At 46.1% G+C, this 230,686-nt stretch carries 197 protein-coding genes, 6 tRNA genes and 2 pseudogenes; 91 read left to right on the top strand and 114 right to left on the bottom strand.

The window, feature by feature from the left end:
* The 10 genes from ACK8P8_RS05325 to ACK8P8_RS05370 all read left to right on the top strand — a co-directional run.
* Positions 1-660, top strand: a 660-nt coding sequence (locus ACK8P8_RS05325) for a TraG family conjugative transposon ATPase (protein WP_410025595.1), incomplete at its 5' end; no start/stop codon positions are given.
* 11 nt (positions 661-671) lie between these two features.
* Positions 672-1,025 carry a DUF3876 domain-containing protein gene (locus ACK8P8_RS05330; RefSeq protein WP_041505361.1) on the top strand — a complete coding sequence of 118 codons (354 nt, stop codon included), beginning with the start codon at positions 672-674 and terminating at the stop codon, positions 1,023-1,025.
* A 4-nt stretch (positions 1,026-1,029) separates the two neighbouring features.
* Positions 1,030-1,659 (top strand): DUF4141 domain-containing protein, encoded by a 630-nt coding sequence (locus ACK8P8_RS05335; protein WP_007665449.1) that lies wholly within the window; start codon positions 1,030-1,032, stop codon positions 1,657-1,659.
* Between the two features lie 21 nt (positions 1,660-1,680).
* Complete coding sequence (gene traJ, locus ACK8P8_RS05340; protein WP_085930043.1) at positions 1,681-2,676, top strand: conjugative transposon protein TraJ; 996 nt, start codon at positions 1,681-1,683, stop codon at positions 2,674-2,676.
* Between the two features lie 32 nt (positions 2,677-2,708).
* The gene (traK, locus tag ACK8P8_RS05345; protein ID WP_007665451.1) at positions 2,709-3,332 is read left to right on the top strand and encodes a conjugative transposon protein TraK; all 624 of its coding nucleotides are present in this window, start codon (positions 2,709-2,711) and stop codon (positions 3,330-3,332) included.
* Between the two features lie 4 nt (positions 3,333-3,336).
* The gene (locus ACK8P8_RS05350; RefSeq protein WP_007665452.1) at positions 3,337-3,627 is read left to right on the top strand and encodes a TraL conjugative transposon family protein; all 291 of its coding nucleotides are present in this window, start codon (positions 3,337-3,339) and stop codon (positions 3,625-3,627) included.
* On the top strand, positions 3,605-4,951 hold the full coding sequence (gene traM / locus ACK8P8_RS05355) for a conjugative transposon protein TraM (protein ID WP_007665453.1): 1,347 nt from the start codon (positions 3,605-3,607) through the stop codon (positions 4,949-4,951). The genes ACK8P8_RS05350 and traM overlap by 23 nt, the downstream gene beginning before the upstream one ends.
* A gap of 29 nt (positions 4,952-4,980) precedes the next feature.
* The gene (gene traN, locus ACK8P8_RS05360) at positions 4,981-5,916 is read left to right on the top strand and encodes a conjugative transposon protein TraN (RefSeq protein ID WP_007665454.1); all 936 of its coding nucleotides are present in this window, start codon (positions 4,981-4,983) and stop codon (positions 5,914-5,916) included.
* A gap of 2 nt (positions 5,917-5,918) precedes the next feature.
* Positions 5,919-6,500 (top strand): conjugal transfer protein TraO, encoded by a 582-nt coding sequence (locus tag ACK8P8_RS05365; protein ID WP_215710561.1) that lies wholly within the window; start codon positions 5,919-5,921, stop codon positions 6,498-6,500.
* A gap of 13 nt (positions 6,501-6,513) precedes the next feature.
* Positions 6,514-6,954 carry a DUF3872 domain-containing protein gene (locus ACK8P8_RS05370; protein ID WP_215710562.1) on the top strand — a complete coding sequence of 147 codons (441 nt, stop codon included), beginning with the start codon at positions 6,514-6,516 and terminating at the stop codon, positions 6,952-6,954.
* 269 nt (positions 6,955-7,223) lie between these two features.
* Here ACK8P8_RS05370 and ACK8P8_RS05375 read toward each other — a convergent pair whose 3' ends face one another.
* The 13 genes from ACK8P8_RS05375 to mtaB all read right to left on the bottom strand — a co-directional run bounded on the left by ACK8P8_RS05375 (position 7,224) and on the right by mtaB (position 17,692).
* On the bottom strand, positions 7,224-7,706 hold the full coding sequence (locus ACK8P8_RS05375; protein WP_410025596.1) for a DUF7258 domain-containing protein: 483 nt from the start codon (positions 7,704-7,706) through the stop codon (positions 7,224-7,226).
* Between the two features lie 11 nt (positions 7,707-7,717).
* Positions 7,718-7,939, bottom strand: coding sequence for a DUF3873 domain-containing protein (locus tag ACK8P8_RS05380; protein ID WP_007665459.1), 222 nt, complete (start codon positions 7,937-7,939; stop codon positions 7,718-7,720).
* Between the two features lie 19 nt (positions 7,940-7,958).
* A complete protein-coding gene (locus ACK8P8_RS05385) occupies positions 7,959-8,162 on the bottom strand; it encodes a hypothetical protein (RefSeq protein WP_081450327.1) in 204 nt (67 codons plus the stop codon).
* A gap of 47 nt (positions 8,163-8,209) precedes the next feature.
* Positions 8,210-8,743 (bottom strand): antirestriction protein ArdA, encoded by a 534-nt coding sequence (locus ACK8P8_RS05390; protein WP_007665461.1) that lies wholly within the window; start codon positions 8,741-8,743, stop codon positions 8,210-8,212.
* Between the two features lie 653 nt (positions 8,744-9,396).
* Positions 9,397-9,918, bottom strand: coding sequence for an ORF6N domain-containing protein (locus tag ACK8P8_RS05395; RefSeq protein ID WP_007665464.1), 522 nt, complete (start codon positions 9,916-9,918; stop codon positions 9,397-9,399).
* Between the two features lie 11 nt (positions 9,919-9,929).
* The gene (locus ACK8P8_RS05400) at positions 9,930-10,514 is read right to left on the bottom strand and encodes a site-specific integrase (RefSeq protein WP_007665465.1); all 585 of its coding nucleotides are present in this window, start codon (positions 10,512-10,514) and stop codon (positions 9,930-9,932) included.
* Positions 10,515-10,591: 77 nt separating this feature from the next.
* Positions 10,592-11,818 (bottom strand): site-specific integrase, encoded by a 1,227-nt coding sequence (locus ACK8P8_RS05405; protein ID WP_007665466.1) that lies wholly within the window; start codon positions 11,816-11,818, stop codon positions 10,592-10,594.
* A 275-nt stretch (positions 11,819-12,093) separates the two neighbouring features.
* Positions 12,094-12,178, bottom strand: a tRNA-Ser gene (locus ACK8P8_RS05410).
* 42 nt (positions 12,179-12,220) lie between these two features.
* Positions 12,221-13,558 (bottom strand): Na+/H+ antiporter NhaA, encoded by a 1,338-nt coding sequence (gene nhaA / locus ACK8P8_RS05415; RefSeq protein WP_410025597.1) that lies wholly within the window; start codon positions 13,556-13,558, stop codon positions 12,221-12,223.
* Positions 13,559-13,625: 67 nt separating this feature from the next.
* Positions 13,626-14,276 (bottom strand): hypothetical protein, encoded by a 651-nt coding sequence (locus ACK8P8_RS05420; protein WP_410025598.1) that lies wholly within the window; start codon positions 14,274-14,276, stop codon positions 13,626-13,628.
* Positions 14,277-14,524: 248 nt separating this feature from the next.
* Complete coding sequence (locus ACK8P8_RS05425) at positions 14,525-15,385, bottom strand: EFR1 family ferrodoxin (protein ID WP_410025600.1); 861 nt, start codon at positions 15,383-15,385, stop codon at positions 14,525-14,527.
* A complete protein-coding gene (locus tag ACK8P8_RS05430) occupies positions 15,358-16,377 on the bottom strand; it encodes an NAD-dependent epimerase/dehydratase family protein (protein ID WP_410025601.1) in 1,020 nt (339 codons plus the stop codon). Before ACK8P8_RS05430 ends, ACK8P8_RS05425 begins: the two co-directional genes overlap by 28 nt.
* Before the next feature lie 13 nt (positions 16,378-16,390).
* Entirely contained in the window at positions 16,391-17,692 is a 1,302-nt protein-coding gene (mtaB, locus tag ACK8P8_RS05435; RefSeq protein ID WP_410025602.1) for a tRNA (N(6)-L-threonylcarbamoyladenosine(37)-C(2))-methylthiotransferase MtaB, read from the bottom strand.
* Between the two features lie 232 nt (positions 17,693-17,924).
* On the opposite strand from mtaB, the gene lpxB reads away from it, so the two are divergent.
* On the top strand, positions 17,925-19,061 hold the full coding sequence (gene lpxB, locus ACK8P8_RS05440; RefSeq protein ID WP_186975017.1) for a lipid-A-disaccharide synthase: 1,137 nt from the start codon (positions 17,925-17,927) through the stop codon (positions 19,059-19,061).
* 93 nt (positions 19,062-19,154) lie between these two features.
* On the opposite strand, the gene ACK8P8_RS05445 is transcribed toward lpxB, so the two are convergent.
* Positions 19,155-19,769, bottom strand: a complete 615-nt coding sequence (locus tag ACK8P8_RS05445) for a WbqC family protein (RefSeq protein WP_369860914.1) — start codon at positions 19,767-19,769, stop codon at positions 19,155-19,157.
* A gap of 375 nt (positions 19,770-20,144) precedes the next feature.
* Here ACK8P8_RS05445 and ACK8P8_RS05450 point away from each other — a divergent pair, with 375 nt between their 5' ends.
* The 5 genes from ACK8P8_RS05450 (at position 20,145) to glgP (ending at position 31,159) form a co-directional block, all read left to right on the top strand.
* Entirely contained in the window at positions 20,145-22,127 is a 1,983-nt protein-coding gene (locus ACK8P8_RS05450; RefSeq protein ID WP_410025603.1) for an alpha amylase C-terminal domain-containing protein, read from the top strand.
* An 85-nt stretch (positions 22,128-22,212) separates the two neighbouring features.
* Positions 22,213-24,156: an amylo-alpha-1,6-glucosidase gene (locus ACK8P8_RS05455; RefSeq protein WP_410025604.1), complete on the top strand. Its 1,944-nt coding sequence runs from the start codon at positions 22,213-22,215 to the stop codon at positions 24,154-24,156.
* Positions 24,157-24,191: 35 nt separating this feature from the next.
* Entirely contained in the window at positions 24,192-25,475 is a 1,284-nt protein-coding gene (locus ACK8P8_RS05460) for a glycosyltransferase family 4 protein (RefSeq protein ID WP_099291986.1), read from the top strand.
* Between the two features lie 93 nt (positions 25,476-25,568).
* Positions 25,569-26,918, top strand: coding sequence for a glycoside hydrolase family 57 protein (locus ACK8P8_RS05465; RefSeq protein ID WP_099291987.1), 1,350 nt, complete (start codon positions 25,569-25,571; stop codon positions 26,916-26,918).
* A 5-nt stretch (positions 26,919-26,923) separates the two neighbouring features.
* Positions 26,924-31,159, top strand: a complete 4,236-nt coding sequence (gene glgP, locus ACK8P8_RS05470) for an alpha-glucan family phosphorylase (RefSeq protein ID WP_410025605.1) — start codon at positions 26,924-26,926, stop codon at positions 31,157-31,159.
* 178 nt (positions 31,160-31,337) lie between these two features.
* On the opposite strand, the gene ACK8P8_RS05475 is transcribed toward glgP, so the two are convergent.
* From ACK8P8_RS05475 to ACK8P8_RS05510, 8 genes are all read right to left on the bottom strand, one after another.
* Positions 31,338-32,786 carry a HAMP domain-containing sensor histidine kinase gene (locus ACK8P8_RS05475; protein ID WP_410025606.1) on the bottom strand — a complete coding sequence of 483 codons (1,449 nt, stop codon included), beginning with the start codon at positions 32,784-32,786 and terminating at the stop codon, positions 31,338-31,340.
* Between the two features lie 14 nt (positions 32,787-32,800).
* Positions 32,801-33,925: a sensor protein KdpD gene (locus tag ACK8P8_RS05480; RefSeq protein WP_410025607.1), complete on the bottom strand. Its 1,125-nt coding sequence runs from the start codon at positions 33,923-33,925 to the stop codon at positions 32,801-32,803.
* A 10-nt stretch (positions 33,926-33,935) separates the two neighbouring features.
* Positions 33,936-34,508, bottom strand: coding sequence for a K(+)-transporting ATPase subunit C (locus ACK8P8_RS05485; RefSeq protein ID WP_410025608.1), 573 nt, complete (start codon positions 34,506-34,508; stop codon positions 33,936-33,938).
* 9 nt (positions 34,509-34,517) lie between these two features.
* The gene (gene kdpB, locus ACK8P8_RS05490; protein WP_410025609.1) at positions 34,518-36,551 is read right to left on the bottom strand and encodes a potassium-transporting ATPase subunit KdpB; all 2,034 of its coding nucleotides are present in this window, start codon (positions 36,549-36,551) and stop codon (positions 34,518-34,520) included.
* Between the two features lie 22 nt (positions 36,552-36,573).
* On the bottom strand, positions 36,574-38,280 hold the full coding sequence (gene kdpA, locus ACK8P8_RS05495) for a potassium-transporting ATPase subunit KdpA (RefSeq protein WP_410025610.1): 1,707 nt from the start codon (positions 38,278-38,280) through the stop codon (positions 36,574-36,576).
* A 5-nt stretch (positions 38,281-38,285) separates the two neighbouring features.
* Entirely contained in the window at positions 38,286-38,408 is a 123-nt protein-coding gene (locus ACK8P8_RS05500) for a potassium-transporting ATPase subunit F (RefSeq protein WP_222621151.1), read from the bottom strand.
* Positions 38,409-38,770: 362 nt separating this feature from the next.
* Entirely contained in the window at positions 38,771-40,105 is a 1,335-nt protein-coding gene (locus ACK8P8_RS05505) for a sigma-54-dependent transcriptional regulator (protein ID WP_227215167.1), read from the bottom strand.
* A 12-nt stretch (positions 40,106-40,117) separates the two neighbouring features.
* On the bottom strand, positions 40,118-40,456 hold the full coding sequence (locus ACK8P8_RS05510) for a translation initiation factor (protein WP_186975030.1): 339 nt from the start codon (positions 40,454-40,456) through the stop codon (positions 40,118-40,120).
* 172 nt (positions 40,457-40,628) lie between these two features.
* On the opposite strand from ACK8P8_RS05510, the gene ACK8P8_RS05515 reads away from it, so the two are divergent.
* A complete protein-coding gene (locus tag ACK8P8_RS05515; RefSeq protein WP_227215169.1) occupies positions 40,629-42,929 on the top strand; it encodes a bifunctional dihydroorotate dehydrogenase B NAD binding subunit/NADPH-dependent glutamate synthase in 2,301 nt (766 codons plus the stop codon).
* 172 nt (positions 42,930-43,101) lie between these two features.
* Here ACK8P8_RS05515 and ACK8P8_RS05520 read toward each other — a convergent pair whose 3' ends face one another.
* The 3 genes from ACK8P8_RS05520 to ACK8P8_RS05530 are packed head-to-tail and all read right to left on the bottom strand — an operon-like array spanning position 43,102 to position 46,952.
* The gene (locus ACK8P8_RS05520; protein ID WP_227215171.1) at positions 43,102-44,013 is read right to left on the bottom strand and encodes a hypothetical protein; all 912 of its coding nucleotides are present in this window, start codon (positions 44,011-44,013) and stop codon (positions 43,102-43,104) included.
* 32 nt (positions 44,014-44,045) lie between these two features.
* Complete coding sequence (locus tag ACK8P8_RS05525; protein WP_227215173.1) at positions 44,046-46,199, bottom strand: fimbrillin family protein; 2,154 nt, start codon at positions 46,197-46,199, stop codon at positions 44,046-44,048.
* 42 nt (positions 46,200-46,241) lie between these two features.
* Entirely contained in the window at positions 46,242-46,952 is a 711-nt protein-coding gene (locus tag ACK8P8_RS05530; RefSeq protein ID WP_317198004.1) for a FimB/Mfa2 family fimbrial subunit, read from the bottom strand.
* On the opposite strand from ACK8P8_RS05530, the gene ACK8P8_RS05535 reads away from it, so the two are divergent.
* Complete coding sequence (locus tag ACK8P8_RS05535; RefSeq protein ID WP_317198005.1) at positions 46,860-47,234, top strand: hypothetical protein; 375 nt, start codon at positions 46,860-46,862, stop codon at positions 47,232-47,234. The genes ACK8P8_RS05530 and ACK8P8_RS05535 overlap by 93 nt on opposite strands.
* A 690-nt stretch (positions 47,235-47,924) precedes the next feature.
* Here the strand turns inward: ACK8P8_RS05535 and ACK8P8_RS05540 are convergent.
* The 15 genes from ACK8P8_RS05540 to ACK8P8_RS05610 form a co-directional block, all read right to left on the bottom strand.
* Positions 47,925-49,298 carry an efflux transporter outer membrane subunit gene (locus ACK8P8_RS05540; RefSeq protein WP_227215177.1) on the bottom strand — a complete coding sequence of 458 codons (1,374 nt, stop codon included), beginning with the start codon at positions 49,296-49,298 and terminating at the stop codon, positions 47,925-47,927.
* A gap of 158 nt (positions 49,299-49,456) precedes the next feature.
* Positions 49,457-52,558 (bottom strand): efflux RND transporter permease subunit, encoded by a 3,102-nt coding sequence (locus ACK8P8_RS05545; RefSeq protein WP_227215179.1) that lies wholly within the window; start codon positions 52,556-52,558, stop codon positions 49,457-49,459.
* Positions 52,555-53,712, bottom strand: coding sequence for an efflux RND transporter periplasmic adaptor subunit (locus ACK8P8_RS05550; protein WP_369860928.1), 1,158 nt, complete (start codon positions 53,710-53,712; stop codon positions 52,555-52,557). The genes ACK8P8_RS05545 and ACK8P8_RS05550 overlap by 4 nt, the downstream gene beginning before the upstream one ends.
* 283 nt (positions 53,713-53,995) lie before the next feature.
* Positions 53,996-55,420, bottom strand: coding sequence for an NADH-quinone oxidoreductase subunit N (locus ACK8P8_RS05555; protein ID WP_227215183.1), 1,425 nt, complete (start codon positions 55,418-55,420; stop codon positions 53,996-53,998).
* Positions 55,421-55,550: 130 nt separating this feature from the next.
* Positions 55,551-57,041 carry a complex I subunit 4 family protein gene (locus ACK8P8_RS05560; RefSeq protein ID WP_227215185.1) on the bottom strand — a complete coding sequence of 497 codons (1,491 nt, stop codon included), beginning with the start codon at positions 57,039-57,041 and terminating at the stop codon, positions 55,551-55,553.
* A 210-nt stretch (positions 57,042-57,251) separates the two neighbouring features.
* Positions 57,252-59,150: an NADH-quinone oxidoreductase subunit L gene (nuoL, locus tag ACK8P8_RS05565; RefSeq protein WP_227215187.1), complete on the bottom strand. Its 1,899-nt coding sequence runs from the start codon at positions 59,148-59,150 to the stop codon at positions 57,252-57,254.
* A gap of 70 nt (positions 59,151-59,220) precedes the next feature.
* Entirely contained in the window at positions 59,221-59,520 is a 300-nt protein-coding gene (nuoK, locus tag ACK8P8_RS05570) for an NADH-quinone oxidoreductase subunit NuoK (protein WP_099292004.1), read from the bottom strand.
* 75 nt (positions 59,521-59,595) lie between these two features.
* Positions 59,596-60,108, bottom strand: coding sequence for an NADH-quinone oxidoreductase subunit J family protein (locus ACK8P8_RS05575; protein ID WP_099292005.1), 513 nt, complete (start codon positions 60,106-60,108; stop codon positions 59,596-59,598).
* Between the two features lie 15 nt (positions 60,109-60,123).
* A complete protein-coding gene (locus ACK8P8_RS05580) occupies positions 60,124-60,648 on the bottom strand; it encodes a 4Fe-4S binding protein (protein WP_227215189.1) in 525 nt (174 codons plus the stop codon).
* Positions 60,649-60,658: 10 nt separating this feature from the next.
* Positions 60,659-61,735, bottom strand: a complete 1,077-nt coding sequence (gene nuoH / locus ACK8P8_RS05585; RefSeq protein WP_099292006.1) for an NADH-quinone oxidoreductase subunit NuoH — start codon at positions 61,733-61,735, stop codon at positions 60,659-60,661.
* A 112-nt stretch (positions 61,736-61,847) separates the two neighbouring features.
* Positions 61,848-63,470, bottom strand: a complete 1,623-nt coding sequence (locus tag ACK8P8_RS05590) for an NADH-quinone oxidoreductase subunit D-related protein (protein ID WP_227215191.1) — start codon at positions 63,468-63,470, stop codon at positions 61,848-61,850.
* Between the two features lie 25 nt (positions 63,471-63,495).
* Positions 63,496-64,059: an NADH-quinone oxidoreductase subunit B gene (locus ACK8P8_RS05595; protein WP_227215193.1), complete on the bottom strand. Its 564-nt coding sequence runs from the start codon at positions 64,057-64,059 to the stop codon at positions 63,496-63,498.
* Positions 64,050-64,400: an NADH-quinone oxidoreductase subunit A gene (locus ACK8P8_RS05600; RefSeq protein WP_099292008.1), complete on the bottom strand. Its 351-nt coding sequence runs from the start codon at positions 64,398-64,400 to the stop codon at positions 64,050-64,052. The genes ACK8P8_RS05595 and ACK8P8_RS05600 overlap by 10 nt, the downstream gene beginning before the upstream one ends.
* Positions 64,401-64,532: 132 nt before the next feature.
* Positions 64,533-64,907, bottom strand: coding sequence for a hypothetical protein (locus tag ACK8P8_RS05605; protein WP_227215195.1), 375 nt, complete (start codon positions 64,905-64,907; stop codon positions 64,533-64,535).
* Between the two features lie 82 nt (positions 64,908-64,989).
* Positions 64,990-65,406, bottom strand: coding sequence for a DUF1573 domain-containing protein (locus tag ACK8P8_RS05610; RefSeq protein WP_227215197.1), 417 nt, complete (start codon positions 65,404-65,406; stop codon positions 64,990-64,992).
* Positions 65,407-65,741: 335 nt separating this feature from the next.
* On the opposite strand from ACK8P8_RS05610, the gene ACK8P8_RS05615 reads away from it, so the two are divergent.
* A complete protein-coding gene (locus ACK8P8_RS05615; RefSeq protein WP_186975044.1) occupies positions 65,742-67,628 on the top strand; it encodes an amidophosphoribosyltransferase in 1,887 nt (628 codons plus the stop codon).
* A gap of 157 nt (positions 67,629-67,785) precedes the next feature.
* On the opposite strand, the gene ACK8P8_RS05620 is transcribed toward ACK8P8_RS05615, so the two are convergent.
* From ACK8P8_RS05620 to ACK8P8_RS05630, 3 genes are read right to left on the bottom strand one after another with little or no spacing between them, the layout of a single operon-like run.
* On the bottom strand, positions 67,786-68,985 hold the full coding sequence (locus ACK8P8_RS05620; protein WP_369860929.1) for a zinc-dependent metalloproteinase lipoprotein: 1,200 nt from the start codon (positions 68,983-68,985) through the stop codon (positions 67,786-67,788).
* 1 nt (position 68,986) lies between these two features.
* On the bottom strand, positions 68,987-69,436 hold the full coding sequence (gene smpB, locus ACK8P8_RS05625) for an SsrA-binding protein SmpB (protein ID WP_186975046.1): 450 nt from the start codon (positions 69,434-69,436) through the stop codon (positions 68,987-68,989).
* Between the two features lie 4 nt (positions 69,437-69,440).
* On the bottom strand, positions 69,441-70,028 hold the full coding sequence (locus ACK8P8_RS05630) for a YIP1 family protein (RefSeq protein ID WP_099292014.1): 588 nt from the start codon (positions 70,026-70,028) through the stop codon (positions 69,441-69,443).
* A gap of 208 nt (positions 70,029-70,236) precedes the next feature.
* Here ACK8P8_RS05630 and ACK8P8_RS05635 point away from each other — a divergent pair, with 208 nt between their 5' ends.
* The 4 genes from ACK8P8_RS05635 to ACK8P8_RS05650 all read left to right on the top strand — a co-directional run bounded on the left by ACK8P8_RS05635 (position 70,237) and on the right by ACK8P8_RS05650 (position 74,769).
* Positions 70,237-71,736, top strand: coding sequence for an L-lactate permease (locus ACK8P8_RS05635; RefSeq protein ID WP_227215201.1), 1,500 nt, complete (start codon positions 70,237-70,239; stop codon positions 71,734-71,736).
* Positions 71,737-71,800: 64 nt separating this feature from the next.
* Complete coding sequence (locus ACK8P8_RS05640; RefSeq protein WP_186975049.1) at positions 71,801-72,538, top strand: (Fe-S)-binding protein; 738 nt, start codon at positions 71,801-71,803, stop codon at positions 72,536-72,538.
* 169 nt (positions 72,539-72,707) lie between these two features.
* Positions 72,708-74,075: a lactate utilization protein B gene (locus ACK8P8_RS05645; RefSeq protein ID WP_099292016.1), complete on the top strand. Its 1,368-nt coding sequence runs from the start codon at positions 72,708-72,710 to the stop codon at positions 74,073-74,075.
* A 115-nt stretch (positions 74,076-74,190) separates the two neighbouring features.
* Complete coding sequence (locus ACK8P8_RS05650; RefSeq protein ID WP_369860930.1) at positions 74,191-74,769, top strand: LutC/YkgG family protein; 579 nt, start codon at positions 74,191-74,193, stop codon at positions 74,767-74,769.
* Positions 74,770-74,773: 4 nt separating this feature from the next.
* Here the strand turns inward: ACK8P8_RS05650 and ACK8P8_RS05655 are convergent, their stop codons facing one another.
* The 13 genes from ACK8P8_RS05655 to ACK8P8_RS05715 all read right to left on the bottom strand — a co-directional run bounded on the left by ACK8P8_RS05655 (position 74,774) and on the right by ACK8P8_RS05715 (position 91,194).
* On the bottom strand, positions 74,774-75,019 hold the full coding sequence (locus ACK8P8_RS05655; protein ID WP_099292018.1) for a hypothetical protein: 246 nt from the start codon (positions 75,017-75,019) through the stop codon (positions 74,774-74,776).
* 112 nt (positions 75,020-75,131) lie between these two features.
* Positions 75,132-76,409 (bottom strand): sugar MFS transporter, encoded by a 1,278-nt coding sequence (locus ACK8P8_RS05660; protein WP_369860931.1) that lies wholly within the window; start codon positions 76,407-76,409, stop codon positions 75,132-75,134.
* Between the two features lie 173 nt (positions 76,410-76,582).
* Positions 76,583-77,746, bottom strand: coding sequence for a thioredoxin-like domain-containing protein (locus tag ACK8P8_RS05665; RefSeq protein WP_369860933.1), 1,164 nt, complete (start codon positions 77,744-77,746; stop codon positions 76,583-76,585).
* Between the two features lie 7 nt (positions 77,747-77,753).
* Entirely contained in the window at positions 77,754-79,013 is a 1,260-nt protein-coding gene (locus tag ACK8P8_RS05670) for a thioredoxin family protein (protein WP_369860934.1), read from the bottom strand.
* Between the two features lie 27 nt (positions 79,014-79,040).
* Positions 79,041-80,255 carry a thioredoxin-like domain-containing protein gene (locus ACK8P8_RS05675; protein ID WP_369860935.1) on the bottom strand — a complete coding sequence of 405 codons (1,215 nt, stop codon included), beginning with the start codon at positions 80,253-80,255 and terminating at the stop codon, positions 79,041-79,043.
* An 81-nt stretch (positions 80,256-80,336) separates the two neighbouring features.
* Complete coding sequence (locus tag ACK8P8_RS05680) at positions 80,337-81,089, bottom strand: fibrobacter succinogenes major paralogous domain-containing protein (RefSeq protein ID WP_369860936.1); 753 nt, start codon at positions 81,087-81,089, stop codon at positions 80,337-80,339.
* Between the two features lie 15 nt (positions 81,090-81,104).
* The gene (locus tag ACK8P8_RS05685) at positions 81,105-82,121 is read right to left on the bottom strand and encodes a hypothetical protein (protein WP_369860937.1); all 1,017 of its coding nucleotides are present in this window, start codon (positions 82,119-82,121) and stop codon (positions 81,105-81,107) included.
* Between the two features lie 11 nt (positions 82,122-82,132).
* Positions 82,133-83,689 carry a RagB/SusD family nutrient uptake outer membrane protein gene (locus tag ACK8P8_RS05690; RefSeq protein WP_369860938.1) on the bottom strand — a complete coding sequence of 519 codons (1,557 nt, stop codon included), beginning with the start codon at positions 83,687-83,689 and terminating at the stop codon, positions 82,133-82,135.
* An 11-nt stretch (positions 83,690-83,700) separates the two neighbouring features.
* Positions 83,701-87,243 carry a SusC/RagA family TonB-linked outer membrane protein gene (locus ACK8P8_RS05695; protein WP_410025611.1) on the bottom strand — a complete coding sequence of 1,181 codons (3,543 nt, stop codon included), beginning with the start codon at positions 87,241-87,243 and terminating at the stop codon, positions 83,701-83,703.
* 166 nt (positions 87,244-87,409) lie between these two features.
* The gene (locus tag ACK8P8_RS05700; RefSeq protein ID WP_369860940.1) at positions 87,410-88,564 is read right to left on the bottom strand and encodes a FecR family protein; all 1,155 of its coding nucleotides are present in this window, start codon (positions 88,562-88,564) and stop codon (positions 87,410-87,412) included.
* A 57-nt stretch (positions 88,565-88,621) separates the two neighbouring features.
* Entirely contained in the window at positions 88,622-89,167 is a 546-nt protein-coding gene (locus ACK8P8_RS05705) for an RNA polymerase sigma factor (RefSeq protein WP_369860941.1), read from the bottom strand.
* Positions 89,168-89,220: 53 nt separating this feature from the next.
* Positions 89,221-89,865, bottom strand: a complete 645-nt coding sequence (locus ACK8P8_RS05710; protein ID WP_369860942.1) for an RloB family protein — start codon at positions 89,863-89,865, stop codon at positions 89,221-89,223.
* Positions 89,866-89,871: 6 nt separating this feature from the next.
* A complete protein-coding gene (locus ACK8P8_RS05715; protein WP_369860943.1) occupies positions 89,872-91,194 on the bottom strand; it encodes an AAA family ATPase in 1,323 nt (440 codons plus the stop codon).
* A gap of 559 nt (positions 91,195-91,753) precedes the next feature.
* On the opposite strand from ACK8P8_RS05715, the pseudogene ACK8P8_RS05720 reads away from it, so the two are divergent.
* From ACK8P8_RS05720 to ACK8P8_RS05785, 14 genes and pseudogenes are all read left to right on the top strand, one after another.
* A pseudogene (locus tag ACK8P8_RS05720) lies at positions 91,754-92,355 on the top strand (virulence RhuM family protein).
* Between the two features lie 16 nt (positions 92,356-92,371).
* Positions 92,372-93,073, top strand: coding sequence for a (d)CMP kinase (cmk, locus tag ACK8P8_RS05725; RefSeq protein ID WP_099292031.1), 702 nt, complete (start codon positions 92,372-92,374; stop codon positions 93,071-93,073).
* Positions 93,057-93,899 carry a 4-hydroxy-3-methylbut-2-enyl diphosphate reductase gene (locus tag ACK8P8_RS05730; RefSeq protein WP_369860944.1) on the top strand — a complete coding sequence of 281 codons (843 nt, stop codon included), beginning with the start codon at positions 93,057-93,059 and terminating at the stop codon, positions 93,897-93,899. Before cmk ends, ACK8P8_RS05730 begins: the two co-directional genes overlap by 17 nt.
* A gap of 136 nt (positions 93,900-94,035) precedes the next feature.
* A complete protein-coding gene (gene pfkA / locus ACK8P8_RS05735) occupies positions 94,036-95,016 on the top strand; it encodes a 6-phosphofructokinase (protein WP_099294467.1) in 981 nt (326 codons plus the stop codon).
* Between the two features lie 213 nt (positions 95,017-95,229).
* Positions 95,230-97,686: a replication restart helicase PriA gene (gene priA / locus ACK8P8_RS05740; RefSeq protein WP_369860945.1), complete on the top strand. Its 2,457-nt coding sequence runs from the start codon at positions 95,230-95,232 to the stop codon at positions 97,684-97,686.
* A gap of 369 nt (positions 97,687-98,055) precedes the next feature.
* Positions 98,056-99,048, top strand: a complete 993-nt coding sequence (locus ACK8P8_RS05745) for an AAA family ATPase (RefSeq protein ID WP_099292034.1) — start codon at positions 98,056-98,058, stop codon at positions 99,046-99,048.
* Between the two features lie 167 nt (positions 99,049-99,215).
* Positions 99,216-100,094, top strand: coding sequence for a DUF58 domain-containing protein (locus ACK8P8_RS05750; RefSeq protein ID WP_099292035.1), 879 nt, complete (start codon positions 99,216-99,218; stop codon positions 100,092-100,094).
* A 26-nt stretch (positions 100,095-100,120) separates the two neighbouring features.
* A complete protein-coding gene (locus ACK8P8_RS05755) occupies positions 100,121-101,158 on the top strand; it encodes a BatD family protein (RefSeq protein WP_227215227.1) in 1,038 nt (345 codons plus the stop codon).
* Positions 101,159-101,232: 74 nt separating this feature from the next.
* Positions 101,233-102,225, top strand: a complete 993-nt coding sequence (locus ACK8P8_RS05760; protein WP_303178352.1) for a vWA domain-containing protein — start codon at positions 101,233-101,235, stop codon at positions 102,223-102,225.
* A gap of 149 nt (positions 102,226-102,374) precedes the next feature.
* On the top strand, positions 102,375-103,427 hold the full coding sequence (locus tag ACK8P8_RS05765) for a VWA domain-containing protein (RefSeq protein ID WP_099292037.1): 1,053 nt from the start codon (positions 102,375-102,377) through the stop codon (positions 103,425-103,427).
* Between the two features lie 12 nt (positions 103,428-103,439).
* Complete coding sequence (locus ACK8P8_RS05770) at positions 103,440-104,246, top strand: tetratricopeptide repeat protein (protein ID WP_369860946.1); 807 nt, start codon at positions 103,440-103,442, stop codon at positions 104,244-104,246.
* A 50-nt stretch (positions 104,247-104,296) separates the two neighbouring features.
* The gene (locus ACK8P8_RS05775) at positions 104,297-106,126 is read left to right on the top strand and encodes a BatD family protein (RefSeq protein WP_227215231.1); all 1,830 of its coding nucleotides are present in this window, start codon (positions 104,297-104,299) and stop codon (positions 106,124-106,126) included.
* A 31-nt stretch (positions 106,127-106,157) separates the two neighbouring features.
* Positions 106,158-106,916, top strand: coding sequence for a tetratricopeptide repeat protein (locus ACK8P8_RS05780; protein WP_099292039.1), 759 nt, complete (start codon positions 106,158-106,160; stop codon positions 106,914-106,916).
* A 108-nt stretch (positions 106,917-107,024) separates the two neighbouring features.
* Positions 107,025-107,828 (top strand): peroxiredoxin family protein, encoded by an 804-nt coding sequence (locus ACK8P8_RS05785; RefSeq protein ID WP_369860947.1) that lies wholly within the window; start codon positions 107,025-107,027, stop codon positions 107,826-107,828.
* Between the two features lie 42 nt (positions 107,829-107,870).
* On the opposite strand, the gene ACK8P8_RS05790 is transcribed toward ACK8P8_RS05785, so the two are convergent.
* The 11 genes from ACK8P8_RS05790 to ACK8P8_RS05840 form a co-directional block, all read right to left on the bottom strand.
* Positions 107,871-108,620: a LytR/AlgR family response regulator transcription factor gene (locus ACK8P8_RS05790; RefSeq protein ID WP_369860948.1), complete on the bottom strand. Its 750-nt coding sequence runs from the start codon at positions 108,618-108,620 to the stop codon at positions 107,871-107,873.
* 7 nt (positions 108,621-108,627) lie between these two features.
* Positions 108,628-109,650, bottom strand: a complete 1,023-nt coding sequence (locus tag ACK8P8_RS05795; protein WP_369860949.1) for a sensor histidine kinase — start codon at positions 109,648-109,650, stop codon at positions 108,628-108,630.
* Positions 109,651-109,781: 131 nt separating this feature from the next.
* Positions 109,782-110,612, bottom strand: a complete 831-nt coding sequence (gene nudC / locus ACK8P8_RS05800; RefSeq protein WP_369860950.1) for an NAD(+) diphosphatase — start codon at positions 110,610-110,612, stop codon at positions 109,782-109,784.
* 116 nt (positions 110,613-110,728) lie between these two features.
* Positions 110,729-111,277 carry a hypothetical protein gene (locus tag ACK8P8_RS05805; protein ID WP_369860951.1) on the bottom strand — a complete coding sequence of 183 codons (549 nt, stop codon included), beginning with the start codon at positions 111,275-111,277 and terminating at the stop codon, positions 110,729-110,731.
* Between the two features lie 11 nt (positions 111,278-111,288).
* Positions 111,289-112,500 (bottom strand): DUF4857 domain-containing protein, encoded by a 1,212-nt coding sequence (locus ACK8P8_RS05810; RefSeq protein WP_369860952.1) that lies wholly within the window; start codon positions 112,498-112,500, stop codon positions 111,289-111,291.
* A gap of 20 nt (positions 112,501-112,520) precedes the next feature.
* Positions 112,521-113,189, bottom strand: coding sequence for a hypothetical protein (locus tag ACK8P8_RS05815; protein ID WP_303178338.1), 669 nt, complete (start codon positions 113,187-113,189; stop codon positions 112,521-112,523).
* A 22-nt stretch (positions 113,190-113,211) separates the two neighbouring features.
* On the bottom strand, positions 113,212-114,096 hold the full coding sequence (locus tag ACK8P8_RS05820; RefSeq protein ID WP_303178337.1) for an ABC transporter ATP-binding protein: 885 nt from the start codon (positions 114,094-114,096) through the stop codon (positions 113,212-113,214).
* A gap of 14 nt (positions 114,097-114,110) precedes the next feature.
* Positions 114,111-115,640, bottom strand: a complete 1,530-nt coding sequence (locus ACK8P8_RS05825; RefSeq protein ID WP_369860953.1) for a DUF6850 family outer membrane beta-barrel protein — start codon at positions 115,638-115,640, stop codon at positions 114,111-114,113.
* A 21-nt stretch (positions 115,641-115,661) separates the two neighbouring features.
* Positions 115,662-116,867, bottom strand: a complete 1,206-nt coding sequence (locus ACK8P8_RS05830) for a DUF4876 domain-containing protein (RefSeq protein ID WP_369860954.1) — start codon at positions 116,865-116,867, stop codon at positions 115,662-115,664.
* Positions 116,868-116,887: 20 nt separating this feature from the next.
* On the bottom strand, positions 116,888-119,668 hold the full coding sequence (locus ACK8P8_RS05835; RefSeq protein ID WP_369860955.1) for a TonB-dependent receptor: 2,781 nt from the start codon (positions 119,666-119,668) through the stop codon (positions 116,888-116,890).
* A 320-nt stretch (positions 119,669-119,988) separates the two neighbouring features.
* Entirely contained in the window at positions 119,989-120,780 is a 792-nt protein-coding gene (locus ACK8P8_RS05840) for a M48 family metallopeptidase (RefSeq protein ID WP_099292049.1), read from the bottom strand.
* A 170-nt stretch (positions 120,781-120,950) separates the two neighbouring features.
* Here ACK8P8_RS05840 and ACK8P8_RS05845 point away from each other — a divergent pair.
* Positions 120,951-121,023 (top strand) — tRNA-Arg (locus ACK8P8_RS05845).
* 100 nt (positions 121,024-121,123) lie between these two features.
* Here ACK8P8_RS05845 and ACK8P8_RS05850 read toward each other — a convergent pair.
* From ACK8P8_RS05850 to ACK8P8_RS05865, 4 genes are all read right to left on the bottom strand, one after another.
* On the bottom strand, positions 121,124-121,774 hold the full coding sequence (locus ACK8P8_RS05850) for a hypothetical protein (RefSeq protein WP_369860956.1): 651 nt from the start codon (positions 121,772-121,774) through the stop codon (positions 121,124-121,126).
* A 27-nt stretch (positions 121,775-121,801) separates the two neighbouring features.
* A complete protein-coding gene (locus ACK8P8_RS05855) occupies positions 121,802-122,053 on the bottom strand; it encodes a hypothetical protein (RefSeq protein WP_369860957.1) in 252 nt (83 codons plus the stop codon).
* The gene (locus ACK8P8_RS05860) at positions 122,050-122,436 is read right to left on the bottom strand and encodes a hypothetical protein (protein WP_369860958.1); all 387 of its coding nucleotides are present in this window, start codon (positions 122,434-122,436) and stop codon (positions 122,050-122,052) included. The genes ACK8P8_RS05855 and ACK8P8_RS05860 overlap by 4 nt, the downstream gene beginning before the upstream one ends.
* Positions 122,437-123,131: 695 nt before the next feature.
* On the bottom strand, positions 123,132-124,022 hold the full coding sequence (locus ACK8P8_RS05865) for a DMT family transporter (RefSeq protein WP_369860959.1): 891 nt from the start codon (positions 124,020-124,022) through the stop codon (positions 123,132-123,134).
* Positions 124,023-124,109: 87 nt separating this feature from the next.
* Between ACK8P8_RS05865 and ACK8P8_RS05870 the strand changes: the two genes are divergently transcribed.
* Both ACK8P8_RS05870 and ACK8P8_RS05875 read left to right on the top strand, forming a co-directional pair.
* A complete protein-coding gene (locus tag ACK8P8_RS05870; RefSeq protein WP_369860960.1) occupies positions 124,110-125,090 on the top strand; it encodes an alpha/beta hydrolase in 981 nt (326 codons plus the stop codon).
* 678 nt (positions 125,091-125,768) lie between these two features.
* Entirely contained in the window at positions 125,769-126,740 is a 972-nt protein-coding gene (locus ACK8P8_RS05875) for a hypothetical protein (RefSeq protein WP_099292052.1), read from the top strand.
* 57 nt (positions 126,741-126,797) lie between these two features.
* On the opposite strand, the gene ACK8P8_RS05880 is transcribed toward ACK8P8_RS05875, so the two are convergent.
* The 3 genes from ACK8P8_RS05880 to ACK8P8_RS05890 form a co-directional block, all read right to left on the bottom strand.
* On the bottom strand, positions 126,798-129,320 hold the full coding sequence (locus ACK8P8_RS05880; protein ID WP_369860961.1) for an AsmA-like C-terminal region-containing protein: 2,523 nt from the start codon (positions 129,318-129,320) through the stop codon (positions 126,798-126,800).
* A 66-nt stretch (positions 129,321-129,386) separates the two neighbouring features.
* Positions 129,387-129,950, bottom strand: coding sequence for a ComEA family DNA-binding protein (locus ACK8P8_RS05885; protein WP_255469423.1), 564 nt, complete (start codon positions 129,948-129,950; stop codon positions 129,387-129,389).
* 90 nt (positions 129,951-130,040) lie between these two features.
* Complete coding sequence (locus tag ACK8P8_RS05890; RefSeq protein WP_369860962.1) at positions 130,041-131,453, bottom strand: S41 family peptidase; 1,413 nt, start codon at positions 131,451-131,453, stop codon at positions 130,041-130,043.
* A gap of 217 nt (positions 131,454-131,670) precedes the next feature.
* Here ACK8P8_RS05890 and ACK8P8_RS05895 point away from each other — a divergent pair.
* From ACK8P8_RS05895 to ACK8P8_RS05905, 3 genes are all read left to right on the top strand, one after another.
* Positions 131,671-131,743, top strand: a tRNA-Lys gene (locus tag ACK8P8_RS05895).
* 198 nt (positions 131,744-131,941) lie between these two features.
* Positions 131,942-132,835: a phage integrase SAM-like domain-containing protein gene (locus tag ACK8P8_RS05900; protein ID WP_369860963.1), complete on the top strand. Its 894-nt coding sequence runs from the start codon at positions 131,942-131,944 to the stop codon at positions 132,833-132,835.
* A complete protein-coding gene (locus ACK8P8_RS05905) occupies positions 132,832-133,125 on the top strand; it encodes a tyrosine-type recombinase/integrase (protein ID WP_369860964.1) in 294 nt (97 codons plus the stop codon). Before ACK8P8_RS05900 ends, ACK8P8_RS05905 begins: the two co-directional genes overlap by 4 nt.
* A gap of 380 nt (positions 133,126-133,505) precedes the next feature.
* On the opposite strand, the gene ACK8P8_RS05910 is transcribed toward ACK8P8_RS05905, so the two are convergent.
* The 4 genes from ACK8P8_RS05910 to ACK8P8_RS05925 all read right to left on the bottom strand — a co-directional run bounded on the left by ACK8P8_RS05910 (position 133,506) and on the right by ACK8P8_RS05925 (position 136,331).
* Positions 133,506-134,270: a hypothetical protein gene (locus ACK8P8_RS05910; RefSeq protein WP_369860965.1), complete on the bottom strand. Its 765-nt coding sequence runs from the start codon at positions 134,268-134,270 to the stop codon at positions 133,506-133,508.
* A 9-nt stretch (positions 134,271-134,279) separates the two neighbouring features.
* Entirely contained in the window at positions 134,280-135,230 is a 951-nt protein-coding gene (locus ACK8P8_RS05915) for a protein-glutamine glutaminase family protein (RefSeq protein ID WP_369860966.1), read from the bottom strand.
* A 169-nt stretch (positions 135,231-135,399) separates the two neighbouring features.
* The gene (locus tag ACK8P8_RS05920) at positions 135,400-135,906 is read right to left on the bottom strand and encodes a hypothetical protein (RefSeq protein WP_369860967.1); all 507 of its coding nucleotides are present in this window, start codon (positions 135,904-135,906) and stop codon (positions 135,400-135,402) included.
* A 131-nt stretch (positions 135,907-136,037) separates the two neighbouring features.
* Complete coding sequence (locus ACK8P8_RS05925; RefSeq protein ID WP_410025615.1) at positions 136,038-136,331, bottom strand: D-Ala-D-Ala carboxypeptidase family metallohydrolase; 294 nt, start codon at positions 136,329-136,331, stop codon at positions 136,038-136,040.
* Positions 136,332-136,871: 540 nt separating this feature from the next.
* On the opposite strand from ACK8P8_RS05925, the gene ACK8P8_RS05930 reads away from it, so the two are divergent.
* From ACK8P8_RS05930 to pbpC, 11 genes are all read left to right on the top strand, one after another.
* On the top strand, positions 136,872-137,687 hold the full coding sequence (locus ACK8P8_RS05930) for a hypothetical protein (RefSeq protein WP_369860742.1): 816 nt from the start codon (positions 136,872-136,874) through the stop codon (positions 137,685-137,687).
* An 867-nt stretch (positions 137,688-138,554) separates the two neighbouring features.
* Positions 138,555-138,797 (top strand): helix-turn-helix domain-containing protein, encoded by a 243-nt coding sequence (locus ACK8P8_RS05935; protein ID WP_099292055.1) that lies wholly within the window; start codon positions 138,555-138,557, stop codon positions 138,795-138,797.
* 303 nt (positions 138,798-139,100) lie between these two features.
* Positions 139,101-139,724 (top strand): TetR/AcrR family transcriptional regulator, encoded by a 624-nt coding sequence (locus tag ACK8P8_RS05940; protein WP_369860741.1) that lies wholly within the window; start codon positions 139,101-139,103, stop codon positions 139,722-139,724.
* The gene (locus tag ACK8P8_RS05945; protein WP_369860740.1) at positions 139,714-140,679 is read left to right on the top strand and encodes an Acg family FMN-binding oxidoreductase; all 966 of its coding nucleotides are present in this window, start codon (positions 139,714-139,716) and stop codon (positions 140,677-140,679) included. Before ACK8P8_RS05940 ends, ACK8P8_RS05945 begins: the two co-directional genes overlap by 11 nt.
* A gap of 137 nt (positions 140,680-140,816) precedes the next feature.
* Positions 140,817-141,911 (top strand): SIR2 family protein, encoded by a 1,095-nt coding sequence (locus ACK8P8_RS05950; protein WP_099292057.1) that lies wholly within the window; start codon positions 140,817-140,819, stop codon positions 141,909-141,911.
* Positions 141,912-142,005: 94 nt separating this feature from the next.
* A complete protein-coding gene (locus ACK8P8_RS05955) occupies positions 142,006-143,286 on the top strand; it encodes a cysteate synthase (RefSeq protein ID WP_369860739.1) in 1,281 nt (426 codons plus the stop codon).
* A gap of 76 nt (positions 143,287-143,362) precedes the next feature.
* Positions 143,363-144,691, top strand: a complete 1,329-nt coding sequence (locus ACK8P8_RS05960) for a YihY/virulence factor BrkB family protein (RefSeq protein ID WP_099292058.1) — start codon at positions 143,363-143,365, stop codon at positions 144,689-144,691.
* 133 nt (positions 144,692-144,824) lie between these two features.
* Positions 144,825-145,202 (top strand): START-like domain-containing protein, encoded by a 378-nt coding sequence (locus ACK8P8_RS05965; RefSeq protein ID WP_369860738.1) that lies wholly within the window; start codon positions 144,825-144,827, stop codon positions 145,200-145,202.
* 244 nt (positions 145,203-145,446) lie between these two features.
* Complete coding sequence (locus tag ACK8P8_RS05970) at positions 145,447-146,910, top strand: LptF/LptG family permease (protein ID WP_186975081.1); 1,464 nt, start codon at positions 145,447-145,449, stop codon at positions 146,908-146,910.
* Positions 146,903-147,859, top strand: a complete 957-nt coding sequence (gene fmt, locus ACK8P8_RS05975; protein WP_369860737.1) for a methionyl-tRNA formyltransferase — start codon at positions 146,903-146,905, stop codon at positions 147,857-147,859. Before ACK8P8_RS05970 ends, fmt begins: the two co-directional genes overlap by 8 nt.
* Before the next feature lie 11 nt (positions 147,860-147,870).
* Entirely contained in the window at positions 147,871-150,240 is a 2,370-nt protein-coding gene (gene pbpC, locus ACK8P8_RS05980; RefSeq protein WP_369860736.1) for a penicillin-binding protein 1C, read from the top strand.
* Between the two features lie 161 nt (positions 150,241-150,401).
* Here pbpC and ACK8P8_RS05985 read toward each other — a convergent pair whose 3' ends face one another.
* Complete coding sequence (locus ACK8P8_RS05985) at positions 150,402-151,157, bottom strand: SDR family NAD(P)-dependent oxidoreductase (protein WP_186975082.1); 756 nt, start codon at positions 151,155-151,157, stop codon at positions 150,402-150,404.
* 182 nt (positions 151,158-151,339) lie between these two features.
* On the opposite strand from ACK8P8_RS05985, the gene ACK8P8_RS05990 reads away from it, so the two are divergent.
* The 6 genes from ACK8P8_RS05990 to ACK8P8_RS06015 all read left to right on the top strand — a co-directional run bounded on the left by ACK8P8_RS05990 (position 151,340) and on the right by ACK8P8_RS06015 (position 158,975).
* A complete protein-coding gene (locus tag ACK8P8_RS05990) occupies positions 151,340-152,884 on the top strand; it encodes an NAD(P)/FAD-dependent oxidoreductase (RefSeq protein ID WP_186975083.1) in 1,545 nt (514 codons plus the stop codon).
* Positions 152,885-153,031: 147 nt separating this feature from the next.
* On the top strand, positions 153,032-153,301 hold the full coding sequence (locus ACK8P8_RS05995; RefSeq protein ID WP_099292064.1) for an HU family DNA-binding protein: 270 nt from the start codon (positions 153,032-153,034) through the stop codon (positions 153,299-153,301).
* Positions 153,302-153,462: 161 nt separating this feature from the next.
* On the top strand, positions 153,463-154,137 hold the full coding sequence (locus ACK8P8_RS06000) for a TrmH family RNA methyltransferase (protein ID WP_099292065.1): 675 nt from the start codon (positions 153,463-153,465) through the stop codon (positions 154,135-154,137).
* Positions 154,138-154,140: 3 nt separating this feature from the next.
* A complete protein-coding gene (locus tag ACK8P8_RS06005; protein WP_141560944.1) occupies positions 154,141-154,989 on the top strand; it encodes a hypothetical protein in 849 nt (282 codons plus the stop codon).
* Positions 154,990-154,991: 2 nt separating this feature from the next.
* Positions 154,992-156,893 (top strand): dipeptidyl-peptidase 3 family protein, encoded by a 1,902-nt coding sequence (locus ACK8P8_RS06010; protein ID WP_369860735.1) that lies wholly within the window; start codon positions 154,992-154,994, stop codon positions 156,891-156,893.
* Between the two features lie 15 nt (positions 156,894-156,908).
* Positions 156,909-158,975 (top strand): cation:proton antiporter domain-containing protein, encoded by a 2,067-nt coding sequence (locus ACK8P8_RS06015; RefSeq protein WP_369860734.1) that lies wholly within the window; start codon positions 156,909-156,911, stop codon positions 158,973-158,975.
* 79 nt (positions 158,976-159,054) lie between these two features.
* Here ACK8P8_RS06015 and ACK8P8_RS06020 read toward each other — a convergent pair whose 3' ends face one another.
* The 6 genes from ACK8P8_RS06020 to ACK8P8_RS06045 all read right to left on the bottom strand — a co-directional run bounded on the left by ACK8P8_RS06020 (position 159,055) and on the right by ACK8P8_RS06045 (position 168,257).
* On the bottom strand, positions 159,055-160,656 hold the full coding sequence (locus ACK8P8_RS06020) for a PKD-like family lipoprotein (protein WP_227215252.1): 1,602 nt from the start codon (positions 160,654-160,656) through the stop codon (positions 159,055-159,057).
* Positions 160,657-160,681: 25 nt separating this feature from the next.
* Positions 160,682-161,380, bottom strand: coding sequence for a DUF4843 domain-containing protein (locus ACK8P8_RS06025; RefSeq protein WP_369860733.1), 699 nt, complete (start codon positions 161,378-161,380; stop codon positions 160,682-160,684).
* Between the two features lie 19 nt (positions 161,381-161,399).
* Entirely contained in the window at positions 161,400-162,869 is a 1,470-nt protein-coding gene (locus ACK8P8_RS06030; protein ID WP_186975089.1) for a RagB/SusD family nutrient uptake outer membrane protein, read from the bottom strand.
* Between the two features lie 11 nt (positions 162,870-162,880).
* Positions 162,881-166,237 (bottom strand): SusC/RagA family TonB-linked outer membrane protein, encoded by a 3,357-nt coding sequence (locus ACK8P8_RS06035; protein ID WP_369860732.1) that lies wholly within the window; start codon positions 166,235-166,237, stop codon positions 162,881-162,883.
* 366 nt (positions 166,238-166,603) lie between these two features.
* Positions 166,604-167,656 carry a FecR family protein gene (locus ACK8P8_RS06040; RefSeq protein ID WP_099292072.1) on the bottom strand — a complete coding sequence of 351 codons (1,053 nt, stop codon included), beginning with the start codon at positions 167,654-167,656 and terminating at the stop codon, positions 166,604-166,606.
* Between the two features lie 73 nt (positions 167,657-167,729).
* Positions 167,730-168,257, bottom strand: a complete 528-nt coding sequence (locus ACK8P8_RS06045; protein ID WP_099292073.1) for a sigma-70 family RNA polymerase sigma factor — start codon at positions 168,255-168,257, stop codon at positions 167,730-167,732.
* Between the two features lie 298 nt (positions 168,258-168,555).
* On the opposite strand from ACK8P8_RS06045, the gene ACK8P8_RS06050 reads away from it, so the two are divergent.
* Both ACK8P8_RS06050 and ACK8P8_RS06055 read left to right on the top strand, forming a co-directional pair.
* Positions 168,556-169,260, top strand: a complete 705-nt coding sequence (locus ACK8P8_RS06050; protein WP_227215257.1) for a hemerythrin domain-containing protein — start codon at positions 168,556-168,558, stop codon at positions 169,258-169,260.
* Complete coding sequence (locus ACK8P8_RS06055) at positions 169,247-169,855, top strand: response regulator transcription factor (protein ID WP_099292075.1); 609 nt, start codon at positions 169,247-169,249, stop codon at positions 169,853-169,855. Before ACK8P8_RS06050 ends, ACK8P8_RS06055 begins: the two co-directional genes overlap by 14 nt.
* Before the next feature lie 149 nt (positions 169,856-170,004).
* Here ACK8P8_RS06055 and ACK8P8_RS06060 read toward each other — a convergent pair whose 3' ends face one another.
* On the bottom strand, positions 170,005-171,207 hold the full coding sequence (locus ACK8P8_RS06060; protein ID WP_099294483.1) for an MFS transporter: 1,203 nt from the start codon (positions 171,205-171,207) through the stop codon (positions 170,005-170,007).
* A 151-nt stretch (positions 171,208-171,358) separates the two neighbouring features.
* Here ACK8P8_RS06060 and ACK8P8_RS06065 point away from each other — a divergent pair, with 151 nt between their 5' ends.
* Positions 171,359-172,195 carry a PepSY-like domain-containing protein gene (locus tag ACK8P8_RS06065; protein WP_369860730.1) on the top strand — a complete coding sequence of 279 codons (837 nt, stop codon included), beginning with the start codon at positions 171,359-171,361 and terminating at the stop codon, positions 172,193-172,195.
* Positions 172,196-172,276: 81 nt separating this feature from the next.
* Here ACK8P8_RS06065 and ACK8P8_RS06070 read toward each other — a convergent pair whose 3' ends face one another.
* Together ACK8P8_RS06070 and ACK8P8_RS06075 are read right to left on the bottom strand one after the other, a co-directional pair.
* Positions 172,277-173,455, bottom strand: a complete 1,179-nt coding sequence (locus tag ACK8P8_RS06070; protein WP_369860729.1) for a class I SAM-dependent rRNA methyltransferase — start codon at positions 173,453-173,455, stop codon at positions 172,277-172,279.
* 148 nt (positions 173,456-173,603) lie between these two features.
* On the bottom strand, positions 173,604-173,852 hold the full coding sequence (locus ACK8P8_RS06075; protein WP_099292078.1) for a DNA-binding protein: 249 nt from the start codon (positions 173,850-173,852) through the stop codon (positions 173,604-173,606).
* 236 nt (positions 173,853-174,088) lie between these two features.
* Between ACK8P8_RS06075 and ACK8P8_RS06080 the strand changes: the two genes are divergently transcribed.
* Both ACK8P8_RS06080 and tnaA read left to right on the top strand, forming a co-directional pair.
* Complete coding sequence (locus tag ACK8P8_RS06080) at positions 174,089-175,393, top strand: DEAD/DEAH box helicase (RefSeq protein ID WP_369860728.1); 1,305 nt, start codon at positions 174,089-174,091, stop codon at positions 175,391-175,393.
* A gap of 257 nt (positions 175,394-175,650) precedes the next feature.
* Positions 175,651-177,027: a tryptophanase TnaA gene (gene tnaA / locus ACK8P8_RS06085; RefSeq protein ID WP_099292080.1), complete on the top strand. Its 1,377-nt coding sequence runs from the start codon at positions 175,651-175,653 to the stop codon at positions 177,025-177,027.
* Positions 177,028-177,053: 26 nt separating this feature from the next.
* Here the strand turns inward: tnaA and tpx are convergent, their stop codons facing one another.
* The gene (tpx, locus tag ACK8P8_RS06090) at positions 177,054-177,554 is read right to left on the bottom strand and encodes a thiol peroxidase (protein ID WP_369860727.1); all 501 of its coding nucleotides are present in this window, start codon (positions 177,552-177,554) and stop codon (positions 177,054-177,056) included.
* 250 nt (positions 177,555-177,804) lie between these two features.
* Positions 177,805-177,881: transfer RNA gene (locus ACK8P8_RS06095), tRNA-Arg, on the bottom strand.
* A 218-nt stretch (positions 177,882-178,099) separates the two neighbouring features.
* Between ACK8P8_RS06095 and ACK8P8_RS06100 the strand changes: the two genes are divergently transcribed.
* On the top strand, positions 178,100-178,288 hold the full coding sequence (locus ACK8P8_RS06100) for a hypothetical protein (RefSeq protein WP_099292082.1): 189 nt from the start codon (positions 178,100-178,102) through the stop codon (positions 178,286-178,288).
* Between the two features lie 93 nt (positions 178,289-178,381).
* Here the strand turns inward: ACK8P8_RS06100 and ACK8P8_RS06105 are convergent, their stop codons facing one another.
* From ACK8P8_RS06105 to ACK8P8_RS06135, 7 genes are all read right to left on the bottom strand, one after another.
* Positions 178,382-179,326 carry a DUF362 domain-containing protein gene (locus ACK8P8_RS06105; RefSeq protein WP_369860748.1) on the bottom strand — a complete coding sequence of 315 codons (945 nt, stop codon included), beginning with the start codon at positions 179,324-179,326 and terminating at the stop codon, positions 178,382-178,384.
* A gap of 41 nt (positions 179,327-179,367) precedes the next feature.
* A complete protein-coding gene (gene tatC / locus ACK8P8_RS06110; RefSeq protein WP_369860726.1) occupies positions 179,368-180,159 on the bottom strand; it encodes a twin-arginine translocase subunit TatC in 792 nt (263 codons plus the stop codon).
* Complete coding sequence (locus ACK8P8_RS06115; protein WP_099292085.1) at positions 180,156-180,347, bottom strand: Sec-independent protein translocase subunit TatA/TatB; 192 nt, start codon at positions 180,345-180,347, stop codon at positions 180,156-180,158. The genes tatC and ACK8P8_RS06115 overlap by 4 nt, the downstream gene beginning before the upstream one ends.
* A gap of 12 nt (positions 180,348-180,359) precedes the next feature.
* Positions 180,360-180,872: an ECF transporter S component gene (locus tag ACK8P8_RS06120; protein ID WP_369860725.1), complete on the bottom strand. Its 513-nt coding sequence runs from the start codon at positions 180,870-180,872 to the stop codon at positions 180,360-180,362.
* An 11-nt stretch (positions 180,873-180,883) separates the two neighbouring features.
* On the bottom strand, positions 180,884-183,202 hold the full coding sequence (locus tag ACK8P8_RS06125) for a TonB-dependent receptor domain-containing protein (RefSeq protein WP_369860746.1): 2,319 nt from the start codon (positions 183,200-183,202) through the stop codon (positions 180,884-180,886).
* A gap of 188 nt (positions 183,203-183,390) precedes the next feature.
* Positions 183,391-184,788, bottom strand: coding sequence for an aldo/keto reductase (locus ACK8P8_RS06130; protein ID WP_369860724.1), 1,398 nt, complete (start codon positions 184,786-184,788; stop codon positions 183,391-183,393).
* A gap of 20 nt (positions 184,789-184,808) precedes the next feature.
* Positions 184,809-186,290 carry a 4Fe-4S binding protein gene (locus tag ACK8P8_RS06135; protein WP_369860723.1) on the bottom strand — a complete coding sequence of 494 codons (1,482 nt, stop codon included), beginning with the start codon at positions 186,288-186,290 and terminating at the stop codon, positions 184,809-184,811.
* A 572-nt stretch (positions 186,291-186,862) separates the two neighbouring features.
* On the opposite strand from ACK8P8_RS06135, the pseudogene ACK8P8_RS06140 reads away from it, so the two are divergent.
* Both ACK8P8_RS06140 and ACK8P8_RS06145 read left to right on the top strand, forming a co-directional pair.
* Positions 186,863-187,948, top strand: a pseudogene (locus tag ACK8P8_RS06140) (DNA polymerase III subunit gamma/tau); the annotation flags it as partial.
* Between the two features lie 104 nt (positions 187,949-188,052).
* Positions 188,053-188,601, top strand: a complete 549-nt coding sequence (locus tag ACK8P8_RS06145; protein WP_099292091.1) for a DUF8439 domain-containing protein — start codon at positions 188,053-188,055, stop codon at positions 188,599-188,601.
* A gap of 72 nt (positions 188,602-188,673) precedes the next feature.
* On the opposite strand, the gene ACK8P8_RS06150 is transcribed toward ACK8P8_RS06145, so the two are convergent.
* The gene (locus ACK8P8_RS06150; protein ID WP_227215280.1) at positions 188,674-190,938 is read right to left on the bottom strand and encodes a monovalent cation:proton antiporter family protein; all 2,265 of its coding nucleotides are present in this window, start codon (positions 190,936-190,938) and stop codon (positions 188,674-188,676) included.
* A gap of 258 nt (positions 190,939-191,196) precedes the next feature.
* Here ACK8P8_RS06150 and ACK8P8_RS06155 point away from each other — a divergent pair, with 258 nt between their 5' ends.
* The 7 genes from ACK8P8_RS06155 to ACK8P8_RS06185 all read left to right on the top strand — a co-directional run bounded on the left by ACK8P8_RS06155 (position 191,197) and on the right by ACK8P8_RS06185 (position 198,264).
* Positions 191,197-191,931 carry an anti-sigma factor antagonist gene (locus ACK8P8_RS06155; protein WP_369860722.1) on the top strand — a complete coding sequence of 245 codons (735 nt, stop codon included), beginning with the start codon at positions 191,197-191,199 and terminating at the stop codon, positions 191,929-191,931.
* Between the two features lie 10 nt (positions 191,932-191,941).
* Complete coding sequence (locus tag ACK8P8_RS06160) at positions 191,942-192,871, top strand: ABC transporter substrate-binding protein (protein WP_369860721.1); 930 nt, start codon at positions 191,942-191,944, stop codon at positions 192,869-192,871.
* 12 nt (positions 192,872-192,883) lie between these two features.
* Positions 192,884-194,821: a SpoIIE family protein phosphatase gene (locus ACK8P8_RS06165; RefSeq protein ID WP_369860720.1), complete on the top strand. Its 1,938-nt coding sequence runs from the start codon at positions 192,884-192,886 to the stop codon at positions 194,819-194,821.
* On the top strand, positions 194,805-195,215 hold the full coding sequence (locus ACK8P8_RS06170) for an ATP-binding protein (RefSeq protein WP_369860719.1): 411 nt from the start codon (positions 194,805-194,807) through the stop codon (positions 195,213-195,215). The genes ACK8P8_RS06165 and ACK8P8_RS06170 overlap by 17 nt, the downstream gene beginning before the upstream one ends.
* 268 nt (positions 195,216-195,483) lie before the next feature.
* A complete protein-coding gene (locus tag ACK8P8_RS06175; RefSeq protein WP_369860718.1) occupies positions 195,484-196,482 on the top strand; it encodes a 4Fe-4S binding protein in 999 nt (332 codons plus the stop codon).
* Between the two features lie 88 nt (positions 196,483-196,570).
* The gene (locus ACK8P8_RS06180) at positions 196,571-197,221 is read left to right on the top strand and encodes a DUF47 domain-containing protein (RefSeq protein ID WP_099292094.1); all 651 of its coding nucleotides are present in this window, start codon (positions 196,571-196,573) and stop codon (positions 197,219-197,221) included.
* Positions 197,222-197,226: 5 nt separating this feature from the next.
* A complete protein-coding gene (locus ACK8P8_RS06185; protein ID WP_099292095.1) occupies positions 197,227-198,264 on the top strand; it encodes an inorganic phosphate transporter in 1,038 nt (345 codons plus the stop codon).
* Between the two features lie 78 nt (positions 198,265-198,342).
* On the opposite strand, the gene ACK8P8_RS06190 is transcribed toward ACK8P8_RS06185, so the two are convergent.
* Complete coding sequence (locus tag ACK8P8_RS06190; RefSeq protein WP_099292096.1) at positions 198,343-198,876, bottom strand: DJ-1/PfpI family protein; 534 nt, start codon at positions 198,874-198,876, stop codon at positions 198,343-198,345.
* Positions 198,877-199,043: 167 nt separating this feature from the next.
* Between ACK8P8_RS06190 and ACK8P8_RS06195 the strand changes: the two genes are divergently transcribed.
* From ACK8P8_RS06195 to ACK8P8_RS06210, 4 genes are all read left to right on the top strand, one after another.
* Positions 199,044-199,391 carry a winged helix-turn-helix transcriptional regulator gene (locus ACK8P8_RS06195; RefSeq protein ID WP_227215270.1) on the top strand — a complete coding sequence of 116 codons (348 nt, stop codon included), beginning with the start codon at positions 199,044-199,046 and terminating at the stop codon, positions 199,389-199,391.
* Positions 199,392-199,539: 148 nt separating this feature from the next.
* Positions 199,540-201,411: a heavy metal translocating P-type ATPase gene (locus ACK8P8_RS06200; protein WP_369860717.1), complete on the top strand. Its 1,872-nt coding sequence runs from the start codon at positions 199,540-199,542 to the stop codon at positions 201,409-201,411.
* A 5-nt stretch (positions 201,412-201,416) separates the two neighbouring features.
* Entirely contained in the window at positions 201,417-201,839 is a 423-nt protein-coding gene (locus ACK8P8_RS06205; RefSeq protein ID WP_186975130.1) for a Fur family transcriptional regulator, read from the top strand.
* Between the two features lie 9 nt (positions 201,840-201,848).
* Positions 201,849-202,472 (top strand): phosphoglycerate mutase family protein, encoded by a 624-nt coding sequence (locus ACK8P8_RS06210; RefSeq protein WP_186975131.1) that lies wholly within the window; start codon positions 201,849-201,851, stop codon positions 202,470-202,472.
* On the opposite strand, the gene ACK8P8_RS06215 is transcribed toward ACK8P8_RS06210, so the two are convergent.
* The 3 genes from ACK8P8_RS06215 to ACK8P8_RS06225 form a co-directional block, all read right to left on the bottom strand.
* Complete coding sequence (locus ACK8P8_RS06215; protein ID WP_099292101.1) at positions 202,444-203,043, bottom strand: Crp/Fnr family transcriptional regulator; 600 nt, start codon at positions 203,041-203,043, stop codon at positions 202,444-202,446. The two genes, ACK8P8_RS06210 and ACK8P8_RS06215, sit on opposite strands and share 29 nt — an antisense overlap.
* On the bottom strand, positions 203,040-204,389 hold the full coding sequence (locus ACK8P8_RS06220; RefSeq protein WP_186975133.1) for an MATE family efflux transporter: 1,350 nt from the start codon (positions 204,387-204,389) through the stop codon (positions 203,040-203,042). Before ACK8P8_RS06220 ends, ACK8P8_RS06215 begins: the two co-directional genes overlap by 4 nt.
* Before the next feature lie 245 nt (positions 204,390-204,634).
* Positions 204,635-205,696, bottom strand: coding sequence for an NAD(P)H-dependent flavin oxidoreductase (locus tag ACK8P8_RS06225; RefSeq protein WP_369860716.1), 1,062 nt, complete (start codon positions 205,694-205,696; stop codon positions 204,635-204,637).
* Between the two features lie 356 nt (positions 205,697-206,052).
* Between ACK8P8_RS06225 and ACK8P8_RS06230 the strand changes: the two genes are divergently transcribed.
* Positions 206,053-206,802: an N-acetyltransferase gene (locus tag ACK8P8_RS06230; RefSeq protein ID WP_369860715.1), complete on the top strand. Its 750-nt coding sequence runs from the start codon at positions 206,053-206,055 to the stop codon at positions 206,800-206,802.
* 118 nt (positions 206,803-206,920) lie between these two features.
* Here ACK8P8_RS06230 and ACK8P8_RS06235 read toward each other — a convergent pair whose 3' ends face one another.
* The 6 genes from ACK8P8_RS06235 to ACK8P8_RS06260 all read right to left on the bottom strand — a co-directional run bounded on the left by ACK8P8_RS06235 (position 206,921) and on the right by ACK8P8_RS06260 (position 209,231).
* The gene (locus tag ACK8P8_RS06235) at positions 206,921-207,274 is read right to left on the bottom strand and encodes a hypothetical protein (RefSeq protein ID WP_369860714.1); all 354 of its coding nucleotides are present in this window, start codon (positions 207,272-207,274) and stop codon (positions 206,921-206,923) included.
* A gap of 86 nt (positions 207,275-207,360) precedes the next feature.
* Positions 207,361-207,690, bottom strand: a complete 330-nt coding sequence (locus tag ACK8P8_RS06240; protein WP_369860713.1) for a hypothetical protein — start codon at positions 207,688-207,690, stop codon at positions 207,361-207,363.
* Positions 207,691-207,704: 14 nt separating this feature from the next.
* Positions 207,705-207,920: a hypothetical protein gene (locus tag ACK8P8_RS06245; protein ID WP_369860712.1), complete on the bottom strand. Its 216-nt coding sequence runs from the start codon at positions 207,918-207,920 to the stop codon at positions 207,705-207,707.
* 4 nt (positions 207,921-207,924) lie between these two features.
* Positions 207,925-208,602: a hypothetical protein gene (locus ACK8P8_RS06250; RefSeq protein WP_369860711.1), complete on the bottom strand. Its 678-nt coding sequence runs from the start codon at positions 208,600-208,602 to the stop codon at positions 207,925-207,927.
* 453 nt (positions 208,603-209,055) lie between these two features.
* A tRNA-Asp gene (locus tag ACK8P8_RS06255) sits at positions 209,056-209,129 on the bottom strand.
* 28 nt (positions 209,130-209,157) lie between these two features.
* Positions 209,158-209,231 (bottom strand) — tRNA-Asp (locus ACK8P8_RS06260).
* A 298-nt stretch (positions 209,232-209,529) separates the two neighbouring features.
* Between ACK8P8_RS06260 and gcvH the strand changes: the two genes are divergently transcribed.
* From gcvH to ACK8P8_RS06285, 5 genes are all read left to right on the top strand, one after another.
* Positions 209,530-209,904, top strand: coding sequence for a glycine cleavage system protein GcvH (gcvH, locus tag ACK8P8_RS06265; protein ID WP_186975137.1), 375 nt, complete (start codon positions 209,530-209,532; stop codon positions 209,902-209,904).
* 163 nt (positions 209,905-210,067) lie between these two features.
* On the top strand, positions 210,068-211,450 hold the full coding sequence (gene glmM / locus ACK8P8_RS06270; protein ID WP_369860710.1) for a phosphoglucosamine mutase: 1,383 nt from the start codon (positions 210,068-210,070) through the stop codon (positions 211,448-211,450).
* Between the two features lie 239 nt (positions 211,451-211,689).
* Positions 211,690-212,292, top strand: coding sequence for a GNAT family N-acetyltransferase (locus tag ACK8P8_RS06275; protein WP_369860709.1), 603 nt, complete (start codon positions 211,690-211,692; stop codon positions 212,290-212,292).
* A 327-nt stretch (positions 212,293-212,619) separates the two neighbouring features.
* Positions 212,620-213,195 (top strand): RNA polymerase sigma-70 factor, encoded by a 576-nt coding sequence (locus ACK8P8_RS06280; RefSeq protein ID WP_369860708.1) that lies wholly within the window; start codon positions 212,620-212,622, stop codon positions 213,193-213,195.
* A 98-nt stretch (positions 213,196-213,293) separates the two neighbouring features.
* On the top strand, positions 213,294-214,850 hold the full coding sequence (locus tag ACK8P8_RS06285) for a PD-(D/E)XK nuclease domain-containing ATP-binding protein (protein WP_369860707.1): 1,557 nt from the start codon (positions 213,294-213,296) through the stop codon (positions 214,848-214,850).
* Positions 214,851-214,909: 59 nt separating this feature from the next.
* Here the strand turns inward: ACK8P8_RS06285 and ACK8P8_RS06290 are convergent, their stop codons facing one another.
* The 6 genes from ACK8P8_RS06290 to ACK8P8_RS06315 all read right to left on the bottom strand — a co-directional run bounded on the left by ACK8P8_RS06290 (position 214,910) and on the right by ACK8P8_RS06315 (position 221,529).
* Complete coding sequence (locus ACK8P8_RS06290) at positions 214,910-215,551, bottom strand: hypothetical protein (RefSeq protein WP_369860706.1); 642 nt, start codon at positions 215,549-215,551, stop codon at positions 214,910-214,912.
* Positions 215,552-215,738: 187 nt separating this feature from the next.
* The gene (locus tag ACK8P8_RS06295; RefSeq protein ID WP_369860705.1) at positions 215,739-216,998 is read right to left on the bottom strand and encodes a DUF6602 domain-containing protein; all 1,260 of its coding nucleotides are present in this window, start codon (positions 216,996-216,998) and stop codon (positions 215,739-215,741) included.
* Entirely contained in the window at positions 216,995-218,650 is a 1,656-nt protein-coding gene (locus ACK8P8_RS06300; RefSeq protein WP_369860745.1) for a ThiF family adenylyltransferase, read from the bottom strand. The genes ACK8P8_RS06295 and ACK8P8_RS06300 overlap by 4 nt, the downstream gene beginning before the upstream one ends.
* Positions 218,651-218,661: 11 nt before the next feature.
* Entirely contained in the window at positions 218,662-219,603 is a 942-nt protein-coding gene (locus ACK8P8_RS06305) for a hypothetical protein (protein ID WP_369860704.1), read from the bottom strand.
* A gap of 20 nt (positions 219,604-219,623) precedes the next feature.
* On the bottom strand, positions 219,624-220,226 hold the full coding sequence (locus ACK8P8_RS06310; RefSeq protein WP_369860703.1) for an RloB family protein: 603 nt from the start codon (positions 220,224-220,226) through the stop codon (positions 219,624-219,626).
* A 4-nt stretch (positions 220,227-220,230) separates the two neighbouring features.
* Complete coding sequence (locus ACK8P8_RS06315) at positions 220,231-221,529, bottom strand: AAA family ATPase (RefSeq protein ID WP_369860702.1); 1,299 nt, start codon at positions 221,527-221,529, stop codon at positions 220,231-220,233.
* A gap of 476 nt (positions 221,530-222,005) precedes the next feature.
* Here ACK8P8_RS06315 and ACK8P8_RS06320 point away from each other — a divergent pair, with 476 nt between their 5' ends.
* From ACK8P8_RS06320 to ACK8P8_RS06345, 6 genes are all read left to right on the top strand, one after another.
* A complete protein-coding gene (locus tag ACK8P8_RS06320) occupies positions 222,006-223,211 on the top strand; it encodes a FecR family protein (RefSeq protein WP_369860701.1) in 1,206 nt (401 codons plus the stop codon).
* 106 nt (positions 223,212-223,317) lie between these two features.
* Positions 223,318-226,878, top strand: coding sequence for a TonB-dependent receptor (locus ACK8P8_RS06325; RefSeq protein ID WP_369860700.1), 3,561 nt, complete (start codon positions 223,318-223,320; stop codon positions 226,876-226,878).
* A 3-nt stretch (positions 226,879-226,881) separates the two neighbouring features.
* Positions 226,882-228,453, top strand: a complete 1,572-nt coding sequence (locus ACK8P8_RS06330) for a RagB/SusD family nutrient uptake outer membrane protein (protein WP_369860699.1) — start codon at positions 226,882-226,884, stop codon at positions 228,451-228,453.
* A gap of 13 nt (positions 228,454-228,466) precedes the next feature.
* The gene (locus tag ACK8P8_RS06335) at positions 228,467-229,099 is read left to right on the top strand and encodes a hypothetical protein (protein ID WP_369860698.1); all 633 of its coding nucleotides are present in this window, start codon (positions 228,467-228,469) and stop codon (positions 229,097-229,099) included.
* Between the two features lie 11 nt (positions 229,100-229,110).
* On the top strand, positions 229,111-229,668 hold the full coding sequence (locus tag ACK8P8_RS06340) for a hypothetical protein (RefSeq protein ID WP_369860697.1): 558 nt from the start codon (positions 229,111-229,113) through the stop codon (positions 229,666-229,668).
* 88 nt (positions 229,669-229,756) lie between these two features.
* Positions 229,757-230,461, top strand: a complete 705-nt coding sequence (locus tag ACK8P8_RS06345) for a hypothetical protein (protein WP_369860696.1) — start codon at positions 229,757-229,759, stop codon at positions 230,459-230,461.
* Positions 230,462-230,686: the final 225 nt, after the last annotated feature.

Raw genomic sequence — 230,686 nt, forward strand, 5'->3', positions numbered from 1 at the left:
GGGGGCGAGCATTTGAAAACCTACCATAGTAATATGGAAAGGCGTTGGGTGCTTAGCCTACACCACAAAATCTTATTCCCGATTACAACCATTATCATAATGGAAGCCTTCATAAACAAAATGCGCAGGTTAAAAGGCATCCGAAAGTTGATATTAATCGAGGAAGCGTGGAAAGCGATTGCAAGTGCAAATATGGCGGACTACATAAAATATTTATACAAAACCGTCCGCAAATATTTCGGGGAAGCGATTGTAGTCACCCAAGAAGTCGAAGATATAATTTCTTCGCCCGTTGTCAAAGAAAGTATCATTAACAACAGCGATTGTAAAATCTTGTTAGACCAGCGCAAATACCTGAATAAATTCGACAGCATCCAAAACCTGCTGGGACTGACGGATAAGGAACGTGCGCAAATACTTTCCATCAACATGGCAAACCATCCCGGACGAAAGTACAAGGAAGTTTTCTTTTCGCTGGGCGGCACGCAGTCGGCAGTGTACGCAACAGAAGTTAGTTTGGAAGAATACTACACGTACACAACGGAAGAAAGCGAAAAAATGGAACTGTTCACCCTCGCCGATAAGCTGGGCGGAAATCTCGAACTGGCGATAAAACGCCTTGCTGAAAGTAAAAGAAACCCCGATAAAACAACCACCTAAAAGATAACAAGATGAAACGGTTCAAAAGATTGTTTCCGGTATTGCTGTGCGCCTGCCTGCTGTCGATGGCAGCCTGCAAGGACAACACGCAAAAAGAACTGGAACGGATGCGGGGCGAATGGGTAAGCAAAAGCGGAAATACCGTTTTTGCCCTTTGGAACGATAACGGGCAATATAAGGTCACCCGCACGGTAAAAGTCCGGGGCAGGGAACTGACAAACACCTACGCCGTCCGGCAAACGGACGGATGCCTGTACATCGACACGGGCTTTGCGGTAGTGTTGACCTATGACGGCAAAACCGACCGGATTACCCTTTCTCCCGGTGGAGAATACCAAAGAAGTGACAAATCATTAAAACAGTAAATGTATGAAAACAAAATTATTTATCCTGATGGCGGTATGCCTGTCCTGCTTCGGCAGGGCTTCCGCCCAATGGGTCGTTACAGACCCGTCTAATTTGGCGCAAGGTATCATCAATACCGCCAAACAGATAGTACAAACGTCCACTACGGCAAACAATGTAATGAGCAATTTCAAGGAAACGCAGAAGATTTTCCAGCAGGGAAAAGAATACTACGATGCCCTGAAAAAAGTACACGATATTGTCAAGGGCGGAAAGAAAGTACAGAAAAGCATCCTGATGGTAGCGGAAATATCGGAAATCTATGTTACCAACTTTCAGAAAATGATGTCCGACAAAAATTATACGCCGCAGGAACTTACCGCTATATCTTTCGGATATGCCAAATTACTGGAAGAAAGTGCAGACGTATTGCAGGATTTAAAAAACGTGGTAAACATCAGCGGTATGTCAATGACCGATGCCGAACGGCTCGCCCTGATTGACCGGGCATATACCAGCCTGCTGAATTACCGCAATCTTGTGAACTACTATACCCGCAAAAATATTTCCGTTTCCTACCTGCGGGCAAAAAAGAAGAACGATACAGACCGGGTAATGGCTCTTTACGGCTCGGCGAATGAACGCTATTGGTAACATAAAGATAAAGAAATGCCTATGTTATTAGCAGCTATCGAATTTGACAACCTGCACCAGATTTTAAGGGCGTTGTATGATGAAATGATGCCCTTGTGCAGCAACATGACCGGGGTTGCGAAAGGTATTGCCGGATTGGGGGCTTTGTTTTACGTGGCGGCAAAAGTGTGGCAGTCGCTCGCACGTGCCGAACCTATAGACGTGTACCCGCTTCTGCGTCCCTTTGCGCTGGGGCTGTGTATCATGTTTTTCCCGACTTTCGTGCTGGGGACTATCAACACCGTGCTTTCCCCGGTTGTCCGGGGCTGTAACGACCTGCTCCAAACGCAGACATTCGATATGAACGAATATCGACAGCAGAAAGACAAACTGGAATATGAAGCCCTGATGCGAAACCCGGAAACGGCTTACCTTGCTTCGGATGAAGAATTTGACCGACAACTGGAAGAACTGGGGTGGTCGCCCTCCGACATGATTACCATGACGGGAATGTATATGGATAGGGCGGCATACGATATAAAAAAATCAGTCCGGGACTGGTTCAGGGAACTGCTGGAACTGATGTTTCAGGCGGCGGCTTTGATTATCGACACGCTACGCACGTTCTTTTTAATCGTGTTGTCTATACTGGGTCCGCTGGCGTTTGCGATTTCCGTTTATGACGGTTTCCAAAGCACGCTGACCCAGTGGATAACACGTTATATCTCGATTTACTTGTGGCTACCCGTGGCAGATTTGTTCAGCAGTGTGCTGGCACGCATACAAACACTGATGCTGCAAAGGGACATTGAGGAACTTTCAGACCCGAATTTCATACCGGACGGAAGCAATTCGGTATATATCATCTTTATGATTATCGGTATCGTGGGCTACTTTACCATTCCTACCGTGGCGGGTTGGATTGTGTCGGCTGGCGGGACAAGCGGTTACAACCGGAATGTAACCAAAGCGGGCGTACTCGCTGGTGCGGCGGCTGGTGCAGCTACCGGGAAGATTGCCGGAAAACTGCTGAAATAAAAAATAACTATCATCATTAAAACAATAAAAGGATGGAATTTAAAAGTTTAACGAACATCGAAACGAGTTTCCGGCAAATTAGGCTTTTTGCGCTGGTATTTATATGCCTGTGCGCCCTGATAACGGGCTTTGCCGTGTGGAACTCTTACAGCTTCGCCGAAGCACAACGGCAGAAAATATACGTCTTGGATAACGGTAAAAGCCTGATGCTGGCACTTTCGCAGGATATGGCGCAAAACAGACCCGTGGAAGCCAAATCACACGTGAAACGTTTTCATGAACTGTTCTTCACGTTGTCCCCCGATAAGGATGCCATCGAAAGCAACGTCAAACGCTCGCTTTTCCTTGCCGATAAGAGTGCCTTTAATTATTATAAAGACTTGGCGGAAAAAGGATATTACAACCGGGTGATTAGCGGGAATATCAATCAAACGGTGGAAATTGACAGTATAAAATGCGATTTCAACCAGTACCCTTACCGGGTCAATACCTATGCCCGACAAATGATTATCAGGGAAAGCAGTCTGACAGTGCGAAGTCTTATTACTTCGTGCCGGTTGCTGAACGCTACCCGCAGCGACAATAACCCGCACGGCTTTATCATGGAAGCGTTCACCATTATGGAAAACAAGGATTTGCAAACACTTAAACGGTAAAAGTATGAAAGTGAAAAAGAATTGCATCGAAAAGGTGCAGGATTGGGCGGACGACAAATTGCGCCAAATGTGCGGGCGTATCACGCCGGGAAAAAGGCTGACAGTTATACTCCTTATGTTTGTGTTCTTCGGCGGTATGTCCATCTATATAACCGTGTCCTCTATTTACAATATCGGAAAACGGGACGGGCAGCGGTTACAAATCGAACATATCAGGCAGTTGCCCTTACAGCAGACAAACGACAGTATCAACCCTTTAAATTATCCGAACGATGGAAGAAGTACAGAAGAATGAAATGGGAACAACCGTACCGGAAACAGACGGCAGACCTTTAAAAGAAGAAAAGCCAAAACGGGAACTGACCCCGCAGCAGGCGCAACAACGAAAGAAAATGATTGTTTTTCCCCTGATGTTCCTTGCCTTTGCAGGCTGTATGTACCTGATTTTTGTGCCGTCCTCGAATGACGGGACGAAACGGGAAGAAGTGGGCGGCTTCAATGCCGATATTCCCCTGCCGACAGAGGACGGAATAATAGCCGATAAACAGAAAGCCTACGAAGCCGCGCAACTGGAACGGAAACAACGGGAGAAAATGAAAACCTTGCAGGATTTCGGTTTCACGCTGGGCGACCAGCAGGAAGCGGCAGAATTGGAACTGATACCGGAAAGCGAAGAAGAACCGCAAAATCCCGGCGGTTCTGCCTACCGGGGTGGCAGTTCATCCGTCAGGGCTTCCGCCGATGCCTACCGGAATATCAACCAGCAGTTAAGTACATTCTACGAAACGCCCAAAGAAGATAAGGAAAAAGAAGAACTTAAAAGGCAGGTAGAGGAACTGACGGCAAAACTGGAAGATAAAGAAAAGGCTTCCATCGGAGTGGACGACCAAATGGCAATATTGGAAAAATCGTATGAACTGGCAGCAAAATATAACCTGAACGGGGAACAAAACGGGCAGGTGGCGCAGGTTGCACCAGCCGGGACAATCACCCAAAAACCGCAGGCTTACCCGGTACAGGCAGTACGGGAAAACACCGTTTCCGGATTGCAGCAGCCGATGAACGATGTAGAATTTATACAGGCATACAGCCAAAACCGGAACTACGGTTTCAATACGGCAGTTGGTACGGGTTACGCAATGGGAAAGAACACGATAGCTGCCTGCATACACCAAGACCAAACCCTGACAGACGGACAGACGGTTAAACTACGACTGCTCGAACCCTTGCAAGCCGGAAACATACTGGTAGCCAAAAACACGGTCGTATCGGGGACGGTAAAAGTACAGGGCGAAAGGCTGGACGTGCTGGTGTCCTCGATAGAGTATGCCGGAAACATTATTCCGGTAGAACTTGCCGTGTTTGACACGGACGGGCAAAAAGGTTTGTCCGTTCCGTCCTCAATGGAACAGGAAGCCTTTAACGAAGCTATGGCAAACATAGGCAGCGGGCTGGGAACAAGTATTTCTTTTGCCCGTAGTGCCGGGCAGCAAGTGGCAATGGACGTGACAAGGGGCTTGTTACAAGGTACGTCCGGTTATCTTGCGAAAAAATTCAGGACTGTAAAAGTAAAGCTGAAAGCAGGCTATAAAGTCATGCTGTATGCCAAACAACAATAATTATTTAACCACTAAAATTCCAATTAGAAATGAAAAAGATTTTTGTAATGTTCGCCCTTTTGCTGGGCGTAGTAACTGTAAAAGCACAAACTACCGACACGGTGCAATATGTAGCAGGCAACAACTTGTATCAGGGGATAACCCGGAAATTACCCTACCGACAAATGGTAACACCCTACGGCGTGGAAATTACGTTCGCCAAAACGGTACATATTATTTTCCCGTCTGCCGTACGTTACGTGGATTTGGGAAGCAACCATATCATAGCCGGAAAAGCGGACGGGGCGGAAAATGTTATCCGGGTGAAAGCCACGACAGAGGACTTTCCGGGTGAAACTAATTTCAGCGTGATTTGTGAAGATGGCAGTTTTTATTCCTTTAATGCGAAATATGCCCGTGAACCGGAACTGCTGAACATTGAAATGAAAGACTTCTTAGAAAATGAAGACACGTCCGATTTCTCGCATACCCGAATGAACATTTATTTCCGGGAACTGGGGAACGAAAGCCCGTTGTTGGTAAAGCTGATAATGCAGAGTATCTACAAGAATAACGACCGCAAAATACGGCATTTAGGTAGCAAACGTTTCGGCATCCAGTTTTTAATCAAGGGAATTTATACCTACAACGGAATGTTATATGTACATACCCAAACGAAGAACAGTTCAAACGTGCCGTTTGATACGGATTTTATCAAGTTTAAAATAGTGGACAAAAAAGTTCCTAAAAGAACGGCTATTCAGGAAACGGTATTGGATGCGGTACGCAGCTATAACGAAGTAATAGAAGTTGCCGGGAAAAGCGTTGTCCGCACGGTGTACGCCCTGCCGAAATTCACTATACCGGACGACAAATTGCTACTGGTGGAACTCTACGAGAAAAACGGCGGACGACATCAGGTTATCCGGGTGGAGAACGCCGACATCGTGAACGCCGAAGTGATTAACGAACTTAAAATCAAATAAGGATGAAACGGTCTTTAATCATTATGACCCTTTTTGCGTTGTGCCTGACTTTTAACCAGGCACACGCACAAAGGTATCTGCCGGGAATGAAAGCCTTGCAGGTTACGGCAGGAATGGCGGACGGCGTACACTGGAACGATAACACGGATTTTGCTTACCACATCGGGGTTGCATACAGCGTTTACACCAAAAATGCAAATCGCTGGGTTCTCGGCGGGGAATACCTCGAAAAACGATACAATTATAAGGACATAAAAATACCTGTACAGCAGTTTACCGCAGAGGGCGGCTATTACCTGAACTTCCTTTCAGACAGGCGGAAAACCTTTTTCCTTTCGCTGGGATTGTCGGCACTCGCCGGGTACGAAACGAGCAACCGGGACAAAAAGATATTGCCGGATGGTTCTACATTGCTGGATAAGGATTGTTTTGTGTACGGCGGGGCTTTAACGCTGGAACTGGAAGCCTACCTGACTGACCGGGTGGTACTTCTCCTGAATGCAAGGGAACGGATGTTGTTCGGCTCGGACATCGGCAAGTTTCACACGCAGGTAGGCGTAGGAGTAAAATTTATCATCAACTAACCGCTATATAACAATGGATATGAAGAATGTAACATATAAAATCATTATGGGCTGCTACATCATGGTCGCCCTTGTACTTGTCACTGCCTGTAATGACAACTTGGATATTCAGCAGGCGTACCCGTTCAGCATCGAAACGCTACCCGTACCCAAAAAACTGAAAGTCGGGGAAACGGCGGAAATTCGCTGCCAGTTGGTTAGGGATGGGCGTTACCTGCCGACAACCTACCAAATACGGTATTTTCAGCCGGACGGAAAAGGGGCTTTGAAAATGGATAACGGCACGGTATTTTTACCGAATGATTTCTACCCGCTGGAGAAAGAAACATTCCGGCTTTATTATACCTCCGCATCGACCGACCAGCAGACTATTGACGTGTATGTGCAGGACAGTTTCGGGCAGTTGGTACAACTGACATTCAGTTTCAATAATGACAATGACAAGGAAGAATGAAAACAGCGGCATATATCTATTTCGCCTTTCTGATGGTGTCTTAGCTCTGCTCGATTTACAGTTTGCGTAATGCACCCACTGATGTGGAACTATGGGGCAGGGAACTGGAATAAACCACCAAAGGGTGTACTATAACAAAAATCCGTCGGTTGTTCTCGGCGGATTTTTGCATTTAAGGACAGGGAACATAAACGGTTTCTTTGCTATCTTTCTTTTCCGCCAACGGCTCACCGAAAGAAAGTAGCGGCGGCAAACCGCCGCCGTTCTTCTCAACTGATTTTAAGGCTTTTTATCAGCACATTTCTCTGTAACCATTCTTTCACACAATCTATGTTATATTCGCTCGTTATAACCGCCGTTTCTTCGTCTATGGGGGTGAAACGGGTACTTTCATAACTATTTACCCAACCTTGCAGGGAAGAAACACCCCACGCCGTTACATCATTACTGAAAAGGGTATCTATCCGGCTAATCGGTTCACCGAATATTATTACCATTGTCTGATAATCTGCTTTATCAGGTAATAATTTCAAGTGGTGCAACGTCCCGAAATCGTCTGTTTTGCGTCCCCACGCCCATACATCGTGGTATAAATCATCTCCCCACTGGTGCGGCGTGTCGAAACGTACTTTCACGCCTGTTGTATATTTGTCCTCTTGGGTGTCCTCAATAACGCCCGTTACCATCAAACCCGTAAAAATACACTCGCAACGCCTACCGATAAGTGCTTTGTTTACTTCTGTCGTTTTCATGTCCCTAAATTTTATTTATTATCACTTTGCATTTTCTTCTCTATCCACTTATCCCGCTGGCGGCGGCACTCGTCAAGCGTTTTAGCCAACGTACTGAAAAGTTCGCCGTCCGTGTGGCGGTAGTCATATTGATAATAAATTTGTCCCCTGAATGCGCCCAAGCAACATTTCACGTATTTTTCTTCTCCCGGTGTTTGGGTGATACTCACCCCGTTTTTGTTAAGTGATTGCATGATGTTCTATTTTTAATCGTTATAAAATCAGTAAGGAAAGCAACAAAAGGAAAAGGAACGCCACGCAAAGCCCGTAAAATAAGGATAAACAAACCCGAAGCAGGAAACAAGCCGCATAAAAGCCGAAAAATAAAACGGTAGCCGTCCCGATGCCTGTAATATGGTACACTACCCAAAGCAATGCAAGCCGTAGAACCAACTTATAAAACCTTTTCCTTTCCATTATTTTGAGTATTGCGGGCAGGGTATTATCCCCGCCCTGATTAGTATTTAAGCCGCACGGAATACAAAACCCTCGTCCATCCAGTAATCACACATGAATAAATCACGGGCGAATTTTTCATAATCGAAATAAGTCTTTGCAAACTCCGGCAGTTCATAACATTCTTCTACATATTCATAAGCGAAATCTTCTTCGTCCTCGTATTCGCCCAAAAATGCGTTTTGAAAATCCCGTACAAGGTCGTCCGCATCTTCGTTACTAAAATCACGGCTTTTATAGTTGCACCACACGAAAAAGGCTTCCTGCTCGGTGTCGCCTAAATCTTCCACCGCATCACGCAAAGCGAAAAAGTTTTCCGAAAGCCAGCTTTCGCCGATTAAGTTCTCCGGCACGTTCTCCCAGTCCTGAAACATAAATTCGGCATCTTCTTCGTCCTTGTGCAATTCCCGGCAGGCATCGTAAAATTCTTCCTTGTCCGAATAGTCCGAAAGGTCGAGCCACTTGCCAAAAAGTGAACCTGCATTGTACTTGCCGTATGTGCCTACATAAACTCTTGCTGCTGATAATGTCGTTGCTTCCATGATTGTAATTTTTTTAAGTTTATGCGGATTTGAGAGGTGAGGGAGTTGAGTTTCATAACCTTTTTCCTGTTTCTCGTAAATCCGACTTTTTTTTTATGCGTCTTCCGGTCGGGTCGGTCGTTTTCGTTTCACATAGGCATAAAAGGGTAGTGTTTAGACTTTGCAAGTTTTTGGCAAAAAAGACCTCGCAACCAGCGGGCGCAGGGAAGATTTTTTGCCAAACCTGAAAGGCTCGAACTTGCAAAGTCGTGAAGAACACGTAACTACCTTTGCCTATTGAAATGATAAAAACGACTGTCCCGGCTGGGGGACTGCTAAAGAGGAAGATTTACATTAAGAGGAACAGGTAAAAGGTCTAATCTATATTTTGTAGAGAAAGTTCCTGATGGGAACTTATTTTCTAAAATGGGAAAATGCGGGCGGCAAAGACAAGTGTATCGTCAGTTTATCTTACGATAGGCTTGTGCGGGTTTCCAATGGCTCTTTTCACGAAAATTAGTCGGCCATGCCACGCACGGCTGGCGTTTCGGGGAATGTACCAGTAGAAAAGGATATAAGAAATGCGGGTCGTCGGTGGACTTCCCGCAAGTTGAAAGAATATACTTTATTGGAATATATCGTATTAGGTGAAATTTCGTTACTGAAATCGTTACCTATTCGTTACCTGAACGGTCATAGGTAATGAAACCTACCGGACGGCGTTCTTTCTGCTGTTGGGACTGACTTAACAACTGGGTAAGGGCTTGGTAGATTTCATTAAATTGTGCATCCGTACTTACTTCCAGTTCTTCAATACGTTTCAGCAGTTCTTCGTAACCGATTACCATTTGGCGCATAAGGACAAACGCCCGCATGATGGATATATTCACGTCTATGGCGGTCTGACTACGCAACACGCTACTAAGCATAGCAACTCCCTGTTCTGTAAAGCAATCGGGAAGTACATAGCTGTGTTTCAGGCTCTCCGGCAACTGGTCACAATTTGTGACCAGTTCGTCCCATTCCTCTTTCGTCATAGTGAAACGAAAATCAGGTGGGAAGCGTTTTTCATTACGTTTCACCGCTTGTTTCAATACTTTGGTTTGCACTCCGTAAAGTTCTGCCAAATGAAAGTCAAGCATTACACGGTAACCCCTGATTTCAAAAATTTTGTTCTGAATGATTTGCAAGTCCATAATTCTATTATTTATAAATTAAACATGGTTTCCATATCTTTGAATTGCCCGGAAATAGCGGACATATCACTGGCTATCTTGTTTTTCGTAAAGCAAGTGACTGAAAGCGTACTTTTCAAAAGACTATGCCCCAATATTTTGGCTGCGGTTTCAAGGGGAATACCGTTTTCCGAAGCTATCGTGGTGGCAAATGTCCGGCGGGCTGAAAAAGTGGTGATAGTTTTGTTTATGCCACATTCAAAAGCTATTTCCCGTAACCGAATATTCATTACAGGCAAAGGAAAAAGCGGAAACAACCCGCCGTCCTCTTGTTGTCCTTTGTATTTCTTAATTATTTTATAAGGAATATCCAACAGGGGAATAGTACGGGAAAAACGGGTCATAGGAACATATATTCGCAAATAGTGGCTACCACTGGGTAACGTCATAAGTTGCTCTGCACGTAGCTTTTTTAAATCTTCATAAACCAGCCCGGTGAAGCAGGAGAATACAAAAACATCACGGACTTTTTCAAGATGTTCGGAAGAAAGTTTAGCCTTTAAAAAGGCGGTTAGTTCTTCACGGGTCAGATACTCTTTATGATACTGTCTTTTCATGTGCTTATTTGTTTTAAAAGTGAGTAATAATAAGGTAGAGAACCTGCCGTTTTAACGGCAAGTTCCTTGTTTAAAGGTTACAGGGCTTCTTTATAAATCTTCTCGATACCGACAAATTTCTTATCAAGTCCCTGCATATCGTTACCTATCTTATTATTGGTAATGCGGGCGTAAATTTGCGTGGTTTCTATATTGGTGTGTCCCAACATTTTGCTAACCGTTTCGATGGGAACACCCTTTGCAAGCGTGGTTGTGGTCGCAAATGTATGGCGGGCAAGGTGAAATGTCAAGTTCTTTTTAATCCCGCAAACGTCCGCTATTTCTTTCAAGTAGGCGTTAAGTTTTTGATTACTGATTACCGGAAGTATCTTACCGTTCGGCAGCTTGCCCTTATACTTCTTCAATATCATTTTGGGAATATCCAGCAAGGGAACATTTACGTCCGTATTGGTCTTTTGGCGTTTGGTGATTATCCATAACTTACCGTCAAAGGATTTGCGAACATTCTCTTGGGTAAGGTTGGCGACATCAATATAAGCCAAACCTGTGAAACAGGAAAAGACAAACAAGTCCCTGACGTTTTCCAACCGTTCGGAAACCATCTTCTTTTTAAGGATGATTTTTATTTCGTCCTCTGTCAAATACCCTCTATCCACTTTCTCCAAACGGATTTTATAATTGGCGAACGGGTCGCCAATCAAGATGCCGTTATTACGGGCTATCAGGATAATGCGTTTGAAGAACTGCATAAACTTGGCAGTCGTATTATAACTGCATTTGCAGGTAGTACGCAAATACAACTCGAAGTCTGTTATAAACATCGGAGTGATTTCATTAATGGCAATATCCGATATATTGTATTTGCTTTGGATAAACTCGGCAAGGTGGCGGCGGGTCACTTCGTATTTACGATAGGTGGCAATCGTCTTGGATATGCCGACCAACTGTTTCACATCGTCATTGTGCTTTTTGAAAAGGTCTAAAATGGTTTCGTGTTTTTCACTGTGTCCCAAAAATTCATTCTTCACCTTTTCGGCTGTCACATAGTTATCACGCCGTTGCTGTTCGTGGTAGATATTATTCAAGGATGCTTTTATATCCTCCAATAAGGCATTTATTCTGCCTGCATCCTTACCTTTGGCTTTACCTGCTGCCATATTCCAGTTTTCGGGCAGGATGCTTTGTTTCGTACTAAACTGGCACAACTTACCGTCAATGGTAATTCTTGCCATAATCATAACCTCGCCGTTCTTCTTTTCAGAACCTTTCTTTAAATAGAAAAGGACTTTAAATGTACTCTTCATAACCTCACATTTTTTAAGTTACAAAACTAATGATAACACTTTAAATGTGAGATATTTAGACAGTGGACAAATTCGGACTTCCTGCGGTCATTTTCGGACAAATCGTTACCGTTTTTGTCCGGTAGGGAATAGGTAACGATTTAGTAACGAAACTATGTCTTTTCAAGTCCTTTTGTTGTCTTGGAAACAAGACTTATAGGCAATAAAAAAACCTACAAATCGCTGATTTGTAGGTTTTTGTCCTCTTACTGTCCTCTTTTGTCCAGTAGGTTCTGCGGAGAGGGAGGGATTCGAACCCCCGGTACCTCGCGGTACAACGGTTTTCAAGACCGCCGCAATCGACCACTCTGCCACCTCTCCAAATGCGGATGCAAATATAAAGACTTTATCGGGCTTTCAAAATTATTTTCGTGTTTTTTTATTCAGCGCGTATTTCAAGTAAAAGTAACCGCATACTCCCGCGAATAAAGAGGCACCGATGATCCCGATCTTGGCTTGATTGAGCAACATGGCTCCTTCCTCGCCCATGCCGGAATACGAGAGGTTGGCGATAAACAGTGAAACCGTGAAGCCGATACCCCCGAGCAGGGAGATGCCGAAGAGCGTGCGTGTGTTCATTTTATCGGGCATCGTGAGCCACCCCGCCTTGATGCTGAGGTAGGTGAACGAGAAGATGCCGACCAGTTTGCCGACGACGAGCGATATGAAGATCGTTATCGACACGCCTTGCAGCGAGGCGAGCGTGAAGCCCTCGAACGAGATGCTGGCATTGGCGAAAGCGAAAAGCGGCATCACGATGTAGTTGACGAGGAAGCGCAGGTCGTCGTCCATGGCTTGTAGCGGGCTGACCACTTTGTCGGACGCCGACTCGATGCTTTTCAGTATGGATAATTCCGAGTTGCTGAGAATGATTTCGTTCGAGTCTTCGGGGAGGCGTTTGAGGCTTTCCCGGATGTTGTTGACGTATTTATATATATGCAGTTTCGGGCGGGCGGGCACGGTGAACGCCACGATAACCCCCGCGATGGTGGGGTGTATCCCTGCGTTAATGAACAGGCACCAGACGACGATACCGAAAAAGATAAAAAACAACTTGTTGTGTATGCCTTGCCGTCCCCCGATGTAAAGTAGTGCCACCACCGCGGTGGCGGCGATAATGTAGTTTATCACGAGATGGGAGCTGTAGAACAGGGCAATGATGATGATGCCCCCGATATCGTCCACCACGGCGAAAGCGGTCAGGAATATCTTGAGGCTGAGGGGGACTTTCTTACCCAACAGGGAAAGCACCCCGAGCGAGAACGCGATGTCGGTCGCCATAGGTATGGCGGCTCCCCGCATGGCAAGACCGGGTTGCCCGATGAGGCAGAACAGGAGGACGGGCATAATCATACCCCCGCAGGCCGCTACCACCGGGAGCAGGGCTTTGCGCGGTGTGGAAAGTTCGCCGACGAGCAGTTCCCGTTTGATTTCCAGTCCCACGGAGAAAAAGAAAATAGCCATGAGAGCATCGTTGATGAAGTCGAGTAACGTCATCGGGTTGCCGTCATGGCGGTCAAAGAGGTTGAAATTCCCGATAGTGAGGGAAATGTTTTTCGACAAGAGAGAGGTGTAGTGCTCTTGCAGGGGGGAGTTGGCGATAAGCATTGCCGCCACTGCCACGAATAGAAGAATAATACCCCCGTTAATCTTGGTTTGTATCAGTCTTCTAATGGAAAACTTGAAAGTTTCTTTGACCATTTTACATGCGGTTTATGAAATTTAACTCGTCGCGAATTTAATAAATAAAATTTAGAATTTAGAATTATCACGCTTTCACGTACCTGCTGTCCGAGAATGTCGTCCAGTCCGGCGAGCGGAAAAAGAGGTAGAGGTGGAGCGTCTCCGTCGGCGGGTAGCCGAGGTCGGGCAGTTGGATTTGGGCGAAACGTTCGCCGCGGGTGACATCCGTCACGACGAGCAACGGCATGTCGGGGTGCGATTCGTAGAAATACCCCATCATCAGCAGGTCGTCCGGGTTTGACAAGCCGTATTCCCTGTCGGGATGTTCCCACATGGGAAAGAGCAACAGGTCTTCGCGGTTTACCCGTGTTTCCCGCGGGGGCACGAGTTTGCCCTTGCAGAAAAAGAAATCGGGGAAGTAGTCCACGCCTAGCAATTTCGCGTCAAGCACGGGGTAGTTAATCATCTTGAAGATATCGAGGCGGTTTTTTCGGAATAGCTTCGCGTAAGCGTCCCACGCTATGCACAGTATGCCGTTGGTTCTGAAAAAGTTAATCGCGCAATCTGTCGCGACTTCGAGGGCTTCCCTCGATTCGATTTGTTTTTCCGTCGGCGGTTTTTTCGTTTTTTCCCGGGTACTTGGCATGGCGCATAGTTTCCCGTTGCGGTAGTAGAACGTGATTCCGTTTACCCGATACTTGCGCGGTCGTTCGTTTGATTCGTCTTCTATTTTCATGGTAGCCGATTTTAAGGTGTAACATATCCTCCCACGTTCCTCGACGACTTAAAATTAGTAAAAAATATTTACTTTATCAAGTATTTATCTGAATTTGTAGATAAGTTGCAGATAAGTTACAGATAAGTTACAGATAAGTAAGCGTGGGGGAAGGGAGGGGATTTATGATTTATGATTTCTTGATTTGTGATTGAAGGATTGCCAATCTAAAATCCTTCAATCTAAAATCATAAATCATAAATCTAAAATCAAGAAGTCCCCGAACAGAAAAGGCCGACCGCGGCTCTTCCCGGGTATGTTTCTTCCAGTTCGTGCTGGTGATAGAGGTATCCGGCGTCATCGTAGTATTTGGCATCCCGGGGGCATTTCTTGATGCAGGCACCGCATTTGATACAGATACCCGTGATTTCTTTCACGTTGTCGGGGTTAATCGAGCCCATGGGGCAGACTTTGGCGCATAGTCCGCAGTCATTGCAGCGGTCGTTGGTAAGGGGTTTCACCTTGCGTATGTCTATCGGGTTGCCGTGACGGTCACGGGGCGTGTAATACCCGCGATAGGGGTAAGGGGTGCCGGGTACTTCCACGAGGGGCGGTTCCGCGGGGAGCGTGTTGCACGCGGCGGCAACGTCAAGTGCGAAGGCGGCGGCGGTGTCGAGGTCGCGCGTGTCGGGACGGTCTTTCGCGAGAACGCGGGAGAACGAGTGTTCCCCGACGAAAGCGGCGGCGGCGACGGGGTGGAGTCCGCTGCGGGCGAGGATGTCCCGAAGTTCGACGAGGGCATCGTCGTAATTCCGGTTTCCGAACACGGTGACGGGTACCGCCAAAGCCCCGTTGCCCGCAATGGTGGCGAGGTAGGGGAGTAGTACGTTGGGTACTCGTCCGGCATAGACGGGGGTACCGAAAACGACGAGTTCGTCGTCGTCGAAGACCAACGGGGCGGTTCTCGCCTCGGGCAAGGTGAAATCATACTCGCCGCGAGTGGCGTTCAACGCCCGCGCGATGTGCTTTGCCACGGTGGCGACCACTTCCCGCGTGGTTCCCGTCGGGCTGAAGTAGACCGCCCGCACTCGTTTTATCGTTCTCATTTCTTGTAGTATTCTTTGAACCATCGCGCGAAGCGGGCGATACCCGTTTCCAGCGAGGTGTAGGGCGTGTAATCGTAGTCTTCTCGCAACCGGGTGGTGTCCGCCCATGTCCGGTAGACGTCACCCGCCTGCATCCCCACGAATTCTTTGCGGGCAACGCGTCCCATGTGTTTTTCCAGCAGGTGGACGAAATCCATGAGTTGCACGGGGGAGCCGTGCCCTATGTTATATATGGTAGCGGGTACGCCGGGTACATCTTCCCGAATTACGCCGGGAGTGGTGACGATTTTCTCTATTCCCGTGACGATATCGTCGATATAGGTGAAGTCGCGCGACAGGTCGCCGTTGTTAAAGACGCGTATGGTTTCGTCGTTCCGTATGGCGTTGGCGAAGAGCATGGGTGCCATGTCCGGGCGACCGAACGGCCCGTATACCGTGAAGAAGCGTAGCCCGATGGTTTGCAGCTTGTAGAGATGGGCGTAGGTGAACGCCATCAGTTCGTTGCCCTTCTTCGTGGCGGCGTAGATGCTGATAGGGTGGTCTACGTTGTCCGTTTCCTTGAAAGGTACGGATGGGTTGTTCCCGTACACGGACGATGACGAGGCGTATATGAATTTCTTGCAGTTCGCTTTTTTGCTCGCTTCCAGTAGGTTGAGGAAGCCTACCACGTTACTCTGCACGTAACTCTCCGGGTTCGTCAGGCTGTAGCGCACGCCTGCCTGTGCCGCGAGGTTCACCACGGCGTCGAAGCGGCAGGTTTCCATCAGCCGGTTCACGGCTTCCGCGTCGCAGAGGTCTATCTGGCAAAAGGTGTAAGCGGGGTATCGCGCGGACACGATTTCTTTTTTCGGTTCGGGATGGTCTATCCCGCACTCGTGCAGGCGGTCGAGTTTGAGCGATACGTCGTAATAATGGTTGATAGAGTCGATACCGTACACGGTATGTCCCGATGCCAGTAGTTTCCGCGCCAGGTAGAAACCGATGAAACCCGCTGTTCCCGTTACTAGGATATTCATGTTGCTTGTCGTTTTAGTTTATTGTTCCGTTCATGTTGTCGTTCGCGTTTATCGTGCCTAACTTGACGGGCACGATGCGGTTAGCCAGTGTCCGGTCGTAAGGCAGTTCCACCCGGATGTAGTTATCCGTGAATCCGCATATAGACCCGTCCGTTTCGCTGTCCTCGAACAGCACGGGGCGCGTTTCGTTCTCGTGTGCCGTGTAGAACGAGCGCAGTTTCTGTTCGGATATGTCGAGCAGGACGTTTACCCGGCGGTGTTTTTCCGCTTGCGACACGATATACGGGATTTCGAGCGCTTTGGTTCCGGCGCGTTCCGAGTAAGGGAACACGTGCAGTTGCGACACGTCGAGTCCCGCGATAAATTCCCGCGCGTCCTCGAATGCCTCGGGCGTTTCTCCCCGCGCTCCCGCTATCACGTCCACGCCGATGAAGGCGTCGGGGCGAAGGGTCTTGATTTCCCGCACCTTGGCGGCGAATAGTTCCCGGTCGTAGCGGCGTTTCATGAGGTGCAACACCTCGTTGCTGCCCGATTGCAGCGGCACGTGGAAGTGCGGCATAAAACGGCGCGACGATGCCACGAAGCGGATGATTTCGTCCGTCAACAGGTTCGGCTCGATGGACGATACCCGGAAACGCTCGACTTCTTCCACCTCGTCCAAGGCTTGCAGGAGCTGGGAGAAGGTTTCGCCCGTGCCCCGCCCGAAGTCGCCCGTGTTCACGCCCGTGAGGATGATTTCCCGTATGCCTCGCGCGGCGGCATCCCGCGCGGCATCGAGTACGGCGCGGATGGTGGCGCTGCGGCTTCGCCCGCGAGCGAAAGGAATGGTGCAATAGGTGCAGAAATAGTCGCAACCGTCCTGTATCTTGAGGAAGCTGCGGGTGCGGTCGCCATAGGAGTAAGCGAGGTCGAAGTTGCCCACTTTAAAGATGTCGCACGAGTGCGGTTCTTGTTTTTCCTGTTCTTCGAGGTGGGTGAGGTAATGTGCCACGTTGAATTTGTCCCGCGCGCCGAGCACGAGGTTCACTCCCTCGATAGCCATGATTTCCCGTGCCCGCAACTGCGCGTAGCATCCTACCACGACTATGTAGGCGCCGGGGTTCCGGTGCACGATTTTCCGTATCAGTTGCCGTCCCTTTTTCTCCGCTATGTCGGTGACGCTGCACGTGTTGATGACGAAGATGTCCGCTCCCTCTTTTTCTCCCGCGGTCACCGCTCCCGCCTGTTCGAGGCTGTGCTTGATCGTGGAGGTTTCCGAGAAATTCAGTTTGCATCCTAAAGTGACGTACGCCACTCTCTTCCCTGCTATATTCATGCGTGATTGTTTTTTACATCTTAGGGGGGCAAAGATAGAAAAAAGTTTATAAGGTTCATAAGGTTTATAAGGTTCATAAAGTGACGGGTGTCCTTCGGACTGTGTTTATCGGCAGCCATGCTGCTGTGGATAAAGCGCCCGCGAGGGTCAATCAACTTTATAAACTTTATAAACCTTATAAACCTTATGAACTTTTTTTGTAACTTGCCGCGTCAATAATATATTGGAAGAGATGAGATATTACGTTATAGCCGGGGAGGCATCGGGTGATTTGCACGCCTCGAATTTGATCAAGGGATTAAGACACCATGACTCTGCCGCCGAGGTGCGCGGGTGGGGTGGGGATTTGATGCGTGCCGCCGGGTGTGACATCGTGCGTCATTACAAGGATACCGCTATCATGGGGTTTCTTACCGTATTGAAGAATCTCGACAAGATTAAGGCGAATATCGACGAGTGTCGCCGGGATATTCTTGCGTGGCGACCGGATGTCGTGATTCTCGTCGATTACGGTGGCTTTAACTTGCGCGTGGCGAAGTTTATCAAGGAGGCGGGTATCCCTGTCTATTATTATATATCGCCGAAGATATGGGCGTGGAACACGGGACGGGTGAAGAAGATCAAACGCTTGGTCGATCGGATGTTCGTGATTTTCCCTTTCGAGGTGGATTTCTACGCCCGGTACGGTTACCCGGTTTATTACGCGGGCAACCCGCTGGTGGATGCTATCCACGACCGGGATCACAAGAATGAATCATTCGAGGAGTTTACCCGCGTGAACGGGTTGTCGGGCAAACCGATTATCGCTCTCGTGGCGGGTAGCCGCGCGCAGGAGTTGAAGCACGTGCTGCCGAAGATGTTGCTGATGATGCCTCATTTCCCCGACCACGAGTTCGTGATCGCGGGGGCGCCCTCGATGATGGATGCCGATTACGCTCCTTATATTCAAGGGAAGAACGTGCGGATTGTTTACGGGCAGACTTATCGCCTCGTGAAGCAAGCCCGTGCCGCGCTGGTCACGTCCGGCACGGCGACGCTGGAAACCGCTATCCTCGGAACCCCGCAAGTGGTTTGTTATAGCGGGGAAGGTGGTGCTCTCAGTTATTTCCTGTTCAAGACTTTCGTGAAAGTGAAATATATCTCTCTCGTGAATCTGATCGCGGGGAGGGAGGTGGTGCCCGAGTTGCTTATGCAAAAGCTGAACGAACGCAATATCCTGCGGGAGCTTTCCGCTATCCTGCCCGACGGGGAAAACCGCGAGCGGATGTTGTCCGGTTATCGTGAAGTGAACGGACGGTTGGGAGAACCCGGTGCGTCGGAGCGGTTCGCGGAGATGATGATAAAGGAACTTACTAATTTTAGATTTTAGATTTTAGATTTTAGATTTTAGATTGAGTGATTGAAAAGATTCCCGAAGCAACTTGCTGAAGGCAAATGCAACCTTTAATTCGCTGAAAGCGAATTAAAGATAACCTCCCGTTTCCGGCCCCATGTTAAAAAGCAGGTCTATGATACTGAGATTGGGGGTAAATGGGAAACGCTCGGCAAAGGTCTGGTGGTATGGTTTGGGCGTGAAAGGGCGTTCTGCGCGGCGGCGGGACGGTTTTGGGTGGATGACGTCACGGAGGTCGTCGTGGTTCACGGTGATGGGGTAATAATCTTCCGTGAACGTGAGGGGGCGGTTAAGACCGATGTTTTCCATGAGCTCGCGTAATATTTTCGTGTTGAGGTCGAGGAGGTATTTTTCTTTTCGCTCGAAGAAGGGAAGAAGGTTGTCAATATAATAGTCGTAATAAGGCGAATTTTTGTAGGCGGATTCGATGCCCTTGAAGTGGAGTTTCTGCCAGTTGGTGGAATAGTCAACGAGTACGTCTTTCGTGAGAATCTTGAGGGAAGCCCCTTTCACGACAGGAACGGAGAGGGTCATGACGCCGTTGGCGGTCATGATGTCGCAACGGTTACGATAACTTTGTTTCCCGTAACTCTCGTGTTGTTCGACGAGTATTTCCGAACAGTTCTTGATCTCCGAGAAGTATTGAATCGGGGGAAAATAGGCGGTGTTGACGAGTATATTCATATATTTTTGTTCATTTACGATTTATGATTTCTTGATTTATGATTGAAAAATCAAACGTGTCGGCTTTGTGGCTTTTTTAGCGTGGCAAAGATAAGAATTTTTCATTTGAACGGAAATCTGTAATATTTTCTCTTTTTTGACAAATATATACCTAAAAAGTATGGAATGTGGTTCAATTGTTGTATATTGTAAGGCGAAAAGAATATTGTCCCGGTTCGGTGGGGGACTTCACGGGTTGGCAAGAAAGGAGGATAATTTTTTACCCGTGAATAGAACAAAAGCCATGATTCCACGTAAATTAATGGTAACCGTTTTCTAACCGGATTGTAACATTAAAGCGGTTGATTTGAAAAGTAATTGATTAAAAAAAGATATATGATGCTAAAACTCGTGGAACAAGATAAATTATTACAGCCGTACGAGGGGATTATCGAGCGGAGGCACCGTCAGGTGCTGGATATGGAGCGGGAGTTCACGTACAGGACTACACGGTTGGCTGATTCGTGTAACTCTTATTTATATTACGGGTTACACCGGACGGCGAACGAATGGGTGTTCCGGGAATGGGCACCGAACGCCACGGCGATTTATTTCCTCGGGGAGTTTAATGATTGGCGGAAGCATCCCGATTACGCACTTACCAAAGCGGGCAGCGGGAATTGGGAAATTCGTCTTCCGGCGGATGTATTGGCTCACGAGATGCTGTATCGTCTACTGGTGGAATGGGACGGCGGGAGCGGCGAACGTCTGCCTTCACACGTCAGACGGGTGGTACAGGACGAATACACGAAAGTGTACAGCGCGCAGGTATGGGAGCCGCTGCATCCCTATTTGATGCACAACGAGCGACCGCCCCGTGCGGAGAATCCCCTGATTTACGAGGCGCATATTGGTATGGCGACGGAGCACCGGAGGGTGGCGACATTCACGGAATTTCGTTTGTTCGTGTTGCCCCGGATCGTGGACTTGGGGTACAACACGATACAATTGATGGCGATACAGGAACACCCGTATTACGGTTCGTTCGGTTATCAAGTGGCTAATTTCTTCGCCGTGAGTTCCCGTTTCGGGACTCCGGAAGAGTTGAGAGCCTTGATTGACGCGGCACACGGTATGGGGGTTCGGGTGATCATGGATATCGTGCATTCTCACGCGGTGAACAACGAGGAGGAGGGGTTAAGTCGTTTTGACGGCACGACAGACCAGTATTTCTATCCCGGTGCGAGGGGACACCACCCGTTGTGGGATTCGCGTTGTTTTGATTACGGGAAGCATGAAGTGTTGAATTTCCTGTTGTCGAACTGTAAATACTGGTTGGAGGAGTTTCATTTTGACGGTTTTCGTTTTGACGGGATCACGAGTATGCTCTACTGGGATCACGGTATCGAACGGAGTTTCACGGAATACTCGATGTATTACGACGGGAACGAGGACGAGAACGCGATTACTTATCTGGCTTTGGCAAACCGGGTGATTCATCAAGTATTGCCCGATGCGATTTCCATAGCCGAAGACGTGAGCGGTATGCCCGGCGTGGCTTCCCCGATAGAGGACGGGGGGATGGGTTTCGATTACCGGATGAACATGGGTACGCCGGATTACTGGATTAAATTGCTGAAAGAGAAACGGGACGAGGAGTGGCACGTGGGCGATCTGTTCTACGAGTTGACGAACAAGCGGGATGAGGAACACACGATCAGTTACGCCGAGAGTCACGATCAAGCGTTGGTGGGTGACAAGACGATCTTTTTCCGGCTGGTGGATAAGGCCGTTTACACTTCGATGAGTGTGTTTGACTCGAATGTCATTGTAGACCGGGGCATGGCGCTTCACAAGATGATCCGACTGGTGACGATAGGCACGGCGGCGGACGGTTATCTGAATTTCATGGGTAACGAGTGGGGGCATCCGGAATGGATAGATTTCCCGCGGGAGGGCAACGGTTGGAGCTACGAGCACGCCCGGAGGTTGTGGAGTCTGGTTGACGACGAGAACCTGCGTTTCCGTTTCCTCAACGTTTTCGATAAAGCCATGTTGCAGGCTGTAACGGATAACCGCGTGTTCGATTGGCGTCCGGAACCGCTGGTTCGGGATAACGAGCGGCAGATATTGATCTTTACGCGGGGGGACGTGATGTTCGTGTTTAACTTCAACCCGGAGAAGTCTTTCCCGGATTACAAGTTTGACGCACCTTCCGGTAAGTTTACCTATATTCTGGACACGGATGACAAGGCATTTGACGGGGCGGGACGAATAAACCACGGGACGGAACATTTCACCCGTTACGTGTCGCCCGGTCGGGGACAGTTAAGTTTATATATACCCGCGAGAACGGGGATGATCTTACGACGATCATAGAATAATTTATGATTTATGATTGACGATTTACGATTAATGAAATCTGCAATTATAAATCTAAAATCATTAAATCTAAAATTGAAACATGAGTTATTTGAATTTCAACAAAGAAGAATTGGTTAACTTGGAATATTCCTTAAAAAGAGAGGTGCTTTCGACCAATAGGGCCGGGGGATATTTTTCGACGACCATAGTCTGTTGTAACACGAGGAAGTATCACGGGTTACTGGTAGTGCCGATCAAGGAGTTCGGCGGGGAGAACCACGTGTTGTTGTCCTCGTTGGACGAAACGATAGTTCAGCACGGCAAGGAATTTAACTTGGGTATACACAAATACCCCGGGATATACGAGCCTCGCGGGCATAAATATATCGTAGATCTGGAATATGATCCGCTGTTTACATTGACGTATCGGGTAGGAGGCGTCGTATTAAAAAAAGAAATCTTGATGGTGCACAATGAGGCACAGTTATTGATACGTTATACATTGGAAGACGCTCATTCGGAAACGTTTTTGCGTTTGAAGCCGTTTCTTGCCTATCGCAACGCGCACGCGTTGAGCCGGGCGAATATGATGGCAAACACGAAGTACGAGACGGTTGAAAACGGTATCCGTTCGAAGCTCTACGTCGGGTTTCCGGCGTTGAATATGCAGTTGAGCAAGGCGAACGAGTTCGTGGCGGTACCCGACTGGTATTATAATATAGAATACTTGGAGGAGAAGGCACGCGGGTATGATTACAAGGAAGATTTGTTCGTGCCGGGATACTTGGAGGTGCCGATCAAGAAAGGAGAAAGTATCATTTTTTCCGCTTCGACGGAGGAAGTAAAAACCGGCGGTTTGAAACGTAAGTTCCAACAATTGGAGGAAAAACGGAAACACCGTGACGATTGCGAGAGTTGCCTGACCTATTCCGCTTCGCAGTTTATCGTGCATGACGGTAAAGACACGGAGGTGGTGGCGGGTTACCCGTGGTTCGGGCGATGGGGACGTGACACGTTTATAGCCTTGCCCGGTTTGACGTTGGCTGCTTGCGGCAACTTGAAGGAGTGTAAAGAAGTGCTCGACACGATGTCGCGGCAGTTACACAACGGCTTGTTCCCGAATATCGGTAAGGGGGATAAAGCTGCATATAACTCGATAGATGCCCCGATGTGGTACTTTTGGGCGGTGCAACAGTATGACGAGGCTCTGAACGAACCGGGAGTGATATGGAAGACCTACGGGAGCAAGATGAAAGCGATACTGACGGCGTTCCGGGACGGTATTAACCCCGGGTTGCACATGGACGGTAACGGTCTGATTTGGGCGTCGCAGCCCGGCAAAGCGTTGACGTGGATGGATGCCGTGGTAAAAGGTGTGCCTGTGACAGCCAGAGCCGGGTATGCCGTTGAGATCAACGCATTATGGTACAATGCCGTTTGCTACTCGTTAAAGTTGGCAGAAGAGGCAAAAGACAAGAAATTTGTTGAAGAATGGAAAGATATGCCGGAGTTGATACGGAAGTCGTTCGTAGAAACTTTCTGGAACGAGGAAAAGGGGTATCTGGCGGATTATGCGGACGAGCGGGGACAGAATCTGTGGGTAAGACCCAATCAGGTATTCGCTTGTTCTTTAGCTTATTCCCCGATTACCGATGACATGAAAGAAAGCGTGTTGAGGGTGATTACCAAAGAATTGTTGACCCCCAAGGGACTCCGTACCTTGTCACCCGAGAACCCGAATTATCACGGGCATTACGAGGGCGACCAGAATCACCGGGACGAAGCGTATCATCAAGGTACGGTATGGCCTTGGCTGATCGGGGCGTATATAGAAGCGAATTTGAAGTTGTATGGGAAACAGTTTTTACCCGAGGCGAAGGAGTTGTTGGATGGATTCGAGGATGATATGACGCTTTACGGGGTATGTTCGATTGCCGAAGTGTATGATGGTGATCCTCCACATCACCCGAACGGAAGCATATCTCAAGCTTGGAGTGTGGGAGAAGTCTTGAGAAGCATGGAATTAATTAGAAAATATGAATAAATCATTCATGTTGCCACACATATAAATTATATAATATGAAAGTATTGATGTTTGGGTGGGAGTTTCCACCACATATTGCAGGGGGCTTGGGAACGGCCAGTTACGGCTTGACGAAGGGATTGGCTAAACATGGAGTCAAAATCATGTTCGTTATGCCTAAGGCCGGGGGTGATGAAGACCAAAGTGTTGCAAAGATCATTAATGCGAGTGATGTAGAAATGATGAGCGAGTATTCTACATTGGACGAATACTGGCAGAACGTGAACTTTATGGAGATCGGTTCCAATCTGGTGCCTTATCTCGATCCGGAAACTTTCGAGAGAACGGTGACAGAAGCGGTGAAGACCGGGGAGCACGGGGAACATATCACTTTCCGTAACAAGTTTCAGTTCTCCGGTAAATACGGGGCGAATCTGATGGAGGAGGTTGCACGCTACGCCATGGTGGCTGGGACGATAGCGGCGCAACAGGATTTTGATATTATACACGCGCACGACTGGCTGACGTATGCTGCCGGGATAGTGGCAAAGAAGGTTTCGGGCAAACCGCTGGTGATTCACGTGCACGCCACGGAGTATGATCGGAGCGGGGAGCACGTGAACCAACAGGTGTATGATATCGAACGGCGGGGAATGGAGGTCGCCGACCGGGTGATTACCGTGAGTAATTTGACGCGTAATATCGTGATCAATCGTTACGGTATTGATCCCGACAAGGTGGTGACCGTTCATAACGCCGTGGATTTTCAAACACGCGAGGACATGGAAGTTGAACGGGGCGTGAAAGAGAAGGTGGTTACGTTTTTGGGACGGATCACTTTCCAGAAAGGTCCCGAGTATTTTATAGAAGCAGCGTACAAAGTCTTGAAACGTTATCCTAACGTGCGTTTCGTTATGGCGGGAAGCGGTGACCTGTTCAACCGGTCTATCCGTCGGGTGGCACAGTTGAAGATAGCGACAAAGTTCCATTTCACCGGATTCTTGCGGGGGGACGACGTGCAGAAGATGTTCTCGTACAGCGACGTGTACGTGATGCCTTCTGTTTCCGAACCTTTCGGTATCTCTCCGCTGGAGGCAATGAGGGCGGGTGTACCCACTATCATTTCCAAACAATCCGGGGTGGCAGAGGTTTTGAAGCATTCTATTAAAGTTGATTATTGGGATGTGGATGCGTTGGCGGACGCCATGTATGCTTTACTGTCTTACCCTGCACTGGGTAAAATGGCGGGTGAACAAGGATTGGAGGAAGTCAATCAGTTGAAATGGGAAAATGCCGCTTTAAAAGTAAAAGAGGTGTACGAAAACGTGTTAGGAATTTAAATTAAGTAATAAAAATAGACGGTTGAAAAGGAAGAAAAGGGAGAAGTCATTTTCAATTTTCAATTTTCAATTCTCAATTAAAAATGTATGGTTATGAGAAAGACATTGTGTTTCTATTTTCAGATACATCAACCGGTGAGACTGAGAAGGTATCGCTTTTTTGATATAGGCAAACGTCATGATTATTTTGACGAGTACGTGAATCGCTCGACAATCCGGCGGGTGGCGGAGAAATGCTATTTGCCGATGAACAGGTTAATCATGGATATAATTAAGCATTACGGGGAGAATTTCAAGGTGAGTTTTTCTATTTCCGGGTCGGCATTGGAACAGTTTGCCCTGCATACCCCGGAGGTGATCGAGAGTTTCCAAGAGTTGGCGAAGACCGGGTGCGTGGAGTTTCTGGCGGAAACTTATCCCCATTCGCTGGCATCCCTCTCGTCTACCGATGAATTCGAGTTACAGGTGAAGCGGCACGTGGAGAGAATGGAGGAGTTGTTCGGTCAGAAACCGGTGACGCTGCGCAATTCTTCGTTGATATATTCCGATCTGATCGGGGAGCGGGTGGCCGCGATGGGATTTGAAGCGATGCTGACGGACGGGGCGAAGCATGTGTTGGGATGGAAGAGTCCGAATTTCCTGTACACGAATGCGGCGAACCCGAAACTGAAGTTGTTGTTGAAGAATTCCCGGTTGAGCGATGATCTTTCCATGCGTTTTGGCGAGCGGGGTTGGAACGAGTGGCCGATCACGGCGGATAAATACGCCCGTTGGTTGAACGAGAGTGCGGCGGAGAGCGAGATAGTGAATCTCTTTATGAATTACGAAACGTTCGGCGAGAACCAATCCGCAGAAACGGGTATTTTCGAGTTTATGCGATCGTTGCCGGAATATATATTCTCCATGACGGATTTCGAGTTTTTGACGCCGAAAGAGGTGGTGAAGAAGCATCAACCCGTGGCACCCTTGCACGTGCCATACCCGATTTCATGGTCGGATGAAGAAAAAGATATTACAGGATGGTTAGGGAACGAACTGCAAACGGAGGCATTCGAGGAGTTGTTCAAGATACAACCTCGGGTGAGGGCGTTAAACGATCAGGCTCTGGATAAGGATTACTGGCGTTTGCAATCGAGCGACCATTTCTATTACATGAGGACAAAACTATTCTCGGATAATGATTTCCACCGTTACGTTTCTCCTTACGAAACTCCTTACGAGGCATTTATTAATTACATGAATGTGTTAAGTGATGTTATCTTGAGGGTGGAGGATATGGAAAAAAAGCGTATACTTGTAGATGAAAAGGACACCGATAAAGAGGAAAGCCCCGTGAAATCAAAGAAAACGACGAGGACGCCTCAAAAAAAGAGTGCGGAAAGTTCTGCGAAGACATCAAAAAAGGTGGACGACAAGGAGAAAAAAGTTAAGTCAAAACATTAAAAAGTATGAACAATTTGGAATTGAAAAATCCCGCCTATTTGTTCGAGGTAAGCTGGGAAGTGTGTAATAAGGTTGGAGGTATACACACGGTGATCTCAACGAAGGTGTTGAGTATGGCCGGGGAATTCAAGAACAACCATATATTGATCGGACCCGACGTGTGGCGGTATGATGTACCGAACCCCGAGTTCACGGAAGATCCCCACTTGTTTAAATCGTGGCGTTTGAAAGCCGCACAGGAGGGGTTGCGTATAAAAGTGGGACGTTGGAATATCGCGGGTAACCCGGCGGTAATACTCGTGGATTTCACCTCGTTTATTCCGCAGAAAGATCAGATACTGACCTCTTTCTGGGATAAGTTTCAGGTGGATTCGCTCACGGGACAGTGGGACTACATCGAACCCGTGTTGTTCGGGTTCACGGCGGGAAAAGTGATCGAGAGTTTCGTGCGTTACCATGTGTCTGCGCGTCAGCAGGTGATAGCGCAATTCCACGAGTGGATGACCGGAAGCGGGTTGCTTTACTTGCGGGACGTGATGCCGCAAATCGGGTGCGTGTTCACTACTCATGCCACGGTACTCGGGCGTAGTATCGCTGGGAACGGGTTGCCGTTATACGATCCGATGAAGGATTATGACCCTGCGGAAACGGCAAGGCGTTTTGGCGTGACTGCCAAACAGTCGTTGGAAAGCAAGTCGGCGGAATGGGCGGATGCCTTCACGACGGTGAGTGATATCACGGCGTTGGAGTGTGCGCATTTCTTGGGCAAGAACGTGGATACGGTTACCCCGAACGGGTTCGAGAATAGTTTTACGCCGGACGAGGCGAATTACCCGAGGAAACGTCAGGAAGGGCGTGATAGGTTGTTGAAAGTTGCTCAGGCACAGTTGGGCAGAGCTGTGGCGGAAGACGCGTTGATAGTGGGTATCAGCGGGCGTTACGAGTTCAAGAACAAAGGACTGGACGTGTTTGTCGAGGCGTTGGGACGTTTGAACCGGAACGCGGAAAACAAACGGGATATACTTGCTTTCATTCTTGTTCCGGCAGGCTTCAAGGGCGTGAACCGGGAATTGGTAAATAATCTGGAACGTCCGTATCAAGCGGTGGAAACCGTGTTACCCTATATGACACACGAATTGTCCGACCCGCAGAACGATCCCGTGTTGCGGAAACTGGGCGAGGAACAGTTGTTGAACCGGGTGGAGGACAAAGTGAAAGTATTTTTCTGTCCGAGTTACCTGAACGGGAATGACGGGGTATTCAATATGCCTTACTATGACCTGCTCGTGGGTATGGATCTGACGGTGTTTCCCTCGTACTATGAACCGTGGGGATACACGCCGCTGGAAAGTCTGGCGTTCAAGGTGCCGACTATCACGACGACTTTGGCGGGATTCGGGTTGTGGGTGGAATCCCATTACAAGAAAGCGCATCCCGGTATCGAGGTGATTCGTCGGGATGACCGGAATAACGAGGAAGTGGTACGGAAGATAGCCGACAAGATAAAGGAGGTTGCCGCCATGAACAAGCGGGATTTTCAAGCAATATGCAAGAACGCGAAAGAAGTGTCCAAGATTGCCTTGTGGGAGAATCTGGTGTCCTATTACAACGATGCCTACCGCATGGCTGTCGGCAAGGTGAACGAGCGTATCGCCGAACTTCCGGTCGTGGAGGAGGAGCAATGGTCGTTTATCGAGAAGAAGAGCGCTTCTGCCACGCCGAACTGGATTTCGATTATCATTCATCGTTCCATCCCGGAACGGTTGAGGGCGTTGGAGGAGTTGACGAATAATCTCTGGTGGTGCTGGAACGAGGAGGCTATTGATTTGTTCAAGAGCATCGACTCGTTGCAATGGATGCTGACCCGCCATAATCCCATCGCCTTGTTGGACAAGATTTCTTTGAATCGCTACAAGGAGTTGGAGAATGACGAGGAGTTCGTGGCACGTTTAGAGGCCGTGTACAATAAGTTCTCGAAGTACATGGAGGAAAAAAAGCAGATGAGTGAGCCTTCTATCGCTTACTTCAGCATGGAGTACGGGTTACATTCGTCATTGAAGATATATTCCGGTGGTTTGGGTGTCCTTGCCGGGGACTACATGAAAGAGGCAAGTGACAAGAAAACCAAGATAACGGGAGTAGGTTTGTTGTATCGTTACGGTTACTTTACCCAGAAATTCTCGGCTGCCGGTAATCAGGAAGCGGAGTATGAGGCGCAGGATTTCACGAAGATTCCGGTAGCCCCGGCGCGTGACGCTAATGGCAATTGGTTGACTATCAGCTTAACCTTCCCCGGACGGGATGTGTATGCCCGTATCTGGAAAGTGAACGTGGGACGGGTGGAACTCTATTTGTTGGATACCGATTACGAGGATAATCAAGAAGCAGACCGTAGTATCACGCACTTCCTGTATGGCGGGGATTGGGAAAACCGTTTGAAGCAGGAGATATTGTTGGGTATCGGTGGAATCCGTGCTTTGCGCAAGCTGGGTATCGAGGCGGATGTTTATCATTGTAACGAGGGACATGCCGCGTTTACCGGTCTGGAACGCCTGCGGGAATACGTGGCGGACGGTCAGCTTTCATTCGCGGAAGCGATGGAAGTGGTTCGCGCTTCTTCGTTGTTCACGACTCATACCCCGGTTCCTGCCGGACATGATTCGTTCTCGGAAGGTATGTTGAAGACTTATTTCTGGTTCGTGCCTGATCGGTTGAAAATCACGTGGGAACAGATGTTGGCTCTGGGACGGGTAAACGCGAACGAGAAGTTCTCCATGAGCTTCCTTGCGGCGAACCTGTCGCAGGAGGTGAACGGTGTCAGCTGGCTGCACGGCAAGGTGAGCCGGGATATATTCAAGGACTTGTGGCCGGGTTACATGCCGGAAGAGTTGCATATCAGTTACGTGACTAACGGGGTGCACTACCCGACGTGGGCGGCTCCCGAGTGGAAAAAGATACAGGGGGGCGTGTTTGGTGAGAAGTTCAAGACGCATCATTACGATAAGGCTTGTTTCGAGGGTATTTATCAAGTGCCCGATTCAATCATCAGCGAAACGCGCAACATCTTGCGTTCCAGGTTGATCCGTCATATCAAGCATCGTTTGGCGGACGAGCAGGTCACGGCATATTTTACCCCGAAACAGATCGTGGATATTCAGGACACGTTGCGGGATGATATACTGACGATCGGTTTTGCCCGTCGTTTCGCGACGTACAAGCGGGCACACCTGTTGTTCCGCAACCTCGATCGTTTGAACGAGATCGTGAATAACCCGGATCGTCCCGTGCAGTTTATTTTCGCAGGGAAAGCACATCCGGCGGATCAAGCGGGACAGGATTTGATTAAACGTATCGTGGAAGTGTCGAAATACCCGCAGTTCTTGGGTAAGATATTGTTCCTGCCGAATTACGATATGGACTTGGCACGTCTGATGGTGCAAGGGGTGGATGTTTGGATGAACACGCCCACGCGACCGCAGGAGGCTTCCGGTACGAGTGGCGAGAAAGCCGCCATGAACGGGGTGATGCATTTCAGCGTCCTCGACGGATGGTGGGTGGAAGGTTACCAGAAAGATGCCGGTTGGGCTTTGCCGATGGAACGGGCATACGAGAATCAGGAATTTCAGAATGAACTGGATTCCGAGATGATATACAATATTATCGAGTCGGAGATCGCCCCCGCTTTCTACGATAAGGCGGCCGACGGGATCTCCGCTTCGTGGGCAGGGTTTATCAAGAACACGATTGCCAAGGTGGCGGCAAACTTCACGTCTAACCGGATGTTGTCGGATTACGAGGATAAATTCTATCTTCCGATGTCCCGCCGTTATCACCGTTTGAGCGAGAATAACTATGCTTTGGCGAATCAGATTGCGGAGTGGAAGAAGAAGGTAAGCCGCGAATGGGATTCCGTGCAGGTAGACGGTTTGATATTACCGGATAAATCCAAACAGATTATTTCTCTCGGGAAATCCTATCAGGCCAAAGTTACTCTCGAGCTTGGGGAATTATCTCTTGACGACGTGGGTATTGAGTTGGTTGCCATGATGAAGAAAGACGAGCGGCTTGAGGTTTGCTTCACGCAGGAGTTCGTTCCCGTTTCTTTCGAGAATGGTAAGGGACTTTACTCGATCGAGGTAACCCCCGATGATCCCGGGCAGTTCATGCTGGGCTTGCGGATATTCCCGAAGAATATCTTGTTACCGCACAGGCAGGATTTTGCTTTGGTGAAGTGGGTTTAGTTAATTTTAGATTTTAGATTTTAGATTGAAGGACTTCGTAATTTTATATTGACGCTTGAAAAGTTTCCCGGGGCGTAAGGTGGTATTCCAGCTCCTCCTCTGTTTATAGAGGAGGTGGATGCGAAGCAGACGGAGGAGTTCAATCTAAAATCTAAAATCGCTAAATCTAAAATGGTATCTAGGCTTTCAATCGCATCGTAAACGTGCTTCCTTTTCCTAATTCGCTTTGTACCGTCAGTGTTCCGCTGTGTGCTTCCACGAAGTCGCGGGAGATGGAAAGTCCTAGACCGCTGCCCTGTGTTTTTGTTCCGGGGACGCGAAAATAGTGATCGAAGATGCTTTTGTGGTAGCGGGGATCGATGCCTTTTCCGAAGTCTTGGACGTACAATTCGATATATCCGTCTTGTGTTTGGCAGGCTCCGATGATAACTCTACTGTTCTCCGCCGAGTAGCGGATGGCATTGCTTAACAGGTTTGTCAATACCCATGCTATCTTCTCGCTGTCAACGAACAATTTGCCGATTTTATCTTCGGGGTATTCCACTTCAATCTGGATATTGAATTTCTCTGCCTGTACCCGGTTCGCTTTTATAGCGTAGTCTATCAATTCTATCGGTTTCGTGATTTTGGGTTTCAGTTGGAGTTTACCCGCCTCGACTTGAGTCATATTCAGCAATTCGCTCGTGATGTTCAACAGTCGTTCCGTGTTCTCTTTGATACTATTGGATAAATCCTCTTGTTCCGGGTTTAGTGCACCGATTCGCTTGTCTTCCAGCAATTGCAGGCTCATGAGAATAGCGGAGAGGGGTGTCTTCAACTCGTGGGAAATCGTGGAAATAAAAGTAGTTTTGGCGGAATCCAGTTCTTTAAATTCCGTGATATTCTTGAGCATGATCACGTACCCTTTCTTTTCGGGGGCTTTGCCGTTTTTACCCGGTTGGGTGATGGTCATGTATTTGGCTTGGAAATAACTTTCTTTATTGTCGGCATAGATTTTCAAGGGTTCCTGCTTCTCCCGCGGGTGTTCGCCGACCAGTTCCCGTATCAGTCTGCGCAGCAGATCATTTCGTAGGGCAATATCCTGTGCCGCTTGGTTCAATATTTCCTCTCGTTTCAGGTTCAGTACATTCAGGGCTTCGTCGTTGATAAAGAGGATTTTCATCTCGTTATTCAGTCCGATAATCGGATCGCTGAGGCTGTTGATGATGGTTTCCATGTATTTCTTTGCCGACATCATCTGTGCCAGCGTGCTGGCGTGATAATCGGCAAGGCGTTGTGCCATACGGTTGAAGTTCTCGGATACTACTGAAAATTCTTGATTATCCTTTATATTCAAGCGTTTCTCGTAGTTATGGTTTGCGATCTCGGTGATGGCGTCGGTTAATTCCTTGATCGGTTTGTTAATCGAGGAGGGGAGGCGTATCAACATGGTTATCCCTATACCGATACATGTAATCCCGACAATAGCGATCCATAACAAAGCTCGGTTCAGACCGGGGGCGGCAGCCGGACTGTCCGGCTCGGTTGCGGTCAGTATTTGTAAGTTTACTACCGACAGGGCGACCAGCAATATGATCATGGCAACCAGAACTCCTATTCCTATCGTTAATTTAGTCTTTATATTCATGATCCTCAGTTTTATTACGCGAGTATAATCAAATCAATGTTCATTTCTCTCGTTGCGTTTAGGAATTTTCTGTATCTGTTGATTTTTATCCATGAAGCAGGCATTCTGAAACTCGGTTGTCCCATGCAGATGGTGGTGATTTGCCTCGTGCGGCAAGTATCGACGATGGTTTTCCACACGTGCGGGGAAGCGATTTGCATCACTTCGCCCCCTAGTTCGGTAGCCAGCTTGAAGTGGTTCAGTAGATGACGTTGCGTGGCGAGCCCGATGCGGTCGGCGTTTTCCCGCGGTGTTTGCACGTAGAGGGCTATAAACGTGGTATTGTAATGCGCGGCGAGTCGGGCGGCTTTGCGGATAATGTGGCGGGGAGTCTTTTCATTGCTGCTGACGCAGGCGAGAAATTTCTCGTGCCGGATACCCATATCCCCGGCGACAACTTCCGTTTCTACCTTTTTCTCTACACGGAAGGCGACCTCTTTTAAGGCTAATTCCCGTAATTGCAGGATATTCTCTGTTTTAAAGAAGTTATTCAACGCCAGTTGAATCTTTTCCGGACGGTAAATCTTCCCGGCTTTCAATCGGTTGATCAGTTCTTCGGCGGTCAAGTCGATGTTCACGACCTCGTCCGCTTCCTGTAACACGCTATCCGGGATACGCTCCTTGACCTCGATTCCGGCAATGTTCTTCACCTCTTCGTTCAGGCTCTCGATATGTTGGATATTGACGGCGGAGATTACGCTGATTCCGGCATTCAGTAACTCTATGACGTCTTGCCACCGTTTCTCGTTCCGGCTGCCTTCCACGTTGGTGTGTGCCAATTCGTCGATGATCACCAGTTCGGGGTGTTGCAGCAGGATTCCTTCCAGATCCATTTCTTCCAGTTCTTTCGCCTTGTAGAATATTTTCTTTCTCGGGATGACGGGAAGCCCTTGCGCGAGGGCTTCCGTTCCGGTACGTCCATGTGTTTCGATATACCCGATCTGTACGTCGATGCCATTCTCCAGTAATTCGTGCGCTTCCTGCAACATACGGTAAGTTTTACCTACACCGGCAATCATGCCGATGTAGATTTTAAACTTGCCTCGTCGCGACCGTTTGATTAGGTCTAGGAAATATTGTACGTTTTCTTCTTTTCCCATGAACTTGTTTTTATTTAGCTGCTTTTTCCAATGCTACATTTAGTTTCAACACGTTTACTTTTTCTGTACCGAACAGACCGAGAAACGGTTTCTCCACGGCTTCCTCCACGATGGACAACACTTTTTCTTCGCTCATCTTCCGGGCTTCGGCTACACGTTTTGCCTGCACGTAAGCGCATTCCGGTGTGATGTTCGGGTCTAGTCCGGAACCGCTTGCGGTTACCATTTCGGCAGGAACTTCACTGCGTTTCAAGTAGGGATGATGCACGAGGAAGGTGTCTACCCGTGCTTTTACCTCGTCGAGATATTCTTGGTTGGTAGGTCCCTTGTTGCTACCGCTGGAACTTGATGCGTCATACCCGTCACCGGCACAGGAGGGGCGTCCCCAGAAATAGATGTCCTGCGTGAAGGTTTGTCCCACGTTGGCGGCTCCCACTATTTTGCCGTCCATCTCGATGATTTCTGCGTTGCCGCCGTTAGGTGCGGCTACTTGGGCGAATAACCACAGTACGAGGATATAAAACACGGAGAAGAAGATACAGAAGACGATCGTGATTCTAAATGACTTTATAAAATTTTTCATGACTTTCAATTAAAAGAATAAACCAACAATTAGATCAATCAGTTTAATTCCGACGAACGGAACGATGATACCCCCTGCACCGTAAATCAGCAGGTTGCGGCGGAGCAGGGCGGAAGCCCCGATCGGTTTGTATTGTACTCCTCTCAAAGCCAGCGGGATCAATATCGGGATAATGATCGCGTTGAAGATGATGGCAGAGAGAATAGCACTTTCCGGACTGTGCAATCCCATGATATTCAACGCGGCAAGTTCGGGGATTGACAGCGTGAACAGGGCGGGAACGATGGCGAAGTACTTTGCCACGTCGTTGGCGATAGAGGAAGTTGTCAATGTACCTCGTGTCATGAGCAACTGTTTACCGATCTCCACGATTTCAATCAACTTCGTGGGGTCGTTGTCAAGGTCTACCATGTTACCGGCTTCCTTGGCGGCTTGCGTACCGCTGTTCATGGCAACTCCCACGTTGGCTTGTGCTAAGGCGGGAGCATCGTTCGTTCCGTCACCCATCATGGCAACCAGCTTTCCGGCGGCTTGTTCCTTCTTGATGTATTCCATTTTGTCTTCCGGTTTAGCCTCGGCGATAAAGTCATCCACCCCGGCTTTCTCGGCGATGTATTTTGCCGTCAGCGGGTTATCACCCGTCACCATCACTGTTTTCACACCCATTTTACGCAGGCGTTCGAAACGCTCTTGAATACCCGGTTTGATAATATCTTGCAACTCGATTACCCCGGCAACCTTCTTGTTGATGCTTACCACTAGCGGGGTACCTCCGTTTGCCGAAATCATTTCGACCAGTTTCGTGATTTCCGGCGGGAATTTATTTCCGGCTTCTTCCGTTAATTTGCGGATCGTGTCAAACGCACCTTTTCGGATCTCGGTACCGTCCTTCAGGTTGATACCGGAACAACGGGTTTCGGCAGTGAATTTAATCATCCGTGCGCCTTCCGTGTGCAATCCCCGCACGCGCAAGCCGGATTCATGAGCCAGCTCGATAACGGACTTTCCTTCCGGCGTTTCGTCAGACACGGACGAGAGCATACAAGCCTCGATGAATGCTTTCTCTTCCATACCTTCCACCGCGTAGAACCGTGTCGCTTTCCGGTTACCGATAGTGATCGTTCCCGTTTTATCCAACAACAGGGTATCGATGTCCCCGGCTGTTTCTACTGCTTTTCCCGATTTGGTAATCACGTTGGCACGTAGTGCCCTGTCCATTCCGGCGATACCGATGGCGGAAAGTAGTCCCCCGATGGTGGTCGGGATAAGACACACGAACAAGGATAGGAAAGCCGCGATAGTGATTACCGTTCCCGTGTAGTCGGCGAACGGTTTCAACGTCACGCACACGATCACGAATACCAGCGTGAATGCTGCCAATAAGATAGTCAACGCGATTTCGTTCGGGGTTTTCTTGCGGGATGCGCCTTCCACGAGGGCGATCATCTTGTCAAGGAAGCTCTCTCCCGGTTGGGTGGTAACCAGTACCTTGATACGGTCGGACAGCACTTTCGTACCGCCTGTCACGGAACTTTTGTCCCCGCCGGCCTCCCGGATAACGGGAGCGGATTCCCCCGTGATAGCACTCTCGTCGATGGAAGCCAGTCCCTCGATGATCTCCCCGTCCGAGGGAATCACGTCACCTGCTTCGCATTCGAAAACATCGCCTTTCTTCAATTGTGAACTGCTCACGTGTTGGATTTTCCCGTCCACGATGCGTTTGGCGGGAGTTTCCTCTCTCGTTTTTCTCAAACTGTCTGCCTGCGCTTTGCCTCGTGCTTCGGCGATTGCCTCGGCGAAATTGGCGAATAGCAGCGTGATAAACAGGATGACGAACACGCAAGTGTTGTAAGCGAATGAACCCTGCTCATCGTTGAATATAGAGTATATCATCACGGCGAACATGATCACGGAGCAAACCTCCACCATGAACATGATCGGGTTCTTTATCATCACCCGCGGGTTCAATTTCACGAATGATTGTTTTAAACTTTCCATTACCTGTTCTTTGGGAAATAGGGAAGTGGTTTGATTGTTTTTCATATCTCAAAAATTCCAATAAATGTTACAAACTTAAATGTTCGGCAATCGTACTCAAAGCGTGCGCGGGGAAGAATGACAGGGCTGCCACGATAAAGATAACGGCAAATGTCATCATGCTGAAAGTCACCGTGTCCGTCTTCAGTGTACCGGCGCTTTCCGGCACGAATTTCTTACTTGCCAGCAATCCGGCGATGGCGACCTGCCCGACGATGGGCAAGAAACGACCGAGAATCAGCACGATACTGCAAGAATAGTTCCAGAACCACGTGTTGTCGCCCAATCCCTCGAAACCGGAACCGTTATTCGCTGCCGATGACGTGTACTCGTAGAGCATCTCGCTCAACCCGTGGAAACCGGGATTGTTCAACCAACCGCCTTCGTTTGCCACGAACTGTGGGGCATGCACGTACAGGTAAGCCGCTAACGCCGTTCCGACCAAGATAATGAACGGGTGCAGCAGGGCCACGATGGATGCTATTTTCATCTCCCGCGCTTCCACCTTCTTGCCGAGGAATTCGGGGGTACGTCCTACCATCAATCCACTGATGAACACGGCGATAATGATAAACGTGAAGTAATTCATCCAACCCACGCCGACACCACCGAACCACGTGTTGATTTGCATGTTCAACATCTCCATCATTCCGGAAAGCGGCATCGTGGAGTCGTGCATACCGTTCACCGAACCGTTGGAAGTCACTGTCGTGGTGATACTCCACAAGGCTGTACCGGCAGAACCGATGCGTACCTCTTTTCCTTCCATCGCTCCGTTTTCCTGTGCGATGCCCAGCTCGTCAATCCGCGGGTTACCGCCCATTTCCTGACTCACGTTAATGCACACGCCAACCAGATAAGCGAAAAGCATCACCCCGTAAATGCAATATCCCAGTTTCCGGCGGCGCAGGTAGAACCCGAACGCGAACGCCATCGCCATGGGTATAAGTAATATGGCTATACATTCCACCATGTTGGACAAGTAAGTCGGGTTTTCCAGCGGGTGGGCAGAGTTTACCCCGAAATAGCCTCCCCCGTTCGTTCCCAATTGCTTGATCGGCACGATAGCCGCGGTTGGTCCCTGTGATACCATTTGCGTGGCGCCTTCCATTGTCGTTACTTCCATTTTGCCGTCGAATCCCATGGGCGTACCCTCGATAATCAGGATAAAACCGACGATTAGCGATAGCGGCAACAGGATACGGGTACAACTCAACACCAAGTATTTCCAGAAGTTGCCGATCGTCCGCGTCGTCTTGGCGGCAAGTGCTTTCATGATTCCTGCCATTGCCGCCATACCGCAAGCGGCAGTGATAAACTGGAACAGCATGATAACGAACAATTGCGTGAAGTACGTCAACCCGCTCTCGCCGCTGTAATGTTGCAAGTTACAGTTCACCATGAAACTGATACACGTGTTGAATGCTTGGTGCGCGGTCTGTCCCTCGTTCCCGTCCGGGTTCAACGGCAGCACATCTTGCGTCACCAGAAGCACCATACCCCAGATAAACCAGAAAAGGTTCACGATCAACAACGCCTTCAAGAATTGTTTCCAGTTCATCTCCTCTTCCGGGTCGATACCGCTCCACTTGTAAATCAATCGCTCGATCGGTTTCATGAAATCCGACCACGTCCGCTCGCCTCTATAAACTTTGGCAATATATTTTCCCAACGGGTAGGCAATCAGTCCCATCAGGAGTATTTGCGCGATAACACCTAAAATTTCCGTATTCATACCGTTTAAAATTTCTCGGGTTTGACAAGAACATACATCAAATACCCGAATGCTATAATACTAATGATAAATAATGCCGTGTACATGATTAATCTCCCTTTTAAATTTTCTCGAACCAATCGATACATTTGTAGAAAAACCAGAAGCAGCCCGCGCCGCTTAGGATACATACCAGAAATCCGAATGAAAATAAATCCATAACTACTCTTTTTTAGTGAATACTGTTGTTTACTCCCCTTGTGTATGCCATCGGCGTACCAAAACGGGTGGAGTAGGGGCAATGTGTTGGTATAAAGAGTGTTATTGCGATGCGGCGGAGAACGCACGGGCGTGCGACCCTTCCATTTTGAAAAGGTTGCCTACCAGAATGGAAAGATGCTATGATTCAGAGATTGGCGATTAGGTGATTTATGATTTTCAATTCTGAATCTTTCCTTTACGGTTGGAATCACCAAATCACCGAATAGTGCACCCGCTTCGTGTGGCCGGTTTACAGTCCGTATTCCTCGATTTTTCGATACAGCGTGGTGAGCCCGATTTTCAACAGCCGGGAGGCTTCGGTTTTATTGCCCCGGGTGTGTTGGAGTACGCGGGCGATATGACGTTTTTCCACGGCGGCAAGTTCAAATTCGGAATGATTTTGTGTGGTGGTTTCGCTTCGCTTATGTTGCAATTCGAAAGGAAGGTCTTCCACCGTCAGTTGTCGGTCGCAGACGATCATGCCGCGTTCCACCACGTTGCGCAATTCCCGGATATTACCTTTCCACTCGGCAGCTTGCAGGGCTTTCAGGTATTCGGGTGTCATGCCCTCTATCGTTTTTCCCAGTTGTCGGGAGAAATGTTGCACGAAAGACCGTGCCAGAACTTCGATATCCTCTTTGCGTTCCCGTAGCGGCGGCAGGTGGATTTGAAACACGGAAAGGCGATAATACAGGTCTTCCCGGAAATGTCCCGCCTCGATCTCCCGCTTCAAATCCCGGTTGGTGGCGGAAATAATGCGCACGTTCACTTTCGTGGGCTTCGTGTCGCCGATCTTGATGTATTCCCCGGCTTCAAGCACCCGTAACAGCTTTGCTTGCAACTCGTAAGCCATTTCCCCGATCTCGTCGAGGAAGATCGTGCCGTTGTCGGCGGCTTCGAACAATCCCTTTTTATCCTTGAGGGCTCCCGTGAACGACCCCGCCTTATGCCCGAATAACTCGCTTTCCAGCAAATCTTTGCTGAACGCCGAGCAGTTCACCGCTATAAAAGTCCGTGCCTCGCGGCGGCTGTTCCGGTGTATGGCTTGTGCGAAGACCTCTTTTCCCGTGCCTGTTTCGCCGGTGAGCAACACGGTGACGTCAGTCGCCGATACTTTCCGGGCGAGTTCCACGGCTTCTTGCAGGCAGGGCGACGTGCCCAGTATCGTGTCAAAGGAATAAGCGCGGCTCTCTTTGCATTTCACGCTTTCGCCGAGATTCTTTTTTGCCTGCTCCATGGCACGGCTGATAAGCGGGATGATTTTGTTGTTATCGTCGCCTTTCGTGATGTAATCGAACGCCCCGTTCTTGATTGCCTGCACCCCGTCGGGGATATTCCCGTGCGCGGTGAGCAGGATCACTTCCATTTCCGGGTAAAGCGTCTTTATCGCGGAAACGAGTTCAACCCCGTTCCCGTCAGGCAGGAAGACGTCACACAGCACGACTCGCGGGCGGTGCAGTTTCAGTTGTTTCAGCGCGGATTGACAGTCAGCCGCTTGGAATACCTCGTAACCTTCCAGCCCGATGATGCGGGAAAGTAATTTGCGTATCTGCGGTTCGTCGTCGATGATTAAAATATTGTCCATATAGAAACGGGGCTATTTCGCCCTGTATTTGTTGTCACGCAGGATAGCGAGTATCTTTTCTTTCAGCTCCCCTTGGATAATGATTTCCCCGTCCTTCACCGATCCGCCCACGCCGCATTTATTCTTCAGCAATTTGGCAAGTTCCTTCAAGTCGTCCTCTGTCCCCACGAAGCCCTGCACGAGCGTCACCGTCTTTCCCTTGCGTTGCTTCGAGTCGAGCGTCACCCGCAGGTTCTGCTTCTCCGGGGCAAGCGTTTCCGTCTCGTTCTCCTCGTCATACTCGTACCGGAAGTCCGGGTTCGTGGAGTACACCACGTTCACGCGTCCTTTCTTGTCGTTCTTGTTGCTCATGGTAGTCTTTATTATTGTTCCTTTTGGCAAAAGTAATATATACAATTGAAAATTGAAAGTTGAAAATTGAAAATGAATTGGTTGTTTTTTTAACCGTGTTCGTTATCTTTGCGGCTTGAAGTCGAAAACGATAGCGGGGCAGAAATAAATTCAATGGACTAACAGATGGATTATGAACAAAATTGTAAGTAAAACTTATTTTTCAGAGAAGGTTGTAAAGCTGGAAGTGGAGGCTCCCTTGATTGCCAAATCCCGGAAGCCGGGTAATTTCGTGATCGTGCGTGTCGGGGAAAAAGGGGAACGTATGCCGTTGACGATTGCCGATGCGGACGTGGCGCGAGGAACGATCACGCTGGTGGTACAGGTGATGGGAGTTTCTTCCCGGAAATTATGCGCGTTGGAGGTTGGCGAATACGTGACGGATTTGGTGGGACCTCTCGGCAAACCGACTCATATCGAAAAAGTAGGTACCGTGTTGGCTTGTGGCGGTGGCGTCGGGGTAGCTCCCCTGTTGCCTATCGTGAAAGCGTTCAAGGAAGCGGGCAACCGGGTGATCTCCGTGATTGCCGGGCGCACGAAAGACTTGGTGATACTGGAGGACGAGATACGGGCTTCTTCCGACGAGGTGATTGTCATGACGGATGACGGCAGTTACGGGAAAAAGGGATTAATCACCGAGGGTATGGAGGAAGTGATCGCCCGCGAGAAAGTGGATTTCGCGGTGACCATCGGTCCGGCTATCATGATGAAATTCTGCGAGAAAGTAACCCGGAAACACGACATACCGACGGTAGCGAGTTTGAACGCCATTATGGTCGACGGTACCGGGATGTGCGGTGCCTGCCGCGTGACGGTAGGCGGGAAGACCCGTTTTACCTGCGTGGACGGTCCGGAGTTCGACGCGCACCAGATAGACTTTGACGAGATTCTTGCCCGTCTGGGTGGTTTCAAGGATGATGAAGCCGTTAAATTACAACATGAAGCGGAAGTAAAACACGAGAATATAGAGGTGAAGAGTGGCGTGAGCGACCGTAACGAGGCGTGGCGTCAGGAACTTCGCCAGAAAGTGGCGGGAAAAGAACGTACCGCGATCGAGCGGGTGGTGATGCCCGAGACACCTGCCGCCGAGCGTATCAAGAGCCAGCGCATCGAGGTAAACTTGGGGCTGACGGCGGATATGGCCGTGCGGGAGGCAACGCGTTGTATGGACTGCGTGACGCCGACGTGCATGGAAGGTTGTCCCGTGAGTATCGACATCCCCGGTTTCATCAAGAACATCGAGCGGGGTGAGTTCTTGCAGGCGGCTGCCGTGTTGAAGCGCACGAGTGCCCTCCCGGCAGTGTGCGGGCGGGTATGCCCGCAGGAGAAACAATGCGAGTCCAAGTGTTTCTATTTACAGAAATTGAAAAAGCCGTCGGTGGCTATCGGTTATCTGGAGCGTTTCGCCTCGGATTACGAGCGGGAATCCGGACATATATCCGTGCCCGAGGTTGCCCCGGCTAACGGTATAAAAGTAGCGGTGATCGGTTCCGGTCCTTCCGGGCTGTCTTGTGCCGGGGATCTGGCAAAGAGAGGGTATGACGTTACCGTGTTCGAGGCGTTGCACGAGATTGGCGGCGTGTTGAAATACGGTATCCCGGAATTTCGTTTGCCCAATAGCGTGGTGGACGTGGAGATCGAGAACCTGAAGAAAATGGGCGTGAAGTTCGTCACGAACTTTATCGTGGGAATGACCGACAGCGTGGCTGATTTGAAAGCGGAAGGGTTCAAGGCGTTCTACGTGGCTTCGGGAGCGGGACTTCCCCGTTTCATGAATATTCCCGGGGAGAACTACAACGGTATCCTTTCCTCCAACGAGTACCTGACGCGGGTAAACCTGATGGGTGCCGACAGCGAGGATTCCGATACCCCGGTATATCACGGTCGTAACGTGGTGGTCGTGGGTGGCGGTAACACGGCGATGGATTCCGTGCGCACGGCGAAACGGCTGGGAGCCGAACGCGCGATGATTGTCTACCGTCGGAGCGAGGAGGAAATGCCTGCCCGTCTGGAAGAAGTGAAACACGCCAAGGAAGAAGGATGCGAGTTTATCACGTTGACGAATCCCGTGGAGTATATCGCTGACGAACGGGGACGCGTGAAACAAGTACGGGTGCAGAAGATGGAATTGGGAGAACCCGATGCCAGCGGACGTCGCAGCCCGGTACCGGTGGAAGGTTCCGAGTACACGATTGATGCCGACGTGGTGGTGGTGGCAGTGGGTGTATCGCCCAACCCGATTATCCCGAATTCTGTTGCCGGACTGGAAGTTTCCCGCAAGGGCACAATCGTGGTCAACGACGAAACGATGCAATCCAACCTGTCCGACCTCTTCGCCGGGGGTGACATCGTGCGGGGTGGTGCTACCGTGATTCTCGCCATGGGTGACGGTCGTCGTGCCGCGCGACATATTGACGAGATGTTCAAAGCTTGAAGTCGCCTTTGTTTAGAGTCGCCTTCGGCGAATTGCAAGTTGCAAGTTGCAAGTTGCATTTGCCGAAGGCGGCAAGTTACAGGTCGCTTTTCTAGCGTTTCGGAATGTATTTCAGTTCCTCCTCTGTTTATAGAGGAAACTGGCGAGTAAGCGAGGGCCGATTTTTGTTCCTTTACCAGTCACCGGGCGTCACCGTGCCGTTCTTCAGCGGGATGAGGGTGTAGGTGAAGCCGTTGTATACCTCGTTGCCGGACTCGTCGGTGCGACCGGGGAGGAGGTTGTAGTTGCGGCGGTTAAGAAAGACTTTGGAGCTGTTGTCGATCGCCGCGAAGTGATATCCACTTTTGGCGGGGACGCTTAAGAAATATCCGTTTTCCCGTTCTTTAGCGGTCATGTTACTAAGATTCCACTCGTAATAGTATTTTGCATTACTAAGCATGAGCTCAGCCCCGTCAACCTCGTTTGCAACGTGCATACGGGCATACCTGTGTTCAAGGCTGATGACGGCAGGGACGCCGGGAGAGAAGCTATCGCTACCTGTCATCACGTCTGTGGTATAGCCCAGAGAGAGGATGCCATCAACGGGGATGCTTGTGCCCAGATAGTATGCTTCGAACCGGACTTTTGCATCGGTGGTGCCGTCGGCAAGGGCTTCGGCGGGCCAACGGGGGTGGCGTTTGAAGCCGGAGAAATTAATGGGTCCGCCAATGGCAGGCTTGATGCCGGAGGTATTGAGGTCTATAGAGTCCTGCACACTGAGGGGAGACCACCCGGCACCGTTGTAGCGGAGGGCGGAGATATAGGTTTTATTCGCTTGGGTGCCTCCGGCAGGTGTCCAATCGAAACCGACGTGGAGCCAGATGACATCGCCCGTTTCCCACTGCGCGGCGTCGGGGGTCTGGACGGCACGGGTGGCAGGGAGGGTGGCTCCGGCAGTGTATGCCGGGCGGGGACCGATGGTGATGCTCAGTTCCCGGGGGGCGGACGTGACGGGCGCCGGCACGGGGTCGTTGTCTGTGGTGCAGCTCCAGGTCAGCAGGACGAGGAGGAGTACGGCGGCGGTGGAAAGGAGTTTATGTTTCATATCGTTATTACGTTTTAATGTGAATGGATGGGTTATTTAAGAGTATTCCGGGTAAAGTACAAGACTGGCCATGTTCCGTCGCCTGCTAACCAGAAGTTGACTGGACTTACAGACGCAGACTTGGAGATGTCGATACCATAGGCGGGCGTGGCGTCGGGGTCGTAACCAGTGATGGTACCGGGCGCCGAATAGGATCTACTCATGAGTTGGAGTATATCGCCCTTTCCAGGGTTGATATTGCAGATAAGACGTGCTGTATTTCCGCAATTGGATGTGCCTTTACCACCGACGCCGGCGCCGTAGCAGCAATCTACATTACCGCCGCTCATGAATCCGACGATAGCGCCAATATTGCCGATGGTTATCCCTTTAGTGCTGGCTGTAGCGGTGCCGCGGGCATAGCAACTATTGAGTAGTCCTCCATAGTGTCCATAGTGACGGCCTACCAATCCTCCGGCATAGATATTGATGTCTTCTGTTTCAGATGTAACGGAGACATCACCTTCAGCTATACAACAGTAGATAGTGGAGCCAGAATCATTCGAATTATACCCGGCAATTCCTCCAGCATATATAGAGTTACTTTCAGATGTATTTACCTCCATAGTGACGCTGCCGATGGCGTGGCAGGCAAATAGTAGGCCATTGGAGTTTCTTCCTGTTATTCCTCCGGCGTATGCTGAACTTTGTCCTGATAGTCTTATGCGATCTACTATTATCTTGACGTCCGTCCGGCAACGGGTAATAGTACCATTGTTAGTTCCCGCTAATCCGCCGACATTTGGGTCAAATTTGCTCGTATTGATTTTCCCCTGAGCGGAGCATAGGGAAACAGTGGAAGCACTACCATTAAATCCAACGAGGGTTCCGACATTTATTGCATTGCCTGATATTATCTCCACCTTGCGCAGGTGAATGCCGGTCAGCAGAGCACCGCCGTCTGTTATCCCGAAAAGGCCGGCAGCTGATCCATTTTGCGCATTATTGATTTTCAGATTGGAGATAGTGTATCCGTTACCGTTATAAATGCCGGTAAATGGCCGAAGTTCAGACAGGTACTGCATACCGATAGGCTTCCAATCGTCAATGCCACCCAAGTCGATGTCCGCCGTTTGCAGGGCATTGAGGTTCTGCTGTCCGTTATTCACATCGTCAGCAAAACGCTTGAGGTCGTCGGCATTGCGGATAATTCGGAATATTTTACCGTTGAAGGTCACGGTGGGTAGTTCGCCTTCCGTCCAAGGCACGTCAATAGTGGGCATCCCCACTTCAACGCCGGTTTCGCGCACGGTGACGGGATAAGTGTACATCGTGTTGGCAGCGTAGGCATCGGTTGCGGGGATGGTGCCGGTGTATTCCTTGCCATTCACGGTGACCACTATCGTGCGAGGGGTGGAATTTGCATCCTGCGGGATAAGCAGGGCGGTGTAGCTGGCGTCCGTTCCATCTGCCGCCACCCCCGATTTCAGCGCACGAACAGACCCGGCGGGGCTAACCAATTTATTTATAGAACCATCACGCATATCGAAACTTCCTTCTTCGGGGAAGCCTGCCAGTCGTACATCCGTCAGCGTACCGCCGGACAGCCCCAATCCGAGGGTGATATCGAACTTGACTTTGCTCATCAGGTGGTGAAATACGAGGACGACGAGATTATTGCCGCGGGGAACGCCCTCGAATTTACTGTAGAGGGGGTCGAGCGCGAGCTGTTTTTCGACGGTGGTCTGGTCGGTGGTGTTCAGGGTGAGGATATAATTGTCGTCAGGGGCTTTGCTCGTGTGCCAAGCGATGATGTCCACCGCTGTGTTTTGCGGGTAATACATCGGCGTGCCGTCGGCAGGGGTCAGTGCTCCGTCCTCCGGGTTTACGTTGTGAAGCACGTTGGCACGGCCGGGGACGAGGTCGTCGGGCAGCGTGCCGCCGGGGGTGAGCATGGAGATGCTCACGACGTCGCCCGCGGTCCACACGGTGTTGCCATCGGGGCCGAGGGCTGTGCGGGTGGCAGGTGACGAGCCACCGGTATTCGTATGCGGCGGCAAAGCGGTGGGTTGCACCACGGCTGTAAATGCCGCGGGGATGCGGCTGTCGGCGTCGTTGCCACCCGGTTCTTCCTTGCTGCACGATGCCAGCATCATGGCCGGAAGCGCCGCGAGCAGCAGGAGTTTCTTGCAATTTGCTATTGTCATATCATTGCTTTTTTAATTATTACTTATCAGTTTCCAATGTTGTCAGTCTGCCACCACGGGACTGCCGTTGACGGGATTCCAGTCGGTAATCGTGGCGGAGAGTACCGCACCCGTGGGCGTTTCCACCACCGCGCCGTCCAGCGTGACGGGCATGTGCTTGTCGGTATTGAATGCGGCGAGTGCCGTGGAAAGGTCGCTGTCGAGGGTGACGGGGGTGGGGGTGTCGCCGGTAAAGCGGATTTTGGCGTTTAGCCTCTGTTGCCCGTCCGCTACACCCAGCAGCCGTACGGTAGCCGACCATTTCCCGGTATTCGCGCCGTCAGTTATCTTCGTGAACGCCAGTGCCACGTTCGAGGGGGCAGTACACGTTCCGGCGTCTATGTCCAGCGTTCCGGCAACGCCGGAAAGCGTGCCTTCGATGCTTTCGATTTTACCCGCCGTGCCTCCCGCGGGTTCGATAACGAGCGTGAGTTGGCGCGTTTGTTGGTGCGCGACCACCGTGACGGTATGTTCTTTGTCCTTCTCTATCGCGACATTCGTGACGCCGGCGTGCAGCCATCCCGGGGTGGCGTGTATGAATGTTCCGGTCTGTCCCGCGGGGGTGGCAGCCGCTGCCGCGGTCGCCACGGTGCCGTTCACGGTGATGGCGTCCGGCGTGTTGTGGACGACGAGGCGGTAGTTGCCCGGCTCGAAGAGGTGGTCTACCGTGACCGTCGTGCCGCTTACCGTCGCGGAATATTCGCCCACCTTCACCGTGTAGGTGGCGGGGATACCGGTACCTGCCGAGCAGTCGTGCCACTCGGTCACGAGCGTGATTCGTCCGCTGTCGGGGTGCGGGGTATCGTGAATCGGGTCTTTCACGTCGCATCCGCCGAGGAGCAGGGCGGCGCACCCGAGTCGTGTGATGATTGTTTTTGTTGTCATAGGTTGTTTTTAGTTCGTCGAAAAAGTTTCATGAAGCTGTTTTTATATATAAGTGTTTTGTTCGCCGGGATAGCACCGCGTGCGGTGGTTCGAGAATGTAAAACTAAGTAAAAATAGAATCCACGGGGAGACAATTCAACAAAATATCACTTGCCAAATCGTAATAAGGGTATTTTTTTTCACTTGCCAAATCGTAATTTGGTGCAAAAAGGTAAAAACGCTCAATTTTGGGCTATAATAGTCGTTTTTTGACAAAAACGCGATGTATTTGAAGCGTGGATGTGTTTGCTGCCTGCCCGATAGCCATGACAGTGCTTGTACCCGTGCTTGTGTGAACCCGGAAAAGCGTCGAGCTGTCTGATTAACTAAATATGTTGTCGTAATGACGTTGTTATAACCTGCCTATAGCAGGTTATGAGCAGGTTTTAAGCAGGTTATGGGCAGGTTATGAAGGTTCCTAGCCCTTTGGTGGCGCGGGTTTCGAGAGGGTAAAACGGGAAAAAAAGTGTAAGTTGCTATAAAACAGAGTAATGTGTATTGTGTTTATTTTGGGTAATGTTGGGTTAAAATTAGACAAGTATTGTAAAAACAACACAAAAGCATATTGATGTATTCATTGTTTTGTAATCTGATTGTTTTAATATTGCATCATGGTGTCGTTTGAAAAAAGAGGGCAAACGCAAGTTGCAGTGAAGATCCTTCAATCTAAAATAGACCGGAAAAGAAGCCGGGATACCGCCACCTTCAGCAATATCCCGGCTTTCCCGCTTCAGCGGCACGTTCATTTTCAATTTTCAATTTTCAATTTTCAATTGTCTCCCATCCTCCCCCGAGTGCCGAGTACAGACTGACCACGGAGAGGAGTTCGTCGCGGACGGCGTTGTTGAGGCTGATTTGGGCGTCGAAGTAACCGCGCTGGGCGTCGAGGACGTCGAGGTAGCTGATGACTCCGTTGATGTATTGCAGGGTGGCGAGTTCCATGTACGAGCGGGCGGCTTGTTCGAGCCGGGAGCGCGACTCGCGGATTTCGCGTATCTTGTAGAAGGTGGTGAGGGCGTTGTCGACTTCCTTGAATGCCGTGAGGACGGTTTGCTGGTAGTTGTACGTTTCAGCCTCCAGCGCGGCACGGGATGCCTTGAGTTTTGCCCGGTTGTTCCCGGCGTTCAGCAAGGGCGCGAGCAGTTTGCCGCCGACGTAAAAGTAAGGGGCGGAAAGAAAGTCGCTTAATTCACCTGCCTCGCGTCCGTAGCGGGCGGTGAGCGTCAGTTGCGGGAACATACTGGTGTAGGCGATACCGACCTTCGCGTTGGCTGCCTTCAGCTTGTATTCAGCCTGCCGCAAGTCGGGGCGGCGTTCCAGCAGGGTGGAGGGCAATCCCACGGGCAATTCGTGAGTCAGCGTTTGTTCGTCGATGTTCTTGCCGCGGGGAATGCGACCGGGGTAGTGTCCCGTGAGCAGGGAAATATCGTTTTCTTTCAGGCGTATTTTTCGCTCGAGGTCGGGTATGAGGGTGCGGGTCTTGGCAAGCTCCACTTCCGCCTGACGGTAAGCCGTTTCGGAAGTCAGTCCACCCTCGAAACGCAATTTGGCGAGGCGCACGCTTTCGACACGGGCGTCGTAGGTCTGCCGCACGATGCTCAGTTCCATGTCTAATGCCTGTAACTCGAAATAGGCTTGTGCCACTTGCGCCACGAGTGTCATTTGCATGGCTCGTTGTCCTTCCACGGTCTGGAGGTAGGCGGCAAGGCTGGCTTGTGAACCCCAGCGGAGTTTGCCCCAAAGGTCGAGTTCCCACGAGAGAACGGCTTCCGCGTTGAAAGTGTTGCCGGGGGAACGGTCGTATTCCCGTTCCGCCAGTCCGTCGGCACTGAGTTGCGGGAATAGTTTGGATTTTTCCACGCGGTGGGCGAAGCTGCTCTCTTTTACCCGTGCCGCCGCTGCCAGTAAATCCTTGTTATACGAGAGCGTGGTGCGTATCAGGCCTTGCAGCACGGTGTCCGTGTATATCTCCGGCCATTGGATGTCGGCGACCGTCCGCGTACCGGTGGCGGGCGTGTCGGCAATCTGTTCCGGCAGATCGAGTTCCGGTCGGGTGTATTCTTTGCCCAGCTTGCAGGAGGAAAAGAAGGTAGCTCCGACGAGGAAGAGGAGGGTTATGGTTGTATATTGTTTCATGGTGGTGTTTTTTAGTTTATAAGGTTTATAAAGTTTATAAGGTTCATAAGGTTCTATGGACCCCTGCGGGGCGCTTTGTCTACGGCAGCTTTCGCTGCCGTTAAACATTGTCCGAAGGACACCCGTCACTTTATGAACCTTATAAACTTTACGAACTCTCATCGTTTTTTCATTTTATGAACAACTTTTTCTATTTGCACGAAGAAGAACGGCACGAGGACGATACCCACGGTAATGGCGACGAGCATACCGAAGAAAATTCCGGTACCGATGGAGTGGCGGCTGGCTGAGCCGGGGCCGCTGGCGAGCACCATGGGGAGCATGCCCAGCACGAACGCGAGGGATGTCATCAATATGGGACGGAAGCGGGCACGCGCGGCAGTGAGTGCGGCGGTGACGGCACCGACTCCTTTGTCCACCTCTACTTTGGCAAATTCGACGATTAGGATGGCGTTTTTGGCGGCAAGACCGATCAGGGTTACCAACCCGATTTGGAAGTAGACGTCGTTTTCCAACCCGAACACCCACACGCCGAGGTACGCGCCCAAGGCGGCTATCGGCAGGGAGAGCAGCACGGCGACAGGCACCAGCCAACTCTCGTAGAGGGCGGCAAGGAAGAGGAACACGAAGATGAACACGAGTGCCATGACCATTCCGGTTTGTCCTTCTGCCTTTTTCTCTTGGAAGGACAGACCGCTCCACTCGAGCCCGATGTTGTCGGGGAGGTGCTGGCGGGCAATCCGTTCTATCGCCCGCATGGCGTCACCGGAGCTGTACCCGGGGGCTGCCTCGCCGTTCACGATGGCGTTCGTGAACATGTTGAAACGGCGGATGGAGCCGGGACCCGTGGTGTATTGCGGGGCACCGAGCGCGGTGAGGGGAACCATGTCGCCCGCGGAGGTCTTGACGAAGAACATGTTCAGGTTTTCCTTGTGCATCCGGTAGGGTGCCTCGGCTTGCAGGTACACTTTGTATACCCGGTTGAACATGTTGAAATCGTTGACGTATACCGAACCCGTGTACGCTTTCATGGTCGAGAATATATCCGCCAGCGGGATGCCGAGCAGTTGGGCTTTATCGCGGTCGACGTCGAAGTATAACTGCGGGATTTCCGCTTGCAGGGAGGAGGATACCCCGGCGAGAGCCTTGTCTTGTGCTGCGTATTTGAGCAAGGTGTCAACGGCGTCGACGAGGTTCTCGAAGGTGGCGCCGTTGCGGGCTTCCACTTGCAACTCGAAACCGCCGGACGCGCCCAAGCCGGGAATGATGGGCGGCGTGGAAAGGAATACCTGTGCTTCCGGGTACTTGAAGAATTCGGTGCGGATGTCGTCCATGACTTCTTTGAGGGACATATCGCCTTTCTTGCGTTCTTCCCACGGCTTGAGGATGACGGTCAGTTCGGCGCGCGATTGTGCCGTACCGACGCGGGGGCTGCTTCCCGTCACGTTCTGCACGTGGGCGACGGCGGGATGCTGCTTGATATATTCTATGGCCCGGTCGGTCACCTTACGCGTGCGTTCGAGCGTGGCGCCTTCCGGCAGTGCCAGTTCCACTTTGAAATACCCTTGGTCTTCCTCGGGTAGGAAACTGCCGGGAATTACCCGGTTAAGCACGAAGATAAAGACGATGGCGATGCCGAACCCGGCGACGATGCGGCGGGGGTGGGCGAGTGCCCGTTGCAGGAGGTGGATGTATTTGTGGTTACCGCGTGCCAACCAATCGTTGATTTTGCGGAACACGTAGCCTTTTTTGCCCGTGGAGGGGCGCAACAGCAGGGCGCACATGGCGGGGCTGAGCGTTAATGCCACGACCAGTGATATGAGCACGGACACGACGATAGTGATGGCAAACTGGCGGTAGAGCATCCCCGTGATGCCGGGCAGGAAGCTCACTGGCACGAACACGGCACCCAGCACGAGCGAGGTGGCGACGAGCGCTCCCGTCAGTTCTTTCATGGCTTTACCCGTTGCCTCGCGGGGGGACAGTCCTTCTTCTTCCATGATACGTTCCACGCCCTCGACGACGACGATGGCGTCATCGACGACGATACCGATAGCGAGTACCAGACCGAGCAGCGTCAGCATGTTGATGGAGAACCCGAACGCCAGCATGAACCCGAAGGTGCCGACCAGCGACACTGGAACCGCCACGAGCGGGATAAGGGATGCCCGCCAGCTTTGCAGCGACAGGAACACGACGAGAATCACGAGGAACAGTGCCTCGAACAAGGTTTTGTACACCTCGTGGATGGACTCGGCGATGTAGGTGGTGACGTCGAACGGTATGTTGTATTCCAAGCCCTCGGGGAAGTCGCGGCTGATTTCTTCCATGGCTTTTTTCACGTTGTCGGCAACTTCCATGGCGTTGGCGCCGGGGAGCATGAAGATGCCGAGAATGGCGGCGTTCTCGCCATTGAGTCCGCTCTCCGTGTTGTAGGAACTCGCTTCCAGCGATACCCGCGCGATGTCCCGCAGGCGGATGATGGAACCGTCGGGGTTTGCCCGCACGACGATGTCTTCGAATTCTTCGACGGAGGACAGACGCCCGGGGGCGGTAATCGGGATGGTGATGTCGACGCCCGTCATGGGTTGTTGTCCCAGCACGCCCGCTGCCGACTCGCGGTTCTGGTCTTTAAGCACGTTTTGCAGGTCTTTGATGGTCAGCCCGAAGTTCGCCATACGGTCGGGGAGTATCCATATCTGCATGGCGTAGTAACGGCTGCCGATGTTGGATACCCGTCCCACGCCGGGGATACGTTTCAGCACGTCGAGCACGTTCATCGTGGCGAAGTTACTGAGGTATATTTCGTCGAAGCGGGGGTCTTCGGAGGTGAGCGCGAGTGTCATTAACTGGCTGGCGGATTGTTTTTCCACCTTGATGCCGTTTTGCACGACTTCGGCGGGGAGGCGCGATTCTGCCAGTTTCACCCGGTTCTGCACGTCCACTGCCGCCAGTTCGGCGTCGGTGGAGATGTCGAAAGTGATGGTGATGGACAAGCCTCCCGAGTTGGAACTGCTCGATTCCATGTATAGCATACCCGGCGTACCGTTCAACTCCTGCTCGATGGGTGTCGCCACGGCTTGTGACACGGTGACGGCACTTGCCCCGGGGTAAGATGCCGAGATTTTAACCACGGGCGGAGTGATTTGCGGGTATTGGTCAACGGGCAGCTGAAACAAACCGATGACGCCGACGATGACAATCAGTATGGAAAGTACCGCCGAGAAGATGGGGCGGTCGATAAAGAAGCCCGGTTTCATGGTTGTACCTCCTCTTCTTCTTTAATAGCGGCGTTGACCGGGTTCACGAGTGCTCCCGGGGTCAGCTTGTGGTAGCCTTCTATCACGACCAGTTCGTCGGGTCCCAGTCCGCGTTCCACGACGGTGGTGTTGTTCACCTCGGGACCTATTTCGATAAAGCGCTTTTCTGCCGTGCTATCCCTGCGCACGACGTAGATGTAGGCGCCGCCTTTCTCTATAATGACCGCTTTGGTGGGTACGACGATGGCGTTTTCCCGCACGTCGAGCAGTAGTTTCACTTTCGTGAATTGCCCCGGCAACAGCCTGCGTTCGGGGTTGGGTAATTCGGCACGCACGCCGAAAGTTCCCGTCTTCGGGTTTACCTGCGGGTCGGCGAAATCGACGATACCCGTCAGCGGGTAGACCGAGTTGTCGGCAAGGGTGATGGTCACGCTGGGTTGCCATGACCGGTTGACGTCTTTCTCCCCGAGGGTGACGTTGCGTTTTTGCCCTTTCAGGTAGTCGAGAGCCGGAAGGCTGAAGTCCACGAGCACCTCGTCGCTCTCCACGACAGTTGCCAGTTGGGATTTTCCGCCGGGACCGACAAGTGAACCGATGTCGGCGTAACGCTCGCTGATATACCCGTCGATGGGGGAGCGGACGGTGGTGTAGTCCAGTTCCAATTCCGCCTGTTTGAGGTCGGCCTCGCTCATGGCGACGTTTGCCTTGGCACTCTCGAGGGCGGCGACGGCGTTGTCCAAATCCAACTGGCTGGCGGCTTTCTGCTCGTACAACGGGCGCAACCGTTCCTCGTCACGTTCCGACTTGGCAGCCTGCGCCCGGTCTTTTGCCAGTTGCGCCTTTGCCTTGTCCACCCGTGCCCGGTACAAGTCGCTGTTTATCTTGAACAGGGGTTGTCCCCGCTTCACGCGTTTCCCTTCCTCGAAAAGCATCGCTTCGAGGTAACCTTCCACGCGCGCCCGGATTTCCACCGCACTTTTGGCGCGGATTTGCCCCACGTATTCACCGTAAATTTCTACATTGTCTGTTCCCGCTTTCTCTACCGTCACTATTTGCCGCACGGGTTCCTGCTTGTCTTTACACGCCCCGAACGCGACTGTTATCGCGAGAACTGTTACTGCATGTCTTACCTTCATATTCCTTATGGTTTTCATTTTGGCTTATTCTATTGAAAATTGTGTGCTAGTTTGTACGTTAAAATGTAAAAATAGGTTATTTTGTTGATAGACAATAAGTATTTTTCTTTTTTCCCTTGTCATGCTCCGAAAACGTAAATCGGGATATCGTGGAATTTTGCCACGGGGTGGGGAATATTCTTACCACAAGTGGAGGTGTGTCAAAACACACCTCCAGTTTATAAAGTTTATAAGGTTGAGCCTTCCGCTCTTAAAGTTCATAAAGTCAATTAATCATAAATCGTAAATAATGAATCATAAATTAATAACTCCCGAAGCTGAATGTCCCGATGCTTTCGTACACGATGCTGAGGATGCCCACGCAAAGGATACCGGCGCTACAAGCGAGTAAGCTGACGCGGGTGTATCCGTCGGAGCGGAATGATTCGATCGGCATCTCGCTCTTGTTGATGAACATGGCTTTTATCACGCGGAGATAGTAATAAAGCGAGATTACCGTGTTTATCAACGCGACAAATACCAACACGTAATATCCCTGTTCGGCGGCGGCAGCGAAGATGAAGAACTTGCTGAAGAATCCGGCGAACGGGGGGATACCTGCCAGCGAGAAGAGGGCAAGCATCATCACGAAACTGAGGCGGGGATTCGTGGAATAAAGCCCGTTGTAGTCGTCAATGGTGAGTTTGCCGGAGCGATGTTCCACGATAGCGATCACGCCGAATGCGGCGAGGTTGGAAAGCATGTATACCAGCACGTAGTACACCAATCCCGTCATACCCATTGCCGTGCCGCTGATGATGCCCAGCATGATGTATCCGGCTTGCGATATGGAGGAGTAAGCGAAGAAACGTTTCAGGTTCTGCTGCCGTAGCGCGAAGAAGTTTGCCAACGTGATGGAAGCGATGATAATCCAGTAGAGGATGCTTTGCCATTCATTCGCGAGTGGGGCGAATACTTTGTACAGGATTGCCATAAACACGAAGGCTGACGAACCTTTGGATATCACGGAGAGATATGCGGTGACACTTGTCGGGGCTCCCTCGTAAACGTCGGGCGTCCACTGGTGGAAGGGTACAAGCGAGAGTTTGAAACCGAGTCCCACGAAGAAGAACACGAACGCCATGAGCTGGATGAGGCTGCCGTTGAGTCCGGCGGGGATGTCCTCGAAATAGAGGGTTCCCGTGGTTCCGTATATCAGGGATATACCGTAGAGCGACAGTCCGGAAGCGAACACGGCGGTAAGAATGTATTTCGCGCCTGCCTCGGCGGATTTTTGCTTGTACTTGTCGAACGCGGCGAGGCAAGCCATAGGGATGGATGCCGTTTCCAGTCCGATGAAGAACATCAGGAAGTTGCCGGCGGAGATCATGAAATACATACCCAGTAAGGTTGCGAGGGTAATCATGTAAAATTCACCCCGGCGGATGATGGTGCGTTCGCTGGCGAGCCAGTTATTCGCCTGCATGAAGACAATCAACGTTCCGATGTTGAGGATGGTCTTCATGATACTACCCATGGGCAGGTTGTGATACATCCCCCCGAAAGCACTGATCTCGACGTTGGGCGAGAGGTTCAGCAGGGTATGGATTCCCACGAGTATGCAAGCGATAGGCTGAAAGTATTTCAGGCTTTTCGGGGAACCGAATATATCATAAACGAGGAGTATAACGATCACCGCGATGAGTGATACTTCCTCTTTCATTAGTAAGAAATTAGCGTAAACCATGTTGAATTGAGTTTATAAAGTTCATAAGGTTCATAAGGTTTATAAAGTTCGTGAGGTTCATGAAGTATTATATTTTCGGTAACTTTATGAACTTTATAAACTTTATGAACCTTATAAACCATATTAAATTTTAATATAACATCGTGATTACCGATTGTAATGATCCGCTGATCATGTCGGACAACCACAGGGGAGCCAGACCGATACCCGCGATGGCGATGATGAGCACGATGGTGGAAAAGCGCTCGTACCAGACGGCATCGGTGAGGGCGAGGTGGTGGTCGTTGACCACTTTCCCGTAAAGCAGTTTGCCGACAACCCGCAGGATGTACACCGCCGTGATGACGATGGACGTGCAGGCGATGAGCGTGAATACCCGGTGGAACGTGTCCGTGTTCTGGAACGCGCCGACGAATACGGTCATTTCCGCCACGAATCCGCTTAATCCCGGTAACCCGAGGGAAGCCAGACCGGCGATCACGTAACAGACACCGAGGAACGGCATGATACGCATCAATCCGCCCATCTCCCGGATGTCACGCGTGTGGGTACGTCCGTAGATCATACCGATAAGCGCGAAGAAGAGGGCTGTCATCAAACCGTGAGAGAGCATTTGCAGGACGGCTCCCGTCATGGCAGTCCGGTTCAGCATCAGTATGGCGAACAACACCAGTCCGCAGTGGCTCACCGAGGAGTAGGCGTTGATATATTTCAAGTCGGTTTGCACGATGGCGGAATAAGCACCGTAGACCACGCTGATACCCGTGAGGATGATAAATATCCACGAGAGTTCTTTGGCGGCTTCCGGCATCAAGTAGATAGCAACCCGGAAACACCCGTATCCACCGAGTTTCATCAATACTCCGGCGTGGAGCATGGAAACGGCAGTGGGAGCGGAGGCGTGACCGTCGGGTGACCACGTGTGGAACGGGAACAAGGCTCCCAGTACGCCGAATCCCACGAATACAAGCGGGAAGAACCAGCGTTGCAACGCTACCGGCATGGCGTGGTTTTGTGCTATCTCGAGCAGGTTCATGGACGGCATGCCCGATGCGGCGGAGTGGAAGTATATTCCCAGTATTCCCACGAGCAACAGGGCGGAACCACCCATAAGCATGAGGGTTAATTTCATCGCGGCATATTCCTTTTTACCGCTGCCCCATACCCCGATCAACAGGTACATGGGAATCAACGCTACCTCGTAGAACATGAACATGGTAAAGAGGTCTATCGAGATAAAGAACCCGAATACCCCGACGGACAGGAGATAAAACCAGAGGAAGTATTCCTTTTGCAGAAATTCCATTTTCCACGAGGCGAATGTTCCGGTGAACACGATAATGGCAGAGAGTAGCAACATGGCTACCGATATGCCGTCCACCCCGACAGAATAATGAATATTTAACGGGGCATACCACACCGTGTCGGCGGTGAATAACATCTCGGCCGTGTTGCCGGCTCCTCGTTCTCCCAGATAAGCGAACACCAATCCCACGGCGAGAACCAACAACAGCGAGGCTCCCGTGGCAACCGCTACACGAATCTGTTGCAGGTTCTTCGAGAAGAAAAGCCCGCACATCGTGAGGATTGGTATTAGAACGAATAAGGATAAGAAGTTCATATTTATTAATTTTAGATTTCTTGATTTTAGATTATTTGAATGAGTCTATAAGGTCCATAAGGTCTGTAAGGTCCATAAGGTCCATAAGGTCTGTAAGGTCACAAGTGTCCTTCGGACAATATTTATCGGCAGCGTTGCTGCCGTAAGCAAAGCGCCCCGCAGGGGTCCATGGACTTTTGACCTTATGGACTTTACGGACTTTATAGACTATCATATTAATACCAGTATTAATATGAATACCGTACCGAGCAGGATCACGTAAGCGTATTGCTGTACCTGACCGGATTGTAAGCCGCGGATATTGTAAGATACCCATTGTGACATGGCGGCGAGGCCGTTGAGGGCGCCGTCGATGACATGGCGGTCGAACCAAGCGAGGGGACGGGAAATACAGTTGAAGATGACGCGCTTCGTGATGAAGAGGTACAATTCATCCATGTAGAACCGTCGGTATGCCGCGCGGTGCAGTCCGCCAAACGTCGTTGCCAGACGATCGGGTATCGGGTTGGGTTTCCGGTAGAAGAACGTTGCCAGCGCGATGGAGAGGCATGCCACGACGATACTGGTGATTGCTACCGTCCAGTCGAGGTGGATGATGTATTCCTGACCATTGCTGCTGACGAACTTACCGAAAGGTATAAATCCGGCAAAAAGGGTAACCGCGGCAAGGAACACGAGCGGCAGTGTCATGGACTTCGGCGCCTCGTGCGGGGTATGTTCGTGCGTGCTTTCTTTGCCCCAGAATATATTGTAATACAACCGGAACATGTAGAAAGCGGTGAGGGCGGCGATGAAGCTCATCACGACTCCCATGACCGGACTGAACATGAACGCGGCAGCGAGTATCTCGTCTTTACTGAAAAAGCCCGAGAACGGCGGAATACCCGATATGGCAAGGCATGCCACGAGGAACGTGATGTGTGTCACGGGCAGGTACTTGCGCAGACCGCCCATGTGGCTCATCTCGTTGCTGTGCACGGCATGGATGATAGCACCCGCGCCGAGGAACAGGAGCGCCTTGAACATGGCGTGCGTGAACAGGTGGAACATGGAAGCCATGTATCCCAACCCGGCGTGACCGTCCATGCCGGAAACCCCGAGGGCAACCATCATGAAACCGATTTGTGATATCGTGGAGAAAGCGAGTACCCGCTTGATGTCTGTCTGCACGCAGGCAACGACGGCGGCATAGAGCGAGGTGACAGCCCCGACCACGGCTATGAGCACGAGTACATCCGGTGCTTCAAAGAAATAGACCGGGAATAGACGCGCCACGAGGAATACCCCGGCAACCACCATGGTGGCGGCGTGTATCAACGCGGACACGGGCGTCGGACCTTCCATGGCGTCCGGCAGCCAGATATGTAACGGGAACATGGCGGATTTTCCGGCACCACCCATGAATATCAGTGCCATCGCCCAACTCATGACGGAGCAACCCATGAAGGTGGTTCCGGCAGCCCCGGCGAAGATGGAGGTATCGCCGGAGGTGAGTATCTCGAACGAGAATGTTTTCGTGTAGAAGGATAATAACAGTATCCCGATAAGAAAGCCGAGGTCGGCGAACCGGGTGACGATAAAGGCTTTTTTGGAAGCCGCCACCGCCTCGGGTTTCGTGTAGTAGAACCCGATCAGCAGGTAGGAAGATACTCCCACCAGTTCCCAGAAGATATACATCTGGAAAATATTCGTGGCAACGACCAATCCCAGCATGGAGAAACTGAAAAGAGAGAGGAACGCGTAGTAACGTTGGAAACCTCTTTCCCCGTGCATGTAGCCCAAGCTGTATATATGTACCATGAGCGACACGGTGGTGATGACAACAAGCATCATGACCGAGATCGGATCGAGCAGAATACCGAGGTCTATGTGCAGGTATTGCGTGAAACGCAGCCATTCGAAATTAAACGGAATGACGGGAGCATGTATCCCGTCTACCCGCGGCATCGTGAAGTATTGCCACGCCGTGGTATAAGCCAGCAGGGCTGCCACGGCTATCGATAACGTCCCGATGTATCCGGCAACCGCGGACTTTAATCTCGTCCCCAGAAGCCCTAACGCCAGAAACGTTAGTAACGGTAGTATTAATATGAGTGCTGTATATTCCATGTTTTAATTTTAGATTTCTTGATTTATGATTTTAGATTGTTATTCGTAAATCGTAATTCATAAATTAATATTAGTGTTTCATCTCACTCAAATTCTTTACCTGTATATTCCGGATGTTCCGGTATATATTGATAATGATAGCTATTGCCACTGCCGTTTCGCAAGCGGATACCCCGATGGCGAACAGCGTGAAGAAAAAGCCTTCCATCTGATCGGGAAAGAGATAGCGGTTGAACACGGCGAAGTTAATATCTACCGAGTTTAGTATCAGCTCGATGGAGATCAATACTGCCAGCAGGTTTCTCCGGGTGATAAAACCGTAGATTCCCGCGAAAAGCATGATCGTGCTGATCACCAAGTAATATTCCATGTGTAGTTCCATATTCTAATTTTAGATTTATCGATTTTAGATTTTAGATTCCCGCCGCACGAGCTAACGCATGTTTCATCGTTTTCGTGCTATCATGATTCCACCGATGATACATGTCAGCAAAAGGATACTGATGGCCTCGAAGGGGAGGAGGTATTGGTATTTCTCCGTACCCATGAGGGCGTTTCCTATGACCTTCATGTTGATCTCGCCTCCCGTGAAACGGGACGGACCGAACGAGTGGGTCAACGTGATGTAGACGCATATAACAGCACCTGCCAGAGCCGTGAGCAGCCCGGCAAACATCTTGCTGTTTTTCAGTTTAGTGACCTTCGTCTTATCGACTGTTGTCAGCAATATCGAGAAGACGTACAAAATGATGATACCCCCGGCGTAGATCGTTAGTTGGACCGCACCGAGAAAGGAGTATTCCAGCTGGAAATATATACCGGCAGTGGCGAAAAGCACAAAAAGCAGGTATGTCGCCGATCTCAGGATCCGGTTGGTCGTCACGGTCAAGATTGAAAAGACAACGATAATCGATGCCAAGATGAAAAAGACCGTTTCTTGTAATTCTGCTGTACTCATGTATTAATTTTAGATTTATGATTTATGATTTATGATTTCCTCCCGCTTGCTATCACTTTTTTCATTTTCAATTTTCAATTCTCCATTTTCAATTGAATTGTCGTGAAGCATTTTCACCAGCTTATCTCTCGTGAATACCGCGTGTTCGAACGTGGGTACGAAGTGAATGGCGCCTTGCGGGCACATTTTCACACAGAGTTGGCAGAACATACAGCTACCCAGATCGTAGCGATATTTTACCAATACTTTTTTCTTTTTCCCAGCCTCGTCCGTGACGGATTCGGAAGTAATCTTGATCGTGCCGTTCGGGCAATTCATCTCGCAAATACCGCAAGCGATGCACTTGTGGTTACCGTGTTCGTCATGTGGCATCACCAGTTCACCGCGGAAACGGTCGAACATCTTCAATGTCGCCCGGTTCTCCGGGTACTGTTCGGTCGTTTTCTTGGTGAAAAACTCCCGGAGCGTTGCTTTCATTCCCGTCAGTAACGAGAACAAACCCTTGAAGAACGTGCTAAAATATCTTGCTATACTATTCATGATCTTTTCTTTAAAAATGTAGTTTGAATACCACCACGATGACCATAAGGAACAGGTTGAGCAGGTTGAGCGGCAGCAGATAGCGCCACTCCAACCGGAGCAACTGGTCGATGCGCAATCGCGGGAATGTCCATTTGAACCACATGATAATGAATATAATTACACCTGTTTTACCGAAGAACCAAACGATGGACGGAATGTAGTCCATGATTCGGTTGAAACTTTCCCAACCGGGAACGTGCAACGGCATCCAACCACCCAGAAACAACGTGGTTGCCACGGAAGCTACCACGAACATATTCAAGTACTCGGCAAGGTAAAAGAAGCCGAAGTGCATACCCGAATATTCGGTATGATACCCTGCCGTCAATTCGGAATCAGCTTCCGGTAAGTCGAAGGGACCCCGGTTCGTTTCGGCTGTTCCGGCAATCAGGTAAACGATAAACGCGATACATGCCGGGATATGTCCCTTGAAGAGCAGCCAGCCGTCAGCCTGTCCTTCCACTATGGTGGAGAGTTGCATACTTCCGGTAAAGACAACCACCGTGAGGATCGACAACCCGATTGACAATTCGTAGCTGATCATCTGCGCGCCGCTTCGCATGGCTCCGATCAACGAGTATTTGTTGTTACTGGCCCATCCGGCAAGCAGGATTCCCACGATACCGATGGATGAAACGGCGATCAGGAAGAATATTCCCACGTTGAAGTCTATCACGTGCAGTCCCTTGGCAAACGGGATACACCCGAAAGCAAGTACCGACGCGACGATCACCACGAAAGGAGCGAGGTTGAAAAGGAAGCGGTCAATATGGTTGATTTCTATCAATTCCTTGGTCAGCATCTTGATCATATCGGCGACACTCTGTATCGTCCCGTAAGGTCCTACGCGGTTCGGTCCGATACGGCATTGAAAAAAGGCACAAACTTTACGTTCCACGTAAATCAGTACCAACGCGATAAGGGCATACCCCAGCAACAGGCACAACCCGATGAGTATACACTCTACCAGTGTCGCCGCCGCTTGAGGAAGGTAACTTCTCAGAAGTTCATCTACCCAGTGTGTTATTGTTGCAAAGTCAAACATGTACTAATTTTAGATTTAATGATTTTAGATTCCCACTGCACAGCCCACGTTCTTTCTAATCCTAAAATCTTTTTTCATTTTCAATTTTCAATTCTCAATTTTCAATTGTTTGCTATCTGTCCAAGTCCGGTACCACGTAGTCCAGAGTTCCGCCGATGGCGATCAAGTCGGCAATCTTGTTGCCTTTTGTCAATTGATCGACGATGGACACGAGGGGCAGACAGGGGGAGCGGAATTTCATCCGGTAGGGATATTTGTCACCCCGGCTCTCGATGTATACTCCGAACTCGCCCCGGCTTGCTTCGACGCTCTTGAAATAGCGACCTTCCGGCAGTTTGATCAGCGGTTTGGTCTTCACGGCGTAGTCGCCCTCCGGGATGTTATCCACAAGTTGCTCAAGGATATGCAGGGATTCCATGATTTCCTCGATGCGCACGATATAACGGGAGAACGAATCTCCCTCGTGGTGGATGATCTCCTTGAAATCTACCTTGTCGTATACCCCGTAAGGCGTGTGCTTGCGGACATCGCATGACCACCCGGCGGCACGTCCGGTCGGTCCGGTAGCCCCGTAAGCGATGGCGTTTTCCCGGGTAAGGATACCCACGCCTTTCAGACGTTGTTGGGCGATCACGTTGCCCGTGAATACTTCGTGGTATTCCTTGATCATCGGGGGAAGGTACTTGATAAATTCTTTCACGCGACGTATCAAGTTCGGGTGAATATCCGCCATCACTCCGCCGATCACGTTGTAATTCTGGATTAAGCGTCCCCCGGTGGTTTCCTCCATGATGTCGAGAACCTTTTCGCGGTCACGGAAACCGTAGAAGAAAGCGGTCAACGCACCCATGTCCATACAGAGGGTAGACCAGAACAACAGGTGGGAAGAAAGACGGTTCAACTCGTCCATGATCGTGCGGATATATTTCACTCGCTCGGGTATCTCCAGTCCCATGGCTTCCTCGATACACATGCATAGCGCGTGGCGGTTCTGGTGTGCCGCGAGGTAATCCAGCCGGTCGGTCAACGCCAGCGTTTGCGGGTAAGTCAGGCTCTCGCACAATTTCTCGATGCCCCGGTGGATATAACCGCAGTTCACGTCCACTTTTTTCACGATCTCGCCTTCCAGCGATACGCGGAAACGGAGAACCCCGTGTGTGGCGGGATGCTGCGGTCCGATGTTCACCACGTACTCGTCTTCCTCGAAAAGAATATTTTCCTTTTCGCTCACTTCGCCCCCGTGCGAGTCTGCCTCGAACGTGGGCATAGTGTCAAATGTTTCCTCGCTATACAACCGTACCGGGTTTATTTCCGGGTTGGCGTCGTAGTCTTTGCGCAAGGGATAGCCCACCCAGTCGTTACGTAGGAACAAACGCCGCATATCGGGATGGTTGATAAACCGGATACCGAGGAAGTCGTACACTTCCCGTTCGTTCAAGTTTGCCGTTTCCCAGATATCCGCCACCGTGGGTAATTCCGGGTTTTCCCGGTCGGTAGTGAATGTTTTCAAGAAAATCTTGTGCTCGTGTTTCGTGGATTGCAATAAGCTGGTCACGCCTAGCGAATCGCCCCAGTCTACCCCCGTCATGCAGATCATGAAATCGAAAGCCAGCCCCTCGTCGTTCTTTAAACGTAGGGCTACTTCCCGGTAACGTGCCGCTTCTACCGTCAGGGTAGGAATGGCACCTTCCTCGATGATTGCTTCCGGGTATATATTTTTAATCAAATCAATCATAAATCAAGAAATCATAAATCGTAAGTTACTCCATCTCTTTCTTTTCCTTCCTGTTCTTTCCGCCCAAGAATTTCTCTACTTTTACTTTCCGTTGCAGTTGTATCATCCCGTACAGCAGTGCCTCCGGTCGGGGAGGGCATCCGGGGATGTACACGTCCACCGGGAGTATGGTATCCACGCCTTGCACCACGTGATAGGAATTGCGGAACGGACCGCCCGACACGGCACAGCCGCCCACGGCAATCACGTATTTCGGTTCTGCCATCTGGTCATAGAGGCGTTTCAACACGGGAGCCATCTTATGCACGATTGTTCCGGCAACCATGATAAAGTCGGCTTGCCGGGGACTGGCGCGCGTCACTTCAAACCCGAAGCGGGAGAAATCGTAACGTGCCGCACCCACTGCCATAAATTCAATACCGCAGCAGCTTGTCGCGAATGTAAGCGGCCATAGGGAATTCGAGCGTCCCCAATTAATAACTTCGTCGAGGCATCCCACCACCACGTTGGTGCCGGACGCGTGCAATTGTTCAAGATACTCGTTATCGTTGAACTCTTCATATTTCATGGATTTGATTTTTACTTCCATTCCAAAGCTCCTTTCTTCCACGCGTAAGCCAATCCCAAGATCAGGACCAGCATGAAAAACAATACATTCAGCAACCCGTCGATACCCGCGTCCTGTACGGTGACTGCCCACGGGTAGAGGAACACGGTTTCCACGTCGAACATCAGGAACAGGATGGCAAACAGGTAGTATCCCGCCTTGAATTGCATCCACGACTTCCCTCGCGTAGGCACGCCGCACTCGTAGGCTTCTCCCTTCTGCTTGTTGTAAGAGCGGGGGGATATGAGCCGGGCAATACCCAAGGCGGCAACTACCAGCACGATAGCCGTGATTAATACGACCACAAATAATGTAAGATTCATAATATAAAAAAAATTACAGATTACAAGTTATGGGTTACAAGTCGAAAAGTTACAAGTAATACCGCGAGTTGCAAACTTGTAACTTGCAGCCCGCGGAGCCGGAGGCTCCACTTGTACCTTGGTTAGCGTCAGCTAAACAATAATCTTTCTTAGGGCAAAGACGTAATATTTGGTTTTACCTAAAGTCGAATAGGGATGAAAATACCAGTTCCGCTTGGAATGTCCGGAATCGGTGATATGATCTTTATTAAATCTCTGTATGAAAAACAACACGAGATAGGTTTTCGTGTCCGGCGTGAAATGTGTACTTCCAAGAATGATTTCACACTCTTCCGTGAGAAACGCGATGAATGAAACGGGCGATGAGGTATCGTATATCTCATGCCTGCATGAGCCTCCCGTGCGGATCTCCTGTAAAGGCAATTCCTGCCCCGAAGCCGGTGTAACACTCAGTCCGGCAAACGTTAATAACAGGATTAATATACTACTCTTCAACACATTCTGCATACTATTTCTTAACTAAAGGCACGCGAATATAAGCTAATTTTAAATCAAGGTTGAATATCGCGTGATAAAGAATGTTAATCTTTCATTCTTCGACGAAACCTTTCAAATGTAAAAGATGGTTGTCGGGAACGGTGTTGCATGTCAACTCCACGCTTTTGTTGAACTGTCCGAGCGAGTTCGGGGTGAACGACACGGTTAGCGAGTCCGTTTGCCCCGGCGCTACCGGGCGTTTGTTCCATTTTACTTCGGCACACCCGCACGATGAAACGGCGTTCTTTATAATCAACGGATGTTCCCCCGTGTTACGAAACCGTACCACGGCACGTTTTATTTCCGCGTAGGGAAATGTCCCGAAATCCACGCTGTCTTTCAAGAATACCACGGTAGTTTTGGGTACATTCTTCCCGGTAAGCGATTCGCTGTTTCTCTGCCGGAGATAAATTCCTCCGGCGATCAGGATACTTGTTACGAGTGTAATAACTATACCTTTCTTTTTCATGGAAGTTTATTTTGCCTTCGGCAAGTTGCAGGTTGCAAGTTGCATTTGCCTTCGGCAGGTTACAAGTTATTTTTCTAGCGTTCATGACTGTATTCCAGCTCCTCCTCTGTTTATAGAGGAAACCAGCGATTAAGCGAGGGCAGAAAGAGAGCAAGCTCTCAGTTTGCCGAGCGGGAGCTGGTTCGAGACCGGCTTCCGGGCTCACTTGGCTGCGAAGCAGACGGAGGAGTTTTCGTCCGGGGTAAAGATAATGAATGTTTATAAACTTTCACGTTCCCTCGTGTTGTAATTCCCTCGTTTTTTACTAATTTTGTATCCACAAACAATCAATATATATGAGTGATACAATCCATCATGAATGCGGCATCGCACTGATTCGCTTATTGAAGCCGTTGGATTATTACCAGAAGAAATACGGCTCTTATCTTTACGGTTTAAATCGGTTATACATTTTAATGGAGAAACAACGCAACCGCGGACAAGACGGTGCGGGAGTTGTTGGAGTGAAGCTCGACATGGAGCCGGGCTACAAGTACATGGACCGCGCCCGGTCGTGTGACGCTAACCCCATACAAGAGGTGTTTGACAAGATACACGCTAATTTTCCTCCCGACCTCACGAGTGAAAAAGACGCGGATTGGGCGAAACAGAACTTGCCTTTCGTGTCGGAAGTTTACCTCGGGCATTTGCGTTATGCCACTTTCGGGAAGAATAATATAGACTATGTCCACCCGCTGAAACGGGCGAGCAACTGGCGGAGCCACAATCTGGCTCTGGCGGCAAACTTCAACTTGACGAACGTCGACGAGTTGTTCGACAGCCTAATCCGGGCGGGACAACACCCGCGGAACTATTCCGACACGGTGACTTTGCTCGAGAAGGTGGGCTATTTCCTCGACGACGAGATACAGGACCTTTACCATTATTTCAAGGAAAAAGGGTTTTCCAAGCAGGAGATTACCCCGTTGATCGAGCAGGCAATCGACCTGCCCGGCGTGTTGGCACGGAGCAGTGCCGATTGGGACGGGGGATATGCCGTGGCGGGCGTACTCGGTCATGGCGATGCTTTCGTGGCTCGTGACCCGTGGGGGATTCGTCCGGCGTATTATTACAAGGACGACGAGGTGGTAGTGGTCGCCTCGGAAGGTTCGGTGATACAGACAGCCTTCCAAGGGATGAACATGAACATACAGGAGATCAAACCGGGATATGCTTTGATTATCAAGAAAGACGGTACTGTTACCGAAGAACTCGTGCGCGAGCCGAAAAAGCGGAGTAGCTGTTCTTTCGAACGTATTTATTTCTCCCGCGGGAATGACAGGAATATCTATCAAGAGCGTAAGAAATTGGGAGAGTTACTGACGCCGCAATTGATTCGTGCGGTGGATGGTGATCTTGATAACACGGTGTTTTCTTTTATCCCCAACACGGCGGAAACATCTTTCTACGGCATGGTGAAGGGGATACAGCAATACATGGTGGAGGAGAAGAAGCGCCAGATACGCGAGGGCAAAGCCTCGTGGTGCGAGGAGACGCTGGATGCCATCATTTGCCGGGAACCCCGTATTGAAAAGATCGTGATTAAGGATGCCAAGCTGCGTACCTTTATCACTTCCGATTCCGGGCGCGACGGTCTGGTAGGACACGTTTACGATGTTACCTACGGGGCGGTCAGTGAAAACGACAACCTCGTGGTGATTGACGATTCCATCGTGCGCGGAACCACGCTCCGGCGGAGTATCCTGCGTATCCTCGATCAACTGGGACCTCGGCGCATCGTGGTGGTTTCTTCCGCCCCGCAAATCCGTTATCCCGACTGCTACGGTATCGACATGACGCGCATGAACGAGTTTATAGCTTTCAATGCCGCTATCGAGCTTATCCGCGAGCGGGGAATGGAGAATCTGATCGACGAGGTGTACAAGGATTGTAAGGCGCAGCAAGGATTACCCAAGGAAGAGATCGTGAACCACGTGAAACGAATATACGCACCCTTTACCGACGAGGAAATTTCCGACAAGATCGCACAAATGGTACGTGACGAACGCTTGCACGCTGAGGTGAAAGTGGTATTCCAGACCGTTGAGAACCTGCACCTTGCTTGTCCTAACGACACGGGCGACTGGTATTTCACGGGCAATTACCCCACTCCCGGCGGAAACAAGGTGGTCAATACCGCCTTTATTAACTGGGTGGAGGGACGTGACGAGAGATCTTATTAATTTCTTGATTTAGGTCTAAATAAGAAGAGAAGGCGAGTAGGTAGGAATCTTAAATAAAATCTAAAGTAGATTGGGAAAGAGTCGGGATATTGGCGAAGGTTGGTATTCCGGCTCTCTCGCTTTGATGTTTCTTTCATTTTGAGTTCTAAACTCTATTTTACCTGCTGATTTTCGGTTCTTCAGTTATTGGTACGGCACGACTGCTACTGCGTACGGTGATTTTCGGACCCGGGATGAGAGGACTGTAATCAAGCACGTGTCTTATCCGGGCACGTTGGTCAGACGTGAAGCGGTCACGATACCCAACATAGTAATCCATGATGTTGGTGGACGTAAATCGAACGCCTTCTCTGCTGACACGTTGTTCCCATAACACTTTATACATTTTTTCGTATTCCGTGCGGTCGTAATCGGGAGTATCTTCACAGTAATCTGTCAATTGACCATTATCACCGCCGGAGAACACATGAAATAACCCTAGGTAGTGTCCTAATTCATGGGCTATCGTGAGAGGTCCGATTGGCTGCCAACTTTCCGGGCCGATATCCTTCTCGGATATAGTCATATTATTTATCATTATGGCTTGCACTGAATTAGTGGGTAAGCTAGTGTAATACGCGTCATGCCTGCTTAAACCGGGCAGAGGTTTGCCTTGCGGGGTGTACGGGAGCACGGATATACCTGTTACGTTCTTTTCCGTGAAAGTACAAATAATGATGTTGATGTAGTTATTGGGGTTCCAAATTAGTTCCGTTCCGTTGTGTTTATTATTCAAGTAATCTTCAATATTATAAGTAATTAATGATTGTTGTACACGATGTATGCCCGGTTCAGTCATGGGGTTACCCTCCGGGTCGGTAGTGGCAAGGGTAAACTCTAAGTTCAAGTTTTGGCTTTTCCCGTTGTCGTTCCGGTAGAATGCATTCACATAGTTCATATATTTTCGGATAGAATCACCGGGAATGTTCTGTTTGCTATCGGAAGCATTCGTGTATAAGACATGGAAGATGACAGGAAGTTCAAAGTAATGTTCCCCGTTTTGGGTGATATTAAGATTGATTTTATGATCTGAGTTTGCTAGGGTAATCGTGCCGGAGCGCTGATCGGTACTGGTGTTGACTTTAGCGGAAAGCACGAGTGTGTCACCTTCCGGACTGCTGATTTTACTTGGATCGCACCATGACGTTGAATTGGAAATAACCCAATCCGAACTGCTTCGTATACCAATGCGAATGGTCTGCTTTTCGCTGCTAAACTGGATATCGTTTCCGGTTGACAATTCTATTCCCTCGAATTTGTCTTTCGAGCAAGCGGCGAGGACGACGAGAAAGAGTGTCCAGTATATTAGTTTTTTCATATTATCTTTTCATGTAACGATCCATTTCCCGTTTGGCGTCTTTTTGTTTGAGGGTTTCCCGTTTGTCGTATTCTTTCTTTCCGCGGGCGAGGGCGATGCGTAGTTTGGCGATGCCTTTCTCGTTGAGGAAGAGGCGGAAGGGGACGATGGTGAGTCCCGATTCTTTGGTCTTGCGTTCGAGTTTCACGAGTTCCTTGTGCTGCAACAGAAGTTTGCGGTCACGGCGCTCGATGTGGTTGTAGTAGGTGCCCAGTTTGTATTCGGCGACGTACATGCCCTTAACCCACAATTCCCCGTTGTGGAAGTAGCAATAGGCGTCGACGAGGCTGGCTTTGCCGGCACGGATAGATTTGATTTCCGTTCCCGTCAGCACGATGCCGGCGGTGTATTCCTCCAGAAATTCGTAGTCGAAGGAGGCTCTTTTGTTTTTTATATTGATGTCGTTCTGCATACTTTTATATATTAAGCGTGATGGTGGGAACACGGAATATGATTACCAGTAACCGTTGTATGATCATCGGCGAAACGATGAGCAACAGTCCCACGATAACAAGGGTACTTTTGCGAAGTTGTACGTTGAGTCCGCCCATTTGGTTTATGCCGACGTATAACGTGCGGAGGCAAAGCAGGCTAAGCAAGCCTGTCAACTGTCCGAGAAAACCTTCGGGCATTCCTTGCGAGAGGCAATGAAAAACGATGAAGATACCCGAACAGTAGACTGAAAGACGAATGGCTACCTCGTTGGCTTCCGTGATTTTGTCCGTGAGATACTCGCGGCTTACCCGATATGTGGCGTAAGCACCTCCAACGGAGGCGACCAAAGTAATGGCAGCTATGGCGAAAGCGTAGAAAGGCGGGGTGTGCAGCAGTTGCAGGAGGAACGTGCAGACGGAACCCGCTACCGCCAAGGGGATAAGGTAACCCCGGAAAACATCCGTGCCATTCATGTTTTCCCGTTTCACCGCCCGCCACTCCGTTTCCGGGTGGAACAGCATTTCCCGTGTTCTGGCGTATATACCTCTGATATCCGATCTTTTTATCATATCGCGAAAGTACGAATTAATTTTAGATTTTAGATTCTATCGATTCGGTGATTTAGTGATTTCGGATTCGGTGATTGGGAATTAATAAATCGTGATAATATTGTAACATATTTTTCTTTAATTTCGTTAGTGTTAAACGTGAGTAAGTTTAGCGGAAAGCGATTGCGGCGGGAGATAATGACGAATTTTAATCTTTAAAATGATGTATATGGAAACGTTGTACGCGGCATTACCGATTATTATTTTGATTATTCTGATGGGAGTGATGAAAGTTTCCGGTGATAAAAGTAGTGTGATAACGCTGTTTATCACGGCATTTTTGGCATTGTTCGCTTTTAATTTATCGGTGCCGGACACGATTAATTCTTTTCTTTACGGGATGCTGAAAGCGTTGATTCCTATTTTGTTTATTATACTGATGGCGATATACAGTTATAACGTGCTGTTGCAAACGAAGAAGATAGAGGTGTTGAAGCAACAGTTTTCTGCTATATCGGTGGACAAAAGCGTGCAGGTGTTGCTGATCACGTGGGGATTCGGGGGATTGCTGGAAGGTATGGCGGGTTTCGGGACGGCGGTGGCTATCCCGGCGGCGATATTGATCAGCCTCGGGTTCAAGCCGATGTTCTCGGCGGTGGTCAGTTTGATAGCCAACAGTGTTCCGACGGCATTCGGGGCGGTGGGAGTTCCGGTAATCGTGCTGGCACAGGAAACGGGGTTGCCCGTGATCCCGTTGAGTACGGCGGTGGTATTGCAGTTGTCGGTGTTGATGTTGCTGGTGCCTTTCGTGATCACGTTTTTAGCCGATCCCCGGTTGAAGGCGTTGCCGAAAAACCTGTTATTGAGTTTGTCGGTGGGAGTGGTGTCGTTGGTGGCACAGTATCTTGCCGCTCACTATATCGGGGCGGAAACACCCGCTATTATCGGTAGTATTGCCGCCATTATCGTGATTATTCTGCTTGGGAAATTGATTGACAGGGGGAAGGAGAAACCCGCGGGGATGATTTATTCCGGCGGAGAGATTGCACGGGCATGGATGGTGTACGTGTTGATCATGGCACTTGTACTGGTTACGAGCCCGCTGTTTCCCGTTATCCGGGAGGCATTGCAGTCTGTATTGGTTTCCACGGTGCATATTACGATACGCGGAGAGGTGAAAGTGTACACGATACAGTGGTTGATACAAGGTGGCGTGTTGCTTTTTATCGGTTCCTTTGTCGGCGGGTTGATTCAAGGCGGAAAGGCGGGAGCTTTGCTCGTGCTGTTGTGGCGGTCGGTTGTGCAGTTACGCAAGACGATCGTGACGGTAATCTGTCTGGTGGGATTCTCTTCCATCATGGAAACGTCGGGGATGATCAACCAGTTGGCGGTGGCTCTTGCTGCCGCGACGGGTGCGCTCTACCCGTTGTTTGCACCCATGATCGGGGCATTGGGAACCTTCTTGACGGGTAGTGATACATCGGCAAACATCCTGTTCGGTAAATTGCAGGCCGGGGTTGCCGCGCACACGGGAGTCGATCCCACGTGGTTGTCGGCGGCGAACACGGCGGGAGCCACGGGAGGAAAGATTATTTCCCCGCAAAGTATCGCTATCGCCACGTCCGCCTGCGACCAGCAGGGACAGGAGGGAAGCATATTGAAAGCGGCCATTCCTTACGCGCTGGCTTATGTTATTATTGCCGGGGTGGTAGTGTATCTTTTTGCATGATGGGAAAGCCGGCAAGTTGTAACTTGCCGAAGGCAAATGAAACTTGTAACTAATATTATATATTATGAAGATTGGATTATTTATTCCCTGTTACATCAACGCGATCTATCCCGGCGTGGGGGTAGCGTCGTATAAATTATTGAAGTCGCTGGGGTTAGATGTTGATTACCCGTTGGATCAGACGTGCTGCGGGCAACCCATGGCGAATGGCGGATTCCAGAAGGATTCCGCGAAGTTGGCGGGGCGAATGGAACAGTTGTTCGAGAAATATGACTACGTGGTGGGTCCCTCGGCAAGTTGCGTGGTTTTCGTGAAAGAGCATTACCCGACACTGTTGCACAAGGAGGAACACGCTTGTATCAGCAGTAGGATATACGAGATATGCGAGTTCCTGCACGACGTGGTGAAAGTGGATAAGCTGGATACCCGTTTCCCGCACAAGGTGAGTATTCATAACAGTTGCCACGGGGAGAGGTTGCTGCATCTTTCGTCACCGAGCGAGTTGGTGATACCTCGCTACTCGAAGCTGAGGGATTTGTTGTCACTGGTAAAGGACGTGGAGGTGTTCGAGCCGAAACGTGTGGATGAATGTTGCGGTTTCGGGGGAATGTTTGCCGTGGAAGAAGCGGCTACTTCCGTTTGCATGGGACAGGACAAGGTACGTGATCATATATCCACCGGGGCGGAATACATCACGGGTGCCGACAGTTCGTGCCTGATGCACATGGAGGGGATTATCCGCCGGGAGAAGTTGCCGATAAAGACGATACACGTGGTGGAGATTTTAGGTAACGGTTTGTAAAGTTTATAAAGTTCATAAGGTTTATAAAGTCTGTTGGCCCCTGCGGGGCGCTTTGCTCACGGCAGCTTGTGCTGCCGATAAACTTAGTCCGAAGGACACCCGTAACCTTATGAACTTTACGAACCTTATAAACTTTATAAACTAATTTGTAAATAACGTAAATCTAAATATTATGAGTTCACACGCTAAAGCAGCCAAGAAGTTTATCGCGGACAAGGAGAGGACGGCATGGCACGATCAGGCGCTCTACTTCGTGCGGGAGAAAAGGGACAAAATGGCGAACGATGTACCCGAATGGGAGGCGTTGCGGGAAATGGCGAGTCAGATGAAACGCCACACGATCAGTAATCTGGGGTATTATCTCGATATGTTCGAGAGAAACGCCACTGCGAACGGTATACACGTGCATTGGGCGAAGGATGCCGAGGAGCACAACCGTATCGTGTACGGGATTATTCAGAAACACGGGGGAAAGAATCTGGTGAAGAGTAAGTCCATGTTATCGGAAGAATGTGGATTGACGCCTTACTTGAAGGCTCGGGGAGTGGATGCCGTGGAGTCGGATTTGGGCGAACGGATCATGCAGTTGATGGGAACGCCGCCCAGTCATATCGTGCTGCCCGCCATTCACGTGAAGCGGGAGGAAGTGGGGAAGGTGTTCGAGAAAGAGTTGCACACGGAACCGGGGAACAGTGATCCGACTTACCTGACGCATGCCGCACGTGCCGCCTTGCGGGAGAAATTCCTGCACGCGGATATCGCCATGACGGGAGTTAATTTTGCCGTGGCTTCATCGGGGGCTTTCGTGGTATGCACGAACGAGGGGAATGCCGATATGGGCACTTCGTTCCCGAAGGTACATATCGCTATCATGGGGTTGGAGAAGGTGATTCCGGATTATAAGGCGTTGGCGCTGTATACCCGTTTGTTGGCCCGCTCCGCCACGGGGCAGCCGTCGACGACATACACCTCGCATTACAAGAAGCCCGTCGAGGGACAGGAGATGCATATCGTGATCGTGGATAACGGGCGTACCGATATACTGGCTTGCACGGAACACGTGAATATGCTGAAATGTATCCGTTGCGGGTCGTGTATCAATACTTGTCCGGTGTACCGTCGCACAGGCGGTTATTCTTACTCCTATTTTATTCCCGGCCCTATCGGGATTAATTTAGGAATGTTGAAATCACCGGAGAAGTACTCGGGTAACGTGTCGGCATGTTCACTTTGTTATTCCTGCTCGAACGTGTGTCCCGTGAAGATAGATCTGGCGGAACAGATCTACAAGTGGCGTCAGAATCTGGCACCGTTGCATCTTGCCGCCGCGTCGAAAAAGTTTATGGAGAAAGGCATGAAATTCGTGATGGAGCGTCCCGGTCTTTTCTATCCGGCAATAAAAGCAGGACGGATAGCCGAAAAGATGCCTCGTTTCGTGCTGTACAACAACCTCGACGCGTGGGGTATCGGACGGGAATTACCACAATTCACGAAAGAAACGTTTAACGAGATGTGGAAGAAAGGGAAGATTAAATGATTTTAGATTTTAAATTGTAAATTTTAAATTGAATAATTGGAGTTTACAAGTATTCCTGTATTGTCAGTTAATAGTTTTAATCTAAAATCTAAAATTTAAAATCTAAAATTAAGTTATGGGTAGTAAAGATGAAATATTTGCAAGGATAAAAGCTCACGGGATTGACCGCGTGGAACGCCCGGAGATGACGTTTACGCCGTTAGTTTATTCCGATCCGCTGGTGCAATTTGAAAAGATATTGAAAGCGGTGGGTGCGAATTACGTGTTGCTTGATAAGGGGCAGGACGTGAACGAGGTAATCCGGAAGGCTTACCCGGATGCCAAGTCGATAGCTTCGAATTTGCCGGAGATTACTTGTGCGACGGTGAATCCGGATATGTTGGATGATCCGAGAGAGTTGAACGGTACGGATGTAGGGGTTGTGCGAGGAGAGTTCGGGGTGTTGGAAAACGGGATGGTGTGGATAAAGCGACAGACTCGTTACAAGGCATTGCTTTTTATCGCGGAGGCGTTGGTGGTGATACTGGATCGCACTCGTCTCGTGAATAATATGCACGAGGCGTATACCCAACCGGATTTCGATGATTACGAATACGGTAGTTTTATCGCCGGACCTTCAAAGACTGCCGATATCGAGCAAGCGCTGGTTATCGGGGCTCACGGGGCAAGAGGAGTGACGGTGATTCTGGAGTAAAGGTTTATAAACCGTCCTCTCCCTTATCGGCTGCCTTCGAGAAAAAGCGATAGGCGGCGAAAGATACTATCAAGGGGAAAAGGTAAATAATTCCCGGGGAGAAAAGGGCAAAATACCAAGGAGCTCCCCATTCCGGGGTATCCGCGAACTGGAGGGCTTTGTAGCCGACGTGGACGATACCGACGCATAGGAATAGAATAGCGGCTATGCCGAATAACTTTCTGTTTTTGAGTGCTTTCGTTTTTTCCATAAATTTGTTATTTTGCCTTTGGCAAGTTACAAGTTGCATTCGCTTTCCGTGGGTTACAAGTTCATGATTAACCTGCAACTTGCCGGAGGTAAATGCAACTTGCAACCTGTAACTATTTATTATATAAATGTTTAATGCCAACCCGGTGTCCCGCTACGGCGAAGTAGAGGATAAACAGGTAGCACGGTAATACCATCCAGTAAGCACCTTGGAAGCCCATGCAGGTGGTGAGTGAGCCGTATAGCATCGGAAGCAAGGCTCCCCCAGCGATAGCCATGATAAGCAGAGCCGATCCGGTTTTCGTGTGACGTCCCAAGCCGAAGATGGCGAGCGGGAAGATTGCCGGCCACATCAGCGAGTTAGCAAGGCTTAACAAGGTCAAACACCAGATAGACACGTTAGCCGGAAGAACGGCGGTGCATATCCCGAGGAGCACGCCGAGGACGGCACAGTAGGCTAAAGCCCGTTCTTGGGTGATGTATTTCGGGATGGCGATGATACCGATAATGTAACCGACGATCATGGCAATCATGCCGAAGGTCGGGAATACCCGGGCGGCTTCCATGTTCATGTTTAATGATTTAGCGTACCCGATAACCGTGTCGATGGCGATAACCTCAACTCCCACGTAAAGGAACAAGGTGACGATACCGATCCACAAGTGCGGGAAGCTGAATATACTTGATTTACCCCCGTGTTGGATACTGCCTTCTTCTTCTTCCGGGTCTTCGATCTGGGGAAGCGGAGAGAAACGCACGAACAGCGCCAGCACGACGAGCGACACCATAATCACGACGTAGGGTATGATGGATTTCGATGCCAGAAGGTCGAGTTCTGCCGCTTTTTGGATAGGATCCATAGTCTTTAAACTTGCTTCCAATGCATCGATGTTTTTCAACATGATAGACCCGAGGATAAGTGGGCTGATGGCTCCTGCCACCTTGTTGCAAATACCCATGATGCTCACCCGTTGGGCGGCACTTTCCGGGGCTCCCAATTCAATCACGTAGGGGTTGGATGCGGTTTGCAGCACGGACAATCCCGTACCCATGATAAAAAGTCCCAGCAGGAACAGACCGTAGGTGCGAGTCATTGCCGCGGGTATAAACAGTAATGCCCCGACTGCCATCACGAGCAACCCGAGCATCATGCCGTTTTTGTAGCCTGTCTTGCGCAATACCCATGACGAGGGTAGTGCCATGACAAAGTAGGCAATGTAGAAAGCGAAGGTCACGAGGTAGCTTTGCCACTCGTGTTGCAGTTCGCAAGCGATTTTAAGATAAGGGATTAGGGTAGCGTTCAACCACGTGACGAACCCGAAGATAAAGAAGAGGATTCCAATAATGATAATCCCCATGCTGTAAGAATTTTTCTTTTGTTCCATCATCATCTAATTAATAATATACATAAACACGTAAACACATAAGAGTCCTACAAAGTTATTAATTTTTGATAATGATGGATGAAATTGTAGAAAATTATTGCCCGGAGAGGGGATAATAATAAAACGAGGCTGCCGAAACAACCTCGTTTACAATCTAATAAAGAAAATAGAGATGTTAGTTAGTGTGTTTTTGCTAATTCCGCTTCCAGTTCGTCACTGCTGTGCCCCGAGAAAATGATTTTCCCGTCGGGGTCAATAAACAAGAAGGTCGGTATAGACTTGAGATTATAGTATTTGCCGACTTCTTTGCTCAAAGCACGGGTAGCGAGGAACTGGGACCAAGGCAACTTTTCTTCTCCCATGGCCTTTTGCCACTCTTTTTCCTCTTTGTCCAGCGATACGCTGATAAAATTGACTTTTTCCCCGTGCAGCTTGTACATCTCTCGTAAGTGAGGGAAACTTGCCCGGCACGGTCCGCACCACGATGCCCAGAAGTCAATCAACGTGTATTGTCCCGCCTTCAATTGGGCGAGGAGAGATAGCGTGTCGCCTTTCGGGGTTATCACTTTTCCTTCCTGTAACGGTTTGCCTTGGGCGAATGCGCTCGCTTCTTTCAGGTACTGACGGAAATTTTTAAGCCCCGGGCAAGTATCCCGGTAGGAAGCGAAGAGTTGTTCTAGTTCATCAAGATAACCTTGGTCGTAAGTAAAAGGTTCTTTTTTCAATTCCTCGACTAACACCAGATTCACGGCGAGGTTCGAGTGGCCCGCTATAAATTCCCGGTTTTGTCGAGCCAGTTCTGCTTGTGCCGCTACTATTCTTTTGGCGTCTTCCGGTTGTTTGTTCTCTTGGAATCTAAACGTTCGGAGAAGATGTCGGGCGGGGATAGTTTGTTGCTGGTAGGCATAATAAATATCCTGTGCCGGGGAACCCGTTAGCGTGTAGTTTTTCTCTTTACGAATATCGTATTTCCAGAAAGAGTGAGGCAGACTGTCCACGTGAGGCGTGGTGAATGTCAATTTCCCGTTCTCCACGAAGAAATTGATATCCGCGTAAATAATTTTGTTTTCTTCTTTTATGTTTTTCCGGTCACAGATGTCTTGGTTATTCAAGCGTAGTTCGCAGAGAGTGGGTTGTTCCAGTTTTCCCCGGAATTCGAATCGCTCGTTGACGATAAATCCTTTAAGACGTTCTTTGTTTTCCCCGGGGATAACCAATTCTATTTCCGTGCTGTCCATTGCCCCGGGAATGGTACCGCGAAGCACGAAATGATCCATGGGTTTCATGTCACAGGCGCTTATGGCGCTTGCCAGTAATAGGAATGATAGGTATCTTTTTTTCATGTTCATCTTATTTTTTATCAGATTGTTTTTCCTTGTTCAAGCGTTTTTTGTACCCGTCGAATATCCACTCCGAGTGGCGTTTGTTCTCGTCATCGGGTAACCCGGGAAGTACTTTTTCCCCTAGGGCGATAAGGCGAGCGTAATCTTCTTTTTCCAATCTATCCCCAAAGCACGACAATATGATGTCATAAGTGGTGAGGTCGTTGCTTGATAAGTTTTCAGCCTTTTTTTCCATGTGGGCAATAACTTGTCGCGTGAGTTTTTTGCCGAGTTTCCCGTAGTTAGCGGGATAAGGTTCTTGGGTTTTCCACAAGATGGTACGGAATCCGAAAGCGTACATTTTCAATTCTTCGGCATTCGCGTGTGGTATTTTTGCTTTCACGATGGCGGCAACCTTTTTGATATCCCGTTGGCTGACGGGCTCTGCCAAGGCTAACATTTTTTCCAGACTTTCTTGTCCCTTGATACGGAAGCCCTTGATTTGTGCTTTCACTTTCTCCACGGGGGCGGCGTCTTCTTTGGCGTACCCGGCGATGTAATCCTGTAATATCTTAGCATGGTGATAGAACAAGAATTTCTCCACGATTTCTTCGCCCGTGTTCTTTCGGATGGCATCGAGGTTCGCCAGCAGGAAGTCGAACATGGGAGAACCGATCACGCAACTTTCGTCCTCGTAAATCGACCAGTATGCTTTCTCGGTCTTTTCCTTGTCCGTGAGGCGTTGCAATAACTCCTTGTACACCTTAGCGGCTTTCTCGTCGCTGGCAGCATCCGATAAGGCATTTTTATATGCCAAAAGTTCGGCATTGCTCATCTTGCCTTTCTCGTATTCTTGCTGCATGTACAGTAGCGAGGTCTTCTCGTTCAAGCCTTTTTCCACTCTATCGATAAAAGTTTCCAGCTTGTCGCCCCCGACCAATTTGTGTTGTATCGTGCCATCGGGACGGATGATAACGAAAGTGGGGTAGGCGTGCACGTCGAATTTTTTAGCCAGTTCCACGCCTTCACCTTTTTCCATGTCATATTTCACGCACACGAAACGGGGATTGAAGTAATCTCCCGCCTCTTTTCGCGGGAACACGTTATTCGCCATGTTCTTGCATGGTCCGCACCACTCGGTGTAGCAGTCCATGAACACGAGTTTATTCTCTTTTTTCGCTGCCTCTAGGGCTTCAGTGAAAGTTAAATCACGGAAGTTCACGCCTTCCTGCGCGAACACCGTGATTTGCACAAACAAGATAGCGATAAACAAATAGATTTTTTTCATACAGGTAATTTTTACAATACGAATTTATTATTGATTATTTTCCAGTAATTGGCGTACGGTTAATTGCAGGGCGTCCGCATCGTGACTACTGAACACGACCCTTCCTGCCGGGTCAAGAAGCACGAGCCGGGGTATGCTGGTGACATTGTAGTGCTTGAATATGTCGTTGTAGCTTTTTTCACCCGAGTAAGTCAATTGCGTCCATGGCATATTCTCCTCTTTTAAAGCCTTTTCCCAGTCTGCTTTTTTGCTATCCATCGAGATGCTAATCACGTTCAATTGCTCCCGACTATATTGCTCGTGCAGCTTTTTCACGGAAGGGATAGCTGACCGGCATGGTCCGCACCACGAAGCCCAAAAGTCGATTAGCGTGTAACTCCCCGGTCGCACGTGGTTGGATAATTGTTCCTTTTCGCCTTTCGTGTTTTCCATTTCCAAGTCGGCGTAGCGTATTCCCTTGTATCGTTTCATTGCCAGTTCCATTTTTTTCCGGAAACGGGGGCTGCGTACCGAGTCTTCGACCTGCTCTGCCATGCGGGTTAGTTCTTCCAGTTCTTCCCGGGTGCGGGAGAACTCTTGCTTTATCATTGTTTCGGCGATATAGAGTGACACGGGGGACGTCGGGTGCTGACGGATGAAATTCATGCGGGCGTTATCCACGATGTTTTCTTTCTCTATTTTTTGCGGGTAAAATTCAGCGTAGATTTTGTCATATAACTCTTTCGGGTACTCGTACTTGTGGTAAAAGTTTAACTTGGAAAGTGTGTCGTTGGCTTGAAAGGCGTCCAACTCTAACGGTAGTAACTCTTCCCTGTAACTGTTGAATTCCTTTTGCAGTGCGCTACCCGTCACTGCGCCGACACGTTCGCTTGCGAAAGGCATAAGCGTACTTACATAACCTATACTGTCGAAATGGGGAACATCGAGAGTCAAACACGAGTTGTCAAGAAAAAACCAAGTCTTTTGATTTTTTACATCACGTTTCTCGGTCACGAGCGGGCGGTTTGAAACTGTTAATTCACAAAAAATAGGTGAAGCGACTTGCCCGTGTAGTTCGAAACGTCCGTTGCGAACAGTGTCTGTTGCCAGCAGTATGGCATCCTCTCCTTCAATATTTCTGAGCGTGACGGTCATTCCGTCCTTTAGCCCGGGAAAGTTACCCCGGATGGAATATTTCTCTTCATGAGAAGTGCAGGCGGCACTCAATAAAAGTGCCCCGATAAAAATGTATAAAAATTTCATTGCGAGTGTTTTTGAATTTATATCATTATGAAATCAAACGTGTTTATTCACGTTTGATTTCATTTTATTTCTAGTAGCGGTTTAGTCTTGTGCATCACGCACGTAACGTACACTCATGTATTTCGAGAAATTGCCTTCGTAATTCGTGTCATAGCTTTTTGTAGCGTTTCGTTCGATTTGCGAGGTGGTACAAGATACTTTTCGGAAATACACGGTTGGGGCAAGAGTCATGTCATTTTCGGATACCGCTTCCGTGGCAGTCCAGAAATAACCGTGTTCTCTCAAGTGTCGGTGACGTACATCCGCGGGACGACCGTACACTAAAGCGAAGCCTCCCAATCGTAGCAACATCCCGCTACCTGTTGCGTCTTGTTGGAGCAATGCGCCTTCAACGCTTCCGCGCATTCCGGTTGCTTCAGCCTCCGATTCGGACATACCCATGGCTTGTTCCAGTTTTTTCCAATCGTCATCGGTAGGTAGATGCCAGCCTTCGGGGAGTAATTCTGCATTCTTCAACGCTTCTTCGTAAGTGTACATGTTGCCGTAATTATCCCAATCCATGGCGGCCTGTTCTCTATCGGTATCGACCACATACACGAGGTCTCCCCAATCGTCAACTCTTTTTTGTTCGTAATAGCGTTCTCCCGCCTTGAAATTGCTGGTCATCCAATCCAGTCCCGCGTAACGAACCCACCCGTATTCGTTACCTTCATTGTCTTTAACGGTTCCTTCCGCTTCCGGTTTTATCTCGGGCAGGCGATTATTGTCATCGTCGTTACATCCGATACATACCGAGAGTATCACGACTAATATATATCCAAATATCTTTTTCATATGCTGTTTATTTATTTAAAAAACAAATCCCATGTCACTAATTATTTTTTTAATTAAGCTGTATTTCGTGCGAACGATAGGATAGTCTTTATACTCCTCCATAAATTCTTCCTCCGGAGTATTGAAAATAGCTTTAACGTAAGTATCTCTATCGTCTGAGGCGTAACTGGGAAACCATCCTCTCGTGCTGACTGAAATGAATCCACACTCGTTGGCAATTTGTTTACAGTACGCGTAATACTCATTGTAAGCTTGTACAGCCTCGTTTTGAAGGTATTCTTCTTCATTTATTTCTCCTGCTTCGTAAGCATCCTTTGCATCATCATAATCATCTTTATAATTGTCATAAAAATCATCATAATAATCATAAAAATCCTCGTAGAAATCAACGTAATCATACCAATAGTATTCATCGCTGAATGCGTTGAATTCATCAAAAATAGCTTTGTCTAATTTTCCCATTTTATTCGTGACGATGGATTGGAAGATTATCGTGCAATAGTCACTATATGCTTGTTCGTCCTCCGTGTCAAGAACCGGTTTCATATTCAGAGCCAGACAACGTTCACCCTCGTAATAATCAATAGTTCTCCATTTTTTCCCGTACCAATCGGAGAGATTATCCACTAACAGGAATGAATAGGGCCGGACCGATTTGCCCAAGTGCGGAAGTATGTAATCTTCAACAAACTTGATGGCTTCCTCTTTTGTCGTTTGTGTATTTATATACTCGAATTGGAAGTCTTTTCCATCATCACTTCTAAGAGAGTAACCTAAATCTATTGTTTCCGTGTACCAGTAAGGCGTGCCGTCCGCGTAAGTGCCCCGTTGTTCGTGTCGAAGAGTATCATTGAAAAGCACGTGAACCCCGTGGTCTTCATAGAATTTGCGTCTTATCACTGATTCTGGGTCTGTCGCGTTTTCCGACACGGAGAAATAATCATCGCGTTCGCCAGTCGGCTCTAGTGAATCTTCCTTGCTGCATGCTCCTAAAAGCAAACTAAAAATAATAAGGTAAAATATTTTGTCCATCTTGTATTCCATTAATAGTTAATAGTTTCGTATGGTTCTCGGTCCGGGCGTTCGTTTTTGCCCAGCGTGTTCTGGAATTCGATTACTTCTCGCGGAAGAGCCAACGTGTAAGCCTTGTCGTCTTTCTCCAGTCGATAGTAACGAGCTTGGGAAATCACTTGGGAGTATGTATCCGGGTCCATTTTGAAATCATAATAGATGTGTGTGTACTCTTTGGACCAACGATATTTGTCGCATACCGTGTAGCGGCGTAAGTCATACCAGCGATGACCTTCCAGACAAAGTTCGCGTTGACGTTCCAGTCGTATGGAATCGACAAGCGCGTTTCCCGTGGCGTTAAGGGCAGGAGGAGTTTTGTATCGTTTGCTGTGTAGTAATTGGAGTTTCTCGCGTGCGGTATCCTCGTCATTGTCCAACGCGGCGGCTTCTGCCAGATTTAAATATGCCTCGGTTGTGCGGAACAAGTAGTTATCTGAGATAGGACATTTGGATGCCGCATGTTCTTTCATATCCCACCGTACTTTCTGGAAGATGAAATAATCTCCCTCTTTTTTGATGTAGTGTTTCTTTCTCAAATCATTGTCATTAAAAGCGTTGCACAACTCCTCCGAGATGTAGAACGGGCGCTCGTTGTCGTAGTGCCGGCGACCTTCGTATCCCATGATGCCGGTTGATAATTGGTGTCCTCCCATGGAAAACAGAATTTCGGGCAACGAGGCATTCAGGAAATTGCCATTTTCGTCGGCAAAACCGTTCAAATCGGTTAGGGCATCGTTGCGGTCAAGCACAAGTTGGGCGTATTTCCGGGTATTCGGGTAGTCCTGCATGTAAAGATAAACCCGGCTCATCAGCAAATAGGTAGCCGTTAAATCGGCATGATAAATGGATACTCGTTCCGTTTGTTTCAAGCAGGCTTCTGCTTTTTCCAAATCATCGATGATTTGAGCGTACACCTCGGATAACGTCCCCAAGTGATAATCCTTATCTTCAATATAAGAGGTTAATTTTAACGGGATACCCGGGGTTGAAGCCGCTTTGGATGGTTCGTAAGGAGCGGCGTAGAGATTGGCAAGGGTGAAATAATACAAGGCGCGTAGGAAATACGCTTCGCCTTCGATTCTGATTTTGTCGAGTTCTTCACTTTTATTGCGTGCGGTTACACCATCCAGTTCGTCCAGTATCATGTTGGTCGTGTTGATGTATTTGTAGCTCTTTTTCCAACATCTGTCTTCTGAGCTGATACTTGTTCCCTTGGGATTCATACCCACTTGGCGTTGCCAAGTGAAATAACCGAACAATGCCTCCGGGTCAGCAACCTCCAAACGGTTCTCGTTGATAGGTCCTTGTTGCAGTTCGTCCGACATGAAATGGATGAATAGGTTGTAAGGTTGTAGGGCGGAAGAATTATATTCTTCGTAAAATCCCACGGGAAGATAGGCATCTCCCAATAGCAACTCGTTCAAATCGTCGACGGTTTCAACCTTTGCCAAATCTTGAGAATACTCTTCAAGAAAGCTGGAACAAGCCGTTAGGGTGAATAGGAGGAATACTATAAATATATTTTTCATAGCAGGTTGTTTTAAAATGAAACGTTCAAACTAAACGAATAAGTAGGGCGGTCGGACAAGGACACTTCCGTGAATCCTTGTGTAGGGGTTTGCCCTTTTAACTTTTTGGAGCAAATCGTGAATAAATTGGTGCCTGATAACGAAATGGCAAGTCTGCTTAATCTTAATTTGGGCAGAATGCGTTCACCAAACTCGTACGTGAAACTCAAATTGGAGCATTTCAAGTAGTTACCGCTAACGACACGTGCATCCGAATAGTCGTACATATCCCATAAGTTGTCGGCAAATGTTTGAATATTGTAGAAGTTGACACCTGACCAATGTTCGTTGTAATCGAAATAATATCCACTATTTTGAGCTATAATGGCCGGAATATTCGTGTGTTTTTCATCGCCGGGATTTTTCCAACGGTTCAATAATTCACGATGAAGATTGCTTTCCGGTGCGATTGTAAGGTCTTTATTATAGCGGAACGTTCTAAATAGCCGGACTTTTGACCCCAAGCTGTAGGCAAACATCCCGTTCATGCGCAAGTTCTTGTAGCGTAAAGTCGTGCTTAGGCTTCCGGACATATACGGTTCGCGGCGTCCGGAAGCAGTTAATACTTTTTTGAAAGTATCGTACTTGCTTAATCCGTCCAGTTCGTATTGGCGGTCTTCATAGTCATCGAACATCGGTCCGCCGTTAACGGGGCTAAGTCCGATAAACTTGTACGAGTAGAAAGTATTTACGGCTTTGTTTTTCACGACCACGGTCCCGTCGAGGAAATCTTGGTAATCATAGGTTTGTGAATCCGGGTCGCTTTTCACTTTGTTGAAATCTTTCGAGAACGAGGTCGACAGCAACCAGTTCCAAGTTTTGCTCTTGATAGGGTTGAAGGTAACATCGATGCCGTATCCTTTATTTTCAATGTCGCCACCGTTGATGCTATAAGAATCCAATCCGTTTATGGTAGCGATTTTCTTGGTCATGAAGGCATCTTTTGTCCGTTTGTAGTAATATTCCGCCTCGATTTGGATGCGGTTGTCTAGAGCGGCAACCGTAAGACCGAGATTGAGCGATTGCGTTTTTTCCCATTTGAGGTTCGGGTTAGGCACTTGGTTCACCGATGCGGTCATCTCCTTGTAATAAGGATCGAAAGGATTTTTTTGCATCAATAGCACCGGTGAAACATCCGAAAGCATATTCCCTTGGTACCCGTACGACATTTTAAAACTCAGGTAGTTGAGCCACACCCGTTTGAAGAAATCGTGTTCCGTGAGATTGTAATTCCCGGATGCCGACCAAATGGGAAGGAATTTGTCATTACTATTATCTCCGAATCGGTTTGACCCGTCGGTACGTCCGTTCACGTTTATGGTAAAATAATTCCGGTAACTGTAAGAAATACTCAAATAGCCCGAAACAATGTTGGACAGGTCATCTTTAATCGAGGGGGTATTATTGGCAGCCCAAGCTGCATAGGCAGGGTAATCTTCCGCGTTGATGTTGTTCACGAACATTTTTCCCCGTTCGGGATAATATCCCCTGTGAACAGACGAGAAACCGTTATAACGCGTGGAACTCATCTCGAAACCGCCGCTGGCATTGATGTTATGTTGCTCGTCTGCTCCCCAGTATTTATTGGCATTCACCTGCAAACGTGCCGTGTAAGAGTTTTGCCGGGTTTCGTTGTGCTTTAATTCGCCCCCGAAAGGAAGTGTACCTTCGCTCCATGGAGTTTCCCCGTAATTAGCTCTACGAATAGTGGCGACATGCCATGTGTGTTCACCCCAGTAGCCTTCTATTTCCGTGTTGGAATTCGTGTAAGAGAGAATGGCTTGTGCGTTCAGCCAGTCGGTAAAACGGAATTGCAGGTTGGTATTGACCGTGATTCCGGAGGCGTTTTGTTTGGAGTAACTGTTTTCGAGTTCGTTCAATATATTGTAATTCCAATATGAGTTACTCGTGCTTTCATATTTTTCATAGTACGCGTATTCTCCCTCTTCGTCATAGGCGGGGATTGCACGACTGGAATTGTAAGCGTAATCCATTGGGGCAATTTCATCCTGATTATATTTTTTCTTGCTGATATTTCCTTGTAACTGAACGGAAGCGGTGAACCATTGACTGAATGTAGTTTCAAGATTCAGGGATGCCGTGTAACGTTGGTTATAATTTCCCTTGATGACGTCATTGTCACGGGTGAACCCGATGGACGAGTAATAACGGGTTTTCTCCGAACCGCCCGACATGCTTAACGTGTGTTGGTGCGAGAACGTGTCTTCGGTCAACAGGTCGAACCAATCTGTGTTCACCGTTTCCAAGCGTGCCACTTTTTCGGCAAACTGTTTGTCCGTAATTTTTCCTTGATAGAGTTCTGATAATAATCCCTCGTATCCGACCATGTTAGCATTATAATCGTATTTATAATGTTGCTCGTGAAGTTCCCGAGACACTTGGATTCTTTCCCGGGAGTTCATCAAGTCTATTTTGCGGTCGGAATAACGCGGACGCTGACGGAAAGTAGCTGTCATGTTATAGTTGATAACCGGTTTCCCGATATGACCTTTTTTAGTCGTAACCACGATGACTCCATTGGCAGCTTTTGCCCCGTACAAAGCGGTTGCAGCCGCGTCTTTCAATATATCCAAACGCTCGATGTCCTGCGGGTTTAGTCCTGCGATGGCATTACCGATGCGGTTGATATAGTCCGGGTCATTCAATTCTTCTGCTTGGATTGGCACGGGGTCTTGCACGATGATTCCGTCCACTACCCATAATGGTTCACGATTACCCACCAAAGTCGATGTACCACGGATACGAATTTTTGGAACGACACCCACTTCACCCGAGTTGGTCATCAAAATCATTCCCGGTACCCGACCTTCCAGCATTTGGTCAATGGATGTTGCGGAAGCAATCATGATATTGTCAACGTTTAATGTTTTGACGGCACTCGTGTTTTTTCTCCGGTCCACCCGTTGGTAACCCGTCACCACTACTTCCTCCATCTCTTGCGTGTCTTCTTCCAGTACCACCTTTAACAACTCTTCCCCCTTGTACCGAATCGTTTGCGTCTTCATCCCGATGAAGGACACGAGCAACTCGATATTGCTCGTGTCTTTCGGTTGCACGAGCTCGAACCGTCCCTCGGCGTTGGTCGACACCCCGAGTGTTGTCCCTTTTATCATAACCGTCACGCCCGGTAGCGGTTCTTTATTCTTATCCGTGACGATACCTTTGATTTTTCGTATCTCTTCTTGCTTTTGGATGATAGCCTTGCGGATCACGATAACGTTCTCGTGAATACTGTATTCCAACCCGCTGCCATTCAGGCATACGTCCAGAATAGACCGTATATCGGCGTCCTTCATGTGAACGGATAGGTTCCCGAGGTGACCGACTTCTTCCACGTTGTAAACAAACGTGTATTCACTCTGTTGTTTAATCGTTTGCATCACGTCACGGATACTCCCGTTCTCGACCTCTACCGTCAGGAGAGCCTCTTGCGCGAGGACTCCCGCCGATAGATTCATGCAAAACAACAACATTAACAATGCGTTTAGCTTCATAATTAGCAACAATTTTTTTAATTTTTCATGCACGGGGGCATGAATAAAACAATCATTTTTCATACTTTTGTTTTATAGGTTTATAATTACACTCGCTTTGACGGGGGAGTGTATATCATTAAATTTGTGGCAGGTCGTGTTGGTAGCATGACCTGTTTTCTTTTATCTACTTGATGTATATGGTATTGCCCTCCTTCCTGCATTTGACCACCCGAGTTTCCTCTATAAAGTTTAGCACCTTGTCTATATCAGCATAGCGGGATACTTCAAGGGTGAACCGACGTTGTTTGGCATTTTCATTTTCAAAGACCACCCGGAACTCGTACCAGCGGGCGAGAGTTTCTATGATTGAGGCAAGGGGTTCCTCGTCGAAGTAGAACATATCCCGTACCCATGCCGTGACTACTCGCGTGTCTACTTTTTTCACCTCTATTAGCGGGTTATCTCGGCTGGTGATGGCTTGTTGTCCCGGACTGATGACCTGAGTGGTAACCTCGTTGCTTACTTCAACCTTACCGTTGACGAGGGTTGTGGCTACTTCTTTTTCCGTGTCATACGCGTTCACGTTGAATGTCGTGCCCAGCACGGCAATCTCTGTCCCTGCCGCGTGGACGATAAATTGTTTGGATGTATCGCGGGTTACTTCAAGATAGGCTTCCCCGCTTAACCACACTTCCCGGGTATCCCCGTTGAACGCTACCGGGTATTTCAAGGTACTTTCCGAGTTCAGTTTCACGACCGTGTTGTCCGCAAGTTTCACGGTGTATTCCCCGTATTTGGGTACAATGATTTTGTGGTAAACGGGAATTTCTTGGAGTGATTCCTGCTCGACAGTCGTGTAGTCAATTTCTTTTTGATTCATCTCGAGAGGGATACTTGCAGTTTGTTTGATAGCGGAATGTTCTTCCCGGTCGAGGGTGATGGTGTTTCCATTCTCGAGCACGAGTTGCACCGAGTTCAGCGGGCGTGGCGTCATGATTTCATCGGCTTTATCCCGCGAATAGAAATGCAGAATACCCGTCGTGAGTAATACTGCCGCGCAGCAGGCGACAGCCGTGTAACTTACCCGACGCCACGTGGCGTATCTTTTCGGGCGTACCCGGTATCTTCGGGTGAAGTCCTGCCACGCTTTCTCGGTGGTTGGCATCCCGTTGTTCCGGGAAGTTTCCGCGTGCAGCAGTTTTTCGTAAAGTTGACGGTTTTCCTCGCTTTGTGCCACCCATGATGCAAGTCGTTGCTCTTCATTCTCCGGTAAAGCCCCCAGTTTGTGCAGGGCAACCAGACGCGCGACTTCGATTCTCTTTATAATTTGTTTTTCCATATTCATTCGTTCTTCTCTTTGAATACGGATGAGGTCGAAAAGCGGGTGAGTCGATTTCTAGATTTTTAATAAATATTTCGCGAAGAATAATATAACGTATTCTTTACCAATAATTTCTCGTAGCTTGGAATACATCTCTTTTTTTAGCGATTTGACCGAATTGATAGAAATACCCAACGTGTCGGCTATTTCTTGGTTCCCCAATCCGTCGAGTGCAAGACGGGCTATTTCAAGACTGCGACCGGTCAATTGTGCAACGGCGGCTTGAACGAAACGTATCATTTCTTGGTTCGTGATTTCATCCAGAAAGAAATCATCGGAGTATAATTTCTCTTTCAATTCATCGACGTCTTCCGTGTTGAATTTTTCGTGCCTCAAGACGTCCATGCAGAGATTCTTGGCCGTGATATAAAGAAAGGCTATGGCATTTTGACGAGAATAAGAATCATCGAGCCGCTCGTACAGTTTGAAGAAGGTTTCTTGAGTCACATCCATGGATTGTTCCCGGTCTTTCAAATAGGTATGACAAAATCCCACCACTGCTTGAAAGTGACTCATGTACAATTCCTTGAACGTGTCTATGCTTTTAATGCCGTTTTCCATGCCTCGTGAGTTGAAAGCACAAATATAATGTTAATATTTTAAAAGTCGAAATATTACAATTTCCCCATTATACTCTTGACCAATAAATACACTCTTGTCCCAATACTTTGAGGCCATCTATCCGTTGGCGATACATCCAATTTTTCGGCTCTTTCTATCGCGATATCAATATGCGGTAGGAGTGCCATAGCGTCATAATCAGACTCGTGATAATGTCCTGTCAAGTCTTTCACGCGCTTCTTCAGCCATGTATCTTGACTGTTTATTTTTTTGTTCACGGATAACTTGTCCAATTGTCCCTTGCTATATAAAGCAATATCTTCCACGTGGAGAAGTAACCATAGTTCAAAACATGGGTTGCTCACGCAGAATCGCAAGTTGCTGTTTTGCGCACAATGTTGTGCCACAGATGAAAGCATTTTGTCCTTCCATTTGTCTTTATCCACGACAATCCACAATTGGTCATCATCTTCTATGTTATATTCAGCCATAAATCTGCGAATCTGTTCGTAAACATTTTCGGGACTCGAATTATTGGAATCCCGGTGCAAAACTTCCACGTGCACGTCTGAGGCGCACAATGAGATTTTCATTGACTCGAAATAAATGTTCTCGGTATTTCTACCTTCAGCCGCGATAACAACCAATCTCGCGGATTTTATCCCTTCCCGTCGTTCAAAGTCTTTTCGTTTTCTCATCGCTTTTTACCATTTTAAACTTTTGATGGGAGCAAAGAATGGAATTGCGCCGTATCTTCCTTGTAGATAGCCTTTACGTATGTCTTCCCTCGGTTTATATTCTGCAAGGGAAGTAAGATGTGATGCACCTTCATGACCTTTTTCTATAAACCACACTTCATCTGCACGAATTAAATCTAAATTCAATAAGTTAGATTCATGGGTAGAAAAAATCAATTGGGTGTCCCGTTCATCGGAAAGATGGTTGAAATAATATTCCAATAACTTTTGCGAAAGCATCGGGTGCATGCTACGGTCTATTTCATCGACTAGATAAACCGATTCATTCAATCGAAGGTCAATCAACATAGGTATGAAATCCAATAAGCGGATGGAACCGTCGGATTCTTCGCTCATCTCAAACGGAACTTCATCATTGTCGGACGTTTTATGGATCGCAGTTTGTTTATATGTAGTTGTTATTCCCTCCGAATCTGTTTCAAAGAAATAAATTGTCGAGTCGGAGGATGATGCTATGACATAATTCTTGTTCGGTTCAGCATCGGACAAAAGGTTATTTATCAGGTCTTTGGGTAAATCTATATCTTCTTTACTCACCTTGATACGGCGTATATCCGTGATGCCCGTGTTGAAATACTCTAACAAGGACTTCGTCGCTGCCGCGAAATCCTTGTCTTTTTCTACGCGAATAGATATACCGTTATAGCGTGAATTTGGGAAGATAATCTTTAAATTTTCTTTCATCCAACGATATACATCATTGACGAGAGGCAATCCTTTCCCGTTTCGTTTGATATATTCGGCGAGAAAACTATCTGTTACAGGCGTACTCTGGCTTATAAATTTCAATAATTGTTGAGTTTCCGCATTACCGTTGACTGGGCCAAACGTGAATTCATTACCCTCTGCTGTAACTTTACGTGTATAAATTTCTCTATCCGTGCGGCTATTAATTTCATAGAGCCATTCTTCCGTGATACCTTTGATTGTAAATTCTACTCCATATGCGAAGAATTTCTTTCCTGCTTTAAATTCCAGTTCGATTTTTGAGGGTAGATTATTCGGTTTGGTCAATTTGAATGGTTCAATATATTTCTTGGGTATACTTGACAAAGCAATTTTTTGTATCATGGAAACGGCCTTGATGATGTTGCTTTTACCGGAAGCGTTAGCACCATAAATAATGCCGGTCTTCAAAACAGAAATACCATCACGTTTTTCCGCTCGGCTAACCTGTTCCCCATGTATTGTACTTTTCCCTGCAACAAAACTAATTTCAGTTTCTTCCTTGAAAGAATATAAATTCTTTATTGTTACTCGTAATATCATAGTTTTGACGAATTATATCAATTTATCATGCAAATATAGCAAAAAGGACAATGTGTTTGGGAATATATTGTCAAATTCTTACAAAATTTTTGTTGGTAAATTACGGTGGGCTATTATTGTGTTGTTTTCTTGCGGGAACTTGCATGGTTTGGCGTTTTTTAGGCATTTTGTTGATGTGGGGTGAATGACATAGAAAAATGACAAGAAAGGCGTAAAATAAAGTAAATAACAGTTATAATATATCTATATTATTTATAGTTGCTTTATAGCATCTCCTATTCAAATCCTATTCAACTCCTATTCAACCTCTATTAAAATAGAAAAATAATAGGATTTAATTAGGAAATGAAAAGGTTATTTTACAAATTAAATAAGAAGGAAATAAATAGTATATTTAATTTTTATATAGGAATACATGCTGTTTTCTTGTTTACCAATTCTCGATAACCGCAATCGGGTCATCACTGTTTCTTTCAGAAATTATCACTACTTTTGCATATGTCATCAATAATTTATTGCTAGTTTCTGGAACCGTTCTTTAAAGAAGAAAAATAGACCAATGAAAGAAGAAAATAAAATTATACTTTATCAAGACGATAACGAAATAACTCGTGTATCTGTGCGTTTTGCCGATGAAGATGTATGGCTGACACAAAATCAGTTGGCAGATATATATTGCACTACGCAAGAAAATGTATCGATGCACATAAGCAACATATATGCGGATCAAGAATTGGATGAAAATCGAACTTATAAGAAATTCTTATTAGTTCGGCAAGAAGGAAAACGTCAGGTAAAACGCAATATTGACCATTACAATCTTGATATGGTTATTGCCCTTGGTTATCGTGTTCAGTCGCAAGTTGCGACTCGCTTCCGTCGTTGGGCAACGCAGCGACTTCATGAATATATCCAAAAGGGTTTTGCAATGGATGATGAACGATTGAAGCAAGGTGGCAATCTATTGCCCATAAAAGAAAAATACTTATCGGCAAAGGTAACATATCACATAAACAGGCTATAGAAAAGGCAGAAAAAGAGTTCGAGATATATCGTAAACGAGAAATGGAATTGCTTGAAAGTGATTTTGATAGAGAGATAAAGAGGTTGAAAGAAAAAAATGATTTTTTTTCGCGAGTTCTTTGTATCTTCGCACGTTGAATAGATTTGAATGAAAATGGAAAAGAAAGGTTTGATAGTTGCCGTGGACGGGCATTCTTCGACGGGAAAAAGTACTGTTTCCAAGATTTTGGCGGCACGTTTAGGATATACTTATATAGATACGGGTGCGATGTACAGGATTGTGACCTTGAGAGCGATGCGGGACGGGTTGATTCGTGATGGCAAGGTGGACGACGAGGGGTTGAAACGAGTACTTCCGTCGATTGTTTTCGGTTTCAAGTATAATGACGAGAAGAAACGTTACGAGTCCTACATGAACGGGGAGTACGTGGAGAAGGCTATCCGGGGACTGGATGTGTCGGATAACGTGAGTCTGGTTGCTTCGTTGCCTTACGTGCGGGAGTTGCTGGTGGAGAAACAGCGGGAAATGGCGAGTGCCGGTGGCGTGATCATGGACGGTCGGGACATCGGTAGCGTGGTGTTTCCGAACGCGGAAGTGAAATTCTTTATGACAGCGAGTCCGGAGGTACGGGCGCGACGTAGGTACGAGGAGTTGAAGGGAAAAGGGGAGCAGGTGACGTACGAGGAAGTGGAAGCGAACGTGCGCAAGCGGGATTATATCGACGAGCACCGGGAAACAGCCCCGTTGGTACGGGTGCCGGATGCCGTGTTGATTGATAATAGCGATATGACGGTGGAGGAGGAAGTAGAAGAAATGATAAAGCTCATTCGTTCACGATATGAAAGTAGAGATTGACGAGAATTCCGGTTTCTGTTTCGGCGTGGTGAACGCTATCGCCAAGGCCGAGGAGGAGTTGCAGCAGGGGGAACTTTATTGCATCGGGGATATCGTTCACAACAATCTGGAGGTGGATCGCTTGAAGGGATTGGGGTTGCGGACAATAGACCACGAGGCGTTTGCCGACTTGCGGGATTGCCGGGTATTGTTTCGGGCGCATGGCGAGCCGCCTAGTTCCTACGCTTTGGCGGAAAAAAATAATATTGAAGTGATAGACGCTTCGTGCCCCGTGGTATTAAATTTGCAGCAGAAAATCAGAGCGGCATACGAACGGGTGAAAGCGAACGGCGGACAGATCGTGATATACGGGAAGCGGGGGCATGCCGAGGTGAACGGGTTGGTAGCGCAGACGAACGGGGAAGCGTTGGTCGTGGAGCGGGAGGAAGATTTGAAAGAGATAGATTTTTCACGATTGGTTATCCTGTTCTCGCAGACGACGAAAAGCCTTGACGGGTTCAAGCGGATCGAGGAGTTGGTGAGAGCGAGTGCCCGCGGCGGCGTGGAGGTGAACGACACGATTTGCCGCAAGGTGGCAAACCGAATCCCGCAGTTGAGGGAGTTTGCGGTGCGACACGACGTGGTGCTGTTCGTGAGCGGGGAGAAGAGTTCTAACGGCAAACAGTTGTTTGCCGTGTGTCGGGAAGCGAATCCGAGAACCTATTTCGTGCAAGGTGTAGCTGATTTGAGCGATGAGATGTTCGAGGGGGCGGAAAGCGTGGGAATCAGTGGAGCTACATCGACACCGAGATGGGTGATGGAAGAGATAAAGAATGCAGTGATTTAAGATTTATGATTTAAGATTTATGATTTACGATTTGTGATTGTAAATTTTGGATTGAAATAGAGCAAGTAAGAATATAAATTGATTGATTGTAATTGGCATTTTCAATTTTCAACTTTCAATTTTCAATTGAATGATTATGGGAAAGATTAAAAGAATAGGTGTTTTGACCTCCGGGGGGGATGCTCCGGGGATGAATGCCGCTATTCGGGCGGTGGTGAGAGCGGCGATTTTTAATGGCTGTGAGGCATACGGGATTTATGACGGTTACGAGGGGTTGATCGAGGGAAACATGAAAAGACTGGAATCTCATGACGTGAGTAATATCATACAACGCGGGGGAACGATCTTGAAGACAGCCCGGAGTGCTGAATTCCGCACGGTGGAAGGACGTGCAAAGGCTTACGAGCAGATGAAACAGAACGGGTTGGACGCGTTGGTGGTGATTGGTGGAGATGGTACGTTCTCCGGCGCCCGCTTGTTGTGTCAAGAGCATAACGTGCCTGTCGTGGGGGTTCCCGGTACGATAGACAACGACCTGTACGGTACGGATTACACGATCGGCTACGATACGGCGGTGAATACCGTGGTGGATGCTGTTGATAAAATACGCGACACGGCGAGTTCCCACAACCGCTTGTTCTTTATCGAGGTGATGGGACGAGATGCCGGGTTTATTGCCTTGCGTTCGGCTGTTGCCACGGGTGCGGAAGCGGTGTTGGTGCCGGAGATTGAAACGGACGTGAATGATTTGGACAAGTTTTTGGAACATGATTATAAACCTCATAAGTCGAGTGGTATCGTGATCGTGGCAGAGGGTGACAAGTCGGGAGGAGCTTACACGATCGCGGATAAGATATCCAAGAAGCACCCGGAGTATGACGTGCGGGTGACCGTGTTGGGGCATATTCAACGAGGTGGTTCTCCTTCGGCATTCGACCGCGTGATGGCAAGCACGTTGGGCGTGGCGGCGGTAGATGCTTTGCTGGACGACCAGACCAGTATCATGGTGGGTATCATGAACAAGGACACCGTGCATGTGCCGTTCAATAAGGCGATTAAAAATTCCAAACCGTTGAATCATAATTTGTTGGGGTTGACGGAAATCTTATCAATTTAGTGATTTATGATTTTAGATTTAAGATTAAACTCCTCCGTCAGCTACGCTGCCAAGTGAGCCCGAGAGCCGGTCTCGAACCAGCTCCCGCTCGGCAAACCGAGAGCAAGCTCTCTTTCTGCCCTCGCTTACTTGCTGGTTTCCTCTATAAACAGAGGATGAGTTGGTGATTTAAATCATAAATCGTAAATCATAAATCGTAAATCATAAATTATTTTGCAGTTCGCTGACGTCATCATCCCTTTGGGAGTGGAGAATTTTTTTACTTATTCGGTACCGACGGAATACGAGGGAACGGTAGCGGTAGGGGGGCTTGTTGTCGTTTCGTTCGTGAAGAATAAGCGTTACACGGGGGTTGTTTACGCGTTGCATTCCAACCCGCCCGTGGGATTCGAGGCACGTCCGATAGAGCGGGTGATAGAGGAGGGATTCGCTCTTTCCGCTTCTCATTTGAAGTTTTTGTTGTGGTTGAGCGAATATTATATGGCTCCGCCGGGAGAGGTGACACGGGCGGCGTTGCCTGTCGCCATGCGTTTGGAGAGTTACACGAGTCTTTGTCTTGCCGCGGATTGGCAGGAAGATGGAACGGGGGGGGTAGAATTGAGTCCGATGGAACGGGAGGTGATCGGGGTATTCCGGCAGAACGGGGAAATTTGCATGGCGGAGGTGGAAAAGTTATTGCGACGGAAAGACGTGTACGTGGCGGTGCGTTCGTTGTTGGAGCAAGGGATTATTCAAGTGAAAGAGTCCGTGGATGATTTGTTCAAACCTAAATTGGAACGGTTGGTGCGTTGGGCGAGAGCGTTTTCGGGGGAAGAGTTGGGGGAGATTATGGATTCGTTGAAACGGGCGAAGGCGCAACAGAAAATGTTGTGTGACTGGATTATGTATTGCGACGAGCATCACACGGATTCGTTGCCTAAGGCGGAGTTTACCGGCGTGATCGGTAATTCGACGGCGGCGTTGAAGGGATTGTGCGAGAGGGGGGTGCTGGAAGTCGCGACAATAGAGGTAAGCCGTTTGGATAGCACGGGGGAGGAGGTGCAGGAGATGCATGCCTTGTCGGGAGAGCAGGAACGGGCGTTGGAACAAGCGCGGGGGCATTTCAAGGAGAGGGACTGCGTGTTGTTGCAAGGGGTGACTTCCTCGGGAAAGACGGAGGTGTATATACATTTAATAGAGGAAACGATTCGGCAGGGGAAGCAAGTGTTGTATCTTTTGCCGGAGATTGCTTTGACGGTACAGATCGTGAAACGGTTGAGGCGGGTGTTCGGCGACCGGGTGGGGGTATACCATTCGGGAATGACGGACAGTGCCCGTGCCGAGATGTGGCGCAGGCAGAACGGGGAGAATCCTTATCCCGTGGTACTCGGGGTACGTTCTTCTATTTTCCTGCCTTACCGGGATTTGGGATTGGTTATTATCGACGAGGAGCACGAGGCTTCTTACAAGCAGAAAGAACCCGCTCCCCGTTATCATGGCAGGGATGCGGCTATCATGCTCGGCAAGATGAACGGGGCGAAGATATTGCTGGGTTCTGCCACGCCTTCGTTCGAGAGTTACCAGAATGCCATGAGCGGTAAATACGGTTTCGTGGAGCTGACCACCCGTTTCGGGGAGGTCATGATGCCCGAATTGATGTTCGTGGACGTGAAAGAATATCGCCGGAAGAAAATGATGAAAGGGAGTTTTACTCCCGTGTTGTACGAGGAGATGAAGCGGGTGCTGGAGAGGGGTATGCAGGTAATTCTGTTCCAGAATAGGCGGGGGTATTCCACTTTTTTGCAGTGTAACCATTGCGGGGCTATTTTAAAATGCAAGCATTGTGATGTAAGCATGACTTATTATCGTTTCCGGAATACGCTGAATTGCCATTATTGCGGGAGCCTGCGTCCGGTGCCGACTGTTTGCGAGGAGTGCGGTCAGGGACATTACGTGAATCGCACGCCGGGGACGGAGCGAATCGAGGAGGAGGTGAAACAGTATTTCCCGGAGGCACGCGTGGCACGCATGGATTTGGAGGTGATGAGCAACAAGGTGAAATTTCGTGCTTTGATTGAAGAGTTCGAGGCGGGGAATCTGGATATATTGATCGGGACGCAAATGGTTTCGAAGGGGTTGGATTTCGAGCGGGTGAAATTGGTGGGAGTTATGGATGCCGACAGTTTGGTCAGTTTTCCCGATTTCCGAGCCGAGGAACGGGCTTACGATATGTTGATGCAGGTAAGTGGTCGTAGCGGTCGGAAAGGGGAACAAGGAAAAGTGGTTATTCAAGTTGCCGACCGGGAGAACCGGGTGTACCGGTTGGTGGAAAAAGGGAGTTTCCACGGGTTCTATTCTTTCTTGTCACGGGAACGGGAGATGTTTCATTATCCGCCCTTTTCCCGGTTAATCCAGATAGAATTAAGGCACGTGAACGAGTATTCTTTGCGTAATGCCGCGAATGAATTAGCCCGAAAGTTACGGGAACGATTGGAACGTCGGGTATGCGGTCCGGCGGAGCCGGAAGTGGCAAGGGTGCGGAAAATGTACCGTATACAAGTGCTGATCAAGGCGGAGCAGGGACTTTCGTTGTCGAAATTGAAGACTTTTATTCGGCAGAAGTGTGACGAGTTATTGAAAGGGGAGTCCGGCAAGGGATTGAAAGTTTATTTTGACGTGGATCCATTATAATCTGAAGGCAAATAGGCAGATTTCTACTTATTGTTAAGTGAACGGAAGGGAGAATTGAGCTGATTTTTGAAGTTTGATTGTTAATTAATGTGCTAGTAGAACAAGTCAAATGTTAAAAATATAATCGTATATCGGTAATAATCCGTAATTTAAGACGAGATTAGAAATTATTTGGGAAAACCTTAAAATTTGCATTAACATTATTTAGTATCCTTGATTTTAACATTTGCCGGAATAATACCTATTTTTGGAAAAACAGAAACGAGGGAAGAGAAGTAAAAAAAACTCTTTTCCGTGAAGTTTGAAACCGAGGTGATAATTTTGACGTTAAAATGTAGTATTAATAAATCAAATATAAAAATCAATGATATGAATACGGTTGATATCAAAGCATTGAACGAGCGCATACAACAAGAGAGTTCTTTTGTCGATATGATTACGATGGAGATGAACAAGGTGATTGTAGGACAGAAACATCTTGTGGAGGGACTTATGATCGGTATGCTTTCTAACGGGCATATTTTGTTGGAAGGTGTTCCGGGGTTGGCGAAAACCTTGGCGATTAATACCCTTGCCAATATTATTAACGCTAAATTCAGTCGAATCCAGTTTACCCCGGACTTGTTGCCTGCCGACGTGGTGGGTACGATGATTTACTCCCAGAAGAAAGAGGAGTTCGTGGTGAAGAAAGGTCCGATTTTCGCTAACTTTATTCTGGCGGATGAGATTAACCGTGCCCCGGCAAAAGTGCAATCCGCTTTGTTGGAAGCGATGCAGGAGCGTCAGGTAACGATAGGCGATATGACTTATAAACTGGATGAGCCTTTCTTGGTAATGGCAACACAGAACCCGATAGAGCAAGAGGGTACTTATCCGCTGCCGGAAGCTCAAGTTGACCGTTTCATGTTGAAAGTGGTGATTGATTACCCGAAGAAAGACGAAGAGAAACTAATCGTTCGGCAGAATCTGGAAAAGACGTTCCCGGTAGCCAATACCATTTTGCAACCGGAGGATATTTTGCGTGCCCGTGAGGTCGTGAAAGAAGTTTATCTGGACGAGAAGATCGAGAAATATATCGTGGATATCGTGTTCGCTACCCGTTACCCGCAAGAACACGGTTTGGAGAAATTTGTTTCCATGATCGCTTACGGTGCTTCACCTCGTGCAAGTATCAGTTTGGCGAAAGCGGCTCAAGCTTACGCGTTTATCAAACGCCGCGGGTACGTGATTCCGGAGGATGTTCGTGCCGTTTGTCACGACGTGTTACGCCACCGTATCGGGTTGAGTTACGAGGCAGAAGCCAATAGCCTGACCAGCGAGGACATTATCAGCGAGATTTTGAACACGGTTGAAGTACCTTAGAAATTGAAAATTGAAAATTGAAAATTGAAAATGACATGTTTTCAATCTGAGATTTTCAATTTGATGGCGAGAGAGTTTAGAATTGAGTTAGAATTTAGAGTGAAAAAGCGTTAGTCTTGTGCGGTTGGAATCTAAAATCTAAAATCTATAAATCTAAAATTATTAAGGTGGAGACTTCAGATTTATTAAAACGTGTTAGGCAGATCGAGATAAAGACGCGGGGGTTGTCAAGCAATATCTTTGCCGGCGAGTACCACACGGCTTTCAAGGGACGGGGTATGACCTTCAGCGAGGTGCGGGCGTACCAGTACGGGGATGATATCCGCAGTATAGACTGGAACGTGACCGCCCGTTACAATCATCCTTACGTGAAGATATTCGAGGAGGAGCGCGAATTGACGGTGATGTTGCTGATTGACGTGAGTGCCTCGCGTAATTTCGGAACGGTTTCGAAATTGAAGAAGAATCAGATCACGGAGATCGCTGCCGTGTTAGCATTCTCGGCTATCCAGAATAACGATAAGATCGGGGTAATCTTTTTCTCGGATCAGATAGAGAAGTTTATCCCGCCCAAAAAAGGACGTACGCATATCCTGCATATTATCCGCGAACTGGTGGATTTCTACCCGGAACGCAAGCAGACCAATATCGCGATGGCTTTGCAATACTTGACGAACGCAATCAAAAAGCGTTGTACTTGTTTTCTGATTTCCGATTTTATGGATGAACATGATTTTGAACATCCTTTGATTATCGCGAACAAAAAGCATGATGTCGTGGCTTTGCAATTGTATGATCGTCGGGAAAAGGTGTTGCCGCCGGTGGGGTTAATGTACTTGACGGATGCCGAAACGGGAGAGAGCGTGTGGGTGGATACTTCCGACAAGAAGGTTCGTGATCAATTCGAGGCGTACGCTTTGGAACGGGATAAAGAACTGGACAGGATATTCAAACATTCCGGGGTGGATATGGCATCTATCAGCGCGGATGAAGATTACGTGAGATCATTGATAGCATTGTTCAAGAGAAGAGGGGCTGGGTATTAATTGAAACTGAAAATGGAGAATTGAAAATGAAAAATAGGGTTGTTCTATTCGTAATATTGCTACTGTACGGTATCGGGGGATTGAAAGCTCAAAGCCGGGAATATGCGGCGGAGCTTGATACCAATTATATCATGATCGGTGACCAGATCAATTTCAGAATGAAGGTAAAGGCTGAACCGGGATTGAAGATCGTGTTTCCTCAATTGAAAGACACTCTGGCAAAAGGTGTGGAAATTATTTCCGGACCTGTTCGGGATTCTATCAAAGAGAAAGACGGACGGATACTCGTGCAGGAAAGTTACGTGATCACGTCTTTCGATTCGGGAGTGTTCATGATTCCGCCTATGCCTATCGAGATACAGCAGGAAAGTTATAACAACACGCTACGAACCGACCCGTTGGAGTTGATAGTGAATACTTTCGTGGTCGATCCGCAGAAAGGGAATTTCGACATCGTGATGCCTTTGGCTGCCCCGTGGACGTTCGCGGAGATACTGCCTTATTTATTATGGACTCTATTGGGTGTCGTGGTAATCCTGTTGATAATTTGGATTATCAAGGTGCGGAAATCACGCAAGTCACTCTTCGGGCACGAGAAACCGGCTATACCGCCTTACGTGCTTGCCATGAAGGCTTTGGAGGAGATCAAGAAGGAGAAGTTATGGCAAAGTGGTAAGACAAAAGAATATTACACGCAGTTGACCGATACGATTCGGAACTATTTGGACGGTGAGTTGGGTATTTCGGCGATGGAGCAAACTTCTTTCGAGACTTTACAGTCTTTGGAGAAGTGCGAAAAGGTGAATGCCAAACAGCGGGATAAGTTGGCGGATATGTTCGAAACTGCCGATTACGTGAAGTTCGCCAAGGCGGAACCGTTACAGGACGAGAACGTGCGTAACTTGGATATCGCTTATGATTTCGTGCAGGAAACGAATGACACGATCCGGGAAGAGAAAGAAAAAGAACGTCTGGAACGAGAGTTGAAAGAGCAACAGGAGAGAGAGGCGGCGGAAAAAGCAGCGGCGGAAGCGGCAAAGAGTGAAGAGGAGAAAAAGAATTAATTTACAATTTATGATTTTTGATTTATGATTCTCAGAATCTAAAATCAAGAAATCTAAAATTTAAAATAGAGAATATGTTTGGATATGAATTTGCAAACCCCGAATACTTTTGGTTATTGTTGGTACTGGTGCCAATGATTATCTGGTATATTTTTAAGGAGAAGCAGTCGCATGCCGATATGAAATTTTCTTCTATTCGGGTGTTCAAGCTGATGAAACGGGGAAACCGGATTTGGTTGCGTCACCTGTTGTTTGTGGCTCGGGTGTTCGCTATCGTTTTTCTGGTATTTGCTTTAGCCAGACCACAGTCCAGTTCGAGTTGGCAAACGTATAATAGTGAAGGTATAGATATCATGTTGGCATTGGATATTTCCGGTAGTATGTTGGCTCGGGACTTTACTCCCGACCGATTGGAAGCCGCGAAAGAAGTTGCCACGAAGTTCATACTGGAACGTCCCCAAGACCGGATCGGGTTGGTGGTATTCAGTGGAGAGAGTTTCACGCAGAGTCCCTTGACGACGGATCATGCGGTGTTGGTCAACGTGATGAAAGATATTGAAAGCGGGATGATCGAGGACGGAACGGCTATCGGTCTGGGATTGGCAAATGCCGTGAATCGTTTGAAAGACAGCAAAGCGAAATCCAAGGTGGTTATTCTTTTGACCGACGGTATCAATAACCGGGGGGCTATTGCACCGATGACGGCGGCGGAATTGGCGAAGACCTTCGGTATCCGGGTGTACACGATAGGTGTCGGTTCGCTGGGAGAGGCTCCTTATCCCGTGCAAACTCCTTTCGGCGTGCAGTTACAACGGATGCCGGTGGAGATTGACGAAGATATTTTGACTCAGATAGCCGATATGACCGGAGGTAAGTATTTCCGTGCCACGGATAACAAGAAACTGGAGCAGATATATAAGGAAATAGATCAATTGGAGAAAAGCAAAGTGGAGGTGAAGCATTTCAGCCGCAAGAACGAACACTTCTTCTATTTTGCCTTGATTGGAGCTTTATTGCTGATACTGGAAGCGTTAGGCAGATACACGTTATTGAGGAAAATTCCTTGATTTTAAATTTTAGATTTTAGATTTTAAATTTGGAAATGCAGGTTTAATCTAAGGTCTGAAAGTGAAAATGAAAATATAGAGATTGGAGAGGGACATGGAAAGTCATCAATCTAAAATCTAAAATTATTAAATCTAAAATTGAAAGGGTTATGTTTAGGTTTGCACATCCTGATTTATTATACTTACTGTTAGTAATTCCTTTGCTGATCGTGTTTTACGTGGTGGCTAGGATACGCAAGAAAAAGGCGATAGCGGAATTTGGGAATCCGGAATTGTTGGCAACGTTGATGCCTCTGCAATCGCCCAAGCGGGCGACGTGGAAATTCGTGATGGTATTGTTCGCGTTGTTCTTTGTTATTCTTGGAGTTGCCGCACCCCAATTCGGTTCCAAGTTACAACAAGTAAAGAAAGAAGGTGTCGAATTGATTATCGCGTTGGATGTGTCCAATTCCATGCTGGCACAGGATATAAAGCCCAGCCGGTTGGATGCGGCTAAACAGGCTATTTCCCGTATGGTGGAGAAATTGAGCGACGATAAGGTCGGGTTGATCGTGTTCGCCGGGGATGCATACGTGCAACTGCCGATCACGACGGATTATTCTTCTGCTAAATTATTCTTGTCGGGTATCAATACGGACATCGTTCCGATTCAAGGAACGGCGATCGGGACAGCGATAGATCTGGCAGCCAAGTCATTTACCCCGGACACGGAAGCGTCGAAAGCCATTATCGTGATCACGGACGGGGAGAATCACGAGGATGATGCTGTCGCGGCGGCAAAGGCGGCCCGGGAGAAAGGGATTTACGTCCACACGATCGGGATGGGATTGGCGCAAGGTGCTCCGGTTCCCGAAAAGGGTAACCCCGGTCAGTACATGAGAGACGGGAGCGGCAATCCGGTGATCTCCAAGTTGGATGAAGATATGTTGAAAGCGATTGCCAAAGCGGGGGAAGGTATTTTCGTCCGTGCAAGTAATTCTAACGTGGGATTGAACACGTTGCTGGACGAGATAAACCGGATGGATAAGACTTTGCTGGAAGAACGGGTTTTTGCAGATTACGCCGATAAGTACCAGTATTTTTTGATTATGGCTTTGATTTTCGTGTTATTGGATTTCATGATATTGGGACGCAAGAACAAAAACTTCTTGAAAATTAATATCTTCGGTACGGAAGAAAAGCGTGTTGAAAGTAAACATTAAAATGAGCGTGTTATGATGAAAGTTTTAATGACAATGATATTCGCGGTGCTGGTAAGTTTGCCGGTATGGGCGCAACAGGAACGGAAATTTATTCGCGGAGGAAATGATTTGTTTAAAGATCAGGATTTCGAGAAAGCGGAGGTGGAATATCGTAAGGCGTTGGACATGGAGGTGAAGTCTTACGAGGGAGCCTTTAATCTGGGAGATGCTTTGTACAAGCAAAAGAAATATGACGAAGCCTTGCAGCAATTCCAATCTTTGGCTCAAAACGAAAAGAACAAGGAAAAACTGGGCGAGTTGTACCACAATATCGGAAATACCCTTTTGTCCATGAATAAGTTGGACGAGAGTATCGAGGCTTACAAGCAATCGCTGAGGAATCGTCCTAATTCTCAAGAAACCAAATATAATCTGGAATTTGCCCGCAAGATGAAGCAGGAACAAGAAAACCAAGACCAGAACAAGGATCAAAACAAGGATCAGAATAAAGACCAGAACCAAGACCAAAATAAGGATCAGAATCAAGATCAACAAAACAAGGATCAACAGGATCAAAATAAAGATCAACAGGATAAAGATCAAAACAAAGATCAGCAAGACCAGAATAAGGAGCAACAAAATAAAGACCAGCAAAACAAAGATCAGCAGGATAAGAAGGAGCAGCAACAACAGCAGCAGCAACCTAAAATATCCAAAGAGGATGCCGAGCGTTTGCTGGAGGCTTTAGGGGAAGACGAGAAGAAGACGCAGGAAAAAGTACAAAAAGATAAAGCTCAGGCACAGAAAGCGAAAAAGATGAAGATTGAAAAGAATTGGTAACTTTGCGGTACGTGTCAAAGGGTATAACAGAATAAAAAGAATAAACAAAGATGAGGTCATTAATTATAGCATTATTGTTATGTGTTATAGGGGGGACAAAGGTATTTGCCCAAAAGACGACATTCGAGGTTTCGGCACCTTCCGTGGTGGAAGTCGGGGAGCAATTCAGACTTTCCTACACGTTGAACAAGCAAGGTGAGAATTTGCAGGTTCCGACGTTAAAAGGATTCGATCTGCTGGCAGGTCCCTCGTTAAGTACTTCGATGAGTTTCTCCAATATAAACGGTAAAATGGAGCAAAGCTCACAGTTTACTTACACGTACGTGTTGGAGGCACGGGAGGAGGGTGAATACACGATAGAGCCTGCGACAATCACCATTGACGGAAAGGAACATAAATCAGAGGCTATAAAAATTAAGGTAATCAAAGGCTCCGGGAACACTCAAGGAAACACGAATGGCGGAAACCGGGGAACCACTCAACAGCGGGAAGAGCGGGGGAGTGCTTCAATAAAGAAAGATGATTTGTTTTTGAAGGTAGAAGTATCCCGTAAGTCTTTGTACGTGGGCGAGAGCTTGGAATTGACATTGAAAGTGTATTCCCGTGTGAATCTGGCGGATTTGCAATGGAAGAAGATTCCCGCTTTTGACGGATTCATGACCGAGGAGAAAAAGATACAACAGATCAGGTTGAACCGGGAAGAGTATAATGGTAAGATTTACGATCAGGCGGGAGTATTACAGCAATTGATTCTGTTCCCGCAACACGCCGGAACTTTGACGATCGACCCGTATGAGATTGTTTGTTTGATTCGGCAGCGTACCACGGGGCGCTCCGGTAGTATATTTGACGATTTCTTCGGAGGATACCGGGATGTGCGGGTACTCTGCGAGAGTGATCCGGTAAATATTACCGTGAAGAGTTTGCCGGAAACCGGGAAGCCTCTGGGCTTTAGCGGTATGGTCGGGACTCTTTCCATGAACACGTCGATATCTACCGATACATTGCGGGCAAATGACGCGTTGACTTATAAAGTGGTTTTGCGGGGGAACGGGAATATGAAATTATTGAACGCGCCCAAGATTAATTTCCCGCACGACTTTGACGTGTATGATCCGAAGATCACGAAAGATGTTACCGGGACTTCCGGGACGGTTACTTACGAGTACATCGTGATACCCCGTTACGCGGGTGAATACAAGATTCCTGCCGTGCAATATTCTTATTTCGATCCGAAGTCGAGTACCTACAAGATGCTGAAAGGGGATGAATACACGATTCGTGTGGCGAAAGGGAATGAGGCAAGTTCCAACGCGGGAGAAGCGGCATTACAGTCGTTCAAAAAAGAAGATGTACGCGTGTTGGGACAGGATATCCGTTATATCAAGTCCGGTAAGAGTGACTTGCGTCCGAAAGGGATACAGTATTTCGCGACGATGTCCTATTGGTTGAGTTTTATCATACCTTTCGTGTTGTTTGTGATCGGAATGATACTGAACCGTCGCCGGATTAAAGCGAATGCCGATTTGGTACGCGTGAAGAGTAAGACGGCAAACAAAATGGCTCAGAAGCGTTTGAGAGCTGCCGCGGTTGCCATGAGAGCGGGTAATTCCGAACTATTCTATCAAGAAGTTTTGAACGCAATGTGGGGATACGTCAGCTATAAATTGAATATAGCGGCTTCCGAATTGAACCGGGATAATATTAACGATCATTTGACTCGTCGAGGGGCAGATGCGGCTTTGATACAGGGATTTATAGATGTACTTGATCATTGTGAATATGCCCGTTACGCTCCCGGGGCGAACCAAGGGGAGGAAATGGATAAGGTATACAAGGATAGTATATCCATTATCACGAAGTTGGATAAAGCGATTTAGGCAATTGAAAATGTACAATTGAAAATTGAAAATGATGAAGAAGGTATATATAATTTTGGTTTTGCTGTTATCCGGTATTGTTGCGTTTGCCACTGATACCAAGGCTTTGGAAGACGAGGCGACAAAGATGTATCAAGAAGGGAATTACCAGAAAGCGATAGATTTGTATAACGAGATTCTGGCTGATGACATGGAGTCGGCTTCCGTGTATTATAACTTGGGAAACTGTTATTACAAGTTGGGAGAGATCGCTCTGTCCATTTTGAATTACGAACGGGCTTTATTGCTCAACCCCGGGGATAAAGACGCCAAGTATAATCTAAAACTGGCACAACAGGCCACGGTGGATAATATCAAGGTTCTGCCGGAATTGTTTCTTGTACGTTGGTATAATGCGTTCGTGACCGCTTTCACGGCTGATCTGTGGGCTTATATTTCCGTGGCTCTTTTTATCGGTTTTCTGATCATGGCGGCATTGTTTTTCTACGCGACATCCGTTTCTTTAAAGAAGAGTTGGTTTACTGTGGGAGTGATCCTGCTGCTCATGTCGATCATGACGATATTTTTTGCCTCGAAACAATATCATCGTATGACCAACAGGGATAGCGGTATAATCATGACTCCTAGCGTGGTGGTACGCGGTGCTCCCGACAGTAGCGGAACGGAATTGTTTGTCGTCCACGAGGGATTGAAAGTACAGGTTCTCGGTTCTTTGGGCGAATGGTACAACGTGCGTCTGGCCGACGGAAACGAGGGATGGGTTACTAAAGCCGATTTGGAAAAGATATAGAGATAACTGCTTTCAGCAAAAGGATTGTTCATTTATTCTGAACAATCCTTTTTTTAACCCAAAAAAAGGATTACCTTTGGTCGATATGTACGGCGTTAAATATTTATTATGAAATCATTTCTTTTTCTTTTATTAGTTTCTTTTTCTTTGAATACCTTTTCGCAAGAAATTACAGAAGAGAATTTTCGGAAGGCGGATAGTTTGATTTGGTTAGAGTATGAGCGTGCAATGGACTTTATCGATTCGTGTCGCAAAGTATGTCCGGGAATAGAAGATCAATTGGGAGAGCAAAGTAAACGGGTTTATACTATTGCTGCACGTAAAAATGTAGATAATGCCATTCGGTTCGCTGCGACACCGAGTGGATTGCAACGTTTGTTGTGGGTACGGGGGGATGTATCGAAAGATACTTTATTGTCAATACTAAAAGGATTACCGCTTGAGATGCAAAATTCACCTTATGGGAAAAGTCTTTTAATGCATATTAATACAAACCAAATACAGGAATTGGATCATTGTTATGATTTCAAGGCTACAACGGTGGACGGTAAAGAATTTTCACTTGCTTCTTTGCGAGGGAAGAGGGTTTTATTTATTTATGATGGATTGGGATGCATGGGGCAAGGAGGAAGAGATTATTTGAATAATCTGTTTCAAAGTACTTCTCGTGATGATTTAGAGATTGTCGTGTATGGAAGTGTGTTTAATTTAGAGGAACTTGTGGAAATGAAGGTACGCTATCCTTTTGACTATATTTTTGTTTCGGATTTTCTGAAAGACCATAGTCCTATCAAAATTATTTATGGTACACAAGCTATGCCGACTTGTTTTCTCATCGATAGGGAAGGTATCGTTAGATTGAAATCCGAGGGGTTGGATACGGAAAGACTAGATAAATTATTAAGAGATTGATTTTTTCTCTTGTATTGGTTGATTTATTGGAACGTTTGTTTTTTAGCTGACGAGCCAAGATTTGAATTCGGAAGCTTTGTTTTTGCTGATATATATGCGTTCGGGGACTTCCGTGTCGAGGGTAACGAGTAGACGGTTGTCGAACCAGATGGTGATGTTCGTGACGCTGTCTTTTGCCACGATGAATTGTTTATTTGCCCGGGTGAAACGTGCCGGGTCGAGAGTGGTGATGATCTGTTCCAGTGTTTTGGAATAAGGGTATTTGTTTCCGTCTTTCAAGTAGATGCAGGTGTTTTTGTCTGTCGTGTAGAAGCAGGCGACGTCACGCAGGTTGACGGGGAGTAGCTTGTCCTTGTGTGGAATTAATAATCGATCTTGGTATTTCGGGGATACAGTGAGTTGGGTTAGTTGTGCGAGGTATTGCACGATGTCTTGGCGGGTGAGTTTACTGTATTTGTCGAGAGCATGGCGGATGTCTTCGACTTTTACCGGTTTCAACAGGTAGTCGATGCTGTTTACGCGGAAAGCCTCGATGGCGTACTGGTCGTAGGCAGTGGTGAAAACAATCGGGGTTTCCACGGTGATTTTGTCGAAGATGGCGAATGCAGAGCCGTCGGAGAGGTGGATGTCCATGAAGATCAGGTCGGGTGACAGGTTGGATTGCAGCCAGTGGACGGTTTGCGTGACACTTTCCGTATTACCGGCGATCCGGATACCGGAGTTTACACTCGTGATGATGTCGGCGAGGTTCTCGTAAGCGGCGGTTTCGTCTTCTACAATCAATACTCTCATGGCAATGTCATTTTAATGGGAGGCAGACACGGAATGTCTCGTTATCTTGTTCTACCCGGATATGTTGATTCATTAATAATTCAAAGCGTTTTCTAAGATTATTGAGTCCCGTTCCGTTTGTGTCGGGCGGGGTTAATTTCGGGTACACGGGATTGGTGATAACCAGTTCCCCGTTTTCGGTAAGATGGATGGAGATCGTCATTTTGTACTCGCTGTCGATGCGGTTGTGCACGATAACGTTTTCCACTATCGGGAGCAGGGAGAGTACCGGTAGTACCAGCGTGTCTTTCTGTCGTTCATCCACGTCGATGGAGAATACCAGTTTGTTGGCGAAACGTACCTCCATGACATACCGGAAGGATTGTATGAATTCGAGTTCCTCGCGCAGGGAAACGAGTCCCTTGTGATCGCTTTGCAGGATATAGCGGAAGATGTCCGACAATTGATTGACGTAGGTCAATGTTTTTTCATCATCTTTTTTGCGGATGAGGGAGGATATGCCGTTCAACGAGTTGAAGAAGAAGTGCGGGTTGATCTGGTTTGCGAGGGCGTCACAGCGGCTTTGCAGGTTCTCGAAGCGCAAGCGCTCTATTTCGTTCTCTTTTTCACGCTGTTTAGAGTAGAGCATGGAGATATATCCGACCACGGTACACAGGACACAGGTCACGGAGAACTGGGAGATCAGCGTGCTACCCCGGAAGTCCGTGCGGATGCCGAAACGGGATACCGTGTACGAAATTCCCAAAAAGACGAGGTAAACAGCCAGCGTGACGAGAAAGGTACGTCCCAAACGCTGACGGAATGCTGCCGTGGGTAACGTTCGTAGGTTGTAGCGTATCAACCAAGCTATCAACCCCCAGAAGAATAATAAACGGTAAATGAAGTAGGTGAAATACAGCGGGTAACTCTCTGCCGGCATCATGTTGATTTCCCACGGAAGGCAGGAGAGGTTGGGATATATGATGAAAATCGCACTGATCAGACTGATTAGCGGCAGTTTTCGGGATATGTAGAGGTCAAAAGCATCCATAGTCATATTTTTTGTCGTTACAAAGAAAAAGAAAATAATTGAACCTTGCTCTTTCGGGAGAAGTAAAACGAAAAAAGAGGGAGGGAAAGCGAAAAAGGTTCGCCTGCAACTTGCAACTCGCCGCAGGCGAACTAATTGTTGTTTCTGAAATATTCGATCATTTCGCTCGTGAGGCTGATGTCCGATTCGTTGGCGGGGATTTCCCGGCGGGGGAACCATTCAGCGACGGCGAGTTCGTCTTTGTCTAGGGTGATGTGGTCATTTCCCTCGACTTCTGCGAAGAAGCCCATGAGTAGGGTGTCGGAGAATGCCCAAGGTTGACTTTTGTAGTATTTGAGGTTTTTGACGTGCAGGCCGACTTCTTCCATGACTTCCCGGCGTACGGTTTCTTCCACGGATTCGCCTATTTCGGTGAATCCGGCGAGGAGGGCGTATCTCGTGTATTCGCGGTTGGCGTATTTGGATAACAGTATTTTGTCGCCGTTCGTGACGGCAACGATCACGGCGGGCATGATCTTGGGGTATTCCATGTTCCCGCATTTTTCACAATGCATCATGCGTTCTTTGTCGTGGGCAGACATTTTTGCCCCGCAATGACTGCAAAAACGATGGTTGTCGTACCACTTGTGCAAGCTGTAAGCGGTGATTCCGGCGAAAGCGGAATGACGGGGAAAGGCTTTTCTGAACACGGAGATATCGACTAAACGGAACTCGCCTTGTTCCTCGGCAGGTCGGTCTATCCAATAGAATCGGTCATCATCTATGGAGAACAGGTAGGTGGCGGATTGGAAAAGTGTGTCCGTGTCACCTCTCAACTCGCTGAAGCGGGGGAAACGTATGGCACCGTTTTGCTCGTGCAGGAGAACTTTACGGTTATTGAAACAGAGGGCGAAGTCTGTTGTTTCCGGTTTGCGATTGGAATAGGCGTTCGAGAATGTATGTGGTGCGATGTCCTGTATCATGGTGTTATACGCTGAGTTTTGAATAACTATTTATAGGGGACAAAGGTAGGATAAAAAGAGAGGATGTCAAAAGTACAACAGACTTTTGACATCCTCTCTTTTTATGCGATTTTAAACTACTTTACAATATCGTAGTCGATGCCTTCGACGTAGTAAATGACGTAGGCGTCTTTGTTGTTTTTCTTCATCCATTTGCGCATTTTGAGGATGCTGTTTTTCTCGGAATCGCAGTGAGCCTCATCTTTTTCACCTTTGGCTTCTTCTTCTTTCAGTTCTTTTTCCCATTTGTCGATGTATTCTTTCGAGAAGCGTTGTTCTTTAAGAACACCGGTTACTGCGATCTCGGAATTGACTAATTCCCGGTTGAAGGATTTGATGTTACCACCGACTTCTACGCGGATCGTGGTTTCGTCCGTGGGGTCGGAGATGAAGCAACGGCGTCCGGAGTGGGAGCAGGTGTGCTTCACGGGGCCTTGGAAGACAATGGTGTCATTGACACGTTGGTCAGCCACGGCGAGGAGATCATTGACTTTTAATGCTTTCTCGGTGATGCTCGTGGTTTGCTTTTGTGCATCGGCTTGGGTGTTCTTGGGTTTGCTTTTGCATGAAACGATAGAACAAGCGGCGATGCCGGTAGCGATGATTATAAGTGTTGATTTCTTCATGATGATATAATTTAGTTTTTAATTCTTGCTATAAGGCAAACGGTGATAAAACCCGCTACGCCCGTGAACAGGGAGATGGCGGCTGCCGTGTATTTCGCGTAAGGTTTTTGACGGCGGTAGAGGGCGAGTGTTATGATCGCCAGCAAAGCGCCGAGTCCTAGGGCTGTGAAATGGTAAGCCGATACGCGGGGATAGATGTAGCTGTTGGAGCTGTCGCCGAACCCCACGGTAAAGGGAAAGAGGTAAGGAGATACCTTGTCCCACGTCGAGGGAGTGGCGGGGCGATAGAGGTCTGCCACTTGCTTCATCGTGCCGTTTTCCAAGGCATAGGTGTATTCGCCCGAGGGTGATTCCTTGACAACTGTCCAATAGAACATATTTGCCATGACGGATACGCGGTCGATGTCCGGGTTGATGCCTTCCAGTACCTTCACGAGGCGGTAACCGTCGGTGGAGAGATAATAGAGGGTGCCGTCCGTGTCGTAAAGGAAGCCGTAGAGGCTCCGGTTTTCCATTTCCTTGGGGAACATGGCGAGCGTTTTGATGCTTGTGCCGACTTTCGTGTCCTTGACGAAAGGTTTGCCGTTTGTCATCTTCACGTGGAAGAGGTTATCTCGGTTGTCGAGCACGAAATAACCTTCGTCGTATGATTTCATACTGGAGGGGATGCCCGCCACCCATTGTGCGGGTGCAGAGAATCCGGCTGCATCGAGGGCTTGCTGGAAGCGGGCGGATTTCTCTTCGTTCACCCGGTTCGTTTCCATGTCGATAAATTCGATACGCTCTTTCAGACGGAACATGTCGTCGGGGTTTTCGAGGTCTACTTTCCCGGAACATGACTCGAACATGGGGTATAGTTCGATCACGGGTGTGTTTTTGTCCTTGGGCTTGTACCAGAAGAAAAAGTTATTGCGCGCGATCGCCTGTAAATCCACGGAAACCCCTTGAATGGAGTCGGGCAAGGCGTTTTCCATTGCCAATTGCCGGTAGTAGAACATGGGGAGTACCCGGTTGAATTCGGCGTCCGTGTACGAGTTGCCGTCGAGGTCCTTGCCCATGAGGCGTTCGTCAGCGGGATCGATGTAACAGAATTGGTTAATCACGGAACTGTAATACGTGAACGGGTAACGGACAGAGGAGTCCGTGGTGAGTTGCACGAGTGACGGGATGATCCATGATAAAAGGAATATGGAAAGCCCGATATATAGTATCTTTATTTTCATGTTTTCTTGATGTTTGATCGTTATTGCATGCCCTGTTTGAATCGGCGGATGGATATCTTCGGAAACAGGAACAGGATTATGATTGCCCCGCACAGGTAGGGAAGCATGGGGGTAAACGCTCCCGGTACGCCTTCCGTGATGAAGAGCGAGAGGAGGAGCAGGGCGATAATCGCGTTGCAGATGCGCTGTAACCACGTGGGTTCGAGTATAATCCAAGCGGTGAGCAGGTAGGCTGCCAGACCTGCCAGCATGTGCGGGAGTGTGGTAGAGAACCATGCCCCGATGACTTCACGGGGGAAGTTGAGGGATAGTCCCCAGAGAAAACAACCGTAGCAGACGGCGAAGGCGAGGAGTAACGCTGTAAACCCGTACGCCAGCATCAAGAAGATGATACGGTTTTCGCCCAAGGGGAGATGCAAGGTCAGTTTGAAGCGTTTCTTTACCATTTCCGGTATGAATTGCGCTATGCCGAGGATGATGCCCGCCAGCAGGGGAAACATTTTCAATTGATCGAGAAGTACAACGTTCTTCTGGATAAATACTTCCCAGAGGTGGGGTATACCCACGTTGCGGGAGGCGCTGGATATACGCAGGGCGATGTATGCCATGCCCAACGCGAATACCGCGAAGATGAGCAGGAGTATCCAGCGGGTTTTGATCCACTCTTTAAAAAGTAGTGCTTTATTCATGATCTTGATGTCGTTTTAGTGATTAATATTTCCCGGTCAACCCGATGAACGCGTCTTCTAGGGTTAGTTCTTCCATCTGCAAGCCGGGGAGTTCCGTTCCTCGCGGGACGAGTATTTCCCGGACTTTGTCGGCGGGTTCGAAAGAATAAGTTGTCCACAAGCCGTTGACTTTCTCCGTGTTCCACAGGGCGTCGTGTTTCGCGGGGGATTGCCCGTCAGGAAGCGAGAAACGGAAACGGTGGAAGTTATCCATGATTTCGCGTGTCGGTTTGTGTATCAACAAGCGCCCGTAGTCGAGGATGATACAGTCGTCGATCAGGAGTTCCATGTCTTGAATGATATGCGACGTGAGGAAGATGGTCTTGTCGCCTTTTGCGGCGAAGTCTTTGAGGTATTCGACAAAGAGGCGGCGATAACCGGGATCGAGTCCCATGGAGAAGTCATCGAGGATGAGCAGTTCCGGGTCTTGGGCGAAAAGAAGTCCCAGTGCCACTTGCGAACGCTGACCGCATGACATGTGGTTGATCTTCTGGTGAGGAACCACGTTCAGTTTCTCCATGAGTTCGTAGAATGCCTCTTTTTTCCAGTTGGGAAAGAAGGCGCTGTAATATTTTTCAATCTGTTCTATCGTGAAATAAGAATGTTGGACGTGTCCTTCCAGCAATAACCCGATTTTAGCTTTAGTGGCGGGAGTGAGGTGGTTCATGTTTTCCCCGAGGAGAAAACACTCTCCCGACCGGGGTTGTAGGTAACCGTTGAGGATGTTGATGATCGTGGTTTTCCCGGTACCGTTTTTCCCGAGTAATCCCAACACCTTTCCTTTCTCGACGTCGAAACTCAAGTTCTCGTAAATGAGTTTCTCGCCGTAGTAGTGGGTGATGTTTTTACATTCAATGACTTTTTCCATGTAGTTGTTGTTGTTTAAAACGTGAAGCCGCAATGTGCCTGTAAGGTTTCCCGTTGAAGGTCGCCCTTGAAGGCATCATGCCGCCAGTTGATTTTGATAAAAATGCCTTTGTCCCCGCGGGAAAGCGTGTAATCCCAGCGAAGTGAAATATCGGAAGCCCAGCTGTCGGTTGAGAGGTTCGCGTATACCGTGTTTACCGGTTCCAGCAGGCGTCGCGTGGTTTCGTCTATATCTGTTAATTGTAATTCCGCGTCCGTGTTGTAGCGGTATTCACCTTCCGCATCGAGGCGGAAAGTGGATTTCTTTATGCTTTTAGCGAGTGATACATTCATTCGTCCGGTCAAGTCGTTCAGTTTCATGAGTCGGGCAGGGTCGAGGTAAGTCATCTTGAACGTGTTCATCTCTGCTTGCGGCAGAATGTTCCACGAGAATTGCTTTTCCCTGTATTCTCTGCCGTACAGGAAAGAGAGTGAGAGGTTGTTTCTCTTGACGGATAATTGTTCCGTGCTGCCGATTTGCGGGTAAACACCCGTGGTGGGGTCGCCGAAAAGGTTCTCCGTGCCCTTGCGGTTCCGGTAGCTGCCGTTGAGTTTTAGTCCCCATTGTTCGCGAGGGGTACGTGTCATGTACGCTACCTCGGCTTTTATTTCGTCTTGGTTCAGTTCGTTCAGAGGCAGGTTGTTGAGGGTGGAGATGATTTTCTCGAAAGTGAATCGCTCGTATTCGACAGCCGCGGAAAGTCCTTTTTTAGCGCAGGGAAAGAGTTCGACGCTTGCCCCGTACTGGTGCCCGTTATAGTAAACACTGGAGTTTTTACCGTAGAATCGGCGGGAGTCCGTTCCCAGTCCAAAGAGATGGTATTCGGTAAGTGTACCGAGTTCATTGTAGTATTTAACGTCGTTTGTCTGCTTGTATTTGCCCGCGTGGATGGCAAGACCGACGTCATAACGCCGTGTTATTCTCGCGGAGATGCCCACGGAGCCTTTGAGGTCGGAAACCACGTTTTTAGGACGGGGATCCCGATTACGATACTCGATGAGTGCCCTGTAATTGGCGAATATACCCCACGTGAAGCGTTTGCCCGCTTGCGCGTACCCTCCGGCGAAGTAGTATTCTTCGGTTTTCAGGTTACCGCCCAGCGTGTCCGCCATGACGTAAGGATAGACGGTTAAAAAATCAGAGGTCTCGTTCCATTGCACGTTGTTCCGTTTCCCGTTTTTGTAATATGCATTGCCCCAAGTTTTGCTATTTGCCCGTAATGAAATATATGACGATACGTTAAAATTAAAATTCTGAGTCTTTGAACCTAACTGGGGCAGGAGTGCCTTGTCGGCACTCGTTTGCTCCCAGCCAATTTGTAATTCGGTCAATGAAAAAGAATGAGCGTAATATTGTAATGCCGGGTTGCGGTACGCTTGTGACACGAAGTTTTCTCCCGGGGAGAAAAATACCCGCGTGCGGGTGTTTACCGAAAGGGTATCCTGTGCCCGACTACTTGAGAATAAAACGGTTAAACTGAAAATCAGAATGAATAAAGACCTCATGATTTACTTGTTTAATAATAGTTATTTAGCTAATGAAGGAACGGCATCCGCCTCGAAGTCTAAGGTCGAATTGTTCGTGTCTTGTAATTTCTCTATCCCGTTGACGGTGGTCGGCAGCACTTTCCGGCGTACGCTTTTGTTGTAACGGTTCAGATCTTTGTCAATTTCACCGCAGTGAGTCCAGCCCATGTCCAAGGAAGGAGAGGTTACGATCCATTGGAATTCGGCAGGGATGGTCATGTTCACGGCATCGATGATGTACTCGTTCGGCACTTGGAGGCAATCTCCATCCATGGGTATCACGTGTTCGCCAAAGACGAAGGTGTACTCGTAATGATACATATTGACAGAATCAAGTACGTACTCCTCTATATTCGGGATACGGGCGAGGGCCATACTTTTAGATCCCCGGTTGTGGAAAAGGAATCTATCGTAGGGTGTCTTGATATTCGTTACAGCGGGGTTGTCAATATCGTTTGTTTCGTCATAGAATATCTCGAAGTCCGCCTTACTCAAGTCGAACGACTGCGAGTTCGCTTCGCGATGGTCGATGCCGTTGTCGGCGATGATGATCGATTCGCCGGGTTGCACGGGATACACCGTGCCGTCGCCGGGGATGGTGATAATAGCACTTACCGCCATGGCTTTGCTCATGATGTCCGGGGTGTAGTCTTGTTTGGTAACCGTCAGGAATTCTGACACCAATACGGAAAGTCCGTCAGCGTAAAGGACCGTGTCGGAGTTGTTGTAGATTTTGATAAACTTATCCCCGTCATATTGTTTGCCTTCAGGAGTGGTTGTTCCGGTAAAAAATATTTCGGCAATCACGAAATCCGATAATTCTTGAGATAAGAACAAGGTCAACGAGGATGAGGCAGTTTCTCCGGTGATGTTCACGGATTCTTTGTAACCTTTGATTTTGGTATTCATTTCTTGTTCTTCGAAAGAGTATTTCACGTTACCTTCAATCGTGATATGATATATTCCTTCGGTTAATTCGACTTCAAGCTGATTACCGGAGAAAGCGTTACTCGTGGTCGTTCTTCCCGTGTTGATGTTCTTGAAGCTGGCCGTCAGGTTGCTAACCGACGGATCGGTTAGGTCTTTCGGGTTTTCTGTCGTAAGGGTAAAGACCGTTGTCCGGATCGAATTGTTATCATCGTTACAGGATGATAAGCTGAAGATGCTTGTTACAATTAAGCTGAAAATAATAAAATACTGTTTCATTTTATGGTGTTATTTAATGGTTATAGATTCAAGTTCAGTTCCATGCCGAAATAGGGCGTCACGTAATGTCTGACGGATAAATTGTTTTCCTTGTAATCCGGGTTATAATCAAGTATGTTATTCACGAACAATGACAAGTTTATTTTATCCCGCATAAATTTTTTGGTTGCTTTAAAATGTACGCTAATGGAAATGGGGTCTGTCCTTTTTATGAATAGTTCTTTATTATACTGTTTCACGAGGTACTGGAGCACGGGATCAGAGAGATTATCTGCCGTGAAATCGTGTTCTATCCCGTCTATACTCACGTATTTTAATGGCGTTCCGCTTTTCCATTTGCTTTGCTGGCTGGAAATCCACAAGCACTGCACGAATGTTGCAAAGCTAAGTCCCAAGGGACGGATATACGTGTCGAACGCGAAGTTCGTGTTGAATTGCTGTTTGATGTACCCGTCATCATCCGGGTACAGGGCGACGTATTTGATTTGTGCCCCGTTTATGAGCGTACTTTCATTCCGGTAGACGGGATGACTGTTGTGATAGGTCGATTTGAACCATGCCCCGTTTATCGTGATCTTGGTGCGAATGCTTTCGATGCGTTTGGATGTGTACTGGTACTCAATTCCTTCCTTGATGATCATGCTGCCGTTGGTGGTTTGACCGAAGGTGTAAATCACGGTGTCTGTGCTGTAAGGGAGCGTGTTGATATCCGGGGGTGTTTGTATGGAACCGGGATCAAGTGCGGAAGCATCGTATTTTTTGTAATCGAAAGTACGCCAGAAGGAAGAAGTACGGAAACCGGATGTCATTTTTTCTCTGAAGTAGGTCATGGAGAAGTTGTTTTGACTGTAATCGAAGTCAAATCGAACTTCCCATTTGCGATTGCGCGCAGGTTCTAGTTTAAAATTGGTGACGTCTACTTTATAAGTCATCATGTTCAATCGGCGGTACTCTTCATTCGTGTGGTAGTAATTCAATTGTGTGAGATCCACGTATCGAGTATCCGGGTAGAGTTGTGTCATGACGGGCATTTTCGTGTTCCAGCCGATACCCCCGGCAAGTTGGATATTCAGGATTCTGTTGAACAAGTAGGTGGTCGGGAATTTCCATAATAAATTTACCCGCGGGTCGAAATAAGTTTTACCGTTAATCTTGTATTCTTTGTCAATGTTCAATGGGGTAAGGGTACGGACACCTCCTGCCGCTTGGAAATTGTGTGTACCCACGGGTACGGTTATCCTGTCTTCGATGAAGAATGCCAGCGTGTGTTCTGCCGGGATGTCGTCATACGGGCGGGGACGTGCTTTCATCGAGGGGTAGAGAGGACGGGTCAAGTTATATACCTGTCCTTTCCCCAAGTTTTTATTCATCCTCCATTCGGCACCTATTTTCATTGCGTTTTCTACTCCCGATATGTTGAATCCCAGTTCTCCCATCGCTTTGCTATAAGCGTTCAACGGTTGACCGTCTACTTTCAGGTGTGCCGTGTAGCGGTAGGGAAGAAATATTCCATCGTGTTCCCCTTCTTCCGTGTTGTCGGGAATAGGGGTGTCCTTGTCAAGGGAAATGTATTTCGTACGTTTGATTTGGTCTTTCGAGTAATCTATTGCCGCGGATAGCGAGAGGCTTTTTAGCAATTGGTTATTCGTGAAATTCCAGTATAGAGAATTGGCTAGAGCCATGCGGTTGTAAGTCGATTTGTATTTATCTATTTTTTTGTGCGAGAGTTCCGGATCGTTCTTGGCATTATCGAACGAACTTCCGTAGTCCGCGTTCAGGTTCCACGTCAATATATTCCAAGTACGCCCGATGCGTACGGAGCCCGTGAGGCGCTTGAATGTTTCGAGATTATTGCGGGGATCTATTTTAGAGTCCATATAGTCGATTCCGAAATTGATAGTCCAGCCGTTTCGGGTTGCCAGTCCTTTTCCGGCGTAGACGAGTTTGCTCCCGGCATCAGTTTTTAGGCGTATTTCCCACGGGTGGACTCCCGCTTTACGGGTGATTTTTACCAGTCCGCTCGTGAGTTCCCCGTATTCCACGGAAGGGATACCGCGGATGACTTCTACCGACTGTATGAAATCGGTTGACAGAGTTCTCGTATCGACACCTTTCCCGATACTGTTGCGGTTGTAGTCGTACTCGCCTTGATAGCTTCCCGGTATTTGCTGCATATTTGCGTCCGTGCTTAACGGAATACCGTCAATTAGAAAAGAAACCCCGAGTGAAGTTACATCGTAATCGGAACTGGATACCCCTACTTCACGCAATCGTATTTTGTTTACACTCCCGAGGGACGGATCTTTGGTCATCCCTCCCGGCAACAGAGAGAGAATATCCGTGAAACTTGACGGTTGCAGCAGATTCATGGCTTCCCGGTTTATTTTGGAAGAGGAGGTTAAACCTCGTGATTCGGATGCCGTGACAATGATGTCTTGTAACGTGATCGTGTCGATTTGCATGTGAAAAGACAAAGTTGTGTCCCGATGAATTGAGATTGTCCGGTGAAGGGGAAGATACCCGATAAACGACAGGCTCAAGGTGTATGTTCCCGGTTTGATGTTTCTGAAACTGAAACGTCCGTTTTTGTCGCTGACCGTGTTTAATTGTATCGTGTCGTTTTTTAGAGATACGGTGGTAAATTCCAATACTTCTTTTGATTCTTTGTCTTGTACGGTACCTTGTAAATGACACGTGTTTTTTTGCCCGAAACCGGGTAGGGTGAAAAGGATAAATGAAAATAGAATAAATAGCCTACATAATCTGTTATTTTTTATCCATGTACATTTAATAATAATCATATCTTTATTACAATTTGTTACTCGCGTATTATTGGTTGCCACGGTTGATTCCCTGTGAATATTTTTACGTCACAAAATTACGGCATCACAAAATACGAATCCATCACCATAAATGAGGATATTTAAAAAACGGCATCCCTATTTGTGGTGGTGTGTCTTTATGGCTTGTAACAGACTTGTTGTAAGATAATTGTACGAGTGTTGTAATGAATTGGCGTAGCGATTAATAGCTAATAGAGGTGAGTTTCATTTATTGATGTAGCGGCAGATTGGGAATTACCTATTCTGCCGCTACATCTTACCGTATAGAAAACGTTTGATTATTTCTTTTGCAGGTTATCGGCTTTTTCTTTTAAACGGGCAGCTCTTTCGGCACTTCCGGGGTGAGAAGAAAACATCTTTTGAATGAGATTCGCCTTCTCTCCGCCGGCTGCTGAAAGTTCAACCAGCTTATTTAAAGCTTTTGACATGGCATACGGGTCGACATTTTGCCGGATACAGAAATCAAAAGCGTAATCATCCGCGGCATTTTCTTGTTTTTGGGAGAATTGGGCACCCATGAATGCTTCGGCCAAATCGCCTAGTTGGGAGTCTGTTAATTTGGATACATTCTCGTTCAAGGCTCCCGCGGCGTTTTTAGCGGCAGAACGAAGATAAGCGTTTTTCATGGCGTTTTTGGAGTCGTGGTGAACCACGTGCCCGATCTCGTGTCCGATAACGGCAAGTACTTCGTCATCCGTCATGAGTTCCATTAATCCGGCGCATACCCGGATGCTACCGTCCCCGCAAGCGAACGCATTGACATCCACGACTTCATATACGCCGAAGTTCAACTTTAAACCTTCTATTTCCGGAAAGTTTGCCGTGATCTTGGCTAATCGTTTACCTAATTCACTATCCGGTGCGGCTAGTTTATTGTGAGTATCCATCCATTGCATGTACTCTTTGCTCATGCTTGCTATATCCTCATCGGAAAGAGTGATTGCTCCTGCCGCGTCCTTTCCGGCTTGAATGGCTTTTTTCGTGTCAATCTTCATTTTACCGATTTTGATTTGCGCCTGCAATGTCGTCACTCCGGCGACTAAAAAGATAAGTATAAATAAATTCTTCATTTTTAATTGTTTATGTTATTATGTATGTTTTGTTACGTATCTCTATTTTGGTGGGCAAAAATATATATTTCCCGTAGATAAGGCAATAGTTGCAGATTATTTGAAAAATATTTTCCCCCGTATGATTCGTGTAAAAGAAATTATATTACCTTTGCATCGTTCAAGAAAAAGGACTCGTAGCTTAATGGATAGAGCACTTGGTTACGGCCCAAGAGGTTGTGGGTTCGACTCCCGCCGAGTTCACTGGAATGTCTGAAACATGACAAGATAAAAAATCGGGAAATTTGTATAGTTTGAACAATTGCTATACTCGCTTGCGGAAATTCAAATTATCCGTGTTTTGTTACACCACGTTTTCTAAAAAACGACCGATTGCGGTTTGAATTTTTATGACTTGATCGCGAGATAAACCATCGAAATCCTGATCGTTAATTTGCACGTTATATTTAATCTTGGGAGCCATGCTTATTTTTGTTAGTGTTTCGCTTTTTACAATCATTGGTGTATCTTTTATCACCTCTATTTTCTTTTGAGCGTCATTTTCTTCCAGTAACAGGACGTCAAGATTGTTTTTTCTCGATTGTGTTGATTTGATTTTTTGAAGTTTCAGCCCCGGTATAGAACATTGTATATCCATTTTCTCGACTTGATTCAAGAACGAGGGAAGGGACAAGAATAAGTCCAGTATTACTGAAGAAGGAGTACTTTCTATTTCTACATTAAAGGCATAAGCGCTATAATTCGCATCAAAAATTCCGTCATTAAAAGTGGTTATCTTATAAATTTCGGTACTCTTTTCAAAATTAGGGGTTAAATCCTCGCTAGCCATGAGAATCTCATCTTCTCTATCCAAAAAATCATTTATCGCTTCATAAAGAGATTCCAAATCCTCGAGAGATAACCCGTGAATGGCTTCTTTTCCGGGTTTTAAATAATAACTCTGCCCGGGCTCATCTTGACTCGTGGCACAAGTGGGAATGTTGTCATTTTTCATGGTAATTCGTTTTTTGTTATTATAAAATCACTTGTTTTCCCGTAAAAAATCAGCCAGTGTTTTTTCAAGTTTTTCAAACTCGGGGGGAGATAATTTGTCCGAATTTTGTCCGTTAATATATAGCGTGTAGTAAAATGTAGGTTTAGCATCCCAGCAACCATGATTGATACCCTTTGAAACATCCATGTTATCATCAATTAGGTTTTCGCGCTCGTTCGCTAATTCGTCTTCTCGTATCTCTATCAGAAAATTCTCTCGATCCTCGTGAACCCATGTCAATCATCAATGTGTTGAAGACGTAATAGCCTCGTGTTATCCTTTAAAAAAGTTTGAAGCGCGTCAGAAAGAGCCTTTACCTGTGAATAAGTGATACACTGAATATTTCCGACAGAAGAAAAAATGTAATAATAAGTTCTTGGATCATCGCACGTTTCACCAAGATTCATATCCATTTCTATAGAAAACCAAAAATCTTTGCGATCTTCTTTCATTCTTTTGCGTGCTGTCTTTTCCCGCTCCCGAAATAATTTAATCCTGTGTTGCAGGGTTTCAAGTTGTTGCCTAGAGATGCCATACATTAACTGATTGCTTGTAACGATACAATAACTTTTCTTGGAATTATCCCCTTCTACAACGGAATTCATACGAGTCAAATCATCCATGATATGCTGTATTAGTGAAGGCAGAAAAAAAGACGGTTCCGCCTGTCCCGTTGATCGACACCGCAAGGGCCGAGGGTGCATTAACACTCCTCACGGGGGTACGGAAACCGCCGTATGGAGATAACAGGCATAAAAAATGCCTGTCATTAATTGGCAGGTTTCCCCGCCCTTGCGTTATGTCGATCAATACAAATATACAACTAATTTTTAATAGTGCGTTATTTTCTGGGAATTATTGCATGTAGATGCATGAAAACGCTTTTTACTTTGAATTCTGTGATTCTGTCAGTCTCGTCAAATAATATTTATCAACATGTCAAAGAACTTTTCTAATATAAAGATACTTCCCGCTTTACCCTTTTCCAACCATATTTCATAAAGAGCTCACGTGTTTTCACGAACACCCTCTTTTAAGACATGAACACGCTTTTAAGCAACCGATATCCCGTGCTGAATCCGACGTAATCAGTACAGGCAACTATATCATTATAGAATTACTCCCGTTTCAAAAACGCTCCCAAGCGCCTTTGAAACGGGAGTGATTCGAAAGTGATTCGTGTTTGACACAGGACTTCCACGGGTTCTCTTCGAATTTTGTCCGAATTCTTATATATCACATACCCCTACAACCGCCTGATGGTAAATCGAAAAGAAAAATCCCAAACATAAAGAGTGTATTTAATTGTACAGGTAATTCAGACGGTTTTTCTTTTCGTAGTAGAATCTTTGATAAAGACACTTCCCGTTTGCAGGATAACCGAGAGTATGATGATGCTGAGTCCGATATAAAAAGAGATGTTCAGTTCTTTCGCCTCGTTGAAGAGTAACATGGCCAGTAAGATGCTGTACACGGGTTCCAAATTGTAGCTTAGGTTGACGGTGAATGCCGAGATTGTTTTTAGTACTTGAATCTGGAGAATATACAACCCGATCGTACAGATTGACGCCAATAACAGCAGGTTGATGAAATCCGATAAATCGGGGAATATCGTTGGTACGGGAAAGTAGCTCAAGTAAAGAGGTAATAAACAGGAGAGTCCGATAAATCCGCCTGCCATTTCATATAATAGCAACGTGCTTGTCACGTGCTTGCTGCCGATTTTTTTATTCGTGATCGTGAAAAGGGCGGCGAGGGCGGAAGATATGGCACCCAGACAGATCCCGAGACGATAACGGGTGTCGAAATGGAAGATTAGAATAATGCCGAACAACGTCAACAAGCTGAACAGTATTTCTCTGATAGATATTCTGCGCCGATAAATTAGGGGTTCCAAAAATGCCGTGAAGAATCCTGTCAGCGAGAAGCATACCACCCCGATCGATACATTGGATGCCTTGATACTTCCGTAGAAGAAAACCCAATGAAATCCAAGGAGTAACCCGACACCACCTATTTTGAGCGTATCCCCGAGAGCGATCTTGTGTAATTCTTTCTTGAAATACAATATGATCGAGAATAAAAGAGTGGCGAACATCATGCGATACCAAACCAGCAATCCTTCGTTCAGCGTTATCAGTTTCCCGAATATTCCCGTTGCCCCGGCAAGAATGATAGATACGTGTAGTTTGATAAAGGCTTCTTTCATTTTATGTTATTTGTATGATTTTCGTCCGGAGCGAAATTATAATTTAATCTCTAAAAGAAGGATGAATCACGGTAAATAATTATACATTTGGAAGATGTAATCCATAATACGATGAATGCCATGACGACTTCTTACACGGAAGATATTTTGAAAGACGGGTTTGAACAACGGAGTATTTCGTTGCGGGATGATTACGAGGGAAAGGCTGTGAGCGTTTTGGTACGTCGTTTGGCAATAACGGACAAGGGGTTGGCGGTACTCTACATCCATGGTTTTAATGATTACTTTTTCCAAAAAGAGATGGCATTCCGGTTTAATGAACGGGGGATTCATTTCTATGCTTTGGATTTGAGAAAATACGGTCGTTCGTGGCTGCCTCACCAGAAATTCAATGATATCCGGGATTTGAGAACCTATTTTGAAGAGATAGAGGAGGCGTTGAGGATTATTCGTGAGGAGGGGATCCGGAAAACCGTGTTAATGGGACATTCCACGGGTGGGTTGATCATCATGCTCTTTGCCAAGGAAAAGCGGGACAATCCGCTTTTTGACGCTCTCGTGCTGAATAGCCCGTTTTTCGAATTTAACCAGAGTCGGGTGGTGCGAAAGTTATTGCCGTTGGTCGCTTGGGTGGGTAAATATATGCCGGAAATAAAGGTCGCGGGCGGATTCACGGAGGAGTACGGGAAGTATCTTCATCAGGCGTGTCTGGGGGAGTGGGATTATGATTTGACATGGAAACCGCATGTTGCACCCCGTGTTAATTTGGGATGGGTGCGGGCGATATATAAAGCGCAACGGGAGTTGATGAAGCCGTTTTCAGTAAATGCTCCCTTTTTAATACTACATTCTGAAAAGTCGGTTACGGATATTAAAGACAAGGAACAGATTCAGACCCGCGATTCTATTCTGAACGTGGAGGATATCAAACGGATTGCCCGAAATATCCGGGGCGATGTCGATATTGTCGCTATTCCCGGCGGTTTGCACGATTTGGTGCTTTCCGGGAAAGAGGTACGGGAAAACGTGTACCGGGAAATCTTTCGTTGGTGGGAGAGTTTAGGGTAATTATTCGTAAGGTTGGGGTCCACGCGTGGTTAATGGAGTATTTGGGTCATCATCGAAAGGAAGCGTGGACCCCGAGAGGCTCTTTTGAAACCCGTTCCGTTAGTCCGCGTTCGGAACGAGGTGTCCTCTTGCCTACGATTGGAGATCTTCGTGTACACATTGAGGTGAACAATCTGAATAGTTTGTATCGTTTACGTTGGTAAAAGTACTCCAAGGGTGTAAAGCACGGGGACTTATTGTCCCCGTGTTAAACAAATTTGAAAAAAAGAATGAACCGAATACAGTAATAATATATTTAAATTCGTGATGGTCATTCGTGTTTCGAGGGTTAGCTTTCATGGCAAAGGTTTTTATTTAATATTTATCTTTTTTGAACTGATGTAAAGTTATGAAAGATTGTTTTGTTTTTGTAGACGTAAATCAAGTACTCGCGGGAGCGTTTTTACGTGAACTGTAGAAGTTCTTTTTCTCGCTTGAATGATTGACAGAAGGAAAGGACATCCCTGTCAGATTTTCATTTTTAAGAAGCGGGTGAATGGGGCTAATGTTGGATGTTTATTTCAAGAGGAAAAAACAGGGTACTGTGTCGAAATTAGTCATAATATCGTTATTTTGTTTCAGAGGTTTCGCTTGAAAATCCTCTACTTTTGTAGAGGGTTGTTAAATAAATTATCGCACATGAACATGAAAGAAGTTACACTGTATGATGGTTTCCTCTCGGAATTGCGAAAGAGAATTCCGAGAGGAGCCGAGCTGACAAACACCTTGGTAGATATGCTGTATATCGAACGCGAGGCTGTATATCGAAGGTTGCGGGGCGAAGTTCCTTTTACTTTTATCGAGGTAATGACTGTTTCGAAAGAACTGGGTATCTCGCTCGATAATCTGGCACAAGCGGATACCGGGAAGAGCAGACCTTTTCAATTGAAATTGGTGGAGTACGCGAATCCGTTAGAGTCGGATTATAAGATGATGAGAGAGTTTATCAATTTGCTTGCCATGGTAAAGGACGGGGAGGATTGGGAAGCCGGACAGTCGACCAATATTCTGCCGAGGTCTTTTTGTTATTACTATTCCAACATTACACGCTTTTATCTTTTCAAGTGGTTGTACCAGTATAGCCATGTCGATTCATTAAAGCATTACAGTGAAGTGAAAATCACGCCACAGTTGGCAAGTATGCAACAGGAGTACTTGCGGGTTACCCGACAGCTTAAATCAAGTTATTTTATTTTTGATCATCTTGTGTTCCATTACCTCGTGACGGATATCAAGTTTTTCGCCAGTATCAATTTGATTACCCCGGAAGATGTTGTTGCTTTGAAGGAGGATTTAATGCATTTGTTGGATGATATGGAGCATTTCGCGGCGAAGGGACGTTTTACGGATACGGGGAACGAGATGCTTATTTATCTGTCCAATATTAATCTCGACACGAATTATTGTTATTTCGGTTCTCGTGATTTTCATCTGAGCATGTTGAAGGCTTTTACCTTGAATATGGTCACTTCACGGGATTCGTATACTTACGAGCGATTGCGTTGTTGGTTGCAGTCGTTGAAACGTTCTTCCACGCTGATAACCGTTAGCGGAGAGAAACAACGGGTGATGTTTTTCGAGGAACAACGGAGGTTGGTGGGAAGCCTTTGATGGTTTATGATTTCCGATTAGGTGAGTATCAACCTACCTAATCGGAAATTGCATTATTTATTTGAATAGTTTGTCTAATCCTTTCAGGATATTGTTTTTGAGTTCTTTGCCGGCTTCTTTTTGAATGGATTTCAACGCCTTGCTCAAGTCTGGTGTCACCGTGGGTTTGGATAAGGTTCCGCCTATCTTCACGTCCACGTCGAGAGATTTGATATTGTCGGCGCCGGGAATGGCTTTGAGTACGTTGTCAATGTCTTTCCCGAAATATTTGCGGGCGATGTTCATTGACATCACGTAATCCATTTTGCCGTCAACCGTTTGTGTTCCTTGGAACGTGGTCGGGTTACCCGCTATATTTGTCGTGAAAGGTTCAACCGTGATGTTTCCGTTGTTGATCTTGAAATCAACTTTCAAGTTCGCTATACTGAGGCGGCTTAATTCGTCGTTTTTCAGCAAGCTGGCGAGTTGCAGCATGGCCGGGTTATCCTTGATCAAGAATCCGGTTGTGGACAAACTGCCGCCACCGTTTGCCGTGGTCATGATCGGGCTCATTTCTTTGTCCAGTTCCGAACTGAATTTCATGGCTGCCGAGATTTTACCGCTACAATTCATGGCGATCGGGATACTTTCTTTGACAAACGAGAAAGCGTGGTAAGCGGAATTAATATCAATATCCGATATCCGCAGGTTGAGATCAACGGATGGTTTCGCCGGATTCGCGGTGTTGTACGAACCGTTCATGAGCAGATTGCCTTCCAGCATATCCATGCTCAAGTTCTTTAGCGTGGCGATACCGCCGTTTGTTTCGATGCTTCCCTTGATGGTTTTGATAACCAGACTGTCGTACAGGACTTGTTTGATGTTCGTGTTGAAAGCCAATTGGATATTCTTGGGAATGGCGATACCTTCCGGGGCTTCGGCATCAGAAGATTGAACTGCCGTCGTGTCTTTTACCGGGGCGGCTTCGGCATCAGATGTCGAACCGGATGTCGTGCTTGTCATAAATTCATTCACGTTGATCGTGTTGGATGTCAGCGTGAAGTTACCTTTTAATGTCTGGTCTTTAAACACGTAGGGCAGATAGTTTGCCACGTATCCTTGTAACCCGAAATCCGAAGATTTGATTTTGACCAGTAGATTCTGCAAGTTAAGACGCGCGGGTGTGATCGTTATTTCTCCCGACGGGACAGAGATGCCTTCCGGGAAATCCGCGCTCTTGAACAGTACGTTTTTCAACGCTATTTTACCGTTAGCGGTAAATTTCTCGTATTGTTCTTTTTCTATATACTGGTATTTCCCGTCGAAAGAAAGGTCGGTCGTCAATATTCCGCTAAGAGTGATGTCTTTAAGAGGAAGTGCTTTTTTCAAGCTCTCGAAGTTGATAACTCCTTTCATGCCCCCTTTGAATGTCGGATCGTCCAAGTTGGAAACCAATACATTCATGTTAAACGGGTTGTTGGCAACGGTGAACGTGAGCGTACTTAAGTTTGCCACGGTCTGTGCTACCGTCCCGCCCGGGTTGGTCACGTTCAGTTTCAGGTTTATTTTTTCTACCGATTCCGGTAATTCCGGGTATTTTAGGCTCGCGTTCAAGATATTGAAATGCAGGTTGATAGCCGGAAGATGATTCTCGTAATATTCTCCTTTGGCTTCCATGCTCAGTTGGAATTCACCGGAAGTTTTTACTCCCTCGAGTTCTTTTTGAAAATCTTTGGGTATTAAAGCGAGTAAACTTTCGAATTTCGTGTCGGGAGCGTTCAGTTTCAAGTCCATGGAGTATTTTTCGTTTTCCATGATACCGAAGCTGCCGATCAGGTCAAGTTTTAAATCGTTGAGCGCCATGTCATTCTTCTGAATGTTGAATTGCATCTCTTTTAGATTCGCGGCGATGTCCGCCTGCCAGTTGAAATCCGTGTTGTTTACCCACACGCTGTTGCCTTGGCGTAAAGAAATGTTTTTTAGGGAAAGCAGCACGTTGAGAATGGTGTTCGTTTCCGAGAAGTTCCCTTTCAGGTTCAAATTCACCGCGTCCACGTGAGCGAACGTTGAGGCTTGATAATCTTTATAATCCAATACCAGATTTCTGACCTCGATATTGTTGAAAGCGATAGCGGTTTCAGAGTCGGAAGCCGGTTCTTCTTTTGTCGCTTCCGGTTCTCGCGTTTCCACGTCTGTTGTGTCGGAAGGTACCATGATATCCCAATTGGCTTTTCCTTCGGCATTAACTTTTGGACTGAAGAAGCAGTCTTTGAGCAAAACGTTATTAATAATAATTTCATTCCCTGAAATAAGGGACTTTAAGTTCACCGATGCCTCGAAATACGGGATGTTGATCAACGTATCGCGGGTGTTATTTTCTTCCTTGGAAATCATCACGTCGTCTAAAGTAACGCTAAGATTCGGGAAATTCTTGAACATACTCAAGCCAACGTCGCCGATGGCCAGTTCCGCTTGAATATATTTAGAGGATTTTTCCTCGATCAATCGAAGTATGTCGCTTTTGAAAAAGACGGGGATAACCATAAGAGCGACAATAATCAGCACGATGATAATTGCTAATGTGATAAATACTTTTTTCATGTCTTATATATTACGTGTGTGTTATTGCAAAGGCAAATTCAAGCCATTGTTACAAAGTTATACAAATTATTTGAAGTAAGGTTTTATTTTTTGCAGTTTATATAACGGTAAAATTTTTTCCGAGTTTAAAATCGAGAAGTTGATTTTACCGAATTTCCGTTTGGCATTGAAAATGAGTTGCACGTCTTCGTAGGCGAGGTAGGGATGTTTCAGTACGGTTTTGAAGTCCATTGTGTCAAGGTTTCTTTGCTTGATCAGGTCTGGGTTTGCCGTAAAGTGGGAGAGGAGGGTATCTATATCGAGGTATTGGAATTTGATTTCTTTGAGTTGTGTGACGGAACGGAAGCCCCCGAGTTGCTCCCGGTAGCGAATGATTTTTGCGGCATAGTAGGGACCGATTCCCTTTATTTTTACCAGCATGGAACTGTCCGCCGTGTTTAATTCAATCGGGGAGGGGAGATGTTTTTTGACGGACGGGATGGAGGCTGTTGTCGTGTCGGGTGTTTCCGGACTCGCGAGCAGGAATAACCCGCACTCCGGTTTCCGGCTTGCTTGGGGCAAGACGAAAAGGGCAAGTATCATGATACCCAAGAATATAATTCCTCTTTTTTCCGATTTCCTTAAGGGCATAGTTTGTAAGGGTTTCTATTCTCTCGAGCGAGGTGAGAGATCTCTTGTCGGAATAGTTTCCCGGAGATCTTTCACCACGTTCGAAAAGTGTTATTTCGTGTTCGTTATAATGATACGATTGCTTCTGATGTCATTAAACGTTCTGTGTATTTGTTTGAAATTCGGTGTCGATTGCAAGGCACTTCTCGGGCTTAACTTGTTTTCTCCCGTGATTATGGCTATCGCTTTTGCCAACAAGGGTTCATTTTCTGCACCTAGTGTAGAGGCCGGGGGTAAGAGTTGGTCTTCCACTTCATAGTTGGGTTCTAATCCTTTCACTGCGTCCGAGGGATACCCGTCGACATTCGTGTATCTTGAAACGATTGGTGCCATTAGCCAATTCGAGAGTTCTTCATCTGCCACAATTTTGCCGTTAGTGTCTTCTTTCGTGGGTTGCATTAATGCCATTGTGGTAAACTTGCCATATGTTTTTTGTCCGATTCGGATGACTTCCATAAAGGGTTTCAGGCAGATCGCCGTGTATTCGGATGCCGAGATGGTTTCTCTGGTAGTGAGTATATAAACCCGTTTGTTGGGTAAATTCAAATTACAATCTACTTTTTTGAAATAACGGTGGAGTTGTGTATCGAATCGGGAATCACTTTCAAAGGCTTTTTGACATTCGGAGTTCCATTTTTCATATGATAAAAGCTCTCCTTCAATCGCTTTATCCGGCGGAGCGATAGCACTGCACATCAGGGCAGATGCTGCATCGTCACCCCCGTGGTTATACCGGAGGTCAAGAACGAGATCCGTAATTCCTTCTGTTTTGAAGTAATTAAAAGCGTCTTCCAGACTATTGTTAAAAGAAGAGGCGAAGTCCGTGTACATGAGGTAGCCGATCTTGTGGTTTCCTTTTTCGATAACCTTGCGAATGAGTACAGGATCTGTTTCCATTTTTTTTGAAGTTAGCGTAACGGGTGGGGTACCTTCATCAGTTAGTTCATTGCCGTTTATGATTTTACCCTTGGTGAGTTGAATTGTTCCGTTTTGAGTTAGTTTGTCAATATTATCTTTGGTGATATACGTGTAATTGATTTTGAGTATGATATCGCCTCTTTTTAATTTTCCGTCGGCAGGTGAATTGGGATACACGTATTTGACAATGGCTACATAATTGTCTTTGCCAACACCATAGTAAGCTAAGTCATAACCGAATGTTTCCCCCGTGTTGGTAAGGGATTCCATGAGCCCTTGTGCGTCGTCCGTGATAATGGAGGCAGAGTCTTTCGATGACAGTAATTTCTCGAAATATTCAATCGGATCTTTTTCTTTTTGAGGATCAATGGCAGGCATTTCTTTGTTCCAAAGGTAAAACATCGACATGTTGTCGTGAATGAATTGATTAGCCCGTAGAGTTAGTTCTTCTTCTTTCGTGAGTTTGTCATTATCATCATCGTCTTGACAAGCGATAAATACTGATAATAACACGAATAAATACGTGATTTTTCTTACGCCGTTCATATAGGTATAGTTTTAAGTTATGAGTTTTTAAATTTCGTGAAAATTAACGAGACTTCCAAGGATAAATTATAAAATAAAATTATTTCCGCTCTAAATAAATTAAAATGAATCCTTTACTTCTGTTTAGATAAAAAACTGAGAAAATAATGGAAAATAAATTTGTGAGAAAACTAAAAAGGTATACCTTTGCATCCGCAATTGAGAAATACAATTGAAGGATTCAATAGCTCAGCTGGTAGAGCACAACACTTTTAATGTTGGGGTCCTGGGTTCGAGTCCCAGTTGGATCACCGAAGGCGATTACGAGAGTAGTCGCCTTTTTCGTTGAAAATCAGAATGTTGTTCTGACAATCAGGGTTTATTCCTTTATAGGTAAAAAGTATGTTAAAACTATGTCTTAAATTGCCAAATTTAGGTCACTGTAACTCTACTTTTGTTACCATAGTGTTACCACTTGTGTTACCACTGTGTAATTAAAATTTTAAACCATGAGTTACCCAACAGCGAAGGTCGTTTTTGACAGAAAGCACAAGGCGACGAAAAAAAGGACAGGTTTAGTGCAAATTGAGGTTTTGCACGAAAGAAAAAAGAAAACTATTTCCACGGATGTGAAGGTGTATGCAGGGCAATGGAAAAAAACTACAATGGTGACAGGCAGAACTGATGCCTTTGAATTAAATGAACGAATTAATCTCATATTGAGTGATGTTCGGGAGTTTATAAATTCATTGATGAAAGAAAAACAAATTTTTTCCTTCGATAAATTACAAAATTACATTGATACTAAATGTAAGCCTAGTGACTCTTTTTTAGATTTTGTTGAAAAACGAATTGAGGAACGCAAAATTAAAGAAAGTACCAAACGGCAGCATCGAGTTATGTTAGCACGATTGCGAGAGTTTGGAATAATAAAAACTTTTGACGATCTGATTCTAAAAAACATCAAACTGTTGGACGACTATGAGAAAAAATTTGCGACGATGCAAACTACGGTTTATGCTTTCCACAAACGTGTTAAGGTCTATGTAAAAGAAGCTTATGATTATGATCTTATTGAGCGTAATCCATACGAAAAGTTTAGAGTTTCTCGTGGAGAACATAAGGTAAGACAACCTTTAACAGCAGAAGATGAACAAAAAATTGTAGAGTGTAAAATCCTTGATACCTCAATTGAGAATGTTCGTGATTGCTTTATGTTCTGTCGCTACACGGGATTGGCTCATGCAGACCTTTTGAAGTTTGATTTTAAGAAAGTAATAGAAGAAAATGGTAGGTATGTAGTTATTGATGCACGTGTTAAAACCGGAACTCCGTATAGATTGACATTGCTTTCTCCTGCAATAGCAATTTTGCAAAAGCATAACTCGTCTTGCCTACAATGACAAATCAACAATTTAATATGCGATTAAAAGTACTTGCGAGTTATGCGGGAATAGATCGAAAACTAACATCTCATATTGCCCGCCATACTTTTGCCACGTGGGCCTTGTCAAATGGGATAAGTATTGAAACATTGAGTAAAATGCTGGGACATAAAGATATTCGGACAACACAAGTCTATGCGAAAGTTCTGCAATTAGATGTATCCAAAGGATATGGTAAGTTACAACTTACTGTTAATGGATTTGATTGTGGGTTGAGTAATGTCGAAAGAATAGTATGTAAGTTTTAGAAATTGAATAATGAAAGCTATGGATTAGATTTTCCTTGAATGTATTCAGATAGAAGGATTGTTGACTATTAAATTGTGGTTGTTACGAAATGGATTTACTGGATTTAAAGGATGAGGTGGTAATTTGTCAGTAAAATAGGTAGGGGGTAGGGTACTCCTTACCTATTTTACTGGTTGTATTCTTTTAGAGTTTCGTGATTATTTTGTTTGTTCAGACCCGGGGAAATTTTCTTAATTTGATCTATTATACCATGTGTCATCAAATTTTTTATGATGTTTTTATATGTAGTTTCAAATTCGCCCCTAATTGAATGTTCTAATTGGCATAATGTGGCTCTAAACATAAAAAAAGAAACCTAGGGAGTTCTTTTATTATTATTTCACTTCTGCTTTGATCGTGCTTCGAAATGTATTCGAGCTTCTCTTGTAAGTGGTTTTACTTGTCCTATTTCGTTCTCTCGACCGTCTACAAGCAATAACAACACGGGTATTCCTTCATCTTTTGCTTTTGTCAACCATTGTACACATTCTTCTCCTTTTGTGTCAATAACAGGAAATTTATAGATATTATCATCTGAACTTTTTAAATTGGCTTCCCCATATAAAACAATAAGGTCCTTTATCTCGACCTTTAAAGGAGGCAACAACATAATATTGTCGGGAGCCATCCTAAAAATATCGATGCCACCATTAATAAACACGGACAAAAAACTCATTGTTTCTATTTCCCACTTTTCCAATTCTTTATATTCAACTTTATTTACACCATTCGGGTGGGCTGCTTGACTATTCCCAAAGCCAAGGATTGCAACTTCTCCAGTTTCCTTCAGCACGCATACTTTAGCAAGATATTTTTCAATATGCCGCATTCGAGTAGTATCATACAAAAAATAAATCTCGTATACCTCCTTCCTATATAACTTCGGCATCAAACCTTTAAAGAAAGAAGAATCTATTTTGTAACCACTACGATTTGTGAAATATCTTTCGTCTCCTCTTTTCAAAACAGCTTGTTTTGCTTTTTCAAACAAAATCTCTTCCCTATCATGTTTTGAATATTGACTCCACCAATCTTGTGCCAACAAGTTTGGTGAAATGAAAATGCAAGAAAGAAAAACTAAACTAACTAATACTTGTTTCACCATAATTCATATTCAATTCACTGGATCACATCCTCGTTTATTTTTATATTTTTCCAAAGTTTGGTATGTGTGCTGATAAAAATCATCAAACAACCAAGCACCTGATGTAGAATAATTGTAATAAGCTCCTGGCTTAAGTTCAACACTACCATCAAAACGAGTTCCTTGATACCAAACATCATGTGACTCGATACACGCTAGCCAATCAATAATATCCATTGTCTGTCCTAGTTCCGTAAAAAGAGTTGGATCATGTACTTTATTTATTATAGCTCCTCCTGGTCTATTTTGAACTCTAAACCAAGGTACTATATGGTACCCCCATATTACGTTACAACCTGGGGGAGCATAAATATACATTGTACCCTTTACCGCCGCCTTGCCACAAATATTTACCTCTTCGGAATCTAAAATATTCCGCATAATAATATGAGCATTAGCATAACAACCATCTCTATAATATTTGTTCAATTCGACACCAGAAGTTAAAAGTATCATCCAAATTCCCTCATCTGTAACCTCAGGCATTGACATACGTGGATAAACTCTAAAATCAAAATCATCAGTACGACTAAGAAAAGGTTGTTGTGAATAATTATCGATTTCTTTCTTTGATGCCTGCCGAACAAAAACAATCTCATCACTTCCCTTGATAGTTCTTATCTCAACAGGTTCTAAATCTTTTTCTCGAGATTTTATCCACTCTACACATTGCTTACTATTCTCATCCGTGAGATGAATTGTAAAAAGCGAAGCGATACCTTCTAGCGCAACTCTAGCAATTCCATTCTCGATTTTATGAATTTTAGGTATATAAAGTTCTGGCAATGATAAATCGACCTCCTTGGCTAACTCAAACTCAACCAAATCTTCTGATACGAGATCTTCATTTTGCCCACAAGATACTAGCATAAATGAAACTAGCAATCCAATAAAGAAATGACTACATACAAGTTTTTTCATAACACTATAATTTATTAGTTAATAAAAACTTACAAAACCATCACATTACAAATATAAAATATTTTTCCAAATAAACAAATTAAATTTAATGAATTAACACTTTGATCACGAGTAAAACTGACAAAAGCTAGAACTTATACATTATTCCGAAATTTAAGCCATTAGCCGCCTATTCTGTCCAGAAACCTATATCGTGGTAAAAGAACCCACCCCCGACGCTAACCGAATTAAAATCTAAAACAGAAGCCGAAACAAAAGGTACAAACACTCTTTTCTTTACTATCGTGGTTTCCTTGTGCATAGGAGTAAAGGCATAGGATAGTTTTTGTAATTCGTTATACTGCACGGATAAAGCAACATCCAACCTACCGGATTCGTTATCGAAAAGTAGTTTGTTGTATTCTCTAGTCCGGTTCCAATCTTCCACAGTCGCCGCAATCGTTGCCTCCCGATCGATCACGGGGACATCTTTGTATATCGTATCTGTCTTATACTTGTATTTGTATCGCAATTCACCCGCCAAATAAACGGTATCCGGAACAAGATTCGTTATCGTGTCCCGGATCGTTTTACCTTCCACGTTTTTAGTAATTACTTTTTCTTCAATAACGGAACGCCCGAGGAAGAATCCTATCATCAAACAGGCAATACAGCATATAATTAAGATTCTTTTCATTTCTACTTTTCTGTCAATTTAATAAATTTGCATCTCAAATAAACCAAATTACTTGGTTCAACAAACGCCGATCCTCGCACGGGGGAATCCTACTCACATACACACCTTCTAATATTCTCCCGTGCTTTCTTCTAATACAGCCAAATAACTTCTTGATCGTGCATCTCTAAATCATCGGCATGAACAAAATTCTTCGCGATACCTATCCGTTTGAATCCTGCTTTCAACAAAGCGTTTACAACCAAGAACCGATTCCCGGATGCATTACACCGAATATCAACCGCTCTTCCAAGAGTGTGCGCCCCAATTCCGGATCGCCCCTTGTTCTTGTCGTGTTCCGGACTCCGGAAAGCAGAAGTGAGAACGAAAGGTATTCCCGCTATCTCTCTTGCAGTATCCAGTTTACTCATGGTCGTTTGCTTCATGTCCTGCAATATAAAATGACTACGTTTGAACACTTCTCACTTAGTTAATTGATTGATTACAAATAAACTGCATCAGAAGATTTCAAGAAAATACTTAAAGAAATTACAAATGAGGTCGCACCTCGCCCACAAACATAAGTTACTTTAATGAGTGGGGGAGTAAAAATCAATAAGATATCAAATTATTACTACGATCTTAATCTTACAGGGAATAAATCAATGCTTGGCTCTCCATTTTCCAATTTGTGTTTTGTAAATACTGTTTCTTAAGGTATTATTTATAATATTGCACCTTTATATTAAAATATCAGTACTATGAGTAAGTTCAAGGATAGGATTATAAATAGAATGGATTTTACAATCCTAATTTCAATTTGTATAACTTTCATTTCTTGTTGGTATTATCTTAATACATATATAATGACATTTGATTCATTTATTTATTTTACGTTGTCAAAATATGTACTAATTTCTATCCATTATATACTAACTATATACATATTAGCCTTCGTTTATCTTTGTTATATAAAAGGGACTACATTGATTAATAGAAAGTTATTAAAAAAAAGATTACATTTTGATTTTGTTTTAATATTCATTTTCAAAACATGGATTTACCCTCTTGTTATCTTTGCATTCCTATTATGCATAATCCCTAAGAATGATTTTGTAGAAGTACCTCCAATTGCCTCGTTATTATTTTTTATATTGGGATTCTTTCTCATGTATTTTCAAGGGATAAAGAGATTTTATTTAGTTACACTATATGTTTTAGGTATAATCTATTTTTATAGAGGATCTTATTATGCATTTTTTGACCTAACAATCTTAGGTTTCATCTTAATATTTTGTAGTCGAATAGTTTCTGCTTTTTGGAAGAAGTATGCCAAATTACATGATATTTTTGAAAAAAATATGCGTTTTGCTTTTTGGATTCTTCTAACTTTTTTGTTTTTCATTTTTTCAATGAATAATATAAATAATGAAATACATATTGTTTCGGATAAAGTATTTTATAAATGTACAGATACTATTTACTTGTCAGCATCTATTCGAAGTTATTCATGGACGAGCGAAATAAAAAAACTGACAAACTATGGATATGAACCTAATGATACGATAGAGATACGACAAAATATGATTCCATTTAAGAAAAAAGGGATCGTTTATAAATTTCCTGCTAAAGATATTAAAACATGTGTTTGGATTGAGATTGATAACAGTGATATTATCCCATTACCATTGTTTTCACCTTATGGATATTTTATAAATTACGGACGAAAGAAAAGAGCTGATTTTATATCGGTACCATTTGTGCCATCTAATAAAAAGAGAGTACTTTTAAATATAGAATAACAATTATACATAGCAAGTAATTATTTTCTTGAATTAGAGTATTAATTGTGTTGAAAATAGGCAGTATCGTTTTTTAGGACGCAATTGTATTTGTTATTTTAGATTATATTGTTATCTTTGTTACAGATAATTGAATGACAATTTGCGACACAAAAATTGTGACCTAATTTGTGACCTAAACGATCTTTGATAGTTTAAAACGCTGTAAATCAGTGGATATTTTATAGAATTGGTGTTCCCAGTTGGATCACGGAAGGCTTTCTAAAACAATCGTTTAGAGAGCCTTTTTTTTATATTTGGTATCACAATGGTAACACGAGAATACTTTGGCTAGATCGAAAAACAGTTGAGATTGAGAATATTAATCATGTGTATCTTTTTATTTAAACTTATTGTTTTTAGGGATGCTTATCGATAATCCAATCCTTTCTTTATTGTTTGTCTATCTCTTCTCTCCACCTTATTGGCTTCATGATTACAGTAGAGTCACAGCATGGTCGTAAAAGTATGTACCAGTAGGCATCTTGCTACGATGTTGCTGTGTTCTTAGTCGGGAGAAAGGGGGGACTAAGGGTCGGGAAGGGGATTCTTTGATATTGTATATAAAAAAAATGAGGGTGCCAACTTGTCAGAAGAAACACCCCCAAGGTTCCCGTTATTGCGAGATAAAGGTTGGTTGAAAGGTACATCACTGCGGCTTTCCCTTTAAATCACGGTTTTAAACAGTCCCGTTAAATGCTTTTAGAAGAAAATTTATTTTCGATGTGTGGTATTTAACGAAAACTGCGCTACAAAGATATATTTTATTTCGTAAACGAAGACATATTCGTAAGGGAAATTTTATTTAAACGTTCTTTTCTTTAGGGCATGAAACAGCGTAGGGATGATATATTGTTGAAGGAGATAGCCCGAAGGGTTAAGAAACTGAGGGAGATGCATGGTATCTCTCAGGCAGACTTTTTAATCGCGACAGATATTAATATCGGGCGGATAGAACTTGCAAAATTTAATATTACCGTGTCTACCTTAAAAGCGATTTGTGATTATTTTGAAATTTCAGTGAGCGATTTCTTGAAGGATATTCCAATATCCGAATTTTCAAACGAATAGATGTTTTTAGGTTCAGGTGATCGAGTTAGGTGACTATCTATAATGGTATATCCTAGCGTGATTCCAAGGTAATCCTATGGTAATCCTACCTCAACTTACTTCCAAACCGGATTGAACTCCGTTATTTCGCCTTTTGTTAATAGTGCTGTAAGGGTTTTAGAAGGAGCTTGTAACCCCGTAGAGGCAGGAGTATGGTGGGATTACCTTGGGAATCTAGGGGGATCGAATAAAATATTTGTCGATATGCTTGTATGTTTCCGATAAGTAACATACTTTTGTTTCCGAATGGTAACATATTGATGTATGAAAGAAAAAAATAGTTTTGGAGAGAGGGATCGGGAGGCGACGGAACGACGTTTGCTTGACACGATTGAAAAGATGGTTATCGAGAACGGGTTCGAGAAGATAGGCGTTAATGCCGTTGCCGCTCAATCCGGTGTTTCCAAGATATTGATATATCGTTATTTCGGTTCGGTGGACGGACTTATGGCTGCCTATATACGGCAGCATGATTTTTGGATAAATTTTCCTGTCGAGGTTCTTGACCGGGAGCAATTGCCGGGATTCTTGAAAAAAATGTTCCGGGGACAAATCGAACAATTGCGGAGTAATCCCACGTTGAAGAGGCTTTACCGTTGGGAACTCTCTTCGGGTAATGATATGATCGTGAAGTTGAGGGAACAGCGGGAAAAGATCGGGGTGAACTTGATAGAGAAGGTGTGTGAACTGACCGATTACCCGCGTAAGGAAATAGAGGTGATGGCGTCGATGCTGACGGCTTCCATTACTTACTTGGTGATGTTGGAGGAGTTCTGCCCGGTGTTTAACGGGATTGCCATTAATCAGGATTCCGGTTGGGAGCAAATCGGTCAAGGAATAGATGCGCTCGTGGATAAGTATTTTAAAAATGGTGGTGATGAACGCTGATTTTCTGAGCATGATTGAATATGCTTCCAAGGCTCCGTCGGGACATAATACACAGCCTTGGAGGTTCGCGCTCACGGGTGACGGAATGGTTATTTTGCCGAAGTTTGAAGTTGCCCTGCCTGTGGTCGATGCTGATAACAGGGAATTGTTTATCAGCTTGGGATGCGCGTTGGAAAATCTGCTAATCTCTGCCCGTCATTTCGGTTACAAGGCTCGTGTCGTCGGATGTAACCCGGAAGGAATAGAAATCCGGTGCGTGAGGGATGAAAATGTCGCCAAGGAGCATTTATTCTATCAGATAGAGAAACGGCAAACGAATCGGAGTATTTATGACGGCAGAAAGTTGTCGGGAGAAGTGCTTGGATTGTTTGAATCACTTCCCGCGGAGGATAATATCCGGTTGTATTCGGCGCCTGTCGGTTCTGCATTTGCCGATAGCTTGACAGGGTATATTATTAAAGGTAATGAGGTACAGATGAATGACAGGGCGTTTAAAAGAGAGTTGCTTTCTTGGATGCGTTTTAACGCGAAACAGATTAACGGGACTAACGACGGGTTGAGTTACAAGGTCTTCGGTAATCCGCCTCTGCCAAGGATAATGGCGAAGCCGATAGTCCGTTGTTTTTTGAAGGCGGCGGTGCAGAATAAGACAGACGGGGAGAAAATAAAATCGTCCTCTCATTTGATTCTGTTTACAACCCGGAGCAACACGTTCATGGAGTGGATAGGTTTGGGACGAACGTTACAGCGTTTTTTGCTGAAAACGACGGAAGCGGGTGTCGCTTGCGCGTATCTGAACCAGCCGTGTGAAGTGTATGCTTTAGCCGCGGAAATGCGGGATTTGCTTCCGATAAACAGGGAGTATCCGACGCTGATTCTCAGGATAGGGTACGCGAAGCCCGTGCCTTATTCTCCGCGCAAGAACGTGAGGGAGTTGTTGGTATGTCACGGCTGAATTTAAAGAGAGGCTTTATCATGACGGGATATCCTTGAAGGTGGGAATAGAGTTTTGAGTTGTGAATTTAACCGGAATGTCATAAAGATACACGGAATAAATGTTATTTTTGTGTAGGCTAACTAGAATGCGATCATATGAATAAAACGGTTTATTTTTTGGGTTCGGGGTTTTCGAAAGAGGCAGGTGGTCTGGTTCAGAGTGAGATCATTGATACTATTCTCGACGAGAATTTTACGCGGGATGATGAACGGTTGATTCGGGCGAGAGATAGTTTTATCGGTTTTTTGAAGGAGGAGTTACATATTTACAAGGATCATTATTGTAAGGTGCAACTGGAGGACGTGTTCACGCCTATCGACCGCTGTATCTGGGACGGACTTTCTATCGGGCGTTACAGTTCCCGGGCGCTTGTGGAGTTGCGGGAGGAGTTTAACGCGCTGATGGGTGCCGCGGTAAATTATAGTTTCAAGAAAAACGAAGCGTGCAGTGATTATGTCGACGAGTTCGCGGAGTATATCAACGGGATTGCCCGACGTCGCATGGAGGACGGGGAAGACCGGGTGTCGGTGATTACCACGAATTGGGACGTGTTGTTCGATCATGCTTTGAAGCGGGCGATCGAGAATACGCGCCCGGAGAAGTTGAGCGTGGTGGATTACTGTTGTTACGTGAGTTCGTGGGACGCGAACGACGACACGATTAAACCGGGATTGCTTGCCGTGGGATACGGCGGGTATAATATCAAGTTATTGAAGTTGCATGGTTCTATGAATTGGTTCCAATGTCCTTTGTGCCAGCGTATGTACGTGCGTTTCGGGGAGGAGATTGCTATTATGAAGGCGGCGTATTGCCGGCATTGCCGGAAGAATTACGGGATGCCGGATATCAGTTCGATTAAATTGCAGAGTAATCTTTTGTTGCCGACCTATTTGAAGAATTTGAGTAATATACAAATCAAGCTGGTATGGCAGAACGCGGCGATAGAACTGTCGGAGGCGAAGCGTATCGTGTTTATCGGCTACTCGTTGCCTTCTGCTGATTTCGAGATCCGGCAGTTGTTAGCCCGGATGATTCGCCCGGATGCTGAAATTCAAGTGGTGCTTTATCCCCATAGTTCCAGCGTGGAGGCGGAAGCCGAACGGTACAAGAATTTTTTCGGCAGTCGCGTGACGGAGCGGGATATATTCCGGTTGACGGTGCCGGAATACGTGGAGAATTTAAAATCTTAAATCTAAAATAAAAAGTGGTATTTATACCCTATTGCGGGTGTTCGGAATGCTTTACTTTTGTACTGAAGAAATGTACAATTCAAGGAGTGAAGATATGACACGTTATCATTTAGAATCATCGTGCTGTGGAACATCTTTCGAGGACGGGCAATGGGAGTTGGACTGCCCCCATAAAGATGGTGCGGCTTTGATTTTCGCTAATTACGCGAATCGTCAATTTGAAGTGAGAAATGATTTGCCCGGTATATACAAGTATGCTAATTGGTTACCGATTTGCCGGACGCTGGAAGGTTCGGGTGCGCCCGTGACTTACAAGAGCGAGGGGCTGGCGGAATATTTGGGATTGTCGAATTTGTACATCACGTTCAACGGTTATTGGCCGGAGCGGGGTGCTTTGATGAAGACGGGTTCGTTTAAGGAATGCGAGGCGTATGCCGTGTGTGCCCGTATTAACAGGAACAGCGATAAGATCATGGTGGTTGCTTCTGCCGGAAACACGGCGAGGGCTTTCGGTAGGGTATGCTCTGAGAATGGGATTCCGTTGTTATTGTGTATACCGGAAGATAATTTAAATGCAATCTGGGCTGATGAGCCTTGGAATGATTGTGTGAAGTTGGTTTGTGCGGGAGCCGGGTGTGATTATTTTGACGCGATACATCTTTCCAATATTATTTGTGAGATGGAGTATTTTTTCCCGGAGGGAGGAGCCAAGAACGTGGCCCGTCGTGACGGGATGGGAACGACGGTGTTGTCGGCTGTGCAGGAGATTGGTCGTATCCCGGATTATTATTTCCAAGCTGTGGGAAGCGGAACGGGTGCTATTGCCGCGTGGGAAGCTAACAAGCGTTTTATCGCGGACGGACGCTACGGCTCGAATTTGATGAAATTGATTGTTTCGCAGAATATTCCTTTCACGTTGATATATGATTCGTGGAAAGCAAATTCCAGAGCATTGGTGGAGCTGGACGAGAATACGGCGCGCGAGGAAGTGAAGGAGATGTGTGCCAAGGTGTTGTCAAACCGTAAACCGCCTTATTCTTTGACCGGAGGACTTTACGACGCGTTGAAAGCGACGGGGGGTGACGTGATGTTGGCAACGAACGAGGAAGCCATGAAGGCGCAGGAGTTGTTCGAGAAACTGGAAGGTATTGATATAGAACCTGCCGCCGGGGTAGCTACGGCTACTTTGATGCAGGCGGTAAAGGAACAGCGGGTAGAAGAAGATGCCGTGATTATGCTGAATATCACGGGTGGGGGTGTCGGGCGTTACAAGAAGGAATTCAAGCCCGTGCAACAGAAGCCTCATTTGGTATTCCCCGTGAATCCCGACCCGGAAATGGTAAAGAAACAAGTCCGGGAGTTGATCGGACGGTAGGGGTTAGAACCTTATAAACTAAAAGGCTTGTGTTGAACAAGCCTTTTTTGTATCTTTGGGGTTTGAACGTGAGATTATGAATGTATTCAAGGAACATAAGGTTATGGACTTATTCCGGCGGTATCGGCAAGAGTTTGCCCGCCGTACGGATTGTTTATTGGATTTGGATTATCATTATATGGTATTGCGCCGGGATTACGGGAACCGTTTTATTATCACGGAGTTTTTACAAAAATCCTTGTCTATCCTTGTCGTTTCGCTTAATCGTTTTGTAAAGGACGCGTGTACGATTTCGGCTTCGGCTCTCACGTTTTATTCCGTGTTGGCATTTATACCTTTGATGGCGTTGGCGTTCGCTATCGCAACCGGTTTCGGGGCGAATAAATCGCTTGAAGATGAGTTTTTGAAACGTCTGGGGGATAATCAGGAGTTCGCGCAACAGTTGTTGGGATACGTGAACGGGGCTATACAGAACGCGAAAGGCGGAGTGGTGACCGGTGTGGGAATTGTCATTTTGCTTTGGGCGGTTATCCGGGTGCTGAATAGTACGGAGTTGACAATGAACCGGATCTGGGGAGTACGCAAGGGACGCAATTTAAGGCGGATGTTCACGGATTATTTCTCGATTATTTTTATTGCCCCTATTCTGATGATCTTGATCAGTAGTGTGAATGTTTTTCTGACCTCTTCTTATTGGCAGGATAATTTTCCTTTGATCAGTTCCGTGTTGACGATGTTTATCAAGTTGTTGCCTTATCTGTTGGTGTGGATGTTGTTTATTTTCCTGTATATGTTTATGCCGGCTACCCCGGTCAAGTTCAAGCATGCTTTTGTGGCGGCGATGATCGCGGGGACAGTGTATCAAGTGATACAATGGTTTTATATCCGTTTCCAGATAGGGGTGAGTTCTTATAACGCGATTTATGGTAGTTTGGCGGCGTTGCCGTTGTTGTTGGTGTGGTTGCAGTTAAGTTGGAGTGTCGTGTTGTGGGGGACGGAGTTGTGTTATATTTTTCGCAATCGTCATTTCATGTACAGGAATGAGTTGCTGGGGGACGAGGCGTGGATGGAAACGCTGGAATGTGCTTTGAAAATCATGAAGTACGTGGCACGGGTGTATATTAACGGTGACGGCGGTCCCAGTCTGGGGATGATTAACAAGGAATTGAAAATTAACACGGGAAAGTTGCGTCTGGTGCTTCAAGAATTGGTGGATTTGCATTTGTTGGTGGAAGCGAAAGAAGAGGAAGATTATTTTTATTACCCGGCTTTTGACCTGCACTCGATGTCTGTCGGGGATATTATTATTCGTTTTTCGCGTGTCCACGAGAGTAGGAACGAAGCATGGAAAAAACAATTTTCGGAAGCTATTCAAAAGGGATTTGCCGGGGATTCTCTGGTGTGAAAATAAAATAGTTGTAACATGCAGAGTTGTAGGGACAATCTATGATTCTTGATAAAAAAGACGGGTTGGAACGTAGCATTTTTTTGCATATTCCGTAAAACTTTCATATATTGTCGAACAAATAGAATGAAGTATGAGGAAAAGAATCGATTTAGAGTACATTTTCTCATCATCGGTAAGTATATTGTTCTCTCGTCTAAGTACCGCGCCGGGGTTAGCGGAGTGGTTTTCCGATGATGTGAAACATGCCGGAAATATCTTCACATTCGTGTGGGATGGTGTTGATGAGCAAGCCGAGCTTGTGGATATGAAGAAAAATTCATTCGTGCGTTTCAAGTGGCTGGACGTGGACGATGAAGAGGAGTTTTTCGAATTTTCTCTGCACGTGGAACCTTTAACGGAAGAGGTCGCTCTGATTATCACGGACTTTGTGGATGATGACGAGGAAGCGGACGAAATCGAGTTGTGGAATAAACAAGTCGAGATGCTTCATCGGACGGTGGGGGGATGACGTGCGAAGCACGTCGGGGCGAAAGGTCAGTAAAGTCCATAAGGTCCGTAAGGTCCATAAAGTTCATAGACCCTGCGGGCGCTTTGTTTATGACCTTATAGACCTTACGGACTTTATGACCTTACAGACTTTATTGACTTTATGAACTCCAGAGGCTGTTTCAGTAGATTTTTTTCCTATCTTTGTAAATTCATTCGTGAAGAGTTAGATAGAAAAATAGAAAAAATAATATAAGGTGCTAAAGATGAAGAAACTACACCTGTATATGCTGAAAAGCTTTGTAGGTCCTTTCGTGGCGACGTTTTTTATTAGTATGTTCGTCTTGATTATGCAATTTTTGTGGCGATACATTGACGATCTCGTGGGGAAAGGATTGGATGGTGACGTGATTATACATTTGTTGTCTTACGTGGCTTTGACCTTGGTTCCGATGGGATTGCCTCTGGCGGTGCTTTTGGCCTCTATCATGACTTTCGGGAGTCTGGGAGAGAATTACGAGTTGACGGCATTGAAGGCGGCGGGTATTTCTTTATACCGGATCATGCAACCGTTGATTTTTTTAATTATCCTGTTCACGATTGCGGCTTTCTTCTTTTCCAATAACGTACTTCCTTACGCGAATCTGAAAGCCAGTACCTTGCTTTATGATATCAAGAAACAGAAACCGGAATTGTCGTTGAAGGAAGGGGTGTTTATTAATGATATCGAGGGGTATAGTATTAAGGTGGATAAGATAGACAAGAAGACGGGGATGATGTATGACATGCTGATTTACAGTCACCCGAAAAACACCAGAAGGGGAAACTTTGAAACGACGATAGCCGATTCCGGGATAATGGAAGCCGATAAGTCCGGACTGTTTATGGAAGTGCAGTTGTATAACGGTTTTACTTACACGGACGAGGGCGGAAAGTCGGGGAATAAGGATACGTATCCTTTCCGGAGGGTGAAATTCGATAAACAGTTTTTCGTGATCCCGTTGGCTGATAATCAATTGCAACGTTCGGATGATGATCTGTTCAAGGATAGTTACGGGATGTTGAATATCGTTCAGTTGGAGAATGCCGTTGATTCTTTGCAGAAACGATTGAGCGGACAGAAAAAAGGAACAATCAAAGGTATGTTGAGTGATAATTATCTGATAAAGAAAGAACGGAATCCACAACGGGATAGTGTGTTCGTGGAGGAAACGAGAGGGGAAGCGAGGGATTTGGATAGTTTGTATCAGAATTTTGACATACAGGAGCAGAAGAGTGCCGTGGATGCAGCTTTGAAGTTTGCCAAGAGTGCGCAGGAAAAACATAGATGGGATTTGCAGGTAAATTCTAGGGACGAGGCGAGTATCCGCAGGTATAATATCGAGTGGCACCGGAAGTTCACGCTTTCGTTTGCTTGTTTTATTTTCTTCTTTATCGGTGCGCCTTTGGGAGGTATTATCCGAAAAGGAGGTCTGGGGGCACCCGTGGTTGTGTCGATATTCTTGTTTATCATGTATTACATTATATGGATGATGGGAGAGCGTGCGGCACGCGAGGGAGCATTGGAGCCGTGGCAGGGAATGTGGATTTCTTCCGTGATTCTTTTGCCGTTGGGGGCTATATTGACCTACACGGCGATGACCGATTCGGCTATAATGAGCAGTGAGTCTTACATGAATTTTATCAAGAAGATTGTCGGATTCTTTAAAAAGAAGAAAAAGGATGCGTAAATTGAGAATCGTGTACATGGGAACGCCGGATTTCGCGGTGTATCCTTTGCAGAAGTTATTGGAGGCAGGACAAAATATCGTGGCTGTCGTGACGAATCCGGATAAGCCCGCGGGGAGAGGGCAAAAGTTGCAGGAGTCCGCGGTGAAAAAATTTGCCGTGGAGCGGGGATTGCCCGTGTTGCAACCGGAACGTTTCCGTGACGAGCGATTTCTGGCGAAGTTAAAAGCATTTGAGGCGGATTTGCAGTTGGTGGTGGCGTTCAAGATGTTGCCGGAAGTGGTTTGGAATATGCCGCCCTTGGGTACGGTTAATTTACATGCTTCTTTGTTACCCGATTACCGTGGGGCCGCACCGATCAATTGGGCGGTGATAAACGGGGAGAAATATAGCGGAGTGACTACTTTTCTTTTAAAACACGAGATAGATACGGGAAATCTGATTTTTCAACAGCGGGTGGATATCAGCGATACCATGACTGCCGGAGAGTTGCATGATCAATTGATGACTGTCGGGGCGGATTTGTTGGTAAAGACCGTGGAGGCTATGGCAGAGGGGGAGTATCCTTTGCAGGATCAGATTGGGTTGTTGTCGGGACGTGAGCCGAAACATGCTCCCAAGATTTTCAAGGAGGATATGAAGATAGATTGGCAGCGGGAGCTGGATACGATATATAACCATATCCGCGGGTTGTCGCCGTTCCCGACCGCGTGGACGGAATTGAAGCACAAGACTACGGGAGAATGTATCTCGTTGAAGATATTTGTAGCCGAACGGATTCCGGAAAAGCATGGTAAGGAAGTTGTATTGGTGTCTGACGGGAAAAAGAGTTTGGATATCCTCGTGAACGGGGGAATTATCCGGGTGAAAGAATTGCAGTTATCCGGTAAGAAGCGGATGGGAACGGAAGAGTTTTTGCGAGGCTTCCATATCGGAGAGTATACCTTGTAATATAATCGCGTATGCATATCGGGCGGGATAAGATGCGAAGACCGATGCTCCGAAGGTGCATAGGGGGGTGCGTGTTACTCGCTTTTGTCTTGGGATGGTGGTATTTCTTGCCCGCCCCTTTATTTCGGGTTCCTTATTCAACCGTGATTCTTGACCGTGAGGGTGAGATCATGGGAATGACTGTTGCCGGGGACGGGCAGTTTCGGGTATCCGGTCGGGGGCGTCTGTCGGGAAAGTACGTGGCAGCCTTACTTTGTTTTGAGGATAAACGATTTTTCACGCACGAGGGGGTTGACCCTTTGGCTGTGGCACGTGCCTTATGGCTGAACGTGCGAAGCGGTTCGGTGGTAAGCGGGGGGAGTACTTTGACGATGCAGGTGGTACGCCTTTCCAGAGAGAACCCGCCCCGGACGATTCCGGAGAAGATTCTGGAAATGTTCCTTGCGCTTCGGTTGGAACAAAGTTACAATAAATGGGAGATTTTGAATATGTACGCCGATCATGCTCCTTTCGGGGGGAATATCGTGGGGATACAGACGGCGGCACTCAAGTATTTCAATCGTCAACCGGATGAATTGAGTTGGGCGGAAGCGGCTCTTTTGGCGGTATTGCCGAATGCTCCCGCGTTAATGTATCCGGGGAAGAATATGCCGGAACTGAAGGCGAAAAGGGATAAGTTATTGCGGGAGCTTCACGAAACGGGGTATTTCGGTGAAGATGATCTGACGGTTGCCATAGCGGAACCTTTGCCCGAACAGGTGTACAGCCCGGAGTGTATAACCCCGCATTTGTTGGCGAAGGCTTACGGGCAAAGGAGAGGACAGATCAGTTCTACTTTTATAGACTCGCGATTGCAGGCTAGGGTGAACGAGATCGTGGCGAGGCATATAGAGGTATTGAGGCATAATCATATTTATAACGCTGCCGTGTTGGTGGCACATATCCCGACCGGGGAAGTGCGGGCATACGTGGGGAATAGTCCGAAAGTGAGGGAAAACGGGGGCAATCAAGTGGATATTATTACTTCTAACCGAAGTTCCGGTAGTATTTTGAAACCGGCGTTGTATGCTTTGATGCAGCAATCCGGTTACATCCTGCCGGGGACAATCGTGTCGGATGTGCCTTCCCGTTTCGGGAGTTATACCCCCTCTAATTTTAATAAAGATTTTCAAGGGATTGTACCCGCGGGGAAAGCATTGTCCATGTCTTTGAATATTCCGTTCGTTCGTTTGCTGCGGGAGTACGGGGTGGAGCATTTTTATGATGATTTGAAAAAGATGGGAATAACCACCTTGGATCGTAAGGCCGAGAATTACGGGTTGAGCCTTATTTTGGGCGGGGCGGAATGTAAGTTGTGGGATTTGTGTAATATGTACGGGGGGATGGCTTCTATTCTGAGGCATTATTCGGAATGTGACGGGGCTGGTTTTGACCACGAATTTAGGCGTCTGCGGGTATGGGGGGACGAGGTGACAGATAGTACGGTTATTAGGCAAAATGTGGTAACGGCTTCGGCGGTTTGGCTTACTCTCAAGGCGTTACAGGACGTGGAACGACCGGATTTAGAGTCGGGGTGGAAGAATTTTGCATCTTCAATGAATTTGTCTTGGAAGACGGGAACGAGTTTCGGTTTTCGGGATGCTTGGGCGGTCGGGGTGAACCCGGAGTACGTGGTTGGGGTGTGGGTTGGTAACGCGGACGGCGAAGGGCGTCCCGGACTGATCGGGGTGAGAGCTGCCGCACCGATATTGTTTGAAGTGGCATCCCTGTTGCGAACGGATGAACGTTTTTATATGCCGAGGGAAGAAATGGTGGAAATGACCGTGTGCCGGAAGAGTGGCTATCGGGCTTCCGATATCTGCCCGGAAACGGATACCGTGTGGATAGCCCGCGCGGGAGAGAAGACTGCCGTTTGTCCTTATCATCGTTTGGTAAATTTGGATTTGGCGGGGAAGTATCGCGTCGATTCGGAATGCGAGTCCGTCAATCGGATGAAGATAGAGCCTTGGTTCGTGTTATCGCCCGTGCAGGAGTGGTATTATGCCCGCACGCATGCGGATTACAAGAAATTGCCGCCTTATCGTGCGGATTGCCAACGGGGACAGGATGACGTGATGGAAATGATTTATCCTCAACGGGGATTAAGAGTGTTTATTCCTAAAGATTTAGGGGGTATCGTGAGAGGGGTTGTATTTGAAATGGCTCACCGGGAGCCGTCGACAGTGGTTTATTGGCATATTGACAATCAATTTTTGGGAACAACCCGTTATCATCACCAATTAGAGGTGAATGTTGCGCCGGGATGGCATGTTCTGCATTTAGTGGATGCCAAGGGGAATACGCTACGACAGAGTTTTGTGGTGGTGGATGGAGAAAAGTAAGGTTTGTAAAGTCCGTAAGGTCTGTAAAGTCTATAAGGTCCGTAAGGTCCATGGACCCCTGTGGGGCGCTTTGTTTATGACAGCGTAGCTGTCGATAAATACTGTCCGAAGGACGTGCGTGACTTTATGGACTTTACAGACCTTATGGACTTTCGACCCCATTATTGTCTATTCACATCTCTGGAACTTGCTTGGGCGGTAGGCATGATTTGGATGTCGTTCAGGCAAATATGCGCGGGACGGGTGACGGCAAAGACGATGGTGTCGGCGATGTCTTCTCCCGTGAGCGGGATGATCCCTTTGTAAACATTATCGGCAGCTTGTTGGTCACCCTTGTAACGAACAACGGAGAATTCGGTTTCTACCATGCCGGGGGCGATGTTGGTTACTTTGATGTTGTGTTTCAGCATGTCAATCCGCATGGCTTTGGAAAGGGCGTCTACGGCGTGTTTGGTGGCGCAATAAACGTTTCCGCCGGGATATACTTCTTTACCGGCGACAGAGGCTATATTTACGATGTGTCCTTTATTATTTTTAATCATCAAGGGAGCGACTTCGCGTGTGATGTAGAGTAAGCCTTTCACGTTCGTGTCGATCATGCGTTCCCAATCATCCAGAATACCGTCTTGAATAGGAGAAGTACCCACGGCAAGTCCGGCATTGTTCAAGAGTACATCTATATTTTTCCACGTATCCGGCAGACCGGAAATGGCATCGTGAACTTCTTGTTGATTGCGGACGTCAAATTGAAGTGCCAGTACACGGGTTCCTTTAGCTTTTAATTCGTTTTCAAAAGCGGTTAAACGGTCACCCCGACGTCCGGTGATGATGATGTCATACCCGATTTCAGCTAATTTAATGGCTGTTGCTTTTCCGATACCGGAAGTTGCTCCTGTGATTAATGCTATCTTGCTCATAAGTACATTTATTTAAAAATCTGTTGTGCGAAGGTAGGTGTTAATTGATGAATTTGGAAATTTGGAAATGTGAAAAATGGGTAGGGCTTGAAATTTTTCTTACTTTTGGATTTTGTAACTTACAACTTGTAACCTGTAACTTGTAACCTGTAACCTGCAACGTGGCGAAGCCACATAAGACTATGTATAAAGAGATAGAATTAAGAATAACACCGGAAGAGGCGCATGATAAAGAAATCGTCGATGATTTGTTAGCGAAAAGATTGCACGTGGATAGCGAGAGAATCAAACATATAGAGATTCTTCGTAAGTCTATTGATGCACGGCAACGTCAAGTTGTGATACAGTTGAAAGTGGGAGTGCATATAGACCGGATAGAACAGAAAGAGAGGGAATTTGTTCCGTTGTACAAAGATGTATCACAAGCGGAAACGGTGGTAGTCGTGGGGGCAGGTCCGGCGGGATTGTTCGCGGCGTTGAGGCTGATCGAGCGGGGGAAACGACCGATTGTGTTGGAGAGAGGTAAACGTGTGGAAGAGCGGAAGTTGGATTTGAACAGTCTGTATAAAACCGGGATTGCCGATGAGGATTCGAATTACGGTTTCGGCGAAGGCGGAGCCGGGACTTTTTCGGACGGGAAATTGTTTACACGTTCCAAAAAGCGGGGAAATGTAAATCGTATTCTGGAAATTCTGGTATATCATGGGGCTTCCGAGAGTATATTGATAGACGCGCACCCGCACATCGGTACGGACAAGTTGCCGCAGGTGATTGTCAATATCCGTAAAACGATAGAGCAATACGGGGGAGAAGTACGGTTTAACAGCCGGGTGACGGATATTATTATAGAGGAAAATCGGGTGAGGGGTGTTGTCGTTGGTAATCAAGAGATTCGGGCGGAGCATGTGATTTTGGCGACGGGACATTCTGCCCGTGACGTGTATCGGATGCTGCATGCCCGTGACGTGTTGATGCAGCCGAAAGAGTTTGCAGTAGGATTACGGCTGGAACACCCGCAGGCTTTGATTGACCGGATTCAATATCATAATCCGCGAGGGAGAGGGGATTTCTTGCCTGCCGCGGAGTATAGTTTCGTGACAAACGTGGACGGTCGGGGTGTTTATTCCTTTTGCATGTGTCCGGGAGGTGTGGTTGTACCCGCTTGCACGGGACCCGGTCAACAGGTGGTAAATGGTATGTCGGCTTCGGGACGGAACACGGCATGGGCAAATTCCGCCATGGTGACCTCTATCGGGGAGGCGGAATTGGTCGGGATGAATTATAACGGTTTGTTTGCCGGAATGGAGTTCCAAGAGGATTTGGAACGAATGGCATGGGAAGAAGGCGGACGAAATTTATACGCTCCGGCACAACGATTAACTCATTTTCTGCGGGGGCATTTGAGCGAGAATTTGCCTAGGACATCTTATAAACCGGGAGTACGTGCCACGTTGTTCGGGGAGTGGTTGCCGGAAGTGGTGTACCGTCGACTTTGTACGGGATTGGAGCAATTCGGGAAGAAGGCGAGAGGTTTTATCACGGAAGAGGCTGTTCTGTTAGGCGTGGAGAGTCGGACGTCTTCACCTTTAAGGATTCCGCGGGAGGCGGAAGGTATGGAGCATCCCCAAATAAAGGGATTGTATCCGTGTGGTGAGGGAGCGGGATATGCCGGAGGGATTGTTTCCGCCGCGATGGACGGGGAAGGGTGTGCCGAGGTCATTTGTTAAAAGAAAAGGGTGATTTTGCGACTTAGCGGCTGTACGAGTATTAATTTGATTTGTTTTTTTCGTAAAAAATTTGCTTTAATCGAGAAAATACCTACATTTGTCGACATATAAGAAAATTTATTAGTTCTAATCCTAAAACTATTGATTATGAATAAGGCTCAATTAATTGACGCAATTGCTGAAAAAGCTGGTTTGACTAAAGCAGATTCTAAAAAAGCATTAGAGGCTTTTGTTGCTACTGTTGGTGAATCTTTGAAAAGTGGGGATAAAGTAGCATTAGTAGGTTTCGGTTCTTTCTCTATCTCTGAGAGAAGTGCAAGAAGCGGAAGAAACCCACAAACGGGAAAGACTATCCAGATACCGGCAAAGAAAGTGGTGAAATTTAGACCTGGTGCTGAATTGGAAGGCCAACTATAATTACCATTTTGAAGATAAAAAGAGGGTGTTGAAAGACACCCTTTTTTTGTGTTTGTAAAGTTTATGAAGTTCTTAAGGTTCATAAAGTTCGTATTATTCATGAAATTTTGTACTTTTACCTTATAAACTTTATGAACTTTGTAACTTTATAAACTGTTTATATGCATTCGATTAGAGAACAAGTAGAGTATTTGAGCGAGTTCGTGACGGACTATAAAAATGATTTATTTACAAGATTGGTGAACGAGCGGACGAGTTATGTCACGATGGTGCTGGAGGATTTATACCAAGAACACAATTGCAGTGCAGTCTTGCGTTCTTGTGATTGTTTCGGGATTCAGAACGTGCATATTATCGAGGGGGAGAACAGTTTTCACGATAATTCGGAAATCTCTATGGGAGCTTCCGATTGGTTGACGATACATCGGCACAGGCAGAAAGAGAATAACACGATAGAGGCAATCGAAACGCTGCGTGCGCAAGGGTATCGGATTATTGCAACGACTCCGCACGAGCGGGATACATACATAGATCAGTTGGATTTGCAAGCGGGGAAAATGGCTTTTTTCATGGGAACGGAGTTGACCGGATTGTCGGACGAGGTATTGGCGAGAGCGGATGAATTTGTGAAAGTGCCCATGTACGGTTTCACGGAAAGTTATAATGTAAGCGTATGTGCGGCTTTATTGATGTATAGTGTCGTGCAACGGTTGCGACAGACGGATATCGACTGGCATCTGTCGGAAGAGGAGCGGGAACGGGTGTTGTTCACTTGGTATAAACGCTCCGTTAAAGCATCAAAACAGATATTAGAACGGTTTAATCAGAATCAGTAAGTTATGTACTATTTGAAATGTAAACATTGCAATCATCTTAACGAGGTGAAATCGGAATACATGGTGGTTTGCGGCTTGTGTAACCGGAAACTGGAGGATAACTTTAAAGATTGGAAAGTCCGTCACCCGGAAAAAACGTTTGAGGATTTTCAACGGGAGGTATGTTTGACGGAAGAGCAGGTGAAGAAAGGCGATTTGTCAAAACCCGCGGGAAAGAAAAACAAGAAGGGGATTATAGCCGGGGCAATAGGGGCTTTGCTGATGGTGTTGTTTATCGGTTTGCTGGTAGGTGAGTTTACCAAAACATATAAGGCACAATTCGGGGGTTCGGATGTTCCGGTGTTGGAACAACAATGGTACACGGGAAGTTATGCCGGTGGGGTTTCACTGACAACCCCGAAAGCAATGAAATCAGCCGGTGCAATGCTCCGTAACCGGTTGCCGGAGGAAATACAAGCCTTAATCAAAGAGATGGATGTGTATTCGTATTCGGGTTACGGGGTGGATTTAACGTTCATGTTTTCGGAATATGTCCCGGAAGTCGGAAAAGCTGATTTGGAAGGAGCGGCCGAGGGGGCTTTGAATGATGCAAAGAATCAGCGCGGAGTATTTGATTTTAAGAATGATAAGGCGTATGCACAGATGGGGGACATGATTGGTATTGTCATGCAGGGAACATTCGTGAAAGGGGGTACGGAATATGAATTTAATATCACGATTTATGCCGACGGACTGAAACTTTACCAGTTGGTTTCAAGTAATAAAAAAGGTGACGATATTGCCCGGGGTGTTGTCCGGCGAATATATGATTCGTTTAAAGTTGCCGGGCATGAAGAATCTAAAACAGAGTAGAAATGGATGAGAAGAAGTATTTTTTGGAGCAATTTGATGATATAAAGATATTGCGTTATGATGTTCCCGTGTTCGACAGTTTGACGTTGAAGGAGAAATTGTTTGTTTATTACTTGAGTCGTGCGGCATTGGCGGGAAGGGACATCCTCTGGGACCAGAATAACAGGTATAATCTTCGCTTGCGGAAGGTGTTGGAAAAAATCCTGCGGGATTATAAAGGAGATCTGGAAGCACAGGAATTTCAGCATTTTCTGGTGTATGCCAAGAAAGTGTTTTTTGCTAACGGGATTCATCATCATTATTCGATGGAGAAATTTATCCCGGAGTTTACCCCGGAATACTTTAAATCGCTTCTGTTGGCGGTTGGAGAAGAGGAAATGTACGGGGAATTGGAGAGAGTGATTTTTGATCCGGACTATATGGCTAAACGGGTGGTGCTTGACGATGGAAAAGATCTCGTGCAGGCTTCCGCGAATAATTATTACGAGGGAGTGACGCAAAAGGAGGTAGAGGAATTTTATCGGGAGAAAAAGAAACAGAATGAATTGATTTCTTGGGGATTAAATTCCATGCTTGTGCGTGACGAACAGGGGCGGTTACGGGAAGAGGTGTGGTATGTCGGGGGAAAGTATAGTAAAGAACTTACCCGTGTTGTGGAAAACTTGGAGAAAGCGGCTGAATACGCTTGTAACGAGCATCAGAAGGAAATTATAGATTTGTTGGTACAATATTATCGGACGGGCGACCTTGCACTTTTTGACCGGTATTCGATCGAGTGGGTGAAAGAAAGTGCTGCCCCCGTTGATTTTATAAACGGTTTTATCGAGGTGTACGGTGATCCTCTGGCGTACAAGGCAAGTTGGGAGTCTGTGGTACAGATTATGGATGAAGAGGCTTGCAAACGCACTCGTAAGTTGGCGGATAATGCCTTGTGGTTCGAACGGAATGCCCCGATAGACGAACGTTTTAAAAAGAGCGAGGTCGTGGGGATTATTGCCCGTGTGGTACAGGCTGCCATGTTGGGCGGGGATTGTCATCCGGCAACTCCTATCGGGATCAATCTCCCGAATGCCGAGTGGATACGGGAGCGCTACGGGAGTAAATCCGTGACTTTGGATAATATCACGTACGCGTACAATCAAACCTCGTTGACTTCCGGCGTGCTGGACGAGTTCGCCTATTCGGAAGAGGAGAAGGAGTTGGTGCGGAAATACGGTTATCTGGGTGGAAACGTGCACACGGATTTGCATGAATGTCTAGGACATGGTTCCGGCAAAATGTTGCCCGGGGTGGGACAAGAGGCTTTGAAGAATTATTATTCCACGATAGAAGAAACGAGGGCTGATTTGTTCGCGCTCTATTATGTCATGGATCCGAAGTTGGTTGAACTGGGGGTTATCCCGTCTTTGGATGTGGCTAAAAGCGAGTATTGCAATTATATACGCAATGGTTTGATGGTGCAACTTACACGAGTGAAGTTAGGAAATAATCTGGAAGAGTCGCACATGCGCAACCGTCAATTGATAGCGTCTTGGGTGTATGAAAAAGGGAAAGCGTCAAACGTGATCGAACGGGTGGTACGTGACGGTAAGACTTATTTCACCATTCGGGATTATGATGCGTTACGTCAACTATTCGGTAAGTTACTGGCAGAGATTCAGCGGGTGAAGTCGGAAGGGGATTTCGAGGGAGCCCGGAATTTGATCGAGGGGTATGGTGTGCAGATTGATCCCGTTTTGCATCAAGAAGTTTTGGAACGTTACCGGAAGTTGAATGTTGCCCCGTATGCCGGTTTCGTGAATCCTGAATATAAATTAGTAGAAAAAGAAGGAAACATCACGGATGTGGAAATAACATATCCGACGGATTTCTTGGCACAGATGCTGGAATACGGGAATATGTGATTATAAAGAATGTATATGATACCAATAATACTTGCTAATATTACTTTACCGTTGACCGATCCGGTATTGAAGTTTTTGTTGATTCTGATTATTATATTGGCAGCCCCGTTGTTGCTGAATAAATTGAGGATTCCCCATTTGTTGGGATTGATTATCGCGGGAGCCGTGATTGGTCCTAACGGGTTCAATCTGGTATTGAGAGATAGTAGTATCATTCTTTCCGGGACTGCCGGATTGCTGTATATTATGTTTCTGGCGGGACTGGAGATTGATTTGGGCGATTTCAAGAAGAACAAATGGAAGAGTCTGACTTTCGGTATGTACACCTTTTTAATTCCCATGGCATTGGGGACATTGGTGGGACTTTACGTGTTGAATTTTTCGATGTTGACATCCGTTTTGCTGGCGAGTATGTTCGCGTCGCACACGTTGATCGCTTACCCGATTATCAGCAAATTAGGTATCACGAAAGATAAGTCCGTGGGGATTACCGTGGGGGGAACCATGATCACGGATACCTTGTCGTTGTTGGTGTTGACGGTTATTGTCGAGATGGCGGTGGGGGATATGGATGATTGGTTCTGGTATCGGCTGGGGGCGGCAATTATTATTTTCTTCGCTTTCGTGATGATCGTGTTTCCTTTGGTCGGACGTTGGTTTTTCAAACGATGTGACGATAATATTTCACAGTATATATTTGTGTTGGTTATGGTATTCCTCGGTGCTTATCTGGCGGAGCTGGCAGGACTGGAATCCATTATCGGGGCGTTCCTTGCCGGAATGGCTCTCAATCGGTTGATACCCTCGACTTCTCCTTTGATGAACCGGGTGGAGTTCGTCGGGAATGCTATTTTTATTCCTTTTTTCCTGTTGGGGGTGGGGATGTTGATTGATTACCGGGCTTTCTTCACGAATATAGAAACAATAAAGGTTGGAGTCGTTATGATTGTGGTTGCCACGGTTGCTAAATATGCGGCTGCATGGTTGACACAAAAGACTTTTCGCTTGTCACTGGATCAACGCCGGGTGATTTTCGGGTTGAGTAATGCGCAGGCAGCGGCAACTTTGGCTGCCGTTATGGTGGGATATAACGTGATCTTGGGAGAAACACCCGCGGGAGAGCCGATTCGGCTGTTGAACGAAAGCGTGTTGAACGGTACGATTCTGATGATTTTGGTTACTTGTACGATGGCTTCTTTTGCCGCACAAAAGGGGGCGCACAATATAGCGATGGCAGAGGAACCGGAGGACAACGGGGAGATGGAGGAACATAAAGAGCGTATTTTGATACCCGTGTCATACGAAAGAAATGTGACGGAACTGGTAAATTTGAGTACGGCGATTAAATCGAAAAAGAATAAGGACGGGTTATTTGCTTTGAACGTCATTAATAATAAAGTGTCGGATGAGGCTGCTTTCAAACAGGCAAAGAAAGTGCTGAATATGGCAGTGACGACGGCATCCGCGACGGACAACAGGTTAAATGATTTGTTACGCTACGATTTGAACGTGGTAAACGCTATTATCAGCGTGATAAAGGAACAAGGGATCACGGATCTCGTGTTGGGATTGCACCAAGGAAAAAGAGCGACTTCTTCATTTTTGGGTAATATGACCGAGGGAATATTAGGGCAGAGTAACGTGAATACTTTGGTGTATCGTCCGATGCAGCCTATTGCCACGGTGAAACGGCATTTGATTGTTGTCCCGGAACAGGCGGAGAAAGAGGTCGGTTTTTCCATGTGGGTAAACAAGGTCTGGAATATTATCCAGAACACGGGAGGTAAGGCTATATTTTACGGGACGGAAACGACTTTGGGATATTTGAAGGATATCTATAAAAAGCGTCCGATTGAAGCGGAATTTACCGTTTTCGACGATTGGGACGATTTCTTGATTATTTTCCGTGAAACGAAAGAGAATGATATGTTGTGGGTGATCATGAGCCGGAGAGATCGGATTTCTTACCACGCGAGTATGAATCGTATCCCGAATTACTTGAGCAAGTATTTCCAGATGAACGGCTTTGTGCTGGTGTACCCCATTCAGGCGGGAGAAACGGATAACAGGTATCTTGTTTAGTGCTATTTACAAGATAAATAGAGATGGGGTGACTTTCTAAATGATAGTCACCCCTTCGTTGTGTTTATGTTTAGGTGAATTAATTGTATTGCATCATGGCCGACGTGTGTTTGTAGATAATATCGACAACTTCGCCATATCCTTCAAATTCCTTGTATATAGTCGGGTTGCCTTCTGATATAATGGAATTTCTGGAAGCATCGACAAAATGAACTTTCCCGTTTGCGGTTCCGATAGCAATTCCGGTATAACCGAACATCGTGTATCCCTCATTGAAACTTAAAGCCGTGATCGTGGCTCCCGCGTTGAAGAATACGGTTGTTTTGTTCGTGTTCACTTGATAACAATAGAGTATATCGTTATTTATGCCCCCTGTGAAGAACAGATAATCACCGGAGCGGTGGCATAAGAATTTTGTTTTAGCGGTGATCTGATCTCCTTTAGGTAATTCTTTCAATATGTCACTAACGGGGTTAATTTGTAATTTCCCGATAGATGAAGACGGCATGTAGCAAGATTGTATCCAGTGTTTCCCGTTTACATCTTTTAAGATGAAGTAAAAATAGGAGTCGTTCCAACTGGTCATCAAGTCGTCTTTACAAGGACAGGCGTATATCAGATTGTAATCACCCAGATTGTCCAGTGGTACATAGTTTTCCGGCCATTCCCCCGTACTTGAGGATACGACAGCCATTCCCGCACGGTTGTTTCCTGCCATGGAAACCAGAATGAAACGTTTGTGTTCCGGTGTGGCGTCATACGCTAAAATCGTGTTTGTCATCGAGGAATTTGCCGGTTGTGCCAATAGTGTGATATTACCACCGCTGACACCGTTATCCACGTCTATATTCATAGGTATATTGCTATAAGCATTGGATTGAAAAGCATTCGAAACGGTAATCATGCGATTGTACAGGCTCCCGTCGCTGTTTAACAACAGGTTTATTCTCTCGTTGTAGCAAACATCCACGGGTTCGAATATCTCGGGAACTTTTTCATTTACAAATTCATGTTCTGTCAGTATAACTTTCTTTAGGGTTACTCCATCCAGTTCTAAAGGACCTTGTCCACCGCGTTGAATAACGAGAACCTGATCATCCGCACTGTAACTTGAAGAGAAATGTTGAATTAATCTCACCGGGTTGCTTCCCAGGTCTTCTCCCTCGTGGAATTGTTTGTACAATTCTTTTTCGTTCCAGTATTCAAATCCATCCGGTGTTTCACCGTTACCGGGTACTTTTATGAATCCAAGACGGGACGTTCCGCTACTTTCTTTATAAAGTACCATGAATCCGGTTTTATAACGAGTTTCCACGCGGAGGATAAACATTCCGCTGTTTTTATAGGAAATATTTGTCCTCTCGTCTGTCAGGTATAATGACACGTAAAAGTCTTTGATCTCCGGGAAAACATATTTCAACACCTTGTCATGTGAAATGGTGTCCTTGTCAACGAGCCACGTGTAAGTGAAGTGGGCTTCATCTTCCGGATTCTTCCAAGTAATTTTGGGTTCGAGAACAAATTCCGTTCCCTCGATACAGGAGGAGCCGGAGTTTGAGCTTCCCGGTAATTCTATTGTCACTAAATCTTGAGGCAAATAATTGTAATTCCCGTCGTCGTCCACGCATGCGCTTAATCCGCAGATGAACCATGCCAAAAATAATATCATTAATTTTCTCATAATATTCTTTCTTTTCATGTGATGATTAATAACCTAACACGGGGATATCCGTGGACATATCGTCTAATCCCAATTCTTCGTCCGGATAAGGCGTTCCGGCATAACGTAACCGTAATAATTCCCGTTTGAATTGCAAGGCAAGGGCTCTACGCTCGTCATAGTTTTTGTTTTCCCAGTCACCGGTTCCCGTGACGTCAATTAATTTCTGGAATTTAGGTATGGAATATTTTCCCAAGAAAACATCTTCCACGTCACTGTCCCACCATCCCGGACGGGATATCTCCGTGCTGAACCATATAATTTGTCGGGAATAAAGGCTCTGCCCGCTAAGTATTTCCGTACCGTCAGCGATATCGACAACCAGTCGAACTTTTTGATTCAAGCCTTCCCGTTTTAACGTGATGTAAAGCGTGTCCATTGTTTGTCCGGCTTTAAACAAAGCTTTGTCAGGCAGTGTGAATTGAGAGGATGAAGCCGTCGTGTATTGGCTGTTTGCTTTTAATACTATTTCTTTTGCCTCGGTTAAGGGCATACCCACGAGTTTTACGGGTAACGGTATTTCTATTTGTTGTGCCGAACCGTAGAAGAAGAACGATATCTCCATTGAGTCCGTGTAATCATTCACGAATTGCACGTAATGTTGTGAGTCATATAAAGGGATATTTTCTTTGCTGCAAGCGTTCAATAACCCTGCTAATAAACCGAATAGTAATATTTTTTTCATAGTTGTTCTCCTTTATCGTTTAGAATACATCTTCTTTTTCCGGGATGGGAAGTACAAATTTGTTTCCCACGTTTACGGTTTCTCCGCCATTCTCGATGGCTATGTTCAAGCGTTTGTAAAAGAAAAACAGTTGACCTTCCGTCAAATATTCCTTTTTCATTTCCAGCGTTAATTCCTTCTGGTAACGATTCATGTCAACTGTCCGGTTGTCAGCTTGGTACGCATCTCTGACTTTTTGCAAGTATACTTGGGCGTTCGTCGCATCGCTGGTATTATAGCGACATTCGCTGATGATATAATACATTTCAGACAGACGCAATACCGGAATCAGGTTAAAATTCGGTGTGACATCGGGAACTTCCGTGTCGAAAGATTGCCACTTTAATAAGTTATACAATCCTGTTTCATAATTATATTCACCCAGATTCTTTCTCGAATCGTCCCCGTCTTCCGTGAAGAAGTCCGTCCATGCTTTTAGTGCGAAACGTGTGTTGTTCGTGGTTTTAAATTCGTCGTATAAGTCCGTTAATTTGTCATCATACAAGGCAAACATAATTTCCGATTTATACTTGGTATGCAATCCTTTACCGGAAGTTAATTCACTTGTTGAGGCAAAACGTAACGCATCTTCACCACCTTCTGATGCTACAAAATGTTCCAGAACGAAACGAGCTTCTTTTTCGGCATTCGTTTCATCTCCGGCATACATGTATACCCGGGCGAGCAAACCGTGAATGGCTATGTAATTTAGTCGGATACCGCGGGAATTGAAGAAACGACCTAAATTTATACTTTGCGGGGTGTATCTCCATGTTGCGGAATACAAACCGGTTTCTGTTACATGGGTAGAATCAAAGTGGGCTACCAGATCTTTGGCTTTCGACAGATCACCGATCACGAGTTGCAAGAAATCGGATGTTTTTTGTTTCGGTTCATATTTTGACGGGTAAGTCGTGAAATAAGGTAAATACGTACCGGTTGCGTTCACTTTTGGGGACGGGGCGAATAAACGTAATAAATCGAAGTGAATGAATGCGCGCAAGGCAAGGGCTTCTCCCTCGATTAAGTCTTTTTCTGCTTTTCCCAACGGGAAGAATGTTCCGTCCTTTTTTTGAATCTCTTCAATTAATTTGTTACAGTTCGCGATGGCATTATACATCTGTATCCATAGATTGTCAATCATTTTTTTGGTATCTGCCAGATCGTAGTTGTAAGTTGCGACTTCCGGGTAAGCTTTATTCAACCTGTCGGCATTGTAATCCTGTGCGAGTACGCTTATCAATCCCCACGATAGTTCCCGCCCGTATAGACCTTGTTGAGAAAGTTCCTGATATATTCCGTTCAATGCATTACGAAAGCCTGAATAATCATCAAATAATTTCTCGTCCGTTACCTGATTTTCAGGAGAAACGTCTAACCAGTTTCCACAACCGTTCAAGGTAAACAAAGTGATGGTTGCCAGAATGATATAGTATTTTATTTTGTTCATAGCATCATGATTTAGAAAGTTGCATTTAAAGAGAAATTAAATGTACGGCTGAAAGGGTAGGATAGTCCTCTTTCTTGTTTCACATTCGAAATGTGAGCGACATCACCCATTTGGAATTGCAGGCGGAGCATACTCAAACCGAAACGATGGATTAATTCACGATTAAAATCATAACTTAAACTCAATGAGGTGAAATCTATCGCGTTGTAGTCTTGTACGAATCTGGACGTTGGGCGTGTAGTTTCGCTTCTATCCTTGATGTCTTTTAGTGTGGTACGTTGTCCGGCTGATTCCCAGCGTTGTGTCAGTACGCGTTTGTCCGCATTCTGGTAACGCAGGTCAACGCACTCCACTTTTTCCACGAGAGTCGTGTTGTATACTTGTGCGCCGAATTCATACATAAAGGAAGCGAACAACGAGAAATTCCTGTAACGCAGGTTTACCCCGAAACTACCTTGTGCATCCGGTTCCTTGTCTCCGAGAATCTGTTGTTGGGAGGAAACATAATCGTAAGAAATTGTTCCGTCCCGGTTTACAAATATCTCCTTTCCGTCGCTGGGGTTGATACCCAAGGATTTCATACCCCAAATAGCTGTTAATGAACCGCCTTCCTCGTATTTTATAAGCGGTTTGGCATAGGTTAAGTTCTTTTTATCATTTTCAAATTTGGCGAATTCCTCGTCAACACGGGTGTTGTATGCCTTTAACGACTCGGAGATTTTCATGATCCGGTTCTTGTTATGTGCCATGTTCCCGTACAGGATAACATCCCAGTTTTGCGTTTTGTACACGTTGGCACGCAGGATTATTTCATATCCCCGGTTTCGTACTTCTCCAAGATTATCCTTGTAAGACTCGAATCCCGTGGATACCGGAATAGTCACGTCCGTGATCAAATCTTTAGTCAATTTGTTATACCAATCGGCTTCCAATGTGATGTTGTCGTTAAATAATCCCAGAACCAGACGGAGGTTTAATTCGTTTGTCTTTTCCCATGTTAATTTATCATTACCCATGTAGAATAGCGTCAGTCCGTTGCCCGTGCCGTAATACTTGTCAGAGATTTTATATGTGTGTTTTGCGGCGTAAGCGGGGAAGTTTACTTTACCGGTTTGTCCGTAAGTACCAGTTAATCTTAGCTGGCTGATTTTATCCAATTTCTGCATAAAATCGTATTTATGGAAATTGACTCCCGCACCGATAGCGTAGAATGAAGCTGTTTTGTTATCTACCCCGAATTCGGAAGAACCGTCCATGCGGTAGGAGGCATCTAGTAGATAAATATCTTGAAAAGAATAATTTAAAGCGGCGTACACGCTGGATAGACGGGTGTGATTATCGGAGAATGTGGGAGCATCCGATTTTTCAGCATACATGGGGGAACTTAGCTCTCCGGAAGGGAACCCGCGGAAAGTGGTGCTCTCGTAGCTGTATTTGTTCTCGTTTAATTCGACTCCGACCGAGAAGTTGATGTTGTGATTGCCTAACGTCTTCACGTAATTGGCGAATGCTTTGAAGTTCCAGTTTATTGTTTCGGAATCGCTCTTGTCCAATGTCCCTTTTTGTACGCTTAAGTCCTCGGTACTATTCTTGAACGTGGCAGATTCCGGATCGACGAAAACGGAAGACCACTCGTTTGTTTTCGTGATTGAGAATTGGGCTTTCATTTGGAATCCGTCCATGATATACCAGTTCACACCCAGATTATCCGTCAGTGAACTGTAATTATTGTGACTGAAATTCTTCATTAGTTTTGCCTCGTAATAAGGATTTAAACGGGTATCGTTAATATGCCATTTCAAGTCGTTCACGTAGTTTCCGTCAATATCTTTGTAAGACACGTAAGGTAGGCGGCGGGTATATTCGCTGAAATCCCCGTAAGGTGAGTTTGTACCTTTGGTAACATCATAACTGACTTCGTTGCGCAATTGTAAGTTCTTTACCCGGTAATCCAGCATAAAAGAAGAGCCGATACGAGTTCTCCCGGACTCTTTCATTACTCCGTTTTGTACGTCATAACGCATGGTGATGCCGAATCGAAAATCGTTGGAACCACCCTCGACAAACAGGCTGTGTTTGTGATTAAAGGGATTTCTCAAGGGCAAGGAAATCCAATCGGTGTTCACGCCTGCCATGATGTTGTTTCTTTTCTCGATATATTCTTGTTGCAGGCTTTGGTATTCTACGGGAGCTTCAGAGTCAAAGAAGCCTGCCAAGCGTTCAGCCTCCAACTTCTCACTTGCGTTCATCAAGTTGTAGTCAGAGATATCCGGTACAGTTAATTCTCCCATGAAGTCGTAGGAAACACGGAGTTTGCCGGGTTGTGGAGCCACGGTTTCAATCACAATCACACCGTTGGCGGCACGGGAACCATACAAGGCCGTTGCGGCAGCATCTTTCAGAATCGTGATGTTCGCTATCCGGTTCGGGTCGAAATCGTACACTTTATCTATTTTTACCTCATACCCGTCCATGATAAACAGGGGGGAGTTGGGGTTGTTCTGTAAGGCCGTTTTGGATACGGAATTTTTGTCGAGTTCCATAACGCCCACGCCGGAACGTCCGCGGATGTAAAATTCGGGAACAGTATTCGGGTCGGACCCCATGTCGTTATTTTTCATGATGCGCAAAGAGGGATCGAAGACTTGTAATGCCGATATGACATTTCGTGAAGCAACCTTTAACAATTCTTTTTTCTCTACCCGGATGGCTGATCCCGTGAAGCTGGATTTTTTTACGTTAGCGTAACCGGTAATCACGACATCTTCCAGACTTTCTTTTTTCTCCCGGAGAATGATCTTGATCTCTTTCTGGTTTGATAGCTCGATTTCTTGTGTTTCAAAACCAAGAAAACTAACCACCAGTGTGATGTTCTTGATATTCGGAAGTGTCAGTTTGAATTTGCCGTCTTTATCCGTGGCGGAACCTACTTGTGTTCCCTTTATCATGATCGTTGTTCCGGGTAAAGGGGAGTTGTTCTCGTCAAGTACGACACCGTTGATTTCTTTATTCTGTGGTGTATTATCATTTTCTTCCTTTAATTTTATAACGACCGTATCGTCGATAATCTGATACGTGAAATCTGTATTTTCAAGGCAGAGGGTTAAAACTTGCGTGAAAGGTTTCTTTTCTGCTTTCACGGTGACGAGCGGAGCTTTATTAACTATTTCCAAGTTATACAGGAATTCGTAACCTGTTTTGTTTTTTAGTTCTTTGAGGACATTTGCCAAAGTTTCATTTTTGAAATCGACACTGATGATTTTGTCCTGAATTTGAGTTCCGTTCCCTGCAAACGAGAGGGAGACAAAACATAGGGTAAATGTAATTAACAGATACCGTTTTAGTAGGTTATTGATATTTTTTTTCATAAGTTGTGTTATGGTTTATGTTAATTATCTTAAGTATTAATTACCATAAAAGTCATGCTCAATAAACGAACGTTTATTAATCGTAAAAAAGGAGAGAAAAAAACTTTTTTATAGGGATTGCAGTAAAATGCTAATTACTTGATATATAGATGATAGTTTGTTATTTGTGCGGCGTTTTGAAACGTGCGCTTAAACAAGTAATAAACGTTGGATTAATGACATAAATTCTCGTTTTAGATAGTGATACTTCATTGTATAATTCTCCCGTTTACCGATACTTTTCAGTTCAGTATTAAGTTTTTTAATGATTCGTTTATCGTGTCATTTCAGATTGATATCAAGATACAGAAATGACATTTACATCCTCTATTCCTTTAGTTTAACAATTATATTATTCTTTTCCAGTTCAAACCTCACGTGTGTCGTTAATTCTATAATATTACAAATTTCTTTGATGCTGCTGTATTTAGGTACGCTTCCCTCGAAATGATATTGTTTTGCCGCTTCATCCTTGAATGTTACTTGTACATCGTACCATCTGGATAATTTTTTCATGATGTTTTCCAGACATTCGCTGTCAAAGTAGAAACGGTCGTTCATCCACGTGGTGTAATAGTGCGGGTCTACTTTCTTTATGGATATTTTCCCGTCTTTCAGAACTGCCTGCTCGCCCGGGATTAATATTTGGCGTTTGTCCCCGTGTAATATTTCGATTTTTCCTTTTGCCAGTGTCGTGTGAGAATAATTGTCATCATTGTAGTCCATCACGTTAAAAGCTGTTCCCAGTACTTTGACGGAGTAATCTTTTGTTGTCACGATAAACGGTTTTTCTTTATTCTCGGTCACGATAAAGAAAGCCTCGCCTTCCAAGTGTACTTCCCGAACGGAATCTGAAAAGATAACGGGATACTTCAATGAGGAAGAGGAGTTTAGCCATACTTGGGTTCCGTCGCAGAGAGTGATGTTATATTCTCCTTTAAGAGGAACTACAAGCGTGTTATAGATTTCTATCGTGTTACTCGTTGTTTGCGGGGTATAGACAATTCCTTCGTCTTTTGCGGATAGTATCCGGGTTCCGTTGATCTCTGTCAACGAGAGTGTATCCTCGGAAAGGACGAGTGAACTACCATCTGATGTATATAGAATAGCTTTTTTATCACCCGGTAATATTTTTGCCAAAGTTTGTTCTGTCCGCGGGGGAGTGTGATGAGGATTATCCAGCAAGAGATAAAGTCCGCATGCTAAAACAGGTAACATGAATATGGCAGCATATTTTACTATTCGTATTTTATACTTTCGGCGGATGGCAATTTGAAGTTTATCCTTCATCTGCGTCCAATATCCGGGATGTTGTAGTTTTTTCATTTCAACCCAATCCCGGATGATTTGTTCGTCTATATTTTCTTGCTCGTTTGGCATGGTTCTGTGATATTGTTTATAATAATAACAAATATGACGCAGAATCTACCTAGTCATTTTTCCAACTTTTTTTTCACTTTCTCTTGAATTTAACATTTCGAAGAAGGAAAAGTAATACTAAAAGGTGTTTTCGTAAATGTTTAAAGGCGGTTGTCATGTGCGCCTTCACGGTGTGATAAGAGATTTCCAACTGTGTGGCGACATCTTCATAGCGTTGACCTTGTAAATATACCCGCTTGAATATCTCTTTGCATTTGGCAGGTAAAGATTCAATGGCAGTATCCAGTCGTTCCAGTTGTTGCATGTGGGCGATTTCTTCCTGTACATCTTTATCCGGGATAAATTCTTGAGCGGGAGAGAGGGGAACCATTCTCTTTTTCGAGAAGTTTATGTAATTTAAAGAAGCGTTTTTCACACAAGTAAATAAAAATGAAGGAGTCGCAAACTTCAGGCGTTTACTTTCGAACAAGTGCAGGAATACATCTTGAACAATGTCTTCCGCCGGTTCTTGTGCTCCGATCAGCTTTCTGGAATAAAGAACCAGATGACTAAAATAACGATTGAAAAGTTGTTCCAGTAATATGACTTGATCCTTTTCCATTTGTTTTTTATGTGATATATTCCTGACAAAATTATAATTTCTTCTTTAATGAACAATAAATTTCATTTACTATATATTGGCGATCTTGTGTGAAATACGAAGGATAATTCGATTTACAGGGATATAATCCCCATTTATGGGGATGGGTGCCCGTGCTTTTACCCGATTTTGAGGATGTTATTGCTTCGGATACTTTTGTACTTTTGATGTCGTGAAATATTATAAATAATTCTATAAACTGATGAATAAACTTGGTGGAGAGTCGAATATTTCCAATATTTGTGATAAAAATACTACTATGAATTCACGTTTATTTTCTGCTGATATGAAACTGGCAGATGTTATTCATGCCGATTATTCGCTCTTGTTGCTTTTGCATCGTTTCGGGTTGAATCTGGGATTCGGGGACAAGACCGTAAAGGAGTGTTGTGAGGCGAATCATGTATCTTGCCCTCTGTTTCTGATGATCTGTAACGTGTACAGCAATGAAGCGTATTTGCCCACGGATAAGGAAATCGAGCGTATCGGGCCGGATGTAGACCAGTTGATTGCTTACTTGAAAAATTCTCATGATTATTATCTCAATAGCCGGATGTTCGTGATAGAGGAACAGTTGAAGGAGATTTCCGAGAATTGCGAGGAACATCATAAAAAGATACTTCATCTTTTTTTCAACGAGTATAAGAATGAGGTTATCCGACATTTCGCCTACGAGGAGGACACGGTTTTCCCCTATATTTCCGGTATCGTGCACGGGAGTCGTTCGGGAAATTACGAGATCGAGGAATTCAAGGAGAATCACAGTAATATAGATGATAAACTGAATGACTTGAAAAATATTATAATGAAGTATTTACAAGGAGATGCGCTGTCGGAAATGCGTATCCGGGTGCTGTTCGGTATATTTTCATTAGAAGAGGATTTAAGCAAACATTCTTTAATCGAGGATAAAATTCTAATCCCGTTAGTCAAGAAATTAGAACAACAGTATGGCAAGCAATAATAAATGTTATCGGATTGTTATTATTGAGCCGTCAATGATCATATCGACCGGTTTGCGGAAGTTAATAGAGATTAGGCATGATTTTGAGGTTGTTGCCTCACTTGCCGATTGCTATCATTGCGTGGAGAAGATAAATCATCTCGAACCGGATATTATTATTATTAATCCTTCGACCGTGGAGCCGAAAAGGCGACAACACTTGGAAGAGTTGTTCGAGGGAATGAGAAATGCGGCTTTAGTAGCTTTGGTATATCAATATATAGAACCGGAAGTGTTGAAACAATATCACACGGTGATCGACATCTCGGATGATTCGGAGAAGATAGCACAAAAGTTGTTGCAATCGCTGGATGCGCTGAATGCTCCGTCTGACGCGGCAGATAAAAATGAACTTTCCGAGCGGGAGAAAGAAATATTGGTGTCATTGGCAAAAGGGAAAATCAATAAGGAGATTGCCGACCAGCATCATATATCCGTGCACACGGTCATCACGCACCGGAAAAATATCATCCGGAAAACCGGGATTAAGTCCGTATCGGGACTTACGGTGTATGCTATTTTGAATAATCTCATCGATATTAATGAGGTGGAATGATTTTTTGTCGAAAATATACCTAATGTAGGGGATTGTGGGGAAAGAGTAAAATCGAGATCTTTGTAATGTTAATAATATGATTTTTCTTTTCAACGTAAGCCATTGAAAAAATTTTGCCAAAAAGCTCTCGTCGTACAGACGGGAGCTTTTTAATTTTCCCGCATCAACCGTGCGCCCCTGTAAGCGATGGCGTATAGGATGAACGTTAGGGCGATGAGCGTGGCGATAAACCATTGCCAGCCGAAGTTGTCGAGGACGACGCCGGTGGCTGATCCCCATACGCTGGAACCCATGTAATAGAAGAGAAGGTATATGGATATGGTGACAGAGCGTTTTTGTAGATTGTAGTCGCTCACGACACGGTTACAGATGACATGCACCACGAAGAAATTGAACGTGAAAATGGCTAGCCCCAGAGTGACGATCCAGAAATTGTTCACGTACAACAACAGGAGTGCCGCCACGGACGATAATACGATGGTTTTCTGTATCTTGAAATGGTTGTATCGTGCGGTGAGTTTTGCGGTAGCGATAGAACCGAATACCCCGAAAATGTACATGAAGTAAATGTAGTGAATCAAGTAATCCGGAAAATTGAAAGGCTCTTTCACGAGGTAGAAACCTAGATAATTGTACAGGCTCACGAATATTCCCAGCATAAGTGAGCCAATCAGATAGAACGGGAGTAATTTGGCTGAAGTGAGCAAATGCAAATTGGAAATGATGAGTGATTTGAAGTTCTCTTTCTTCGGCTTGAAATTAATGGAACGAGGACTGAAAATCAAGAATAAGATCGCGAAGACGGCACATAACACTCCGATAGAAGCGGATGCTGTCCGCCACGAGAATTCCGTGCTGAGATATGAGGAAATCACGCGTCCGCCCATTCCCCCGAGTGCGTTTCCGGCGATGTATAACCCGGTAATTTTACCTTTGTTCTTGGGTAATACTTCTTCCGATATGTATGCCAGCGATACGGATGTCGCTCCCGATAGCAAAAAGCCTTTTAAGGCACTGAGCGCCACGAGCAAGAAAAAGGAATTTGAATATGAACAGATTACCGAGGCGACAGAAGAGGACAATAGTGCCGCACTGATTAAATTTTTTCTTGGGATACTGTCCGCCACGAACATGGCGGTAAATAGTCCGATGACCATACCTAAGGTTGAAAACGAAATAGCCAGACTGCTATAACTTGCCGATAGGTTGAACTCGTGTGCAAGATCGGGCAATAACGGTTGAAAATAATACAACTGTGCAAAACAAGAGAATCCCGACAAGAAGACACATATCGAGATGATATTGTCTTTCGTGCTTTTCCCGGATGTGCTTATTTCTTGACAATTATCCATTTCATAGTCCTTAAATTCCGGTGCAAAAGTAAGCAATCCGCGAACAGATTGTCCTGTTATTTTGTTTTTTTTCGATAGAAACCTTCTGCTCCTGTTTTTCGTTAGAAGGGATAGTAGGAACATAATGTTAAACAGATAAATAGGAAAGATTATGAGAGGAAAGATTTTGATGGTAACCCTATGGATTGCCTCGTTATTTGTTTTTGCCGCTTGTCATGATGACGATGATGATGATGATAAGAATTACAAGCCGGGAAAGAGTGTCGTGGAAGCTTTTACGGCGAAGTTCCCGAACGCGACAGCCGTGACATGGGAGAAAAACGGTGTGTATGAGAAAGCTGAATTCCGTGAGGCGGGGCAGGAATGTGAGGCTTGGTTCGGTAAAGACGGCGAATGGGTGATGACGGAGAAAGATATGCTGTACGCTAATCTGCCGGAAAAGGTAAAAACCGGATTTACCGGAAGTATATACGGCTCTTGGAAAGTTGAGGATGTGGAGTACGTGGATCGGGTGAATACATCTCCCGTGTATCGTCTGGAGATAGAAAATGCTAATCAAGAGATGTATCTTTATTTTGATGAAGAGGGTGAATTGATAAAACAAGCGGAGGAAAACGCGGTAGATTTACCGGCAACAGTTAGCAGTTTTATCACGCAAAATTATCCGAAAGCATTGGTTGTCCATGATGAACGTTGGCAAGACGGAATCTTGGAAGTGGATATCCTTGATGAAAATCAAGTAAAAGAAGTTCTGTTCGCTCGCGATAATAGCTGGATCAAAACTTCATGGCCTGTACTGGAGGCAAATGTGCCGCAAGTGGTATTGGATGTGCTGAAAGGTGAAGCGTATAATACTTTTTCGATAGACAATATACACTTTATCCAGTATGCTTCCGGTGATAACGTGTATCATTTCCTGCTAAAAAAAGAACATTCAATGGATATATCCGTGGAGATTTATCCCGATGGTAGTATTCGATTAGATTAAGATATTTGTTTTCTAGTGAACTGTTTTAGATTGATAAAGAGTATCCAAAAATAACTTTTCGGATACTCTTTTCATTAAATGCTATTCCACGTATAACACCAATCCTTTCAAATACTCCCCTTCCGGGTGATAAATGCTGATCGGGTGATCGGCTGGTTGTGTCAATTGATGTAATATTTTGACTTTGCGTCCGGTGTTTGCCGCCGCGGTGAACACGGTTTGGCGGAACAAGTCTTTCGTCATCACTTGAGAACACGAGAAGGTGAAGATGATACCACCCGGTTTCACGACTTCGATACCTTTGCGGTTGAGTTTTTTGTAACCCTGTATGGCATTGTCAAGTACGTTTTGGTGTTTGGCGAATGCCGGGGGATCGAGGATAATGAGGTCGTATTTGTCGTGGGATTGATTCAAGAATTTGAAAGCGTCTTCCACGAATGCCTCGTGGCGGGAATCACCGGGAAAGTTCAGTTCCACGTTTTGGTTGGTCAGTTCAATAGCTCTTGCCGAGGCGTCAACCGAATGCACGAGTTTTGCTCCGCCTCGCATGGCGTAGAAAGAGAAGCCACCCGTGTAACAGAACATGTTGAGTACGTTTTTTCCTTGAGAGTATTGTTCCAAAAGGCTTCGGTTTTCCCGTTGGTCAATAAAGAAACCCGTTTTTTGGCCTTCGAGCCAGTCCACGTTGAATTTCAGTCCGTTTTCGGTGGCGATAAAGTTATCGGTGTGCCCGTACAAGTAGCCGTTTGCCGGGTTCAGTCCTGCCTTGTAGGGGAGAGTTCCTTCCGATTTGTCGTATATGGCGGTGATTTTGTCGCCCATGACTTCGAGAAGGGCTTTCGTGATCTCTTCTCTTGCCTTGTACATGCCCACGGTGTGGAATTGTACCACGGCTACCCCGGCATAATAGTCCACGATAAGCCCGGAAAGATCATCTCCTTCACCATGTACCAAACGAAAAACGTTATTATTCGATGCCGTTGCCAGACCGATGGCAACGCGGGTGTGGTATGCTTGACGGATGCGTTCTACCCAAAAAGGATAATCAATCGTTTCTTCTTTGAAACTGAGTACACGCACGGCAATACTCCCGATCTGGTAGTGCCCGACGGCAAGAAATTCATTGTCGTGGTCATATACTTTCACGACATCTCCCTCTTGGATGTCATTGTCTTTTTTGGCGATGGCACCCGAGAATACCCACGGGTGAAGTCTGTACAAGGATCTCTCTTTACCGGCTTTTAGTACTATTTTGCTCATAATATATTATGTCGCCGTGCGACGTTACAGGTTACAAGTTGGCAGGTTACAAGTTTATACCATGAACTTGCCGTTGCAAAAGTAGATAAAAAAGCGGTAAAAAAATACCGGGAACGTTTTTTCGACAGTTCCCGGCTCTAATTTTTTTCTACACGTTCAGGAGTTCCTTGGCCTTGTCCAGAATGGTAGTGTCATCTAAGACTACAATTCCCCCGTCCGGTCCTTGCTCCACGTGAATTCCGGCACTAGAACCTCCGTTGTCATAATTATCGGCTCCGAAGTAGTTACGCACTGTGTCAGTACTGATGCCCAAATCGTCTGCAATAGTTTGCATACTTCCGTGGGGTAACATGTCTTTGATCTTCCTTAACTCGTTAAAAGTAATAGTATAAGTCATAGCGTAGTAATTTTAGAGGTTTTACCTGCAATAAATTTAGAACATTATTTTGAAAAAAACAAATATAGGATTGATTATGGCGTTTTTTGTAACGGGTATGTCTTGTTGTATCGTTTTGAATATGAGTGTGATATTTTTGATATTTAGATGCAATTTATTTTATAAATAAATTTATTTCTGCCGAGTGCCTACTTTTTTGTACCTTCGCGGATAAATAGACTTAAAACATGATACCTATGGGATTTCAGGATTTGAATATAAATAAGCAGATTTTAATGGCGTTGGAAGAGGCTGGTTTCGAGAACCCGACCCCTATTCAGGAAGAGGTTTTTTCTGTCAGTCGTTCCGGGAAAGACCTTATCGGTATAGCACAGACGGGTACGGGAAAGACGCTGGCTTATCTGATCCCGATGTTGATGAAGTTGCATTACGCGCAAGGGGTGGTGCCGAGAGCATTGGTGGTTGTGCCTACGCGGGAGTTGGTCGTGCAGGTGTGCGAGAGTGTTGAATTGCTGACGGAATATATGGATATCCGTTGCGTGGGCGTGTATGGCGGTACGAATATAAGGACTCAACAAGATAAGGTGTTCGAGGGGGTAGATTTATTGGTCGCCACACCCGGTCGTTTTATGGATATATATTATAATGGTATCATCCGGACGAAAATGATTAAAACGGTCGTGGTGGATGAGGCCGACCGGTTAATGGATTTGGGGTTCTTGCCGCAATTAAAGGGTATATTCGAAGTATTACCGGAGAAGCATCAAACGATGTTGTTTTCGGCTACATTCTCGGAAGCGGTAGAAAGTCTATCCCGTGATTTCTTGAAAGAACCGGTGCGGGTGGAAGTTGCACGTCAAGCAACTCCGGTGGAACACGTGGAGCAATTCCGTTATGACGTGCCGAATATCACGACGAAAATCAATTTGTTGAAAGTGTTGCTTGCGGATAAGGAGAGATACAAGAAAGTGATGATATTTACCGAGACAAAGAAGAATGCCGACCGGATCGTGGAACGCTTGGCGGATCATTGGAAAGGAGAGTTGAGCGTGATACACTCGAACAAGGCACAGAATACCCGGTTGAACGCTTTACGTGCTTTTAAAGAAGGGGAAACTCGTATCCTCGTGGCTTCAGACGTGGCGGCACGCGGTATTGACGTGCAGGATGTGACTCATGTAATAAACTTTGATATTCCTTCTTTGGCGGAGGAATACGTGCATCGTATCGGGCGTACGGCTCGTGCGGGAAAAGAGGGAGTGGCAATCAGTTTCGTGTCCGAGATAGAGGAAGACCGCTTCACGGATATCGAGCGGTTGATTAATCAAAGCGTGGAGGTGTTGGATTTGCCGGAGAAGTTGGAAATATCCCAGTTGTTGCTGGAAGAGGAACAGGTGCAAACAAGTAATATCGTTTACCAGCAGGGACGACAACAAGGGGGAGGTGCTTTCCACCAGAAGAAAGCCAAAAATAGTTACACGGCGGAAGATAATCGACGAAACGTGATGCGGAAGCGAAACGCGAAGAAAAAAAAGAAATAATAAAAAAGACCAAGATTTCCTTGGTCTTTTTTATTATTTTTCCCAAATTTGCTTCGATGAAAGATAAGAGCGTCATATTAGTAAGTAAACTTTTCTTAAATATTAAGAAGCGCGACACCTTTGTTTGTTGAAGGTGGGGTCTCTCGTGTCCTCACATTTATTATTTCCTTATTTAACATGATGACCTTTTAAGGTTGTTTGATTGGAAAATCATATTATAATTATTTATATCATTAACTATTTAAAGTTTAAAGATTATGGAATTACCTTTTGCAGAATCTTGGAAGATTAAGATGGTTGAACCCATCCGTAAAAGTACTCGTGAAGAGAGAGAACAATGGATTAAAGAGGCTCACTACAACGTGTTTCAATTACGTTCGGAGCAAGTGTATATAGACTTGATTACGGACTCCGGAACCGGTTCCATGAGTGACCGCCAATGGGCAGGAATGATGTTGGGTGATGAAAGTTATGCCGGGGCATCTTCTTTCTTCAAGTTGAAGGATATGATTACCCGTTTGACCGGATTCGATTATATTATCCCGACTCACCAAGGACGCGCTGCCGAGAACGTGCTTTTCTCTTATTTAGTAAAAGAAGGCGATATCGTTCCCGGTAACTCTCACTTCGATACCACGAAGGGGCACATCGAGGGACGTAAGGCTATCGCTTGGGACGTGACTATCGACGAGGCAAAAGATACCCAATTGGAGATTCCGTTTAAAGGAAACTTGGATCCGGTGAAATTGGAGAAAGTGTTGGCAGAACATGCTGACAAGATTCCGTTTATTATCGTGACGGTTACGAACAACACGGCAGGAGGACAGCCTGTTTCCATGAAAAATATCAAGGAAGTGCGTGCTATCGCCGATAAATATGGCAAACGCGTGTTGTTCGATTCGGCTCGTTTCGCTGAGAACGCTTATTTTATCAAGACTCGTGAAGAGGGTTATCAAAATAAGACGATCAAAGAGATCGTGAAAGAGATGTTCGATAACGCTGACGGTATGACCATGAGCGCGAAGAAAGATGCTATCGTGAACATGGGAGGTTTCATCGCTACCCGCCACCAAGACTGGTTCGAGGGAGCTAAGGGCTTCTGCGTGCAGTTCGAGGGGTACTTGACTTATGGTGGTATGAACGGTCGCGATATGAACGCTCTGGCTATCGGTTTGGATGAAAATACAGAGTTCGATAATCTTGAAACCCGTATCAAACAAGTGGAATACTTGGCAAAACGTCTGGATGAATTTGGTATTCCTTATCAACGTCCCGCCGGAGGTCACGCTTTGTTTATCGATGCCCCGAAAGTATTGACTCATGTACCGAAAGAAGAATTCCCGGCTCAGACGTTGACGGTAGAATTGTACTTGGAGGCCGGTATTCGCGGTTGCGAAATCGGTTATATCTTGGCTGACCGTGATCCGGTAACTCGTGAAAACCGTTTCGGTGGTTTGGATCTTTTGCGTCTGGCTATCCCGAGAAGAGTGTACACGAACAATCATATGGACGTGATAGCCGTTGCCTTGAAAAATGTATTTGATCGTCGTGAGCAGATTACTCGTGGTTTCCAAATTACTTGGGAAGCACCGTTAATGCGTCACTTTACCGTTCAATTAGAGCGTGCTAAATAATAAAAAGGGGCGAAAGCCCCTTTTTATTATTTCAAACATGCCAATGCGGCGTCATAGTTAGGTTCGTGTGTGATTTCCGGTACGAGTTCTTCATAAACGATTTTCCCGTTTTCGTCAATAACGACAACCGAGCGAGCCAATAGACCTGCTAATGGGCCGTCAATCATTTCCACCCCGTATTTCTCCCCGAATTTATGATCCCTGAATGCAGATAGAGGGATTACTTTATCAATTCCTTCCGTCGTGCAGAAACGTGCGTGAGCGAAAGGGAGGTCTTTTGATATAGCAAGTACCACCGTATTTTTCATCTCTGCGGCTAATTTATTGAAAGTGCGTACGGATGTAGCGCATACGCTTGTATCAAGACTCGGGAAAATATTCAGGACAACACGTGTTCCTTTTTGGTCGGCTAATGTCAATTCGGACAAATCCGTTTTTACTAACGAGAAATCCGGAGCCGCGGAACCTACTGAAGGTAAGTTACCTTTCGTGTTTATACTGTTACCAGCAAGTGTTACTTTTGCCATAGTGTTTAAAATTTAAATGTTTGACTTAATATGTATCTTCAAATGTATAATTTTAATTCTTGTTTCGCAAAAAGAAATTTTACAATTTGTTCTACGGGTTATTCCTTAAAAAAGTTTGCGAAAAGAGATGAAGAATGAAAATATATTTCTCTATAGGAACTTGACCTAAAAATAGAGTAAAGAGTTACGTTTTTAAATATGTTCTTAATAAAAAAGCAACTTACTGTAAATAAGTAAGTTGTTTTAAATGTGGTGATCCGGTTGGGATTCGAACCCAAGACCTACGGCTTAGAAGGCCGTTGCTCTATCCAACTGAGCTACCGAACCGGGTGTCATTTTTTTGACGGTGCAAATATAGTGCTTTCCGTTATAAATGCAAACTTTGAGGGATACTTTTTATTATATTATTTGCAGAAATTTCAGAAGGATATAGATATTGTCTGGTAATTGGGGTGGTTTGTCTCGTAAATCAGTGGTTTTGTCTTATTATTTGAAATGGTATTAAGATAGGGGATATTTTTGTTTTATAATTAAATAATGGAAGTATGAACAGAATAGAATTGATGGAAAAAGTATCCCAAGTGTCGGGATTTGGTATTTCGGATTGTGATAACGTGCTGTCTGCGTTGGAAAAGGTTTTGGAAGCGGAGTTAAAAGTAGCGGGAAGGAAAAGATGTATATTTGATACGGTTTATGGTTTTATGACGTTTTTGAAGAAGATTCGGGAGAAATAAGAGGCTGTTCGGCAGCCTCTTAATTTGGGTAGAGTCCGGTAAGCGGTTTTTAATTTCCTTTATAAACAGGGTGGAGGGTTAATACTTCCTTTGTTATTCCTTGTCCAGTAGGATTAATTCATACTTTTGGCTGCCCATGCCTAATTTCTCGGCGTGGACGAGCGTGTGTATGCCGTGGCGGGATTCCATCCGTTCGATCAAGTGGATACGTCCGTGATCAGGTGAAGAGTACACTTGATCGACACACGCTTTGTCCAAAGCCACGGGGTCTAGGGAGGCGAGGATGCCGATGTCGCCCATTTTTGGATCTTCGGGGGCAGAGGCGCAGTCACAGTCGACCGATAGGTTATTGGCTACGCTGATATAGAGAATCTTTTCGCCACAATGGTCGGCGATGGCTTTGGCGGCTTCAGCCATGGATTCCAAGAAATTGTCTTGTTCGGGCAGGTTGCTCCACGGGTCGTCTTTTGTCTTTCCGGCGCTATGAATCCATGCTTTTCCTGCCGAGGAAGCGATGCCGATCGACATATTTTTGATCGCGCCACCGAAGCCACCCATCGCGTGTCCCTTGAAGTGCGAAAGGATAATCGTGAAGTCGTAATTCAGAAAGTGCGAACCCACGAAGTCTTCTTTCAGGTGCTTGCCATCCTTGACCGGGAGTGCTGTTTCTCCCTCCGCGTCCATGATATCGATTTCGGCGATGGCTGTGAAACCGTGGTCTTTGGCCGCTTGCAGGTGGGCGGTCGTGTTTGCCCGTCCGCCGCCGTAAGCGGTGTTACACTCGACAATGGTACCGTTTACTTTTTTCACGAGATCGCCGATAAGCGCGGGTTTCAAGTAATTGTTGCCGCCCGGTTCTCCGGTAGAAATCTTAACGGCTACTTTTCCCGTGGCTTCCCGCCCAAGTGCTTCGTATATGCGGAGAAGGCTTTCCGGGCTGATTTCTTTGACCATGTAAACTTTGGGAAGGCTTTTTTTGCTTTCCTCTTTCGAGGGTGAATTATAGCTGAATGCTGTAAGTGGTGACACGAGTGTCATAATTAAAATAGGTAACAGATTCGTTTTCATATATAAACTTTTTAACGTGTATGTTTAACAATTAAAATGCTGATTTCATACAGTAGCCACATGGGAAGCGATACCATTAACAGGGTGAAGACGTCCGACGTGGGGGTGATGATAGCGGCGAGCACGAGGATTACGACTATCGCGTGACGGTGATAACGGCGCATGAAAGCGGCAGAGAGCAACCCGAATTTAGCTAGCAGCCAGCATAAGATAGGTATCTCGAAGACGATGCCCATCATCAGGTTCATCATCATGAGGGTATCCATGTACGATTGCAGGGAAATCATGTTTTCCACCTCGCCACTCACTTGATATGTACCGAGAAAGCGGAATGTCAGTGGAAATATCAGGAAATAGCTTAGTGCGACACCCAGCATGAACATCACGTAGCTACTCCCGACTACCCGTGCGGCGTATTTTTTCTCTTGGCTGTACAGGGCTGGAGAGATGAACCGGAACAAGGTGTAGATGATATAGGGTGAAGCGATGAGGATGCCCGTGTATATGGCTGCCCGCATATGTATCACGAATTGCTCCGCCAGTCCGGTGTTGATTAATTTGACGGAAAAGGCTTCCGGGGCGACATCCGGCAGTGACAGCCGTTCACTTACAAAGGCGAATGCTTTGTAAATGATGAAGCTGTCGCTTTTGGGAGCCAGAATGATAGCGAACGTTTCGTCCTTGAACAGAAACGCCGCTATCCCGAATATCACGACGACCGCGCCTATTCGTATCAAGCAGCTGCGCAGTTCGTCGAGATGCTCCCAAAAGGTCTGTTCCTTTATGTTGTCCGTCGCATTCATTTCTCTTCGGTTGTGTCTTTTTCTATTTTGGTTTCAATACCGTTCATTCCGTCCTTGAAGCTGCGAACACCTTTACCGATGCCCTTCATTAATTCGGGTATTTTCTTTCCGCCGAAAAGTAACAGTACTATAAGCGCTATAAACAATATTTCTGGTGTCCCGATAAGGAATAAAATCATGGATGTCATAAGCTGGAATTTTTATTTGTTAATAATGTATTTAATAAACGAGTATCCCCCGAAGATTTGCAGGGCTATTCCCGGCAATCCGATACGGAAGTCCTGCACGGCACGGGTGAAGTCGCCAATCATAGCCCATTCCCCGAGTATGCCTGCGATTTGGTAAGATAATACAACTGCGAGGAGGAGCGGGATGGAAACACGTTTGAATCGTTGGGCGGCGTATCCTGCGGCTACAGCCAGTAGCACGGATTTCAGCAGAATCGCCGGTAAGGCAGCCGCGGGCGGCATACCGAACAGCAGGGAGTTGAGCACGGGCGAGAATACCGCCGTGAGCAGTCCTACTTTCCAACCGTATTTATAAGCACCGATGAGGGTAAAGAAATATATCGGCAGCCACGTGGTCCCGCCTTGCGGCACGAGATGGCATAATTGTGGCAGCACCATGTTGCCGACGATGAAGAGCGATGCCGCGAGATAGGTTTTCGCTTCTTTGTAGTCTAAGGTGTACAATTGAATTGCTGTTGTTTTCATATTTGTTCGTTTTAGAAGTGTAAATTTATTCCCCCCATGAATGTAGCCTTGGGCATGGGGAAGCCATCGTTTATTTCATACCGTTGTGCCAGAAGGTTTTCTCCCCGTACGAAGACATGGGCGAAGGGACTCAGGCGATAACTGGCTCTCGCGTTCCACTGCACGAAACTCTCTTTCTTCTCCACCGGGTCAACCGAGGTGTAAAGTCCTGCCACGTATTGTACGCCTGTCGATGCACTCCACCGTCCCCTCGTGAAGTCAGCCCCGATGAATAGCTTATGCTCCGGTGCCGCCACTATCGGGTGTACCATGCGTAGCCAACTGTAATTGGCGGTGATATTCCATTCCGGGTGGATACGGTAAGCTGCGTTGGCTTCCGCTCCCCAGTTTTCTATTTTCCCGGTATTGATGTTCATTCGGCGTCCGTCTACCATTTGCGGGCTGATGATATTTTCCCCGTTGATATAGAAAAGATTTATCCCGTAATGAAGCTTGTTGTTCAGCAGGCGTTGCGTGTAAGATAGCTCGTGGTTCCACAGCCGTTCCGGCAATAAATCCGGGTTGGCGACACGGAACATGTACAACTCTTTTATCGTCGGGTTGCGGAAGCCTTTGCTTACCATCGCTTTCAGGCTACTGTTGTTGGGCAGGTATGCCGACAATCCGGCTTGTGGTATCCATTCCGTACCCGTTACCGAGTGGTGGTCTACGCGTATTCCTACATCCACGGTGAGCCATTCTGTCAATGCTTGTCGGAAATCCACGTATCCTGCGATTTCGTTTTCCGATTTGTCGGATATCTCCTCCTCGTGCCCGTCCGTGACGAAACGATTCCAAGCTTCACCGCCGAAGTGTTGGAAGTCAGCGCCTAGGGTTATCCGGTTGCCCTTGAACAGGGTTGCGCTTTGGTACAGGGATACGCCCAGCATGATGTCTTTCGAGTGGAAGCGGTACGCCAGCGGTTCTTTTCCCTTGGAATAGCCGTCGTTAATCTCGTGGCGTCCCCAGTTGTAAAAGAAACTCAACGCGCCGGATGTTTTCTCGTGACGGTTGGTTAGGGCGAACGAGGTCATGCCTCTAGTGATGCGGGAATCGTTGTCCAAGAGGGGGGCGTTGACCGTACCGGGGTTCGAGGCGTTGAAGTGTGTGACGTTCACGTCGCCGTACATACTCCACGTGTTATTCAATTCGTATCCCACTTTGGCGTATCCGCCGTATTGTTCGAATCCCATGTCCTCGCGGTGGCCGTCGGTACGGTTGTATGAACCTGTCACGATGCTGTTGAATCTGCCTCGTTTCACGCTGTTTGCGGCTTCGGTCATGAGGGTATTGTACGAGCCGTAACTCAGGCGGGCGCTTGTCTTCACGGCGTCATCCCGTTGTTGGCGGGTGATGATGTTGATTACACCGCCCATGGCGTTCGACCCGTAGAGCACGGATGCCGGACCTCTTACAACTTCCACGCGTTCTGCCAGCATGGATTGGTAGGCATCGGCGATGGGGTGTCCCATGAGTCCCATGTATTGCGGGTGACCGTCAATGAGCACGAGCAATCCGGTGGTGGAGTTTCCCCCGACACCCCGCAAGTTCATGCCCCCGGCAGCCCCTGTCGATACGCCGTATCCCAAGATACCCCTGCTGGTGATGAACAGTCCCGGGATTTGTTCCGTCAGGATAGGAAGCAACGAGGGGTCAAGTCGTTTTTCAATTGTTTCCCGGTTCACGACGGAGACGGTCATGGGAAGTTGACGTGCATCCGTTTCGTTGCGTGTCCCGGTGACCACCACCTCGTTAATGGTGTAGTTACGGGCGACTTCGGTCGTGTCCTTTCGTGATTGTGCCTGTAAACCCGTGCCAAGGAGCATACATGTAAACAAGGCACATGCCAATTTTTTAGTCATTCTTATTTTTGATATGAAGTTTTGTATCACGGGGAAGATGTCCCGTGCCGATTTAATATCGAGGCAGGCGGATTCCAACGGGCACCAGCCTGTTTTGGTGCGATTCTTTATGAGAGGGACGCGTCTGGTGAAGCATACCTCTATGTTGGCTTCACGCAACAGCGCTAGGGCGGGTTCGCTAATCGTGTCCGTGTAGACGCTTTCCACGCCGCCCAACACCATGAGTGCCGCTGCCGCTTTGCCAATCACTTTGTCCGCTACCTGCGCTCCTTTCATGAACGAGGGCTCTTGTTCCAGCAGGTCGTACAGGTCTGCAACACCGCGTTGGCTGAAAGTACGGGTTTCCGTTCCTTTCGCGATAACGCAGGAGTACCCGCCGTCGTGCAATAAGTCGATGAGGGATTGCCTTTGGCAAGTTGCAGGTTGCAGGTTACATTCGCCTTCGGCGAGTTGCAGGTTGTGTGCGTCAGCATGTTGTGGTTCTGTTGTGCTTTCTGTCATGATGTGGTTCTTTTGTTTTGACGCGAAGTTAGGTTATCCGGTTTACTTTGTTGTGACATGAATTACAGTTGTTGTTACCATTTTTACAGGTTAATTGATTTTTCAATTTTCAATTTTCAACTTTCAATTTTCAATTGTTCCACGAACCTGTCGATGCGGTGCAGTTCACCGGGAATGTCGATGTTCTGCGGGCAGTGGTGCACGCATTGGTTGCAACCGATACAATGGTTTGCCTGACGTAGTTTCGGGACGCTACGGTCGTAACCGACGAGGAATGCACGTCGTGCTTTACGATAATTTTCATCCTGTTTTCCGGCGGGTATATTCCCTTGATTCACGCATTTGTTGTAATGAATGAGGATGGAAGGGATGTCGATGCCGTACGGGCAGGGCATACAATATTTGCAGTCGTTGCAGGGAATCGTGGGGTATTTCAGCATCAGTTGAGCCGTTTCTTCCAAAAATACTTTTTCGTCATCGGTCAAGGGTTCCAGCGGGGAATAAGTAGCAAGGTTCTCTTGCAAGTGTTCCATGTAAGTCATGCCGCTTAATACGGTTAATACTCCTTCCGGCGAGCCCGCGAAGCGGAACGCCCACGATGCCACGCTATCCGTCGGGCGACGTTGTTTCAGGCGGCTGACGATGTGATTGGGCACGTTTGCCAGACGTCCGCCCAGCAGGGGTTCCATGATGATGGTGGGAATACCTCGTTTGGAGAGTTCCCCGTACAGGTATTCGGCATCGGTGTTGCGGGTGTTTACCTCCTTGGCGTGTTTCCAGTCCACGTAATTGAGTTGGATTTGCACGAAGTCCCATTTGATTTCGTCGTGTCGTGATAACAGGTAGTCGAAAACTTCGATATCACCGTGATAGGAGAAACCGAGATTGCGGATACGTCCCGCTTCACGTTCCGCGACCAGAAAGTCGAGCATGCCGTTGTCAAGGTAACGTCCTTTCAGGGCTTCCATTCCCCCCATGCCGATGCCGTGGAGCAGCATGTAATCGAGGTAATCCGTTTGCAATTCTTTAAGCGAATTGCGGTATATGGCGAGGGATGATTCCCGGTTCCACGTGTCGGGCGAGAAGTTAGATAATTTAGTGGCAATAAAATACTTGTCCCGCGGGTGTCGGCTGAGGGCTATGCCCATGGCGTGTTCCGAGAGTCCCCGGCAATAGGCGGGCGACGTGTCGAAGTAGTTCACCCCGTGGGCGAGGGCGTAGTCCACTTGTCGGTTTACCATTTCTTGGTCGATTTCGTCTTGGCTATCTCTCGCGCTGGAGTTGGCGATGGTCGGCAGACGCATGCAACCGTACCCGAGCAGCGAAACTTTGTCGCCCGTTGTCGGGTTGACGCGATAGGTCATTTCACCCGTTTGTTGGTTTGCCATGTTGCCGTTGGCGGAGTTATTCCGCGGACGGCAACCGTGTAATGCGGCTGCCGTGACCACCGTTCCCGCGCCTAGTACTTTCAAAAATTCCCGTCGGTTTATCTCTTTTTTATTCTTGTTGTCCATATCTTTTCCTCTTTTAAACGTTAAACGGTTTTATGCATCTCGTGTCCTTCCACGTAAATGGCGCTGAAGGGACGTGCCGGGCACAGGTTTTCGCAGGCACCGCAGCCGATACAGCGTTCGGTGTTTACCACGGGTATCCGGGGTGAGTCCATCATGTCCGGGTTCGATGCCACCATTTCGATAGCTCCCGCGGGGCAGTGGCGGGCACAGTTGCCGCACTCCACGCCGTCGGTCAGCGGCACGCAATTTTCTTTTACCCACACGGCATGACCGATTTGGATGGAGGATTTGTCTGCTGCCGTGATGGGGAGGATGGCTCCTGCCGGGCATACTTCGGAACAACGGTTACATTCCGGTCGGCAATACCCCCGTTCGTAGGACATTTCCGGTTGCATCAGCGTGAGCAGGTTGCCCGACGGGCGCAATACTCCATTGGGACAAGCCGTCACGCATAGTTGGCAGGCAGTGCAATGCCGGCTCATGTTACGAGCCCCGAGAGAGCCGGGAGGCGTGAGTGGCGTGTTGCGATGAGGGATTTTCTTGTCCTCGATAACGGCAAGTCCGCCGTCCACTTTCTTCTCCTGTGCTTTTAGCACGGTGGTGCTTGCCAGTAGCGTGGCGACGGACAGGAAGTCGCGGCGTGTTTTGTTTACCGCGGATGTTTCACCTGCTTGCGACGGTTGCGCGTGGCGGCGTTCGTAACGGATAGCACCATGTTTGCAGGTAGCGACGCAGTCCATGCATGCCACGCAACGGCTATAATCCACGCGGTGTTCCTTGTGGTTGATACAGGCTGCCTTGCATTGGCGGGCGCATAGGCTGCACCCGTTGCACTTGTCGGCATCAATCGTTACCCGGAAGAGCGAATAACGGGAGAGGAATCCCAGCACGGTGCCCACGGGACAGACGGTGTTGCAGTACGTGCGCCCGTTGCGCCATGCCAGTATGGTGATTACCGCGAAAGTCACGACGGCGATGATGAAGGTCGGCAGACTCTTCAGCCACACGTCCGTCTCGTAGAAAGCGTAGCTGTCCGCCCGTTGTGCCATGTAAGCGAGTAGGTTGTTACCCCATTGCCATACCGGGGCGAAGAGGTTGGCGGCGATACGCCCGTAAGAGCTGTAAGGCGCGAGCAGGGCGACTACGGAACTTATCCCGGCGACGAGCGCGATAATGAAGACTCCAAGCATGCCGTACCGCAACCACGACAGAGCGGGGGAGTAGGAGTAGGGTAGTTTCTTTCGCCGTTTCCCGAACCATGCCACCACGTCTTGAAATACACCCAAGGGGCAGAGCACGGAGCAATACACTCGTCCGAGCAACAGGGTGAGGAGGACGAGGAATACGACAACTCCCGCGTTTAGTGCCAGAACGGCGGGGAGGAATTGGATTTTTGCCAGCCAGCCGAACCACCCGTGCAACGTTCCCGTGAAATCGAGGAAGAGGAGGGTGATGAGCACGAGGCAAATCATAGCAAGTGTCAATCTGAGTTTTCGTAGCATCACGTCTTTGTTTTTGAGTTTACACGGCAAAGATATCCGGGTAATACTCTGATTAATACACTTGTTGCTTTAAAGCGAAAAAATGTAAACTAATGACGAAAATAAATCAATTCCACTAAAACGGAGTCGTGAGAAAATATGACTCTGTTTTCTCTAGAGTTTTATGTAAGATAAGTTAATTTGTGTTTATATATAATGTATTATACTTATAGTTGATTTGTAGCATCTCCTATTCAATTCCCATTCAACTCCTATTTAAAGCCTATTATAATAGAAAAATAATAGAATTTAAATTGTATTTGAATAAAATTTAATAATTCAGAAATACATGTTATTATCATTTATATTAAGAATAATATTATGGAGCGTTTTAGAATTTTTTCTCGAAAACGGGAGGAAACCTGAAAATATTTTGACATGTCGGGGGGAAGGGGGCATAAATCGTGGAATGTCAGTTGTTTGATGTCGGTAGGAAAAATAAATTGATTTTGTAGAGTGATAATTCATTTTACTTTGTAATTTTGTAGACCGATGTTCAAAGAAAGTCACAAGTAAATAGAAAGTTATTATTCATGGAGAATTATATTGTTTCGGCGCGTAAATACAGACCTGCAAGTTTCGATACAGTGATAGGGCAACACTCGATTACATCCACGTTGAGAAACGCTATCCTTAATAAACAATTGGCACAGGCTTATTTGTTTTGCGGACCGCGCGGTGTCGGGAAAACGACGTGTGCCCGTATTTTTGCCAAGACGATTAATTGCATGAATTTGCAACCCAACGCGGAACCCTGCAACGAATGCGAGTCCTGCCGGGCGTTTAACAGTGGGCGTTCGTTGAACATACATGAACTGGATGCCGCCTCGAACAATAGCGTGGATGATATCCGTGGATTGGTAGACCAAGTACGGATATTGCCGCAGGTGGGGCGTTACAGCGTGTATATTATCGACGAGGTGCATATGTTGAGTGCCTCGGCTTTCAATGCGTTTCTGAAGACATTGGAAGAACCGCCCGCCCATGCCATATTTATTCTGGCGACGACGGAAAAGCACAAGATTCTGCCGACTATATTGTCGCGTTGTCAGATATATGACTTCAACCGGATTAAGGTGCCTGACACAATCGAGCATTTGAAGCGCATAGCGGCAAAGGAGGGAATACAGGCGGAGGAGGAGGCTTTGAACGTGGTCGCCCAAAAGGCTGACGGGGCGATGCGTGACGCTCTTTCTATCTTCGACCAGGTAGTCAGTTTCTGTGGTAAGAATTTGACCTACGATAAAGTGATCGAGAATCTGAACGTGTTGGATTACGATTACTATTTCAGGTTAACCGATTTGTTCTATGCCGGGAAGGTGGCCGAAACGTTCTTGCTTTTCAACGAGATCATGGAAAAGGGATTCGATGCCGGAAACTTGATATCGGGGCTCGGTCGACATTTTCGCGATCTGTTAGTGGCGAAAGAGTCGATAACAGTACAATTATTGGAAGTGAGTGCTTCCATCAAAGAGCGTTACCTGCAACAGGCACAGACGGTAACTCCTGATTTCATCTTCGACGCCTTGAAAGTCATCGAGCAATGCGAGATGCAGTATAAAATTCGCATGGAGAAACGCTTGTGTGTGGAACTCACTCTGATTAAATTGTGCCAGATTAATGAGCTAAAAAAAAAAGCCTTAGTATAGAGGAGTTTGCCGGGTTATTAAAGATCGAAGGATTTAGCGGTAAATTCCAGCAAGCGAACGGGGACAGTGTAAGTGTGACGCCACCTGCGGAGGAGAAGCGTGTCAGCGTTGTAACTCCGAAGACAGGCGGAAAGCCCGAGAATATACATTCTTTCAATTTGAAAAAGGCATTGGAGGAAACGAAGGAGAAACACAACGAGCCGCGGGAGAGACAGAGTGTAAAAACTGATGATAACCGGGTGAAGGCTCAAAGTGAATTCTCCCTTGCCGACGTGTCGGGTGCGTTGGAAACATTCCTCGCTACCTTGGGTGAGGAGGATAAGGCGGCGAAGATCGCCCTTTTGTCCCACGCGCCTAAAGTGGAGGGATTTGTCATTACGATTGAAGTGGATAATGATTTCCTGTTGACCAGAGTCATGGATTTACATCCGGCATTACTTTCTTTCTTGATGAAGAAACTGAATAACGGGTATATCACGCTGAACGTGCAAATCTACGTGGAAAAAAATAACGGGGAGGAAAAGAAGCGTCTGTTTACCTCTAAAGATAAGTTTGAACATTTCGTGACTATTAATCCCGCTGTCGGTGAATTGAAAGCCCTTTTCGGGTTGGAAATAGAGTGATTCTGTGATTAGAGAATGACAGGAACTGAAAGCATTAAATCACAGAATAAGCGTCAGCTTGTGTGGAGGAATTTAGATCGTTTCCCCGTCTGCCAAATGGATTAATTTATCCCTTTCGCCCACGATCCACACGACATCCCCTGCCTCGAAAATGGTGTCCGGGGTGGGATTCATGGTGGACGTGCCGTTGCGTTCGATACCGATGACCAGACAGGCGGCTTTATCCCGGATGCCGGATTCCCGGATGGAATGCCCTACCAGCGGGGTGTTTTCCTCGATTATGAATTGTTCCAGACTGACTTCGGGCGGGCGTTGCTGTTCCAGTTCCTGTTTTCTTTTTTCCACCCGGTCTTCCACGAACTTACGGAACACTTCGATCTCTTTATCTGTCGCTGCCACGATGATATGGTCAAACGGGTACAAACGTTCCTCGCCGCCGGGGATATTGATGCGTTCCTCGCCGCGGATGATAGTTACCACGCTTACCCCGCAGGATTGGCGGAAATTCAATTCTTTTAATGTTTTCCCCACGCTGGGAGAGGATTGTGACACCTCGAAATCTGCCAAATGAAGATCCCGGTTGAGCAAATGTTGCACGAAACGTTGTTTGATAGGTGATTTGCGTTCTTGCTCCTGTTGGCGTGCCGTGAAATTACGTAGGAAACGCCTTTCCAGCAGGATAGAATACTTCTTCAGTCGTTTGGAATAAATGAAAAACAGGATAATGGCACTCGCGATCAGCAATAAAAGTCCTGCCGCCACGTTCACGAGGCTGGAAATCACGAACATGACAATTCCGATACACAAGGCTATACGCAGCACGATGAGCGACACGAGCGGTCCCCGGTTGTATTTACTGTCGTTCCAGAGGTGTTGAAACTCTTCCGAGTGATTTTTCTTCATCATCATGGCACGGAGAAACGGGGAAATCAGCAACAATATGGCAATAGCGCTGACTATTCCGCCTTGTATCCCCGGTAATTCCTGTCGGATAATCGGCGTGAGGTATTGCAGGAAAAGGACGATCGTGAAGATAGAGAGTATAGTGTAGGTAATCACGATACGTAATAAGGCCTTCAGTAGCCGGGTCCACATCCCTTTATGGTGTATCGTGTTTGTTCCCGTGCTGTACCTGTCAAGGAAGCGAATCCATGCTTGGGGCAGATGATTATTCACGAACCGGTAAGCCGGTTCCGATAGCCGGATCATGTAGGGGGTAAAGAACGTGGTAATGACCGATACGGTAACAACGATAGGATAGAGAAATTCGTCCGTCACGTGCAGCGACATTCCCAGTGACGCGATGATAAACGCGAATTCGCCGATTTGTGCGAGCGAAAAACCGGACTGGATGGCTATTTTCAAGTTCTGACCGGAAAGTAGTATTCCGAAAGCGGAAAAGGTAATTTGTCCCACCATGACCACGACGGTGATCAACAAGATCGGGAACCAGTACTCGATCAGCATGGCGGGATCGATCATCATGCCGACGGAAACAAAGAATATTGCCCCGAAAAGGTCTTTTACCGGCTTGATTAAGTGTTCGATATTCTCCGCCTCTACGGTTTCAGCCAGAATCGAACCCATGACGAATGCCCCCAATGCCGCAGAGAAACCCGCCTTAACTGCCAATAAAACCATGCCGAGGCATAAACCTAGCGACACGACGAGCAGTGTTTCGGCATTCAACCACTGTTTCGCTTTTTTGAGAAAAGTGGGTATCAGGAAAATACCCGTGATCGACCAAAAAACAAGGAAAGCGACAAGTTTCAGTATGCTGTTTGCCATTTCCATTCCCTCGAAATGCTTGCTTACCGCCAAGGTGGACAACAATACCATCAAGACAACGGCGAAAAGGTCTTCCACGACGAGGATACCGAAGACTACCCCCGCGAAACGTTGCCCTCGTAATCCCATGTCCTCGAAAGCCTTGAAAATAATCGTCGTGGACGACATGGACAGCATACCCCCGAGGAAGAGGCTGTTCATGTGCCCCCAGCCGAGTGCCAGTCCGGCAGAGTATCCCAACATCATCATAGCTCCCACGATCGTGAGGGCGCTAATCATGGCGGTACCGCCGACATTCATCAGCTTTTTGAAACTGAAATCGAGTCCCAAGGCGAACAGGAGGAAAATAACCCCGATATCGGCCCATATTTGGATATTTGCCGAGTCTGTGACCATGGGGCCGCCGAACGTGTAAGGTCCCGCGATGATGCCTGCCATAATATATCCTAACACGACCGGCTGTTTTAGCCATTTAAAAATAATGGTTATCAGTCCTGCAGAAAAAAGAATGACCGCCAGATCCGAAATTAAAACAGGAATGCCCGACATATAGCTGTTTATTATTATCGGCGACAAAGTTAATGCTTTTATGGATTGGATATACGGGATGACGGCATGTTTTTCGTTTAAGATGGATTTGTAGTTTATTCTTGTTGTAAATCAATCTATTTAGATAGTTTCTTGTGAATTTATTCAAGAACTTTGTTCTATGGAATAAATATTTTCTCTACCTTTGGGGTGAAACTTAGGTGTAGTTTTATTGCTTCGTGCGTGAGGAATAGTTGTTACTACTATAATTGTGTTATCATGGAAAAAGAGATTTTCTTTGTGAATAAGCCGGAAGAAATCACTCGTGTGATCAAGTTTTTTGAAGGTGTGGGAGGATTATTACATCTCCCGTCTTCTATCGTTATGAGATTGAGCCTTGCCTTGGAAGAGGCTATCGCTAGTATTATAAAGAATGCTTATCCGCCGGGGGAGTCGCATGAAGTGACTTTGCGCATCGAGGCGACCGGGGATGAACTTACCTTTTCGTTGATTGACGACGGCATTTCTTTCGACCCTACATTAATAGAGGAAACGGATGTCACGCTACCGTTAGAACACCGGATTCTGGATGGTTTGGGGATTTTCTTGATCCGTAAGATCATGGATGAGATTTTCTATGAATGCACGGGCAAGGAGAATCGTTTGGTGATGAAGAAAAAGGTAAACATGACGATCGAGAAGGAGAAAACAGTGGAAGTCAATACCTGCCGGATAGAAGGAATGACGATTGTCGCTATCGGGGGGCGGTTGGACACCGCGAATACCCGTGAATTCGACGCGGCTATCCAACCTTTGCTGGTAGAGATGACGCCGCGTATCATAGTCAACTGCGAGAGTCTGTCGTACATTTGCAGTGCCGGGCTTCGCAGTTTTATCCTGTTGCAAAAGAGCGTGATGAAAAATAAAGGTCAATTGATACTGGAAGCCATGACACCGGATATTTATAAAATATTCGAGATGACAGGTTGCACGTCTATATTCACCATTCGATAAACCGATAGTCATGAAACCCTTTTTGGTCGTGTGCGTTCTTGTTTTACTATATGTTTCGACAGATGCACAACAAATCGTGTTTATGCCCAGTTGGACAGCTCAATCGGAGTTTGCCGGTTATTACGTCGCGGATAGCTTAGGTTATTACAGGGAGGAGGGGCTGGATGTACGTGTCCGGCATCCCACGGTATCCGAAACTTCGTTCTCTTTTTTAGAGAGGGGGGAGGTGCAGATTATCGTTTCGAATCTTTCTAACGCATTGACCATGGTCAACGCGGGGAGGCGTATCGTGAACGTGATGCAGACCTCCCAGACCAACGGTCTTATGCTCGTCAGTCGTTTCCCGCTACCGGATATCGCCTCGTTGAATCATCAGAAAATAGCCGTGTGGAACCGTTTGCCGTTGGACTTGCTCGAACGCATCACCCGGGTTTCCGGTTTGGACGTCGAGTGGATACGTTTCAACGGAGGGGTAAATATATTTTTATCCGGGGCTGCCGATATTTTCATTACCTATAGTTTCAACGAGTACCCGCAACTGGAAGAGTACGGGATGCGTCCGGATTCTTGCCACGTGTTCCGCCTTGCCGAGTATGGGTACAACCTTCCGGAAGGCGGTCTTTACGTGACGGAAGAGTATTACAATACCCACGAGGACATGATCCGTAAATTTGTAAAAGCAAGTATCCGCGGCTGGAACTGGGTGGAGCGAAACCGGGAAAAGGCTCTCGATATCGTGATGGCGATCGTGCGCGAAAACAATATTGCCACCAATCGTTATCACCAGAGTCGAATGTTAGATGAAACCCTGCGGTTGCAGCACGACATGGAAACGGGCGAGAAGAGTTTTAAATTAACTGAAAAGGGATTTAATCTGGGGGTGCAATATCTAATCACGCGAGATACCCCCCCTGTCCGGTATCAGGATTTTGTCAAATAAGACATTTGCGGTATGAAAATACAATTCAAGTCCTTCGCCACTCGTTTGAGTATTTACACGCTTACTTTCGTGATTGTTATTTTCACGGCAGTGATGGCTGTCTTTTATTCTTACAACCGGGAAGAAGTCACGTGGCGTGCTATCGAACGCACGCACGGGTTGTTGGCTAGCATGGCTACGCGGGTTTCCGGTAGTCTGTCCGGGGTCGAAACTGCTTTGCGGCAGGCGGGATGGATGGTCGGGGAACATTTGTCCGAACCGGATTCTCTATATAAAGTGATACGTGCAGTCGTGGAGAATAATGATTTGATCGTGGGGAGTGCCATCGCGTTCGAACCTTTTTATTTTAAGGAAAACGGGGAATATTTCATGCTTCAGACCTACCGTGACGGAGAACGAATTGTTTCCGTGCGTTTGGGGGGAAAGAGTTACGACTATCCCTGTATGGATTGGTATTTGCTTCCCAAATTATTGAAGACGAGTTATTGGAGTGAGCCATACTACGACGGGGGAGGGAGCAACATGATAATGTCGACATTCTCGCTTCCTTTATATGATGCGCGGGGGGAGATGTACGCCGTGTTCACTGCCAATATTTCTTTATCCCGATTCACGGATATGGTCGACCGGTTGAGTCCTTACGAGTCCAGCTATTCGTTTTTACTCAGTCGTAACGGGAGTTACCTGACGCATCGCCACCGCGAAAAGATCATGAATGAAACGATCTTCTCGAACGCTTTCGAGAGCGGGAGCGGAGAACTGGAACATATCGGGCGGGAAATGCTCGCGGGACACGCGGGTACTTACGCTTTCCGGGACGGGGGACAACCTTCTTTCGCTTTCTACACGCCGATTCCCGGCAGCGGGTGGTCGGTATGCAATATCTGTCGGAGGGACGTTATCCTGCATGAACTCTATTCCACTTCCCGGAATATCCTTTACCTGTTCTTTACCGGGGTATTACTCTTGTTCGTGTTCACCTATTACATTATCAAGAAACTGGTACGCCCGCTGGAAGACTTTTCCCGTGTTGCGCAAGTGATTGCTTCCGGGTACTTCAACGAGGAGTTGCCCGCCGTCAACTCCCGCGACGAGATGAAAGAACTGCACGACTCCTTTGCTTATATGCAACATTCCCTTTCCGAGTACGTGGCGGAACTCCGGCTGACGACGGCAAGCAAGGAGCGTATCGAGAGCGAGTTAAGCATAGCCCGCGATATCCAGATGGGCATGACTCCCAAGATATTCCCTCCCTTCCCGGAGCGGGGCGACGTGGATTTGGACGCTGTGCTGAAACCTGCCAAGGAAGTCGGCGGTGACCTGTACGATTTCTTCATAGAGAAAGACAGGCTTTACTTCGCTATCGGCGACGTGTCGGGGAAAGGCGTACCCGCGTCCTTGTTTATGGCGATCACCCGCAGTCTGTTCCGGACTCTCTCTTCGGGGATGAGTTCGCCTGCGGAAATTATGGTCAAGATGAATAATTCGGTGTCCGAGAACAACGAATCGGCCATGTTCGTTACTTTATTTATAGGCATACTGGATTTATCAACCGGAGTATTGAAATACTGTAACGCGGGACACAACCCGCCCGTGTTGATTCATCCGGACGGGAAAACCGGTTTTATGGAAGTCAAGACAAACCTCTTTGTAGGGGTTATGGATAAATACGAGTACGCGGAGGAAGAGATAACACTTGAAAAAGGGACGAAGTTATTTCTGTACACGGACGGGGTGACCGAGGCGGAAAACGAGAACTGCGAACTGTATTCGGACAGACGCTTGCTTGAAACGCTCGCCGCGAATACCTCGTCAAACGTGCGGGGGATCGTGGATGCCGTTCTGGCTTCTGTTGTCGCTCACGTGAAGGACGCGGAGCCGAGTGACGATTTAACGATGTTAGTCATTCATTATGAATTCAAATCGGATACAAATGGAGAAAGAGATTAAAATTGCCAACAATACGGCGGAAATAGCCCGGTTAGCCGATTTTGTCGAGGAACTGGGTGTCGAATTAGGGTTATCCCCGGCGGTCACGATGAATATTGATCTGGCGTTGGAGGAAGCCGTGATTAATATCATCCTGTATGCTTATCCTCAAGATCAGTTACACGAGATAACCTTGAAGGTCACGTCTTCCGGCGAACACTTGATCTTTTTACTCACGGATCGCGGTATGTCTTTTGACCCGACACAAGTTCCCGACGCCGATATCACCTTGCCTCTCGAAGAACGTCCTGTCGGCGGTCTGGGGATATTTCTTATTCGCCAGATCATGAACGAGGTGACTTACGAGCGGATAGGAGAAGAGAATAAACTGACGATGAAGAAGAAGATAGAGTAACCGGGGCAAAAGTCATTTTCTTAAAAAACTCCCTCCCCCTTCGGGGTATTGAGCCCGAAGCGGTCTCGAATCGGCTCTCGCTCGACAGACAACGAGCAAGCTCTCTTTCTATTCTCGCTTACTCGCCGATTTCCCTCTATAAACAGAGGGAGAGCTAAGTTACTCACTGTCTTCGGTAAGATTCACCAGCTCCTCCTCTGTTTATAGAGGAGGTGGCTGCGAAGCAGACGGAGGAGTTTTTAAAAGAATTACTATCTTTGCCCTTGTTATGAGTAAAAATAACCATGTAAAAAAAGAAGGTGTTACGGGTGCCGTCGTGACGATGCTGGTAACGGGAGCGTTGCTCTCGCTCGTGCAGGTAATGGTGCGACCGCCGCTATTGCTGGCGGAACGCCTGTTGCCCGGCGGTGGTTGGTTGCAGGTCGTGTTGGCGGCACTGTTCGGCGGGTGGCTTTATTTAAAGATGTTCGACAGGGCGAAGCGTGCCGTTTGGCGGCGGCGGATATGGTTGTTGTTTTCCGTGGTATTTTTCTTTCAACTGGCACTGGGTATTTTTGCGGATACCGTTTTCCTCATGTCCGGCAAGTTACACTTCCCGATACCGGGATTGATTCCGGTCGGGGTATTCTACCGGGGAGAAATGTCCTTTATGCCCTTCTTGTTCTTGATCACGATATTGCTTTCCGGGGGGGCGTGGTGTAGTCAGCTGTGTTACTTCGGGGCGTGGGACAGTCTGGCGGCGGGGAAGAACGGCAAGCGGCAGGGGATAAAGCCGGGCACAAGAGCCGGCATCCGTTGGACGGTACTTGCGGTGTTTATCCTTGTGGCTTTGGGATTGAGATTATTTCATGTTCCCGTGATTTATGCCTCGCTAATAGCTGCCTTTGCGGGAGTGGCAGGCGTCGGGATAATCGTGCTTGTATCCCGGGGACGGAAAATAGCTGCGCATTGTTCAACCTATTGTCCGGCGGGTACCTTGGTGTCTTATTTGAAGTATATATCCCCGTGGCGTTTCCGGGTAAACGACCGTTGCACGCGTTGCATGGCTTGTGCGCGGGTATGCCGCTATGATGCTTTACCCCGGGAGAGCATCCTCAAGGGGCGTCCGGCGGTGAATTGCACGTTGTGCGGCGATTGTCTCGCCGTGTGCCGCCACGGTGCTTTGGAATATCGTTTTTGGGGACTTTCGCCTCTTGCCGCGGAACGTTTATGGCTAGGTACGACGCTGGTCTTTTTCACTTGTTTTCTTTCGATCGCCCGGGTGTAAACGTTCGCGGAAAATGTAATATTTTTGTAATAATTTAACACTGTAATACGCGGGAGGATTGTACATTTGCGTACTAATCAATAATGAAATGAAAATAGACCGATTTCTTCAATTATTTGTCGTAAAGGAAAAAAAGTTTTATCCTTTATATATCGAGCAAGCCGTTAATATCGAGGCTGCCGCGAAACTTCTGGTTGAACTTTTGCAAGAGCGGAAACCTGAAAATCAAAAGACTTTGTACAAGAAGGTCAAAGATTACGAGCATAGTGGTGATCAGATCACGGCACGGCTCTACGAGGAATTGAACAAGACATTCGTGACCCCTTTCGACCGGGAGGATATCAACCGTCTGGGAAGCAGCATGGATACTTTGTTGGATTTTATCCATGACGCGGCAAAAAGGGTATTGATGTATCGGCCGAAAAACGTCAACCAGTTGATGGTTGCCATGGCGCAATGTATCGTCGAGGATGCCCGGATTCTGGGGCAGATCATGGACGAGTTGGATCAACTCCAGAAAAGACCGCAGGAGATTAACGAGAAATGTGTCCGGATCAAGCAGATAGAGCATGACGTGGATAACCTGTATGAAGAATTCATGAGCGACGTGTTTGCCAACGAGAAAGACGCGATAGAGTTGGTTAAATTGAAAAATATAGGACAGGTACTGGAAGATGCTACCGACCGGGCAAAGGACGTGAGTGACATCGTGAGGGGTATTATCATCAAATTTGCCTGATCGTTATGCTGACAATAGTTCTTTTAGCCATCGTGATCGCTCTCTTGTTCGACTTCCTGAACGGGATGAACGATGCGGCAAATTCGATAGCGACGATCGTCGCCACTCGTGTATTCTCTCCCACTATGGCAGTGCTTTGGGCGGCGTTCTGGAATTTCGCCGCTATTTTTATCTTCGGCGTGAGCGTGGCGCACACGATGGGAGAGGGGATTGTGGAAGCCTCCCGGATTAATGAATACCTGATTTTCGCCGCTTTGATCGGCTCGGTCATCTGGGTATGGTTGTGTACTCATTTCGGGATGCCTATCAGCGTGTCCCATGCCTTGATCGGCGGGTTGATCGGTCCCGTGTGGTTCACCTTCGGGAGCGATGCTCTCGTGGCTTCCGGGATTATCAAGATTGCAGTGTTCATCGTGCTTTCCCCGCTTATCGGTATGATACTCGGTTTTTTCACGATGTGCCTGACGATGTTGATATTCAGACGCAAACACCCGTTGAAAGTCGAGGGCTTGTTCAAAGGATTGCAATTATTCTCTTCCGCTATATTCAGTTTGGGACATGGCGCGAACGATGCCCAGAAAACGATGGGTATCATCGCTATTTTGCTTTATAGCGTGGCAGGTAGCAACACTTTCGTGAGTGAATACCTGTACGAGAACACGGGATCGTTCCACGTGCCCGTGTGGTTGATCGTCACTTGCTACTCGGTGATCGCCTTGGGTACCATCGTCGGGGGAAAGAAAGTGATCAAGACCTTGGGCGACGGGTTGGCACGGTTGAAACCCGTCCAAGGATTCTGTGCCGAAACATCCGGTGCGTTGACGTTGATGGGAACGGCAGTTCTGGGTATTCCCGTGAGTACCACACATACCATCACCGGTGCCATCATCGGCGTCGGCATCACGAAAGGTGTGGCATCCGTCCGTTGGGCAACGGCGACGAATATCGTGGCAGCATGGGTATTGACTATCCCCGCGACCATCGTGATGTCCGGACTCGTGTACTGGATCATGGGGTTGTTCATGACGATGCCGGGCAATTGAAATTGACTTTTAACACCTTTATTCTTGAAGTCCCCAAGTGTGGGGACTTCAAGAATGAGGGATTCGGCAATCACCGGGTCAATTCGTTTTCAATCTCTCGATCAATTGCGGCATCATCGTCCAGATTGTGTTTTCAGTCTGGGCAGTGTAGAAATTACCATCGATCTCGAATTTCTCGTCGGTAGCGATGCCTTTTTGTATGGCGGCTTTTGCCAGCGGATGGACTGCCACTTTCTTGCCGGTGCTGATACCCGTGGCATCAAACATCATGGCTGCGGCACAGTGACCGATAATAATTTTCCCCTTGTCGCCGAAAGCCTTGATGACGGCGAGCATATCCTGATTGTAAGGTTTCCCGGCATTCTCGCCGAACTTGGGCATGGCGTCGCCACAACCGAACACGAGTGCGTCGTATTCATCCTCGTGTCCCTTGAGGTGAGCGATCACGTCGTCGGCAAACAGGGTGATACCGGAGTTTGTTTTGATCTCTTTCGTGTCGGCAACCGCGAATACTTTATAAGGTATCCCGTTCTCGAAAAACGCTTCCAAGTACTGGAATAAACCGAACCCGTTGACCGGGTTTACTGCCAAAACTGCAACTTTCTTTGCCATAATGTATTTTTTTTAGCGTGAAACAATAGTTCTATTAAGTAAGTTTATTACTTTTGTATAGCAAAAGTATGCTATCTAATTCGTAAAAACAAGAACGTACTTGGAGATAAGATAGTTACACGGATGTTAGTAATGTTGATACTAAACGGGATATATTGATAAAAAAAATGAAAAATTTTCACGCTAACGGGAAATGTCCCATACGTGACGTGTTGAGTCGTCTGGGGGACAAATGGTCGATGCTGGTGCTGGTGACGCTGGAAGCGAACGGAACAATGCGTTTTCGGGATATTCACAACGCTATCGCGGATATCTCGCAGCGAATGCTGACGGTGACCCTGCGTACCCTCGAGGCGGACGGGTTAGTGTCGCGCAAGGTGTACGCTGAAGTACCCCCGCGGGTAGAGTATCAACTGACGGGAACGGGCGAAAGCTTGATGCCCCATATCCGGACGCTCGTCGATTGGGCGATGCAGCACATGCCGGAGATCGTGGAAAGCAGGGAAGGACACTGACGCGTTAGCGTCTTCAAGCGGATACAGAGTGTCAACTCGGAGAACACGCGTGTGAACGGTAATGCCGGGAACGCGTGTGTTCTGTTTTTTTTTGCAATTTGGTTGCAAGATTATCTCTGTACCTTTACCGGAAATAAAACGAAAGGTTATGAAACAATACGTGAAAGAGATCGTGTCATTTATCCTGTTGGTTAGCGGGATCGGGATGACATGGGGAAACGCGGTGTGGTTCGGGGAGGGACACGTGAGGGCGATGTGGTACGCGGTGGCGTTTCTTCCGGTAGGTTTGCCCGTGTTGCGGGAAGCTGTTGGCTGCCTGTGGGAACGGGAGTATTTTAACGAGTTTATGTTGATGAGTGTGGCGGCACTCGGGGCTTTTTATATCGGGGAATACCCGGAGGGAGTGGCGGTGATGCTGTTCTATTCCGTCGGGGAGAAGTTTCAAGACGCAGCGGTGGAACGTGCCCGTTCCCGCGTGAAGGCGTTGCTTGACGTGCGCCCGGAAGTGGCGGCGGTGATTCGCGGGGGCAGTGTCGTGGCGGAAGTCCCGGCAAACGTGCAGGTTGGCGAGACGGTGGAGGTGAAGGCGGGGGAACGGGTGCCGCTCGATGGCGTGATGCTGGGCGAAACGGCGGCATTCAACACGTCGGCGTTGACAGGCGAGAGTTTGCCCCGGGATATCCGGCAAGGTGAATCCGTGTTGGCGGGGATGATCGCCATGGATCGGGTGGTACGGGTACGGGTGACGCGACCTTATGACCGGAGCGAGCTGGCGCGCGTGCTGGAAATGGTGCAGAATGCCACGGAACGGAAAGCACCGACGGAGTTGTTTATCCGTCGTTTCGCCCGGGTGTACACGCCCGTGGTGACGGGGTTGGCAGTATTGATCGTGTTGTTGCCCTTTATCTATTCGCTGGCGCAACCGGGATTTGCTTATGTCTTTGACGATTGGCTGTATCGTGCCCTCGTGTTTCTGGTGATCTCTTGCCCGTGTGCCCTCGTGGTGAGTATCCCGCTGGGGTATTTCGGGGGAATCGGGGCGGCATCCCGTCACGGGATCCTGTTCAAAGGGGGAAACTATCTCGATGCGATCACGCGGGTAAACACGGTCGTGTTTGACAAAACGGGTACACTCACGCGGGGTGAGTTCGAGGTACGGGAGGCACACGCCGGGAACGGTTTCGAGGCGGACACGATGCTGGCAATCGTGGCGGCGGCAGAGGGAAATAGCACGCACCCCGTGGCGAAAGCGGTCGTACGGTACGTCCGGTTGCGGGGAATCGAGCCGCTGGCGGTGACGGATGCGAAAGAATTACCCGGTCACGGGTTGAGTGTCCGTGTCGACGGGCGGGAAGTGTTGGTCGGGAACACGCGGTTGCTGGACACGAACGGGGTGACGTATCCTGCGGGTTTGGCGAGCGTGCCGGAAACGGTAGTCGTTTGCGCGGTGGACGGCGTGTACGCGGGCTATCTCTTGTTGGCGGATGCGCCGAAGGAAGATGCGGCAGACGCGGTTGCGGCATTAAAAAGTTTAAATATTAATAATATTGAGGTATTATCGGGAGATAAACAGGCAATTGTTACTAAATTAGCGAAAAGTTTGGGTATCGACAAAGCTTACGGTGATTTACTCCCGGCAGATAAAGTGGCTCGGTTGGAAGAGTTGAAAGCCGAGCCGAGCAGGAAAGTGGCTTTCGCGGGTGACGGGATCAATGATGCCCCGGTACTTGCCCTCGCTGACGTGGGGATTGCCATGGGCGGACTCGGGAGCGATGCCGCGATAGAGATTGCCGACGTGGTGATACAGACCGATCAGCCGAGCAAGATTGCAACCGCCGTCAAGATCGGAAAAGTTACCCGCCGCGTGGTGTGGCAGAATATTGCGTTGGCATTCGGCGTGAAACTGGTAGTACTGGTGCTTGGGGCATTCGGGGTCGCTACCATGTGGGAGGCAGTCTTTGCCGATGTCGGGGTTGCCCTGTTGGCGATTCTCAATGCGATAAGGATACAGGTAAAATAAAGGATATGGAAGAAACGGTATATTTGGATAAACTGGAAAGGCGGGGAATTAAACCCACCGCCATGCGGCTACTGATATTAAAAGGTATGTTACGGTTTACGCGGGCGTTCAGCCTGCTTGATCTGGAGAACGATTTGGACACGGTAGATAAGTCCACGATATTCCGGACGATCAATCTTTTTCTGGATCATCACTTGATTCATTGTATTGACGACGGTTCCGGTTCATTGAAGTATTCCGTGTGCAGCAATGAATGTACTTGTTCTATCGACGACCTGCACGCCCATTTCTATTGCCGGAATTGTCACAAGACCTATTGCCTGCGAAAAATACACGTGCCGACAGTCGATTTACCGATGAACTTCACCCTCGAAAGCATCAATTACGTGCTGAAAGGCTTGTGTGAAGATTGTGCCTTGAAAAAATGAGATATATCTATGGACAGTAAGAACCTGCAACCCGCGACTTGCCCGAGGCAAACGATCGAAAATTTAGCTCTCCGTAACCTGCGGCGAGCCAAGGAAATTATCGCGGATACCGGCATCGAGGCTATTTGGCGGTCAGTGGGAGTGGAACCCCGGTTGGTAGGATCGGTAAAAACGGGTTTACTGGTGAAGCATCTGGATATCGACTTTCACGTCTATTCCAATCCCGTCGTGATTGCCGACAGTTTTGCCGCCATGGCGAAGCTGGCAGAGCATCCGGCTATCCGGCGGGTGGAATGTATCAATTCATTGGATACCGACGAGCACTGTATCGAGTGGCACGCTTATTACCTCGACCGGGAGGGTGACGAGTGGCAGATTGACATGATTCATATACTGGGTGGTTCCCGTTATGACGGTTTTTTCGAGCGGATGGCGGAGCGAATCACTCAAGTACTGACACCGGAAACGCGGGGAACTATATTGAGGCTGAAACACGAAACTCCCGATGACGAAAAAATCATGGGCGTGGAGTATTATCAGGCAGTCCTTCGGGACGGCGTCCGCACGTACACCGATTTCATGAACTGGCGTAAACGGCATCCCGTCACGGGAGTGGTGGAGTGGATTCCGTGAGCCGGACTAACTGAGCCCTGATGCGACTTAGGGATTGAGCCGTGACACCAAGGTACGACGCTATATGCTTCAAGGGAACGGACTGTATGATTTCCGGTTGTTTTTGCAGGAGCATCACGTAGCGCTCGAAAGCGGTGCGGTTATACGAGTCCAGCCAAGAGATTTCGATTTCCAGCATGAAGTTTTCAAGAATCCTTCGCCCGAGATTTGCCAACTGCACGGAGGAACGGTACAATTGTTCCAGTTTCTCTTTGGTCAGGCAATAAGCCTCGCTGTCCGTCACGGCTTCCAAGGTCAGACGGGAAGGGATGTTTGCCACGTATCCCCACGTGGAGAAAGCGATTTCGCCTTCGCCGGCGAACCACAGAGTGGCTTCCGAACCGTCCTTGAACGTGTAAGCACGCCACACGCCGCGGGTGATGATATAAAGGTTACTGTTCGATTCCCCCTCGTGGACAATGATATCCTTGTGGGAGAACGTTTGTTCCTCCGCGTTCTCCAAGAGTGTCCGTATTTCATGCTCGGTGGCGGACAAACGACTCGTTATTATCTGCAAAGTGGTATCTTTCATCTTTTAAAGTGCTGGCGTAAATAGTACGATACGATAATGGCAAAGGTAATCAATTCCGTGAACGGTACCGCCAGCCATATCCCTTTTATTCCCCAGAGGAGCGGGAGGCTGACAAAGCACACGGTGATGATAACAATACCCCGGAGAACGGTAAAGAACGTCGCTTGCTTGAATTTCTCGATGCTCTGGAAATACCCGATACACACGATGTTAAGCGCGAAGAACAGGAAGCCGAGTGCGAAGTAGGGGATGCCCTGTATGGCAATTTCCCGCGCGTTACCCGTGCTGCCGAGGAAGAGGGACACCACCGCGGGGCATAGCACAATGGTCACAAGACAAGCCAGAGCCCCGCAAATGATAGCGAATTTCAACGAGAGCCGGAATGCCTGCTTCACCCGTATCCATTGTCCCGCGCCGTAGTTGTAACTGATGATCGGTTGGGTGGATTGCGCGATGGCGTTGTTTACCATGAAAACAATCGGGAACCAGTAGCAGGCAACGCTATACGCCGCCACGCCGTCCTCTCCGAGATAATGGATGAAAACGTAGTTACCGACGAGCATCATGCAGGCAATGGCGGCCTCGTTGAGGAATGCCGAGAAGCCCAGTTTTATCATGTACCCGATATTTCTTATCGTCAAGCGTATGCTTTTGAGGGAAAATTTCGGGCGGTAAAGATACAATACCTTGTTATATTTAAGCAGGTAAACCAGTATCATGATACTCCCGACCACGACCGAGATTACCGAAGCGATGGCGGCTCCCGCCAAACCGAGCTGCAACGGGAACACGAGGACATAGTCCAGCACTAGATTTATTGCCGCGGGAACGGCACTACACATCATGGCGAACGTCGGGGAACCGTCCAGACGAATGACAAACAATCCCACGCTCAATAGCATATTACAGGCAAGGAAAGGCACGATCCAATTCATGTATTCCAACACGAGAGGCAGCAAGAGGTCGGAACTGCCGAGCAGGTAAGCCATGTCTGTTCTGAATAGCATGACCAAGGCGCACAGCAGAACCGTGATACTTAACGATACGGTAATTGCCTGCGTGATATTTATACTGGCAACTTTCACCTTGTTGTGTGCCAAGTGGATGGATGCGACGATAGAAGCCCCGACGCCGAACATAAGACCGATACCCGCCGACAACATGAAGAACGGGGCAACGATGTTTACCGCCGCGAGCGCGTCGCTCCCCACGCCGCGTCCCACAAATATCCCGTCGATAATCGTGATCGTGGCCGAAAGAACCATCCCCAACAAGGTGGGAATAAACATCTTGCGAAATAACTTGGGAATATTCATCGTCCCGAAATCAATACTGTCCTGCATCATAATCTTTTCGTTTTTTATTTCCGGCTGCAAAGGTACGGCTATGATCTTTGGGAAAAGTTACCTTTATGGTAAAAAAGCGGGGAAAATATATTTAGTTCATAAAGTTTATAAAGTTCATAAAGTTCATAAGGTTTATAAAGTTCGTAGACCCCTGCGGGGTGCTTTGTTTGCGGCAACTCAAACTGCCGATTAGCATTGTCCGAAGGACATCCGTTACTTTATAAACCTTATAAACCTTATGAACTTTATAAACTCAATGAAAAGTCCGCCTTTAGTTTGGCGATAACTTCTTTCACGCTGCTGATCTTATTCGCCAAGTAGGCGTTCTGACCGGCGAAAGCGTATCCTTCCTTTAGGTTTCCGATTGCAGCATTGTAAAGCGCCTTGATAATGCAGTAAGGGCTTTTGGTGTAGTCGCAAGTTTTGATGCAATGGAAAGGACAGGATTTAGGTTTCTTTTTACCCTCGGCAACGTCCCGGATAAACTCCCCGTCGAAAGCACGACCGGGCATTCCTACCGGACTTTGAATGATGCGAACGTCTTTTTTATCCGAGTGAATGTACACTTCTTTAAATTCCGTGGAGGCATCGCACTCTTCCGTGGGTACGAAGATGGAACCCATTTGTGCTGCCGAGGCGCCGAGTTTCAAGAACCGGGCAATGTCTTTTCCGGTGGATATACCCCCGGCGGCAATAACCGGAATGTTTTTCTGTTCGGCGTAACTTTTCGCTATTTCCACTACTTCCGGGATCAAATGTTCGAGAGAGTAATTTTCATCCTCGATTTGTTCCTTTTTGAAACCCAAGTGTCCGCCGGCTTTCGGACCTTCCACCACGAGTGCATCGGGAAGATAGTTGTAATTCGTCAACCATTTTTCGCAAATCAGCTTTGCTGCCCGTGCCGAGGATACGATGGGTACCAGCATGGTTTTGCTGTCCTTTGTCAAGAATGACGGGAGATTCAACGGAAGCCCCGCCCCGGCAAAGATAACGTCGGCTTTCTCCGCGATAGCCGTCCGCACCATATCCGAAAAGTTGGAAAGGGCTACCATGATATTCACGCCGATAACACCGTATGTTTTTTCACGGGCTTTCCGAAGTTCCTCGCTAAGCCCGTAAATGCATTTTTCCAGATAATTCCCTTTGAATTGAGGGTAAAGGAGTCCTAATCCCGCTGCCGAGATAACTCCGACTCCGCCCTCGTTAGCCACGGCGGAAGCCAGTTTGTTCAATGATACACCGACACCCATACCGCCCTGTATAATAGGCAGCTTGATCTCGTATTTACCAATAAAAAATGATTTCATTTTTACAACATCGTTGATATTTAACATGTGCCCTTTTCAGTCCGCACGACAGTTTTTTTGGGCTATTACTAACAAAACAAGGAAAGTTCTACTGGTCTGATTCAACGATGAAAAAAGAGCGGATGTCACCAGTCCGACAAAAATACATACGATAACGATCAGAATAAACTTACACTGTTCACGGTGTAAAGGTAATAATAAATTTATGAAATATACTAGCTTTAGGCTAAATAAGTTGATGAGGGTACACGGAAAAACGGTATAAATTCACTACATTTGGACTTTATAACATGGATAGTAGATCGATACAATTGCAACCGGTTGATTGATAATATCTAATTTGAAGCGAGATGCACATGAATACTGATTTTGTAAACTTAACAACAGAGAACCTGACCAACGAGCATTTATGCTGCATCATCCGCAGTAAAAAGCCCCATCAGGGTATTGACGCCAAACGACAATGGCTCTCGGACAGGCTGAGTGAAGGTCATGTCTTTAGAAAATTGAACGCGAAGGCTACGGTTTTTATTGAATACGCTCCTCTTGAAACGGCTTGGGTTCCCGTGATTGGAAACAATTATTATTACGTCTATTGCTTGTGGGTTCTTGGTAGTGATAAGGGAAAAGGGTATGGAAAATTACTGATGGAGTATTGTTTGGCTGATGCCAAAGAGAAAGGTAAATCCGGCATTTGTATGCTCGGGGCAAAGAAGCAAAAATCTTGGCTTTCCGACCAATCATTCGCGAAGAAATTCGGCTTCGAGGTTGTTGATGTTACCGATGATGGATATGAATTGCTTGCACTTTCTTTTGACGGAACAATACCGGCGTTCGCGCCAAATGCCAAAAAGCAGAAGATTGAAAGCAACGTGCTGACAATTTATTACGATATGCAATGTCCCTATATCTATCAAAAAATCGAGCTCATAAAACAGTATTGTGAAACGAACAACGTTCCCGTGTCTTTAATTCAAGTGGATACGTTGCAAAAAGCAAAGGAATTACCTTGCGTTTTCAATAACTGGGGAGTGTTTTATAAAGGAAATTTTGAGACAGTGAATTTGCTGGATGTCAGCTATTTGGGTAGAATTCTCAAAAAATGAAATTATCATTTTAGCTTTTTCTCGTTGATAATCGTCATGTAACTGGCTGCTTGATATATTTATATACATTCAAGCAGCCTTGCTATTTAGAATTGGACAACAGGTTATTTATTCGTTTTTATATTTGTACACGACTGCTAATATTCCATGAGTATTCATATTGAAAATCATGCGAATCCTTCAGTTTTAGTACATAAGTGCGATCTTTGCTAAATAACATTGAAATTTGTTCTCCTGAACGGAGCGTACCCTTTCTTGGAAATCCTCCCCCCATGTATTCTGTAATTTCATAAGAACAAGAATAGCCACTATAATTCTGGAATCGAATGTTATAGTCATAATTGTAATAATCATCACAAAGTAGCTCAAAGCCAATAGGAAGGTTAAACAAGGCATCATCTGAGCCAATTGTGTTTACAGGATCGTAATCTTGCGTTTTAAAAAGAACGTACCCGTATGCTCCGTCACCCATGCCACAATTTATGGTCCATCCCCATGATGTCTTCTGTCCGGGAGTTGATAATGGAGCAGTAACCTCTCTTTCCTCGTAAGAAGATATTAGAAAACCAGAAAGAGCGAAACTAATTCCTTTACTCGCTTCATTAAAGCGAGCACTCCACGAGAGAGAGGCTGCACCTGCTTCTGCAACAATTGTTTTTGGACCGGTAAACTGGCATTAAGGGATTGCAATGTACCGATGTTGTACGTGCTATAAAGTACATTGAATGTCGTGTATTTACCATTTCCACGTGATAGAGAACTTGTTGTTTCCTCTTTGTCGCTTGGCATTTGAATAATTCCTCCTTCTTCTTTTGTTTTGTCTAATTCTTGGTTCAAGTATTTAACAGCTTCAACAACGTCATTGTATTCTTTTTTTGTCGCACCCAAGCGTTGTGCTTCGTCTAAAGATAAATAAAAGAATAACGCTCTCCATCAATTTTAACTGATTTGGCTATCGTTTTCAAGCTTTCCGGTAAAACATCTTTATCCGAGTTAAATAACGGGTTCGTTTTGAGGATTGAAGAATTTATCTCTGTTTCTTCAATTATTCCACACTTTTCATCAGAATTGCATGAAAATAATAAAGCTGCAATAATAAGTAATAATAGTGTTTTCATAACGCTAAGATTTTGATTGATGTTTTGTTTCAAATCTTTCGAGTGATTCATAAAATGCTCTTTTTAAACGATTGTATAACCTGTTGTCCCCATCCAGTAACTTGAAATAACAATCCTGAAAAAAAATTGTGGACATTCCATCCTTGTATATTCTTTCATCTATTATTAAATTTTCGGCTTGAGCGTTAATCGCGTTTACAGCTTGAAAGTTATTTACTATTTCACCATACTCATCTTCTGTCATTCCTATTTCCATAAGATTTTCTTTAGTTGTTCCTATAACGAACTGTTTATCTTTAACATGGATATAATACATGGCCACGCAAGTGTAAATTTTATAGTTCGTCCATAAATCTTTCATGATGTTTTTCTGTTTGATATTCATGTTTTTAAGAAAACTATTCATTATTCTAATGTAAAATTCCGTGAATTCAACGTATTCTACCGGTAAGGATTTTATAGCTTCTGCATTCTGAGGATTTAGTATTAATGTATCTTCTTGATACACGGGACGCAATATTCGACTATACTCTAATCGAGTTTTTAGTTCATCTGTTGTTAATTTTTCCCCTTCAATCGTGCATAGAATACGTGTGGGTCTGCTTAATTTGACCTTCTCTTCTTGGGTAAACCCAATCTGGGCGTTTGTAGCGATCAGAAATAATAATAATAACTTTTTCATAGATTGATTATTTTTAAAATTAAAATAAAAATGTAGTCTTGGTTACGTGATGATGACACTTGAAACGGAAAAAGGAGGTATGTATGGTACCCGAAAAGTGTGTATTGTTTTGCTATTATGTAGCTATATGGCTGTAAATGCATGTGTTGTGTGGTGGCGCGATGAGAACTATTTTTTTTGTTTTTATAAAAGGTAACCTTTAAAGATGTAAAGGTGGATTATGATTACTGTATCAAGTTATTCACGTTAACCACGGATTCTTGTAAGGAGCGAAATCTGTTTGAAAAGTTGAGATTTGTCAATCCGTGTGCACTTTTTCTCTTCATTTTTTCATCCTCGAATTAGCGCACTTTCTTTTACTTTGAAATGCATTAATTCTGCATCTGGAAAAAGAAAAACCTCAGCATTTCTTCTAAAATACGGAGGTTTACGTTATTTTTTTCTCTTGATATGCGGTCTGGACGGGACTCGAACCCGCGACCCCATGCGTGACAGGCATGTATTCTAACCAGCTGAACTACCAGACCAAATAGTTTTTTCTTCAATAATAAAAGGCGGTCCGGACGGGACTCGAACCCGCGACCCCATGCGTGACAGGCATGTATTCTAACCAGCTGAACTACCGAACCTTTTTTTGCATCAAACAACCGCTGTTGTTCTCAATTGCGGTGCAAAGATAGGTAGTTTTTCTTATTCTGCAACATTTTGATACCGAAAAATAGAAAAAAAATACGATTTCACTAAAGTTTGAGTGTTTCGGAACGCTTATGGATAAAGGAATACAGGATATTCTTATTGAGAATGAAATGGTTAAATGCAAAAGTGATAAATCATCTCTAAAATTTCAGTTTCAGTGATTGAAGTTTAATTTTTTCCTTATATTTGTGCCTTATAATAATTGTCAAATTTAAATTAACTTATAAGATAATGAACGTACCTGCAGAATTAAAGTACACTAAAGAACACGAATGGATTCGTGTTGAAGGTGAAGAAGCATATGTTGGTATTACTGACTATGCACAAAGTCAATTAGGCGATATCGTGTTTGTTGAGGTTGAAACAGAAGGTGATGAGCTGGAAGCTGGTGATACTTTTGGAAGTATCGAGGCTGTAAAGACAGTTTCCGACCTGTATATGCCGATTTCCGGAGAGGTTTTGGAATTTAACTCTGAGTTGGAAGATCAACCTGACCTCGTGAACAAAGATCCTTATGGAAAAGGTTGGATTATCAAAGTAAAGGTTGATGACGAAGCACAATTAGACGGTTTGTTGAGCGCTGACGCTTATAAGGCATCTATCTAATTTTTTTGATAAGACAAGGACTGTATGCGTTATCTCTTTCGGGGTAATGGATACAGTCTTTTTTTATTTCGTGATTTGATGATTTATGATTTTAACGGTTGAAGGTTGAGTTGGTAATGTGTGACATTTTCAATTTTCAATTTTCAATTTTCAATTGCTTGTTATGACTTTAATAAAATCTATATCCGGTATTCGCGGCACGGTTGGGGGACAACCGGGAGATAATCTCACTCCGTTGGATATCGTGAAATTTGTTTCCGCGTATGCCACTTGGCTAAAAATCGGTGCCAGGAAAGAGAAGGCGAAGATAGTGTTAGGACGCGATGCCCGTATTTCCGGTGATATGTACGCTAAACTCGTGGAAGCCACTTTGTGCGGCTTGGGGCATGACGTGGTGAATATCGGGTTGGCGACCACGCCGACAACGGAAATTGCCGTGACGGCTGAAGGGGCTGACGGGGGAATTATCTTGACCGCGAGCCATAACCCGAAACAATGGAATGCTTTGAAATTGTTGAATAACCGGGGTGAATTTTTGTCTGCCGAGGATGGGGCACAAATTCTTCAGATGGCAGAAAAAGAGTCGTTCGAGTATGCCGAGGTGGATGATTTGGGAACGGTTACTTGTAAAGATTACACGGACTACCATATCCGGCACGTGCTGGATCTGAAATTAGTAAATCCGGAAGCTATTGCCAAAGCTAACTTGAAAGTGGTGGTAGATGCCGTGAATTCGGTCGGGGGAACGGTGATTCCCGCTTTGTTACGTGCCTTGGGCGTGAAAGAAGTGGTGGAATTGAATTGTGAACCTACCGGGCATTTCAGTCATAACCCGGAACCGATACCGGAGAATCTGACCCAGATATCGGAAAAGATCAAAGAATGTGGTGCAGACCTTGGAATTGTGGTAGACCCGGATGTGGATCGTCTCGCGTTGGTTTGCGAGAACGGGGAGATGTTCGTGGAGGAGTACACGCTGGTTGCTGTTGCTGATTACGTATTGAAGCATACCCCCGGAAACACGGTATCCAATCTCTCTTCCTCCCGTGCGTTGCGTGACGTGACGCTGGCTCACGGGCAGAGTTACAGTGCCGCTGCCGTTGGGGAAGTGAACGTGGTCGCCAAAATGAAAGAAACACATACCGTGATCGGTGGTGAGGGTAACGGAGGAGTCATTTACCCGGAAAGTCATTACGGACGTGATGCCTTGGTGGGTGTTGGGCTGTTCCTTTCTCATTTCGTGGCGGAGGGAAAGACAATGACAGCATTGAAGGCTACCTACCCCCAATATTTTATCTCCAAGAATAAATTGACTCTTTCTCCCGACATGAATGTCGATAAGATTCTGGAAGGGTTGAAGCAAAAATACGCTTCGGAAGAGATTACCGATATTGATGGCGTGAAAATTGATTTCAAAGACGGGTGGGTACACCTGCGGAAGTCTAATACGGAACCGATTATCCGTATTTATTCCGAGTCAAAAGACGAAGCTGCCGCCAATCAATTGGCAGAAGAAGTGATAAAGGTTGCACAGAGTTTGTGCTAATAGGAAATCTTTTAATCTCGAATTGCCGGAGGAAGTGTTTGTTGGGAATGTTTTGTTGATATTGGTACCGTAATCCGGATTATTTTTTTGTCTATTCAGATGTTAATATGCTGAATGATTGCATGAAAAAATATTTCACGGTTGCGGTACACAATATCGTTAAACTATGTATGTTTGTATTGTTTTAAATACAAAAACAAACCATGATAAAGGAGAGATTCTGAGTGAATCTGGCAATTATGAAAACAAGTATAAGCGATTTACCCCGATCGGAGAGTCAGGGAAATGAGTTCTTAATGTTACGGAAGAAAGCGCGTGAAGTGAGGATAGAAGGGGACGGATTTGTCGTGCGCGAATGGCGGTTCTCGGATTGCGATTCATTAGCCGAGAATGCCGACAATGAAAAGATCTGGAATAACGTGATGGATCACTTTCCGCATCCGTACACGAAACAAGATGCTTTTGATTATATCAGTATGGTTCATGTTTTACCCGCCCCACCGACACGGTTTGCCATTGAGGTAGACGGAAAGGCGGTAGGAAGTATCGGGTTCGGCTCCGAGGGCGATATTGAACGTGTGACCGCCGAGATCGGTTATTGGCTGGGCGAGCCTTACTGGGGAAGAGGTATCATGCACAAGGTTGTGGCTGCCGTTACCCGATACGCCTTTGAAACCTTTGGTTATCAGAAACTATACGCCCTCGTGTTCGATTACAACCCCGGTTCTATGCGGGTATTGGAAAAAGCAGGCTACAAACTGGAAGCCGTCCTGCACAAAGCCGCTGTTAAAAACGGCAAGGTGATCGATTTCTACTATTACAGTGTTATGAGAGAAGATTGATATAGGTCTGTAAAGTCCATAAGGCCCATAAAGTCCATAAGGTCACGGGTGTCCTGCGGACAAAGTTTATTGATAGCTTATGCTATCATGATTAAACATCCTACGTACCTTATAGACTTTACAGACCTTATGAACTAAGCGAAGCTTACTATAGCCCTTCTTTTGCTCTTTTGCGCTTGTCGAGTGCTATACCTACGATTCTGCTTCGAAGACAGTAGTTCTTTAAGGTGGGGAATGTCTTTTGACTCGTCAATTTGAAAAAAAGTAGACTAGATATAATGCATTATTGTAATATATTTATTTAATTTGTAGAATTAACGGGCATGTATGAAAAGGGCAGAAGAAATATTAGCAGCGTTGAAAAACGGCGAAGAAAAAGCTTTCAAGATTTTTTTCTCGGAGTATCATGATGTGTTGGTTTTATATGCCACGAATATCCTTAAAGATGTCGATGCGGCGGAGGATGTCGTGCAGGATTGTTTCATGAATGTTTGGGAAAACTCTCTTTATAACAACCTTTCTGACGGTTTGGATAAATACATGTTCCATTTGGTTAAGAATGCCGCCTTGAACGAGCTGCGGGGCAGCAAACGCAGAGAAGTTCGTCATGAAAAAATGATGGCAGAAATGCCTGTGGTGGAAATGATGAAAGAAGACGAGCAGACTGAAATAGATATTTTATACACCACGATTAATCAACTTCCCCCGGAACGCCGTCGTATTTTTATGATGGTGTGTGCCGAAGGAAAAAAATATCAGGAAGTTGCCGACCAACTACAAATCAGCATTAATACCGTCCGCACTCAATTGATGCGTTCTTTAAAATTTCTACGTGAAAAATTGAAAGAGCAAATGTTTTCAATATTATTGTTTTGTTGGAAGAAAGTGAAGATTAGGTTTTAGTAGAGTCTTTTAAAATATGTCTGTATGGATATATTTGTAAGATACTTTCCGTATCTTTGTTTCATAATGAGATAATAAATGAGAAAGGAGACTATGATATGACAGCGAGGATTTATCCTATCGGTATTCAAAATTTCGAAAAACTTCGGGGTGACGGTTATGTCTACGTGGACAAAACGTCACAAATGTACCAAATGGTGAAAACCGGCAGTTATTATTTTCTCAGTCGTCCGCGTCGTTTTGGTAAGAGTTTATTATTATCTACTTTAAAGGCTTATTTCGAAGGAAAGAAGGAACTTTTTGCAGGGTTGGCTGTCGAGTGGTTGGAGAAGGAGTGGAACCGGTATCCTATTCTATATTTAGATCTTAATATAGAGAGGTATGATACACCCGGGAGTTTGGATAATATATTGAATGATACGTTGAAACAATGGGAAAGTATTTATGGTAGCCGTCCCTCTGAAACCTCTTTTTCTTTACGTTTTGCCGGTGTTATTCGTCGGGCTCACGAGCAGACTGGGCAACGTGTTGTTATTCTTGTCGATGAGTATGACAAGCCTATGCTACAGGCTATTGGTGATGAAGAATTGCAAAAAGAATTTCGTTCGACGTTAAAACCTTTCTATGGAGCGCTCAAGACAATGGATGGCAGTATTAAGTTTGCCATGTTGACTGGTGTGACTAAGTTTGGGAAAGTCAGTGTATTCAGTGATCTGAATAACTTGAAAGATATTTCTATGGACGGGCGTTACATTGATATTTGTGGTATTAACGAACAGGAATTGTATAGCTATTTTGAAGAAGATATTCGTCTTTTAGCCGCTGCACAAAATATGACCTATGATGAGGCGTGTGCCGAGTTAAAGGAATGTTATGACGGGTATCATTTTGAAGAAAATACTCCCGGTATCTATAATCCTTTTAGTTTGCTTAATACGCTAGATAAACGGAAATTCGGTAGTTATTGGTTTGAAACGGGTACTCCTTCTTATCTTGTGGAATTGCTTCGTAAGCATCACTATGACCTTTATCGTATGGCCCACGAGGAAACGAATGCTGATGTGTTGAATAGTGTAGATTCAACTTCTACGAACCCGATTCCGGTTATATACCAGAGTGGATATTTGACAATTAAAGGATATGACCGTCGTTTTGGTGTTTACCGTTTAGGTTTTCCTAATCGAGAAGTGGAAGAGGGTTTTGTAAGTTATTTAATGCCTTTCTATACTGATGTAGATAAGGTTGAATCGCCTTTTGAAATTCAACGATTCGTGCGTGAAGTGGAACATGGTGATATTGATGCCTTTTTCCGGCGTTTGCAAAGTTTTTTCGCGGATATTCCTTATGAATTGACTCAAAAACGAGAGATTGAACGCCATTACCAGAACGTGTTGTTTATCGTTTTTAAGCTTGTAGGTTTTTATGTCAAAGCAGAGTATCATACAAGTGAAGGGCGAGTGGATCTAGTGCTTCAAACAGACCGTTTTATCTATATAATGGAATTTAAACTTGACGGTACGGCAGAAGAGGCTCTTCAGCAGATTCGTGATAAACATTATGCAGATCCTTTTCTCGCTGATCGGCGAAAACTTTTCCGGGTAGGGGTTAATTTCAGTGACCAAACTCGCAATATCGAGCGTTGGCTTGTTGAATAGGGAAAGTTATCTGTTTTCAGAACGAGGGGCTTCTTTGCGATATTTGACGTGAAAGAAATTTATGTTTGACATTGTTCTTCTATATCTAATAAATCATTAAACACGTTGTTTGTTTCTGCTAATAGATTATTTAAAAAATTATTATCAGAAGGAAGTCCTCTTACAAATTCTAGTTTAGAAGCAATACCATTATCTTTAATCTCATATATATTTAAATCTGAAGATTTGACATAGGAAGTTTCGGGAATGATTTTAGATAGTTGCTTCTTGATATTTTCATTACCTTGAGAAAGTTCAAATATTTGATTTGCTTTAATAGCCAATGTTAAATAGTTAATAAGGTAAGGACTATGTGTTGTTAAAAATAATTTATTTGAATCTAACTGGTTACATTGTGAAATTAAGTAATATAGTATTTTATTTTGAGAGTTAGGATATAAATTTTGTTCCATTTCTTCCACGACATTAACAAAACTGGAATATTTGAATTGTGCGGAAATCGTTTTTAACATGGCATCGCGTATATCTTCACTGATGTCGTTTTTGACCATGATTGATTCAACTTGTTTTTGAAGTTTTATTCGATCATTTACATTTAGGCTACTATCTGCTGTACCCCTAACTAATTCTGTTAGATAATGTGTAACGGTGATGTGAATGCCCAACTTTATAAAGTGTTCGGCATTAACGATAAGAGCCAACTGTATGTAAAAAAGTTACTTACCTCAAAATAATAATAGGAGGCGTTGATTGAGGGAGTATTTATTGAGTCAATGATAAAAGCAATGTGATAAATTAAGGGTAGAATACTACAAATTTTCTACCCTTTCTATCTATTGTCTGAAATGAGGTGTAATTATTGTTGAAATTTACGAAATCTATCGTTTTTTAAATGTCTTCGTCAATTTTTGCATTAATAGCCTCCAGATACGCATTGATATCTATCGCGGGGACAGTACCAATGGACTTCAAATAGCTCACAAGCTGAAGGAAAAATGTGAAGAGAGACACATTCTTCTTGCTAAACTCAATCTCGTTTACTTCGCGACTCTCATACACATTTTCTATATACTTACGATTATCCTTGATTGGGTCTATATCTTCAGGTACAGTCTCTTTATAATCAATATAAAAACTACCAGCATCACAGAGGCATCCCAAATCCAAAGTCTGTAAGCCCTTCAGTTTCTTTAACTGCTTTATTACCGTATCGTTCCCACGGTACGAACTCGTTGTAGTTAAAATACCACCTATTATCTTAGTCAATGGTCTGGCAGGCGTAGTTTTTCCTGAGGCGACCATACTAATACTTGTTCTTTTCAGTTTACGCACGCTCTCAACTTTCTTGGCTGCATATTCTATATACCCTTCCACATCCTGTTTTACCTCAAACACGGCATACACGCTTTCTGCCGGTATATACATAAAACCATCCTGCTTGAATATGAAGGGTGTGTAAATCGCGTCATAAATGACTACGTCCATCTGTTCGCTAACATTGCCCGTCGAATCTATCACAATAGCCTTATCTACCTTATACCTGTCAGGAAGGTATGTGCGTAGAAACTCTATCCAATGTTGCTCCGTAGCGTCACCCTTACTACCAGGGTGTCCAATAAACATCCTGTTTACATTCAGGCTGGTCTGCATCTGTTCCTGCAAACCATGAAATAATTCTTTTAAATCTACCATCTTCTTATATTCCAATAGCTTATTATTCTTATAGCAATAAAATGTATGGGCACTAAGTCCACCGCCTCTCACTCCGACAATCAGTAATAACGGATTCTCAATGGTCACTTCCTTCTCAACATCTATCATGGCTGCCAAGTCCGTACCGCTATATTGCGTGGAACCATTGGGATGGCTATGCCATTCACCCACATATCGCAATCCATCCTTGGCCAATTGTTCCCAAACTTTTTCCAGTCCCTTTGTGTTGCGCATAAACATTGTCCTACCAGTCAATTTCTCAACAGGAACCACAATCTTTTCTATATACACCGTATGCATATCTGCGGAATATCGTCCTGCGAGCATTCCTCCGTTCTCATTGGGGTATTCGCTCTCTGCCTGCAATTTTATTTGGTTGAACACGGAGGCCTGTATCTCTATATATAAATCATTACTCGCCAAATAATACTTCATAACTTGTTTATTTTTAAACTCAAGTCGTCTTCTGTTATATAAAAATTACTTAAGGGTTCCAGCCTGCTCAACATCTTGATAATATGCTTCACAGCGACCTGCACCTTGCATTCAATGTCGTTATATGAAGCCTTAAAGGTAGGAGTCCAGCAACCCGTAGGGTTATACATGTCGGTTTCCATATCGTGCTTAAGTAAGCCATATACCAGCAAAACGGTCTCTGTCATATTAGGTGAAAAGGCACATATCAAATCTTGTGCGTGATTGGTTATTGAGAGATTAACCAATTGGGCTTTCGTCCCAGTAGAATCCATTACCCGCATCAGTTGATTATCCGTAGTACAATCAAATATCACATCAAACTCGTCAAAGAACTCTGCAAGAGCACTTTTATCCTCATGTTCTGCCGCATATGTTTTTATCACTAAGTCAACAATAAACTTCAAACTGGTACATTCAACATGAGGCGAAATCTGCGTCAGTAAACTATTCATATCCAAGGATTTCTCAGTTATACCTGTATAAAAAGGATATGCAGATCGGCAAACATTACCAGGTTCCTTATTGTCTATGTCATATAGAGTCAGTTTCTTCGCACCACATCTTGTTAGAGTCTCAGCCACAATACTTCCTATAGCCCCGATGCCCATAATCAGCATTTTCTTATTAGCCAGTTCTTTGGGCATGGCTCCACGCCCAAAGAAATACTTATAGGAAATATCCACGGTTTCTGCCCATTGGATTTGCCCCTGCCTAAAATCTGTGAACCAAAGCCTGTTCTTTCCAGTGCCCACCCGTACAGGTTCTATCGGCAGATCATCCATGAAGAGAATCATTACCTGCCAGTGAACGCCGCCTTCAGGAATTCTATATCCACAAAACAATGGGAAGAAATCACACTTGCCTCTATGCGATACCACAAAACTATGGATATGTTTTTTCTGACTCTGCGAGAAAAGTCCCTTGATAGAATCGTAATTCTCAACAATAAACTTGTTGTATACCGATGGGATGTTGTTCAGTAGACAATATACTCCCTTAAACGACCTTAATTCTTGGTAGGACTTACTAATCCTACAGAACAGTTCCTTCTTCTTTACCTGCACGCACGACACAAACTTTTGTGCCACATGGTTGATGACTGGCTTGTCATTTTTTCGACCTATTGGTAATGCTGCATAGTGTACCTCTCCATAATCTCCTTCAGTAAAATCCTCTTGAGTCTCTGCGAAGCAAAAAGTATAATACTGTTCGCGAATCAGATTATGGTTTACCACCAAATGCTCATAGTGTGCATCTTTTTCTCCCCTTACATAGTATTTCTCCACCCATTCCTTCAGTTGTTTCAAGTCGTTCACAAATTGACTCTCTGCATTCTCATATTCCGCAGGGTGCATGCAAAGATTACCGCCCTGCATAATGTGTGGATAGTCCAGCAGATTATTATTTTGAAAATGGATAGGTTCCCTGCCCATAGCTTTAAACGGATAGGTAGGGCTGATCTCTACATCCCATACCAAATCAGCTTTGTCTTGGCCTGTAACCACGGCGATACGGCCTTTCAACGATCCTGCCTCATCAATGGTAAAATCATCAATAAGGCTAATACCATAAAGGGCATGTATCAATTCCTTTATTTTATCTGCCGTCATCATATTCTTCACTATCCGAATCGTTTTGTACTTGTTGGGTAAGCAGCACCTGCATCTTTCTCTTTATATCCGCTATACTTTTCGTTTACCTTGAAGTAGTAGGGCAAGTATAAATCAGGATTACAGTCTATGTTGTTGAGCATAATCTCCATATCTGATTTAAACGATTGTCTATCGTAGTCCAGCATTGCTTCCATGACATTGTTATTCGTGTTACCAGGGTCACAAAGGTGGAAACTGCTTTCTGCGATGTGGTCACGTAGATACTCCATCGTGTATTTTAGTCTTGGCCAAAGACCCATATCACCATTATAGCCGTCTAAGGCTCTTATTACGGTCAGTTCAATAACGAACGACTTGTATTTCTTATCTTTCTGCTTTTTCCATATTTTAAGCAGACGGATAATTTGGCGTTCACTTGACTTGCCTTCGATATGTGAAATCTGCTTTTGGATGTTCGTTTTCTGGCTCGTTCCTTTCTTGAATCCCCAATAGTCTTCATTAAAACATAGGTTCAGGTCGTGCGAATCAAGATAGCCATCCTTGCTTAGTTCCCTACCAGGTACCACATCAAGCTCAACAGGTTTCTCATCCCCCTCTTCAATAGGGAAACTTACGCCAATGGAAACCTTTTGCTTGCGAATAGCCACGCCTGTATTCTTATACTCCTCTGCAAGGAAATCGTGTACGCTGTCAAACATCTCTTGTAATGTTCCGAAAGCATTATACTTGAACGGTTCCACCAAATCAAGGTCGAATTTCACATTGGTAGCGGTATGCTTAGCAAAACTGCCAGAGCCAAACGATGAATACTTGTCGCTACCGTAGTGGTTGTGCATTTTGGTCTTAATTTCCTCTCTACGGTTTTTAACTTTATTCACGAAATCCTGAACGTGGCACATCTTGTGTGTGTCTAACACTTCTCTCAAATGTTTGTTTTTATCAAGACTCATGTTTGCTTTAAATGTATAGTTTATATATTAATTAACAACTCTATAACCTTATGAATCTCCGAGTATGCCTTCAAATCCTCCGGTGATTCCTTACAGAGTTGGCACAACTTTTCGGAATTTGACATCGCCCGTTCCAAATCTCCATTCTCCGTCAGGTATTTATAGAGGTTGGTGCGTATGAAATAGCGTTTTGTCTTTTCATACCCCGGCATATATTTCTGCAATTCGGGAAGCAGTTGGTCGTAACTCTCGTATCGCCGACAAACCACATTAGGCAAGAAATGTAGTAGAAACCAAAACTCCGTGCACGGATTCGTTTCTACAAACATCACCTTTCCGGCATATTTCTTTGCAACATATTTCTTCTTTGCCCGCTGATACAGCTGCATTTCAGAAGGATATTGATATAGCCTGTCCATATCAAACAGGCATACAATAAAGTCATATTGCTTGTTCAAATAAGATTCTACCAGTTTTAGAATATGATTGATGTCGCTGTGCTGCGGAAAATCTGGAGCGACCTTAAAGGGATAGCGACACGCAATCCTCAGAGAATCGAAATAGAACCATTCCGTTTCTCCCTCGCCTATGATGGCAATACTTTTTGTTACTGTCCACCCCATATCATTAGTCATTTAGGTTGATATACTGACTACCCAAGAATGGCAACTTTACCAATTTTCCCTGCTTGTAAGCATTGTATGGGGAAAGATTCTTATGCAGTCCCAAAGAAGACAGGCGCACTATTTTAGTTTCGCCGAATTCGTCTTTGTCAGTGAACCATATCGTATCACGGCGAATGAAATCTTCATTGAGAAGATTGATGTCATGGGTTGTCAGGAGCATCTGGGATGTTCCGTCGCTATTTGCTAAAAATACTTTTATAAAATAAGCCAGCAGTTCATAATGAATACTTGTCTCCACTTCATCAATGGGCACAAACCGATTGGTCTTTAACAGGAAATTCAGTATCACTGCCATTCCTAAGAACCTCATGGTACCATTGGACTCGTATTCTTCCGATAAATCATACACTTTATCGCCTGCCTTATGCTTGAAGGTCAGTTCCGTATTTGTAATTTTGCCCTTTCTAAGCATTTCTGCCTTTGCTTCTTTATCAATAGGGGCATTCTGAATCAGTTGTTCCAATTCAGGGGTAATCAGTTCTTCCTCTTCGTGTAATACCACATCTTCTATATTGAAATCGGACGCTTTCAGGAAATTTAAAATGAATTTCTTCAAATCTCCTGCCTCGTCTTTATCCAATCGTGATTTGACATATCCCGAAAGTAGCATACCGGGAGCCAGTACATCTTTTACCTGTTTGGCAAAATAATCGTACACATCATTCAGCTTTGTACGTTCCACGTTACTTTTGCCAAATGCGGCAAGCACACTACAATTATTGATCGTGTTACCGGAAATCACATCTTGGCTTTTTTTCGTCATTTTTAGATTTACACCAAAGTCAATGGTCGTGGAATCTGTCGCGGCATCATAACTTCGGTTATACAGCTTGGTAGGGCGAATGGAATCATAAACAATCAATGTCTCGGAATAGATATGCTTTGCGTCCAATTCAAAACTGAGGATGTACCTCGACTGATTGATATAGAATACCATTGACATTTTTGTCTTTTCGTTCCTTGAAGTGTCATCCAACATGAAAGGGACAACCCCGGTTTTCTCAGTCCTGTCTTTAGGCATTCTCAAAACCAGCATCTTGAAAAATTCGATGGCATTTAATATATTCGTTTTACCGGAAGCGTTGGCACCATAGATGATGCCCACTTTCAGTAATCTTACCCCATCCTTAACTTCATACGAATACTCATCAGACATAAAAGTATCTGCCGATGGCTCAAAACTGATTTTCTGAACCGATTTAATGGAGAAAAAATTCTCAATGCTGAACTCTGCTATCATAATCGTTGATTTTATTTATTGTACGGTGCAAAGGTACAAATAAAATCCCATACGATAAATTATAAATGCGATTATTGTAGAAAAGTTACGCAATGTAAACACAAAATCGGCAAGCGGTCGTTTATTTGGCCTGTAAATTAACCGTCTGATTATCTATAGAAAGTGTTGGCAGATTTGAAGGTGGTAAACGAATGTGGTTTATGCAGCCGGAGAAGCTAATTATCTAATGCCATTTGTACCATTGCGTGATTTATTTACGATGGCTAAATAGTGGTACTAAAATGGTGCTAAATTATAGAAACCTTCTTCAATTACCATTTTAAAATACATTGAATTAATATATTATAAAATTATGTATCTTGTGTGCCACGAATATTCTAAAAGATTTCTTACAAAAGCACTTTTTTCCAAGAAAAAATGAATATTCCTGTCACATGATTTGAGGGGTGGTGGTGTTATAGTAGAAAATAGTGATTATGGAAGATGAGATTTTTAAAATTATTGCGGCGGAGATGGCGGGAGAGAAGGTGACAGAAGAGGAGAGAGGAAAGGTGGAGAGGTGGCGGGTAGAGAAGGAGGAGAACGAGAGGGTGTATAGGATGGTGGTGGGAGAGTTGGGAGAGGTGGTGAGGTTGGTGAAGGCGAAGGGAGGATTGGATGAGAAAGGGGCGTATGTGAGGTTGGAAGAGGAGATGCGGAGGAGAATAGTAGAAAGGAGTGGGAAAAGAGAAAGTGGAAGAGGGAAAGCGAGAAGGATGGTGTGGTGGAGATACGGGGCGAGTGTGGCTGGGGTGTTGTTGATGTTGGGAGTCGGGATGATGATGTGGATGAAGTCAGGAGGAGATGGAGAAAAGGTGACGGAGGAGCGGATTGTGCCGGGAAGTGGGCAGGTGATGTTGACATTAGGGCGGGGTGAGGTGGTGCCGTTGAAACGGGACACGAATGAGCTGATCGTGGCGGATACGGCATTACGGATTATGAATGAACGGAATACGCTGGTGTACACGAAGGTTGAAAGCAAGGGGAAAGCGGAGGATGTGGTGTACAACACGTTGACGGTTCCGGTAAGTGGGGAATATTGTCTTGTTTTGGCGGACGGGACAAAGGTGTTTTTGAATTCCGGTTCAGAGATTCGTTATCCGGCGATGTTTAGAGGAAAGCGACGGGAGGTTTTTCTGAAAGGCGAAGCGTGGTTTGAAGTGGTGAAAGACAGTACACGGGGATTTTGGGTACACGCGGGAGAAATGAATGTAAAAGTGTTGGGAACTTCTTTTAACGTGAAAGCCTACGAGAAATTGGGAACTGTGGCAACGACTCTTGTTGAAGGGTGCGTGGAGATTGTATGTGAAGGGAAAAACTTTCGAATTGTGCCGGGAGAGCAGTTCGTGTATGATAAAGATAGTAGGGAGTCGGACGTGAGGGAAGTGGATACTGAATTATATACTTCATGGAAAGATGGGTATTATAAGTTCCGGCAGGCGGCTTTGGAAGAGATTATGACGACACTTTCGGTGTGGTACGGGTTGAACGTGTTTTATCAGAATGAGGATGCGAAGCACATAGAGTTCACTGGAAAAGTGAAACGGTACGAGGATGTCCGGAACTTGCTGAATAAGTTCGAGCAAACGGAAAATGTGGTGTTTGATATAAAAGGAAACAACGTTGTTATTAGAGTAAAATAAAAAAAAGCTGTTCGCATGGACGTGGAACAGCTTTTAGTTAAAGCATGGAGGCGAGAATGTGGTTATTTAGCCAACATGCAAAGTAGAATTTTCAAAGCATAAAGGTATGAAAAAAAATCGAATCGGTGCAAGATCCGGAGGAAGGATTTTTGCCCGAAAATGGATGATGATGATGAAGTTTGTATTTATTTTTCTGATTTGTAGCTTGGTACAGGTACAGGCTGCGGTGTATTCACAGCAATCAAAAGTTTCTGTGGAATTAAAAAATGTGACGCTGGAAAAAGTTTTTCAGGAGTTGGAACGGCAAACGGGTTATAGTTTTCTCTATAATCATCGGGTAATAGAAGTGCGAGGAAAGGTGAGTGTTCAAGTGGTTGATAAAGAGTTGGGAGTTGTTCTCGACGATTTATTGACCAAATTAGGATTGGGATTTACTTTTGACGATAATCTGGTGATTATAAGGGAACAACCTCGGATATGGGGGCAAGATTCCGTACGAAAAAGTTTGCGGATCTTGGGAAAAGTAGTTGACGAGAAAAAACTGCCGATGCCGGGGGTAACCGTAAAAGTTGTTGGATTACCCGTGGGTACGGCAACGAACGAGAAAGGGCGATTTGCGATAGAATTGTCTTTGGTAAAAGGAACACTGGAATTTTCTTTTGTCGGTTTTAAAAAGAAAATAATAGAGTTTTCGGAGAAGACGGCTAAAGACACGCTTCGCATCGTTATGGAAGAGGATGTTCAAGCGTTGGACGAAACGGTTGTAGTGGCGTATGGCACAACCACCCGTAGAAAATCGACAGGTGCTATTTCTGTGGTAAAGGCTGATGAGATTCGTGGTATTCCTTCCGTTAGTATCGAAACTCTGCTACAAGGACGTGTGGCAGGAATGGATATCACACAAATGTCTGGGGCTCCCGGGGGTGGTGGAACTGCGGTTACGATTCGAGGTTACAACTCTTTGGATGTAGAGCAGGGACGTCGTTTCTCGAATCCGTTGTGGGTAGTCGATGGGGTACCGTTAAATACATTTACTTCACCAATCACGGGAACCAATTTATTATCGGATTTGAATCCGGATATGATAGAGTCCATTCAGATATTGAAAGATGCATCATCGGCAGCAATTTATGGCTCGCGAGCTGCAAATGGGGTAATCATCATTACCACGAAGAAAGGGAGGAAAAATCAAGATGCAACCTTTACCGTAAATGTATCACAAACATGGAGTATCTTGCCGGAATTGCCGACTGTAACCACGGGACGAGAAGAACGCTTGTTAAGATTACGTTCTTTCAGAGATCGTTTTCTTGCGTACATTAATCCAGAAACAAACCGGTATACCTACCCAGTAACGCTCCGCGAGCAATATGATAACTGGTCGAAAAGAGCTATGCTTGACGGTAATTTTGATCCGACGCCTTATGATACAGGTAATGGAAATATATTTCAAGATAGTTTGAATGCTTTTTACAACAATTCGACTAATTATTTTCCGATTTATTACGTGAAAGGAAAGGTGACGAATGCAAATATTCAGACTTATGGTGGTTCGGAAAGAATGACTTACGGTATCGGTTTGGGGTATTATAATGAAAATGGAATCTTTCGAGGTACGGGTTTTAACCGGGTGGATTTGAATTCTTCGATGAACGTGATTCCGGTAGAACGTTTGAATGTGGATTTTCGTTTGAATGCATCATTGTCGAACCGAAAACGAGGGACTAAAACTGAGATGTTGGGATTTGCTCCCCCGATAGAAACCGTTCCGGGAGATCCGTACAAACTATCCTCTTTGATACCGGGTGAAGGCTCTACAGCATGGAATTCTGTGTTAGATGCTTACGCGGGAACAAAAGAGAAAAACCGAGCCGTTCGTTTACGTACTAATTTTAAATTGGGGTACGAACCAATAGACGGGTTAAATATATCGACATCACTTGCGGCAGACTATTCCATCGATCGGCGGAACTATTTTCAACCATCCTATTTAAGCGAATCCGGTTATTCTAAAAGTATTGGGGAAACGGGAATAAATCTAATGATTTTAAATGAAAATATGCTTTCCTTCAACCGCACGATAAAAGAAGATCATAATATCGGTTTTGTTGCAGGATTTTCGTATCAATATGATCAAGTTGAATATAATGGAGGTTCTGCAGAAAATTCACCGAGTGATAAAATATACTATGCTCCTTCCGGGATGCCCGAAATTGGAAAAGAAGTTCAAGGTAGTTATGAACGAATTATTGCATACCAACATTATCAGTCGGATATGCAGGAAAAAACTTTGCTCTCCTATTTTGCTCGTTTGGAGTATAATTACAAAGAACGCTATTTACTATCCTTGAGTTTCCGGCGGGACGGTAGTTCCACTTTTGGGGAAAATAATCGTTGGGGAACTTTTCCATCGATGGCTACAGGTTGGATTTTTTCAGAAGAACCTTTTATCAAGGAAAAATTGGGATGGCTCTCTTTTGGAAAATTGCGAGCTAGTTGGGGACGTTCGGGAATGCATTTTACTTCGAACTATTTAGCATTAGGAGTTATGAATGTGGGGACTACTTCTTACCGGGGCAATCCCACGATTGAACCTGTATGGATTGACGGTTTATACAATCATAAACTTTCTTGGGAGGAAACCGATCAATATGACTTCGGTTTGGATTTGGATTTTTTTGATTATCGTTTAACTTTCTCTTTAGATTATTATTACCGTTATACGGATAAATTACTTGCTCGAATAGCTTTACCCGGATTTCACAATGGATATGACCAGCAATGGCGAAATACGGCTGCAATTTCAAATGAAGGTATCGAATTTATGGTCAAATACGAAATATTACGTCAACCGGATTTGTATTGGAAAATTTCAGTAAACGGGGCAAGAAACTGGAATCGTTTTGAGAAATCATATGACGGAAAAGATTTTGGTGGCAGAATTATAGGAAAACCCTTAAACGGGGTATATGCTCAAAAGACGGATGGTTTTATTAATTCTCAAGATGAAATGAAGGTTTATTACAACCAACAAGGGGTGAGCTACTATTTGTCTGAGAATGAATATGCCAAATCTAGTTTTTATAAACCGGGTGATTATAAATTTATTGATTTGAATGGAGATACTCAGGCTAATTTTGAAGACCATGTTTACGTGGGAAGTGCGTTACCCGAAATAAGTGGAGGTATTGTAAATGAATTCCGTTGGAAAAATTTCGACTTAAATATGTTACTAACCTATACATTGGGCAGACATATGATGAATCCCCTTGTTAAGAGATGTCTTTCTTCTGATTTATATTTTCAAGCGTTAGTCGTTGATTTGAATAAAATAAGTTTTTGGGAAAAGCCGGGGGATAATCCTGATTACCCGAAGTTTCAGTATGATCACAATAACGGTTTGTGGACTATGGTTGATCGGGATGTGGAAAAAGTCAATTATATGAAATTGAGAACGTTGACGCTGGGATATAGTCTTTCAAAAAAATGGAGTAAAAAAATCGGAATGGAAGAATTAAGAATATTCGTGAGTGGCGAAAATTTGTTGACATGGACGAATTACTCGGGAATGGATCCGGAAACCGTAAGTATCACAACTGGGGAGGACATGCAGGAGAATTACCCTTTGGCTAGAAAATATACGCTGGGTTTAACTTTAAAATTTTAAATAATGAAAATTTATTATATTCTGTTAGCACTTTTAGCTTGTACCCTATGTGGTGCTTGCGAGGATACCTTACGAATGATCCCGGAAAACTCGGTTACGTTTGAGAACGCATTCGAGAATGAACGGGAAATTGAAATCGGTTTACTAACCGTGGAAAGATTTGCTCGAAGAGATTTAGGAATGACAAATATCGAATGCCCGGCAATATATGGTGTATACACGGATTATCACTCTCCTAATGATAGAGCTCTTTTGTTCGAAAATGATGCAGCGTCCTATATGGGGCAATGGGGACATTTGTATAGTGTGATTGCGATGGCAAATGTTCCGTTACCATATATTGATAAAGTAAAAATGCCACAAGAACGCCGGGATTTTTACAAAGGTCAAATCTATTTCACGAAAGCGTTAGCTTATTTCGAACTGGGACGTCGATGGGGACGCTGTCCGATTATACTAGATGAGGTTGAATTAAAACCTGTAGAGTTTTCTTCATGGGTTAAGGTGATCGATTATGCGATTGCTCAGACTCGGATGGCTATTAAGTTATTGCCTGAATTTATAGATTTAAAAGATTACAAAGGGAATGCGATAACCTATAAATCCGTACCCTGCCGAGGGGCAGCTCAAGCTTTGCTGGCTCATTTATGTGCATGGAAAGCAGGGTGTAAATATATGGCACAACCGGATGAGGCTACTTATGATGAACAAGCGTTATGGGCTGCTGCCGATTCTGCTTGTACGGCAATAATTAATTCTCCTATTTATGAATTGGCTGAAACGCCGGAAGACGTGTGTACAAGTACCTTGGTGGGAAATGATCGGGAGTGTATTTACGAGAACGTGTTACGCGGATTTTGGGAAGAAATGGAAAACGAAGCGCTAACTAATAATGTTTTTTGTTTCGGACGATTTTTCCAGAGTTGGCCTGTCGTTACTAACAAAGGGAAAGGTGATATCAAGAATATGAAATACCGGATATTGAATACTACGGTGCGCACAATGTATTTGAGTAGAACGGTTGGGGATACAATTATTACCGATTTGCGACGGGATGCCTACTTTTATGATTTTGAACACATGGAAGCAGATAGCATACAGATCACTGGAGGATATGCGTACCCATGGAAATGGCGTTTGGCTAAAGTCAGTACTTCCGGTTGGAGTGTGGGAGAGTTTTCCAACTTTGACCAAAATCGTATATGGTTCCGTTTGGCGGATATTATTCTACTACGAGCGGAGTGTCGTGTCCGGCTAGGAAATCAAAATGGGGCAATTGCTGATTTAAATTCTATCCGAGGACGTGCTAACGCGGAACTTTATAATTCTTCCGAGTATGGAGGTGATTTGCGTTATGCTATTTACAAGGAGCGAGAAAAGGAACTAATAATGGAAGGATGGCGTTGGTATGATATAATTCGGAACGAGTATTATAAAACAGAATTATATGGAGGATTCCGGAACGTATCGATACAAGATATCATTGACGGTGTATTTTTTCAAGGTGTTGACCAAATTGAATTTATTAATAATCCATTAGCACGTCAGAATACGTATTGGATGAAAAGAATTTAAATATAAAATTAAAATGAAAACATTACGATATATATGGATATGTGTTTGTGCTTTACCTCTGTTTATAGGTTGTGACACAAAACAAGATTGGATAGACACGGGGATGTCTTCGCCTTACCATGATTGTAGTATAATGGAATATTTACGGGGAGATAAATATAATTGGGAATTAACTGTGGCAATGATCGAGCGGGCTGGGTTGACGGATTTGTTTGAAGGAAATGATCCGGATTACAAAGAAATCACCTTTTTTGCCCCACCTAGTTATTCTGTGTTGAGATACTTGTGGGATAATGACATGGAGGTCGTGAGTGAACTCACTCCTGAGTTTTGTCGGGAAATGTTGCTAAAGCATATCGTGAAAGGGAAAATGTTGAAGTCCGCTATCGCTTATCGTGATCCGGATTATGATATCACGGATTCCAAGCAAGAGGGAGGAACGGAATTGATGTGTGTGGGCGGGAATCGTCTAAAAGCGTACGTGGATAAATCCCCTTACGGTGGAGTACCTGATGTCGGACCGGAAGTGATGTACTTATACTCCTTTTCGGCTTATGAGCATGTACCTTTAGCAACACCTGATATCCAACCTTTAAATGGAGTTGTTCACGCTTTGAATTACAATTATATACTAGGAAAAATCTAAAATTTTAAACTATGAAAAAACTAATTATATTGACAATTATTGGTACACTAACATGGTTTACAAACGGATGCCAAGATATAACTGTTGGGTATTTATTGACAGAGAGTGCTAATTATAATCCTGATACATTGGTAATCAAAAGTGAAAAATCTTTGGATATAACTGCTCCCACCTTGCAGGAAGTACCGAATCCCGAATACGAGTATTTTATAAATGAAAAACATATGACTCCTGAAGAGTTAGCCAATAAAGGAATATATCCGACAATGATAGTTGAGATGGGGGCAGGGGAAGAATATATCAAGCAAAAATGGGGACAACCTTGGGTGAGTGCGCCGATAGAAGGTGTTGAGGGAACTTCCCAAGTCATTGTGTCTATTAAAAATATCACCTCAATACAAGGCGATCCGGGCAAATTATGGGGAGTACTTTTTGTGCGGGGAGACGGAACATTCGAGGTACCGTTGCATCACGATGTTCCCGTTGGGCGATACGTGATCTCCTTAAACTTTAAAAACGAAGGGTATTCCAAAGATATAAATGATTGCTTCACGATAATCGTGAAGTAACGTTGAGTGTTAAGTTTATGGTGTAAAGTTTTTGGGGACGGGCTGGTGTTTTGTTGTCAGTCCGTCCTTTAAATTAAAGTAGAAAAGTATGAGTTTTAATTTGAATTATCTGGCAGATTACGAGTTTGCCATTTTTGATGTTGTGGTACAATTACCCGTAAATTCGAAAGAATCGTTACGGTTTAATCAAGAGAAGAGTTGCAGAATGTATATGAGGCGTATGCTGGAACGGGAAAGTTTGCTGTTTTATAAAATAGGAGCCCGGATTGAGGAAAGTGACTGCCCGGAGGAAGCGAAAGAGGAGATTCGTAATCATTTGGAATTATTGGAGGAGTTGTTCGTGGCGGATGTAAGTAAACCGAGGGAGAGAATTGTTTTCTTACGAGGGGACAAGTTTACGGAATGGACGGATTTGAGTGTAGAGGAGCAATTACGGGTTTGGCGGTTTGTGATAGTCCAATATAATTCAGTACGAAGGTTGAGGGAGCATTTTGGACGGGAGAGATATCTGGTGCCGGGGTATTACCGTTGGACGGAGAGTCCGTCTTGTTTGTTGGAAATGGGGAATATTCTATGGGAAACGAAAATTGTGGTGGCGAATGGTGGTGTGAACACGAAAAAGGCCTTTCTGAATTATTTGTGTTTGTTTTATGATGTATCATTTCCCTCGAATTATAACCGGGAGTTGTATCGAATGGAGAATCGGGAGAATCCCCACAAGTTTTGGTCGGAGACTTCAGACAAGTATCTTCAGTGGATTCAACAGCGTTTGGGAGGAAGTGAGGAAGAGTAGTACAAGTGTTGTACTTGAAAAAGTGTTAAATATGATTCGGAATGCTGACCAATAAGTCAGCATTTTTATTTTTTGTGTTTGTGTAAAGGTTGTTTGAAAATCTTTTTATTCTTGTTATAGAATAACGTGATGTACCTATTGGAAACCGCAATTGGTAAGGGATTTATTACTTTGTCCGTGATAAAAAAATAATCAGAAAAGGAATTATTGAATTATTCCTATTAA

It is taken from the genome of Butyricimonas muris (assembly GCF_046365375.1).
Lineage (GTDB): Bacteria > Bacteroidota > Bacteroidia > Bacteroidales > Marinifilaceae > Butyricimonas > Butyricimonas muris.

Coding starts and splice junctions, on each gene's coding strand:
- ACK8P8_RS05650 (WP_369860930.1), top strand. CDS start 74,191: ATGGGTAGTAAAGATGAAATATTTGCAAGGATAAAAGCTCACGGGATT.
- ACK8P8_RS05885 (WP_255469423.1), bottom strand. CDS start 129,950: ATGCCCTTAAGGAAATCGGAAAAAAGAGGAATTATATTCTTGGGTATC.
- ACK8P8_RS05620 (WP_369860929.1), bottom strand. CDS start 68,985: ATGAAAAAACTAATATACTGGACACTCTTTCTCGTCGTCCTCGCCGCT.
- ACK8P8_RS05375 (WP_410025596.1), bottom strand. CDS start 7,706: ATGAAAACGACAGAAGTAAACAAAGCACTTATCGGTAGGCGTTGCGAG.
- nhaA (WP_410025597.1), bottom strand. CDS start 13,558: ATGGTCAAAGAAACTTTCAAGTTTTCCATTAGAAGACTGATACAAACC.
- ACK8P8_RS06165 (WP_369860720.1), top strand. CDS start 192,884: ATGAAAATACAATTCAAGTCCTTCGCCACTCGTTTGAGTATTTACACG.
- ACK8P8_RS05825 (WP_369860953.1), bottom strand. CDS start 115,640: ATGAGGTCTTTATTCATTCTGATTTTCAGTTTAACCGTTTTATTCTCA.
- ACK8P8_RS05335 (WP_007665449.1), top strand. CDS start 1,030: ATGAAAACAAAATTATTTATCCTGATGGCGGTATGCCTGTCCTGCTTC.
- ACK8P8_RS05680 (WP_369860936.1), bottom strand. CDS start 81,089: ATGAAAAAGATATTTGGATATATATTAGTCGTGATACTCTCGGTATGT.
- ACK8P8_RS06235 (WP_369860714.1), bottom strand. CDS start 207,274: ATGGGTGACGGAGCATACGGGTACGTTCTTTTTAAAACGCAAGATTAC.
- ACK8P8_RS06035 (WP_369860732.1), bottom strand. CDS start 166,237: ATGAAAAAAAATATCAATAACCTACTAAAACGGTATCTGTTAATTACA.
- ACK8P8_RS06305 (WP_369860704.1), bottom strand. CDS start 219,603: ATGAGTCTTGATAAAAACAAACATTTGAGAGAAGTGTTAGACACACAC.
- ACK8P8_RS06210 (WP_186975131.1), top strand. CDS start 201,849: ATGGACAGTAAGAACCTGCAACCCGCGACTTGCCCGAGGCAAACGATC.
- ACK8P8_RS05400 (WP_007665465.1), bottom strand. CDS start 10,514: ATGAAAAGACAGTATCATAAAGAGTATCTGACCCGTGAAGAACTAACC.
- ACK8P8_RS06105 (WP_369860748.1), bottom strand. CDS start 179,326: ATGACACTCGTGTCACCACTTACAGCATTCAGCTATAATTCACCCTCG.
- smpB (WP_186975046.1), bottom strand. CDS start 69,436: ATGCAGAACGACATCAATATAAAAAACAAAAGAGCCTCCTTCGACTAC.
- ACK8P8_RS05580 (WP_227215189.1), bottom strand. CDS start 60,648: ATGAATAGTATAGCAAGATATTTTAGCACGTTCTTCAAGGGTTTGTTC.
- ACK8P8_RS05935 (WP_099292055.1), top strand. CDS start 138,555: ATGAAACAGCGTAGGGATGATATATTGTTGAAGGAGATAGCCCGAAGG.
- ACK8P8_RS06065 (WP_369860730.1), top strand. CDS start 171,359: ATGAGAGGAAAGATTTTGATGGTAACCCTATGGATTGCCTCGTTATTT.
- ACK8P8_RS06345 (WP_369860696.1), top strand. CDS start 229,757: ATGAGTTTTAATTTGAATTATCTGGCAGATTACGAGTTTGCCATTTTT.
- ACK8P8_RS05765 (WP_099292037.1), top strand. CDS start 102,375: ATGTTTAGGTTTGCACATCCTGATTTATTATACTTACTGTTAGTAATT.
- ACK8P8_RS05405 (WP_007665466.1), bottom strand. CDS start 11,818: ATGAAGAGTACATTTAAAGTCCTTTTCTATTTAAAGAAAGGTTCTGAA.
- ACK8P8_RS06005 (WP_141560944.1), top strand. CDS start 154,141: ATGTACTATTTGAAATGTAAACATTGCAATCATCTTAACGAGGTGAAA.
- ACK8P8_RS05790 (WP_369860948.1), bottom strand. CDS start 108,620: ATGAGAGTATTGATTGTAGAAGACGAAACCGCCGCTTACGAGAACCTC.
- ACK8P8_RS06245 (WP_369860712.1), bottom strand. CDS start 207,920: ATGAAAACACTATTATTACTTATTATTGCAGCTTTATTATTTTCATGC.
- ACK8P8_RS05985 (WP_186975082.1), bottom strand. CDS start 151,157: ATGAGCAAGATAGCATTAATCACAGGAGCAACTTCCGGTATCGGAAAA.
- ACK8P8_RS05430 (WP_410025601.1), bottom strand. CDS start 16,377: ATGAATATCCTAGTAACGGGAACAGCGGGTTTCATCGGTTTCTACCTG.
- ACK8P8_RS06100 (WP_099292082.1), top strand. CDS start 178,100: ATGAACAGAATAGAATTGATGGAAAAAGTATCCCAAGTGTCGGGATTT.
- ACK8P8_RS06195 (WP_227215270.1), top strand. CDS start 199,044: ATGAAAAATTTTCACGCTAACGGGAAATGTCCCATACGTGACGTGTTG.
- ACK8P8_RS05390 (WP_007665461.1), bottom strand. CDS start 8,743: ATGGAAGCAACGACATTATCAGCAGCAAGAGTTTATGTAGGCACATAC.
- ACK8P8_RS06335 (WP_369860698.1), top strand. CDS start 228,467: ATGAAAACATTACGATATATATGGATATGTGTTTGTGCTTTACCTCTG.
- ACK8P8_RS05915 (WP_369860966.1), bottom strand. CDS start 135,230: ATGAAAAAACTTGTATGTAGTCATTTCTTTATTGGATTGCTAGTTTCA.
- ACK8P8_RS05995 (WP_099292064.1), top strand. CDS start 153,032: ATGAATAAGGCTCAATTAATTGACGCAATTGCTGAAAAAGCTGGTTTG.
- fmt (WP_369860737.1), top strand. CDS start 146,903: ATGCGTAAATTGAGAATCGTGTACATGGGAACGCCGGATTTCGCGGTG.
- glgP (WP_410025605.1), top strand. CDS start 26,924: ATGAACAATTTGGAATTGAAAAATCCCGCCTATTTGTTCGAGGTAAGC.
- ACK8P8_RS06160 (WP_369860721.1), top strand. CDS start 191,942: ATGAAACCCTTTTTGGTCGTGTGCGTTCTTGTTTTACTATATGTTTCG.
- ACK8P8_RS05590 (WP_227215191.1), bottom strand. CDS start 63,470: ATGATTGATTTGATTAAAAATATATACCCGGAAGCAATCATCGAGGAA.
- ACK8P8_RS05955 (WP_369860739.1), top strand. CDS start 142,006: ATGACACGTTATCATTTAGAATCATCGTGCTGTGGAACATCTTTCGAG.
- ACK8P8_RS06215 (WP_099292101.1), bottom strand. CDS start 203,043: ATGAAAGATACCACTTTGCAGATAATAACGAGTCGTTTGTCCGCCACC.
- ACK8P8_RS06075 (WP_099292078.1), bottom strand. CDS start 173,852: ATGACTTATACTATTACTTTTAACGAGTTAAGGAAGATCAAAGACATG.
- ACK8P8_RS05595 (WP_227215193.1), bottom strand. CDS start 64,059: ATGGAAGTAAAAATCAAATCCATGAAATATGAAGAGTTCAACGATAAC.
- ACK8P8_RS06280 (WP_369860708.1), top strand. CDS start 212,620: ATGAAAAGGGCAGAAGAAATATTAGCAGCGTTGAAAAACGGCGAAGAA.
- ACK8P8_RS06050 (WP_227215257.1), top strand. CDS start 168,556: ATGAATTCACGTTTATTTTCTGCTGATATGAAACTGGCAGATGTTATT.
- ACK8P8_RS05500 (WP_222621151.1), bottom strand. CDS start 38,408: ATGTATCGATTGGTTCGAGAAAATTTAAAAGGGAGATTAATCATGTAC.
- ACK8P8_RS05695 (WP_410025611.1), bottom strand. CDS start 87,243: ATGAAGCTAAACGCATTGTTAATGTTGTTGTTTTGCATGAATCTATCG.
- ACK8P8_RS05505 (WP_227215167.1), bottom strand. CDS start 40,105: ATGGACAATATTTTAATCATCGACGACGAACCGCAGATACGCAAATTA.
- ACK8P8_RS06320 (WP_369860701.1), top strand. CDS start 222,006: ATGGAAGATGAGATTTTTAAAATTATTGCGGCGGAGATGGCGGGAGAG.
- ACK8P8_RS06300 (WP_369860745.1), bottom strand. CDS start 218,650: ATGACGGCAGATAAAATAAAGGAATTGATACATGCCCTTTATGGTATT.
- ACK8P8_RS05675 (WP_369860935.1), bottom strand. CDS start 80,255: ATGAAATTTTTATACATTTTTATCGGGGCACTTTTATTGAGTGCCGCC.
- ACK8P8_RS05615 (WP_186975044.1), top strand. CDS start 65,742: ATGAGTGATACAATCCATCATGAATGCGGCATCGCACTGATTCGCTTA.
- ACK8P8_RS05875 (WP_099292052.1), top strand. CDS start 125,769: ATGAACATGAAAGAAGTTACACTGTATGATGGTTTCCTCTCGGAATTG.
- ACK8P8_RS06310 (WP_369860703.1), bottom strand. CDS start 220,226: ATGGGGTGGACAGTAACAAAAAGTATTGCCATCATAGGCGAGGGAGAA.
- ACK8P8_RS06170 (WP_369860719.1), top strand. CDS start 194,805: ATGGAGAAAGAGATTAAAATTGCCAACAATACGGCGGAAATAGCCCGG.
- ACK8P8_RS05830 (WP_369860954.1), bottom strand. CDS start 116,867: ATGAAACAGTATTTTATTATTTTCAGCTTAATTGTAACAAGCATCTTC.
- ACK8P8_RS05795 (WP_369860949.1), bottom strand. CDS start 109,650: ATGGATGCTTTTGACCTCTACATATCCCGAAAACTGCCGCTAATCAGT.
- ACK8P8_RS06130 (WP_369860724.1), bottom strand. CDS start 184,788: ATGGACAACAAGAATAAAAAAGAGATAAACCGACGGGAATTTTTGAAA.
- ACK8P8_RS06175 (WP_369860718.1), top strand. CDS start 195,484: ATGAGTAAAAATAACCATGTAAAAAAAGAAGGTGTTACGGGTGCCGTC.
- ACK8P8_RS05525 (WP_227215173.1), bottom strand. CDS start 46,199: ATGACAATAGCAAATTGCAAGAAACTCCTGCTGCTCGCGGCGCTTCCG.
- ACK8P8_RS05635 (WP_227215201.1), top strand. CDS start 70,237: ATGGAAACGTTGTACGCGGCATTACCGATTATTATTTTGATTATTCTG.
- ACK8P8_RS05460 (WP_099291986.1), top strand. CDS start 24,192: ATGAAAGTATTGATGTTTGGGTGGGAGTTTCCACCACATATTGCAGGG.
- ACK8P8_RS05665 (WP_369860933.1), bottom strand. CDS start 77,746: ATGAAAAAAAGATACCTATCATTCCTATTACTGGCAAGCGCCATAAGC.
- ACK8P8_RS06200 (WP_369860717.1), top strand. CDS start 199,540: ATGAAACAATACGTGAAAGAGATCGTGTCATTTATCCTGTTGGTTAGC.
- ACK8P8_RS05755 (WP_227215227.1), top strand. CDS start 100,121: ATGAAAAATAGGGTTGTTCTATTCGTAATATTGCTACTGTACGGTATC.
- nuoH (WP_099292006.1), bottom strand. CDS start 61,735: ATGTTTGACTTTGCAACAATAACACACTGGGTAGATGAACTTCTGAGA.
- ACK8P8_RS06315 (WP_369860702.1), bottom strand. CDS start 221,529: ATGATAGCAGAGTTCAGCATTGAGAATTTTTTCTCCATTAAATCGGTT.
- tnaA (WP_099292080.1), top strand. CDS start 175,651: ATGGAATTACCTTTTGCAGAATCTTGGAAGATTAAGATGGTTGAACCC.
- ACK8P8_RS05880 (WP_369860961.1), bottom strand. CDS start 129,320: ATGAAAAAAGTATTTATCACATTAGCAATTATCATCGTGCTGATTATT.
- ACK8P8_RS05865 (WP_369860959.1), bottom strand. CDS start 124,022: ATGAAAGAAGCCTTTATCAAACTACACGTATCTATCATTCTTGCCGGG.
- mtaB (WP_410025602.1), bottom strand. CDS start 17,692: ATGAATATAGCAGGGAAGAGAGTGGCGTACGTCACTTTAGGATGCAAA.
- ACK8P8_RS05910 (WP_369860965.1), bottom strand. CDS start 134,270: ATGGTGAAACAAGTATTAGTTAGTTTAGTTTTTCTTTCTTGCATTTTC.
- ACK8P8_RS05330 (WP_041505361.1), top strand. CDS start 672: ATGAAACGGTTCAAAAGATTGTTTCCGGTATTGCTGTGCGCCTGCCTG.
- ACK8P8_RS05715 (WP_369860943.1), bottom strand. CDS start 91,194: ATGATATTACGAGTAACAATAAAGAATTTATATTCTTTCAAGGAAGAA.
- ACK8P8_RS05835 (WP_369860955.1), bottom strand. CDS start 119,668: ATGATTATTATTAAATGTACATGGATAAAAAATAACAGATTATGTAGG.
- ACK8P8_RS05540 (WP_227215177.1), bottom strand. CDS start 49,298: ATGAAACAATATACAACCATAACCCTCCTCTTCCTCGTCGGAGCTACC.
- ACK8P8_RS05990 (WP_186975083.1), top strand. CDS start 151,340: ATGTATAAAGAGATAGAATTAAGAATAACACCGGAAGAGGCGCATGAT.
- ACK8P8_RS05545 (WP_227215179.1), bottom strand. CDS start 52,558: ATGAAACCGGGCTTCTTTATCGACCGCCCCATCTTCTCGGCGGTACTT.
- ACK8P8_RS05550 (WP_369860928.1), bottom strand. CDS start 53,712: ATGAAAACCATAAGGAATATGAAGGTAAGACATGCAGTAACAGTTCTC.
- ACK8P8_RS05775 (WP_227215231.1), top strand. CDS start 104,297: ATGAGGTCATTAATTATAGCATTATTGTTATGTGTTATAGGGGGGACA.
- ACK8P8_RS05860 (WP_369860958.1), bottom strand. CDS start 122,436: ATGGATGATTTGACTCGTATGAATTCCGTTGTAGAAGGGGATAATTCC.
- ACK8P8_RS06020 (WP_227215252.1), bottom strand. CDS start 160,656: ATGAGAAAATTAATGATATTATTTTTGGCATGGTTCATCTGCGGATTA.
- ACK8P8_RS05780 (WP_099292039.1), top strand. CDS start 106,158: ATGATGAAGAAGGTATATATAATTTTGGTTTTGCTGTTATCCGGTATT.
- ACK8P8_RS05710 (WP_369860942.1), bottom strand. CDS start 89,865: ATGAGAAAACGAAAAGACTTTGAACGACGGGAAGGGATAAAATCCGCG.
- ACK8P8_RS05950 (WP_099292057.1), top strand. CDS start 140,817: ATGAATAAAACGGTTTATTTTTTGGGTTCGGGGTTTTCGAAAGAGGCA.
- ACK8P8_RS05370 (WP_215710562.1), top strand. CDS start 6,514: ATGGATATGAAGAATGTAACATATAAAATCATTATGGGCTGCTACATC.
- ACK8P8_RS06295 (WP_369860705.1), bottom strand. CDS start 216,998: ATGAAGTATTATTTGGCGAGTAATGATTTATATATAGAGATACAGGCC.
- ACK8P8_RS05925 (WP_410025615.1), bottom strand. CDS start 136,331: ATGAAGCAAACGACCATGAGTAAACTGGATACTGCAAGAGAGATAGCG.
- ACK8P8_RS05965 (WP_369860738.1), top strand. CDS start 144,825: ATGAGGAAAAGAATCGATTTAGAGTACATTTTCTCATCATCGGTAAGT.
- ACK8P8_RS06015 (WP_369860734.1), top strand. CDS start 156,909: ATGATACCAATAATACTTGCTAATATTACTTTACCGTTGACCGATCCG.
- ACK8P8_RS05350 (WP_007665452.1), top strand. CDS start 3,337: ATGAAAGTGAAAAAGAATTGCATCGAAAAGGTGCAGGATTGGGCGGAC.
- ACK8P8_RS06120 (WP_369860725.1), bottom strand. CDS start 180,872: ATGAAAACAACAGCAATTCAATTGTACACCTTAGACTACAAAGAAGCG.
- ACK8P8_RS06080 (WP_369860728.1), top strand. CDS start 174,089: ATGGGATTTCAGGATTTGAATATAAATAAGCAGATTTTAATGGCGTTG.
- ACK8P8_RS05445 (WP_369860914.1), bottom strand. CDS start 19,769: ATGAATATACTCGTCAACACCGCCTATTTTCCCCCGATTCAATACTTC.
- traM (WP_007665453.1), top strand. CDS start 3,605: ATGGAAGAAGTACAGAAGAATGAAATGGGAACAACCGTACCGGAAACA.
- glmM (WP_369860710.1), top strand. CDS start 210,068: ATGACTTTAATAAAATCTATATCCGGTATTCGCGGCACGGTTGGGGGA.
- ACK8P8_RS06330 (WP_369860699.1), top strand. CDS start 226,882: ATGAAAATTTATTATATTCTGTTAGCACTTTTAGCTTGTACCCTATGT.
- ACK8P8_RS05575 (WP_099292005.1), bottom strand. CDS start 60,108: ATGAGTACAGCAGAATTACAAGAAACGGTCTTTTTCATCTTGGCATCG.
- ACK8P8_RS05655 (WP_099292018.1), bottom strand. CDS start 75,019: ATGGAAAAAACGAAAGCACTCAAAAACAGAAAGTTATTCGGCATAGCC.
- ACK8P8_RS06325 (WP_369860700.1), top strand. CDS start 223,318: ATGAAAAAAAATCGAATCGGTGCAAGATCCGGAGGAAGGATTTTTGCC.
- pbpC (WP_369860736.1), top strand. CDS start 147,871: ATGCATATCGGGCGGGATAAGATGCGAAGACCGATGCTCCGAAGGTGC.
- ACK8P8_RS06000 (WP_099292065.1), top strand. CDS start 153,463: ATGCATTCGATTAGAGAACAAGTAGAGTATTTGAGCGAGTTCGTGACG.
- ACK8P8_RS05560 (WP_227215185.1), bottom strand. CDS start 57,041: ATGAACTTCTTATCCTTATTCGTTCTAATACCAATCCTCACGATGTGC.
- ACK8P8_RS05465 (WP_099291987.1), top strand. CDS start 25,569: ATGAGAAAGACATTGTGTTTCTATTTTCAGATACATCAACCGGTGAGA.
- ACK8P8_RS05475 (WP_410025606.1), bottom strand. CDS start 32,786: ATGAATATAAAGACTAAATTAACGATAGGAATAGGAGTTCTGGTTGCC.
- ACK8P8_RS06070 (WP_369860729.1), bottom strand. CDS start 173,455: ATGAGCAAAATAGTACTAAAAGCCGGTAAAGAGAGATCCTTGTACAGA.
- ACK8P8_RS05820 (WP_303178337.1), bottom strand. CDS start 114,096: ATGGAAAAAGTCATTGAATGTAAAAACATCACCCACTACTACGGCGAG.
- ACK8P8_RS05810 (WP_369860952.1), bottom strand. CDS start 112,500: ATGAAAATAAAGATACTATATATCGGGCTTTCCATATTCCTTTTATCA.
- ACK8P8_RS05815 (WP_303178338.1), bottom strand. CDS start 113,189: ATGAATAAAGCACTACTTTTTAAAGAGTGGATCAAAACCCGCTGGATA.
- ACK8P8_RS06045 (WP_099292073.1), bottom strand. CDS start 168,257: ATGGAAAAGGATCAAGTCATATTACTGGAACAACTTTTCAATCGTTAT.
- ACK8P8_RS05420 (WP_410025598.1), bottom strand. CDS start 14,276: ATGAAAATAGAAGACGAATCAAACGAACGACCGCGCAAGTATCGGGTA.
- ACK8P8_RS05785 (WP_369860947.1), top strand. CDS start 107,025: ATGAAATCATTTCTTTTTCTTTTATTAGTTTCTTTTTCTTTGAATACC.
- ACK8P8_RS05840 (WP_099292049.1), bottom strand. CDS start 120,780: ATGAAGAATTTATTTATACTTATCTTTTTAGTCGCCGGAGTGACGACA.
- ACK8P8_RS05640 (WP_186975049.1), top strand. CDS start 71,801: ATGAAGATTGGATTATTTATTCCCTGTTACATCAACGCGATCTATCCC.
- ACK8P8_RS05385 (WP_081450327.1), bottom strand. CDS start 8,162: ATGGAAAGGAAAAGGTTTTATAAGTTGGTTCTACGGCTTGCATTGCTT.
- ACK8P8_RS05805 (WP_369860951.1), bottom strand. CDS start 111,277: ATGAAGAAATCAACACTTATAATCATCGCTACCGGCATCGCCGCTTGT.
- ACK8P8_RS05850 (WP_369860956.1), bottom strand. CDS start 121,774: ATGAAAAATGACAACATTCCCACTTGTGCCACGAGTCAAGATGAGCCC.
- ACK8P8_RS06025 (WP_369860733.1), bottom strand. CDS start 161,380: ATGAAAAAAATATTACTATTCGGTTTATTAGCAGGGTTATTGAACGCT.
- gcvH (WP_186975137.1), top strand. CDS start 209,530: ATGAACGTACCTGCAGAATTAAAGTACACTAAAGAACACGAATGGATT.
- ACK8P8_RS06135 (WP_369860723.1), bottom strand. CDS start 186,290: ATGCTACGAAAACTCAGATTGACACTTGCTATGATTTGCCTCGTGCTC.
- ACK8P8_RS05555 (WP_227215183.1), bottom strand. CDS start 55,420: ATGGTTTACGCTAATTTCTTACTAATGAAAGAGGAAGTATCACTCATC.
- ACK8P8_RS06040 (WP_099292072.1), bottom strand. CDS start 167,656: ATGCCAAACGAGCAAGAAAATATAGACGAACAAATCATCCGGGATTGG.
- tatC (WP_369860726.1), bottom strand. CDS start 180,159: ATGAATGCGACGGACAACATAAAGGAACAGACCTTTTGGGAGCATCTC.
- traJ (WP_085930043.1), top strand. CDS start 1,681: ATGTTATTAGCAGCTATCGAATTTGACAACCTGCACCAGATTTTAAGG.
- ACK8P8_RS05600 (WP_099292008.1), bottom strand. CDS start 64,400: ATGAATCTTACATTATTTGTGGTCGTATTAATCACGGCTATCGTGCTG.
- ACK8P8_RS05690 (WP_369860938.1), bottom strand. CDS start 83,689: ATGAAAAATATATTTATAGTATTCCTCCTATTCACCCTAACGGCTTGT.
- ACK8P8_RS05900 (WP_369860963.1), top strand. CDS start 131,942: ATGAGTTACCCAACAGCGAAGGTCGTTTTTGACAGAAAGCACAAGGCG.
- ACK8P8_RS05705 (WP_369860941.1), bottom strand. CDS start 89,167: ATGGAAAACGGCATTAAAAGCATAGACACGTTCAAGGAATTGTACATG.
- ACK8P8_RS05605 (WP_227215195.1), bottom strand. CDS start 64,907: ATGCAGAATGTGTTGAAGAGTAGTATATTAATCCTGTTATTAACGTTT.
- ACK8P8_RS05610 (WP_227215197.1), bottom strand. CDS start 65,406: ATGAAAAAGAAAGGTATAGTTATTACACTCGTAACAAGTATCCTGATC.
- ACK8P8_RS06225 (WP_369860716.1), bottom strand. CDS start 205,696: ATGAAATCATTTTTTATTGGTAAATACGAGATCAAGCTGCCTATTATA.
- ACK8P8_RS06030 (WP_186975089.1), bottom strand. CDS start 162,869: ATGAACAAAATAAAATACTATATCATTCTGGCAACCATCACTTTGTTT.
- ACK8P8_RS05670 (WP_369860934.1), bottom strand. CDS start 79,013: ATGAAAAAAATCTATTTGTTTATCGCTATCTTGTTTGTGCAAATCACG.
- kdpB (WP_410025609.1), bottom strand. CDS start 36,551: ATGAAAAACAATCAAACCACTTCCCTATTTCCCAAAGAACAGGTAATG.
- ACK8P8_RS06180 (WP_099292094.1), top strand. CDS start 196,571: ATGAAAATAGACCGATTTCTTCAATTATTTGTCGTAAAGGAAAAAAAG.
- ACK8P8_RS05890 (WP_369860962.1), bottom strand. CDS start 131,453: ATGAACGGCGTAAGAAAAATCACGTATTTATTCGTGTTATTATCAGTA.
- ACK8P8_RS05960 (WP_099292058.1), top strand. CDS start 143,363: ATGAATGTATTCAAGGAACATAAGGTTATGGACTTATTCCGGCGGTAT.
- ACK8P8_RS06205 (WP_186975130.1), top strand. CDS start 201,417: ATGGAAGAAACGGTATATTTGGATAAACTGGAAAGGCGGGGAATTAAA.
- ACK8P8_RS05485 (WP_410025608.1), bottom strand. CDS start 34,508: ATGAAAAATTTTATAAAGTCATTTAGAATCACGATCGTCTTCTGTATC.
- ACK8P8_RS06060 (WP_099294483.1), bottom strand. CDS start 171,207: ATGGATAATTGTCAAGAAATAAGCACATCCGGGAAAAGCACGAAAGAC.
- lpxB (WP_186975017.1), top strand. CDS start 17,925: ATGAGATATTACGTTATAGCCGGGGAGGCATCGGGTGATTTGCACGCC.
- ACK8P8_RS05395 (WP_007665464.1), bottom strand. CDS start 9,918: ATGGACTTGCAAATCATTCAGAACAAAATTTTTGAAATCAGGGGTTAC.
- ACK8P8_RS06115 (WP_099292085.1), bottom strand. CDS start 180,347: ATGACATCCATGATTTTATTCCTTATCGGGACACCAGAAATATTGTTT.
- ACK8P8_RS06010 (WP_369860735.1), top strand. CDS start 154,992: ATGGATGAGAAGAAGTATTTTTTGGAGCAATTTGATGATATAAAGATA.
- ACK8P8_RS05455 (WP_410025604.1), top strand. CDS start 22,213: ATGAGTTATTTGAATTTCAACAAAGAAGAATTGGTTAACTTGGAATAT.
- ACK8P8_RS06230 (WP_369860715.1), top strand. CDS start 206,053: ATGAATACTGATTTTGTAAACTTAACAACAGAGAACCTGACCAACGAG.
- ACK8P8_RS05745 (WP_099292034.1), top strand. CDS start 98,056: ATGAATACGGTTGATATCAAAGCATTGAACGAGCGCATACAACAAGAG.
- ACK8P8_RS06150 (WP_227215280.1), bottom strand. CDS start 190,938: ATGTCGGGCATTCCTGTTTTAATTTCGGATCTGGCGGTCATTCTTTTT.
- ACK8P8_RS05760 (WP_303178352.1), top strand. CDS start 101,233: ATGTTTGGATATGAATTTGCAAACCCCGAATACTTTTGGTTATTGTTG.
- ACK8P8_RS06220 (WP_186975133.1), bottom strand. CDS start 204,389: ATGATGCAGGACAGTATTGATTTCGGGACGATGAATATTCCCAAGTTA.
- ACK8P8_RS06155 (WP_369860722.1), top strand. CDS start 191,197: ATGGAAAAAGAGATTTTCTTTGTGAATAAGCCGGAAGAAATCACTCGT.
- ACK8P8_RS06340 (WP_369860697.1), top strand. CDS start 229,111: ATGAAAAAACTAATTATATTGACAATTATTGGTACACTAACATGGTTT.
- ACK8P8_RS05770 (WP_369860946.1), top strand. CDS start 103,440: ATGATGAAAGTTTTAATGACAATGATATTCGCGGTGCTGGTAAGTTTG.
- tpx (WP_369860727.1), bottom strand. CDS start 177,554: ATGGCAAAAGTAACACTTGCTGGTAACAGTATAAACACGAAAGGTAAC.
- kdpA (WP_410025610.1), bottom strand. CDS start 38,280: ATGAATACGGAAATTTTAGGTGTTATCGCGCAAATACTCCTGATGGGA.
- ACK8P8_RS05480 (WP_410025607.1), bottom strand. CDS start 33,925: ATGGGAAAAGAAGAAAACGTACAATATTTCCTAGACCTAATCAAACGG.
- ACK8P8_RS06275 (WP_369860709.1), top strand. CDS start 211,690: ATGAAAACAAGTATAAGCGATTTACCCCGATCGGAGAGTCAGGGAAAT.
- nuoK (WP_099292004.1), bottom strand. CDS start 59,520: ATGGAATATTACTTGGTGATCAGCACGATCATGCTTTTCGCGGGAATC.
- nuoL (WP_227215187.1), bottom strand. CDS start 59,150: ATGGAATATACAGCACTCATATTAATACTACCGTTACTAACGTTTCTG.
- pfkA (WP_099294467.1), top strand. CDS start 94,036: ATGGGAAAGATTAAAAGAATAGGTGTTTTGACCTCCGGGGGGGATGCT.
- ACK8P8_RS05515 (WP_227215169.1), top strand. CDS start 40,629: ATGAACAAAATTGTAAGTAAAACTTATTTTTCAGAGAAGGTTGTAAAG.
- ACK8P8_RS05380 (WP_007665459.1), bottom strand. CDS start 7,939: ATGCAATCACTTAACAAAAACGGGGTGAGTATCACCCAAACACCGGGA.
- ACK8P8_RS05510 (WP_186975030.1), bottom strand. CDS start 40,456: ATGAGCAACAAGAACGACAAGAAAGGACGCGTGAACGTGGTGTACTCC.
- ACK8P8_RS05730 (WP_369860944.1), top strand. CDS start 93,057: ATGAAAGTAGAGATTGACGAGAATTCCGGTTTCTGTTTCGGCGTGGTG.
- ACK8P8_RS05450 (WP_410025603.1), top strand. CDS start 20,145: ATGATGCTAAAACTCGTGGAACAAGATAAATTATTACAGCCGTACGAG.
- nudC (WP_369860950.1), bottom strand. CDS start 110,612: ATGATACAGGACATCGCACCACATACATTCTCGAACGCCTATTCCAAT.
- ACK8P8_RS06285 (WP_369860707.1), top strand. CDS start 213,294: ATGACAGCGAGGATTTATCCTATCGGTATTCAAAATTTCGAAAAACTT.
- ACK8P8_RS05365 (WP_215710561.1), top strand. CDS start 5,919: ATGAAACGGTCTTTAATCATTATGACCCTTTTTGCGTTGTGCCTGACT.
- ACK8P8_RS06250 (WP_369860711.1), bottom strand. CDS start 208,602: ATGAAAAAGTTATTATTATTATTTCTGATCGCTACAAACGCCCAGATT.
- ACK8P8_RS05905 (WP_369860964.1), top strand. CDS start 132,832: ATGACAAATCAACAATTTAATATGCGATTAAAAGTACTTGCGAGTTAT.
- ACK8P8_RS06055 (WP_099292075.1), top strand. CDS start 169,247: ATGGCAAGCAATAATAAATGTTATCGGATTGTTATTATTGAGCCGTCA.
- ACK8P8_RS05700 (WP_369860940.1), bottom strand. CDS start 88,564: ATGGAAAAACAAATTATAAAGAGAATCGAAGTCGCGCGTCTGGTTGCC.
- traN (WP_007665454.1), top strand. CDS start 4,981: ATGAAAAAGATTTTTGTAATGTTCGCCCTTTTGCTGGGCGTAGTAACT.
- ACK8P8_RS05520 (WP_227215171.1), bottom strand. CDS start 44,013: ATGAAACATAAACTCCTTTCCACCGCCGCCGTACTCCTCCTCGTCCTG.
- ACK8P8_RS05685 (WP_369860937.1), bottom strand. CDS start 82,121: ATGGACAAAATATTTTACCTTATTATTTTTAGTTTGCTTTTAGGAGCA.
- ACK8P8_RS05945 (WP_369860740.1), top strand. CDS start 139,714: ATGAACGCTGATTTTCTGAGCATGATTGAATATGCTTCCAAGGCTCCG.
- ACK8P8_RS05425 (WP_410025600.1), bottom strand. CDS start 15,385: ATGGTTCAAAGAATACTACAAGAAATGAGAACGATAAAACGAGTGCGG.
- ACK8P8_RS05630 (WP_099292014.1), bottom strand. CDS start 70,028: ATGATAAAAAGATCGGATATCAGAGGTATATACGCCAGAACACGGGAA.
- cmk (WP_099292031.1), top strand. CDS start 92,372: ATGGAAAAGAAAGGTTTGATAGTTGCCGTGGACGGGCATTCTTCGACG.
- ACK8P8_RS05920 (WP_369860967.1), bottom strand. CDS start 135,906: ATGAAAAGAATCTTAATTATATGCTGTATTGCCTGTTTGATGATAGGA.
- ACK8P8_RS06185 (WP_099292095.1), top strand. CDS start 197,227: ATGCTGACAATAGTTCTTTTAGCCATCGTGATCGCTCTCTTGTTCGAC.
- traK (WP_007665451.1), top strand. CDS start 2,709: ATGGAATTTAAAAGTTTAACGAACATCGAAACGAGTTTCCGGCAAATT.
- ACK8P8_RS05660 (WP_369860931.1), bottom strand. CDS start 76,409: ATGATGATGGAACAAAAGAAAAATTCTTACAGCATGGGGATTATCATT.
- ACK8P8_RS05970 (WP_186975081.1), top strand. CDS start 145,447: ATGAAGAAACTACACCTGTATATGCTGAAAAGCTTTGTAGGTCCTTTC.
- ACK8P8_RS05940 (WP_369860741.1), top strand. CDS start 139,101: ATGAAAGAAAAAAATAGTTTTGGAGAGAGGGATCGGGAGGCGACGGAA.
- ACK8P8_RS06190 (WP_099292096.1), bottom strand. CDS start 198,876: ATGGCAAAGAAAGTTGCAGTTTTGGCAGTAAACCCGGTCAACGGGTTC.